174 protein-coding genes, 18 tRNA genes and 1 riboswitch (1 of these 193 cut by a window edge) are annotated in these 230,686 nt (G+C 48.5%); of the genes, 96 read left to right on the forward strand and 96 right to left on the reverse strand.

Annotated elements, in window-relative coordinates; translation table 11 throughout:
• Positions 1-363: 363 nt before the first annotated feature.
• Positions 364-879 carry a disulfide bond formation protein DsbB gene (dsbB, locus tag NY07_RS03690; RefSeq protein ID WP_033538021.1) on the reverse strand — a complete coding sequence of 172 codons (516 nt, stop codon included), beginning with the start codon at positions 877-879 and terminating at the stop codon, positions 364-366.
• A gap of 87 nt (positions 880-966) precedes the next feature.
• Positions 967-2,562, reverse strand: coding sequence for a sodium/proton antiporter NhaB (gene nhaB / locus NY07_RS03695; protein WP_033538022.1), 1,596 nt, complete (start codon positions 2,560-2,562; stop codon positions 967-969).
• A 298-nt stretch (positions 2,563-2,860) separates the two neighbouring features.
• Between nhaB and fadR the strand changes: the two genes are divergently transcribed.
• Positions 2,861-3,619 (forward strand): fatty acid metabolism transcriptional regulator FadR, encoded by a 759-nt coding sequence (gene fadR / locus NY07_RS03700; RefSeq protein WP_052125478.1) that lies wholly within the window; start codon positions 2,861-2,863, stop codon positions 3,617-3,619.
• Between the two features lie 109 nt (positions 3,620-3,728).
• Here fadR and tamB read toward each other — a convergent pair whose 3' ends face one another.
• Together tamB and NY07_RS03710 are read right to left on the reverse strand one after the other, a co-directional pair.
• A complete protein-coding gene (tamB, locus tag NY07_RS03705) occupies positions 3,729-7,628 on the reverse strand; it encodes an autotransporter assembly complex protein TamB (protein WP_033538023.1) in 3,900 nt (1,299 codons plus the stop codon).
• Positions 7,625-9,472 carry an autotransporter assembly complex protein TamA gene (locus tag NY07_RS03710; protein WP_033538024.1) on the reverse strand — a complete coding sequence of 616 codons (1,848 nt, stop codon included), beginning with the start codon at positions 9,470-9,472 and terminating at the stop codon, positions 7,625-7,627. The genes tamB and NY07_RS03710 overlap by 4 nt, the downstream gene beginning before the upstream one ends.
• Positions 9,473-9,629: 157 nt before the next feature.
• Here NY07_RS03710 and NY07_RS03715 point away from each other — a divergent pair, with 157 nt between their 5' ends.
• The 3 genes from NY07_RS03715 (at position 9,630) to NY07_RS03730 (ending at position 15,044) form a co-directional block, all read left to right on the forward strand.
• On the forward strand, positions 9,630-10,652 hold the full coding sequence (locus tag NY07_RS03715; RefSeq protein ID WP_033538025.1) for an isoaspartyl peptidase/L-asparaginase family protein: 1,023 nt from the start codon (positions 9,630-9,632) through the stop codon (positions 10,650-10,652).
• Positions 10,653-11,016: 364 nt separating this feature from the next.
• On the forward strand, positions 11,017-13,845 hold the full coding sequence (locus NY07_RS03725) for an ExeM/NucH family extracellular endonuclease (protein WP_033538027.1): 2,829 nt from the start codon (positions 11,017-11,019) through the stop codon (positions 13,843-13,845).
• Between the two features lie 269 nt (positions 13,846-14,114).
• Positions 14,115-15,044, forward strand: coding sequence for a universal stress protein (locus tag NY07_RS03730; protein ID WP_140946885.1), 930 nt, complete (start codon positions 14,115-14,117; stop codon positions 15,042-15,044).
• 35 nt (positions 15,045-15,079) lie between these two features.
• On the opposite strand, the gene NY07_RS03735 is transcribed toward NY07_RS03730, so the two are convergent.
• From NY07_RS03735 to NY07_RS03750, 4 genes are all read right to left on the reverse strand, one after another.
• Positions 15,080-15,400, reverse strand: a complete 321-nt coding sequence (locus tag NY07_RS03735; protein WP_033538029.1) for a YdbL family protein — start codon at positions 15,398-15,400, stop codon at positions 15,080-15,082.
• Positions 15,401-15,421: 21 nt separating this feature from the next.
• Positions 15,422-15,595 carry a YnbE family lipoprotein gene (locus NY07_RS03740; protein WP_081953769.1) on the reverse strand — a complete coding sequence of 58 codons (174 nt, stop codon included), beginning with the start codon at positions 15,593-15,595 and terminating at the stop codon, positions 15,422-15,424.
• Positions 15,596-15,714: 119 nt separating this feature from the next.
• Positions 15,715-19,155 (reverse strand): intermembrane phospholipid transport protein YdbH family protein, encoded by a 3,441-nt coding sequence (locus NY07_RS03745; RefSeq protein ID WP_033538031.1) that lies wholly within the window; start codon positions 19,153-19,155, stop codon positions 15,715-15,717.
• A 107-nt stretch (positions 19,156-19,262) separates the two neighbouring features.
• Positions 19,263-20,117: a D-hexose-6-phosphate mutarotase gene (locus tag NY07_RS03750; protein ID WP_033538032.1), complete on the reverse strand. Its 855-nt coding sequence runs from the start codon at positions 20,115-20,117 to the stop codon at positions 19,263-19,265.
• Between the two features lie 255 nt (positions 20,118-20,372).
• Here NY07_RS03750 and NY07_RS03755 point away from each other — a divergent pair, with 255 nt between their 5' ends.
• Positions 20,373-22,163 (forward strand): acyl-CoA dehydrogenase C-terminal domain-containing protein, encoded by a 1,791-nt coding sequence (locus tag NY07_RS03755; protein WP_033538033.1) that lies wholly within the window; start codon positions 20,373-20,375, stop codon positions 22,161-22,163.
• 140 nt (positions 22,164-22,303) lie between these two features.
• Here NY07_RS03755 and NY07_RS03760 read toward each other — a convergent pair whose 3' ends face one another.
• The 7 genes from NY07_RS03760 to NY07_RS03790 form a co-directional block, all read right to left on the reverse strand.
• A complete protein-coding gene (locus NY07_RS03760) occupies positions 22,304-22,906 on the reverse strand; it encodes a DUF938 domain-containing protein (protein ID WP_033538034.1) in 603 nt (200 codons plus the stop codon).
• 104 nt (positions 22,907-23,010) lie between these two features.
• A complete protein-coding gene (locus NY07_RS03765; RefSeq protein WP_033538207.1) occupies positions 23,011-25,089 on the reverse strand; it encodes a bifunctional 2',3'-cyclic-nucleotide 2'-phosphodiesterase/3'-nucleotidase in 2,079 nt (692 codons plus the stop codon).
• Positions 25,090-25,377: 288 nt separating this feature from the next.
• Positions 25,378-25,842: a group I truncated hemoglobin gene (locus NY07_RS03770; protein ID WP_081953764.1), complete on the reverse strand. Its 465-nt coding sequence runs from the start codon at positions 25,840-25,842 to the stop codon at positions 25,378-25,380.
• Positions 25,839-26,681: a DUF3034 family protein gene (locus NY07_RS03775; RefSeq protein WP_033538035.1), complete on the reverse strand. Its 843-nt coding sequence runs from the start codon at positions 26,679-26,681 to the stop codon at positions 25,839-25,841. Before NY07_RS03775 ends, NY07_RS03770 begins: the two co-directional genes overlap by 4 nt.
• Positions 26,682-26,690: 9 nt before the next feature.
• The gene (locus NY07_RS03780) at positions 26,691-29,045 is read right to left on the reverse strand and encodes a putative bifunctional diguanylate cyclase/phosphodiesterase (RefSeq protein WP_052125498.1); all 2,355 of its coding nucleotides are present in this window, start codon (positions 29,043-29,045) and stop codon (positions 26,691-26,693) included.
• A gap of 10 nt (positions 29,046-29,055) precedes the next feature.
• The gene (locus tag NY07_RS03785) at positions 29,056-29,712 is read right to left on the reverse strand and encodes a methylamine utilization protein (RefSeq protein WP_052125479.1); all 657 of its coding nucleotides are present in this window, start codon (positions 29,710-29,712) and stop codon (positions 29,056-29,058) included.
• Positions 29,713-30,136: 424 nt separating this feature from the next.
• On the reverse strand, positions 30,137-32,317 hold the full coding sequence (locus NY07_RS03790) for a M3 family metallopeptidase (protein WP_033538036.1): 2,181 nt from the start codon (positions 32,315-32,317) through the stop codon (positions 30,137-30,139).
• 330 nt (positions 32,318-32,647) lie between these two features.
• Between NY07_RS03790 and NY07_RS03795 the strand changes: the two genes are divergently transcribed.
• A complete protein-coding gene (locus NY07_RS03795; protein ID WP_235363894.1) occupies positions 32,648-34,171 on the forward strand; it encodes a dipeptidase in 1,524 nt (507 codons plus the stop codon).
• Between the two features lie 120 nt (positions 34,172-34,291).
• Complete coding sequence (locus tag NY07_RS03800; protein ID WP_052125481.1) at positions 34,292-35,866, forward strand: methyl-accepting chemotaxis protein; 1,575 nt, start codon at positions 34,292-34,294, stop codon at positions 35,864-35,866.
• Between the two features lie 67 nt (positions 35,867-35,933).
• Here the strand turns inward: NY07_RS03800 and ggt are convergent, their stop codons facing one another.
• Positions 35,934-37,664 carry a gamma-glutamyltransferase gene (gene ggt / locus NY07_RS03805; RefSeq protein WP_033538037.1) on the reverse strand — a complete coding sequence of 577 codons (1,731 nt, stop codon included), beginning with the start codon at positions 37,662-37,664 and terminating at the stop codon, positions 35,934-35,936.
• 135 nt (positions 37,665-37,799) lie between these two features.
• Between ggt and NY07_RS03810 the strand changes: the two genes are divergently transcribed.
• Complete coding sequence (locus tag NY07_RS03810; RefSeq protein ID WP_081953765.1) at positions 37,800-39,101, forward strand: GNAT family N-acetyltransferase; 1,302 nt, start codon at positions 37,800-37,802, stop codon at positions 39,099-39,101.
• 61 nt (positions 39,102-39,162) lie between these two features.
• On the opposite strand, the gene NY07_RS03815 is transcribed toward NY07_RS03810, so the two are convergent.
• From NY07_RS03815 to NY07_RS03825, 3 genes are all read right to left on the reverse strand, one after another.
• Positions 39,163-39,780, reverse strand: coding sequence for a LysE family translocator (locus tag NY07_RS03815; RefSeq protein ID WP_033538038.1), 618 nt, complete (start codon positions 39,778-39,780; stop codon positions 39,163-39,165).
• Between the two features lie 128 nt (positions 39,781-39,908).
• Positions 39,909-40,949, reverse strand: coding sequence for a 4-hydroxyphenylpyruvate dioxygenase (gene hppD / locus NY07_RS03820; protein WP_033538039.1), 1,041 nt, complete (start codon positions 40,947-40,949; stop codon positions 39,909-39,911).
• Between the two features lie 89 nt (positions 40,950-41,038).
• Positions 41,039-42,199, reverse strand: coding sequence for a homogentisate 1,2-dioxygenase (locus tag NY07_RS03825; RefSeq protein ID WP_033538040.1), 1,161 nt, complete (start codon positions 42,197-42,199; stop codon positions 41,039-41,041).
• A gap of 154 nt (positions 42,200-42,353) precedes the next feature.
• Between NY07_RS03825 and NY07_RS03830 the strand changes: the two genes are divergently transcribed.
• Positions 42,354-43,259, forward strand: a complete 906-nt coding sequence (locus NY07_RS03830) for a LysR family transcriptional regulator (RefSeq protein ID WP_033538041.1) — start codon at positions 42,354-42,356, stop codon at positions 43,257-43,259.
• Between the two features lie 48 nt (positions 43,260-43,307).
• Here the strand turns inward: NY07_RS03830 and NY07_RS03835 are convergent, their stop codons facing one another.
• Complete coding sequence (locus tag NY07_RS03835) at positions 43,308-43,652, reverse strand: hypothetical protein (RefSeq protein WP_033538042.1); 345 nt, start codon at positions 43,650-43,652, stop codon at positions 43,308-43,310.
• A 231-nt stretch (positions 43,653-43,883) separates the two neighbouring features.
• Here NY07_RS03835 and NY07_RS03840 point away from each other — a divergent pair, with 231 nt between their 5' ends.
• On the forward strand, positions 43,884-44,261 hold the full coding sequence (locus tag NY07_RS03840; RefSeq protein WP_033538043.1) for a DUF6508 domain-containing protein: 378 nt from the start codon (positions 43,884-43,886) through the stop codon (positions 44,259-44,261).
• Positions 44,262-44,348: 87 nt separating this feature from the next.
• Here NY07_RS03840 and NY07_RS03845 read toward each other — a convergent pair whose 3' ends face one another.
• Positions 44,349-44,576 carry a PGPGW domain-containing protein gene (locus NY07_RS03845; protein WP_033538044.1) on the reverse strand — a complete coding sequence of 76 codons (228 nt, stop codon included), beginning with the start codon at positions 44,574-44,576 and terminating at the stop codon, positions 44,349-44,351.
• A 226-nt stretch (positions 44,577-44,802) separates the two neighbouring features.
• Between NY07_RS03845 and NY07_RS03850 the strand changes: the two genes are divergently transcribed.
• On the forward strand, positions 44,803-45,516 hold the full coding sequence (locus NY07_RS03850) for a substrate-binding periplasmic protein (protein ID WP_140946886.1): 714 nt from the start codon (positions 44,803-44,805) through the stop codon (positions 45,514-45,516).
• Between the two features lie 14 nt (positions 45,517-45,530).
• Here NY07_RS03850 and NY07_RS03855 read toward each other — a convergent pair whose 3' ends face one another.
• Positions 45,531-45,938, reverse strand: coding sequence for a YccF domain-containing protein (locus NY07_RS03855; RefSeq protein ID WP_033538045.1), 408 nt, complete (start codon positions 45,936-45,938; stop codon positions 45,531-45,533).
• A 235-nt stretch (positions 45,939-46,173) separates the two neighbouring features.
• Here NY07_RS03855 and NY07_RS03860 point away from each other — a divergent pair, with 235 nt between their 5' ends.
• From NY07_RS03860 to NY07_RS03870, 3 genes are all read left to right on the forward strand, one after another.
• Positions 46,174-47,094 (forward strand): 1-aminocyclopropane-1-carboxylate deaminase, encoded by a 921-nt coding sequence (locus tag NY07_RS03860; RefSeq protein WP_081953766.1) that lies wholly within the window; start codon positions 46,174-46,176, stop codon positions 47,092-47,094.
• A 909-nt stretch (positions 47,095-48,003) separates the two neighbouring features.
• Positions 48,004-49,515: a mechanosensitive ion channel family protein gene (locus tag NY07_RS03865; protein ID WP_235363891.1), complete on the forward strand. Its 1,512-nt coding sequence runs from the start codon at positions 48,004-48,006 to the stop codon at positions 49,513-49,515.
• A gap of 111 nt (positions 49,516-49,626) precedes the next feature.
• Positions 49,627-50,568 (forward strand): chemotaxis protein CheV, encoded by a 942-nt coding sequence (locus NY07_RS03870; protein ID WP_033538047.1) that lies wholly within the window; start codon positions 49,627-49,629, stop codon positions 50,566-50,568.
• On the opposite strand, the gene NY07_RS03875 is transcribed toward NY07_RS03870, so the two are convergent.
• Positions 50,565-51,212 (reverse strand): hypothetical protein, encoded by a 648-nt coding sequence (locus NY07_RS03875; protein ID WP_033538048.1) that lies wholly within the window; start codon positions 51,210-51,212, stop codon positions 50,565-50,567. The two genes, NY07_RS03870 and NY07_RS03875, sit on opposite strands and share 4 nt — an antisense overlap.
• Before the next feature lie 45 nt (positions 51,213-51,257).
• Positions 51,258-51,617 (reverse strand): DUF2750 domain-containing protein, encoded by a 360-nt coding sequence (locus NY07_RS03880; protein ID WP_033538049.1) that lies wholly within the window; start codon positions 51,615-51,617, stop codon positions 51,258-51,260.
• A gap of 256 nt (positions 51,618-51,873) precedes the next feature.
• Between NY07_RS03880 and NY07_RS03885 the strand changes: the two genes are divergently transcribed.
• From NY07_RS03885 to NY07_RS03900, 4 genes are all read left to right on the forward strand, one after another.
• Positions 51,874-53,061: a lytic murein transglycosylase gene (locus NY07_RS03885; RefSeq protein ID WP_033538216.1), complete on the forward strand. Its 1,188-nt coding sequence runs from the start codon at positions 51,874-51,876 to the stop codon at positions 53,059-53,061.
• Between the two features lie 111 nt (positions 53,062-53,172).
• Positions 53,173-54,045: a WYL domain-containing protein gene (locus NY07_RS03890; RefSeq protein WP_033538050.1), complete on the forward strand. Its 873-nt coding sequence runs from the start codon at positions 53,173-53,175 to the stop codon at positions 54,043-54,045.
• A 74-nt stretch (positions 54,046-54,119) separates the two neighbouring features.
• Positions 54,120-54,602 (forward strand): FKBP-type peptidyl-prolyl cis-trans isomerase, encoded by a 483-nt coding sequence (locus NY07_RS03895; RefSeq protein WP_033538051.1) that lies wholly within the window; start codon positions 54,120-54,122, stop codon positions 54,600-54,602.
• Between the two features lie 70 nt (positions 54,603-54,672).
• Positions 54,673-54,900 (forward strand): DUF3389 family protein, encoded by a 228-nt coding sequence (locus NY07_RS03900; RefSeq protein WP_033538052.1) that lies wholly within the window; start codon positions 54,673-54,675, stop codon positions 54,898-54,900.
• A gap of 31 nt (positions 54,901-54,931) precedes the next feature.
• Here NY07_RS03900 and NY07_RS03905 read toward each other — a convergent pair whose 3' ends face one another.
• Positions 54,932-55,936 carry a glutathione S-transferase family protein gene (locus tag NY07_RS03905; RefSeq protein WP_033538053.1) on the reverse strand — a complete coding sequence of 335 codons (1,005 nt, stop codon included), beginning with the start codon at positions 55,934-55,936 and terminating at the stop codon, positions 54,932-54,934.
• 169 nt (positions 55,937-56,105) lie between these two features.
• Here NY07_RS03905 and NY07_RS03910 point away from each other — a divergent pair, with 169 nt between their 5' ends.
• The 3 genes from NY07_RS03910 to NY07_RS03920 all read left to right on the forward strand — a co-directional run bounded on the left by NY07_RS03910 (position 56,106) and on the right by NY07_RS03920 (position 59,869).
• A complete protein-coding gene (locus NY07_RS03910; RefSeq protein WP_033538054.1) occupies positions 56,106-56,780 on the forward strand; it encodes an alpha/beta hydrolase in 675 nt (224 codons plus the stop codon).
• Positions 56,781-57,328: 548 nt separating this feature from the next.
• Positions 57,329-59,032 carry a bifunctional UDP-sugar hydrolase/5'-nucleotidase UshA gene (ushA, locus tag NY07_RS03915; protein ID WP_033538217.1) on the forward strand — a complete coding sequence of 568 codons (1,704 nt, stop codon included), beginning with the start codon at positions 57,329-57,331 and terminating at the stop codon, positions 59,030-59,032.
• A 399-nt stretch (positions 59,033-59,431) separates the two neighbouring features.
• Positions 59,432-59,869, forward strand: coding sequence for an Hsp20 family protein (locus NY07_RS03920; RefSeq protein ID WP_033538055.1), 438 nt, complete (start codon positions 59,432-59,434; stop codon positions 59,867-59,869).
• Positions 59,870-59,945: 76 nt separating this feature from the next.
• On the opposite strand, the gene NY07_RS03925 is transcribed toward NY07_RS03920, so the two are convergent.
• The 10 genes from NY07_RS03925 to rmuC form a co-directional block, all read right to left on the reverse strand.
• Positions 59,946-60,950 carry a D-alanine--D-alanine ligase gene (locus NY07_RS03925; RefSeq protein WP_033538056.1) on the reverse strand — a complete coding sequence of 335 codons (1,005 nt, stop codon included), beginning with the start codon at positions 60,948-60,950 and terminating at the stop codon, positions 59,946-59,948.
• Positions 60,951-61,091: 141 nt separating this feature from the next.
• Positions 61,092-62,021, reverse strand: a complete 930-nt coding sequence (locus tag NY07_RS03930; RefSeq protein WP_033538057.1) for a hypothetical protein — start codon at positions 62,019-62,021, stop codon at positions 61,092-61,094.
• The gene (gene recD / locus NY07_RS03935) at positions 62,018-63,970 is read right to left on the reverse strand and encodes an exodeoxyribonuclease V subunit alpha (protein WP_033538058.1); all 1,953 of its coding nucleotides are present in this window, start codon (positions 63,968-63,970) and stop codon (positions 62,018-62,020) included. The genes NY07_RS03930 and recD overlap by 4 nt, the downstream gene beginning before the upstream one ends.
• Positions 63,967-67,563, reverse strand: coding sequence for an exodeoxyribonuclease V subunit beta (gene recB / locus NY07_RS03940; RefSeq protein WP_052125483.1), 3,597 nt, complete (start codon positions 67,561-67,563; stop codon positions 63,967-63,969). Before recB ends, recD begins: the two co-directional genes overlap by 4 nt.
• A gap of 1 nt (position 67,564) precedes the next feature.
• A complete protein-coding gene (gene recC, locus NY07_RS03945) occupies positions 67,565-71,056 on the reverse strand; it encodes an exodeoxyribonuclease V subunit gamma (protein WP_033538059.1) in 3,492 nt (1,163 codons plus the stop codon).
• 129 nt (positions 71,057-71,185) lie between these two features.
• A complete protein-coding gene (locus tag NY07_RS03950; protein WP_033538060.1) occupies positions 71,186-73,255 on the reverse strand; it encodes a transglutaminase family protein in 2,070 nt (689 codons plus the stop codon).
• Positions 73,245-74,234: a DUF58 domain-containing protein gene (locus tag NY07_RS03955; RefSeq protein WP_033538061.1), complete on the reverse strand. Its 990-nt coding sequence runs from the start codon at positions 74,232-74,234 to the stop codon at positions 73,245-73,247. Before NY07_RS03955 ends, NY07_RS03950 begins: the two co-directional genes overlap by 11 nt.
• 4 nt (positions 74,235-74,238) lie before the next feature.
• Complete coding sequence (locus NY07_RS03960; protein WP_033538062.1) at positions 74,239-75,150, reverse strand: AAA family ATPase; 912 nt, start codon at positions 75,148-75,150, stop codon at positions 74,239-74,241.
• A 155-nt stretch (positions 75,151-75,305) separates the two neighbouring features.
• Positions 75,306-77,243: a transglycosylase SLT domain-containing protein gene (locus NY07_RS03965; protein WP_033538063.1), complete on the reverse strand. Its 1,938-nt coding sequence runs from the start codon at positions 77,241-77,243 to the stop codon at positions 75,306-75,308.
• 53 nt (positions 77,244-77,296) lie between these two features.
• Entirely contained in the window at positions 77,297-78,772 is a 1,476-nt protein-coding gene (gene rmuC, locus NY07_RS03970) for a DNA recombination protein RmuC (RefSeq protein ID WP_033538064.1), read from the reverse strand.
• A gap of 183 nt (positions 78,773-78,955) precedes the next feature.
• Here rmuC and msrP point away from each other — a divergent pair, with 183 nt between their 5' ends.
• Both msrP and msrQ read left to right on the forward strand, forming a co-directional pair.
• Positions 78,956-79,975, forward strand: coding sequence for a protein-methionine-sulfoxide reductase catalytic subunit MsrP (gene msrP, locus NY07_RS03975; protein WP_033538065.1), 1,020 nt, complete (start codon positions 78,956-78,958; stop codon positions 79,973-79,975).
• An 18-nt stretch (positions 79,976-79,993) separates the two neighbouring features.
• Positions 79,994-80,611 carry a protein-methionine-sulfoxide reductase heme-binding subunit MsrQ gene (msrQ, locus tag NY07_RS03980; protein WP_033538066.1) on the forward strand — a complete coding sequence of 206 codons (618 nt, stop codon included), beginning with the start codon at positions 79,994-79,996 and terminating at the stop codon, positions 80,609-80,611.
• Between the two features lie 9 nt (positions 80,612-80,620).
• Here the strand turns inward: msrQ and NY07_RS03985 are convergent, their stop codons facing one another.
• Positions 80,621-81,946, reverse strand: a complete 1,326-nt coding sequence (locus tag NY07_RS03985; protein ID WP_033538067.1) for a diguanylate cyclase domain-containing protein — start codon at positions 81,944-81,946, stop codon at positions 80,621-80,623.
• A gap of 15 nt (positions 81,947-81,961) precedes the next feature.
• Positions 81,962-82,942, reverse strand: coding sequence for an ABC transporter substrate-binding protein (locus tag NY07_RS03990; protein ID WP_033538068.1), 981 nt, complete (start codon positions 82,940-82,942; stop codon positions 81,962-81,964).
• Positions 82,943-83,164: 222 nt separating this feature from the next.
• Here NY07_RS03990 and NY07_RS03995 point away from each other — a divergent pair, with 222 nt between their 5' ends.
• A complete protein-coding gene (locus NY07_RS03995) occupies positions 83,165-84,811 on the forward strand; it encodes a methyl-accepting chemotaxis protein (RefSeq protein ID WP_033538069.1) in 1,647 nt (548 codons plus the stop codon).
• A gap of 31 nt (positions 84,812-84,842) precedes the next feature.
• On the opposite strand, the gene NY07_RS04000 is transcribed toward NY07_RS03995, so the two are convergent.
• Positions 84,843-85,157: a hypothetical protein gene (locus tag NY07_RS04000; RefSeq protein ID WP_033538070.1), complete on the reverse strand. Its 315-nt coding sequence runs from the start codon at positions 85,155-85,157 to the stop codon at positions 84,843-84,845.
• Positions 85,158-85,352: 195 nt separating this feature from the next.
• Between NY07_RS04000 and NY07_RS04005 the strand changes: the two genes are divergently transcribed.
• Both NY07_RS04005 and NY07_RS04010 read left to right on the forward strand, forming a co-directional pair.
• Complete coding sequence (locus NY07_RS04005; protein WP_033538071.1) at positions 85,353-85,838, forward strand: putative 4-hydroxy-4-methyl-2-oxoglutarate aldolase; 486 nt, start codon at positions 85,353-85,355, stop codon at positions 85,836-85,838.
• Between the two features lie 44 nt (positions 85,839-85,882).
• Positions 85,883-87,718 (forward strand): AsmA family protein, encoded by a 1,836-nt coding sequence (locus NY07_RS04010; RefSeq protein WP_033538072.1) that lies wholly within the window; start codon positions 85,883-85,885, stop codon positions 87,716-87,718.
• A gap of 117 nt (positions 87,719-87,835) precedes the next feature.
• On the opposite strand, the gene NY07_RS04015 is transcribed toward NY07_RS04010, so the two are convergent.
• Positions 87,836-89,371 carry a LysM peptidoglycan-binding domain-containing protein gene (locus tag NY07_RS04015; RefSeq protein ID WP_033538073.1) on the reverse strand — a complete coding sequence of 512 codons (1,536 nt, stop codon included), beginning with the start codon at positions 89,369-89,371 and terminating at the stop codon, positions 87,836-87,838.
• Between the two features lie 107 nt (positions 89,372-89,478).
• Positions 89,479-90,258, reverse strand: coding sequence for a hydroxyacylglutathione hydrolase (gene gloB, locus NY07_RS04020; protein ID WP_033538074.1), 780 nt, complete (start codon positions 90,256-90,258; stop codon positions 89,479-89,481).
• 287 nt (positions 90,259-90,545) lie between these two features.
• On the opposite strand from gloB, the gene NY07_RS04025 reads away from it, so the two are divergent.
• Together NY07_RS04025 and NY07_RS04030 are read left to right on the forward strand one after the other, a co-directional pair.
• Positions 90,546-91,268, forward strand: coding sequence for a class I SAM-dependent methyltransferase (locus NY07_RS04025; protein ID WP_033538075.1), 723 nt, complete (start codon positions 90,546-90,548; stop codon positions 91,266-91,268).
• A 21-nt stretch (positions 91,269-91,289) separates the two neighbouring features.
• On the forward strand, positions 91,290-92,192 hold the full coding sequence (locus NY07_RS04030) for a LysR substrate-binding domain-containing protein (protein ID WP_033538076.1): 903 nt from the start codon (positions 91,290-91,292) through the stop codon (positions 92,190-92,192).
• Positions 92,193-92,213: 21 nt separating this feature from the next.
• Here the strand turns inward: NY07_RS04030 and rnhA are convergent, their stop codons facing one another.
• Positions 92,214-92,684 (reverse strand): ribonuclease HI, encoded by a 471-nt coding sequence (gene rnhA, locus NY07_RS04035; RefSeq protein ID WP_033538219.1) that lies wholly within the window; start codon positions 92,682-92,684, stop codon positions 92,214-92,216.
• Between the two features lie 69 nt (positions 92,685-92,753).
• Between rnhA and dnaQ the strand changes: the two genes are divergently transcribed.
• The 5 genes from dnaQ to NY07_RS04060 all read left to right on the forward strand — a co-directional run bounded on the left by dnaQ (position 92,754) and on the right by NY07_RS04060 (position 97,429).
• Positions 92,754-93,482, forward strand: coding sequence for a DNA polymerase III subunit epsilon (gene dnaQ / locus NY07_RS04040; RefSeq protein WP_033538077.1), 729 nt, complete (start codon positions 92,754-92,756; stop codon positions 93,480-93,482).
• 10 nt (positions 93,483-93,492) lie between these two features.
• A complete protein-coding gene (locus NY07_RS04045; RefSeq protein ID WP_033538078.1) occupies positions 93,493-94,815 on the forward strand; it encodes a TIGR03503 family protein in 1,323 nt (440 codons plus the stop codon).
• A gap of 117 nt (positions 94,816-94,932) precedes the next feature.
• Positions 94,933-95,009: transfer RNA gene (locus NY07_RS04050), tRNA-Asp, on the forward strand.
• A 49-nt stretch (positions 95,010-95,058) separates the two neighbouring features.
• Positions 95,059-95,135, forward strand: a tRNA-Asp gene (locus NY07_RS04055).
• Between the two features lie 413 nt (positions 95,136-95,548).
• The gene (locus NY07_RS04060; RefSeq protein ID WP_052125500.1) at positions 95,549-97,429 is read left to right on the forward strand and encodes a cation:proton antiporter; all 1,881 of its coding nucleotides are present in this window, start codon (positions 95,549-95,551) and stop codon (positions 97,427-97,429) included.
• Positions 97,430-97,535: 106 nt separating this feature from the next.
• On the opposite strand, the gene fadE is transcribed toward NY07_RS04060, so the two are convergent.
• Complete coding sequence (gene fadE, locus NY07_RS04065) at positions 97,536-99,983, reverse strand: acyl-CoA dehydrogenase FadE (protein ID WP_033538079.1); 2,448 nt, start codon at positions 99,981-99,983, stop codon at positions 97,536-97,538.
• A gap of 243 nt (positions 99,984-100,226) precedes the next feature.
• On the opposite strand from fadE, the gene NY07_RS04070 reads away from it, so the two are divergent.
• On the forward strand, positions 100,227-101,018 hold the full coding sequence (locus tag NY07_RS04070; RefSeq protein ID WP_033538080.1) for a class II glutamine amidotransferase: 792 nt from the start codon (positions 100,227-100,229) through the stop codon (positions 101,016-101,018).
• Between the two features lie 41 nt (positions 101,019-101,059).
• On the opposite strand, the gene NY07_RS04075 is transcribed toward NY07_RS04070, so the two are convergent.
• The 3 genes from NY07_RS04075 to NY07_RS04085 form a co-directional block, all read right to left on the reverse strand.
• Entirely contained in the window at positions 101,060-101,845 is a 786-nt protein-coding gene (locus NY07_RS04075) for a DUF3108 domain-containing protein (RefSeq protein ID WP_373681777.1), read from the reverse strand.
• A gap of 29 nt (positions 101,846-101,874) precedes the next feature.
• Positions 101,875-102,201 carry an MGMT family protein gene (locus tag NY07_RS04080; RefSeq protein WP_033538222.1) on the reverse strand — a complete coding sequence of 109 codons (327 nt, stop codon included), beginning with the start codon at positions 102,199-102,201 and terminating at the stop codon, positions 101,875-101,877.
• A 170-nt stretch (positions 102,202-102,371) separates the two neighbouring features.
• On the reverse strand, positions 102,372-104,099 hold the full coding sequence (locus tag NY07_RS04085; RefSeq protein WP_033538081.1) for an MFS transporter: 1,728 nt from the start codon (positions 104,097-104,099) through the stop codon (positions 102,372-102,374).
• A gap of 189 nt (positions 104,100-104,288) precedes the next feature.
• On the opposite strand from NY07_RS04085, the gene def reads away from it, so the two are divergent.
• From def to NY07_RS04110, 5 genes are all read left to right on the forward strand, one after another.
• Positions 104,289-104,780, forward strand: coding sequence for a peptide deformylase (gene def, locus NY07_RS04090; protein ID WP_033538082.1), 492 nt, complete (start codon positions 104,289-104,291; stop codon positions 104,778-104,780).
• 207 nt (positions 104,781-104,987) lie between these two features.
• On the forward strand, positions 104,988-105,734 hold the full coding sequence (imuA, locus tag NY07_RS18975; RefSeq protein ID WP_052125485.1) for a translesion DNA synthesis-associated protein ImuA: 747 nt from the start codon (positions 104,988-104,990) through the stop codon (positions 105,732-105,734).
• Positions 105,735-107,411, forward strand: coding sequence for a Y-family DNA polymerase (locus NY07_RS04100; protein WP_033538083.1), 1,677 nt, complete (start codon positions 105,735-105,737; stop codon positions 107,409-107,411).
• A complete protein-coding gene (locus NY07_RS04105; protein WP_140946888.1) occupies positions 107,411-110,527 on the forward strand; it encodes an error-prone DNA polymerase in 3,117 nt (1,038 codons plus the stop codon). The genes NY07_RS04100 and NY07_RS04105 overlap by 1 nt, the downstream gene beginning before the upstream one ends.
• Before the next feature lie 120 nt (positions 110,528-110,647).
• Positions 110,648-111,184, forward strand: a complete 537-nt coding sequence (locus NY07_RS04110) for a tRNA-uridine aminocarboxypropyltransferase (protein ID WP_052125486.1) — start codon at positions 110,648-110,650, stop codon at positions 111,182-111,184.
• Here the strand turns inward: NY07_RS04110 and trhA are convergent.
• Entirely contained in the window at positions 111,147-111,827 is a 681-nt protein-coding gene (gene trhA, locus NY07_RS04115) for a PAQR family membrane homeostasis protein TrhA (protein ID WP_033538085.1), read from the reverse strand. The genes NY07_RS04110 and trhA overlap by 38 nt on opposite strands.
• Positions 111,828-112,060: 233 nt before the next feature.
• Between trhA and NY07_RS04120 the strand changes: the two genes are divergently transcribed.
• From NY07_RS04120 to NY07_RS04165, 9 genes are all read left to right on the forward strand, one after another.
• Positions 112,061-113,110 (forward strand): hypothetical protein, encoded by a 1,050-nt coding sequence (locus NY07_RS04120; protein ID WP_373681778.1) that lies wholly within the window; start codon positions 112,061-112,063, stop codon positions 113,108-113,110.
• Between the two features lie 147 nt (positions 113,111-113,257).
• Positions 113,258-113,356, forward strand: a riboswitch (TPP riboswitch).
• A gap of 160 nt (positions 113,357-113,516) precedes the next feature.
• Positions 113,517-115,478 (forward strand): phosphomethylpyrimidine synthase ThiC, encoded by a 1,962-nt coding sequence (gene thiC / locus NY07_RS04125; protein ID WP_033538087.1) that lies wholly within the window; start codon positions 113,517-113,519, stop codon positions 115,476-115,478.
• Positions 115,479-115,480: 2 nt separating this feature from the next.
• Entirely contained in the window at positions 115,481-117,088 is a 1,608-nt protein-coding gene (gene thiE, locus NY07_RS04130) for a thiamine phosphate synthase (protein ID WP_033538088.1), read from the forward strand.
• Positions 117,075-117,845 (forward strand): HesA/MoeB/ThiF family protein, encoded by a 771-nt coding sequence (locus NY07_RS04135; protein WP_033538089.1) that lies wholly within the window; start codon positions 117,075-117,077, stop codon positions 117,843-117,845. Before thiE ends, NY07_RS04135 begins: the two co-directional genes overlap by 14 nt.
• Positions 117,846-118,055, forward strand: coding sequence for a sulfur carrier protein ThiS (gene thiS, locus NY07_RS04140; protein WP_033538090.1), 210 nt, complete (start codon positions 117,846-117,848; stop codon positions 118,053-118,055).
• Position 118,056: 1 nt separating this feature from the next.
• Positions 118,057-118,836 (forward strand): thiazole synthase, encoded by a 780-nt coding sequence (locus tag NY07_RS04145; protein ID WP_033538091.1) that lies wholly within the window; start codon positions 118,057-118,059, stop codon positions 118,834-118,836.
• Positions 118,836-119,954, forward strand: coding sequence for a 2-iminoacetate synthase ThiH (gene thiH / locus NY07_RS04150; protein WP_033538092.1), 1,119 nt, complete (start codon positions 118,836-118,838; stop codon positions 119,952-119,954). The genes NY07_RS04145 and thiH overlap by 1 nt, the downstream gene beginning before the upstream one ends.
• Before the next feature lie 103 nt (positions 119,955-120,057).
• Positions 120,058-120,327 (forward strand): hypothetical protein, encoded by a 270-nt coding sequence (locus tag NY07_RS04155; protein WP_033538093.1) that lies wholly within the window; start codon positions 120,058-120,060, stop codon positions 120,325-120,327.
• 40 nt (positions 120,328-120,367) lie between these two features.
• Complete coding sequence (locus tag NY07_RS04165; protein ID WP_235363895.1) at positions 120,368-121,726, forward strand: putative metalloprotease CJM1_0395 family protein; 1,359 nt, start codon at positions 120,368-120,370, stop codon at positions 121,724-121,726.
• Here NY07_RS04165 and NY07_RS04170 read toward each other — a convergent pair.
• The 8 genes from NY07_RS04170 to cmoA all read right to left on the reverse strand — a co-directional run bounded on the left by NY07_RS04170 (position 121,723) and on the right by cmoA (position 130,319).
• Positions 121,723-122,613, reverse strand: coding sequence for a LysR family transcriptional regulator (locus NY07_RS04170; RefSeq protein WP_033538095.1), 891 nt, complete (start codon positions 122,611-122,613; stop codon positions 121,723-121,725). The two genes, NY07_RS04165 and NY07_RS04170, sit on opposite strands and share 4 nt — an antisense overlap.
• A gap of 15 nt (positions 122,614-122,628) precedes the next feature.
• The gene (locus NY07_RS04175; RefSeq protein ID WP_235363896.1) at positions 122,629-123,633 is read right to left on the reverse strand and encodes a DUF3541 domain-containing protein; all 1,005 of its coding nucleotides are present in this window, start codon (positions 123,631-123,633) and stop codon (positions 122,629-122,631) included.
• An 85-nt stretch (positions 123,634-123,718) separates the two neighbouring features.
• Positions 123,719-125,395 carry a hypothetical protein gene (locus NY07_RS04180; RefSeq protein WP_033538097.1) on the reverse strand — a complete coding sequence of 559 codons (1,677 nt, stop codon included), beginning with the start codon at positions 125,393-125,395 and terminating at the stop codon, positions 123,719-123,721.
• Complete coding sequence (locus tag NY07_RS04185) at positions 125,358-126,314, reverse strand: alpha-L-glutamate ligase-like protein (protein ID WP_033538098.1); 957 nt, start codon at positions 126,312-126,314, stop codon at positions 125,358-125,360. The genes NY07_RS04180 and NY07_RS04185 overlap by 38 nt, the downstream gene beginning before the upstream one ends.
• 2 nt (positions 126,315-126,316) lie before the next feature.
• The gene (locus NY07_RS04190) at positions 126,317-127,822 is read right to left on the reverse strand and encodes a UUP1 family membrane protein (RefSeq protein WP_033538099.1); all 1,506 of its coding nucleotides are present in this window, start codon (positions 127,820-127,822) and stop codon (positions 126,317-126,319) included.
• A gap of 18 nt (positions 127,823-127,840) precedes the next feature.
• Entirely contained in the window at positions 127,841-128,575 is a 735-nt protein-coding gene (locus NY07_RS04195; RefSeq protein ID WP_033538226.1) for an ATP-dependent zinc protease family protein, read from the reverse strand.
• Positions 128,576-128,598: 23 nt separating this feature from the next.
• Positions 128,599-129,591, reverse strand: coding sequence for a tRNA 5-methoxyuridine(34)/uridine 5-oxyacetic acid(34) synthase CmoB (gene cmoB / locus NY07_RS04200; RefSeq protein ID WP_033538100.1), 993 nt, complete (start codon positions 129,589-129,591; stop codon positions 128,599-128,601).
• Positions 129,588-130,319: a carboxy-S-adenosyl-L-methionine synthase CmoA gene (gene cmoA / locus NY07_RS04205; RefSeq protein ID WP_033538101.1), complete on the reverse strand. Its 732-nt coding sequence runs from the start codon at positions 130,317-130,319 to the stop codon at positions 129,588-129,590. Before cmoA ends, cmoB begins: the two co-directional genes overlap by 4 nt.
• A 275-nt stretch (positions 130,320-130,594) precedes the next feature.
• Here cmoA and NY07_RS04210 point away from each other — a divergent pair, with 275 nt between their 5' ends.
• The 7 genes from NY07_RS04210 (at position 130,595) to NY07_RS04240 (ending at position 141,726) form a co-directional block, all read left to right on the forward strand.
• Positions 130,595-133,390 carry a transporter substrate-binding domain-containing protein gene (locus NY07_RS04210; RefSeq protein ID WP_235363892.1) on the forward strand — a complete coding sequence of 932 codons (2,796 nt, stop codon included), beginning with the start codon at positions 130,595-130,597 and terminating at the stop codon, positions 133,388-133,390.
• 169 nt (positions 133,391-133,559) lie between these two features.
• Positions 133,560-135,338, forward strand: a complete 1,779-nt coding sequence (aspS, locus tag NY07_RS04215; protein ID WP_033538103.1) for an aspartate--tRNA ligase — start codon at positions 133,560-133,562, stop codon at positions 135,336-135,338.
• A gap of 71 nt (positions 135,339-135,409) precedes the next feature.
• Positions 135,410-136,156, forward strand: coding sequence for a YebC/PmpR family DNA-binding transcriptional regulator (locus tag NY07_RS04220; protein ID WP_033538104.1), 747 nt, complete (start codon positions 135,410-135,412; stop codon positions 136,154-136,156).
• Positions 136,157-136,163: 7 nt separating this feature from the next.
• A complete protein-coding gene (ruvC, locus tag NY07_RS04225) occupies positions 136,164-136,685 on the forward strand; it encodes a crossover junction endodeoxyribonuclease RuvC (protein ID WP_033538105.1) in 522 nt (173 codons plus the stop codon).
• Positions 136,682-137,299, forward strand: coding sequence for a Holliday junction branch migration protein RuvA (gene ruvA, locus NY07_RS04230; RefSeq protein ID WP_033538106.1), 618 nt, complete (start codon positions 136,682-136,684; stop codon positions 137,297-137,299). The genes ruvC and ruvA overlap by 4 nt, the downstream gene beginning before the upstream one ends.
• Before the next feature lie 18 nt (positions 137,300-137,317).
• Positions 137,318-138,331, forward strand: coding sequence for a Holliday junction branch migration DNA helicase RuvB (gene ruvB, locus NY07_RS04235; protein ID WP_033538107.1), 1,014 nt, complete (start codon positions 137,318-137,320; stop codon positions 138,329-138,331).
• An 884-nt stretch (positions 138,332-139,215) separates the two neighbouring features.
• Entirely contained in the window at positions 139,216-141,726 is a 2,511-nt protein-coding gene (locus NY07_RS04240; protein WP_033538108.1) for a TonB-dependent receptor plug domain-containing protein, read from the forward strand.
• A gap of 59 nt (positions 141,727-141,785) precedes the next feature.
• Here NY07_RS04240 and gloA read toward each other — a convergent pair whose 3' ends face one another.
• Positions 141,786-142,196 (reverse strand): lactoylglutathione lyase, encoded by a 411-nt coding sequence (gloA, locus tag NY07_RS04245; protein ID WP_033538109.1) that lies wholly within the window; start codon positions 142,194-142,196, stop codon positions 141,786-141,788.
• A gap of 690 nt (positions 142,197-142,886) precedes the next feature.
• Between gloA and NY07_RS04250 the strand changes: the two genes are divergently transcribed.
• Positions 142,887-143,852, forward strand: a complete 966-nt coding sequence (locus NY07_RS04250) for a glycoside hydrolase family 16 protein (RefSeq protein WP_033538110.1) — start codon at positions 142,887-142,889, stop codon at positions 143,850-143,852.
• Positions 143,853-143,970: 118 nt separating this feature from the next.
• Here NY07_RS04250 and nth read toward each other — a convergent pair whose 3' ends face one another.
• The 16 genes from nth to NY07_RS04330 form a co-directional block, all read right to left on the reverse strand.
• Positions 143,971-144,603, reverse strand: coding sequence for an endonuclease III (nth, locus tag NY07_RS04255; RefSeq protein ID WP_033538111.1), 633 nt, complete (start codon positions 144,601-144,603; stop codon positions 143,971-143,973).
• Between the two features lie 3 nt (positions 144,604-144,606).
• Entirely contained in the window at positions 144,607-145,305 is a 699-nt protein-coding gene (locus tag NY07_RS04260; protein WP_033538112.1) for an electron transport complex subunit E, read from the reverse strand.
• A complete protein-coding gene (gene rsxG / locus NY07_RS04265) occupies positions 145,298-145,936 on the reverse strand; it encodes an electron transport complex subunit RsxG (protein ID WP_140946889.1) in 639 nt (212 codons plus the stop codon). The genes NY07_RS04260 and rsxG overlap by 8 nt, the downstream gene beginning before the upstream one ends.
• Positions 145,937-145,956: 20 nt before the next feature.
• Positions 145,957-147,009: an electron transport complex subunit RsxD gene (rsxD, locus tag NY07_RS04270; RefSeq protein WP_033538113.1), complete on the reverse strand. Its 1,053-nt coding sequence runs from the start codon at positions 147,007-147,009 to the stop codon at positions 145,957-145,959.
• A gap of 2 nt (positions 147,010-147,011) precedes the next feature.
• Positions 147,012-149,480, reverse strand: coding sequence for an electron transport complex subunit RsxC (gene rsxC / locus NY07_RS04275; RefSeq protein WP_033538114.1), 2,469 nt, complete (start codon positions 149,478-149,480; stop codon positions 147,012-147,014).
• Complete coding sequence (rsxB, locus tag NY07_RS04280) at positions 149,474-150,043, reverse strand: electron transport complex subunit RsxB (RefSeq protein WP_033538115.1); 570 nt, start codon at positions 150,041-150,043, stop codon at positions 149,474-149,476. Before rsxB ends, rsxC begins: the two co-directional genes overlap by 7 nt.
• A 2-nt stretch (positions 150,044-150,045) precedes the next feature.
• Entirely contained in the window at positions 150,046-150,624 is a 579-nt protein-coding gene (rsxA, locus tag NY07_RS04285) for an electron transport complex subunit RsxA (protein ID WP_033538116.1), read from the reverse strand.
• 83 nt (positions 150,625-150,707) lie between these two features.
• Positions 150,708-152,636: an EAL domain-containing protein gene (locus NY07_RS04290; RefSeq protein WP_033538117.1), complete on the reverse strand. Its 1,929-nt coding sequence runs from the start codon at positions 152,634-152,636 to the stop codon at positions 150,708-150,710.
• 115 nt (positions 152,637-152,751) lie between these two features.
• Positions 152,752-152,827: transfer RNA gene (locus NY07_RS04295), tRNA-Asn, on the reverse strand.
• Positions 152,828-152,853: 26 nt separating this feature from the next.
• Positions 152,854-152,929, reverse strand: a tRNA-Asn gene (locus NY07_RS04300).
• 31 nt (positions 152,930-152,960) lie between these two features.
• Positions 152,961-153,036, reverse strand: a tRNA-Asn gene (locus NY07_RS04305).
• A 25-nt stretch (positions 153,037-153,061) separates the two neighbouring features.
• Positions 153,062-153,137: transfer RNA gene (locus tag NY07_RS04310), tRNA-Asn, on the reverse strand.
• 38 nt (positions 153,138-153,175) lie between these two features.
• Positions 153,176-153,251: transfer RNA gene (locus NY07_RS04315), tRNA-Asn, on the reverse strand.
• Between the two features lie 31 nt (positions 153,252-153,282).
• Positions 153,283-153,358 (reverse strand) — tRNA-Asn (locus tag NY07_RS04320).
• A gap of 25 nt (positions 153,359-153,383) precedes the next feature.
• Positions 153,384-153,459: transfer RNA gene (locus tag NY07_RS04325), tRNA-Asn, on the reverse strand.
• A 38-nt stretch (positions 153,460-153,497) separates the two neighbouring features.
• Positions 153,498-153,573: transfer RNA gene (locus NY07_RS04330), tRNA-Asn, on the reverse strand.
• Positions 153,574-154,318: 745 nt separating this feature from the next.
• Between NY07_RS04330 and uvrB the strand changes: the two genes are divergently transcribed.
• Entirely contained in the window at positions 154,319-156,337 is a 2,019-nt protein-coding gene (gene uvrB / locus NY07_RS04335; protein WP_033538118.1) for an excinuclease ABC subunit UvrB, read from the forward strand.
• Positions 156,338-156,466: 129 nt separating this feature from the next.
• Here the strand turns inward: uvrB and rrtA are convergent, their stop codons facing one another.
• Positions 156,467-157,051, reverse strand: a complete 585-nt coding sequence (gene rrtA, locus NY07_RS04340; RefSeq protein WP_033538119.1) for a rhombosortase — start codon at positions 157,049-157,051, stop codon at positions 156,467-156,469.
• Positions 157,045-157,728: a 7-cyano-7-deazaguanine synthase QueC gene (queC, locus tag NY07_RS04345; RefSeq protein ID WP_033538120.1), complete on the reverse strand. Its 684-nt coding sequence runs from the start codon at positions 157,726-157,728 to the stop codon at positions 157,045-157,047. Before queC ends, rrtA begins: the two co-directional genes overlap by 7 nt.
• 183 nt (positions 157,729-157,911) lie before the next feature.
• Between queC and queE the strand changes: the two genes are divergently transcribed.
• Positions 157,912-158,580, forward strand: a complete 669-nt coding sequence (queE, locus tag NY07_RS04350) for a 7-carboxy-7-deazaguanine synthase QueE (RefSeq protein ID WP_033538121.1) — start codon at positions 157,912-157,914, stop codon at positions 158,578-158,580.
• An 83-nt stretch (positions 158,581-158,663) separates the two neighbouring features.
• Here queE and NY07_RS04355 read toward each other — a convergent pair whose 3' ends face one another.
• The 7 genes from NY07_RS04355 to NY07_RS04385 all read right to left on the reverse strand — a co-directional run bounded on the left by NY07_RS04355 (position 158,664) and on the right by NY07_RS04385 (position 160,584).
• Positions 158,664-159,725 (reverse strand): PLP-dependent cysteine synthase family protein, encoded by a 1,062-nt coding sequence (locus NY07_RS04355; RefSeq protein WP_033538122.1) that lies wholly within the window; start codon positions 159,723-159,725, stop codon positions 158,664-158,666.
• Positions 159,726-159,909: 184 nt separating this feature from the next.
• A tRNA-Tyr gene (locus NY07_RS04360) sits at positions 159,910-159,994 on the reverse strand.
• A 41-nt stretch (positions 159,995-160,035) separates the two neighbouring features.
• Positions 160,036-160,120, reverse strand: a tRNA-Tyr gene (locus NY07_RS04365).
• Between the two features lie 31 nt (positions 160,121-160,151).
• Positions 160,152-160,236 (reverse strand) — tRNA-Tyr (locus NY07_RS04370).
• Positions 160,237-160,267: 31 nt separating this feature from the next.
• Positions 160,268-160,352: transfer RNA gene (locus NY07_RS04375), tRNA-Tyr, on the reverse strand.
• 31 nt (positions 160,353-160,383) lie between these two features.
• Positions 160,384-160,468 (reverse strand) — tRNA-Tyr (locus NY07_RS04380).
• A 31-nt stretch (positions 160,469-160,499) separates the two neighbouring features.
• Positions 160,500-160,584 (reverse strand) — tRNA-Tyr (locus tag NY07_RS04385).
• A gap of 125 nt (positions 160,585-160,709) precedes the next feature.
• Between NY07_RS04385 and NY07_RS04390 the strand changes: the two genes are divergently transcribed.
• From NY07_RS04390 to NY07_RS04400, 3 genes are all read left to right on the forward strand, one after another.
• Positions 160,710-161,198, forward strand: a complete 489-nt coding sequence (locus NY07_RS04390; protein ID WP_033538123.1) for a VC2046/SO_2500 family protein — start codon at positions 160,710-160,712, stop codon at positions 161,196-161,198.
• A gap of 91 nt (positions 161,199-161,289) precedes the next feature.
• Entirely contained in the window at positions 161,290-161,577 is a 288-nt protein-coding gene (locus tag NY07_RS04395; RefSeq protein WP_033538124.1) for a DUF406 family protein, read from the forward strand.
• 150 nt (positions 161,578-161,727) lie between these two features.
• On the forward strand, positions 161,728-163,890 hold the full coding sequence (locus NY07_RS04400; RefSeq protein ID WP_033538125.1) for a putative bifunctional diguanylate cyclase/phosphodiesterase: 2,163 nt from the start codon (positions 161,728-161,730) through the stop codon (positions 163,888-163,890).
• 24 nt (positions 163,891-163,914) lie between these two features.
• On the opposite strand, the gene NY07_RS04405 is transcribed toward NY07_RS04400, so the two are convergent.
• Together NY07_RS04405 and NY07_RS04410 are read right to left on the reverse strand one after the other, a co-directional pair.
• Positions 163,915-164,394, reverse strand: coding sequence for a YchJ family protein (locus NY07_RS04405; protein ID WP_052125489.1), 480 nt, complete (start codon positions 164,392-164,394; stop codon positions 163,915-163,917).
• Positions 164,387-164,953, reverse strand: a complete 567-nt coding sequence (locus NY07_RS04410) for a YybH family protein (protein ID WP_033538126.1) — start codon at positions 164,951-164,953, stop codon at positions 164,387-164,389. The genes NY07_RS04405 and NY07_RS04410 overlap by 8 nt, the downstream gene beginning before the upstream one ends.
• 336 nt (positions 164,954-165,289) lie before the next feature.
• Here NY07_RS04410 and smrA point away from each other — a divergent pair, with 336 nt between their 5' ends.
• Positions 165,290-165,880 carry a DNA endonuclease SmrA gene (smrA, locus tag NY07_RS04415; protein WP_033538127.1) on the forward strand — a complete coding sequence of 197 codons (591 nt, stop codon included), beginning with the start codon at positions 165,290-165,292 and terminating at the stop codon, positions 165,878-165,880.
• A 100-nt stretch (positions 165,881-165,980) separates the two neighbouring features.
• On the opposite strand, the gene NY07_RS04420 is transcribed toward smrA, so the two are convergent.
• Positions 165,981-167,852: a M2 family metallopeptidase gene (locus NY07_RS04420; RefSeq protein WP_033538128.1), complete on the reverse strand. Its 1,872-nt coding sequence runs from the start codon at positions 167,850-167,852 to the stop codon at positions 165,981-165,983.
• A gap of 196 nt (positions 167,853-168,048) precedes the next feature.
• Here NY07_RS04420 and NY07_RS04425 point away from each other — a divergent pair, with 196 nt between their 5' ends.
• Positions 168,049-168,687 (forward strand): TetR/AcrR family transcriptional regulator, encoded by a 639-nt coding sequence (locus NY07_RS04425; protein WP_033538129.1) that lies wholly within the window; start codon positions 168,049-168,051, stop codon positions 168,685-168,687.
• 8 nt (positions 168,688-168,695) lie between these two features.
• A complete protein-coding gene (locus tag NY07_RS04430; protein WP_033538130.1) occupies positions 168,696-170,972 on the forward strand; it encodes an acyl-CoA dehydrogenase in 2,277 nt (758 codons plus the stop codon).
• A 65-nt stretch (positions 170,973-171,037) separates the two neighbouring features.
• Here NY07_RS04430 and pyk read toward each other — a convergent pair whose 3' ends face one another.
• Both pyk and NY07_RS04440 read right to left on the reverse strand, forming a co-directional pair.
• Positions 171,038-172,477 carry a pyruvate kinase gene (gene pyk, locus NY07_RS04435; protein ID WP_033538131.1) on the reverse strand — a complete coding sequence of 480 codons (1,440 nt, stop codon included), beginning with the start codon at positions 172,475-172,477 and terminating at the stop codon, positions 171,038-171,040.
• Between the two features lie 183 nt (positions 172,478-172,660).
• Positions 172,661-173,515, reverse strand: coding sequence for a MurR/RpiR family transcriptional regulator (locus tag NY07_RS04440; RefSeq protein WP_033538132.1), 855 nt, complete (start codon positions 173,513-173,515; stop codon positions 172,661-172,663).
• A gap of 309 nt (positions 173,516-173,824) precedes the next feature.
• On the opposite strand from NY07_RS04440, the gene zwf reads away from it, so the two are divergent.
• Genes zwf through NY07_RS04460 form a run of 4 tightly spaced genes read left to right on the forward strand, consistent with a single transcriptional unit; the run spans position 173,825 to position 178,507 of the window.
• Positions 173,825-175,297, forward strand: coding sequence for a glucose-6-phosphate dehydrogenase (gene zwf, locus NY07_RS04445; protein WP_033538133.1), 1,473 nt, complete (start codon positions 173,825-173,827; stop codon positions 175,295-175,297).
• 12 nt (positions 175,298-175,309) lie between these two features.
• Entirely contained in the window at positions 175,310-176,008 is a 699-nt protein-coding gene (gene pgl / locus NY07_RS04450; RefSeq protein ID WP_033538134.1) for a 6-phosphogluconolactonase, read from the forward strand.
• 9 nt (positions 176,009-176,017) lie between these two features.
• On the forward strand, positions 176,018-177,844 hold the full coding sequence (gene edd / locus NY07_RS04455) for a phosphogluconate dehydratase (protein WP_033538135.1): 1,827 nt from the start codon (positions 176,018-176,020) through the stop codon (positions 177,842-177,844).
• A gap of 21 nt (positions 177,845-177,865) precedes the next feature.
• The gene (locus NY07_RS04460) at positions 177,866-178,507 is read left to right on the forward strand and encodes a bifunctional 4-hydroxy-2-oxoglutarate aldolase/2-dehydro-3-deoxy-phosphogluconate aldolase (RefSeq protein WP_033538136.1); all 642 of its coding nucleotides are present in this window, start codon (positions 177,866-177,868) and stop codon (positions 178,505-178,507) included.
• An 86-nt stretch (positions 178,508-178,593) separates the two neighbouring features.
• On the opposite strand, the gene eco is transcribed toward NY07_RS04460, so the two are convergent.
• Entirely contained in the window at positions 178,594-179,160 is a 567-nt protein-coding gene (gene eco / locus NY07_RS04465; protein ID WP_052125490.1) for a serine protease inhibitor ecotin, read from the reverse strand.
• A 332-nt stretch (positions 179,161-179,492) separates the two neighbouring features.
• Between eco and dmeF the strand changes: the two genes are divergently transcribed.
• From dmeF to NY07_RS04485, 4 genes are all read left to right on the forward strand, one after another.
• On the forward strand, positions 179,493-180,533 hold the full coding sequence (dmeF, locus tag NY07_RS04470) for a CDF family Co(II)/Ni(II) efflux transporter DmeF (protein WP_033538137.1): 1,041 nt from the start codon (positions 179,493-179,495) through the stop codon (positions 180,531-180,533).
• A gap of 38 nt (positions 180,534-180,571) precedes the next feature.
• Positions 180,572-180,988, forward strand: coding sequence for a MarR family winged helix-turn-helix transcriptional regulator (locus NY07_RS04475; protein ID WP_033538138.1), 417 nt, complete (start codon positions 180,572-180,574; stop codon positions 180,986-180,988).
• A 310-nt stretch (positions 180,989-181,298) separates the two neighbouring features.
• The gene (locus tag NY07_RS04480) at positions 181,299-182,927 is read left to right on the forward strand and encodes a phosphoethanolamine transferase (protein ID WP_033538139.1); all 1,629 of its coding nucleotides are present in this window, start codon (positions 181,299-181,301) and stop codon (positions 182,925-182,927) included.
• A gap of 144 nt (positions 182,928-183,071) precedes the next feature.
• The gene (locus NY07_RS04485; RefSeq protein ID WP_033538140.1) at positions 183,072-184,100 is read left to right on the forward strand and encodes a GGDEF domain-containing protein; all 1,029 of its coding nucleotides are present in this window, start codon (positions 183,072-183,074) and stop codon (positions 184,098-184,100) included.
• A gap of 6 nt (positions 184,101-184,106) precedes the next feature.
• On the opposite strand, the gene NY07_RS04490 is transcribed toward NY07_RS04485, so the two are convergent.
• The gene (locus NY07_RS04490) at positions 184,107-186,809 is read right to left on the reverse strand and encodes a bifunctional acetate--CoA ligase family protein/GNAT family N-acetyltransferase (protein WP_033538141.1); all 2,703 of its coding nucleotides are present in this window, start codon (positions 186,807-186,809) and stop codon (positions 184,107-184,109) included.
• A 292-nt stretch (positions 186,810-187,101) separates the two neighbouring features.
• Here NY07_RS04490 and NY07_RS04495 point away from each other — a divergent pair, with 292 nt between their 5' ends.
• From NY07_RS04495 to NY07_RS04570, 16 genes are all read left to right on the forward strand, one after another.
• Positions 187,102-187,485, forward strand: a complete 384-nt coding sequence (locus tag NY07_RS04495; protein ID WP_033538142.1) for a DUF3718 domain-containing protein — start codon at positions 187,102-187,104, stop codon at positions 187,483-187,485.
• Positions 187,486-187,806: 321 nt separating this feature from the next.
• Complete coding sequence (locus tag NY07_RS04500) at positions 187,807-188,376, forward strand: hypothetical protein (protein WP_033538143.1); 570 nt, start codon at positions 187,807-187,809, stop codon at positions 188,374-188,376.
• Positions 188,376-190,856, forward strand: a complete 2,481-nt coding sequence (locus NY07_RS04505) for a hypothetical protein (protein WP_033538144.1) — start codon at positions 188,376-188,378, stop codon at positions 190,854-190,856. Before NY07_RS04500 ends, NY07_RS04505 begins: the two co-directional genes overlap by 1 nt.
• Complete coding sequence (locus NY07_RS04510; RefSeq protein WP_140946890.1) at positions 190,814-193,972, forward strand: tyrosine-type recombinase/integrase; 3,159 nt, start codon at positions 190,814-190,816, stop codon at positions 193,970-193,972. The genes NY07_RS04505 and NY07_RS04510 overlap by 43 nt, the downstream gene beginning before the upstream one ends.
• Positions 193,973-194,223: 251 nt before the next feature.
• On the forward strand, positions 194,224-194,772 hold the full coding sequence (gene ssb, locus NY07_RS18980) for a single-stranded DNA-binding protein (RefSeq protein ID WP_052125491.1): 549 nt from the start codon (positions 194,224-194,226) through the stop codon (positions 194,770-194,772).
• Between the two features lie 28 nt (positions 194,773-194,800).
• Positions 194,801-197,944 (forward strand): helicase-related protein, encoded by a 3,144-nt coding sequence (locus tag NY07_RS04520; RefSeq protein ID WP_052125492.1) that lies wholly within the window; start codon positions 194,801-194,803, stop codon positions 197,942-197,944.
• Positions 197,937-199,817 (forward strand): DUF1998 domain-containing protein, encoded by a 1,881-nt coding sequence (gene drmB / locus NY07_RS04525; protein WP_033538146.1) that lies wholly within the window; start codon positions 197,937-197,939, stop codon positions 199,815-199,817. Before NY07_RS04520 ends, drmB begins: the two co-directional genes overlap by 8 nt.
• Positions 199,810-200,988 carry a DNA/RNA helicase domain-containing protein gene (locus NY07_RS04530; protein ID WP_033538147.1) on the forward strand — a complete coding sequence of 393 codons (1,179 nt, stop codon included), beginning with the start codon at positions 199,810-199,812 and terminating at the stop codon, positions 200,986-200,988. The genes drmB and NY07_RS04530 overlap by 8 nt, the downstream gene beginning before the upstream one ends.
• Entirely contained in the window at positions 200,988-202,502 is a 1,515-nt protein-coding gene (locus NY07_RS18985; RefSeq protein WP_052125493.1) for a hypothetical protein, read from the forward strand. Before NY07_RS04530 ends, NY07_RS18985 begins: the two co-directional genes overlap by 1 nt.
• Positions 202,493-204,340, forward strand: a complete 1,848-nt coding sequence (locus NY07_RS04540) for a nuclease-related domain-containing DEAD/DEAH box helicase (RefSeq protein WP_033538149.1) — start codon at positions 202,493-202,495, stop codon at positions 204,338-204,340. The genes NY07_RS18985 and NY07_RS04540 overlap by 10 nt, the downstream gene beginning before the upstream one ends.
• 223 nt (positions 204,341-204,563) lie before the next feature.
• Positions 204,564-204,995 carry a DEAD/DEAH box helicase gene (locus NY07_RS04545; RefSeq protein ID WP_140946891.1) on the forward strand — a complete coding sequence of 144 codons (432 nt, stop codon included), beginning with the start codon at positions 204,564-204,566 and terminating at the stop codon, positions 204,993-204,995.
• Positions 204,996-205,006: 11 nt separating this feature from the next.
• On the forward strand, positions 205,007-208,132 hold the full coding sequence (locus tag NY07_RS04550) for an SNF2-related protein (protein WP_052125494.1): 3,126 nt from the start codon (positions 205,007-205,009) through the stop codon (positions 208,130-208,132).
• Positions 208,133-209,800 carry a hypothetical protein gene (locus tag NY07_RS04555; protein ID WP_033538151.1) on the forward strand — a complete coding sequence of 556 codons (1,668 nt, stop codon included), beginning with the start codon at positions 208,133-208,135 and terminating at the stop codon, positions 209,798-209,800.
• Positions 209,801-209,910: 110 nt separating this feature from the next.
• Positions 209,911-214,887, forward strand: a complete 4,977-nt coding sequence (locus tag NY07_RS04560) for a DUF3883 domain-containing protein (RefSeq protein WP_033538152.1) — start codon at positions 209,911-209,913, stop codon at positions 214,885-214,887.
• Between the two features lie 44 nt (positions 214,888-214,931).
• Positions 214,932-215,273, forward strand: coding sequence for a hypothetical protein (locus tag NY07_RS04565; RefSeq protein ID WP_033538153.1), 342 nt, complete (start codon positions 214,932-214,934; stop codon positions 215,271-215,273).
• Between the two features lie 300 nt (positions 215,274-215,573).
• Complete coding sequence (locus NY07_RS04570) at positions 215,574-217,727, forward strand: UvrD-helicase domain-containing protein (protein WP_033538154.1); 2,154 nt, start codon at positions 215,574-215,576, stop codon at positions 217,725-217,727.
• A 161-nt stretch (positions 217,728-217,888) separates the two neighbouring features.
• Here the strand turns inward: NY07_RS04570 and NY07_RS19800 are convergent, their stop codons facing one another.
• A complete protein-coding gene (locus NY07_RS19800) occupies positions 217,889-218,263 on the reverse strand; it encodes a helix-turn-helix domain-containing protein (RefSeq protein ID WP_258311756.1) in 375 nt (124 codons plus the stop codon).
• On the opposite strand from NY07_RS19800, the gene NY07_RS19140 reads away from it, so the two are divergent.
• Positions 218,220-218,456 carry a hypothetical protein gene (locus NY07_RS19140; protein WP_081953768.1) on the forward strand — a complete coding sequence of 79 codons (237 nt, stop codon included), beginning with the start codon at positions 218,220-218,222 and terminating at the stop codon, positions 218,454-218,456. The two genes, NY07_RS19800 and NY07_RS19140, sit on opposite strands and share 44 nt — an antisense overlap.
• Positions 218,449-219,666 (forward strand): Arm DNA-binding domain-containing protein, encoded by a 1,218-nt coding sequence (locus tag NY07_RS04580; protein ID WP_033538155.1) that lies wholly within the window; start codon positions 218,449-218,451, stop codon positions 219,664-219,666. The genes NY07_RS19140 and NY07_RS04580 overlap by 8 nt, the downstream gene beginning before the upstream one ends.
• Before the next feature lie 778 nt (positions 219,667-220,444).
• Here the strand turns inward: NY07_RS04580 and NY07_RS04590 are convergent.
• The 3 genes from NY07_RS04590 to NY07_RS04600 all read right to left on the reverse strand — a co-directional run bounded on the left by NY07_RS04590 (position 220,445) and on the right by NY07_RS04600 (position 222,207).
• Positions 220,445-220,521 (reverse strand) — tRNA-Val (locus NY07_RS04590).
• Between the two features lie 20 nt (positions 220,522-220,541).
• Positions 220,542-220,618 (reverse strand) — tRNA-Val (locus tag NY07_RS04595).
• 224 nt (positions 220,619-220,842) lie between these two features.
• Positions 220,843-222,207 (reverse strand): MATE family efflux transporter, encoded by a 1,365-nt coding sequence (locus tag NY07_RS04600; protein WP_033538157.1) that lies wholly within the window; start codon positions 222,205-222,207, stop codon positions 220,843-220,845.
• A 27-nt stretch (positions 222,208-222,234) separates the two neighbouring features.
• On the opposite strand from NY07_RS04600, the gene NY07_RS04605 reads away from it, so the two are divergent.
• On the forward strand, positions 222,235-222,846 hold the full coding sequence (locus tag NY07_RS04605; RefSeq protein ID WP_033538158.1) for a riboflavin synthase: 612 nt from the start codon (positions 222,235-222,237) through the stop codon (positions 222,844-222,846).
• Positions 222,847-223,018: 172 nt separating this feature from the next.
• On the opposite strand, the gene NY07_RS04610 is transcribed toward NY07_RS04605, so the two are convergent.
• The 3 genes from NY07_RS04610 to NY07_RS04620 form a co-directional block, all read right to left on the reverse strand.
• The gene (locus NY07_RS04610) at positions 223,019-223,219 is read right to left on the reverse strand and encodes a CPXCG motif-containing cysteine-rich protein (RefSeq protein WP_033538159.1); all 201 of its coding nucleotides are present in this window, start codon (positions 223,217-223,219) and stop codon (positions 223,019-223,021) included.
• The gene (locus NY07_RS04615; RefSeq protein ID WP_033538160.1) at positions 223,216-223,959 is read right to left on the reverse strand and encodes an SDR family oxidoreductase; all 744 of its coding nucleotides are present in this window, start codon (positions 223,957-223,959) and stop codon (positions 223,216-223,218) included. Before NY07_RS04615 ends, NY07_RS04610 begins: the two co-directional genes overlap by 4 nt.
• 115 nt (positions 223,960-224,074) lie before the next feature.
• The gene (locus NY07_RS04620; protein ID WP_033538161.1) at positions 224,075-224,329 is read right to left on the reverse strand and encodes a hypothetical protein; all 255 of its coding nucleotides are present in this window, start codon (positions 224,327-224,329) and stop codon (positions 224,075-224,077) included.
• 302 nt (positions 224,330-224,631) lie between these two features.
• Between NY07_RS04620 and thrS the strand changes: the two genes are divergently transcribed.
• The 4 genes from thrS (at position 224,632) to rplT (ending at position 227,766) form a co-directional block, all read left to right on the forward strand.
• Positions 224,632-226,560, forward strand: a complete 1,929-nt coding sequence (thrS, locus tag NY07_RS04625) for a threonine--tRNA ligase (protein ID WP_033538162.1) — start codon at positions 224,632-224,634, stop codon at positions 226,558-226,560.
• A gap of 3 nt (positions 226,561-226,563) precedes the next feature.
• Positions 226,564-227,106, forward strand: coding sequence for a translation initiation factor IF-3 (gene infC, locus NY07_RS04630; protein ID WP_033538163.1), 543 nt, complete (start codon positions 226,564-226,566; stop codon positions 227,104-227,106).
• An 87-nt stretch (positions 227,107-227,193) separates the two neighbouring features.
• Positions 227,194-227,388 carry a 50S ribosomal protein L35 gene (rpmI, locus tag NY07_RS04635; protein ID WP_011865828.1) on the forward strand — a complete coding sequence of 65 codons (195 nt, stop codon included), beginning with the start codon at positions 227,194-227,196 and terminating at the stop codon, positions 227,386-227,388.
• 18 nt (positions 227,389-227,406) lie between these two features.
• Positions 227,407-227,766 carry a 50S ribosomal protein L20 gene (gene rplT, locus NY07_RS04640; RefSeq protein WP_011865827.1) on the forward strand — a complete coding sequence of 120 codons (360 nt, stop codon included), beginning with the start codon at positions 227,407-227,409 and terminating at the stop codon, positions 227,764-227,766.
• 302 nt (positions 227,767-228,068) lie between these two features.
• Here rplT and trxB read toward each other — a convergent pair whose 3' ends face one another.
• Both trxB and ald read right to left on the reverse strand, forming a co-directional pair.
• A complete protein-coding gene (gene trxB / locus NY07_RS04645) occupies positions 228,069-229,019 on the reverse strand; it encodes a thioredoxin-disulfide reductase (RefSeq protein WP_033538164.1) in 951 nt (316 codons plus the stop codon).
• A 131-nt stretch (positions 229,020-229,150) separates the two neighbouring features.
• Positions 229,151-230,266, reverse strand: a complete 1,116-nt coding sequence (gene ald / locus NY07_RS04650) for an alanine dehydrogenase (protein ID WP_033538165.1) — start codon at positions 230,264-230,266, stop codon at positions 229,151-229,153.
• 179 nt (positions 230,267-230,445) lie between these two features.
• On the opposite strand from ald, the gene lrp reads away from it, so the two are divergent.
• On the forward strand, positions 230,446-230,686 hold the beginning of the coding sequence (gene lrp, locus NY07_RS04655; RefSeq protein WP_011865823.1) for a leucine-responsive transcriptional regulator Lrp. The gene runs 263 nt beyond the window's last position; 241 of the gene's 504 nt are visible here — the first part of the coding sequence; the start codon lies at positions 230,446-230,448; its stop codon lies beyond the right edge, outside the window.

The raw sequence follows: 230,686 nt of genomic DNA on the forward strand, positions 1-230,686 counted from the left end.
AGAGCCAAAAGCGTGCTTACACCCGTATCTATCATCTCTTCGATTTAACCTTGCTGGTATCGGGTGATGTTTTGGTAGGAGAGTCTCGCTAAGTTTAGTATTTGGCGGGGGACTTACAAGCATAACTTCATGGTTATCTAACGCCTGCCCGGCGGGGGTTAGGTTGCAGCTAAGGTGCGACTTAAGAGATTCTCGGTAAGTAGCTATGAAGCTTGGTGTTACTTAGGCGAACTCAAGCTTGGCGCTACTTATGTGAACTCAAGCTTGGTATGTCACCAAGCGACACGCGTGGCTAGGCGATAGCTAGCCACAAAAAAACGCCCGTTAGGGGCGTTTTTCAAAAAGCGATACCTTGATCGCACATCAAGCCTTCTTCGTTGGCATCAATGCCGGAATAATAAACACCACCAAGGCAATCAGGTAAGTGCTGAAGGCGACCACCATCCATTGTGACATGGTGATGCCAAACATCTCCCACGGAATGTCGGTACACATGCCGGTTGGCAGGAAGACAGAAGGTAACCATTCGTGTAGCGGCATCCAGGTCGGGAACTCGGGAAGGAATGAGCAGGTCGAGAAGGGCGACGGATTGGTCTGCATCTCCACTAACTCAAGCGCCAGTTTTAATCCCCATGCACTGCTAATGCCCCAAATTAGCACCCCGATAAAGCGAATTAAACGGTATTGATGGCCGATAACCCCAAGCAGTCCGGCAAGCAGTAATCCTAGGACGGCAACGCGTTGGTAGATACACATGACACAAGGGTCAAGTTTCATCACATATTGGAAAAAGAGGGCACAGCATTCAAGAACAAGTGCCGTAACAAGCAAGGTGCTCCATGCTAATCGTGATTGTGCAAAACGGGTCAGGGCTCTCAACGAAATTCTCCTATAAAAAAACGCCTCTAACTGCTAGAGGCGTTTTTAAGACTTTACGAAACTAAATAAGTTCAGTCAATCAACAAATTAGTGCCCAGAGACAGCGCCTTTAACCGCCTCGGCTGCCGAATGATGGATCAACATATGAGAATCGTAGAAGTATTGGGTCATCTCCGCGAGGAAACCTGTCTCAATGGTAAGAATCCCTACGATTGACAGTACGATGGTGTAAGGTAGCGCCATCATAACCATGCGGCCATAGGAGAGCCTAATCAAAGGTGCGATGGCCGATGTCAGTAGGAAGAGGAACGCCGCCTGACCATTAGGTGTCGCAACCGATGGTAGGTTGGTACCCGTGTTGATAGCCACCGCCAGCAGATCGAACTGATCGCGGGTGATCTGACCATCCAGTAGCGCCGCCTTGACCTCGTTGATATAGACAGTGCCCACAAATACGTTGTCACTCACCATAGAGAGCAGACCGTTGGCGATGTAGAAGATCACCAGCTGAGTGTTACCTTCGTAACTTAGTGCCCACTGGATCACTGGGGCGAACAGTTGTTGATCGATAATTACGCCAACGATAGCAAAGAATACCGCCAGTAGCGCTGTGAAAGGCAGGGCCTCTTCGAAGGCTTTACCCAGCGCATGTTCGTTGGTGACGCCGTTAAAGGCAGTGGTTAGGATGATTACTGACAGACCAATTAGGCCAACTGACGCTAGGTGGAACGCCAGGCCAACGATGAGCCAAACACCAACAAAGGCCTGGACCACAAGCTTAATTTTGTCATGCTTTGTGCGGCGGGCATCTTCATATGAGGCATAGTCAGAGAGTATCTTATGTACGGCTTCTGGCAGTTGCTGGCCATAACCAAACCACTTAAATTTCTCCACCAGGAAACAGGTGGCGATACCGGCAAAGAATACTGGAATTGTTACAGGGCCCATACGCAGGGCAAATTCACCAAACTGCCAGTTGGCCTGTGCGGCAATGATCAGGTTTTGTGGTTCGCCGACCATGGTACAAACGCCACCCAGTGCAGTACCAACACCGGCATGCATTAATAGGTTACGTAAGAAACCACGAAACGCCTCTAGTTCATTTTCACACAGTGAATGACCTTCACCGTGCTGATCTGAGGTGTGATCGTGATCGTCGGAAAAGTTCTTACCTGAGGCGACCTTGTGGTAGATCGAGTAGAAGCCCACGGCGACGGCGATGATAACCGCGATCACGGTTAAGGCGTCGAGGAAGGCTGACAGGAAGGCCGAGGCGATACAGAACATCAAGGAGACCACTACCTTAGAGCGGATCTTGGTGATCATCTTGGTAAACACGAACAGCAGCAGCTGTTTCATGAAGTAGATGCCTGCCACCATAAAGATCAGCAGTAACAAGACTTCAAGGTTGGCCTCAATTTCATGGAGCACTTGGCTAGGTGAGGTCATGCCAATGATCACCGCCTCGATAGCCAGCAAACCTCCTGGTTGTAGGGGGTAGCATTTGAGCGCCATCGCTAGGGTGAAAATAAACTCTATTACCAATAACCATCCGGCAACGAATGGATTGAGATAGAAGATTATCGGGTTGATCACTAAAAACGATAAAATTGCGATTTTGAACCACTTAGGAGAATTTCCTAAGAAATTGTCAATAAACGCCTGACTCATGGTCACAGGCATGGCATCCTCTCATCTATATAATTATTTTTTGACAGAAACTTTACATACAGTCTGCTTTTCACATCAGTGTAGCCTAATGATATGTAGAATTTAATACTTTTATGACCGCCATGGGCTAAAAACAGACATTAACTGCAATCTACATCACAAGCTTGTTGATATAGTGTGTATTTTACTCAGTAATGAGATCTCTGTCCTTGATCTTATCCAGTATTGTTACGGATTAGGTTTCCATTTTTCCTCGCTCTGGTATGATCAGTTACCAAAATAACTTTCATTGAATTGGAATAGCGGCCTGATGACAACTGTCCCCAAAGCACCTGTAACGCCCAAAGACAAAGATATTATTGAAGCGAAAGGTCCTGCCAGCTTTGCCGAAAAGTATATTGTTCGTTCTATTTGGGAGGGAAAGTTTCCACCCGGCTCCATCTTACCTGCAGAACGTGAATTATCCGAGCTAATTGGTGTGACTCGCACCACATTGCGTGAAGTGCTGCAGCGTCTGGCACGCGATGGCTGGTTAACGATTCAACACGGTAAACCGACACGCGTAAATGATATCTGGGAAACCTCAGGTCTGAATGTGTTGGAAACCATTGCCGACTTGAATCCTGCCGGTGAGCCTGTGCTGCTGGAGCAACTCTTGTCTGCCCGCACTAACATCAGCGCCATCTACTTCAAGGGCGCTGTGCGTTATAACCCTGATAAGGTGCTTGAAGCGTTAGCGCCGCTGGCGACCCTGAAGGATGAGGCCAAGGCATTTATTGAGTTTGATTATAATCTGCATCATACCCTGGCCTATCACTCTGGTAACCCGCTCTACGTTCTGATCCTTAATGGCTTTAAAGGTCTCTATAGCCGAGTGGGTGAAGAGTATTTTGCTATTGAGAAGGCGAGGGAGTTGGCACTCGATTTCTATCAGGCACTCGAAGCCTTAGCGAAAGAGCATAACCACCATGATGTACCTGTGCTGATGCGCAGTTACGGTATCAATAGCGGTAAGGTTTGGCAGCGACACAAGAGTAGCCTGCTGCAATCTGCCGAGGCAAACGTCTAATCGTCTGCCATTTGGTGATGCCGTGTAGTGCTGACATCGAGTTTCCATAGGTGATGAACTAAAGAAAAGCCGCTGAAAACAGCGGCTTTTTTGTGTCAGGCCAATAGCATTAATCGATATCGAAGCTGTAGTAGATATCTAAAGTCTTAGAGATGGTGCCTGAGACGCTTTCCAGATAGAGCTGAGACATCAGGTAGTAGCGCACAGTCATCTCATAACCTGGGTTGAATACGCCAACGCCGTATTTGACCATAAGGTCATCGCCGATATAGCCGCTTATGGCAACTTTACCGTCATCGTTGGCATCGAGTTGAACGTTAGAGATCCCCAGCTTTTCTATCACACCACTTGCAGAGCTACCCACATTGGAAAAGGCATTATCGCCGAGCTGATTGCCCAGAGTCAGGGCGGCGCCCATCATCAAGGCATTGTTTTGATCTGAATCTGAGTTATTCAGCCCAGTTCCCTTGATGATGTAAGAGAGGATCTCAGCTTGCTCTTTGGCTGGGTTTGAGAAGAGGGTGACCACAGGTTTCGCCGGTGTGCCGGTAATGCGCACGCCCGCGATAACATCATCTTCTTTGATCTCCCGTGTCGCTTCAATATTGAGGTTCGGCACGGCCATAGGGCCAATAAACTGTACTTCACCGGCATTGATCGACAGGGTCTGGCCCATGAATTTATAGATGCCATTGACCACTCTGATGTCACCGTAGAGCAGAGGAGGTTTAAAGGCCGCCTGGCGCAGTTCCAGAGTACCCTGTAGCATGCCCCGCAGCCCCATGCCGTCAATGTTGAGCTTGTCACCGACATTGACCATGATTTGACTGGTAATGGCGATAGGATTTTTTTCCTGCACCTGTGTCGACAGACTGTCGTTAAAGATCACATCGTCCGATTGGGCCACACCACCTTCGGGCAACTGTACTATCTTGATATGGCCTGAAGGGATATCTACATTCCCTTGGATATCTAAGTGCTTGTTGCTAAAGCCTATGGTGAGGTCTGGTGAGACATCTAAGATAGCCAGCGGCGGTTGAATAATGGCAAGTTTATCGCCTTTGAACTGAAAATCTCCTTGTAAACCCTCTTGCCAGTTCAGATCCCCTTCGAGTTCTGCCTTGCCTTCGCCCATGGTCCACTGGCTCGTCAGTTTAGCCCCTTGGCCCACAAGTGAGAGTGTTAGCGCTATGTTGTCCAGCAGTGTCGGGTTAGCCGCCGCGGCTAATTGCCCGTCGATGAGGTCAACTGAGCCGGTCAGCTGCGGGCTCTCTAGGGTGCCGCCAAGTGTAATGACACTGCTCACCCGGCCGTCGAGTACCTCAAGCTGTGGAGTAAAGTCTGCCAGCGCATGGAGGTTGATATCTTTCAGGTCGATTTGCCCGCTGAGACGATGCTCGGGATCTGTGCTAATTTCCACCTTGGTGTTCAGCTTGGCGAAACGTTCAGACTCGAACTTGGCATCGGCGGTAAAACGCTCAGGGGTGAGCTGTGCGCTGAGCTGCAGATACTTATATTGCGCGTTAATCTGGCGTCTGTTGGTGGTTAAGTCAAACTGGCCGGGTGCCATCGCCAGTTCAATCTCGCCTGTAGGTTTCTCTCCTTTGGCCCAATGAAATAGAGCGTCGAGCTGGGTCGGTCCCCGCCAGGTCAGTCGATCGGGTAAGATGGGCGAAAGCAGCGCGCCAAGATCGCCGCTAAACTGCAGCTGGGTATCGCCCTTGTCGCCAAGTTCAGCAATGTCGGTCAGGCATAGGCTGGCGGCTTCATGTTGCCAACAGAAAGGCGCGACCTCACCATAGCCTTGTTGCTGATCCCAATAGAGTGCTATGGGCTTGTCCAGTGCCATGGCACCTAGACGAGATTTAAGGTTAATCCGATTGACGCTGGCATCGAACCTTTGGGCTTTATCATCAAAGCTGGATGCGATGGAGGTTTGCAGCTGAATATCGCCATAGGTCTGCAGCCCCAATTTTTGTTTATGGAGATCGCCTTTGATCCCTAAGGTGAGGGTACTCAAGCTAACGTTTTGCCGTTTGATGTCGGATGATTTTAACGACAAGGCAAATTGATGCTCATCCTGGGGACGATAGAAGGCGATCAGTTTTGCCTTCTCGACTTGTATATCGGCGTATTGCAGCTCCACACTATCGGCATTGATGGCAATTTCCGGGTGCTCGTCGTCACCTGAGACATTGATAACCGCCTCGATGGCACCACTGGCCTTGGGGTCCCAAAGGCTAAGCGCCGGCACACTCAGCTGACCATCGAGAGACCAGTTGTCATCGACACGTCCCGACAAGGTAAGCTCGGACTCTAAGGCATTGAGCTGTAGTTGCTTGGCATTAAGCTGGAATTTGTCATTGATGGCAATATCGCCTTGAAGCCGCAGCGGATAGTTTGCAACGTGACCTTGAAGATCGGCATTGCTGACGCCAATCGCCCACTGTTTGTCACTATAGTCCCCTTGGCTGTGCAAGCTGCCGTTAATTTCTGTTTCGGGCAGGGGCTGCTCAGTGGTGATATTGAGCTGGCTCAGATCCAGTGTCTGGGCGTCGAGCTGCAGATCCCAGTGGAGTTTGTCGCCATAAGCCAGTTGTCCTGCGAGTTTGGCCTTGCCCATCTCACTGTCGACATCCAGCTTAGCGAACGAGAGTTGCTTAGTTTGGTGTTCAAACTCGGCATCGAGCGTAAGCCAAGGATGATAAGGGGTCTTCAGGTCGCCGCTTAGGGTGACACTTTGTTTCTGAATGCTACCTTGACTATTGAGTGTGAGGATTTTGGTTTCATATTCAGGCTCGGCAAGCGGCCACATCAGATGGGGGCTGGTTAGCGCCACACGATAGGGCAGTAAAGGGCTGTCCAGGTTGATTTCGCCATCCAGGTTGAGATCTAAATGGCCTTTGCCTCTTAGTGTTACCGCGAGCGCGGCAAAGCCACCGTTTATTTCCGCTTCTAGCTGCTGGCGTTTCAACTGTGGCAGCTCGGTGAGCTGCTGACTGGCGAGATCGGCCTGCAGGTTCAGCGCCATAGGATAATCTTGCTCTAGGCTCATATGGCCATCTAGGTGGGCCTTACCATAGTCATGCTGCACATCTAGGCTGTCTAAGGTGATCTTGTAGCCCACATAACTGCCTTGCAGGGCGAAGGCTTGGAAATGATCGATTCGTTGCCCCAGCCTTAGCTCGCTGTTGGTGAGTTCGGCGGTATCGACAAAGATAGGCATGGGAATGGCTACCTCTGGCAACTGAGTGAGTGGCCAGCTATCGGCATCAGCTTGGTCGCTATCAGCAGCCTTATTCGTTTCTGCTGACAGTGGAATATCGATATAGAGACCTTGGCTGGCCAGTTGGTTTACCCTGAGCCCTGTTTCTAACCAGCTGGCCTTGGCTGTGAGGGCGTCGGCATTAAACTGCATCTGGTTGACCCGAACCTTGACCTGTTTCAGATCGCCTTGATTGAGCACTATGCCAAAGGGAAGTACCAGCTGCTGATCATCGGCCTCTGCTACCTCCTCTTTGATGGGCTCTGATCCTTCACCTTTAATTGACTCTGTCGCTAGTTCTGGGTTGTCATCCTTACCCTTAAGCTCATCTGTATCTATATCGACTTGTACCGCCGAGGCGCTTAAGGTATCGACACAAAGTTGGCGCTGCAGCAGACATAGCGGACGCCAGTTGAGGGTCAGATCTTGAGTATCAACCACTATGCCCGCCATCTGCCAGTGGGCATGATCTAGGGTTAATTGGCCATTGAGCCGGCCAGCGCTGTAGCTGAGCGATAAATTGGGCACTAAGGCATCGGCCAAGATGACTGACAGGCGCGTACCCAGGGGAGTGCCGATCATTAAGGCCAGCATGATCAGCAGAGCTAAGGGCAGATAGAAAACCAGGCGGATCAGGTTGCGCAACCAGCGAAGCAGTCGCTTAAAGGGGCTTAGGGGCTTGACCGGCGCCGCGCCCTGGTTATCGGTTTGGGCCAGATCTAGCTCATTGGGCTGGTCAATCATATCTCAGCCCCCATGGTGAAGTGGATACGCCAGCTACGGTCTACGGTTTCGGTTTCGTTAAGGCCGACACCGAGATCCAATTTTATCGGCCCTATGGGCGATATCCAGTGTACGCCGCCACCGACAGAGACAATAGGGTCAAACTGGGTGTCATCAAAGGCATTACCGGCATCGATGAAGGTCCCCAGACGCCAGGTCGGTGTCAGATAGTATTGGTATTCCAGGCTGCCCACTAAAAGATACTGGCCACCAACAACCATACGGGCCAGTTGCTCTTCAGTATCGATATAGTCGATATAGGGCCCCAATTCCTGATAGCTGTAACCGCGTATGCTTTGATCGCCGCCGGCAAAATAGCGCAGGGAAGGCGGTACAAGCGGCAGATCTTCCTTTTTAACCAGGTTAGCACCGAGATCCAAACGTGACACAAATCTGTGTTTACCAAAGAAGGTATCTATCCATTTAAACTTGGCCTGAATTCGACCCAGGCGCAGATCAGAGCCAAGTTCAGGTTCCGCGTATTCCATGCTGTAAGACTGATAATAGCCAGATTTAGGATCCAGGCTGTTATCTCCCCTGATGGTTTGTGACAGACTGGTACCAAACAGAAAGAGATCGGGTTTGTAGTCGATATCCGACTGAGTATATCGTTCGTTGATGGCATCGAGAGAGTAAGTAAAGATCCATTGATTGCCGAACTGTTTCTGTCTGACAACACCAATGAGCTTTTTCACTGACTCGAGTTCGCCCGTGTTGCGATAGTCTCGCTTGTCGGGGTCATAGACTTGAGTGACACCATATTTGTCCCTGAGCAGCCCAATTCTTAGCTTGAGTTGGTCGTCCAGCGGATGACTCATGGGAATGGTGTAGGTCGTCAGAAACTTTGGCGTGTCGGGTGACCATTCGATACTGGTTTCCTGAGAATGCCCATAGCGGTTAATCTGCGGCATGCGCCAGGTGGCCCTTATTCTGGGGTCTACCTTGTTATCAATAGAATTACCTATGTCGGCACCGACACCCAGTTCGATAGAGTGGGTCGGTCTGGGACTTAGCTCGACGCGGATGGGGACTCTATCATCTGCTATCTTGTCGAGTTGTGGTAACACCTTAATATTGTTGAAGTAACCTGTATCCACTAGCTCTCGGTTGAGGGCGCCCAATTTGCCAGTACTGTACCGCGAGTTCGCTTCGAAAGGGATTAACTGGTCCAGAAAACCTGGCACCAGATCATGGCCGTTAAAGTGAACCTCGCCGATACGATAGCGCGGCCCAGAGTCGTAATGCAGGCTGATCTGTGCACTATTGAGATCTCGGTTGACCACTATCTGGTTGGTGACATATTTCCCTTCAAAATAGCCGCGGGCAAGGGCATAGGTCAGTAGCTGAGATTTTATCGACTCATAGTCGCCATGGTTGAGCTGATCACCGGGCTTAATGGTGATCTGTTTCAGCCATCGGTCGATCACTTCGTCATCGAGGATCTCGCCCGAGAGGCGAATATCTATCCACTGAATCAGCGTTGGCTCGCCGGGCGTGATGGCTAGGCGTAAGGTCCAGGGTGCATTTTCTGGACTATCGAGCTGAGGTTCAATCTTTGCCTTGTAGTAGCCCATCGAATGCAGCGCGGCTTCTATGTTCTCTTCGGCATTGAAGATGAAGGCGCGGCGTTGTACCTCTGAGTTGGGGATAGTGCCCAGGTGGGCTGTGATATTACGCGTTAGCGCCTCATCGGCGCCGCTAATCTCTACCTTAAGCCATTTATCGGCCCAGGCAGTAGAGGTACCCAAACTCAAACTGAGTAGGGTTAGGAGTAGTAGCCGGGATAAAGAAGATGAGATCCGCAAGAAAAAGGCTCTATCTAGTTGAGAATTTTATTGTTGTTTATTGTCGCAGATTATAGAGGGCAAGCAAGATGGTGATTGTAATTAATGATTAAAATCGGTACAAAGAAGGCAAACAATAACGAGGAAGCCTAACGTGAGAAGCACTATTACCCCCCTAATGTTATCTGGTCTGATGGGTCTATTGATGAGCGCCAATGTGATGGCGCAGACACCGCCTTTTTCTATCGCTATTCATGGCGGCGCGGGAACCATCTCTAAAGCTAATCTGACAGATGAACAGCAACAAGCCTATCGCGACAAGCTAAAGCAGGCGGTGGATGCTGGGTATAAGGTGTTGGAGCATGGCGGTGACAGTCTCACTGCCGTCACTACGGCAATCAATATTCTTGAAGACAGCCCGCTCTTTAATGCCGGTAAAGGTGCCGTGTATACCTATGATGGTGGCCACGAGATGGACGCCTCTATTATGGATGGCCGCACTCTGAATGCGGGCGCGGTGGCTGGGGTTAAACATATTAAAAACCCTATCGATCTGGCCCGGGCCGTAATGGATAAATCGCCCCATGTCATGTTGTCAGGTGAAGGGGCTGAAGAGTTTGCCTTAACCCAGGGCTTTGACTTTGTGCCCGTCACCTATTTTGATAGCGATGCTCGTTATCAGCAGTTACTCGATGCCAAGGCCAAATTAAAACAGGCGGAGAGCAATCAAGAGGGCAAGGCTGATTATCAGGCGTCGCTTAACTATTTAGATCTCGATTATAAATTCGGTACTGTGGGCGCTGTAGCACTGGATAAGCAGGGCAATCTTGCGGCGGGTACCTCAACTGGCGGCATGACGGTGAAACGTTTCGGCCGTATCGGTGACTCGCCTGTGATTGGCGCGGGCACCTACGCGGAAAACCAGGTTTGCGCCGTATCAGCCACCGGCCATGGTGAGTATTTTATTCGCTATCATGTGGCGGGTGATATCTGCGCCAAGGTCAAATATCAGCAAAAATCGATACTGCAGGCCGCCGATGAAGTGATCAATCAACGCCTGATCACCGCAGGCGGCACCGGCGGAGTGATCGCTATCGATCAGCGCGGTAATATCGCGACCCCATTTAATACCGAAGGCATGTACCGTGCGACCCGCAAGCAAGGTGAGCAGGCCAAGGTGATGATCTGGCAGGACAACTAATTACCTAGGTCTGCACAGATTGTTTTAGTGCAGGCCGCCCAGAACATCAGATTCGCAATCACGGGCGATTAAGATAAGCCGTAGCCCGTGATTGCTTGATTAACTCTTTGGCAAAAACCCCCGTTGTTCTTGCTTGTTAAAGCCTGGCTCACCAAATAAATCCCTTCTCTTTTTTTTATCGGTTTCACTGCCAAGCGACAATTCTGCTTGTGATTCGCGTTTGTAACCTCTTTGTCAACAAGCTGATCTATAGTCTGGCCTGTTCTAAGGATCAGCACTGCAGCAATTTGGGCGATAAGACTCAAATGCTGCCGACTAAAACACTAGCCGAACACTAGGTTAATGGATAAATTTAGGGGTTAATATGTTTACCAAAGCAAGTGCGCTTGCCTTGGCCATTGGTGGTGCCTCCACCTTTGCTCAGGCCGCAGACGATTTGATTATTTCAGAATATGTAGAAGGCAGCAGTAACAACAAAGCGGTCGAACTCTACAATCCTACCGATGCCAGCATAGAGTTAAGTCAATACCAGCTCGAGTTTTACTTCAACGGCAGCAGCAGTGCCGGGTCTAACATCGCACTGAGCGGTAGCCTAGGGGCAGGTGAAACCTATGTTATTGCCGATAATGATGCCGGTGGTGAGATCTTAACGGTTGCGGATCAGCTTAGCAGCGCGAGCTTTTTCAATGGCGATGACGCCTTGGTGCTGCGCAAACAGGGCGAGGTGATCGATAGCTTAGGTCAGTTGGGTACCGATCCTGGCTCAGAGTGGGGCAGCGGCGAACGCTCTACCCAAAATAACACCTTAAGACGCAACCCTGAGCAGTTGATTGCCGATACTGTGCTCGATGACGTCGTTACCCTGGCGACTTGGACCGGGCATGCTCAGGATGATGTTAGCGATCTTGGTCTGTTTGCCTATCAGGGACCAACAGATTCAACTGATCCAGTTGAGCCGCCGCAATCTTTGGTGTGTCATGATCCGGCGACCTCAATCTCCGCCATTCAGGGCAGCGGTGATATCAGTCCTTTTAACGGTCAGAGCGTGACGGTAGAGGCGATAGTGACCAGCAATCAGGAAGCGGGCCTGAAGGGACTCTTCCTGCAGATGGCCGATAGTGAAACTGATACTGATGCGACCACCTCTGAAGGGGTGTTTGTCTATTCAGGCGGTCAGCTGGGTTATCAGGCGGGCGATCGTATTCGATTAACCGCTTTGGTTAAGGAGTATAACGGTCTGACTGAGCTGACTAATGTCACTGAGCATATCTTGTGTGAAACCGCACAGCCGTTGCCGACAGCCGCCTCGATAACTCTGCCTCTCACGCAAAGCAGTGATTTAGAAGCCGTTGAAGGGATGCGGGTGAGTTTCTCACAAAATCTGGTGGTCAATGAGGTCTATAATCTGGGCCGTTATGGTGAGATCTTACTGGGAAGTCGCCGTCATTTCATCGGCACTCAAGTGGCCGAGCCAGGCAGTGACGCGCTGGCGGTCAGTCAGGCCAATGCACTGGACTCTGTGCTGCTTGACGACGGATTGACCGCGCAAAACCCAGATCCTGTTCGCTATCCCGCCCCAGGGCTGAGCAGCGATAACACTGTGCGGGTGGGCGATGCAGTTAGCCATTTGAGCGGTGTGATGCACTATGGCTTTGGTAAGTATCGCCTGATGCCAACCGATACGGTGAATTTTGTGGCCACCAACCCAAGAACCGTTGAACCTGAGCTAGCGCCGGGGGGTAACCTTAAGGTGGCCAGCTTTAATGTACTGAACTACTTTAACGGCGACGGACTCGGCGGTGGTTTCCCAACGGCTCGCGGCGCCGATACGCCAAGCGAGTTTGCCCGTCAGCGCGCAAAGATCATCAGCGCCATGACAGCTATCGATGCCGATATTTTCGGCCTGATGGAGATAGAAAATGATGGCTTTGGCAGTGAGTCTGCCATTAGTGATCTGGTCAGCGGCCTGAATCAGGCAGTAGGCGAGAGCAGATATCAATTTGTTTCTGTCTCAACGCCGACCATAGGCACAGATGCCATCACAGTGGGCATGCTGTATCGCAGCGATCGTGTTATGCCTGTGGGTGAGGCTAAGGTGCTCTCCAGTGCCAATTCGCCGCTCGATGAGCAAGGAAACACGCTGTTTAACGACGCCAAAAACCGCCCGACCTTAACCCAGACATTTGAGGTCCTTGGTGAGGCTAAGCAGTTTGTGGTGGCGGTCAATCACCTTAAGTCTAAGGGCAGTGATTGTGTTAGCCTGGGAGATCCGGATCAAAACGATGGTCAAGGAAACTGCAATCTGACGCGCACCCGCGCTGCAACCGCCCTAGGTGCTTGGCTAGCCAGTGAGTATGGCGAGCTGCCGACCCTGGTGATCGGTGACATGAATGCCTATGCCAAGGAAGATCCTATCGATGCCCTGCAAAGCGCCGGTTATGTCGAGCTGTACGATCACTTAGGTAAGTCAGGCGCATACTCGTATGTATTCTCCGGTGAAAGCGGTCAGTTGGATCACGCTCTGGCCAATGCTCTGCTGGCGGATCAGGTGGTGGATGTGACCGAGTGGCATATCAACACAGATGAGCCTAGATTGCTTGACTACAACGAGGAGTTTAAGTCGTCAGCTCAGATTGAGTCGCTTTACAGCTCAGATGCCTATCGCTCGTCGGATCACGACCCGGTCGTGATCTCTCTATTGCTTGAGCGTGACACCCTAGCGCCGGTGGCGAGTTTTAGCCAAACGCTGAAAGGGCGCAGCGTGAGCCTAATTAGCACGTCACAGGATGAGGATGGCGAGATAGTCTCTTATCAGTGGGATTTTGGCAACGGTGACAGTGCCACAGGAGAGCAGGTGAGTTATCAGTTTGCCAAGGCGGGTGAATATCCCATAACCCTGACAGTGACAGATAATGATGGCCTGAGCCATAGCGTCACCCAAGTGGTCAAGGTACAGGTCAAGCGTAAAAAGCCTGTGGCCGTGATAGAGCATCTTGATCTTTGGTTTATGGATCTCTTTATCTCTCTAAGCTACGACACTGACGGTGAGCTGGTGTCGCAATCTTGGAAATTTAACGATGGTAGTCAGCAAAAGGGGCCTGTGGCCGTCAGTTTTGGCCATAGCGCCAGCAAGGTCAAATTAACGGTTAAGGATAACCATGGCTTAAAAGGTCAGGCAAAGTTGGCTTTCTAATAGCAGCTGTTTTAAACGGCCACCCTAGGGTGGCCTTTTTTTGGGCGTAAAATTTTATAATAAACTGATTTTATTCGATATCTAATTCACTTGCTGATTGCTAATAGCTAAAGGTTTCCATAGGCCCTGTGTTAGGTAAAAATGTTCTTAACAATAATCATTTCTATTATCATAAGCTTGGCGGTAAGCCTCGTCATTACTGGGCTGGCGCCACTTTTCTGGCCAACGGGTGGGCTAAACTTAATGTCGAATCCGAGGAGAGTAAGCTTATGGATAGCTATCAGAGATTATTAGTGGTTGTAGATGAACACGATTTTAGCCTAAAGGCCGTATCTCGGGCCGTATACCTGGCCAGTAAAACCCATGCGGTCATCATTGTCATGATGTTAGAGCACAGCCATTTTGTTAACCGACTGGTGGATACCTTCGAGTCTGAAAATAACGGTGAGCAGTTTCAGCCACAAACCAAGGAGCGCAAACAGAGTTGTCTCACAGCCTTTATTCGCCAGGCGGCGCAATCAGGCCTGAATATTTCTAAAGCATCGATCGCCTGTCATTCCAGCGATGATGTGCTGCAGTTTTGCGAAGACTACAGGGTGGATGCGGTGATCTTGGCGGCGTCGCGGCATAAGCTGTGGAACTGGCTCACCATCAAACCTTTGGATGTGCGTTTGATCCGCGAATCCTCGCGTCCTGTGGTTGTGGTTAAAGATCACATCTGGCATCCGGGAGGCCATATCCTGTCATTGGTGGAGCCCTGTGCCGATGATCTGATGCATAAAGAGTTAAATGAAGCCGTGCTGCAGACCTCTGAGCATTTCTCTGAGTTACTATGTGGCGATTGCCACCTCATTGATTGCTACTATGGTGATACACCCAGTATCTCCTTTCATCAGACGGTATCGCCTGCTAACGATGAGCACTTCCATCTGCAGCAGATGTCTCAGTATTCGAGCCGTTATCATCTCCAGCCTGAAAATACGCCCAGTAACAAGCATATTCACCTGACTAAATCTTTGCCGGAAGATGCTATTGAGTCGTTGGCGAAAGAGGTGGATTCTGAGTTGGTGATCGTTGGCGATACGGGTAAGACTGACCTGTTTTCGAGCCTCTGTGGAAACGTGGGGGAGCAGGTGATCGATAGGATCCAGTGCGATCTTCTCGTGGTGAAGGCAAGAGGTATCGGCGCCATGCAGTGAGTTAGGCCAGCGACAGCGTGTCGCTGGCTAACCTATTACTTTTTAATCCATTTGCCTTGCGGTGTTTGGATGTAGTGTCCCTTATCGGCAGCCGCTATCGCTTTCTCTGCGGCTAGTTTGGCAACATCATTGACGCTTATCTGGTTCTTAAGGGCGATCTTTTCATAGTGGGCCTTGCGTTTGGCATTGACCGACTTGGCGAGCGCACTGGCTTCGCCGCTATTAACCACCACACCTAAGTAGCCATTTATCTGCTCACCCACTAACCCCTGCGTCTTAGCGTCTTGTAGTGAGATGGCAAAGGCATTGAGGCTAAGAAGAAGTCCGGCCATCAAGACAAGTATTTTGCTTTTCATTTGAATCACCTTATACCTTGATTAGAAGAGTTCATCGTTGTTAATCAGCTCATCGAGCTCTTTATCAACCTTAATCTTGATCTCATGTTCAATCTTAACGTTAAGGTTGATGACGATAGGCTTCTCTGGTGGCTCTATCTTCACCGTTGGCGTGCAGCCACCAAGAAGCAGCAGGCCGGTTAGCCCTAGGGTCATGGTTGGCAAGGTTAGCAATTTTTTCACTGTGCTTCCTTAATCTGGTTGATGGTGAGCTTAGGCTTATGAACTTAGATTACGCTGGGCAATATGACCATAAGCTGAACGTTTACTTGAGGTTAGTTTGCCATCGCGCGCTCTATTTCAGTCTGCAGTCTATCACCTATTTGTAAACTCTTGAGTAACTGCAACATATTTTCTTCCTGAGCGTAGTTCAAATGTATGGGGCGTTCAATATCCTTGGCCCGACCCTTGACCTGTACTTTTAGTTGGGCATCGCCGTTGGGTGCCATGTCGAAGCTACTCGACAGCTGGGTATAGTGCAGCTCCTCCAGTGCCGAGAAGGCGAAATCCAGGTAGGGCTGCGACACTCGCATCTGTACTACGGCGGGATTATCGTCAACCTTGATCAAGCCGCCGGGCGCTCTGGCCGCCAACTGGCCATTGTTAACGCTAACCTTGCCCTGTTCGAGACTGACTGGCAGTACGCCATCGAAGATGCCGTCGGCGTAAATCCCGGTTTGCGGCTGCGCGGCGAGCAGCTGCGCAAGATCCATCCCCTGCAATACCAGGTAGGCTGAGGAGGGGGCGCCAAGATTCAGGTTGAAGATGGGCAGCAAGATCTCACCGCCCAGCGTTTTGGCGGTGCCGTTAAGTTTCACATCCGCGCCGTTAAGGCCTATGGTGGCGTCAAGTCCTTTGCCGATATCGAGTTTAAAATCGGCATTAGCATTAAGATCCGTGAGTAACACTCCGGGATTAAACGCGGCGACCTTAAGGTTTATCTGCTGACAGTTTACCGCCGCATTGAGCCCATTTACCTTGTTATCATTGCCTGATAGCTCACACAGGGCCGTGAATTGGGCTTGCCCAAATGGCAGTGCCTGAAAGCTGCCTTCGCTTATCTGCATGCTTGGTGTTAACGCCAAAGTGAAATCCAGGCTATCCCGTTGCCAGGTTAGATTATGAGTGCCATGCAGCTGGGCATCTCCAATCAAGAGGAGCTTGGACGGCATCCCCCTGAGACGAGAGAGGCGCGCCACGATAGCGTTGGCGTCATTGATCATATTGAGCTGCCCGGTGAGCTGCTGTGGCTGTAGCGCCTGAGAGAACAGCATCTGGTGCTGACTCTCAAAAGGGAGCTTGTCTAACAGCCAGGATTCTTTGGTCTCTAGTCGGTAACTTGGCTGCTTATTTTGATTTGCGATCAAATTATTTGATTGCTCAGAGGTCAGCCCCCGCCATTGAATCGCTTGATTGAGACTCGCTTCAGGCAGGGAATATAAGGTCTTGCTGCGCAATTTATTGAGGCGCATGCCCTGCTGCTTGAGGGTTAATTGGGTCAGCTTATAATCAAGCTCACTCTGCCAGGGCCTATTAAGTAATGTCTCTAACGTCAACAGACGGATTAGGTTTTCGCCTTGCTCGTCTGCCGATCTGTTGTCTCCTGCCTTGAGGTCAATCGCTTTTGTCTCAAGGGTCAGATGCTCAAGCTGCAGTTGATTACTCAGTGCCTGGCCCTTGGCATCTAGCGTTTCCTGGCTGGCTCCCAGGGAATTAATGGCAAGCGTTAGGGGAGCAACATGCACTTGTTTTTGGCTCAGGGTTAATCCCTGCTGGGCGCTAAAACTCAGGCTGTCGGCATTTAGCTTTGCAGCTTGCTCTGGCTCGTTAAGTTGTGGTGATAGGGTGAGAATATCCAGCTTAGATAACTCAGCGGTTTGCAGCGCGCCATGACCGAACTTGATGTGGCCAGCGCCAAGGGTCGTGCTTGTCTGCGAGCTGGTCAGGCTCGCCATGGCGGCGGGCTCAATGGGCGCTGCGCCCTGGCGGGATGAGTGCGTTGACGGCCAGCGAAGCCGATGCTTAGCCGTTTTGATATTCACTGCTTGCCAAGTCAGCTCAAGTTCTGGGTCTGCACCGGTTTGAAATTCGAGCTTAAGGGGTGAGGGGATCTCTGCGTCGATACCGCTTGCGCCTACCTCTAGCTGTCGATGATTAAAGCCGGGCTCGGATAGACTCGCGCTGCCACTTACACTCAAGACGAAATGTTGATTTTGGTGGGCTGTGTCTTGCTCACCACTAATACTGCCCGCCAAGGATATTTGAGCCTTTGCTAGCGATAGACGGTTCATGCTGGCGCCTGCGCAGTGGCCATCGACTGGATTGTCGGGGGGCAGTGCGATACAAAGCGCTTGGTTAACTTCGCCTGATACTTGCCAATCTGCGCCTAAGCGCCAGTGAGTGGCAGGCGCAGATGTTGGCGCTGCGCCTGTCGCTGTTTGCATCAGTTTGCTTAACTCAAGGTCGCTCAGCTTGGCCGTGAGCTTATTTTCACCAAGGGTTAGACTTGCCGTCATTGTGGCAAGATTAAGGCGCTGGTGGGCAAGGTTGTAATTGAATGCTAATTCTCTCGGCTCTGTGTCTTTTTGGCCCAAGTTGAGTGTTAGTCTTATCTGAGGCTCTGTTGGTTGAGAGCCATTCCCTACGAAATCAGCGCCTTGTGGCGTCAGCTGAGTTAATAGACCATTGAGCATGGGGGAGTAACTGCTGGCAAGTGGCTGAAATTGTTCCGGGCTCAGCGCCAGCTCTAATTGCGTCGGTGCAAGCGATAGCTGCAGATCGGTTAAGGGGCCTTTTAGATCAAGCGTCATTCCCCCGCGCTTTTTAGTCACATCTGTGATTTCCAGCTTGAGCGGATGCTTAAGCGGCTGACCGCCAAGCCTGGCAAGCGCTAGCTCAAGGTCGCTGAGTTGGTGGCTAGAGGTCAAGCTCCCCTGGGCAAGATCAAGCTGCATCTCTGAGTCGAACTTGCCTCTTAGGAACATCTCCTCGGTCAATATTCTTTTCAGCTGGTGCAGGGCGATGACTGACGCGCTGCTTTGGGTGTTGAGGGGCGATAAACTGGCCAGCTCTGTAACAAGCTTAGAGAGGTTATCAAGATCCATTTGGCTGGAGAGCTGCCAGCGGGTCTTTTCAAGCGTCGCATTGAGGGTGAGTAGCGGCGATTGATAGAAACTCAGCGCGCTTGTTAATCGCCCCTTATCATCAAGGTTGAGGTAATCAAGGCTCAGCCCTAAAGGCCTTTCTATTGCTGCACTGCTTAGCGCCTGCGTCTTGAACGTCACTCGGCCTATGGCTATCTGAGGCAGCTTGCTGAGTTCCAGTGCGCCGGTGGCCGAGTCATCTTGTTGCGCGCCCATGCGTTCAAAAAAGTCTGTGGCAAGGTCTACCTCGATTTGACGTATCGCCAGTGAGTCGAGACCTTGTAGCCCCATAGGGCCATCTAACCAGTTTGGCGTCAGTTGAAGCTGCAGATCATGCAGTGTGACCAGGCTGTTGTGGACCCTAAGTTGCAGCAGGGGGAGGCGAAGATGAACCAAATCACTGGGAGTGAGGTGCAGAGAGACAATCTGCACGCCAGCATCTTTCAGATATGGGTTGAGCAGGCGCTGAGTGAGGCTGGCCAGTTGTGATGCCACTATGCCCAACAGGAGTACGAGCATCAAGGCGATACCAAGAAGCAAGGTTTTGCTGGGTCTAAAAAGGCGTCGCCACATCAGTCCTTGTCTCGTGGGTGGTTAGTTACTGCTTGAGTTTATCATTGATTAGCGCCGCGAGGACAGAGACTGCGGCGCTTCTTAAGCGTAATCCTAAGGCGTTATTCTTAGGCGCTTGGTTGCCAGCGGATATGGGTAGCCAGGGTGTGAGACTCACCAGGGGCCAGCGTGACCTGGTCGTCCAACACATTAGCGGCCTCAAGGCAGACCATGGTCAGGTAGTCCTTGTCATTAAAACGAGATAATCGTTTCGACTTATCTATCCAGGGATTCCACAAGATGGCCGAGTGACTGTTTTCACGGCGTACTTCTATGGTGCCGTTTGGCGTATGCAGCAGTTGGCAATCCCCCAGTTGGCTGTAGACTCTGTCCGTTTCCCGGTCAAAGCGTACCTCATCGCCATCCTGAGTGTAGGGGCCTTCACCAAATTCGATATAGTTCGCGCCACTAAAGCCACTGGCTTTGAGCTGATGAATATCCTCGATGGGAAAGTAAGTATGCAGTGCTTGCGTCAGGCTAAAAGGGGTCTCGCCAAGGTTGGTGTTAACCAGTCTAACGCTCAAGCTGTCGCTTAAGTTGAAGATGAGTTCAACGCGGCTCTGGTGAGGCCAATACTGCTTATCTGCATCATCGACGGTGAGACTGAATTTAAGTTCTAGCGCTTGGTCTTGCATCTGTACTGCATCGAGTTGCCATAAGCGAGTGCGGGCAAATCCATGTTGTGGCCATTGGGGATTTTCATGCATGCCGAACCAGGGCCAACAGACGGGGATACCGCCACGAATGCCACTGCCGGGCTGGAAATCGTCGGCGCTGGAGACCCAGAGTAAAGGTGCTTGGCCTTTTGGCTGAAAGCGCTCTATCTGTGCGCCCTGCATAAAGATACGTGCTTGACAGAGATCGGTATCGACCTCGACATATTCGAGTCCTTGGGGATGTTTTTTAATGGTCACTGAACCCATATTGGCTCCTCATGGTTTAAGGCTTGGGCAGGAAAAGTCTATAACGACTTAGCTTACAGAGTTTTGTGCTTCAGGATAAGTATGACCTTGATTGTTTTTACGGTTTTGCTGTTTTGTAGTGAAAACAGCGTGCCGATAGGGCTGTTTTTTTAAGCCGATTTGGGTAAAGTGGTCGGAGCACTATTGTTGAGTGAGCGCTAAACTGCTCAACTGTACCTGTTCGTTTTGGAATTCGACAAATAGAAGGAAAATGGAATGCCAATCTATCAAGCTCCACTGCGTGACTATCAGTTTATTCTCTCTGAACTCCTTAATGTGTATCAGCGTGATGATCTTCAGGGATTTGACGACATCGATGCCGAACTTGGCGACGCCATCTTACAAGGCGTCGCCGACTTTACCACAGAGATCATGCTGCCCCTTAACAGCGTGGGCGACCTTGAAGGCTGCCAACTGGTCGACGGCGAGGTAAAAACCCCAGCAGGGTTTAAAGATGCCTATCGTCAATATATCGATAACGGCTGGGCGACGCTGACCAGTGACCCTGAGTATGGCGGTCAAGGGCTGCCTGAATGTATCGGGGTGTTTGCCACCGAGATGAAGACGGCGACCAATATGGCCTTTGCCATGTATCCGGGGTTGACCCATGGGGCCTACGCCGCGATCCATGCTCACGGCGGTGAAGCGTTAAAGGCTAAATACCTTGAAAAGCTAGTGTCGGGTGAGTGGACCGGTACCATGAACCTTACCGAGGCCCACGCCGGCACTGATCTGGCGCTACTGCGCACTAAGGCCAAGCCTGTAGGGGAAGATACCTACGCGATTACGGGGGAGAAGATCTTTATCTCTTCGGGCGATCATGATCTGGCCGATAACATAGTCCACCTGGTGCTGGCGCGCTTACCCGATGCGCCCGCTGGGGTGAAGGGGATCTCCCTGTTTGCCGTGCCTAAGTATCTGATCAATGACGATGGCAGCTTAGGTTGCCGCAATGGCGTCGAGGTGAGCGGCCTAGAGCATAAGATGGGGATCCACGGCAACTCTACCAGCGTCATGGTGTTTGACGGCGCAATTGGTGAGCTGGTGGGGGAGCCACATCAAGGCCTAAGAGCCATGTTCACCATGATGAACGAGGCCAGACTCGGGGTGGGGGTACAAGGCTTGGGCGTGTCTGAGATAGCCTATCAAAATGCCTTAAGCTACGCCAGGGATCGCTTGCAAGGCCGTGCGTTAAGTGGCGTAAAGGCTAGCGAGTCTCCCGCGGACCCGATTTTGGTACATGGAGATGTCAGGCGCATGTTGATGGCGCAAAAGGCCTTTAATCAGGGGGCGAGGGCACTCATGGGCCAGCAGGCGCTTTGGCTCGATGAGTCTCATCGCCACCAGGATAAGACCCAGGCGGCCAAGGCGGCCAAACTGGCAGCGCTGTTTACCCCAGTGGTGAAAGGCTTCGTTACCGATCAAGGCTTTAAAGCCTGTGTCGATGCCCAGCAGGTTTACGGCGGTCATGGCTATATTCATGAGTGGGGCATGGAGCAGTTTGTGCGCGACAGCCGCATCGCCATGATCTACGAGGGAACCAATGGGGTTCAGGCCTTGGATCTGGTGGGGCGTAAGTTATTGGGTGATAGAGGGGAAGCGCTCGGCATTTGGTCTGAGATGGTGAAGCCATTTGTGGCCGAGCATCTCTCAGATGAGACGTTGAAACCCTACCTGCTGCCGTTGATGGAGGCCAGCACAGATCTTGAAAAGGCGACCCACTTTATCGTCGAAAACGGCGCCAAACAGCCCGACATTATCGGTGCGGCGTCCATGCCCTATATGCAGATCTTAGGGATTGTCGCCCTGGGCTGGATGTGGGCCCGCATGGCGGTAATGGCTCAGCAGGCACTTGAGCGTGGTGAGGATCAAGCCTTTTATGCCAATAAGCTGGTGACGGCGACATTCTACATGAACTACTGGGCACCTCAGACCTTGAGTCTGCGCCGCCAGATAGAGCGCAGTAGCCAGCAGTTATCTGAGTTGGTCGATAGCGACTTTGATTAACAGTAAAAAGGGCCGAGAGGCCCTTTTTTATGGCTAGTGTTTTGTTCAAAGCTTAAGGTCTAAGCTTAATTTGTCTGGCACTAGCGGCTAAAACATTAGCGGTTAAAACGTTAGCGGTTAAAACGTTAGCCGCTTAAACCTTAGCGGCTGAAATGGAGCAGGCGATTGTTGGCTGGCATTGGATGATCGGCGATCAGGCTCAGACCCGCCTCATTGGCCAGTGTGGTGATCCATTCTATGTCGCGAATGCCACTGTGAATATTGCGATGTTTTAGCCAGATATCGAATTGGCGATTACTCTCACTGGTATATTGATTGTCATAGTTAAAAGGCCCATAGACACAGAGTGAGCCCTTATCGCTTAAGTGACGATCGACGCCTTTAAAGAAGTCGACAACCATGGCCTGACTCATGATGTGCAGGGTGTTGGCGCTGAAGATGCCGTCGATCTCTGCCTGTTCTAGTGGCCAGGGGGCGGTAACATCCAGTGCCATCGGAGGATGGATATTCTTACCGCCTTGCAAGGCGATGCGCTCGCTTAAGGGACCTAGATACTCTGCTTGATCACTGGGATACCAGGTAAGATGCGGCAGGTGCTGGGCAAAAAATACCGCGTGCTGACCTGTACCACTGCCTATTTCAAGTACCTGACGGGTTTGGCTAAAGCTCTGTTTGAGCACGGCCAGGATAGGATCTTTGTTGTTTTCGCAAGATTGGGAGTAGGGAAGTTGACTGAGCGACATGATGCAAATGATTGGTGAACTGTGATTGCCAATCTACGCTATTTTGCGTTCTGTTCGCAAGCCAATAAAAAAGCGCCCAAAGGCGCTTTTTTCGGTAGGAATCGTTACTTGGCAACAGGCTCTGTGGTCAAGTCGATACGATAGACGGCAAAGCCTAGCGAATCAGGCTCAGCGAGTTTTTCCATCTTACGTAGTTGGTTTTCACTGATGAACTTGTCGGCTTTGTCGCTGTTTTGCGTTTCGAAACGAATGTCCAACGCAACCTGGGTGTTGATGGTCTTAAAATCCCAGTTGTAGTCGGCGCGTGGGTCAACCATGTCATCATAGCCGCCCTGATCGTTTGGCTTAGACTGCGCCGTGATATAAGCCGCTAACGCCTCGCGGTTGGTGTCAGGCAGTTCCATCACAACATAATCAGAACCCGTACCGGCAAATTTACCGCCGAACGCGCGGTAGTTATTAGATGCCACGATAAATTCCTGACTGTTTAGCGCTTCACCTGTGATCACCTCACCGTCCGGTGTGGTGTAGGCAAGATCGACGATGCGATTCGCATTTTCGTTGCCTGCAACGATTGCGCAGTCGCGGTCAAACTTACTCGGCTGGGTGACATCAATCTTATAGGTTACGCCATCGATCACATCGAAGTTGTATGTTGGATGGCCATTCCAGTTGATCAATGACTGTGGTGCACTCGATGTTGGGTCAATCTGGTTGAACTGGTTGGCACTACATTCTAGCCAGTCTTTCAGTTCGACACCTGTGAGCTTCACCGCCACCATAGTGTTAGGGTAGAGGTAGAGATCGGCAGCGTTCTTAAAGGTTAGATCGCCAGCATCAACCTGAACAAATTGCGAAGCATCGGCCTCGGTCGCATGGCGACCACCCGCTTTAAAGGGGGCTGCGGCTGACAGTACAGGGATCCCTTTTAAGGATGTTGGTAGCTTGGCCGTGACCTGGGCAATTTGCGCGTCGGACACTATCTGCACCGTTGGGTCATCCTGCACTAAGGTTAGGAAGCTGTACATCTCGGCAGCGGCGACACCAATAGGTTCATCGACAAAGGCCAAGGTGCCCTGGTGTTCCAGCTCAACCGCATCGTGAATGTCTTTATCTGCCTGAACTAACTCGACTTTGTTGGCACCGTCATAGATAGGGCGTGCTTCGGTTTGTGCATCGGTTACCGACCAAGCGCCATCTTTGAGGGTGAGTTTAAGGTCAACCACCCCTAAGTTATCGCCCCAACGGCCAGGCATGACTGCAGCAACACCATTGAGCAAACCTTTTTCCACGTCGGTATTAGGCAGATCGGCATAGTTGGCATGAGGGAAGATCGAGTGGCTGTGACCAAACATGATGGCATCGATGCCTTCAACATTGGTGAGTGCGAACGTGGCATTCTCGGCCATAGGATCGCCAGGGTTTTCTGATGAACCTATACCAGAGTGAGGAATGGCGATGATCACATCGGCACCTTCAGCCTTCATTTTTGGCACGAAAAGCTTGGCGGTTTCGATGATATCTTTGGCTTCAACCCTGTCCGTCAGGTGCTGCTTATCCCACAGCATGATTTGTGGCGGTACAAAGCCGATATAGCCAATCTTGATTGTGTGTTCGCGGCCTTCGGTATCAATAACCACTTTTTCTTTGATCAAATAAGGCTTAAACAGGTTTTCGCCGTTTTTGACATCGTTCCAGCAATCATCTGCCGCGCAGTAGACGTTAGCGTTGATATAAGGAAATTCTGCACCACTTATCGCCTTTTCAAGGAAATCCAGGCCATAGTTAAACTCGTGGTTACCAATATTGCCAACATCATAGTCTAAGGTATTCATTGCCTTATAGGCAGGATGCACGTCACCCTCTTGTAGACCGACTTTGGCCATGTAGTCGCCCATTGGACTGCCTTGTAAAAGGTCGCCATTGTCGACTAATACAAAGTTGGGGACTTCTTTACGGGCTTCATGGATCAGGCTGGCGGTGCGAGCCAGACCAATAGTAGGATCCACTTTTGATTGATAGTAATCAAAGTCCATGATGTTGGTATGCAGATCTGTGGTTTCCAGAATTCTCAGATCGACACTTGCCGTGGTAATTTTGTCATCATCGTCATCATTCCAGCTACAGGCGCCAAGTCCGACTGTCGATGCGATAACAACTGCTAATAGTTTTTTATTAAACATAACCATCAATCTCTATTATTATTTTTGACCCCGAAGCCAACCTAGTTAGCTTCATGTGTGAACTTAATCACATCAGCTCTTTATGATTAGAGCTTTTGCTTCAAGTTCGGGCTCAATTATAGATAGATGATATGTAAAAACTATGACATCTAACGTCCTTTAGGTATCAATTTGTATCGAACTGCTGCTTGTTTGTTCGGTTAGCTTGCGGTGTGTTATTCCATTGTTAATTAAAGGTATTTTGTAGGTGTTTTATTCGGTTTGTAAGTTAATGCTAAAAAAGCTGCATCAGTGGTAGGTAATGTCGCTATACATAGGAGCCAACTTTGCGAGTAGGGCATTTCTTGTTGAGATCGGAATATTTTGCTGCTTCATTGCAGCGATCAGATGGCCAACAATAGCATCGAAGTCAGCTTGGGTAATATTGAGTCCTTGGTGGGAATTAAACATTGTTTCACCTTGATAGTTGCAGGCCCCGCCGGTAACGACACATAGGTGCTCAATAAATCGCTGCCTAAAAATCGCAATGTCAGTTTGTTCAAAGTGGTGACGAATGAGTTTATCGTTGGCAATATTTGTTAGAAAGTTATCGGCGATAAGGGTGATCCCTTCTGTTTTTCCCAATTGCTCGTACACAGTGGTGTTGCTACTAGCACAAGCTGTGAACATCAATACTAAGCCAACTAGCAAGGCGATAGAGGGAAAGCGGTGTGGTTTACTGTGCTGGTTTATACGTCTAATTAGGTTCATCATAAGGCTCCTTCAATCGAGATATACCAGCCTTGCTGATTTTCATAGCCAGCAATGCTACCAAGGTCCGTATAGGCAGTGACGACCGAAAGGTGCTTATTCACAAACCAAGCGAGAAAGATATCTTGCCAGTCGTCTTCGGTAGCGAAGCTGAGTTGATCTGGCTTTTGCCGATACTCGTAACCGATAGCCAAGTTATCGGTGAGCAAGAGTGCGGCTGAACCTTCAAATACCCACTGGTAACTGTCGTCTTTAGTGTTGCCAAAGCCCAAGAGTCCTATTTGGTTGGCTTTTGTGGCTCTAACGGTCGCATTGAGTAACAGGTTTCTTCCTGCGATGGCATCGAAAAAAAGTTTGCTGGCCGCTACATAGGCATCTAATCCCGAATCATCTTGGGCGCCTACAGCCTGTGGGATGGTAAAATCATCGACCCGTTTATATTGCAGCCCAAGGGTCAGTTGAGGTATTGCGCTATATAATAACTCGCCAGCCAATTTGTATTTCACGCCAACAATATCTTGTCCCAGTTCACCACCTAAACTGTCTAAATCGAAGGTTTGTTTGGCAATACTGAATTCAAATCGATTATCGATAGCTAAAGATGCACCCACCACGCGTAAACTAAAATCATCGACCGATACCGAGGTCAGCATTGCGGTCGCGGACCATTCGCCGCTACTGGCATAACCATTAATCACCGCCCAAGGAACGATACCGCCCCCCGCGCTGCCCTCTATGGTACTCGCGCCCCCTGTTGCGATGACTTTACTTGTCTTTGCCAGTGCGCCGCCACTTAATAGGGTGAGCAGTATTAACGAGGAGAAAGTTCTTAATTTCCACATAGAGGCACCCTATTCATGTTCGGCTGGCTTAGTCTCTGATTTGGCTGGCTTAGTCTTTGATTCGACTGGTTTCGTCACTGAGTTGAATTTCTGCACCCATTGTCTGAAATCAGGGGCTTTTAGCGGTTTGGCGTATACATATCCTTGTATGCTGTCGCATTGGAGCTTGCGTAAAATATCGATACCCGCGATGGACTCAACCCCTTCGGCGACAACTGACAGATTGAGCCCTTTAATGAGTTGAATACTTGTTTGCACTATCATCAGATCCGTGTCATTGAGGTGGATATCTTTGATGAAGCTGCGATCGATCTTAACTTCATCTACTGGCAACATTTTTAGGTAGGCGAGTGATGAGTGCCCCGTTCCAAAGTCATCAATTGAGACGTGGATCCCGAGGTCCTTAAATTGCGTCAATACATCAATGGCGGCTTGAGTGTCAGTCATGACTGCACCTTCAGTCACTTCAATGGCCAATGAAGAACGGGGGAGCCCATGCGCCGTTAATTGTGAGCAAATCCTCGCTGGCAAACTTTCATCGATTAAATCGTGTGCCGACAAATTGATTGCCACGGATAAATCCAGTCCTTCAGCGTGCCATTTTACCAGCTGAGACACAGCTTCTGATATTACCCATTCACTCACAATCGAGATGTTACCCGAGTTTTCAGCGAGTTGAATAAACTCATCTGGTGGAATAAAACCAAGAGTCGGGTGTTGCCAACGGATTAAGGCTTCGGCGCCATAACAAATGCCCTGTTGAATATTGATTTTAGGCTGATAAACCAGATGCAGTTGTCTATCTGACAAGGCTTCGGGTAGCTCTCTGACGAGTGCAAGTTCACGCTGATATTTTTCATCGGTTCCCACCTGATATTCAGCAACGCTGAGGTTCGATAAGCAAGCATGGTTGAGTGCGATTTCACCATGGCGTAGCAAGGTGTCGATATTATGATATTGATTAACCAAATTAATCATTCCCGCTCTTACCGTTAGGCTGATTTTCGAACCTTCAATGGTAAAGGGAACTGCCAATTTTAGTAGGAATTGTTCGATCGTTTTTTCGGTTAATGGCTCACCGAAAAGCAGTAAAAATGAGTCACCATCTAAGCGTGCTATAAGCTTGATATCGTCGCTGAGTGTCGCTAAGCGCTGAGAGAACAACAGCAATAACTTGTCGGCATTGGCAAAGCCGATAATGTCATTGATATGCCGAAAATGCTTAATATCGAGTAGGACTAGGCAGCCATTAAGCATACCTATTTTTTCCGTTAACAATTGTTTTGCCGCGAAGCGATTATAAAGTCCTGTGAGCGCGTCATGTTGTGATTGGTAAAGCAGCGCATTTTCACGAGTTTCAATGTTGCCTCGCATGATTGAAAGGGTATCGGCCAGTACTTGCAACTCAGCCGGTGCGCCATCAATCTTGTCGGGATTTTCACCCTGACCAACCCGCCGAGCGAAGTTGACTAAGGAATATATTGGCCGCGTTAACCCACGAGCAAACCAAGTGGCGATCGCAAATGCAAGCAGGGATGTAATGGCAAAAATCAACAGCATGTTATTTCGAAGTGACAGGTAGTTTTGCTGCCATTTATCCACTGATTGATGCAATATCGCCCACTGATTCAACCCGTGTTTATCGAGTTGTTGTACCACGGAAAGATAATCAAGGGGTAAGTTGTCTTGTACTGTGCTGTCGACATTTTCAACTTCTTGCAGTTGTTTCAGGACACTTTGTTGTTGTGTGGGCGGCAAGGTTGATACCATCTCTATGCGCTCACCCGATTGATTGACAAAGCTGATATCGATCCCCGTGATCCGTTTGGCCTGGTTTGCGACTGACGCATCGAGCAGAAACCCCATTCCAACCCATGCGATCAGCGTAGGGGCTTTTACGGGTTGCAGTACAAATTGATAGCTAGCATGGTCGAAATTGAGAACAGCAAAGTCACTATTGGCACTTTGAGTCAACTTAAACAGTGAGTCTATGTCACGCTGCTGGAGCTGTGCGAGACTTGATGAAAGGAGTCTTCCATCAGGAGAGAGTAAAATAGCCGCCGCTGCACCAATACGCATGCCATGGTTACTCAATACTGATTCGATCGTATCTTGTTCTTTGGTCGCAACGGCTCGCTTAAAGCCAAAATCAGCGCTGAGCACTGATAAGCTTTGATTAAGCTGTATGCTTCGATTCAATAACATTTCAGCAAATACGTTGGTACCGATCACTAAACTCTGTTTTTGCTGTTGCCGATTATCCTTTAGGGTCGCGCTTAAGACGAAGGCGGCGGTAGCGAGCTGCACTAATGTCAGCAAAAACAGAAAAACGATGATAAGTCGGTTACGGAAGCTATTTTGTATCATCACTGACTTATTCGGTTACGAGCTGGCTAAAACCAGCTGGGGGCGAAGAGGGTTTTGGTTGGTGCTTGATTTGTAACTCTAGTGAAAGTGACTGAGGCTCATCAAATACCGTCAGCGGGAGCCGTTCTGAAACGCTTAGTTGCCACGGGTGCCAGAGTTTGACCTGGTAATTGCCTTTGGGAATATCGTTTAACACTAAATGGCCACTGTCGTCAGTAACGCCGACATAGGGGCCTTTAGCCACATAGATAAAGGCTTGCATATAGTCATGAATATTACAGCCGATGGCAACTAACCCCGGCTTATCGAATAACACAGGTGCTTCCGCTTTCCCCACATATAGCTTTAATTCAAAAGGCTTGGCCTCTGAAAATGAATACACGTGATGGCGTGTTTTATCTAGATTCGGAAAATCGACTTTAGCGCCCTGGGGAATAGCCAGTACAAATGGATTGAAGGTTCGATTTTGCTGCTTTATCTCATAATGTTCAGTCTCTATTGGGTTTGGCACTGCTAGCGTCTCTTGCGCCGAGATCAGTTCAACTACTGCGTCGGCAATGGGGCGGGCCTGACTATCTGAAATATCGATCTTAATGCTTGCGCTGTGGATCTGAGCGGAAAACATCAATCCGAAAAGTGTGGGTAACATTAATTGTTTTAGCATCAATTTTTCTCAGTTCATCAGTCAAAACCGAACATGGGTTAGTGTCTGTTAAACAATTGTTAATATCAATGTTTTACCATAATAATAAGAGTCTGTTAAACCTTGCTGCTTAATATTCATCTTTAATAACGCGGTAGCGCATTTTGCATCTATAAGCTTAGCGCTATTTTGCCTGTGGTGGGCGTTCAGCCATTTTATTAGGGCCGCCGACAGGGTTATCTATTAGGTTTTAGTGTTTAAGGTAGGTTGTAGAATAACAATGATGCTCAGAAATATGAGCATCAATACAGATAAGAAAGTGACCGACTCAGCGAGGGTTTTGCGCTTTCGATATGGTATTAATCAAGGTAAAGCAAGAATAATCACATTCTTGCTTTACCAGCGTTAACGCTCGTTGAGCGATCATCTTTATATTGATAACAGATTATTTTGACAACAGTCCTCGGCTGCGAAGCAGGGGTTCTATACCTGCTTCTTTACCACGGAACTGCTTGTAAAGTTGCATAGGATCTTCACTGCCACCTTGAGACAAGACGTTGTTTCTGAACGCGTCAGCAGTGGCTTTATCGAAGATGCCATTCTCTTTAAAGGCCTCGAAGGCATCGGCGCCTAATATGTCAGACCAGAGATAGCTGTAATAGCCGGCTGAGTAGCCACCGGAGAAGATGTGCGAGAAGTAGGTGCTGCGATAGCGCGGCGCGATCTCCTCAATCAGTCCCATCTTACTCAGTGAATCGGCTTCAAACTTGGCCGCATCTTTGGGCTCGAAGTCGCTGAGAGTGTGCCAGTCGAGATCCAGCTTAGTCGCTGCCATATATTCGACAGTCGCAAAGCCTTGGTTAAACTTGCTGGCTGCGCGGATCTTCTCAACTAACGACTGAGGGATCACTTCACCTGTCTTGTAGTGTTTGGCAAATTGGGCCAAGACTTCAGGCTGGGTCATCCAGTTTTCCATCACTTGAGACGGAAATTCCACATAATCGCGCGGCACAGAGGTGCCTGATTGTGAGCGATACTCGACATCTGACAGCATGCCATGCAGCGCGTGACCAAATTCATGGAACAGTGTGCTGGCTTCATCAAAGGTCAGTAGCGCAGGTTCGTCTCCCACTGGACGTGGATAGTTGAGGACATTGACTATGATAGGCTTAGACTCCACATCGTGCATCTTATACTGCTTGCGATAGGAGTTTGCCCAAGCGCCGCCACGTTTGCTGTCGCGCACATAATAGTCACCCATAAAGATCGCCATTAGCGAACCGTCTTTGTCATACACTTCCCAGGTGCGCACCTCGTCATTGTACTTGGGCAGATCTGTGCGCTCCTTGACCGTAATACCAAACAGGCGATTAGCTGTGTAGAACACGCCTTTAAGGGTGTTTTCCAGCGAGAAGTAAGGGCGGGTTCCCTGTTCGTTAAAGCTGTATTTGGCGACACGGATCTTGTCGGCATAGTACCACCAGTCCCAGGCTGCCAGCTTGAAGTTGCCACCCTCGGCGTCGATTAGCTTTTGCATCTCTGCCACTTCAGCCTTGGCTTGAGCCAGTGCTGCTGGCCAGACTTTGTCGAGCAGGCCATAGACGTTTTCAGGAGTCTTAGCGGTGCGCTCTTCGAGCACGAAGTGGGCGTGGCTCTTATAACCCATCAGCTGGGCACGCTCGGCACGCAGGGCCGCCATTTCTGCCAAGATTTTCTTGTTGTCATGGGCGTTGTTATTGTTACCGCGCTCTACATAACCCTTGTAGATCTTCTCACGCAACTCGCGATTGTCGGCGTAGGTGAGGAAAGGGGTGATAGAAGGACGTTGAGTGGTGAATACCCATTTGCCTGGGTGACCTTTCTTTTCGGCGGTTTGCGCCGCAGTGTTGACTGCATCCTGTGGCAGACCGGCCAGATTGGCTGGATTGTCGATCACCAGCTCGAAGGCGTTGGTTTCTGCCAGCAGATTGTCACCAAACTCCAGGCTAAGTTTACCTATCTTCTCATTCAAGGCTCTGAGCTTAACCTTGTCAGCTTCGCTTAAGTTGGCGCCGCCACGGGTAAATGCCTTATAGGTATCTTCCAGCAGTTTTTGCTGAGCCGTGTTTAGAGATAAGCTATCGCGTTGTTGATAAACGGCTTTCACACGCTGAAACAGCTTGTTGTTTAGTAAAATATCGTCACCGGCCGCCGACAGCATAGGTGAGACCTCTTTGGAGATAGCCTGTAACTGGGCATTAGTGTCTGCGCTGGTCAGGTTATAGAAGACGCTTGCCACCTTAGTGGTTAGCTTGCCTGAATACTCCATGGCTTCGATGGTGTTGGTGAAGGTTGGCGCGTTTGGATTATCGATAATCGCCTGGATCTCAGCCTTCTGCTGGGCGACACCCGCCTTGAAGGCTGGTAGATAATGCTCTGGTTTGATCTTGTCGAAATCAGGAATGCCCATAAAGGTGTCATAGGGCTTAAAGAAGGGGTTGCTGGCATTGTTATCTATGATGCGCTGAGCGACCACATTGGGTGTAACTTCGGCTTCCTGACTAGCACCTTGCTGAGCACTACAACCACCTAGTGCTATGGCAAGGGCCATAGCTGATACGATTGGCTTGAGGGTTAATCCCTTCATATTTTTTATTCCCCGATAATTGGCTTGTTTGATGGCCGTGATCTAGCGTCACGACTCTTGGCGTAGCCGATTAGGCCGTTAAATTTGCCAACTAAAAATGTAATGTTAGCTGGCACGAAACTGTTCATTATCATGGTTCTGAAAGGTAAATCTATCGCTTTTGTGTTTTGTTTGTAACAAATGTTTTGAATTGGCTGTTTCTGCCTCCTAAATGCACACAAATGTGGCAAAATGCTTCATCTTTAAATTAACAATCATAAGAATAAGATGAAGTCTATTGCCCCTTTAGCAACAGGTTTGACCGCCTTAGCCCTACTGCTGACAACTTCTATGCTTCAGGCTCATACCCCAAATAATGCGGTAAAGATCTCGCCTTTGGCCGATGAGGTCGCGAACTATGCCATGCACACCTACGGTGAGCAGACAGTTAGCGCACTATCGAGTCTTATTCCTTTTAAGACGGTGGCCACTGAGGGGCACACGCCCTTGACTCATCCAGAGTTCATTGGCTTCAAGGCGCAGTTAAAACAGCTGACTGAAAGTCTGGGGCTGGACTATAGTGACCGGGGCTATGTAGTGCTCATCGGCCTTGGGCAGCAGTCTGATAAGTTAGGGGTGATCACCCATGGTGATGTTCAGCCGGCAGATCCCCGCTTTTGGCAACAAGATCCTTTTACGCTCGACACTCAGTCTCAGCCTGGTTATTTGATTGGCCGTGGCACTGAGGATGACAAGGGACCAATAGTCACCGCCCTTTACGCCATGAAGGCCATAAAAGATAAGAGATTAGCACTCAATCGACGCATCGAATTGATGGTCTATCTGGCGGAAGAGTCAGACTGGGAACCTTTGAGGGCGTTTCTCACCGAATTTACGCCGGCTGAGATTAACATCACCATAGATGCCGAATATCCAGTGGTCACTGCCGAGAAGGGATGGTCCGAGATCCGTTTTACTATTCCTAAGATGGGAACAGTAATCGAAACGTCAGAGATTGTGCCAAGTATGACTGAGTTTCGCGGCGGCGCCTTTGCCAGTCAGGTGCCCCAGCAGGCTAAGGCGCAGCTGGATAATATCAGCGATGTTATCTTTGCCAGTCTTAAGCGCAAAGCGAAAGCACAGTCAGGTATGCATTATGATTTTAGCCGCCAAGGGAACAGGCTAACCATAACGGCTGAGGGTAAATCGACCCACTCCTCAACCCCTGAAGATGGGGTGAATGCCGTGACACATCTGGCGGCCTTGCTCAGTGATATCGACTTTTCTGTCAGTGAACCGGCGTTGACGGTTAAATTTATCAACCAGATGGTGGGGCTTGGCCTCTATGGCGAGCAGTTTGGCGATATCGCCTATCGCGATGAGTTTATGGGGCCCATGACCCTAGCCGCGACCTTAGTAAAGCCTGGCGAGTCCGGCACTGAGATCGTACTGAATTTACGTCGGCCCTTAGGCAAATCTCTAAAGCAACTTGACGCCGAGACCCAACAGGCCTTAGCTCAGTGGCAGCGAGAGCAAGGCGTTCAGCTACAAGCCATCCAGACCTACTGGGGCGAACCTAAATTAATGGACAAGGCGCCTCATCTGCAGACCTTGCTGTCTGTATTTGGGCACTTTACCGATACACCATCACCCAAGCCTGTGGCCATTGGGGGCTCAACCAATAGTAAGCTCTTTCCTAATGCTTTGAGTTTTGGCCCTGCTATGCCAGGCGTGGAATATACCGGCCACAGTGAACATGAATTTATCACCAAGGCGCAGTTTATGCTGAATCTACAGATGTATACCGCCGCTTTTGTAGAGCTGGCTGTGGCGGGCGAGCAGGCTAAGCCACTTGAGTCGGCTACGGCCGATTAAGCCTGGATAACGGCTCAATTGTTTTTAGGTGAGCTGTAGCTTTTATTGATAATTATCAATGACCTTATCGTGACGTTGACACAGTATGGTTAACGTCTTTGTACCCAGAAGAACAAGAATATGAAAAATAACCAACCTGTCACACAAAAAGAGAAGGTGTTTGCCGACGACACTATCTTGCTGTCGACCACAGATCTTAAGGGCAAGATCAAATATACCAACCCCGGATTTAACCAAGTTTCTGAATTTACCCAAGAGGAGTTGTATCGTCAGCCCCACAACATAGTGCGTCACCCGGATATGCCCGCCGCGGCGTTTGAGTCTATGTGGTCGCGACTCAAGCAGGGTAAGCCTTGGGTCGGGATAGTCAAAAATCGTACTAAGTCAGGCGATCATTATTGGGTGAATGCTTATGTGGCACCGGTATTTGAAGCGGGTCATGTGCATGAGTATCAATCGGTACGCAGAAAAGCGACCCGGGCGCAGATCGATAACGCTCAGGCCATCTATGGGGTGCTTAACGCGGGCAAACAGCCCAAGGCGATGAAGAAGGCGCCGTTAGGGTTTGCCCAGCGTCTCGCTCTGCTGTTGCTGATCAGCTTGATAATAGGTGTCGTGCTGACGAGCTATTCGCCGATACTGGCCTTACTTGTTGCCGCTTCTTTCGGGCTGGCGGGGCTCTATGTCGCCCTTAAGCCGTTCAATGCCCTGGTCGAGCAGGCAAAAGGCATTGTCGACGATCCCCTTGCGACGGCGGTGTACAGTGGGCGCCAGGATGAGCTGGGTAAGCTGAGCTTTGCTTTGCAGTATCTGCTCACGGAAACCGGCGGCGCAGTTGGACGCATGGCAGATTCTGCCGAGTCGATTCAGCATTTGAGCACAAGTTTGAATGAGACCATCAACCACACCCGAGAACGTGCCGACAGTCAGAGCCAGCAAACCAGTCAGGCGGCCACTGCGGTGGAGGAGATGAGTGCCAGCTTTAACGAGGTCAGTCAGAATATTCAGCAGGCAGCCCAGGAGATGTCGATGAGCCATCAGGCCGCCGAAAAGGGACATGAGCTGCTCGAAGAGGTGATTGTGGCCATTAAAGGCCTGCATCAGGAAGTGAGTAATTTCTCCGCCGTCGTTGCCTCTATCGAGCAAGATAGCCAGGAGATCAACGGGGTGCTTGAGGTGATCCGTGGTATTGCTGAGCAGACAAACCTACTGGCTCTTAATGCGGCTATTGAAGCGGCCAGAGCCGGTGAGTCTGGCCGTGGCTTTGCAGTGGTGGCCGATGAGGTGCGCCAGTTATCGAGTCGTACCAGCGAATCCACCAGTCATATTGAGGCGATTGTCAGTAAGTTCAGGGACAGTACCCTAAAGGCGAGTCAAACCATGCAAGCGGGACAAAGTCAGGCTGAGCGTTCTGTCGGTCTGGCGCAGCAGGTCGACGCCTCATTTGAAGATCTTCGCGCCGCGATCACCAATATCAACCAGATGAGTGATGCTAATGCGGCCGCAATGAGCCAGCAGACTGCGGTGGCTAACGAGATCAGCCAATCGATTCAGTTGATCAATGAGTTGGCGCTGGCGAGTCTGAGTCAGACTCAGGATGCGGCCGAGCGGGGTGAACAGGTCGCCAGGCTATCGGCCAAGACCCAACACCTGTCGCAGCAGTTCTGGCGACAAAGCCTTGCCAAGGCCAAATGAGTCTTACTTGAAATCCAGTAAAACAAAAGGGAAGCTTAGCTTCCCTGTTTTTATGTGAGAATCTGGCTTAGTAGCCTGACGTTGCACTACCCGCACGGCGGGGATCTGAGGCGCCAAATAAGCCATGGTCAGTGACCATTATCGATTGGGTGGAGCCAATCGCATTTTTCACATTGACCTTGTGACCTTTGGCTTCGAGCAGTGAGATGGTGTCACGATTAAGGCTCTTTTCTACTCGCAGTTCATCGGGCAGCCATTGGTGATGCACCCGGCTGGCATAGGTGGCTTCGGCAATATTGTGGCCGTGATCGATCACATTCATGATGATCTGCAAGGTGGTGTTTATGATGCGTGAGCCACCTGGGCTGCCTGTGACAATAAAGGGCTTACCTTCTTTCATCACTATGGTTGGGCTCATTGAGCTGAGGGGGCGCTTACGGCCCTCGACGGCATTGGCATCACCACCAATCAGGCCATAGCCATTGGGCACACCAGGTTTGGCCGAGAAGTCATCCATTTCGTTGTTCAGCAAAATGCCTGTGCCTTCGGCCACCAATCCTGAGCCATAGCTGAAGTTGAGGGTATAGGTGTTAGCCACCGCGTTGCCCCACTTATCGACCACTGAGTAGTGAGTGGTTTGTGGACTCTCATAGTCTGTGATTTTGCCGGGAGTGATCTCGCTACTTGGTGTGTAGCGGTTAATGGCGATCCCTTTGGCACGCTCTTTTGCATAGGCCTTGCTGGTAAGCGTCTCTACCGGCACCTCAACAAAATCTGGGTCTCCCAAGTATTCACTGCGGTCGGCATAGGCGCGTTTCATCACTTCGGCCATCAGGTGTAGCGTATCTGCTGTGTTGTGACCCAGCTTGGCGATGGGATAAGGCTCAAGCATGTTGAGCATCTCGATAATATGGATGCCGCCAGAAGAGGGAGGCGGCATTGAAATTACCTTGTAGCCACGGTATTCGCCCTCGACGGGTTGGCGCTCAATGACCTGGTACTGTTTGAGATCCTCAAGGGTCATGATACCGCCGGCCTGAGTGACGCTGGCAACGATCTGTTTTGCGGTTTCACCCTCATAGAAGCCCTTGCTGCCATGGTGTTTGATGAGTGTTAGCGAATGGGCCAGTTCTTTCTGGGTGAGGGTGTCGCCTATCTCGAAATTACTGCCATCGGGCCGATAAAAGATCGCCTTAGAGCTTGGCCACTGGGCGATGCGGCGCTTGAGTCCGGCAAGGGAGCTGGCAAGATCCGGAGTAACCTTAATGCCTTGCTGAGCCAGTTTAATCGCCGGGTCAATCACCTGCGCCATGGTCATGGTGCCATACTTGTTCAGCGCGAGCTCCATACCCATTACCGTGCCAGGTACACCAACGGCAAGGCCATGTTCGCGGCTCAGCTTAGCGACGGCATCGCCTTGTTCATTGAGAAAGATATCCTTATGGGCGCGCTCGGGGGCGACTTCACGGTAGTCGATTGCAATTGTCTTGTTGTCTTTTGCAAGATGCACCAACATAAAGCCCCCGCCGCCTATGTTGCCGGCTCTTGGCAGGGTAACGGCTAGGGCAAAGCCGACCGCTACTGCCGCATCGACTGCATTGCCGCCTTGTTTAAGAATGTCGACGCCGACTTGAGTGGCGACAGCCTCTTGGCTGGCGACCATGCCGTGTTTGGCCCAAACAGGCTGCACAGTGGCGCTGTGGCTATAGATAGAGGTTTCGGTAGCATGGGCAAATTGCCCGGCAATGAGCGGTAGGCTGAGGCTAATGGCAAAGAGTAAGGTTTTTATTGGACGCACACGGGTTCCTTAATGTTTAAAATAATAAGAGTGTTTCAAGTAATAAGAGTGTTCAACTAATACGCGCGTTAAGAGTAAGAAGAGTGATAAGAAGATTCAGCGTGTTAAGCTACTGAGTCAGTTATCTTGGTTTCAATGTGCCGATTATCACAGCTGAAATCAAGCCATCTTTTTAAGGAGCACGCCTTGGCGGCATCATATTCGATTCAGTGTGTTAGTCAAATCGCCACCCTGGGGGCGCCTCTATGGAATGCCCTGATGGGAGGCGCCAACATGGGCGAGGCTAACCCTTTTTGTCGTTATGAGTATCTATTTGCCCTTGAGCAGAGTGGCTGTGTGGGAGAGCAGACAGGTTGGCGCCCCATGCACCTGGTGGTCAGCGAGGCCGGGCAAGAGAAGGCTAGTCATCAGGCTAGTGTTAAAGGCGATGACCAACAGATTGACCCAACTAAGGTGCTCGCCGTGATGCCTCTCTATCTTAAGGGGCACTCCTATGGCGAGTATGTGTTCGATTGGGCCTGGGCCCAGGCCTATGAGCGACATGGTTTGGACTATTACCCTAAGCTGGTCAATGCTATCCCCTTTACTCCGGTGACCGGCCCGCGTATCGGTCTAAAGAAGAATCTGTCCGAGGTAGAAACAGCTCAGGTGATCACCGCGATAGGTGAGTTTCTCGATGAGCTGTTGCAGGCTGGTGCGGCGTCGGGTTGGCATAGCCTGTTTTTGCAGGAGCCCCAGCGAGTCAGTTTGATGAAACAGGGGCATTTGCAGCGCCTCGGCACTCAGTTTCACTGGTTTAACAGGGGCTATCGCCAGTTTGAAGATTTTCTAGCGGCCTTGACCAGTCGCAAACGTAAATCGATCGTCAAGGAGCGCCGCCAAGTTGCACAGGCCGGGCTGAGCTTTCGTTTTGTCAACGGCTCGGAGATATCAGCGGATGAGCTCAGTCATTTTGTGCGCTGTTATCAGCGCACCTATTACAAACGCTCTGGCCATCAGGGTTATCTGAATCAGGCATTCTTTAAGCAGCTTGTTGACTCCATGAGCGATAGCCTTCGGCTGCTGATCGTCGAGCGCTCAGGTGATGATAATCGCTGTCAGCCTATTGCTGCCGCCCTCTATTTTTTAGGTGCCGACTGCCTCTACGGGCGATATTGGGGCACGCTACAGGAGATAGAAGGGCTGCATTTTGAGGCCTGTTATTATCAGGGGATAGAGTATGCCATTGCCAAAGGTTTGCAAAAATTTGATGCGGGCGCGCAGGGGGAACACAAGGTGCTGCGCGGCTTTGAGCCGATAGCCACCTATTCGGTGCATGAGATAGGGCGCAGGGAGTTTCGCCGCGCCATCGCCGATTTTCTTATCGAAGAGGAAACGGCGGTAAAGACCTATATGGGTGAGCTAACGGGGATATTGCCCTATAAAGAAAAGACCTAGTTCAGCGCTCCCGCTAAGTTTAAACAAGCGTGCTTGGCCATTAGGCTAAAATCATCGAGCCTTAACCCAGGGCTAACCAGATCCCTACGCCTATCATGAGCGAACCGGCAATGCGGTTGAGCCATTTAATGTTATCGCCCTTAGCCAGAAACAACTTGAGTGACTTGCCGCCACTGGCGTAGACCAGCATGCTGACAAATTCTGTCATCATGATGATAGCCAATAACAGACTCAGCTGGGGGGCCACAGCGCGCTCAACATCGATAAAAGGGGGCAGCAGGGAGATCATAAAGGCCCAGCCCTTAGGATTAGCAATTGCCGTAACAAAGCCTTGGGAGATCAGCGCTTGTTTGCTTATCTCCATCTGTTGGGTGTCCAGGCTGGCCATCTTGCCCTTGGCACGCCACATCTGAATGCCGATATAGCCAAGATAGGCGCCGCCGAGCCACTTAAGCATCTCGAAGATCTGTGGATAGTTGAGCATCATGGTGGCAACGCCCATCACAGCGGCAATCGCTACCAGGGCGACCCCTACCAGTTCACCTATCATCATCCACAGGGTGCGACGCACGCCTATGCTCATGCCCAGCGTCATAGCCAATGTCATACACATACCAGGGGTGATAGAGACAAAGAAGAAGGTGGGCAGAAAAACGGCAATAAGAATATGTTCTGACATCTCAGGCGCTGTATTGGGAGTGACTAGGCAGGCTAGTGTAGTGATTTCTGACGCCGCTGCAAACAAAAAAAACCAGCCTGGATGGCTGGTTTTTCAATTGTAATTTACCTTACTTAAATAAGCAGGGCTTAGAGCACGCCGCGGCGCACCTGATCGCGTTCAATTGATTCAAACAGCGCCTTGAAGTTACCTTCACCGAAACCTAAGTTATTCTTGCGCTGGATGATCTCGATAAAAATGGGACCAAACAGGTTTTTGGTGAAGATTTGCAGCAGGTAGCCATTCTCATCGCCATCCACCAGAATCTGGTGATGCTTGATACGTTCTCTGTCTTCGGTTACCTGTGGCAACTTGTCGAAGATGGTGTCGTAATATTCAGGGATGATATCCAGGGTCTGAATCGAGCTGCCTTCCATTGCATCCAGTGAAGCAACGATGTCGCGGCTGCGGAACGCCAGATGCTGTACGCCTGGGCCGTCGTATTCTCTCAAATACTCATCGATCTGGTTTCTGTCGTCGCCTTTACCTTCGTTAATTGGGATACAGAAACTGCCATCGGGTGAGCGTAGGGCATAAGAGATCAATGCCGTCTGTGAGCCCTTAATGTCGAAGTAACGTACCTCGGTAAAGCCGAAGATATCTTTATAGAAGTTTGACCAATGCTCCATAGTGCCCTTGTAGACATTGTTGGTCAGGTGGTCGACTTCGATAAAGCCTTTTTCCTGAACGATCTCAGGGTTCTCCAGATCGACAAAATCTGTGTTGTAGATGTTGTTGTCGGCGCCGAAGGTATCGATAAAGTAGATCAGGCTGTCACCAATACCGTAGATGGCTGGATAGGGCAGATCTTTTACTTCGTCAGCAGCAGGCTTGGCGCCACGTGCAACCGCTCCTTCGAAGGCGAAGTTAGCGTCTTCTACGCGCCAGCCCATAGAGCTGATGGCTGCGCCATGCTTCTTGGCAAATTCGGCCGAAAATCCGCTTTTCTCGTTATTCAACAGGAAGTTGATGTCGTTTTGCTTGTAGTAAACGATATCTTTTTGCTTATGCTTTTTCAGCTTAGAGAAACCAAAGTCGATAAAGACCTTGTGCATAAAATCGAGATCTGGGGTGCAAAACTCGGTAAATTCGATGCCCAGTAATCCCAGTGGATTTTGTTCGCTTGCCATGTGAGTATCCTCGTTCAATTTGTTACAACCACAGTCACTCTGCGATGACTTGTCTGGTTATTATTTGGAGTTCGGGTGACCGAACGGTTCTAGTCTTCTAACCAAGAGCGGTTGTAGTCCTTACTCATGCAACCTTGTACATGTTGGGTTAGCTGCAGTGGGGCGAAGGTATCGACCATCACTGCGTATTCATAGGTTTCTTTCTTGCCCACAGAGGCTTCTGTGCGACCGGGTTGTGGTCCGTGTGGCACGCCTTTTTGATGCAAAGTCATGTAACCTGCTTCGATGCCGGTACGACTCATGAAGTCACCATCGACGTAATAAAGCACTTCATCGCTGTCGATATTGTTGTGGTAATAGGGCGCCGGAATCGACTGTGGATGGAAGTCGTAGGGACGCGGCACAAAGTTACAGATAACAAAGTTGTGGGCGGTAAAGACTAAGTGATCCGATGGTGGCAGATGGATCTGACCTACCTTAGGGGCATAGTCTTGAATATTGAATGCCCAGGGGTAGACACAGCCGTCCCAGCCCACGAGGTCGAAGGGATGCCATTCGAGTTGTGTCAGCTGATACTTGTCGCCAAATTTACAGACTAAGGGGAAGGCGCCTTTCTCTACCACGGCTTCTTGCAGGCTAGGCACTCGGATATCGCGCTCACAATAGGGGGCGGATTCGAGCAACTGGCCATATTCGTTTCTAAAATGCTTGGGCACTTCCACCATAGAGAATGATTCGATCACAAACAGGCGAACCAGATTGTAATCATCAAATTTAAGCTGATAGGTGGTGCCGCGGGGGATCACAAGATAGTCCCACTTCTTCACTTCCAGCACGCCATATTCGCTATAGAGTTTGCCTTGCCCCTCATGGATGAAGATCACCTCGTCGGCATAGGCGTTACGGTAAAACTCTTCGGTGGCTTCAGTTACCTTGGCGCTGTACATGGCGACATCATTATTAAAGAAGATCTTATTACGCGCCGAGTAGAAGTTACCCTCACGATCAGCCTGCTTGGCGTCCAATTTATAGTTTTGGATCAAGGTATCCTGCCAGGCTTGGCCATGATCAACCTCATAGGGCGTAACCTCTAAGGCCTTGGTCGGCATGTTGTGGTGATACTTGTTGGAATAGATATTAGAAAAGCCATGGGTGGAAAACAGTTCTTCCCGATAGAGTTCACCATTCTCTTTCTTGAAGGTGATATGACGTTTATGAGGGATTTCACCCTGCTTTACATAAAATGGCATGACATCTTTCCTTGGGTGCTTTTGCGGGCACACTTATGTTTATGTGATCTAAGTAACAATTTAGTTGCTGGAATGAACAAAAAAAAGAATAATAAATAGCTTAACACCATCTAATTTTTAGATTGTTGTCTTTTGTTTACGCCGGGGTAGTGAGATGAAGATTGATGTGGAAGCCTTTAGGGTGTTGTCGATTCTGGTGGAGGAGGGCAGCTTTTCCAAGGCCGCGGAGCGATTGCATAAGGCGCAGTCGGCCGTGAGTTATCAGGTGAAGAAGCTTGAGCAACACTTGGGTGTAAAGCTTTTTTGTCGGGATCAGTACCGCGCCGAATTGACGCCCGAGGGTAAGGTGATTCTTGCCGAAGGCAAACGATTACTGCAATACCTTGGCAATATTGAACATTTAGCCAGCCGTTTCAGTGAGGGTTGGGAGCCTAAGCTGGAGTTAGTGGTTGATGGTTCGTTGCCCATGGAGCCCATTATGCGGGCGTTAAAACGCGTCTCTGAGTATAAGATCCCCACCAAGATCCAGCTCAATATGGAGTTTCTCGGCGGGGTGCAACACAGATTTGAGCGTGATAATGCCGATCTCATGTTGGTGAAAGACTATCGCACCGGGCCTAATTACCGTCCACAACCCTTACCCGACATCAACAGTATCTTAGTGGTGAGTCGCACTCATCCATTGGCAACCGCCAAAGAGCTGAGCCTATTTGAACTGCTCCAGCATGTTGAGCTGACGATAGAAGATTCATCGCCGGGTAAGATCCACAGCGATGAGCTGCAATTTGGTGGCGACAAGGTGTTTTACCTATCGGGCTTTATCATGAAAAAGAATGCTTTGCTAATGGGGCTGGGTTTTGGCTGGATGCCTGATTTTCTGATTAAAGAGGAGCTGGCCAGTGGTGAACTGCGGGAGCTGGATTTTCTAGGGGGCAGTCGTTACAGCTTTACACCTCAGTTAGTGTCGACCATGGAGCGCCCCCTGGGACGCGCCGGTCGTCTATTTACCAGCCTGATTTTGGAGGAGTTTAATCTTTACCAAGAGCAGGCCAGTCTTTAATGTTTGCTGTTAAAGTTCAGCGAAACGGGTATTAGTCCTTGCAGATAACTAGTCGTTAATAATATCTAGGATACGACGTGTCTTGTCGTGCAGTTTAATAAAGGTGCCGTCGACATCTAGGGTGATGTTGCCATCGCGATCGATAGGAACACGAACCTTACCGCGATCATAGTAATCATCGGCGAGGTAATCCCCCCTATGGAGCTTCTTCTGCCAGCCCGGAGGCAGTGGCTCGCCGCGGGCGGCTTTCTTTTGTAAGCCAGGTGGCAGACTCTTTTCGCTCTTGTTCTTGGCGCCATGCTCATGTTTATCATTCTTGGCCAGACTTTGCGGTGCAAAGCCGATAGACAGTCCAATTAGGATAAGGCCAAGACCTGTTGTGTATTTTCTCATCTGTGCTCTCCAGCGCCCTGATTACGTTTTTTTGTAGCATATGGTCTTCAGACGTCGATGTCTAGCTAGCCTGAGGTTCATTCAATGTTCAGCTTCTATTCAGCCCCCAGTGGTTAGGGTGTTCAAAAGTCACTATTTATCTCTGTGGTACGGATTAAGCGAAGCTTCAATGGAAAGGCAGAGGAATGGGTCCAGAGGGGGCGATTTGACCTGAGGACTAAGGAGTGCGACATGAAACGTGTAATATCTTTGCAGATAGCCAATCTCTATTCTCAATATGCTACGCAGTTTGCCCGTGGCGAACAGACCAATAATCATTTCAGCATGAAGGCTTTCGTTGAGCAGTTGGCCAATCAGGGCTTGTTACTCGAACGTCTAAATTGGCATGAGTGGTATCAAAATGCCCACCTAGTTGATAAACCCGATTACATTAAAGAGGCCAGTTTCTATCAGTGTCGCTTGCTCTTGACCGCCATGAGTCGCCTAGAAGGCTTTAGTCGTGGCGTGCTGGAAAACATGCGCCGTCAAGGTGTGTTGTTAGCCATCCTAGAAAGATTAAATGCATTGACTCAAAGAAGCCATAACAGCGACCACTTTGCTCAGGCTTAGCTTTGTCTAAACTTAGTGTTTCCAAGGCTTAGTTTTGCCCTGGCTTAGGGCAGGCTAAGTCAATAGTGAAAAGCCGGTCGCGGCCAGCTACCGGCTATAGCGCCAATCGCGAATCTTGCCATCGAGCCAGCTTGCACTTCGCGTCATCTGTTGTTGACTCTTCTTTAGCCAGACCTTGGCCCAGGGGTATTCCAGACTCAAGATGGCCAGACCGATAGGCAGGAGTAACCAGGCAGGACCAGGCAGTATCACCAAGGCGAGTCCGAATAGGCATAACCCTCCGCCGAAAACAGTAATTAAGGTTTTTCTTAGCATAAGCACCTCATGAGTGTGGCCTCTCTTCTATACTTGTTTTGAATGATGTTGCGCATCTATGCCAGTGAAAATATGTAACAAAAGGATTTTAAACGGTTAAGGAAAGTTATCAGGCGGGCAATCGGGGAAACGCGTAGTGATAGGGAGTGATAAGAAAATTCTGCTTTCACATGAGATCCTAAGACTCAAGGCCTGCTTACTTTTGGGCGGGCTGCTGGTTTGCTTAATGCTGAGTATTAGCAGCGTGCGAGCCGATACCCTAAAACTGTCATCCCTTAACTGGCCACCTTATTCTGGTCCCACATTGCCAGAGGGAGGGGCATGTGTGGTCATTGCCCGCGCGGCACTGGCAGCCATGGGCCACGATCTGGTTGTGGATTATTTTCCCTGGAGCCGCACAGTGAGGGTGGTTTCCCGCGATGACTCAGGCTATCAGGGTTATTTCCCCGAATATTATCATCCTACCGATAAGTTTATCTTTTCAGAAGCCATGGGGGAGAGCCCGCTTGGGATCTTAGAGCAGAGCCATCATCCCATTACCTGGTCACGTCTGCAGGATTTAAATGCTTACACTTTAGGTGTGGTGAGAGACTATGTGAATACTCAAGCCTTAGATGAGATGATAGCCATTGGGATCCAACCCGTTGAGCTAGTGAGCTCTGATGAGCACAATATCCGCAAGGTAGCCACGGGGCGGGTGCAAGGCGCGGTAATGGATCGTTATGTCTATCAGTATCTTATCCAGCAACCTCATCTCTCTGAGCTCAAAACCAGATTACAATTTAATAAGCAACTGCTGGAGTCAAAGGCGCTCTATATTGCTTTTCGTAATACACCTGAAGGGCGTCGTTGGCGGGCGCTTTATAATGAGGGACTGGCGCGTATCGAAGTGGAGCAGTTATTGGCGGCCTACCTAGAGAACACAGTTAAGAGTGACTAGGTAGGCCTAAGCGCTTAGGCCTTGGCCGTGATGGTTTGGCCTATGGGGGTCAGGCTTAGCAAGGCCAATTTCAGGTGTTGAATACCGAATGGGATCCCTATGATGGTGATAAAACAAGCCAGTGCATGGGCGATATGTCCGATGGCCAACCAGATCCCAAACAGTAGGAACCAGACGATATTACCTATCATGCCTAGCGGGCCTGTACCTAAGTCGTCAACGCCTTGCAGCGCACGGCGGTTGACATTTTGTTGCCCAAAAGGCCAGAAGGCCATCTCACCAATCACAAAGCAGGCACGGCCAAAAGGGATACCTATGATGCTGATAAAGCAAAGTAATCCCGCTAACCACCAGGCTAGCCCCATCACGAAGCCTCCTAAAAGAAACCATGCAATATTAAAGATTAAGCGCAGTAGTGCCATTGAGTACTCCTTATCTCTGTCGCTAATTATATTTCTCGGGCAAACAAGCCCTTATAGATGAGTTGAACAATACAAAGCGAAATTCATGCCATTTTTTAAAATGTTGTTTTTATTAGCTATTAGGTGTGGTTTGTTCTTGGCTGGTTGACATATTATGCCAATAAACGGTCAAATTACGCATTCACGGTTAATGGGTGTACACTCAGCGCCAGGTTTACCAGAAATGCTTAACGTAATGAAATTAACCCAGACCCCGGTAGAGGCTATCAACATCTGGCAGCATAAGGTGTATGTCAAACGTGACGACTTGCTGCATCCCGAGTTTTCCGGCAATAAGGCCCGTAAGTTTGCCTATTTTCTTAACCATGATTTCCCTGCCGTAAAGTGTCTCATTGGTTATGGGTCACCCCAGGCGAACTCTCTCTATTCCTTATCGGCGCTCGCCAAAATAAAGGGCTGGCAATTGGATTTTTATGTCGATCATCTGCCCACTTATCTGTCTCAGCATCCGAGTGGTAACTACCAAGCGGCGCTCAACAATGGCGCGCAGATCATCGACCTTAGCCAGGCTGAAGACAGGCAAGGGCGAGATACCGACACTTACATTCGTGAGCAGATCCTGACCGGCAGTGAGGAGCAGTTGTTTGTGCCTGAAGGGGGACGTTGCAGCTTTGCCGAACCGGGTGTTGCCCAGCTTGGCCAAGAGATCCTGGCGTGGAAGCGCGAACAGGACTTAAGTGGTCTCTTGGTATTTCTTCCCTCTGGTACAGGCACCACGGCGCTCTATTTACAGAAATATTTTCTTGCCCATGATGCTAGCGTTCGGGTGAAAACCTGTGCCGTAGTGGGAGGCGATGCCTATCTTCGTCAGCAATTTACCCAGTTAGCACCAGATGAATCGCAGCATCCTCAAATTATTGCCATGGATAAGCGTTATCATTTTGGCAAACTCTACTTGGCCTTTTATCAGATGTGGCATGAGGTGAGTGCTACAGGTATCGAATTTGAGCTCTTGTATGATCCCCTGGGTTGGATCTGCCTTAAGCAGCAGTTGCAGCAAGGGTTAGATGAGCCTGTGCTTTATCTGCATCAAGGTGGGCTTTTGGGGAATCAATCTATGTTGCCGCGATACAAGCGCAAGTATGGTGAGTTGTAGCTGGGGTGATTAAAAACCATTTGGCCAGGTCAGTACCTGTGAAAGGGGTACAACCTGAACCAAATGTTATCTGCTGAGTCGTTGACGAATGAAGTCAATCCTACTTGTTGCCTGGGCAACCTTCGATACGGGTGAGAGGAGGTGTATCGAATAGCGGTGAGGTTATTTGTTGCTTGAGAGCAACCATTTCATAAATTGCAGTGCGTCGGTTCGCTTTGCAAAAGTTTGTCTGTTTTTTCCTACGCTATCGGTGAAAGCAATAGAAGATTTATTGACTGAGATTGAGTCCACTGGAAAGTTTACTGTGATCTCATGACCGTTAACTTTGTACGACATAGGCCATACTCCTTTTATCTAAGACTGCGTGTTTGCAGTTGAAATTTAACAAATAATATATCCTTAGCTGTTGCGAAAGATGAATGTGATCCTTTCTGAGACTACCCAGCTTAATTCAAATAATCAAGTGATTGACTTCAACTACGCCGAGATTAAATCGGCGGGATCAATGAGTTACCACTAGACTAGCCACAGTAAATCATCAATAAATGACAATAGTGTGACGAGATGACTGCAATTTGTTGGATGCGATGACTTGAGGTCTAACGATGCAATAAGGCAGAGCTGGGAGCTACAGAACGAGCCATTATAGAGTAGCTGGCTCACTTGTCAATCTTTAATCAGTTAGGGGCTGTTTTCTGCAGATATCGTTGGCATTTTGCTGAAACAAGGCGTAGGTTTCTGCTGTTGAGATAAAGTATAAATGCTAGTATTTATAAGCGCTTGTTGACAATTTAGGGGGCTAGGATGCGCTTGGTTGTTTGGCTGTTAATTTCTGTTTTGAGCTTCACCGTCGGCTCCGCATGGTGCGCGGCGCCTGATAGTCTGATTGGAGCATTAAATGAGGTGGCTGTGGCCGATAGTCGCCAGAGCAATGATGTCGCTACGATAGACCATTATGCCTATAAAGATAGTTTGCAACGGGACACTCCCAGGGGCACGCTCGAAGGTTTTATGGAGGCGGCGTATGAGCAAGATTATGAAAAGGCTGCTGAGTATTTAGATCTACGTTATCTACCAGAAGGCATGTCGGCGAAGAAAGGCCCCGATTATGCTAAGCAGTTACAGGTGATCATTGAGCGAAATATTTGGTTGGATCTTAGCCAGATAAGTGACGCGCCCCAAGGACAGGATAATGATCAACTACCTTCCTATCGTGATCTCTTTGGTCGGGTAGAGCTACAAAGCGACAAGGTCTCACTCTACCTGCAGCGGGTACCAGGGGATGACGGTTCTATCTGGAAAGTCTCCAACGCGACCGTGGCAAAGGTACCTGAACTCTACCAAAACCTGGGTTATGGTCCTGTGGCTGAATGGTTCGTGAATCATATTCCTGAAGGGCGATGGTTTAACGTGCATCTTTGGGAGTGGTGCCTGTTAACAAGCTATCTTATCGCTGCATTTATGGTCACCATTCCAGTGACTTGGTTGGTGAAAAAAGTCATTTTGATGACCAAATATGAGCTTAAAGAGGAGTTTGCCTACATTGTTGCCGGCCCATTACGCTTGTTGCTGGCGGTGATACTGGTGAGAATTTGGGGCGCCCACAGTAGTATTTCCCCTGCTGCGGTGGAGTTGTTAGATACTGGGTTTTTGTTGGTGTCATCTATCATCTGGCTTGGATGGAGTGGTATGGGGATTTTGCACCAGGGCTTAAAGAAGCGCTGGAAAGCCCAAGGCAAAGATCAGGCGGCGTCACTCCTACGTCCACTAACTAATTTTATCAGAGTGATCTTTTCCGTGATGGCGGTGCTCTTATGGTTAGAGCATTTAGGTTTTAATGCCAGTGCCATCATAGCGGGCATGGGAATAGGTGGTATTGCTATCGCGCTGGCCTCTAAGCAGTCGATTGAGAACTTTATCGGTACTATAACCCTCTATTCGGCGGCGCCCATTAAGGTGGGTAACCTGTGTAAGTTCGGTAAGATAAGTGGCACAGTTGAAGAGATTGGTCTGCGTTGCACTCAGATAAGGACCTTAGACAGAACCTTGATCCATGTGCCCAATGCCAAACTGGTGGAAATGGAGATTGAAAACATCTCCCAGCGCGAGAAGATACGCTTCAAGGCAGATGTGCGCCTGGATTATGCCATGACCACATCGGCGCAGCTAAAGGCGATTGTTGCTGAGATTAAAGAGATGCTCGAAGCCCATGAGCTGGTGATGAAAGAGCCCCTTAGGGTGACTTTTAAGGGCTTTGGGTTGCACGGTTTGCAGCTCAATGTACTGGCCTATATCGGCACTAAGAGCTTTCCCACCTTTCAGTTGGCATCAGAAGAGTTACATTTAAAAATCATGGATATAGTGGTGAAAAATGGCTCTCGTATTGTTCCGGTTGCCCCAGTTGCCTTGAATAATCAATAAACTTGTTAAAGCTGTGATCTGGCGGCTTGATGTCGCCACTAAATATGGTGATTATGGCTATAATTATGTGGCGTTTCACGTCATTTGGATTAAAGGTGTAGTGAGAGTGTTATGGCTAAAGTGCTAGAGAGTGTCGACCAGCGGACCCAATTAGTTGGCGAGAATCGTCTCGAGCTGCTTCTGTTTCGGATCAATGCGACCCAGTTGTTTGCAATTAACGTGTTTAAGGTCAAAGAAGTGGTCAAGCTGCCTAAGCTAAGCGCTCTGCCGGGCAGTCATCCTAGCATTAAAGGGGTGGCCAATATTCGCGGTACCTCCATTCCCGTTATCGATCTTCGCTGTGCCATCGGCTTTCAACCTATGGGGGATGATCAGGAAGCCAATCTTATTATTACCGAATACAACCGAAGCGTGCAGGGCTTTATGGTGGGTAAGGTGGATCATATTATTAATATGACCTGGAGCGACATCATGCCGCCGCCAAGAAGCACAGGCAGTCACAATTATCTTACTGCAATCACTAAGGTAGAGCAGGATGGTATGACACGCTTGGTCTCTATCATAGATGTGGAAAAGGTACTGGCGGAGATAGTGCATTACGATATCGCCATCTCAGAAGGTGTGCTAGATGAATCCCTTGTCGATAAGATGATGGGCCGCAAGATACTGATCGCCGATGATTCATCCACGGCGCGTCGCCAGGTCAAGGATACACTGGCGCCGCTCGGCATCGAAGTGATCGAAACGTCAGACGGTTTGCAGGCACTGAATTTACTAAAACGTTGGTGTGATGAGGGCCGTGATATCAATCAAGAGATCTTAATGTTGATCACCGACGCCGAAATGCCAGAGATGGACGGTTACCGCCTTACCTATGAGGTGCGCAGCGATAAGCGTATGGCGGACCTTTTTATTACCCTCAACACATCTCTTAGTGGCAGTTTTAACAATGCCATGGTGGAAAAAGTGGGTTGCGATCGCTTTATCTCTAAGTTCCAGCCAGATCTCTTAGTCGGCGTAGTGCAAGAGCGACTTAGGAGTCAGTTGTCTTAATCGGCGACTTGTTCGGCCAGGATATCGTTAATCACCTGACGTTTTACAGCCTGTGTGGCGACGATATTGATTCTGGCGACGCGCACCGCATAGCCAAATCGCTGACGACCAACGGCAGCTACCAACTCGGTCAGGAAAGCCTTATCTAAGCCTAACATCTTGGCGTAGTGGGTTATTGCCTTGGAGAGCGAGCTATAGTGCATACCATCGAATTCGAAGTCAGTGCTATACTTGCTATCTTCTAGCAGAACTCCGTTTAGGCTAATGGGCCAGGGCACATAACTCACCCGCGTTTTGGCGACCTCATACATAAACCAAGCACTTTTCTTAAAGCCTTCAAATACCTTACAGGTAAAGTCTGCCTCCTCTAGCTCCTCTTTGGTCCAGTTTTCGCCTATGGCCAGATGTTTGGCGTAGCGTTGCATCAACTCATCTTTGACGGCGCTATGGCAATCCCAGATAGAGGTCAGTGGATTCTTGTTGGCGATCAGTTGGCATTCTTTACAGGCGGGTACAGCCAGCGAAGGGTGAGGGCAGTGTGCCAGGGCTTGATAATGAAACTGACGATCGCAGGGCTCGGCGCAAAACCAGCAGGTATGGCGCTTGTCAAACGGGATGTCGATCAGGGGATAGCCGGCAGACAAGGGTTATGCCTTATCTGCCGCTGGGATAAACAGAGACGTCAAGATTTACTCTTGCTCTATGTCTACCAGGCATTTAGCCAGGGTAATAGGATCCAGTTCCAGACACTCTTGTTCGGCTACCCAATCAACGCCCACTAAAACGCCATCGTCGTGAAGATCTTGGATCCAGTATTCTAGCAACTCTTCCAGTACGATAGGAGCAGGCTGATAATCTTGCCATTCTTCGGTGCAGTGCACTTTGGCTTGTGCTTCGCTTGACCACAGCGGCATCACATCAGTTTCTTCATACTCTGATGAGTCACACACGACCCAACCTTCGCCAGTCTCATCCTGAAGGCCCCAAACGGCTTGCTGCTCTTTTACGTTTTCAATAAAGCTTGCTAAAACGGGATTGTTGTCAGTCATGCTAGATCTCTTAGAAAGGATAAAAAACGAGCCCATTATACGCGATGTGCATCTTGAGCCAAGCGATACCTGAGCCGGGCTGGCCACTATTTGCCCGCTTACTCGTTGAACTGGTCTAAGTTCGAATAATTAATCATAAATCATTTAGCATAAGTGACTCGAGTCGTTATTATGTCTGGCAATGGTTCTGATTTTTTGCTGGCTGCAGATCATTAAGTTTCTTATTCTTTTAGCCGTTTTTCGTGGAGTCTCTATTTTGAAAAAATTACTCACCTATGCCTCTCTCCTATTCGCGACCGGCTTACACAGTGCTACTGCGCTTGCCCAAGATTTTGATACCTGTGTGGTGGCGCTTAAAGAGAAAGCCTTGGCCGCAGGTGTGTCTCAGGCAACGGTGGAGAGTTCGCTGGGCAAGGTGAAGTATGTTGCCCGGGTGATTGAACTGGATAAGAAGCAGCCTGAGTTTAGCCAGACTTTTGATAACTACTTTTCAAAACGGGTCACGGATTGGCGAGTGAAAGAGGGGCGACGTCTGCTTAAGGAGCACGGGCCTTTGCTTAGTAAACTCAAGCAGGAATATGGCATTCCTCCACAGTATCTGGTGGCCTTCTGGGGCCTGGAAACCAACTTTGGTTCATACAAGGGTAAGATGCCGGTGATCGATTCTCTCACCACCTTAGCCTGCGATCCCAGACGGAGTGATTATTTTACTGGTGAGTTGATTCAGGCGTTAAAGCTTAAAGAAGCTTATCAGTTTGATAATGAGCAGATGCAAGGCTCATGGGCGGGCGCCATGGGTCACACCCAGTTTATGCCCTCGGCTTATGCTAAATATGCAGTCGATGCCGATGGCGACGGCAAGGCGGATCTGTTTAACAGCACTCAAGATGCATTATCCTCGGCGGCGAACTTCTTAAATCAGCTGGGCTGGGCTCGCAACGAACGTTGGGGCCGGGAGGTGTTGCTGCCTAAAGGGTATGATTTTCGCCACCTTGGACGAAACGATAAACAGAGTCTAACCACCTGGGCCGAGTTAGGCCTGACTCAGGTGAGCGGTAAGGCATTGTCGACGCCCGATATGCAGGCGGCGCTCTACTTGCCCGCAGGTCATAGCGGACCGGCATTCTTAGGTTATGATAACTTCGATGTGATCATGCGTTGGAACCGCTCTGAGTTTTACGCCATCGCCGTGGGTCATTTAGCCGATCGCATCAATGGGGCCGCGCCTTTGCATATCGCGCCGCCAAAACATGACAATATCAGCCGCGCTAAGCTTAAGCTATTACAGGAAAAACTGAACGAGAAGGGCTTCGATGTCGGTAAGCCTGATGGAGTGCTCGGCGTTAACTCGCGCGCTGGTTTGCAGGCTTTTCAGCGAAGTGTCGGTCTGGTGGCCGATGGTTTTCCGAGCGACGATACCTTCAGCGCCTTGGGGATAAAGTAGGACTAACCATAATGATTGCATCTGTTTGGCTTTTGCACTAGCTTAAGTGCTTTTGAGGGGCGCTATCGATTAAATACTTAGGCGCTCAGATTAAGCATTAAAGGTAGTGACATGGATGCAATGGAGAGTTTGTCGTTTGCCCAAAGGCAACGGTTGGCGTTTATCGATTTTAGTTTGCAATATTTCGGTCAGGTCTCGCGCCAGGATCTGATCGCCAAATTTGCGACCGGCCTCGCAGCGGCTACGCGTGATTTTGCTAGCTACCGTGAGCTGGCGCCAAACAACATGGAGCTGGTCCATCAGACTAAGCGCTATCATAGACGCAACGAGTTTACGCCGCTGTTCGACCATGATCCTGAGGCCATTCTTCATGGCCTGGCTAATGGCTTTGGTGACGGTCTGTCCCATCCGGTGACGCCCAGCAGCGTTTGTTTAGATGCGGTACAGTTGATTCACCCCGATACCAATATCATTGCTGCCGTGATGCGGGCGATTGCCCATAAGCAGGCGGTTGCCGTGACTTATGTGTCAGTTTCGTCAGGTGAAACCCAGCGCGAGTTAGTCCCCCATACCTTAGTCAACAATGGCCAGCGCTGGCATGTACGCTGTTTTGACCGCACCCACCAGGTGTTTACTGATTTTGTCGTTACCCGCTTCAAGGCGGTGAGTGAAAGCCAGACAGAACCTTTCGATCATGAGCTGCAAGACAAGGATGCCTATTGGCAGAAGCTGGTGAGTTTGGTGTTGATCCCCCATCCTAGCCTGAGCCACCCTGAGGCGATAGCGCTCGATTATCAGATGAGTGACGGCGAACTTGTGCTCAGCTGCCGCGCGGCGCTTGCCGGTTATCTGCTGCGTCAATGGAGCGTAGATTGCTCTGCCCAGCATCAAATCCGCGGCGGTGTGTGTCAACTGGCGCTGAAAAATCACCAGATATTGAGGGAAATTGAACATCTGGCCATAGTGCCGGGTGGTAAAAGCTAACAGGCATAGCGCCTGAGAGTAAGTTTTGCTAAGCTCTCGCCCACATCAGAAAAGAGACTAACTAAGGACGCTTGATGAGCATTAAAGACGATATGGTTGTGCAGTTTAACTACACCTTACGCGATGAAGCAGGTGAAGTACTGGAAACCAATGAAGGACTGGATCCCATTGCTTACCTGCATGGACATGACAACATGATGCCTGGCGTCGAGAAGGCGATCGAAGGCAAAGCCATCGGAGAGAAGTTTTCTGTTACCCTGCCGCCGGAAGAGACCTATGGCGTTCGTAATGAAGACGGCGAGCAACGTGTATCGATTAAGCATCTGCAAGGGGCGAAAACCTGGAAGCCGGGTATGCGCGCCATTATCAGCACAGATCAGGGTCAGCGTCAGGTAACTGTACTTAAGGTGGGTAAGTTTATGGCGACAGTGGATATCAATCATCCACTGGCGGGCCGCGAGTTGACTTTTGATCTTGAGATCCTTGATGCGCGTGAAGCAACAGCGGAAGAGATCGCCCATGGCCACGCTCACGGCGTCGGCGGCCATCACCACTAAGGTGATCCCAAGATAGTCAGTATAAGGCCCGGGTTACCCTGGGTCTTTTTGTATCTCAAAGGAGGCCTAAGTGGTCATCGAATTTTCCGGCGGCCGACTTATTGTGTCGCCCCAAGAGGTGTTGGTTAAGTTGAGTGCATCAGGCGCCAGCCTCTATGCCATGGCCGACGATGTACGCTTACTGAGTTCGGGTCATATAATGGTTGCCGATGCGGGTGCAGTGCGATGGCACCTCACTCTGGATGGGCCAGAGCAGCTGGCCGAGGTGGCCGATTGCCTCGGTGTGGCGATAAGCTGAGCACCGAGACAAAGATTGGCACAGCGCAGGTTTAGCTCGCGCTATCACCTCTGCTATGGGGCGTGTCCAGAGCGAGCTCTGGGCCAACAGGGACGATACGGGTTGGATTTATCTGCCCATGGCTGTAGTAGTAATGCTGCTTGATATGTTCGAAATTAACCGTTTTGGCGACCCCTTCATGCTGGTATAAGGCCTTGAGATAATCCTGCAGCGCGGGCATATCGCTGATACGGTTGCGATTGGTCTTAAAGTGGCCAACATAGACGGCGTCGAATCGCACCAGGGTGGTAAACAGGCGCCAGTCGGCTTCGGTCAGTCTGTCGCCCGTGAGATAGCGCTGCGTACTCAGGCGAGTTTCTAGTTTATCTAATGCTTTAAAGAGTTCATCAAACGCCTGCTGGTAAGCCGCTTGAGTCGTAGCGAAGCCGGCACGGTATACACCATTGTTGATTTTGTCGTAGATCCAGTCATTTAACTCATCAATTTCCTGCCTGAGCGGCTCTGGATAGAAATCCAAGTGATTGCCTGTGATCTCGTTAAAGGCGCTGTTAAACATGCGGATGATCTCCGCCGATTCGTTACTGACGATGGTTTGACGCTGCTTATCCCACAATACGGGCACAGTGACTCGGCCGCTATAGTCTGGCTTTGCCAGCTGGTAGATCTGGTATAGATAGTCTTTGCCATTGAGTCTGTCGATCTCACTACCTTCTATATGATTGGCTTGCTCGCTTTGGTTAGGGCCACTAAATTCCCAGCCATTTTGTAACATATGGGGCTCGACAACCGTGACGCCGATATGGGCTTGCAAGGATTTGAGCTCGCGAAAGATAAGGGTTCTGTGGGCCCAAGGGCAGGCGAGCGACACATAGAGATGATAGCGTCCAGACTCGGCTTTAAATTCTGGCTCAGGATCTTGTGGCGTTGGCGCCTTTACCCAGCGGCGAAAGGCGGAATCCTCTCTGACAAACTCGCCCTTTGTTTTGTCTGTGTCATACCATTTGTCGACCCATTGGCCTTCTTGTAGTAAACCCATCTCCTAATGCCTCTTCTCTTGTTAGCTTAACCATCAGTCTAGCAGTCAATATATGAGATAAAAAACACAGAAATCTCAGGTTTATCTTCGACTTTATCGAATAGTTGGGTGGTCAGAGGCTTCCTGTTATGATCGGCGACAATTTTGAGTGACCAATAAAGGAAACCCTATGTCTCAACAGCCGTTAGAGCGGATCACTATCGAACCTCAAGAGCAATGCCGTGCTTGCGTTATCTGGTTACATGGCCTCGGCGATTCTGGCGCGGGCTTTGCGCCGGTTGTGCCTTTGCTCGGCCTGCCTGATGAACTCGGTGTGCGCTTTATCTTTCCCCATGCCCCCAGCATGCCTGTCACGATCAATCAAGGCTATGTAATGCCTGCCTGGTATGACATCAAGGGGATGGATATGGACAACCGCGCCGATATGCCCGGTGTACTAACCTCTGAAGCCTCGATTGCCGCCTTGATTGATGAGCAGATTGCAACCGGCATTCCTGCCGATAAGATTGTGCTTGCTGGTTTTAGCCAGGGTGGGGTGATGAGCCTGTTTACCGGCCTGAGGTATCCGCAGCGCCTGGCCGGGATCATGGCGCTTTCCTGCTATCTGCCTACAGGTAATGCCATGCCGGACAACTTAAGTGAGGCTAATCGCCAGACACCGCTGTTACAACAACATGGCGAGCAAGATGAGGTGGTGCCTGTGGCTGCCGGACGTGCGGCCTTTGAGTTGATTTCAAAGGCGGGTTATCAGAGTCAGTGGCAGACCTACGCTATGGGTCATAGTGTACTGCCGAATCAATTACAGGATATTGGTCAGTGGCTTACGGCGCGTTTGGCTGAATAGTCTCAGTAGTTCCAACCTAGTAGGCGCCTATGGCGCCTTTTTAATGTGAGCTATATCACGTCAGAGATGAGGCTGACTTTTTAACCCATTTCCGTGTAACGCTGGGTTAACATTTGGGCGTCATTTAGCGATTTTCGGTCGCAAAAGTGACCAAAACTGTCTGTATTATCTTTATCTGCTTTAGGTAACGTTGATCTGGTGTGAAGTTTTTAGTGGTTTTGTGATCTAGATTCGGTCTGGCTTGTTCTTATTACGGGAGTATGGCGACTTTTTTTAATTTAATGGCAAGTTAATAAAATAGATAATAAATACTTTATTGTGTGCGTTTTAATGGGTGACAGAAGCCTGTAGTTAATATCTATGCTGTTCTAAATGCGAAACAATAAGTGGTGTAAAATGCTTTTAAAATAAACATATGCCCTATGTTTGTTCATAAAAATGCCACAATCCCTAGATATTGTTTGATATTATATTTCGCGGCGAGATTATGACGTTCGCTATCAAAAAATATGATGGTTAATAAAAAAGATAATCTAGGGGTTGATGTAATGACAAATAAGCTTTTAAAAGGATTAGTCGCGACGGCTGTATTAGCAGCACTTGCTGGTTGTAATAGCAGCGATGATGACAAGGCGCCAACAACATGTGCTGAAGCCGGTAGTGCCTGCACTAAATTTACCGTACTGCATACCAATGATAACCACGGTCGTTTCTGGGAAAACAGAGACGGTGAATATGGTATGGCAGCACGTAAGACGTTGATCGATCAGATCCGCGCCGAAGTAGAAGCCAACGGCGGCGAAACACTGCTACTTTCTGGTGGTGATATTAACACTGGTGTGCCTGAGTCAGATCTGCAAGACGCATTGCCAGATTTCCTCGGCATGAACGACATCGGTTATGATGCCATGGCAGTTGGTAACCACGAATTCGATAACCCACTGGCGGTACTGGATTCACAGCGTTCTATCGCTAACTTCCCAATGCTCGCGGCTAACATCTACAAAGAAGATGGCACTCGCTATTTTGAGCCTTATAAAGTATTCGACGTTAATGGCGTTAAGATTGCCGTTATCGGTTTAACCACAGAAGACACGGCTAAGCTGGGTAACCCAGAATTTATCTCAGGTCTTACATTCACGGATCCCAAAGAAGAGATCGCGAAAGTTATCAAAGAGATCAAAGACGCTAAGGCTGCTGATCTAATCTTCGCAACCACTCATATGGGTCACTATGCCAACGGCGAACACGGCAGCAACGCCCCTGGCGATGTGGCTCTGGCTAAGGCGCTTGAGCAAGGCCAGCTTCAGGCGGTGATCGGTGGTCACTCTCAAAACCCAGTTTGTATGGAAGGCAGCGAATATGCTGACTTTACACCAGGTGATGAGTGTGCTCCTGATCAGCAAAACGGTACCTACATCATGCAGGCTCACGAGTGGGGTAAGTATGTTGGCCGTGCCGATTTTGAGTACTTCAACGGTGAACTGCACCTGGCTAACTACAAATTGGTACCTGTTAACCTAGTGAAGAAAGTCAAAGATGAGCAAGGTAACGAGACTAAAGTACTGGTAGGTGAAGCCATTGAGCCAGATGCGGCGCTGAAAGAGATGCTTTCTTACTATCAAGAGCGTGGTCAAGGCCAACTGGATGAAGTGATTGCTTCGACCGATGGTTTGCTCGATGGTGAGCGTGCAAACGTTCGTTTCATGCAGACTAACCTGGGCCGTCTAATCGCCGATGCACAGCGTACTAAGGTTGCCGCCGATGTGGGCGTGATGAACTCAGGTGGTGTACGTGCATCAATTGAAGCGGGTGATATCTCTTACCGTGACGTACTGACAGTACAGCCTTTCGGTAACATGGTGACCCTAAGCACTATGACAGGTGAAGAGCTCAGCGCTTACCTAGGTGAAGTGGCTAGCTTACAGATTGGCGCGGGTGCTTACGCTCAGATCACAGGCGTTAAGATGACAGTTGACTGTGCGGCTAAGACAGTGGCTATCAGCGAAGTTAACGGTAAAGAGTACAGCGCAACGGGCTCTTACACTATGACAGTGCCTAGCTATAACGCAGCAGGCGGTGATGGCTATCCTAAGCTAAACCCAGTTCAAACCGGTTATGTTGATGCCGAAGTACTGTATACCTTCTTTAAGGATGCAGGCACTATCGTCGCAGCCGACTTCAACCCAGTAGGCGATATCGTTTACGAAAACTCTGAAAGTGTTGAAGGTTGTCAGATCACTGCGCAATAAGCAGGGTTAAGACACATAAAGGGCAGCCTCAGGGCTGCCTTTTTTTATGCCTACTATTTGTTTGGCTAGGATCTATTTATTGTGCTTTGTCTCCCATCTGATTTATTCATCTTGCCTGCTTTACAAGGCTATTTATTTAATCCATTAGCCTAGTTCAACTCGTCATGTTTTTTCGCGTGACAAACTTTTTTAAATTTCTTACTTGAAAACAAAATCACCTGTCCACATATAGTGAGTATGGGACGCTCGATGAGGTTCCTGACTGACCCCAGGATGTGAGTTTCATCCGTTAATGGCAGTGCCTTAGGGCTGCCGGGAGAGGTTACTTACGGCGCGACAGAATCAAGAGATTCATGGTTGGCCACAAACCACTATATTGCTTAATACAAGGATATACTTATGCGTAATTATGATTTAACCCCTTTATACCGCAGTGCCATTGGATTCGATCGTTTAGCCCAGCTTGCCGAGCATGCTGCATCGAACAAGGGTAATTCCGGTTATCCCCCATACAACATCGAGTTGCTGAGCGAGAATCGCTATCGTATTACCATGGCGGTAGCTGGCTTTGCGATGGAAGAATTAGACATTACCAGCGAAGGCGACAAGCTGGTGGTCAAAGGCACCAAGGCCGAGCAGGAGGGTGAGCGCAAATACCTGTACCAGGGCATTGCCGAGCGCGGTTTCGAGCGCACCTTCCAGTTGGCCGACTATGTGACCGTGATTGGCGCGGATCTCGAAAATGGTTTGCTCAATATCGACCTGCAGCGCGAGATCCCAGAGGCGCTTAAGCCGCGTAAGATAGAGATCTCAAGTTCGAGACTATTAGACGCCTAATAAGCCCGGTCATCATCGCACATAAAAAAGGGAGCTAAGGCTCCCTTTTTTGATGACTAACTCTTTTTTTCAGGAGTTATCGACCGAGTCCGGTCGAAATCGCCTCGTTTAAGTATTCGCTAAAATCATCACCGTGATTGGCTAACATCTTGGGGAACATGGAGATGGGAGTTAGGCCTGGGAAGGTGTTGATCTCATTGAGTAATATCTCGCCTTCTGGGGTGAGGAAGAAGTCGATACGTGATAGGTGTCTGAGCTTCATACCATCGAATACCTTCACCGCGTAGGCGCGGATCTGCTGGGCTATCTCATCACTTACCTCGGCAACTACCCGAGTGGTGGCTTTGCTGTCGGTGGCGTACTTCTCTTCATAGGTATAGAAGGTGCCGCCGGCGCAGATCACCTCGCCTGGCAGTGTGGCAACGGTCTCGCCGCGATATTGATAGACGGCCACTTCCAGCTCACGGGCCTGAATGGTTTTTTCGACCACGACATAGGGCGAATAACGAAAGGCATCGGCCAGGGTGCTGGCAATTTGCTCTGCATCATCGACCCGATAACAGCCCACAGAGGAGCCTTGGGAGGCCGCCTTAATAAAGACAGAGCCCCACTTAACCAGGGCATCAGTGGTTTGGGCAATTGCTTGCTCATCCAGTTGATTCAGGAAGAGGTAAGGGGTGTTAGGGATCCCCAGCGCGCTAAACCACATCTTGGCGGTGATCTTGTTGAAGCAGTTGCGTGATCCTTCGGCGTCACAGCCGAAATAGGGCAGATTGATCAGCTCGAAGTATGACTGAATATCGCCCGTCTCACCGGGATAACCATGAATGCAAGGGATCACATAGTCGACGGGCCAGTGTGCTTGGCTCTCATCTTCAAAACGGATCTCACGGCGGTTAGTGAGTTCACAGCGCTGGCCGGACTTGGTCTGGTATTGTCCCTTGTCATCGAGTTCGACGCGCAGCACATTAAGATGAGACAGTTTTGCCAGAGAGGTCTCGAAGTAGTCTGCCGATAGCAGTGAGATCGCGTGTTCGTCGCCGCCACCGCCACATAAAAGCAAAAGATTAATCGGATTCATCGGGTCTCCGTATTCGACTCAGTATCGTTTTCCATGCTCACTATGACGCGCTAATTTTTTTATGCAAGCCTTGGATGCTCCTTAAAGAAAGCTTAATGTCTGACCGGGCATTTTATGGTCGAAATCAGGGCTTTCGCCACCTTAAAGAATGTGCCATGGCGCCTCGTAGAGGGCGTCATAATTCGCCTGCTGCAGCACAGTCACACCGACAGCCTCAAGAAACAACTGCTGACCTTGAGAGATAGGCTCACCAGCATAGACAAAATAGGCGTTACACCGCCGCTCGGGATAGGCTTTATACAGCTTGGCGCGCTCAATCAGTAGCCAACGCAGAAAGATCTCATCGCTCTCTAGTCCCAAACCGATAAAGATTAACTCATTATGCAGCAGTATGTTGAGCCAGGTGGTATTGCCGCGCCAGTTATCCTGCAGCGTCTTTTTAAAGCCGCCACCGAGATGCCCTTGGTGCAAAATATCCCTGGCTCGGTCGACCGACCCCATGTAATGGCTTAGCCCCAGGCGGACACTACGGGCATATCTTTGCATGCCGTTGATATGCCAAATGGCAAATTGCTTTGTGGGTGAGTCTATTGGCTCACGGGCAAAATAGCTGCTCCAGGGGTAGAAATCTGTAAAGCCTTTAGCGCTCAGATGATGCAGCTTAAGGTGGTGGGAGCGGGCAAGGGTGTCTTCAAAGTTGGTGGTCAACAGCGGCGTCTCCTTGGCTTTTGCCCACGCGACTATCTGCTGGTGTTGGCGCTGAGGTTGCCAGCTTGCCATCAGATCGCAGAACTCCTTTTGCAGATGTTTGCTTGTGCGTTTGCTGATGAGATCCAGCGCATCATAAAACTCGGTTAGCGCGATCCCTTTGGGGACACGCGCCACCTCATCGCCCTGGTGGGCACGCCACAGGCTTACTAGCATCTCATCCCAAGCGTTGCTCTTAGGTTGATTTGAGGTATCGGCGTCTTGGTGTTTGGCGCGATAACGGTTGATGCCGTTTCCCAGGACTAACGCCCTGGGCTGTGAACTTGTCTGTTGATTGAGCAGGTTAGAGAGGGTTTGGCTCATGCCTGCCATAACCTTTTCGCTAGCCCTGATGCCCTTAAAGTTGCCTGGCGGCACGCTTGCTCAAACACCAATTGAGTGCCAAGACAGGTAAAATGGCCTTTGGCGCGGGTGATGGCGGTATAGACCAACTCCTTGGTGAGTAGCTGGCGCTGAGCAACACTGGGTTTGGGCGGCAGCACAAAGGCAACCTGTTGAAACTCACTGCCCTGACTCTTATGCACCGTCATGGCGTAGCAGGTTTCATGGCTTGGGAGCCGGGCGGGCAACACCTTCAGCAGACTGCCGTCGGCCTGAACAAAGTGGGCCATCAGCCGCCCTGGTTGGCTGGCATCGGGTAGGATCACCCCAATGTCACCATTAAATAATCCCAGGTTATAGTCGTTGCTCTGAATGATAACGGGTCGGCCGGCATAAAATTCGCTTTGGGGATGAATAAGGCCTGCATCGGCAAGCGCCTGGGTGACAGCGCCATTGATGCCGTCGACACCATACTCGCCAGCGCGCATGGCGCACAGGATACGGTAATCGTTAAAGCGGGTGATGATCTCAACGGCCTGATAGTCATCTTCTGTTGTCTCAGCACTTAGTCGATTCAGCAGAGTGAGATACTGACCGTACTGCGCAACACTTTGCTGCATTAGCGCCTTGAGACCGGCATTCCCCTGTGGTGATACCTGATGTTCCAGCCAGCTTAACTCCTGATAGCCCGCCTGCCACACCTTGAGTACGCCCTGAAGATCCTGGCGATTGACGGCGCCTGCAAGCTGGCCTATGCCTGCATCACCTTTGAATCTGTGGCTGTGCTGCAGCATGGCCAGGCTGTCGCCAAGGGCGGGCTCTTCATCAATATAATCGCTGAGATCCTCGCCGCTGAGTTGGCTGAGTAACTGGGCCTTAGTGCGCGAGTATCGCATGCGCCAGGCGCTGGTTTGGCCATCGCTCTGTTTGAGTCCGGCGCAGATATCGGCCAGCACGGCGCCCGCTTCGACCGAAGCTAACTGGTCTTGATCGCCTAGCAGGATCAATCTGGCATGTGGAGGCAGGGCATCGAGCAGTTTGTGCATCATAGGCAGATCCACCATGGAGGCTTCATCGAGGATCAAGAGATCCAGCCGCAGCGGGTTATCCTTATGATGTCTAAACTGGTGCGAGCCTGGGATCACCCCCAGCAATCTGTGTAGTGTCGAGGCTTCTTCCGGCACCTGAGTGAGCTGAGCCAGATCCAGTTGCTCACCATAGGGGGCTAACTCATGGGCCAACCTTGCTTTAGAGGCCTTTATTGATTCACTTAAGCGCGCGGCAGCTTTACCCGTTGGTGCCACCAGCTTGATGGTGAGGCGCTGACTCAGGCAGAGCAGTAATAGGAGTTTGGTGACTGTGGTGGTCTTGCCGGTACCCGGACCGCCGGTGATCACCGCAAGTTTCTGACTAAAGGCGGTGGCAGTGGCTATCTTCTGCCAATCGGGCTGTTGAGCCTGCCCCTGAAATAAGATATTGAGAATCTCGGTAACCTGCTCCGGATTATCCACCTCAATGGCCTGACTTAGCGCCTTTAGCCGCTCAGCGACCTGGATCTCAAAGGTAAAGTAGCGCTGCAGATAGAGGCGATCGCCATCTAAGATCAAAGGCTTATCCTGCTCATCACTGGCAAGACCTATAGCTTGATACCGCGCAAGAGCCTCAGCCAACTCTTTCGAAGACAAGGGCAGGCGGCATTGTGCTGTCTGTTCATGCAACGGATTGTCTCTGTCTATCTGCGACAGAGGCAGACAGGTGTGCTGCTGGGACAATTGGCGACTCAGCAGGGCGCAGATCAGGGTAAAGAGATCGTCACTGTCTTGATGCAGGGCCCGCATCTCAAGTGCAAAATGGCGGTCGAGCGGTGTGAGCAGTCCCTGTTGTTGCCACGTTTTAAGCAGCTGCTCAAGGGGTTGAGATAGCTGGATCATAGATCTAACTCCGTTTGCATGGGCGCTGTGGCTGTGTCGGCAAGCGTCGTGTGGGCCGCACCGCTGAGCAGGGTGTCAAGCGCCTGGATAAGCGCTAGCGGCGGCTTATCGTAAAACACGCCACTGCCTGGCGATTGCGTCGACATCCCACGCAGGAAGAGATAGTAACAGCCGCCAACATCGCGATCGTATTGATAGTCTGGCAAACGCAGCTTCAGGTAGCGGTGCAGCGCCAGACTATAGATGATGTACTGCAGATCATAGTGATGCGCGGCGATAGCCCTTTGCATGGCGATTTGATCATAGGCGAGCAAGTGATCCCCTAAGTGGTTAGATTTGTAGTCGGCGATAAAGAAGCGGCCTTGATATTCAAAGGTCAAGTCGATAAAGCCCTTAAGCATGCCTTGCAGCGTGTCAAAATTGAGCGCAGCGCTATAACCATATTGCTTGAGCAATGAGTTTAAGGCCTGGGCCTGTAACTCACCGATGGGCATGTAAAATTCCATCTCGACCAGTTTTTGCTGTGGAGCAAGCTTGGCAAGGCAAAGCCCCTCATTATCCAGCGGCGCGCCGAGCAGATCGAGATACCAGTGCTCGAGCACCGGCAGATACTGCTCATCGATGCCATAGCGCTCTATCGCCTTAGGCAGCTCTGTGCCAAGGTCGGCTTCGGCCTCGGTGAAGTCTATCTGCTCCAGTACCCAGTGAAGAAAACTACCGGCATTGGCGCCGCGCTCGAAGTTGAAGCGCGTTAACTCGCCTGGGTCATCGGTGCTGATCTGCTCAAGCTCGGGAAAGGCTTCATCCCCCATGCCGGGATGCACTTGCTCATGAGCGGCATGTTTTACCAGGCCTGAGTAGCTGCCGACTCGCCAGGGGATCTCGCTGGGTCGAGTCAAGGTTCTCGCCATCAACGGGCCGGCCTGCGTCTTCTGGCTGGGGATAAAACTTAGCAGGGCTTGCTCTGTGTCCACCGAACACACGGATATCGCGTCACTCACCAAACTGGTAGCCGCCGCTTGAATATCGGCAAACTCACAGGCTTTGTTTTCTATGCCGAGCAGGTAACCTACGGCAGTTTCACACAGCTGGCTGGTGATCCCGTCGCGCTTAGTGAAACGCGAATGGTTAGCGATGTAGAGGTAACAGGCCAGCACTGGACGCGTGAGCGCCACATAGAGAAGGCGTAGATCTTCGGCGAGATTTTCCGCCTTATATTTTTCCCAGCCCTCATCGCTCTGGGTGATATCCCAGATAAGCTCCTCCTGCTCATGGTAGAGCATAGGCGCTGGCCGGCGGCGGTTGTCGCGCGCCAGGCTGATGAAAGGCAGAAAACATACCGGATATTCGAGCCCCTTGCTCTTATGGATAGTGACTATCTGAACCAGATTCTGTTCGCTCTCAAGTCTCAACTGCGCCTCTTCGGAGCTGTTGATCTCAATAAGTGTCTGCTGATACCAGTTGAGCAGGGCGCTGATGCCATCGAGCTCGCTGGCTTTCTGCTGTAGCAGTTCACCAAGGTGCCTGAAGTCAGTTAGGCGCCGCTGTCCATCTTGATCCGCCAGTAGGCGCTCTATTAGGCGGGTATCGGCGGCGAGCGCCATCAAGCAGGGCATGACGCCGCGCTTAAGCCAGGTGTGATGCAGGTTGTCGAAGGCTTCCAGCAGTTGCTGGCGCGTATCCTCATCTTGGTTAAAGGCATGGATCGCCTGGGCATCATAGCCCAGCAGACGAGTCGCCATGGCGCTGCGCAGCGCTCGCTCGTCTTTGGGATTCGCCACGGCCAAGAGCACCAAAGCCAGTTCTTTGGCCTCTAGGGTATCAAATACGCTATCACGGCTGAGGAACACTGCGCCTATGCCACGCTCACTCAAGGCCGATTTGATATAGGCCGCTTCGTTGCGATCGCGCACCAGAACAGCAATATCTTTTGCCTTAAGGGGCTTATCTTGCTTGAGACACTCACCACGCTGGGCCTCATTTAACAGCCTGGCGATCTCATTGGCCGCATCTGCGGCAAGTTGACTGCGAGCCGTGGCCTTATTGAGTCCGCTCTCAGGGTTTTCGCTCAACAGCTTCAGCCGCAAGGCCGCACTTTGAGGGGCGGCCTCAATCAGGCATTTGTCTGCGGCCATGGGAGAGGGCTTGATGATCTCAAAGGGGATCGCCTGGCTGATAAAGGGATCTTGATGCCGGGAAAACAGCTGATTGACCGCCGCTATCATATTGCTGCTTGAGCGGTAGTTGGTGTCCAGGCTGTAATGGTGAGGCGTCTGCCCCCGGGCATGAATATAGGTGTGAATATCGGCGCCGCGAAAGGCGTAGATTGCCTGCTTGGGATCGCCAATCATTAACAGGCCTAGTTCGCTATTGTCTGGCTGCTTACCCTGATAGATGCGACTAAAAATTTGATATTGGAGAGGGTCGGTATCTTGAAACTCGTCTATAAGCGCAATCGGGAAACGCTTGGCAATCGCCTGTGCTAGCAGCTGCTCCGGATCGCGCGGCTCACTTAAGGCATCGGCCAAGGCGATCAGCAGATCGTCTGGGGTGCGCAGATTTTTACGCTGTTTCTGGGCGGCAAACCTTGCCTGAATACCGTCTCTGGCGCCATAGAGAAAACTGGGCACCAGATCCTCAACCCGTTCACTGAGCCGGGCGATGTGGTCAAGTAGTGGTGCCTCCTGAGCCGATGGGATCTCGCCGCCCTTATTCAGTTTTAATCCGTCTAGCGCCAGGTTGCCGAGTAACTTAGGGTCTGGCAGGCTCAGTGGCTGTGCCGCCCAGTTATCCATTTGGGTAAACATCGCCTCGAGCTTAGGGTAACCCTGGTCTTTCTTACCAAAGCGGGTGCCATTGAGCGGCAAGGCCTTAAGCAACGCCAATGTGGCGTCACGCTCTCTTGGCCAAATAAGGCGCAGCCGAGCAAGACTTTGACTCAAGCTCTCGGCCACCTGACCGAAGGCACTTGGCGGCGCTTTAACGCTGGCCTGGTTGGCACCCAGCAATGGCCTGAGCTGTTTGGTCAGTCCGTCGGGATCGCCAAACTTGTTGGCGATGATCTGCGCCAGATAGCTAGGCAGCGGATAGCAGGCTTCACGCCAGAAATCACGCACCGCATGGTGCAGGTACTCGCTGTCATCTAAGGTAAATTCAGATTCAAACAACAATGACGATTCAAAGGCCATATCGGCCAAGATCCGCTGACAGAAACCATGGATAGTAAAGATGGCGGCTTCATCCAGGGATTTTAGCGCCAGATCCAATCGTTTGAGCGCCTGACTGCGCGCCTCGGGCTCGGCGTCTCGATAGAGTGTGTTGATTAGTGGATCATCCACCTCCATGCCCAGAAAGGCGCGGTAGGCCAGTTGGATCTTCTTGCGTATGCGATCCCTGAGTTCCTGGGTGGCGGCGTTGGTAAAGGTCACCACCAAGATCTGCTCGCAGCTCAGGGGGGCTCGTTGGCTATCGCCCAATAATAAACGCACATAAAGCCCGGCGATGGTATAGGTCTTCCCCGTACCGGCGCTGGCCTCAATCAGGCGGACCTGCTTCAGAGGCAGTGTCAGGGTATCGAGTGTCTGGGTCGCCATCTTATTGGCCCTCCACAAAATCGGCCAGTTCGCTCAGCGGCGCCTTGTGATAAAGACTCTGCAAGGGGGAGAGCAAACCATGGGCTAAGGCGCCGAACTCGGCTTCGCTAAAGTCATCGGGAAAGCTAAACAGGCGCTGATAATGGGGCTCAAGCCCTTCTCCCAAGCTTGCCTGTTCATCAAGCCATTGGGACTGGGCGGCGCTAAGCTTATCGCTGTGCTCGCCCTCGGCTTCCACATAGGCAAAGGCGGTTCGTGGCAGAAAACACAAGGGGTTATTCAGGCCCTGGTGATAGTAGTCAACCCAGAGGGAAAGTTGGTTTAACGCCTGCTCTGGGGTGATTGGTGCAAAGGCATGGAAGTGACCTATGTCTAACAGATAGCTGTGACGCTGCCACGGCGTGGTGTGCGCGCCAGGTTCATTGGCGTTAAGGCACAGATGACGCAGATAGACGCGGATAAGATCCCGCGCGTTGGCCGTACCCGGGCGATAGTTCACCAGCCCCTTGGCCGACAGACCATCGATTCGACCAACCAGTTGCGTGCTCGCCTTATCCCTTAGGTTGAGGTCGATGTCTTGAGTATGGGTCTGTTCACCTTGTAGGTAGAGGGTGCGACCGACTACGGCGCGAATGTCATGCTGATACTGGGCCAGCAGGAGATCGTCAAAAGGTGCCAGGGGGAGCTGTCCCGATAGCCTCAGGCGGCTGAGCAATTCAGGCGATGGTCTTTCTTGCCCCGTCTTGATGGCATCGTCGATCAAATGAGACTGCAACTGATAGCGTGACAGGGCGTTGAGGGAAAAGGGCTCATCGTTCTCATCGGCTTGTATGTTGAGGTTAAGATCGAGCTTAAGGGTGCGATTGAAAAAATATTGCGCCGGATTGCGATAAAAGCGAATAAGGGCCGACAGCTCCAGCGCCTCATTTTTGTCCTCAGTCAGCGCCAGTGGCTGGCTAATGAACTTGGCAGGTGCCGTTGCCTTGGCGTCATCCTCTTTGGGCAGCGTGCTTTGTGGGCACCACTGCTGGCTAAAGCTCTGGCTGAGCCTGCTGGCGTCACCCTGTGGCTCGCTGCTATAGAGGCGCTCATCGAAGGGCTGCAGGGGTTGCTGTATGATGAGCTGCTCTGCAATTGCCTTCTCTATGCGCTCGATATCGGGGCTCGGCTCATCTTGCATGGAAGCCATGGCACTCGGCAGATAACAAAGCTGGCAATATTCGACCAACTCGGAGACCAACATAGAGGGGATACGCTCGCTATTGTCGCGCTCGCTATGGCCGATATAGCTGATGTAGAGTTGCTGTCTTGCCGATAGCAGCGCCTCTAGGAAGAGGTATCTGTCATCGAGGCGGCGGGATCTGTCCCCCTTGCGTGGCCCTTGCTGCGCCACTAAGTCGAATCCGACCGGATGCTGCACCCTGGGATAGACGCCATCATTCATTCCGAGGAGACACACCACCTTGAAGGGGATTGATCGCATCGGCATAAGAGTACAGAAATTGACACTACCGGCCAGGTAGCGCTGGCCCACGCGCGACTCGGTCAGCTGGCGAGTAAACCAGTTTTGCATCACCTCCAGTGCCAGCTCGCTCTGGTAATGGGTCGATTGCAACTCCTCTTTTAGACGGCTTATCGCCTGTAACAGCTCCTGCTGTTGATTAAGCTCATCATCGACGCACTCATAGAAGGTTTCCACCAGCTGTTGTAGCTGACTAATCCGCTGCTCGAGCGGGCAGTGTGCTGACAACGCCTGGTTAAATTCGTCGATCGCTTCGATAAAGTTAAGCAGCTTGCCCAAGGCCTGGGCCGCTTGTCCTTCTACGCCTGGCAAGGCCAGGCTGCCGTGATAGATTGGCGCATCATCGATAAAGCTATAGCCTAAGATCAGGCGTTTAATGCCAAATGCCCAGGAGTTTTGCTCAAAGGGCGGCAGTTGCTGGGCGGTTCGCGATTGCTTATCCCTGCCCCAGCGCACGCCCGCTTGCTCTAGCCAGCGGCGAATAAGCAGCAACTCATCATCATCCAACTGGAAGCGACGCATCACCGCGGGCACTTCGAGAATTCCTAAGATATCGGTGAGGGCGAAGCGACTCTGATTGAGCCCCAGCAGGTGCAAGAAGCTATTGATCAGTGGTGATTCTTGCGCTGCGCCGCGATCGGCAATGGCGTAGGGGATATAGTGGTCACCTCGTTTCGAGGCAAATACTGCGTCGATATAGGGGGCGTAGGCCGCAACGTCAGGCATCATGATCACTATATCTTTGGGCGAGAGGCCTTCCGATTGAGACAGGAGGTCCAGCAGATGATCGTGTAAGGTCTCAAGCTCTCGTAGCGGACTGTGACAGCTTCGCAGTGTCAGCGATCTGTCTGCCGGGCTCAGCAGGCGTCTGCCGCTGGTGGTCAGATACAAGTCGGCATCTGGCCCCATCACTTCACCGCGAGTGGTTAATTCGAGGATATCGCGTTGAATGCCGTGCAGCAGGGTATCGCTGCCGGGATCTTGATAGCAATCGAAGTTAAAGTTGGTGTCGTTTTCCGGTAACTCTAAAATGAGGTCCAGCAGTTCACGGCCCATCTTACCGTTGTTGGCCAGCAGTGGGTTACCTACCTCTAGCTTGCTTTCCCAGTCGATGGCGAGTTGTTGTTTATCACCATATTGCAGCGCCATACGTGCGCGCAATTTAGGATCGACGATATCGCCCCAATAGTGTTGGCAAGGGCTGAGACTTAGCATGATCACATCGATACGTTTTGCCAGAAAATAGAGAACTTCCAGCGTCTGTGGCGCCATCGAGGAGATCCCAAAGACAAACAGACGCCTTGGCAGCTTACTGAGGTCGCACTGGGGATCGTCAAGAGCGTCGAACAGCGCCTGATGCAGGTTAGCCCTGTGGTAGCGACTCAATCCCAGGCTGTGGTGGTTATGTTCGATTAAGGCTCGCCACAACACACTTTGCCAGCGCTGAGCGGGATCAAGCGCTCGCTCCGATGGTGGCAGGGTGTCTAGCCCCTGTTCCCAGGCCAAGATCCAGTCTGGTCGGTAGACCAGATATTGGTCAAAGATATCGGCTATCTGGCCGCAGAGCTGATATAACTTAAGCGAATGGGGCGCTTGTTTGTCCTGCAAAATGGCATCATCTTGTAGGTAATGGGCTAAGGGGGCAAACACCTCTTGATGTAACAGCCCTGGCAGTAGCTCCATCAATTTCCAGGTCATGGCAGGCTTGGTAAAGGCGTTTTCTTTGGGCACATCGTCCAGCAGTTGATGACACAGTTGCCAGATAAAGCTCGAAGGCAGCGGAAATTCCAGCGCCGCGGCAATCTGATTGCGTTCGGCGACCGCTAATCTAAGCCAGGTGGACATGCCGGGACTCTGGACTAAGATCTGCTCATTGCTCAGCGGCGACTGGCCTGCGGGGGGAGTTTGCAGCTCAGATGCCAGCAGTTTGGCCAAAGACTCCATTCGATTTGATTGAACCAAATACAGCATGAGGTAACTTATCCATTTCGTTGCGATGCCGCCATTCTAGGGCATCTGTTGATGAACGCCAATCCTGGTGACCCTCTAGGGGATTAAATTTGAACAAGTGCCCATTCTACGTTTGTTTTTTACACTAATTCAATGACTTTGGCTTAGTTTGTCAGCATCTGCAGTTGGGCTAATATCGTCTGGATTTGCCTTCAGCCTGACGATGGCAAGCTTTAGCTTGCGCAGATCTTTTTTCAATTGACGTTTAAGCTGCTTGCTTGCCTTAGGGGAAGGGGCACGGTACTTGAGGGTCATATAGCCCTGGGTATAGCGTGTCATCGGCTCTGTGAGTTGCGGCAGGGTTTCAAACACCCGGGCTTGGTAGGCATCGACCGACTCGCCTGTCTGTTTGGCTAATCCGCGCTTGGCCAGCATACGACTTATCTGTTCAAAACCGGCCACCAGTGGATCGCGGTGGCGGCTAAAATCCAGTAACCCGACGCTATAGGCGATAAACAGGGCGATCACCCCAAAGGCGGCAATTACAAATATTGCCAGTTTAGTCGCGCTGATCTCGCCCAAAAGATTCTTGAGCAGCTGGTTTTGTCGCTCTTCATCGAAGCCCAATACCCATTTGCTCCAGTAATAATCTATGCTGGCGAGCGACATTCTGAGATTGTTGAGCAGCGGGTATTGGCGCAGTCGCAAACTACTAAATGGATTATTGATAAGATAGCTTTGTTCGCCATTAAAGAAGGCGTCAAACCCGTCATCTACTCGTTCTTGGGCGATCATCGCCGTGGGATCGTATCGTCGCCAGCCTTTGCCATCGAGCCATACTTCAACCCAGGCATGGGCCATATATTGATAGATGCTGAGGTAGCCTGCTGCCTGATTCCATTCGCCGCCTTGATAGCCTGTGACCATGCGGGCGGGCAGCCCGGATTGGCGCGCCAGGAACACCATGGCGCTGGCGTAATGGACGCAGAAGCCGGCGCGATTCTCAAACAGAAAATCATCTATCTGCTGGGGGCCGACTTGTGGCGGCTCTAAGGTGTAGAAAAATGGTGACCGATTAAACAGGGTCATGATGGCGTTGAGTCGCTGCTCAGGATTCGGGTAATCCTTTGCAAGCTGGCGACCCAGGTCTGAGGCTCTTGGGTTACTGTCAGGCGGTAACTCAAGGTTTCGCGCTCTAAGCCTTGGTGTGAGCTCATTATCGAGCGTGGCTTCAGGATAGGAGGCGACCCGGTATTGATACTTCTGGCTTAGGGGCGATTTGGCGTAGAGTCGTCCATCGGGCAGCTCGAGAATATCATTGTCCTTGCTGTAGGCCAGATCCAAGCCAAAGAGCCAGTTTTGATAGCTAGGCTCGGCAATCACTTCATAGCGGATCGGTTCGCCAGCGGGTTGAGGGCGAAAACTGGATACTCTGCGTAAGCGTTGCAGGGCTTTGATCTCGGGATCCTGAGTCCAGGTTTTACCGTCGTATTGATCCAGCACCAAGGCGCGCCAATAGAGCTGATTGTTTGCCGGGCGGCTGCCATCGAAACTGACACGATAGGCCAGGGCGCTCGAGCGTGTCAGCTTGCTTATATCGCCAAAGGAGAGCTCGTCAGACAGGCCGGTCGTCGCGTTTTTGGGATTGGGCACTAACCAGAGTGGTGGCAATCTTGGTAGCACCATAAACAAGATGATCGCCAGCGGTAGGCTTTGTAGCATTATCTTAGCGCCTAAGCTTGCTGTGCGTTTGATCGAGGTGCTGTCCAGATAGAGGCTCACCAAGACACAGATATTGATGGTAGCGACTAAGGCCAGTTGTAGGGTGAACCAGAGGCTTTGTTTTTCGATCAAGGTCACGGCAATCAGGAAGAAGCCGACCAGCACTACGGCGCGCACGTCACGTCGATCGCGCATCTCAATATATTTAAGGGCATAGCCTAAGATAAGCAGATTGATCAAACCGTTTAATATGCCTATCTGAGCCGTGACCAAGGCCAAGGTGACTGCGGAGGCAATCGCCAGTCCGGTCACCAGATAGCGGGGCGGTTTTGCCACCTTGCCGGTAAAGATCCCCACTCGCCAGACGAGGCAGATAGCGCAGATCGCCATGCTCCAAGGGGTCATCTTGTCATAGAGGGGCGCCAATACACTGAGATTGACGAGTAGCAGCCAGAGCAGGCTTTGACGACCTATGATCTCTCCCTGTTTATCTGTCATGGGAGTGCTCCAACACCTGTGGGTAGACCGCCAAAGTACTGAGTACCAAGCGTCTGTGCTGCTCGCCACCTGCCGGTGCTATGGTTTTACCGGGCAATTTGAGACCGTATATTTGCCCTTTTGCAAATAAACGGTCCACCGTCCAGGTTAGTTGGCTAAGTTGTTCCTCCAGTGGCGCCGTGTCATCCAGTACCAGCCATTGCGGCGCGCTTTGGGGCTGTTCAAACTCCTTGGTCAGCATGCCGCGCCCCTGAGCCAGCTGTTTCCAGGCGATTTGATTAAGCGACTCACCGGTGACGAAGGGTTTCAGGCCGCGAAACTCATCGACTCCCACCACGCATTTGCCCTGATCCTTGTGATCGTCATTGTCTCCGGCTTGCTCGGCGCTGAGCGCAATCTTGCCCGGTTTTGGATGGGCAAAGGCGATCTGGGCATTGGCAAGATCCACATAGGACCAGGCGCGGCATAACCCCAAGGGATAACGGCTCTCGACTTTGAGCCTGCCTGGGTCGACCCAACCTCTGCGATCATTGGCTAAGGGGATTAGGGCTTCTTGGGTTTTGCCGTTGACGCGCGTGATGATTTGCGGCGATTGCTCCTCATAACTGAGAATCACCTGATGTTGCACCTGTTTGGCACTGAGTAATACAGGGTAGAGTAACCTCTCACCTGCGTAGGCTTCCGGTCCCACTTTGGCTTCCAGTTTCATGCCGGCAAGGTTGCGATAGCTGTAGATGATGCAGGTATTGAATAGGCTGAGGAGCAAGATAGAGAGGCCGATCACCAAGTTATTTTGATAGTTGGTGCCAAACAGAAACAGCAATATCACAAACAGTAGCCAGAAGAGGCCGAAGCCCGTCGGCAGGATAAAGATACTTCTATGGGCCAAGGTGACGCGCCGACTGGCTGGTAAACGCCTGTCTATCCAGGCTTGCCACCATTGTCTCCATCGTCCGTGACCTGTCGCTAAGCTTGTCATGGGATCACAAGATAGGGTTGGTGCTGGCCAGCAGGCGCTGGGAGAGCGCCTCGCCCTGTTGTTGACTGGTGTGCCTGAGTCTGTGCTCGGCAACGGCGGCAAACACCGCCTGGACATCGTCAGGCACCAGATAATTCCGTCCATGGATAAAGGCCCAGGCCTTAGCGGCACTCAGCAGTGCTTTGCTGGCCCTTGGCGAAAGTCCACAGCCTTCGTTTAGCTGGCGAGAGCCTTTTACCAGCGCCAGAATGTAATTGAGCAGGGCGTCAGATGCCTTGACCTCAGCCACTTGTGCCTGGAGATCCATCAAGATCAGGGGGTCGATGCAGGCGGGAAGCTTGTGGAACTGGGGAGAGATATCCTCGCCCTTCAACATCGCCTTTTCGGCTGTCTCATCGGGATAACCGATGGAGATCCGCATCATAAAGCGATCCAGTTGCGACTCAGGCAGGGGAAAGGTACCTGATTGCTCGCTGGGGTTCTGCGTGGCGATAACGAAAAAGGGGCTGGGCAGCGGATGGGTGACGCCATCTACCGAGATCTGATGCTCTGCCATCGCCTCTAGTAAGGCACTCTGAGTCTTTGGACTGGCGCGGTTGATCTCATCGGCCAGGATCATCTGTTTAAAGATAGGGCCGGGGTGAAATACAAACTGAGATTGCTCTTTGTCGAAGATAGAGACCCCAAGAATATCGGCAGGCAACATATCGCTGGTGAACTGGATACGCTGATGGCTCAGTCCCAAACTTTGCGCCATGCCTTGGGATAGACTGGTCTTACCCATGCCGGGAAGATCTTCGATAAGCAGGTGCCCTTTTGCCAAAATGCAGGTGAGGGCAAGTTTAAGCTGATGGGGCTTACCCAGCAGCACTCGCTGCAGTTGGGCCAAGATTGAGTTGATGCTTGAATGGGACATGAAACTCCTTAAGGTGATCACTCAATGGTCAGAAACAATCGTCAAGTCGGCCTTTAACTATGAGGCAGAAGTCTATGATTGGCTAGCTTTTTTGGTCAGAGCACTGTGAAAGAACAAGTCACTGATTTCTATCACTAGCCTATAGGGGGCGGGTGTCAATATTTAAAGGCCAACTCCTGCGGCGAAAAAAGTGCGACCGGCTTTTGCTGCTTAGCTTGATAAATAGCGCGGTAGCTAAGCACCGCCTGGACATATTCTCTTGTCTCGGTAAAGGGGATCGACTCGATAAAGGCGATGGCATCCAGCTTGCCTTGGCTTTTTTCCAGCCAGCGTTTAACTCTGTGGGGCCCGGCGTTATAGGCGGCCGTAGCCAGAATGCGATTACCGTCGAATCGTTCGAGCAGTGACTTATAGTAGCGACTGCCGAGCGTCGTGTTGAGCGACACATCGTAAAGACTCTTACTGCCGCGATAGCTGAGGCCATGTTTGCGAGCGGTTTCTTTGGCTGTACCGGGCATCAGCTGCATCAGGCCCCGTGCGCCAACGCCTGAGGTGGCAAAGGGGTAAAAGGCGGACTCGCGGCGGGCAATGGCGCGGATCTCGTCAATATCGACTTTGGCCTCTTTGCTGGCGCGCTTAAAGGCTTCATCGGCGGCAAAGGGAAAGCGCAGCTGCATATCATTCCACAGCTGTCCCTGTATGCTGGCCTGAACGCCTAGGTCGTGCCACTGATTGCGTTTTGCCAGCAAGGCGTACTGGGCCTGCAGAGATTTGCCGTGCCGCCCCAAAAGTAGTACCCATTCGGCGCGGGCATCTATGGTCTTATCTAAGGCCAAAAGCTCTTGCACCCGGGCAAGGCCGGGATCGATTGACAGCTGAGGTGTCAGGCTCTCATCCACTAGGGTGTCAATCTGGGCGAGATTGATCGGCTTATCGATCAGATGCGCGGCCGTAAAACCGTAAAAGTTGCGCTCTTGACTTAGGGACTGCAGCGTTGAGTTGGCTCCATCTGCTTGGGTGTTCAAGAGACGTCTGGCTAACCAATATTGCCAGCGCGCCTTATTGCGAGTGCCTTCGCTCAGCAGTGGCAGGTACTTGTCTATATTGGTTTCATCGGCTTCTCTGATGGCCCAGCGCAGGCGCAGGGTTTTAAGATCGTCGCTGTCGATCTTGGGCAGGCGGCTATCGACAAAGTCCTTGAGCTCAGGCTCCTGGGAAATCAAGGCGCGTCTGATCAGGTAGCGCCCGAGTTTGCTGTCTTGATAGTCGCTAAAACGTTCTGATTTTTCGTAGCTTAAGTAGAGCTTGACCGCCTTGATGAGATCCTTTCGGGCCAGGCGTCTAAGGCCTGCATCGACGATGTCGCCATAGATGACCGCCTTAGTGCGAAAACGTTTGCTGTGTCTTAGGCTGCGGGGATCTTGGTAGACGGCCAGCAACAGCTTGGCCTCTTTTTGGTGGGTGGTGACCTTAGAGGCCAGGTATTTTAACAGGCTATACTCGCCACTATTAAAGGCCAGAAACATGCGTGACCAGAGCAAGGTTTGGCTGCGATGGCCCGCCTTTTCCCAGGCATTGAACAGGGGATCGCACTCTTTTGGGCGTGATTGGCCATGGAGCCAGAGCTTTTTAGCGCCTTGATAGGCGCTGTCTGTTTCACCTTGATTGAGCATGGCACGGTAGTAATAACACTGCAGCGAGATGTTACGCGGCGCCTCTGGACTGAGGGCGAGAAAGTGACGCCACTGCTTTCGTTGGCCGGCATTTTCCAGATAGCGATGGCGGGCACTGTTATAGAGCGGAGTCCCTTCGAATGCTTTGATAGCCTGCAGAGCCTGGTTGCCGGGTAAATCGACTATCTTGTCCATGTTGGCGTGATAGTCGAGATAAGGGGTGAGGGGATAACCTTCGAGCTGTAGCCTGAGTTGCTGATAGCTTGCTTGGTTATTTTGGCTCAGCGCCTCCCTGGCATCGAGATATTGCTGCTGCGCCTTGGTCAGGGGGGCGGCTGACAGTGTTAATGGCAGTAAGCTGCCCAGCCACAGGAGGAGATAGATATTGGCATAGTAAAATTTGCCTAACCGCTTTGGCATTGTCGTCCAGTCCTTTTCCCTGTTTACCTAAGACCCTATAGTATCGCGTCGCTTTAATTCAGTTTTATGTCATTGTCCAGGTGTTCACTCAGCGCCTTATCTAACAGCTGAGCATCTAACTGTTTGTTAGTTGATACCCCCAGTTGCTGCATCTGATGAGCCTGACGGATAAGGTTACCCTTACCTGAGGTCAACTTACCCATGGCGGCCTGGTAATGCTTGTCCAGGGACTCCACGGCACGGCCAACTTTTTCCATGTCTTCAAGGTAGCCGCATAACTTGTCGTAAATTTTACCCGCTTGCTTGGCAATGCGTTGGGCATTTTGGTTCTGATATTCATAGCGCCAAATATTGTTGATCGTGCGTAGTGCCACCAACAAGTTGGTGGGGCTGACCAGCATGATATTGTTTTCTAGTGCATAGTTTATCAGCCCTGGCTCATGCTCTAATGCCAGCAAGAAGGCAGGCTCCAATGGAATAAACATTAGCACATAATCCAGGCTTGTTAAGCCGTGCAGTGTTTGATAATCCTTTTGACTGAGTCCTTTGATGTGGTTGCGAATAGACAGGCAGTGTTCCTTGATGGCTGCAGCCTTAGTTGCCTCATCTTCGCTGTTGAAATAGCGTTCGTAGGCGAGTAAGGACATCTTGGCGTCGATCACCACATCTTTGTTTTCGGGCAGATGGACGATGACATCAGGCTTAAAGCGTTTGCCATTGTCGTGTTTTAAATCTTGTTGGGTCTCATATTCGTGCCCTTCGCGCAGGCCGCTCTCTTGCAGCACGCGCTCTAAAATCACTTCGCCCCAGTTGCCTTGCTGCTTGTTGTCACCTTTAAGCGCCTTGGTAAGGTTGATGGCGTCCTGACTCATCTGCAGGTTGAGTGCCTTGAGGGATTCCAGCTGGTGCTTCAGTGCACTGCGTTCACTCTGCTCAACTGTGTAGGATTCTTGAACCTGCTTTCTAAATCCTTCAAGCTGCTGTTTAAAGGGAGAAAGCACGTTTGATAGCTGCAGTTCATTCTCATGCTGTAATCGCTGGGTCTTTGCATCAAAAATTTTGTTGGCTAAGTTTTCAAATTGTTGGGTTAGACGGGTCTCAGACTCATGCAGGTGCTGAATTTTATCTTCCAGCGCCCGTTGCTCGGTTTCAAATTTCACCGTTAGGGTCTGTTGTAGAGCATTGGATTTTGACAGTGCCAGTTGAGTCTCCATCTGTTTACGCTGGCTTTGCTGTAGTTGTTGTTCTAACTCCTCGGCGCGTTTAGCCTGGGCCTGACTCATGCCCAGCAGATTGATCTGCTGCTCGAGTTTCTGCGTAAGAACTCCTACTTCGCTGCGTTTTTCTTCCAGTGTCGCCTCGAGTAGCAGCATGGCGTTGGTGTGCTGCTGGATAAGCTCTTCTCTGACCGTTTGCCATTTAGCCCTGGTTAGACGCTGGTTGAGCAGGGCGCCAATAAGCAGTGCGAGCAAGGAGACGGCTCCTAAGACAATGATTTGTGGTAGAGATAAAGGAAGTTCGGTCAGCATAGTCAATATCCGTTTTAGGCTAGGCGGTTAGCGTCTCATGTGGCACAAATGGGTTCAAGTAGCGATCGAGTAAATGACGAACACTTGTTCGTTAAATATTATTTAGGTGAAATTTTTTAAGGCATTAGACTATCTAATTCAGCATAGGTTGAAACGATTAATGACATTGAAGTGGTGAAGCATATGGCAAAAGGTTCCCAAGGCAGAGCAAGCTGGAATGAGAAAGCATCGCAGGTAACGCCTGAAGCTGTGTTTAATGATAGGCGCACTATTGTTAAGGCGTTAGGCCTAGGCGCGCTGGGGGCCAGTATTCCCGGTCAGGTGCAGGCGGGCTTGTTTGATCTGTTTGGCAAGTCTGAGCCGCAATCGCCTTTTGTGACCCACCCCTTAGCCTTTTCGCACAACAAGGGGTTTGGTCAGCAGGAGATATTGACGCCCGAACAGAAGGTGACCACCCACAATAACTTTTATGAATTTGGCACCAGTAAGACGGATCCTTATGAAAATGCTCAGGGGTTTAAGGTCGATCCCTGGACGTTGCGTATTGATGGCATGGTGGATAAGCCGCTGACATTAGATCTTGATGATTTGCACAAGTTGTTTCCCCTAGAAGAGCGCATATATCGTTTGCGTTGCGTCGAGGCCTGGTCAATGGTGATCCCTTGGGTGGGGTTTTCTCTGAAACAGTTACTCGATAAGGCGGGGGTAAAATCAGGTGCGACCCATGTGGCGTTTGAAACCCTGTTCGATCCCGATCAGATGCCAGGGCAGAAAAGCCGTTTAATGGGAGGGGGTATTCATTATCCCTACGTGGAAGGCCTGCGCCTTGATGAGGCCACCAATGAATTGGCCTTTATGGCCGTAGGTCTCTATGGCAAGACATTACCCCCGCAAAATGGCGCGCCGGTACGTTTGGTGGTGCCTTGGAAATATGGCTTTAAGAGCATCAAATCTGTGGTGCGGATCCATGTCATGGATAAACAGCCGCCCACCAGCTGGAATCAGCTGGCGCCACATGAGTATGGTTTCTACGCCAATGTGAACCCTAAAGTGGATCACCCAAGGTGGTCACAGGCAACCGAGCGACGTATCGGTGAAGGGGGGATCTTCTCCGCCCAGCGGATCCCCACCTTGCCCTTTAATGGCTATGGCGAGCAGGTGGCCCATCTCTACAAGGGGATGGATTTGCGTCAGTATTACTAAAATGTTTGGGGAGTCACTTTGTTTAGATTACAGGCTCGGCATCTGCTGCCTTTGAAAATTCTGTTTCACCTGATAGGCCTTGTGCCTATTGCGCTGTTGCTGTGGCAGGTACTGACGGGTCGCGCTGGCGGCGATCCGGTTCAGTATATTATTCACTATACGGGAATGGGCACTATCAACGCCTTGGTTGCCGTGTTACTCATTTCGCCTGTGGCCAAGCGGTTTAAATTGGGAATCTTGATGCAGACACGTCGTCTTGTGGGCCTCTATGTCTTTGCCTATGCATCGCTACATATTTTTGCCTTTTTGAGTCTGGATCTACTGTTTGCCTGGCAACTGCTGTTCAGTGAGATCGTCAAGCGTCCTTACATATTGGTGGGGGCATGCGGCTACATCATCTTGTTATTGCTGGCGCTGACGTCTTTTAACAGGGTGAGGCGAGCCATGGGCAGGCGCTGGCAGCAGCTTCACAATGGTATCTATCTGCTGGCCTTGCTGGCGCCAATTCACTTCTATTGGTCGGTTAAGTCTGAGGTCATAGAACCGAGTTTCTATCTGGCTGGGTTGATAGCGCTGCTATTAGTGAGAGTGGATATAAAACAGCTGAGAAACCGCCTGTCTGTACTCACAGGCTAGGTTTACAGACTAGGCGAGCTGGCTACCGATTTTTTCTGCCATCTGCGGCGAAAAATGGTGGCTATTACCACTGATTTTTTTCGCCTGATACATGTTGTCGTCGGCGATTTTAATGAGGGCTAGTCGGGTGAGGTCATCTTCGGGGTACATGGCAACACCAATACTGAGGTTTAATGAGACGCTGGTGCGGCCACAAACGATAGGTGGGGATAGTTGTTGAATGATCTTATCGATCACCAGAGAGACCTCTGTAATGTCGTTGATGGGCTCCAGCCAGACGACAAATTCATCGCCTCCTAGTCGACCACAGATATCAGAGCTACGCACGGCGTTTTGGATCCGTCTGGCGGCGGTCAATAATACCTTATCGCCATTGTCATGCCCCAGGCTGTCATTGACCTGCTTAAACTTATCTAGATCGATAAATAACATGGCGGCGTGCATCTTGGTGCGTTGACAGCGGGCGATAGCCGTATCGATCTGGCGCTCAAAGGCGCTGCGAGAATAGAGCCCGGTAAGATCGTCGTGCTCTGCTACATACTTAAGCTTTTGTGTTTGGCGTTTAAGTTGTTTGGTTTGCGCCGCCACTTCGCCCTGTAATGCCTCTTTCTTAATGGTGGTTTCTTTGAGTTTCTGGGTCATAGCGTTGAATTTCTGCGCCAATATTGCCAGTTCGTTTTTATGAACAATTTCGATATGGTTATCGAGATCACCTTGGCTTAACTTGCTGATCCCTTGGGTTATCCTATGAAGGCTCTCCCTGAACACCTTGAGGGTTGAGGTGGTTACCAGTAGCAAAATTAATGAGCCAGCCAGTAGAAGGAAGATGGTAGTAGTGAGAATTTTTGATTGCTGCTCTGCAAGACTGTCAATGACGAGTCGTTGCAGGCTGGTCAGATCTTCGCTCATGGACTGAATGGTGATATTAAACCTGGTGGTTAACATGCCGCGGACCGAGATGATCCCCCGCTGCGGTTGCGAACTCATTTGTTGGCCAGTTAAGATGAGCAGGGCGGATAGACTGTCGGTCATACGGTTGAGGTTTGAGGTCAAAACCTTAGCCTCGGGCACCAAAAAGTGGGCGTTAGCCAGTTTAATCTTAAGCTGCTCGTGAGCGTCTAGGGTTTGATTCAATACCTCTTCATCTTGGAACTCTTGTAGCGCCCAGAGTCGACTTCTCAGCACATCTATGGACGTTTCCAACTCCATGATGTGAGACATCTGCTGTAGGTTTTCTTGTTGAATATTTTTGAGGCCAGCGAAAGTCAGCAAGATGGTTGTTGTCAGAAACAGGCTGACAAATAGCAGCAATTTCAACCTGGTATTGATCATCATAGGTCTAATAACGTCCTAGTTGTCGAGCGCCTGCATAAGGGCTGAGTCGTCCAGAAGCAGCCTGTAATCTGGTGTGTTCTCTGCTTCTACCGCACCACTGGCAATTGCCCAACGTGCTTGCGCATGTAAGTTAGAAAGCAGCGAGTTATTTAAAGATAGCCGAAAAATATAATCGTTCCATGCCCACTCCAACTCGGGCAGGGGCATATCCAGATAGTCACTGATAATTTGTTTTGCGCGTTGAGGATGCTGATTAATGAAGTGCTGTGCGCTTTTTAACGCCTTTAAGATATTGGCGTGGTGATTTTGATTTAACTTGGCATTGTTCTCTGTTGCGACCAAATTAAAGGAGAGGTTATAGATCCCTTTGCCAGGATATTGATATATCTTGTCATCGTGTTCTTTTATCAGTTGATAGCCAAAGGGCTCCCACACCGAAATGGCATCAACCTCTCCCGACAGCAGGGCGGGCCCAAGTGCTTGGGGCGACATAAATACCTTCTCAAACTCCTGCTGTTGATGACCACTAATGATAAGAAATGCATCGGCAAAGAACTCACTGGCGCTGGCTTTAACCATACCTATTTTTTTATGTTGGAATTGAGTCATGCTCATTGGATGACCATCATTAAGCGTCAGCAATTTGAGATCGTTATTTGATTCGACAAAACTAGCCAGGAGGCGAAAATCATTGCGCTCAAAGCCATTAAACATGATGACGGTTTCTGAGCTGGTGGCCAGATCGGCAACCCCTTGTATCATAGCTTGAAAACAGAGGTGGCCACCGCGCAGCGGGATCAATTCGATGTCGAGATTGTAGGGCTTAAAAAGTTCCAGTTCTCTGGCAATAATAAGTGGTGCGCTGAGGGGAGTCGTTGAGGTGGCGATTTTAAATTTGGTGGGCGGTTCTGTGGCGGGGGCTTTTGCGCCCCACCAGTTAATCGATAACAGTCCCATGGTGATAATCACCAAGAATACTATTCCCTTAGTCTTCATTGCTTAAGATTACCCTTATAAAAAGTGTTGACACTTTAGTGTAGTTGTAAATAGCCAAATCAGACGGATTATTCCTTCATCTGCATTATATCTTCTCTAAGCCGTTATTTTATTCTACAAAAGTATACATTTATAGGTATTTCCAATTTTGACAAACCTCTGATGATAGACGAAATTTAAAGGGTCCGTGGACTAATCCGGTTACTTTTCGAGGTGTCGCCTATGAACGCCATCTATACGCTATTTCGTAAATTTAAAATTGCCCATCGATTGCTGTTAATGTTGCTGCTCGCCATAGTGGCGACCGGCATCATGTTTATTTTTGCCTTGATGAATATCGAAGAGGTGTTGATCAAGGAGAAAGAAGCAAAATTATCGGCGCTCTCCGATGTGGGTGAGAAGGTGATTAGTCAGTTCTATGAGGCGTCTCAATCGGGCGATATGTCGACCGAGGAGGCAAAGCGTGCTGCCATTGAGGCGTTAGATGCGTTGCGGTATGAGGGCAACGAATATTTTTGGACCATAGATCGCCAGGGAATAATGGTACAACACGCTTTTGCTAAGAAATTGGTGGGCACCAATGTGCTGGGAATGAAAGCTCCTAACGGTGTACAGCTATTTGAGAAGATGGTAACAGGCACGGCGAATAACGAGTACGCTTTGGTTGAGTATATGTGGAACCGTCCAAATGCTACGGAACCCAGTCCTAAGATGAGTGTGGTTAAGCGGTTTCAGCCCTGGGGCTGGATTGTGGGCACCGGAATTTATGTCGATGATATTCAAGATGAAATGCAAGCTTTTAGCGGTAGATACCTACTGATCTGTATTGCGGTGTGGTTACCTGTGATCTTAATTCTTGGTGCCATATCCCGCAGTATTTCTGCGCCTATGGCCGATACCATAGCCGCCTTTGAAAACATTGCCAGAGGCGAAGGGGATCTCACCTTAAGGTTAGAGGAATCGGGTCGGGATAAACTGAAGCAGGTTGCCGCTAGCTTTAATGTTTTTGTGGCGAAGATCCAAGCCTTGGTTAACTCGGTTGCGGCTTCCGTTTCCCATAGTCGTGAGCTGGCCGAAGGGCTGGCCGATATCTCGTCCCAGGCCAGTGCAGTGACGGCTAACATGCAGGCAGAAACCCAGAGTGTGGCGACGGCGATTAATGAGATGTCGATGGCCTCATCTGAGGTCGCATCTAATGCACAGTTGGCTGCCGATAGTGCGGGTAGCGCCGATGTTGAAGCCGATAATACCGTCATAGTGGTCGATGGTGCCGTGGCTAAGATTCAGAGCCTGTCAAACGAGTTGGAAGTGACCGCTAGTGAGGCGCAGGCATTGCAGGTTAGCTCGGGGCAGATAGGGCAGATCCTTGATGTGATTGTGGGAATAGCCGAGCAGACCAACCTGCTTGCGCTGAATGCGGCAATTGAGGCAGCACGGGCTGGTGAAGCGGGCCGCGGCTTTGCCGTGGTGGCCGATGAAGTTCGAACCCTGGCCAGTCGCACGCAAGAGTCGACCCAAGAGATCAATGGGATCATCGAGGCGATTCGCGCGTCCGTTGAAAGTGTTAATGCCTCGGTGGCTCGTGCCAAGGCACAATCTGAGCAAACTGTGGGCGAGACCACTCAAGTTGTCGATGCCTTGCAGATGATTAAGTCTTCAATAAAACAGATCTCTGACATGAATATTCAAATTGCCACCGCAACAGAAGAGCAAAGTGCAGTGATCGCCGAGTTGAACATGAATGTCACCCGCATTAACGACATCTCGCTGGAGAATCAACAAAAGAGTGAAGAGATAGGCAGTACCAGTGAACAAGTTAAAGTGGGTTCTGCCGAGCTTGAATCGCTTATTTCAACGTTTAAACTGTAAGTAAAATAAGTGGCCTGCCAAGAGCAGGCCTTTATTTTTCCTGCTGGCTCATAATATTCAACACTTGGTCGTAAGGCAGGCCATATTCTCGAGACAGGTTAATGACCTTAGTTTTAAAAGTTTGAATATTTTCCTGACGAGCCTGGTTGGCTTTCTCTTCTTCGACTAATTTATTGACGACCTCTTGTAAAATAAGCAGCCTGCGTAGATTAAAGTCTAATGATTTTAGATACTTCTCCATTTGTGCTTGAGTGCGTGCCTGACCCAGTTCAATGCTGTGTTTCTGGTCATAACCAAATTTATCGAGGGCCGCCATTGCATCTTGTAAATCGAGTTTATCTGTCATTTTATTCCAATGTGTCTTTGCCGATCACACACAATTATGTATCGGTTCATTGAGGAGCATAGTGACAAAATGTCACCTGGGTAAATTAGGGAAAGCACATTTTAAAACCGATCGAATTTAAATTCATCTAATTTTCATTTTATTCCTGCCTTGTTATAGTAACTTCATCATTGGTTTAGTTGCAGGGAGGCTGCAATGCTGGATCTTTTGCCCGATCTTTTCGATCGTTATGATGCTCAATTATCGCTGTTGGCGCCCCATTACCGTCAGTTTGGCCAGAAACACATTTTCTGGGGGGAGGTGGTGACGGTGAAATGTCATGAAGACAACTCCAAAGTCAAGCAGCTGTTGTCACAACCCGGACAAGGTAAGGTATTGGTCGTCGATGGTGGTGGCTCAAACCGACGGGCCTTACTTGGCGATATGATTGCCCAGAGCGCCGTGGACAATGGCTGGAGTGGCATAGTGATCAATGGTTATGTGCGAGATGTGGCAGCATTGAAGCAGATGCCTATTGGTATTCAAGCACTTGGAGCCAATCCGATTAAGACGGATAAGCGTGATTTGGGTGATGTTAATATTACGCTGGAGATAGATCGCGTTATAATTAAACCAGGTATGATGCTTTATGCAGATGATAATGGCATTGCCGTGTCATCAATGCCGTTGGATCTCTCGTAATTGGTCGAAAGCCAGTTGAACACTCCTACCAGATGGAACCTGTTATGAAATTTTTAAAATGGCTACTTATCGTATTCGCCTCTCTTTTCCTGTTATTGGCCGCCTACCTGACGCTTATTTTTGACCCTAACGATTTTAAACCGCAAATTGTCGAGGCGGTGAAAAAACAAACGGGCAGAACACTCACTATTAACCAAGATCTGAGTTGGACCTTCTTTCCAAGTATCGGTATTGCACTGGGTGACATTAGTCTCTCTAATCCTAAGGGCTTTAAAAACGACACCATGCTCAAGGTTGATGGCATAGTCGCCGAAGTCGCTTTGTTGCCTTTATTGAGCAAAGAAGTTGAAATTGCACAGCTCAACCTCGACGGTCTAACGCTTAACTATGATAGTTACAAGAATGGCCGTACTAGCCTAGACGGATTAACGTCCGGCGGTGATAAGGCTGGCGCTGAACAAGCAGTAAGTGACAGCAAGCCTGCAGAAGGTAGTGTGCAGCTCAGTAGCCTCAATATCGGCGGAATTGCCATTACCAATACTCAGGTAAATCTTTTCGATGAGGCGACGGGTAAGGTACAAGCGCTGAAGTTAGAGGCACTGACCTTAGGGGCATTTAGCCTAGATAAGTTCGCCGATATTAGCTTTAAATTTTCTATGGTCCAGCCCGAGATGACGCTAACCAGCGAAGGTAATGGCGAGATTAAGGTCGACGGCAGCCTGGCCAAGCTCACCATTAAGGATTTTGTGGTTGAAAACATCGTTGAGGGAGACGCAATTCCTAACAAGCGGATGCAGATGGATCTGACTAGCCAAATTGAACTAGACAATCAGGCGAAGACGCTGGCGGTAGTCCTCTCTAGTCTGAGTCTTGAGCAAATTAAGGCCCAGGGTAAGTTGGCCGTTAATTACGGTGCTAAAGTGCCGGATGTGGTGGCCTCTATGAGTTTTGGCGACATAGATCTGACTCCCTATATGGCGAAAGGAGAGGCAGCTAAAGCCGATGAGAAAGACGGCGCAGCCAGTGCGAGTGCCCAAGAGCCCGATTTGACCGGTATGAAGGCAGTCAACCTTAAGCTGGATCTTGATATTAAATCTGTGGTTGCCGATAAGATCAAGACAGAGAATTGGTTGATGAAGCTGATGCTTAAAAACGGCGTGTTAGATGTCAATCAACTTAGCGCCGATCTTTATCAAGGCAAACTGCTTGCTAGTGCGCAACTTGACGGACGTAAAAAGGTGGCCAGCTATCGCTTTGATAAGAAGATCTCGGGGATTCAGGTGCGCCCACTGCTTACCGATGCTGCCGAGGTCGACATGCTTGCCGGTACCACAAATTTTGAGGTGGCAGGCAGTGGCTTTAGTCTTATTCCTGATAACATTAAGCGTAACCTTAATGCTAAGGGACAGTTTGAGATTGCCGATGGTTCACTCTATGGTGTGAATATCCCGCAGATGCTGCGTGATGCTAAGGCTAAGTTGGCAGGGGATTTAAATGCCACCTCAGCTGGTGAAAAGAAAACAGACTTTACCAGCCTCACGGGCAGTTTCACTATGGCTAAGGGTCAGGTTACCAATCCCGATCTGAATATGGCATCGCCTCTGATCCGCCTGCAGGGTAAGGGCAATGTTAACCTCTTGTCTGAGGCGATCGATTATGCACTTAAGACCTCTGTTGTGGGATCATTAGAGGGCCAGGGGAGTGCCGAGAAGGATGAGCTTTATGGTTTGGAGATCCCCTTCGCTATCAGTGGCACCATCAGTGAGCCTAAGTTCGCTTTAGATACGGCGGCATTGTTTGATGCAAAACTGAAGAAAGAAGCCGAAAAAGCCACTGATGATCTAAAAGATAAGCTGTTTAAGAAGTTAGGTGGGTTTTAGTGGCAACTCATTTAATGGTGTAACACGCGATAAATAGCAGTCACAAAAAAAGCGATGCCTTGGCATCGCTTTTTTATCTTTATTAACCCGGTGATTTATCGCTAACAGTCGAGGTGATTAAACTCGTGATTTAGTCACATCAACATACAGGGTCAGCTTCTGTCCTGGTTGCAGATATTTTTTGGTCGATAGGCTGTTCCATTTAACCAGTTGGTTTACGCTGACATTGAACTTACTGGCTATTTTAGCCAGTGAATCGCCAGAGCGTACTGTGTAATTGACTGTGCGGGTGACCGCCTTATCCTTGCCTTGTTGCCAGATCACCAACTTTTGGCCTACAGAGAGAGTATCTTTCGGGGCCATACCATTCCATTTAGCCAGCTTAGACACACTCACCTTGTGCTGTTTGGCGATAAGCCAGAGTGAGTCCCCTGATTTAACCTGGTAGCTGAGTTTATAGCCGTTACCACCAGATTGATGTTTTTGTAATCTTTGGTCCGCAGACAAGAGATACTTGGCGGGATCTTTGGCAGAGATAGGGATCAGTAGATGCTTGCCGGCAATAATACGGTTGTTTTTAATATCGTTAACCGCACGGAGCGCCGATGGTGTGGTGTTAAATCGCTTGGCGATTAGCCCTAGGCTGTCACCCGACTTTATCTTATAACGCTGCCATTTTAGGCGCTGATCTTGGCTGCTGGCCGCTAAATTGGTTTCAAACACGTCAGCGCGATCAAGCGGCACCACTATCTGGTGAGGGCCTTCAGGCGCAGTCGCCCACTGGTTAAAGCCAGGATTTAAGGCGTGCAGTTCGTTAAGCTTCATACCTGCCATCTCGGCGGCGAGTGCCAGATCGATTTGGCTGCCTACATCCACAACTTTCAGTTGCGGCTGGTTAGGAATGGGGTGGAGCGAGATCCCATATTTTTCGGCATTGGCTACGACATCGGCGAGTGCTAATAGTTGCGGGACATAGCGCTCAGTTTCCCTTGGTAGGCTCAATGCCCAGAAATCGGTCGCTACCCCTTTAGACTGGTTGCGTTTCACCGCATTGAGTACACGCCCTTCGCCCGTGTTATAGGCGGCAATAGCATAGAGCCAATTATTGTGGGTTTTTTGATAGAGGTATTCCATCATATCCAGTGCTGCCGTGGTTGCAGCAGGCACATCGCGGCGACCGTCATACCACCAGTTCATCTCCAGGCCAAAGTGTTTAGCCATGGGGGCAGTAAATTGCCATAAGCCAGATGCAGCGCCATGGGAATAAGCGAAGGGATCGAATGCGCTCTCGACGATAGGCAGTAGTGCCAACTCGATAGGTAAGTTGCGCTGCTCTATCTCTTCGACAATGAGATACATAAAGGGCTCAGCACGCTCAGAAACGCGGGCCAGGTGCTGGGGATGCTTCAGGTACCAGTCGCGATATTGATTTACCAGTTTCTGATCGGGTACAGGCATAGAAAGCCCCAGACGAATACGCTGCCACACATCGCTGATCTGAATGGGCTCAGGTTCGATAGGAGCTGTCACTTGGGGTTCAACCACTATGGGTGTTGTGGTGGCTATGGCCGGTTCAGGTTCCGGCTGAGTAAAGGTTTGGCAACCTGCGAGCAGGGAGAGTCCCCCTGCGATCAGGAAAATGGGTAAGCGCATCGACAATAATTCCTTACTTTGGGTCCCTCTAACAAAGCATCTGCCAAGGCGTTTTCCTTGGCTTAGCTGGGCGGGGACTTAATTAGCGCGACATTGTATAGGAATTATTAGAAATTGTCCTTCCATTGACGTAGAAGCGTGAAACTGGTGTCAATATCCGTCACATCCTGGCTGAAATGTTGACCTAATGCCGCTTTAATTGTGGCTTGATCGGCGCGCAGGAAAGGGTTGATCTGCTTCTCTAGCCCAATGCTAGAGGGCAGGCTGGGCTGTTGCTGTTCTCGGCGTTGCTTAACGTGAGCGGCGTAGTCAGCCAGCGCCTGGTTGTCATGCTCGACCGTTTGGGCAAAGGCCAGATTCGCTTGCGTGTATTCGTGGGCCGGATAGACCTTGACCTTGTCATCGAGTGCGGCCAAAGCGTCGAGGGAGTGTCTCATCTGCGTTGGCGTGCCCTCAAACAGGCGTCCACAGCCGCCACTAAATAGGGTATCGCCGCAGAAAAGGTGATCGTCAATCAGATAGGCAATATGACCTAAGGTGTGGCCGGGGAGGTGAAATATCTGGGCATTGCTGTCCAGTCTATCGGGGCTGATACTTTCTGTTTTCCCCGAGATGGGATGATTGATCCCCTTAATATTTTCACTGTCTGGACCATACACAGTGAGGTTATGGTCGTGATAGGTTTGCAGGGCTGCTATGCCGCCGGTGTGATCGCTATGGTGATGAGTAATTAAGATCCCATCGAGTTTGATCTCATGTTGCTTTAAATAGTCGATAACCACATTGGCATCACCTGGGTCGACCACATAATAACCCTTGGTGTCATGGGCATGGATCAGCCAGATATAGTTGTCATTAAAGGCGGGAATTGGGGTAACACTGTGCATAGCGATTCTCACTGGGATTGGGTGACACGCATTTAGTTTACTGAGCAAAGCTATTGCGTGTATAGCGCTTTAGGGATTTAATACTAAAATAGTCACATCATTAGGGACTGTTTGTTTTTGTTGTTTGTTTCTGAAGCAGTTTTTAGGCGATTTATAGGATGAAAAAGCTATGTCTCGCCTTGGTTGCTCACATGGCGATTAAAACGCGTTATGATGGCAACAGAAGATCAACTTGAAAAGGCAAACCGCCCCTTGGGAAACCAGAATAATGAGTCTTGGAGTGACCTGTGTCCTTTGATCTGATCAAACCCCAGACTTGGCAGGATTTGCCCAACGGGCTTTGGCTGCAAGAGGCTATCGAAGATACGTTGATGCCTTGGTGGCCAAAAGTGTTTGGCTATCACATGCTTAACATAGGCCCGCTAAGTTATGCGTTGGAAAAACCCTGTCTACCGATAGGGCGAGAGTTCTCTCTTTGCGAATCGGCGCTTTGCTCCTTGCAAGGCGAGCACGCACAGTTGCCCATTCAAAATGGGGTGATAGATGCTGTGGTCTGTTCCATGGTGCTTGATTTTGAAGCCAACCCTTATAGCGTATTACGAGAGACCGACAGGGTGCTTATCTCTGGCGGATATCTGTTTATCATAGGTTTTAACCCATTAAGCCCGGCCTTTTTGGGTAAGATGTTGCCCAGTCGTCAGGAGCAGTTGCCTTGGTGCGGGCGTTTCTTTACCCCCTCTAGGGTAAAAGATTGGCTTGGGTTACTCGGCTATCAAGTGGTGGGCGATGAGCGTCTTGTTTATCATCATCTGCTAAGTGAGATCCATGGCGATTCCATCTGGCAACATGCATTGCAGGCCTGGTTGCCGGGCAGTGGCAGCGTCTATATATTGGTTGCCCGCAAGTTAGACTCTCCCATGACGCCGATAATGGACAAGCAAAAGGTTCGTCAGCCCAAATGGTCGACCGCGCCAACCGCAGGCAGGGTAAAGCAGTTGCGCCTAAAATGATCTTTTCGTCAAGCAGGTAAAATGAGAATTACCTTAAAGCAATTAGCTATTTTTGAAGCTGTCGCTCGCAGCGGTCAGGTGGCGAAGGCGGCTCAGCGTCTGAACCTCTCGGCGCCAGCGACCTCTATGGCCCTTGGTGAGTTAGAGAAGCAACTCGATACCCGCTTATTTGAACGGGTGGGGAATCGGCTGAGACTCAATGCCCAGGGAAGTCTGCTATTACCGCTGGCCACGCAGACCCTGCAGCAAGTGGAGCAGATAGAACATCTGTTTTCCTCCCCAGAGGCGCAAATGAGCGGCACCTTGAGTGTGGCGGCCAGCTCAACCATAGGCAACTATCTGCTTGCCAAGAGCGCGGTGGCTTTTAGTCAACAATTTACCAACGCTATGGTGGATTTGAACATCGCTAATACTCAGGCGGTGATCGATGCCGTGGTAGAGTTTCGCGCCGAGGTAGGTTTTATCGAGGGCCAATGTCTCGATAGCCGGGTAAGTGTCGAGCCTTGGCATAAAGATAGGCTGCTTATCTTCTGTCATCCGGGTCACCCTTTGGCGGGAAAAGTGGTGACACCTGATATGTTGGCCGGACATGCTTGGGTAATGCGGGAGCCGGGATCGGGCACTCGAGATTATTTTATCAATGCTGCCAATGCGCTGGCGATGCGGCCAGTGGAGAAATTTAATTTTTCTACGCCAGATGCCATAAAACAAGCGGTCAGACAAGGCGCCGGACTGGCTGTCTTGTCTGAACTTACCCTTGAAAAGGAGCTTCAGCGAAGGGAACTGGCGTTGATCTCTGTGCCAGAGCTCACCCTGGCGCGCCAGTTTTATAAAATTCGTCATAAGAGCCGTAAGCCGACGGCACTGTGCAGCGCCTTTGAACTTTTCTGTCAGCGTTTTTTGGCACTGTCGCCGACAAGTTAGGCCAGGTTAACTGGTTTAACCTTATAAGGGATAGCCGGTATCTATTGCGCTGGGTTTTGCCTCAGCGGCCTCTCGCGCCAGGGTATCACAGCGCTCGTTTTCGATATGACCGGCATGGCCTTTTACCCAGCGCCAATCGATCTGATGTGGCGTGGTTGCCGCATCCAGGCGTTGCCAAAGGTCGACATTTTTAACAGGCTCTTTAGCGGCCGTTAGCCAGCCTCGTTTCTTCCAGCCATGGATCCACTGAGTGATCCCTTGGCGCATATACTGGCTGTCGCTGGTGAGGATGATCTGGCAGGGCTCTTTAAGCGCCTCTAGGGCGACAATAGGGGCTAGTAGCTCCATACGATTGTTGGTGGTTAAGGCAAAACCGCCGCTGAGTTCTTTTACGTGGGCCTTATATTTCATCACCACCCCGTAGCCGCCGGGACCGGGATTGCCCAGGCAAGAACCGTCGGTATAGATTAAGAGTTGTTTCAGTCCGTGCATCAAGTTGCTACCATAGCCAAATATGGACAGCAGTATACCCAAATTTTTTTTATAAAAGCGTGTAATTATATGAATATCATCTCCAATGCTAAGCGCCAAGTGATCCTCGATACCGAAACTACTGGTATGAACCAAGGGGCAGGTGCCGTCTATTTTGGTCATCGTATTATCGAAATAGGCTGTGTCGAGGTGGTGAATCGTAAGCTGACCGGCCGCCATTTTCACGAATACATCAATCCTATGCAGCAGATTGATGAAGAGGCGATCACGGTTCACGGTATAACCAACGAGTTTGTCGCCGATAAGCCGGTATTTGCGCAGATAGCTCCCGCCTTTATCGAATTTATCGACGGCGCCGAGATTGTGGCACATAACGCGAACTTCGACGTGAGCTTTATGGATCATGAATTCTCGCTGCTGACGCCGAGAGGGCCAAAGACTTCAGATATCTGTCAGGTACTCGATTCGCTGGAGATCGCCAAATACCTTCATCCAGGGCAAAAGAATAACCTGGATGCTTTGTGTAAGCGTTATGGCATAGATAACTCACGCCGTGAGCTTCACGGCGCACTATTGGATGCCGAGATCCTCGCCGATGTTTACCTGATCATGACCGGTGGCCAGACTAAGTTTGAGCTATCTAATGAAAAGCCGGGACAAGAGAGCGGCGGGATCATGCGTCTGGATGCCAATCGCGCAAATCTTAAAGTGATCGGCGCAACGGCCGATGAACTGAGTATGCATGAACAAAGATTAGATTTAGTTGCGAAATCAGGACAATGTATTTGGCGAGGATAAACGTCATCCTATGAAAAATTGGCTAGTGTGCGCGATTTTGGCCTCTGGGCTACTGCTGCTTTCCGTTGGCGCTGCCGCCCAGGTAGTTCCTTCGTCTGAGGCCAGTGAGCTAAAAAACCGTTTTCGCATCGATCATATGGTCGATGAATTGACCCTATTCGTGCAACGCGAATATGGCAGTGCCCCAGTGATAATCGTGCTACCCGATGGTAGTAAGTGGTATGCAACGCGCCATCCAGAATCTGTGCAGTGGGTCGATGGCCTAAGTGGCGATATTATTACCATCAAATCTCCCATGCCGGGTCCTTGGCAACTTTTAGGTAAGGTGGTTAAAGGGTCTAAGATAGACAAGATCTCTAAGTTAGCGATAGAGGTTGATCCCTTACCTCGGCCGCTCTATCAAGGTGAACGGCTTAAAATTACCGCAAAGCTATTGGGTGATGCGCAGCGTATACGTATGCCCGGGCTCGACTACTTAGTGGATTGGACCGCGAAATTTATCAGCGAGCATAGGCCCGGGGATGAGAACTTTGCTGCCGGCACCCTGATCGTCGGTAGCTACAAGGATAACGGCGAAGGACTGGATGGTACGCCCGATGACGGCATTTTTACTGCCAATATCAACCTCAATCAGCCCTGGGGACATTACCGTTATCAGGTGAGTGCCAAGAACAATATTTTCAGTCGAGAGGTGGGTGGGGATATTGAGCTGCTGCCTATGCCTGTGTCTCTCTCTGTGATTACGCCCGACGATCCGCTCACAGGGCGTTGGCAGGTCGAGGTGGCTGTCGATGATGAGCAGTTGGTTTTGGCTAATACCCATTTCGAGTTTGAATTGGTGGGGCCTGCAGGGCTGCAATTGACGCTGCCAGTACAGACCATTAACAAGAAACGTATGCAGCTGACATTGCCTCAGGTGTCAGAATTTGGCAGCTATCGCATCAAGGGCGTGGTCGCGGCAACATCCGTCTCGGGACGGGAAGTGTTGATCACCTTGCCCGAGCAGTTCTTTAATCTGGTGCCGCCGCCAGAGCCGCCACCGACGGCGGAGGAGTTGGCTGCATTGGCCGCTAAGAAGGCGGCGATCGCCGAAGCCAAGGCGAAAGAGGATGCCATGTTCTGGATCATTACCATCAATATCAGTTTGTTGATCTTAGGTACCATGGCCTTGCTGGTATGGCGTAAACGGCAAAATCTAAAACAAGCATTGGCGGTAACAGCGGCAAGGCTTGAGCAGGAGCGGGCTAAGGAAATTGGGCCAACTCTTGATGAGATTGATTTGACCATGCCGGATGAGACAGATCGCAAAGGCGCAGAGCCGGACAAAAGCTAGTCAAGTTTGCTGATGAAACACTCTGGTTTGGCGAAATTTTAACTGATTAGTTTGTTTCAGAAAAAAAGTTATTGACGGGACTAGGTGGCCTAAGTATTATCCTTCGCAACTTGATGTGGAGCGGTAGTTCAGTTGGTTAGAATACCGGCCTGTCACGCCGGGGGTCGCGGGTTCGAGTCCCGTCCGCTCCGCCAATCAAGTACCTAATTTTGATGAAATGCCAAGGCGATTTATCCGAGTTTAGGAGCGGTAGTTCAGTTGGTTAGAATACCGGCCTGTCACGCCGGGGGTCGCGGGTTCGAGTCCCGTCCGCTCCGCCAACTACAGCTAAGCCTCGTCAGTAATGACGGGGCTTTTTTGTGTCTGATGTTTTTAGCATTAATGGTTCGCGTTCTCGGATGACGGTAGGGCAGTTCAGTTGGTTAAACTCTTGTTGAAAGCATGGCGGCCTGTCACGCTGGGGGGCGCGGATTCGAGTCCTGTCCGCTGTGCCAACGACAGCTAAGCCTCGTCAGTAATGACGGGGCTTTTTGTATCTCAATATCTCTTTATTTGAATTTGCACAGACTGATAGGTGCTTAGGTTTAACCTTTTAAGTTGCGCTATACATTTGAGCTAACAGTGTTATCTTGCAGAAAATGGAATGAGCACACGTCTATCTAATGGCGTGTCTTGACTATACTCATGCTAATTACTGGGCTAGCTTGCCTTGGGCTGTTTAAGGATGAAGATGATGGTAGAGCAGATCACAGGCATGTTGGGCCTAGTGGGGATCTTGTCGATAGTGTGTCAGTGGCTTGGCTGGCGCTTGCGTTTACCGGCGATACTGCCCTTGCTGCTATGTGGCCTCTTGGTTGGGCCTGTTTTTAATCTGTTGGATCCCGACGCCATATTTGGCGATCTGTTATTTCCTATCATCTCTTTAGGGGTGGCGGTTATCTTGTTTGAAGGGGCCTTAACGCTCAATTTTTCCGAGATCCGCGATCACGGCCGCATGGTCACCCACTTAGTTTCTATTGGCACCTTGGTGACTTGGCTGTGTATCGGTGTGGCGACCCATTTTATTATGGATTTCTCCTGGCAGATGGCCATGCTCTTTGGCGCCTTAGTGGTGGTGACAGGCCCGACCGTAATAGTGCCTATGCTGCGCAGTATCAAGCCCAAATCGCAACTGGCGAGTATTTTACGTTGGGAAGGGATAGTTATCGATCCCATAGGCGCTTTGCTCGCGGTGTTGGTGTTTGAATACCTGGCGGTGGCCGCCGAGCCAGCCAGTCATGTCCTGTTATCTTTAATGTCTATGCTTGCGGTCGGGCTGGGGTTAGGGGCGCTGTTTGGTTACGGCATAGGGGTGATGCTGCGCCGCGCCTGGGTACCCCATTACCTTAAAAATACCGCTGTGCTCACTATCATGCTAGGGGCATTTGTTGGCTCTAATTTGTTGCAGGAAGAATCAGGCTTGCTGACGGTTACTGTCATGGGAATTTGGTTAGCCAATATGCGCGGGGTCGACATCGCAGAGATCATCGAGTTTAAAGAAACACTGACCGTGCTGTTTATTTCGGGCCTGTTTATTTTGCTGGCGGCCAGGCTAGATTCTAACGCCTTGATGCAGTTGGGGTGGCAAGGGCTGGCACTATTGCTAGTGGTGATGTTTATCGCGCGGCCACTAAGCGTTTGGTGCTGCGCTATTGGCACTTCACTGCCTAGGGCCGATAAGTGGTTTTTAAGTTGGGTGGCACCTAGGGGGATAGTCGCCGCAGCGGTATCGTCACTGTTTGCCATAAAACTTGAGCGCCTTGGCGTGGCGGGCGCCGATAAGATAGTGCCGCTGGTATTTTTGATCATCATAGGTACTGTGGTGGCTCAAAGCCTGACGGCCGGAGCCTGGGCGCGTTTTTTAGGGGTACAGGCGGGCTCGGCTCAGGGGCTGCTGATTTTTGGTGCGTCCAAGTTTGCCAGGGCTCTGGCCAAAGTCTTGATCCAAAAGAATGTGCAGGTGGTACTCGCCGACAATAACTGGGACAACATACGTCTGTCACGCATGGACAATATTCCTGTCTATTTTGGGAATCCGACTTCTGAGCATGCCGACAACGCGTTAGATCTGGGCGGCGTTGGGCGCCTTTTGGTTTTGTCTCCCTATCGTCAGCTCAATCCCTTAGTGACTTTTCATTTTCAGGATATTCTTGGGAAGCATAAAGTATTTGGCTTAAGCAGTGGTGAAGGCAACAGCGCTCGTCATCAGCTTTCTGAGTCTTATCTTAAACGCTTGTGTCTGTTTGGTGATAACGTGACCTATGCAAGGCTTGCCAGCATCATGGCCAAGGGGGGCAAGATAAAGAGTACCAGCTTAACCGAGAACTTTACCTTCGCCGACTTTAAGCAGCGTTACGGTGAAGGTGCCTTACCTTTAATTTATTTGCAGGAGGGCAAGGTTAAGCTGATCACCGAGGCGGTTGATACCTTGCCTGTGGGCATAGAGTTGATCAGTCTATTGCCTGAAGAGGCTCTGATGGAGGCTCAGTTAGCCGATGAGAAGAAAGAGCAAGAACAGAGCGCAAACCTTGATGAGCCACAGCCGTTAGTGACCAAAGAGGAAGCGGCCGGTTAAGTGGTGAGATAGGGCCGTAGCGAGTCGCCCTTAGGTTCTCATTGACATAGCGGCAACAAAAAAGGAGGCTATGGCCTCCTTTTTTTCATCTTAAGCCATCTGGTTTTCAGGCGGCTTGGTGCTGGGTCTCATCACTTAAGGTTTGTGCCCTAAGCTCAGCAGGATCGAAGTCGTCGACATTGATTGACTTCATGCGGCCTATCTCGGCTCGCTCAAGCAGAGCCACTTCCTCATCACTCAAAATCCCCAGCGCTTTGCCTTCGGCGGCTAACTTATCCAGCCACATGAAGGGGTGACGCTTGCCCGTTGCCTTGCAGATCTTATCGTGTAGCGGCTCACAAGCGAGGATATCTTTAAAGGTTTGTTCTTGGATACCCACTGCGTTGAACTGCGATGGGGTCCAGAACTGGCCCTTGCCCAAGCGCTCACGGCTAGCACATGGGGTTTGCATGATCTTAGCCACTTTATGATCCAGAACATCGCTTGGGCGCTTCAGCGGACGACCAAATGGGAACAGGATAACTCTTAACACGCGGCCCAGGCCCATAGGGAAGTTGTTAAGCAGATCGTCCAGCGAGTCTTGCAGCTTGTACAAGGCATCTTCCACGGCCCACTGCACCAAAGGTAGATCTTCAGTTTGGCGTCCTTCATCTTGATAGCGTTTCAAGGTGGCTGAGGCTAAGTAGAGCTGACTTAAGAGATCGCCCAGACGGGCCGACACACGCTCTTTACGCTTGAGTCCGCCGCCAAGAGTTGCCATGGCGAGATCCGATAGCAATGCCAGGTTAGCGCTGAAACGGTTCATGTGCTGGTAGTAACGCTTGGTTTTATCGCCGTATGGGCTGCTTGAGAAGTAGCTCGAGGTCAGACCCAACCAGAAACTGCGTACCAGGTTACTGGTAGTAAAGCCGATGTGGCCAAATAGCGCCGAGTCAAAATCGTTCAATGCTTTGTTTGGATCAGGATCGAAGGCCGACTCCATCTCTGCCAGCACGTAAGGATGGCAACGAATTGCCCCTTGACCATAGATAATCATAGAGCGGGTTAAAATGTTGGCTCCTTCTACGGTAATGGCGATAGGTGCCGCCTGGTAGCCACGGCCCAGGTAGTTGTTTTCACCCAGACAGACCCCTTTACCGCCGTGAATGTCCATGGCGTCGATGACGCACTTTTGCATTCTGTCGGTCAGGTGATACTTAACGATGGCAGAGATAACCGAAGGTTTCTCGCCAAGATCGATCCCTGTGGTGGTGAGCGTGGTGACGGCATCCATCAGGTAGGCATTACCGCCAATGCGCGCCATAGGCTCTTCGATCCCCTCAAGCTTACCGATAGGCAGCTTGAACTGGCGACGAATTCGGGCATAAGCACCGGTTGCAACAGCAGCTGTCTTTACACCACCTGCTGAGTTAGAGGGTAGGGTGATACCACGACCCACTGACAGACACTCAACCAGCATGCGCCAGCCCTGACCCGCCATCTCTGGGCCGCCTATGATGAAGTCGAGCGGTACAAATACCTCTTTGCCTCGTGTCGGTCCGTTTTGGAACATACAGTTAAGCGGGAAGTGACGACGACCGGTTTCAACGCCGGGGATATCTGTTGGGATCAAGGCGCAGGTGATACCCAGCTCTTCCTTGTCGCCAAGCAACTTGTCGGGGTCTTGCAGCTTAAAGGCCAGTCCCAGTACGGTCGCGATCGGAGCCAGGGTGATGTAACGCTTGTTCCAGGTCAGTTTCATCCCCAGGACTTCTTCACCTTGCCACTGGCCCTTACAGACGATACCAAAATCTGGGATCGCGCCGGCATCTGAACCTGCTTCGGGGCTGGTAAGGGCAAAACAAGGTACTTCCAATCCTTTGGCCAGACGTGGCAAGTAATGGTCTTGCTGCGCGGGTGTGCCGTAGTGTTGTAGGAGTTCACCAGGGCCTAATGAGTTAGGTACACCAACGGTGGAAGCCAGTTCGCTGCTAACGCCGGCTAATTTTTGCAGTACGCGGGATTGAGCATAGGCAGAGAATTCCAGACCACCGTATTTTTTCTTGATGATCATGGCAAAGAAGCCGTTGTCCTTCAGGTATTGCCAGATAGATTCAGGCAGATCGCCCAATTGATGTGACACTTGATGCTGGTTCAGCATCTTACAGACTTCTTCTACAGGGCCGTCAATAAAGGCTTGCTCTGCCGCGGTAAGGCGCGCCATGGGATAGTTGTGTAGCTTTTTCCAGTTAGGTTTACCGGCGAAAAGATCGGCTTCCCACCAAGTGGTGCCGGCCTCAATGGCTTCTTTTTCGGTCGATGACATCTCAGGCATGATCCCCTTATAAAGCTTTAGTAGCGGGCGGGTGATCACGCTTTTTCTGAAGGCGCCAATGTTAAGGGGCAGGGCGATGGCGAGAAACACCAGCCAAGCTAAGGGGGAAATGCTCGCTGTTGCTGTCCCCACCACCATCACAATAGCTGCAATGATAGTCGAGGTAAGCAGGGACACTCTTAGATAGGCTAAAGCGCCTAATGCAAAGAGCATCACAAAAATCCAAAGTAAGCTAGTCACGGTTAATCTCCTTCAATAGCGACCGAAAGCTGCTCTATGTCAGCATTTTTTATATGACCGTCATCACAATTATAGATGGTGGTCAGACCTGTGTCGCATAAAATCTAACCCCTTGGCGGGTTTTATACAAGCATTTTTCAAACAATCGTTTAACTTTTTTTGTTTTAGCGAGCATTCCACAATGGGGGCCAACTAGTTAGAATAAATTGAGATACGTAATAGTGACCTAAGGTGTGTTTTTTTATGTGTGAGTTGCTGGCCATGAGTGCCAATGTGCCAACCGATATAGTGTTCAGTTTTACTGGATTGGCCGAGCGTGGTGGTGTCACAGGTCCTCATGTTGATGGTTGGGGGATCACCTTCTACGAGGGTAAGGGAAGCCGCACCTTTAAAGATGCATCACCAAGCAGTCAGTCCCATGTGGCGCAGTTGATCAAATCTTACCCGATAAAGAGTGAGGTCGTGGTGAGCCATATCCGTCAGGCTAATCGTGGTTGTGTATCGCTGGAAAACACTCATCCTTTTACCCGTGAGCTGTGGGGACGTTACTGGACCTATGCCCACAATGGTCAGCTGAGTGATTATCTTGAAAAGTTTGTGGTTAGTCGTTATCAGCCGGTCGGCGACACCGACAGTGAGTTGGCATTTTGCTGGATCTTAGAAAAGGTGGTTGAACGTTTTGGCGAGCAGGCCCCCGAAGATCTCTTGCCCGTCTATCAGTTTATTGCCGAACTTGCCGATGAGATCCGCGCCTTAGGGGTGTTCAACATGATCTTAAGTGACGGCGAGCATTTGATGAGCTATTGCAGCAATAATCTTTGCCATATTACCCGGCGTGCGCCCTTTGGTAAGGCGAAGCTTATCGATACCGATGTGGTGATCGATTTCGATAAAGAAACGACCCCCAATGATATTGTGACCGTTATTGCGACGCGGCCACTGACCGACAATGAAAACTGGCAGATATTACAACCGGGTGAGTGGAAGCTCTTTTCTCGGGGGGAGCTCCTATTGAGTCAAGCGGTAAACGACTAGTCGTTATAGAGAAAGGGGCCTTTGGCCCCTTTTTGATAAGGTTATGGCTGGGCCTGTTTGTCACTTTGCACCTTGGCCTGTTCCTTGGTTTGTTCATCAGTCTGCACCATGGTGGGCGCACTGTATTGATAATTGAGAAGCGTGATGTCCAGCTGCTTGTCTCCCTTTTCAAAATGGGTGAGCCTGATTGGCAGGTAGCCTAGCTTGGGTGACATCCAGAAGAAGGTCTGGCGTTTGTCGTTGTCGCGCACGACTTCTATTTTGACTGTCTCATAGGTACCGCTGGGGAGCACCATACGCTCTTTACCGATCACCTTAAAATCATATTCGTCAATTTCACCGCTCTTGAGCATCTTATAATGCAATTTGTCGGTGCCCTGCATGATGTCGAGCCTAAACTGTAGTTGTGCCATGAGGGGATCGTAGAGATCCGGCGTGTAGGGGAATTTGGCCCGCTCATCCTTGTAGTGACTGTGTACCAACTGCTGATCCAGTACATAGGCTGCTTGCTCCTGATAGTCAGAGCCTGTGCCACTGCGACTGTGGGTGTAGCGCATTGGCATCAGTTGCTCACCCTGCTTTTTGAAGGTGCTGATCACTGTGCGCTTATCCCATAACACCAAGAGGCTGATATCGCTGTCGAAGCGGTACTGATACAGGTTATCCTCAGGAGCGGGTAATTGATAGCGCGCCTTACCCAGCTCTATGCTGCCATAGTTTACCTGGTATTCAGCCGTGTGTGGTGTTAACGGGTGCTCGTTGGCATTGGCGTGGGCGTTGAGCGCGACGCTGAAGAAACCTGAAATGATCAATGCAGACTTAAATATCGACAAGGCTTTCTCCCGCTTTAGGTAAGTTAAAAGGGTAATGCAAACATTAAGGTAGCAAGATCTGGCTGCCACTCATATTTTGACAGTTTAACCTTACCACGGTTCACTTCTATCGCTTCACTTCTTAATTTTTGCAGCTGCTCGATAAAATGGGGACTGGTTTCGGGAAAGGCGATCTTGCCTTGGCTATTGATCACCCTGTGCCAAGGTAGTTGCAGGGTCTCGGGCGCCATCTTAAGGGCGCGGGACACATAACGGGCTCGCCCTGGCAGGCCCGCCAGATCGGCGATTTTGCCATAGGAGCTGACGTGACCTTCGGGGATCAGGGCTACTACGTGCCATATTTTCGCCATCGGCGATAGTGCGCTCTGGTTCAATCTTACTCCGTCAAGCCATGAAGCTGGCAAATTCAGTAGTTATCTACTGAGAGTAAACCAGTTTTTTAAGAATTTCTAAGATAAAAGCATGGATATCGTCTGGCGCTGCACCAGATAAGCCAGATGCAGCGCCATTTACGAAGGGGTTAGCTTACTTCTACGGCAGATTCTGTAGGAAGGCTGTTTGAGAGCGTTTGCTGTTTGGCACCAAAGCGGTGGAACATGACTAGTCCGATGGCGGCAAGTAGGCCGAATCCTCCTATGATGTACCACATCAGCGCCGGTTGTTCCGCGCCTTTAGCGACCTCGGCATAGAGGTAACCAGACAGAGGGCCTGCCAGCAAAAAGCCAATGGCTGAGGAGACAAAGTAGTAGCCCATAAACATGGCTTTTTTATCTTCAGGGGCAAAGCTGGCCACATACTCCTGACTCTTGGGAGAGGCGACCATCTCACCGACAGAGAAGACTAAGATAGAGGTCAGTACCATAGCGCCGCCCATAAGCAGGCCGTGGGCTAGGCCCCCAAGGGCGGTCCCCAATGCCAGGATCAGCGTGCCGGCAACCAATACCGGCAGTGGACTGAACTTCTCGGCGATACGGCTGACCATTACCTGCATCAGCACGATGGAGAGAAAGTTGAGCCCGATAAGGTATTCTGGATTCACCTGACGATATTGCTGGGCAAACTGTTGGCTATATTGGCTCGCGAGCTCAGGGTGCTCGGCGATGGCACGCAGGGCGTCACCCAATGCCTCCTTTGGGATCATCACCTTGGCATGCACCAGGTCAAAATAGGCCTGTGACAGGCTCAGGCTACCCAAAGCGTAGCCTTTGGCGGCGCCTAGAAGCTCGTCGCTCAGCAGGCTGAGATCTACCGGGGCGAAGAAGTCGAGCAGAGACGGCCAAGCGGCGAGCATTGAGACCAGATCTGAGGTATCAACAAAGTCACGAATATAGATAGGCAGAGTGATAAAGATCTGCTGATAGACCATCCAGAAACCTGACAGAATAAGCAGATAGATCACAAAGGGTTTATTCCCCAAGGCAATTTTTTGTCTATACCAGGGAGCCTTACTGTCGGCCTTGGCCAGTGTATTCCAAATAAAGTGCAGGCTAAACCAGACGATGTAGATAAACAGGCATTGCTCACCGTCGATCCATTTGGCGCCGTAGGACATCAAGATCACTAAGGTGCCGAAAAACAGCAGGGCGAAACGGGCATTGCCCAGTACCTGTTGAATGTCCATCAGTACCTGAGAAAGTGACTTACCGCGTTGCTGGTGGGGATTGGTCGGCTCCTTGTAGAAAAATAGCGCCGGAATAAAGTTAATACCAATCCAAATGGCCGACATGATGAAGACCCAGTCCCAGCTAATTGCGCGCACATAGCCGGCAATAAAGGGGCCGAGGAAACCTCCGACATTGACCATCATATAAAAGATGCCAAAACCCAAGCCTCGATTGGTGTGGTCTGTGGTGCGTGCCACTGTGCCTGTCACCACGGGCTTAAAGCAGGCGGCGCCGATGGCGACGCCCATGAAGGCGATAAAGAAGCCGCTGAAACTGCTCACCTGACCTAGTAAGAAGTAGCTGGGACACATGATGGCATAGGCCAGTAGAAACATCTTGCGGTAGCCATAGCGATCGGCCAGGGCACCAGTAAGTACAGGAAAGAGGTAGAGAAAGAAGGGGATCATCCCCTGCAGCAGGCCGCGCTCTTGCTCACTAAAGCCTAAGCCTCCCTGGTGAGCAGGAGAGGTCATATAGAGAGAGGAGAGCGTAAAGAAGCCATACCAGGCGAGTCGCTCGAAGATCTCCATGGTGTTGGCCACATAAAAGGTACTTGGCAAAGGGGTACGTTTCAGGTTTGACATTCTTATTCTCGTATATTGTATACAGTTTGTGATTTCATGCTATCGGCTACGCTGATGAATTACAAGTCAATCGGGGCCACGGTTTGGCTTTGCAGGGATGAAAACCATGGGTTTGCAGTTGCCTTTAATGTGATTTAGGTCATAATGGCGCCACTTTTTAGCCATTTTTAAGAGCCAGAACCGCACACTATGCCTGTACTCGATATATTGACCATTCCCGATGAGCGCCTGAAACGTAAGGCAAAGCCTGTAGAAGATGTCACCGCCGTGCAAGGTTTTATCGATGATCTGATCGAAACCATGTATCACACGGATGACGGTATTGGGCTGGCAGCTACCCAGGTGGGCAGTGAGCATGCCATTTTGGTTATCGACCTCTCTGAAGATCGCGATCAACCCTTAGTGCTGATCAATCCAGAGTTTGTTGAGCGCTCAGGCGAGATAGTGGGTGAGGAAGCTTGCCTGTCAATTCCGGGCTATCGCGCCAAGGTGAGCCGTTTCGAGCAGGTTAAGGTTAAGGCGCTTGATCGTCAGGGAGAGGCGTTTGAGATAGAGAGCGATGACTTCCTGGCTATCGTATTGCAACATGAGATGGATCATCTCGACGGTAAAGTCTTCATCGAACATCTGTCGCCGCTCAAGCAGCAGATCGCGTTGAAGAAGGTTAAGAAGTACCGTTAACCCAAGGCTCCGCCGATAAAACCACCTTAGGGTGGTTTTTTTGTGCCTGTCCACCGCTGGCGCCTAAAAAATGAGCCGTCAGTGTGACAGATCTTAGTGTTTCTCCCTTGCGATCTGGCCAATTATAAATATACTGTATTTATATACAGTATTATTGTTTTTGGCTTAGCTGAACCTGTAGGTAAGCCGACTAAGAGTGGGTGTATTATGGCCTTGGCAGATCCTCAACTTGAACGTTTGCTCGAACGTGCCGATCTCTGGCGCGGTGATGTCTATTATCCCGGACCGTTGGGTCAAGATAGCGGTTATCCCGAGCTTAATCGCTATCTGGGGCATGGGGGCTGGCCGGCCCATGGACTGTGCGAGATCTTCTATAGCTGCGAGGGCATAGGCGAGCTAAGCCTTGTGCTCCCCCTTATGCGCCGATTAATTCCCAGCCGTTCGCCGCAAGGCGGTGCTGCAAGTCTGGTGAGTCTGGTGGCGCCGCCACATGTGCCTTACCCTCAGCAGCTGCTTATGCAGGGTATAGATGTCAGCCGTCTGTTGTGGGTGGATACCCAGGTGCTTAAAGAGCAGCTGTGGGCGCTCGAACAGATATTAACCAGTGGCGTATCTCCCTTGGTGTTATGTTGGCTCGATCAGCTCAGTACGAGTCAGGCCAGACGTTTGCAACTTGCCTGTGAGAAGGGAGAGAGCCTGTGTATCTGTTATCTACCGAGTAAGCTCAAGGCGCAGCCACATCCTGTGCCGCTACGGCTAGCCCTGCAGCCAGAGCTGGTGGGGAAGCCCTCTGCTTTTGCTACTCAGGTGGATATTCTTAAGCGCCGTGGTGGTTGGCCTGCGCCTAATTTTAGCTTGTCTTTGCTACCTGAGCTGCTGGCGCAGAGTCTGAAGGGAGATTCGACTTCGTCTCTGGCGGGAGGCCAGGTTGTGCAAGGGCCCTGGAGCGCTTAGATGTTGTGGCTGGCGGTATATTTTCCCCATTGGCTACTTCAATATCAAAGCTACCATCAGGGGATAGAGCCTGGCGCGGCATTGGCTCTTTATGAGCGTCAATCGAGGCAGATCTTGCTCAGTTCTCAGGCCGCGGCCAGCCAAGGGGTAGAGGTGGGCCAGAGCATCGCCACGGCGCAGACCCTCTGCCCATCACTGCAGCTATTGACCTATGATAATAGCCTCAGTCAGAGCGCCTGCGATTGGCTGTGTCAATGGAGTTATGCTTATAGCGCCAGAGTGGTGCCCATGGTGTGTCCCTTCGATGGGAGCAAGCGAGATGCTCAGCCTCAGGTGACAGATACTTTGCTGCTTGAGGTGGGCTCCATGGTGAAAGTCTTTGGCAGCTTAAATCAGCTGTTAAGGCAATATCATAGCACCGCAGTCGCTTATGGTCTCAAATGTCAGTTTGCCTTAGCTCAGAATCCCTTGCTGGCACAGCTGGGGGCCAGATATCAGCCCATGTCGTGGCCGGAGCGGCTCATATTCACCCCAAAAGATGTGACCCCTGAGGTTAAAGCGGGGGAGGAAGTCGCCCAAGCAGGTGACACGCAGGTCCGTGTTGGCGAGGAGGAAAATACACAGCAGGTCTTGCCTCAAGTGACTCTAATGCAGCTGGCGCCTCTGGCTATCTCAGCCTTACCCTTACCGCTCTCGGTGCAGCGCGCCTGTGAAAACATGGGGCTAACACAGACGCAGGAGTTACTCGCCTTGCCCCTGAGTGAGTTGGGTGAACGCTTTGGAGAGGCGATGCTGACCCTGCTTGCCCAGCTTAAAGGCCAGTTACCTCAGGTGCACAGATTTTATCAACCGCCCGAGAGCTATCAGCATAAGCTTGCCTTGCTCTATGAGGTGAGTCATCTCGAAGGACTGGCGTTTCCACTGAGTCGCATGCTCGCAACCTTATCGAGCTATCTTATGCAGCGTCAGCAGGCAGTATTGGCTTTACGTTTGACCTTAGTGTTTCGCGACCTGACGATGACGCCGCTGCGCTGCGATATCCGCTATCCTTTTGCCGAGCACAGGGCCGATGCCTTGCTCAAGCTATGCCGCGTGCAGCTCGACAGTTTGTCCTTAGCGGCGCCCGTGATCAGCCTGGAGGTCGAAGCCGATACCTTAGTCGCGCTGGCGGTACAAACCCCTAACTGGTACCAGAGTCAGGGCAAGTCAGATGCGAGTATGCGGCTGTTATCTCTGCTTGAGGCTCGCTTGGGCGCCGAGAAGGTGAAGGGCGTTAGCAATTGCAGCCATCATCTTCCTGAACACAGTTGGCAGAGCCGCTCCTTTTCACAATGGCGCCAGACGCCCCAAGGTGCAGCTTGGCAAAGCAGTCATGAGTGCGCCGAGCCCAAGGCCAGTTATCAGGGAAAGACACGTGCTCTGAGTGAGAGTGCGGGGTTGCAAGTTGATCTGGCGCAGGGGAGCTGTGATGGGCGAATCCGCCCCAGCTGGTTGCTGCGTCAGCCAGAACCTATCTTGCCAGAACAAGTGACTCTGCTAAAGGGACCCGAGCGCCTGCTCTCTCCCTGGGGGAATGAGGCGCCGCGAGATTATTACCTGGCTCAAATGGAGCAAGGTGGACTGTGCTGGGTGTTTCGCACGCCTCAGGGGTTATTTTTACAGGGATGGTTTGCTTAATGTACGCCGAGCTGCATGCACTCTCTAATTACAGCTTCCTGCGCGGCGCCTCCCATCCCCATGAGCTGGTGGAGCAGGCCAGCCTGCTGGGCTATCAGGCGCTGGCATTGACCGATGAATGTTCCTTTGCCGGGGTGGTGAAGGCTCACGAAGCGGCCAAGCGCTGCGATCTTAAATTGATCTTAGGTGCCGAGTTTCATCTCGATGAGGGCCTGTTCGTCCTGCTGGCACCCAGCCGCGTAGCCTATGGGGAGATCAGCGCACTGATCACCCAGGCAAGACGCAGTCAGGGAAAGGGGGAGTACAAGGTGAGTCTCAATAGCCTCTTGAAACAGCAAGAGAGCCTAGTGTTATGGCGGCCTCCTTCCTTGGCCCAATTTCAGCTAACGCTTAGCACTGCGTTGGATGAGGGAGAACTGCTGGTGGTATATCAGGAGCATCTGCGACAGATTGGCGCAGAGCTAAAGCGGGCGTTTTCAACCCGGTTGCACCTCTTGATGGAGCGGCTCTTGTTGCCGGGTGAGGCGCTTCACTTGCAATTGTGGCAAAGACTGGGCGAGGTGCTGACCATTCCCTGTGTTGCCGCCGGTGGCGTACGGATGCATGACGCTTCTCGTCAGCCAATGCTTGATGTACTCACCTGCATTGCTCATGGGCGGGATCTCGACAGTGGGGCGGCCCTATGTTCTATCAATGCCGAGGCGAGCCTTAAACCCATTGCGGCGCAATATAAGCGTTATCCTCAGGCCTGGATAGACAAGGGGCTTGCACTGGCGCGCCAGTGTCACTTCTCTTTAGATGAGCTTAAGTATGAATACCCTGCGGAGGTGGTACCGGCTGGCATGCAGGCCTGTGAGTACCTGGCCCAAGCCGTGAGAGAGGGGGCCAAGCGGCGCTTTCCCGAGGGGGTGCCTGACAAGGTCAGGTTGCAGTATGAAAAGGAGTTAACGCTTATCAAGGCGATGGGTTATGAATATTTCTTCTTGACCATCTATGACATCGTTTGCTTTGCCAAGTCACAGCAGATTCTGCATCAGGGGCGGGGCTCGGCAGCCAACTCTGTGGTGTGCTACTGCCTGGGGATCACTGAGGTTGACCCCACCAAGATTAACATGTTGTTCGAGCGTTTCATCTCTAAAGAGCGTAATGAGCCGCCGGATATCGATGTGGATTTTGAGCATGAACGGCGCGAGGAGGTGATTCAATATATCTATCGCAAGTATGGCCGGGAGCGGACTGCCCTAGCAGCGGCGGTGATCTGCTATCGCTTTAAGAGTGCCATGGGTGATGTGGGCAAGGTGTTGGGGATAGATGCCGAGCAGATCGCCATGATGATAAAAAAGATCGATCGCCGCGATCCCAAGCAGCATTGGACTGCTCAACTCGCCGCCATGCTACCAGAGTCGGGGCGAGGGCGAATGCTACTGCCGCTGGTGCAGAGCCTTATCGGATTTCCTCGTCATCTGTCGCAGCATGTGGGTGGCTTTATTATCTCAGCCGGCCCCTTGTCTGAGTTGGTGCCGATTGAGAATGCGGCCATGGTCGATCGCACTGTGATCCAGTGGGATAAGGATGATCTTGAGAGCCTTGGCTTGCTAAAGGTGGATATTCTGGCGCTGGGCATGTTGACGGCGATCCGTAAAACCTTCGCCCTGTTAAGTACACCTGAGCGTCCCTTTACCATGGCCGATCTGGTGTGGGAACAAGCCGAGGTTTATGCCATGTTGCAGGCTGGCGATAGCATAGGGGTGTTTCAGATCGAATCTCGGGCACAGAGTACCATGTTGCCCAGATTAAAACCCGCTTGTTATTACGATCTTGTGGTGCAGATTGCCATCGTCAGGCCTGGTCCTATTCAAGGTGATATGGTGCATCCCTATCTGCGTCGCCGCGATGGACTGGAGACTGTGGAATATCCCAGCCCTGAGGTGCAGTCAGTACTGTCTCGCACCATGGGGGTGCCTATCTTTCAGGAGCAGGTGATCCAACTGGCCATGGTGGCGGCCGGATTTAGCGGTGGTGAGGCCGATCAGCTGCGCCGGGCGATGGCGAGCTGGAAGCGGACCGGTGAACTGGCACAGTTTGAAACCAAGCTCCTTAGCGGCATGGCGAAACGGGGTTATAGCAAGAGCTTTGCCGAGCAGATTTATCGGCAGATTAAAGGGTTTGGCGAGTATGGTTTTCCCGAATCTCATTCTGCCAGTTTTGCCTTGCTGGCCTATGTGTCGGCCTACCTTAAGTATCATTACCCGGCGGCGTTTTGCTGCGCCTTACTCAACAGCCAGCCAATGGGTTTTTATAGCCCGTCGCAGTTAATTCAGGATGTACAGCGCCATGGGGTGATGGTGTTGCCTGTGTGTGTGAATTACAGTGATTGGGACAATCGTCTGGTGGAGATTGAAGCGGAGCAGGGGGCAGTGATTCGTCTAGGGTTTCGCCAGGTGAAGGGGCTGCAACAGGCCGATATTGGCCGATTACTTAAGGCGCGTCCCGAGACAGGTTTTACCCGGGTCGAGCAGTTGTATGAGATCGGACTCTCTTCTGCCTGCCTGACGCTGCTTGCCAGTGCCGATGCTCTGCTTACTGTGGCTGGGCACAGGTATCAGGCGCGTTGGCAGTTGAGTGCGTACCAGCCGAGTCTGCCGCTGTTTGATGATTTACCTCCTGTGAGCAGTCAGGTGGTATTGGCTGCGCCGAGTGAGATGGCCGCCATGCAGAGCGATTATCGCCACCTTGGTTTGAGTCTGGGCCGTCATGTGATAGCGCAGCTCAGAGAGCGGGGAGAGCTAAAGGAGTGTTTAAGTGCGGCCCAATTGGCGGGTTGCCGTCATGGTCAGTTGGTACATGTCGCCGGCGTGGTAGTGGGGCGTCAGCGTCCGGGTACCGCCTCTGGGGTGACCTTTGTGACCCTAGAGGATGAGACGGGTAACATCAATGTAATCGTATGGAGTGCAACGGCCAGGGCGCAGCGTCAGCCTTTTTTGACATCAAAAATATTAAAGGTAGTGGGCATACTTGAGACCCAATCTGGGGTGAGTCATATCATTGCGGGTAGATTAATAGATGTTTCTACTATGGTGAATAATTTTGAGTCAAAAGCGAGAGACTTTCGCTAGCTTGCTTAACATGTCGTAAATACTCGTTAATTTATGTCGGCGCCTGGCTAACCTCACTCGCCTGGCTAGGGTATACTGACGCCTTTATTGAGCCAGCAAACCGCAAAGAAAGTTAGTTAAATGAAATTTATACTGCTCACACATGCGCGGGAATATGAGCGTCCCTCCAATACGGGCACGCTGGCGTTGCAGCATTTTCCTGAGTTATGCCGCCGTGTGCCTTGGTCACGGGTTGAGCCCGATGCTTGGCTTAAGCAGGCCTGCGAGTCGGGAGAGGCGCTGTTACTCTTTCCGCCAAGTGATGAAAGCCCGCCAGCGTTTCCCCTTGAAGCCTTAGTAGAGGAGGCTCAGACGCCTTTACCACAGCAGATCATTATTTTGGATGCCACCTGGCAGGAAGCCAGAAAGATGGTCCGTCAGAGCCCCTATCTGCAACAGGCGCGGCGTTTAAGCCTGTCAGAGGCATCTACTTCTCGTTATCGTTTAAGGCGCAATCAGGTGGATCAGGGCTTGTGCACCATAGAGTGCATTATCAGCCTGCTAAGAGGTATGGAGATGTCAGATGAAGCGCAAGTTCTGGATGCGGCGTTTGACGCTTTTATGTCAGAGCACAGTCAAGTCAAAGCACCGTCAGATAGACACATAGAAAATGACTGAGCGCTCCTGCCAGCACAAACAGATGCCAGATGGCATGATTATAGGGGATGCGTTTACCCACATAGAAGATCACCCCAACACTATAAAAAATCCCGCCAGCCATTAATAGCTGAAAACCTAGGGTGCTCATGGCCTCAAGCAGTTGCTTCATGACGATAACGCACAACCAACCCATTACCAGATAGAGCACCAGACTAAAGATCTTAAATCTGTGGATAAAGAGTGTCTTAAACAAGATCCCGCCAAGTGCCAGACACCAGATGGCGAGCAAGATTCCATCGGCTTCGGCGCTGCCTAATTGGATCAGCATGAGTGGGGTATAGGTGCCGGCGATGAGCAGATAGATGGCGCAGTGATCGGCAATCTTCAGCTTATGTTTTAGCTTGGGATCAGACACGCTGTGGTACAAGGTTGAGCAGAGAAACAGGAGTATGATACTCAGGCAGTAGATCAACATACCACCCAACTGCAGATCGCTGAGACTATCCCAACCTTTCATCATTGAAAAAACCAATGCCAGAATACCGGCAAGCACCCCGAGTCCATGGCTCATCGCATTGGCCAGCTCTTCAGAGCGGCTATAGGGCGCGGCGATTGACACTAGGGGATCAGCTTGGTTTAAGGGAAGTTCTTGGGACGGCATCATGCTCTCTATTGACTGGTTAGACCTCAAGCTGAGTCTAACAGTATGCTATCGCAAATGAAATACTTTAGCGTACATATGTAAGCTTAAAAGTTTAGAGTGATTTTTAATGTTTGATTTTAAATAACTTTAATATAAATAGTGTCCACCTATAACAGGAGGTGGAACTTATGGGTCAAGCTTAGCCTCTAAAGCGCTAAGTTACCTAAGGAAAGGATCTGTCTCTCTTGCAAGTGACGCCACAGGAGCTATATAAACCAAGGCAACCAGAAAAAGAGTATCATTGGTCGGCGATTAAGCTTAACGCCGTATGTCCTGAGCCGCTTGCGCTAACCAGCCTCGATTTGCTTGAGGAGAGTGCTGAGCACCAGCGGCGCCAGCATAAGTTCCTAGGGATAAGCTTAACAGATCTTATGCTTGTGCTCGGTGTCTTGCTGCTGCATCTGTTTCTACTGTCCATGCTTAGTTGGCGTTATCCGTTATACCATGGCCCCGCCTTGCGCGCTGAGCCGTCTACCAAGGCGATAAGCGCCTATATGCTGAGCGCTGCCCAATTTGAGGCCATGACCAAGCGGGAATTAGCTAATCAAGCAGCGCCGCTAAAAAACTCATCTGAATCTCAATTAGTTGCGCCTGTTACGAAGGAGCAGAGTCTCACCTCGCTATCCCAACTGAAATCGCCTGGCGCCTCGTCCCCGCAGAAGCAACTGATCCAGAGCCAGAAACATAGTCCTGACCGGGGTAATCAGCAAACTCAGACGGCCGGCGCCGAGAAGAGTCAGGCAAAAAGTCATGATATCGAACCAGAGCTGCCAAGGAGAGTGGCAGAACAAGGGTTCACCTTTGAGGCGCCTGATCTAACAGGATATAGCGCGCCGCCTCAAGAGCGGCCTTTTGCTGGGGAGCTCGGCGTCATCACCGGAGACTATCTGGCCAGGCATCGTCAAGCCTTGATCGATAAGCTGGTTCAGCGCGCGGCCGATGTGGCGACAATGCCCAAATCGATAAGCGAGATGGATGGGCTGATGGCGCAGTTAGCCCTGCCAAAAATCGATGAATATAACACGGCAATTACCCTGGACAGTAAATTGGACCCGAATCGTATCGTTAAGCTTGGTGATACCTGTTACCGGGTGGTTAACGTCGCGACTCCTATCAATCCTCACGCAGAGAACCTGGGGTTTCCTTTTAAGTGTGGTGAAGACAAGGTGAAGCAGGCGATTAAGGCCTCGTTAGACAGGCACCTTGAGCTGATGGGCGTTAGCCAAAAAAGCAATAACTAAGATGATTTATTTTCACCACAAAATCAATTTTAGCGAGCATTTATATTTTATGATGCTGTTTATATTGATTTATTTCGTTTGATTTATTTGGTTTCAAGCTAGTGTGTTAAGGGCTTGTTTATCGCTAAGGCTTAGGTCTATACTGGGCACCTCTTGTCGGAGTGCCATTAGGCTGAGACCGTTAATTCGGGATCCGTTGAACCTGATCAGGTTAGTCCCTGCGAAGGAAACAAGCATAATATGACCTTGGTAAAGGCTATTTTGTAGGCGATAAATTGCCCTTAAACTTGCCTTTCAAACCATATTTTTGACCTGGTGCGATCATCTTATGTCGCTCGCGGTTAATGCCCTCAACGCCAACTTCTCCAGACAAGCAACTTCATTTAACTCAATAGTGAGATTGCTTATGTCAACACGTCGTGAAACTCGAGCCCAGGCCCAGGCCTTTATCGATAATCTAAAACCGCTACAACATGCCAATTCAGAGAAGATCTACTTGCAGGGGAGTCGAGCCGACCTCAAGGTTGCCATGCGCCAGATCCATCAGTCCGATACCCTGATTGGTGGTACCCAATCGGCGCCCATTGTTGCAAAGAATCCGCCAATCAAGGTTTATGACTGTGCCGGTCCCTATTCAGACCCTAAGGCAGATATCAATGTGCGTCGCGGTCTGGACAAGCTGCGCAGCGCCTGGATCGCAGAGCGGGACGATACCCAGACGCTAAGTCAGGCAAGCTCGGGTTTTACCCAGCAACGTTTGGCCGATGAGGGACTGGATCACTTAAGGTTTGAACATCTGCCAAGGCCGAGACGCGCTAAAGATGGCAAGGTGGTAACCCAGATGCACTACGCCAGACACGGCATCATCACCCCTGAGATGGAATATGTGGCCCTGCGGGAAAATATGGCTCGCGATACTGTGATCGATGAGGTGTTGACCCAGCGCGCAGCAGGGGAAAGCTTTGGTGCCAAGGTGGGCCAGGCGATAACCCCAGAGTTTGTCCGTCAGGAACTGGCCGCTGGCCGGGCGATCATTCCTTTAAATATCAATCATCCAGAAGCTGAGCCGATGATCATTGGTCGCAATTTTCTGGTCAAGGTCAACGCCAATATAGGGAATTCCGCGGTCACTTCCTCTATCGAAGAGGAGGTGGAGAAGTTGGTGTGGGCGACGCGTTGGGGCGCCGATACTGTAATGGATCTCTCAACCGGCCGCTATATCCACGAGACTCGCGAGTGGATCATTCGTAACTCGCCTGTGCCCATAGGCACGGTTCCCATCTATCAGGCTCTGGAGAAGGTCAACGGCGTTGCCGAAGATCTCACCTGGGAGATCTTCAGGGACACCCTAATTGAGCAGGCGGAGCAGGGGGTGGACTATTTTACTATTCACGCCGGTGTCTTACTGCGTTATGTGCCCATGACGGCGAAACGTTTGACCGGTATTGTATCCCGGGGCGGTTCTATCATGGCCAAGTGGTGCCTCTCTCATCATAAAGAGAACTTCCTCTATGAGCACTTTGATGAGATCTGTAAGTTGTGCGCGGCCTACGATGTCTCTTTGTCTCTTGGGGATGGTATGCGCCCAGGTTCCATTGCCGATGCGAACGATGAAGCGCAGTTTGCTGAGCTTGAAACCTTAGGGGAGCTGGTTAAGCGCGCCTGGCAACATGATGTGCAAACTATCATAGAAGGCCCGGGGCATATCCCCATGCAGCTGATCAAAGAGAACATGGATAAGCAGCTCGAGCTGTGTGATGAGGCACCTTTTTATACCTTAGGCCCGCAAACCACAGATATCGCGCCAGGTTATGATCATTTCACCTCGGGGATCGGCGCGGCAATGATTGCCTGGTATGGCTGTGCCATGCTCTGTTACGTCACCCCTAAGGAGCATCTGGGGCTGCCCAATAAGGAAGATGTGAAACAGGGGCTGATCGCCTACAAGATAGCGGCCCACGCCGGGGATGTGGCCAAGGGGCATCCTGGTGCTCAGATCCGCGACAATGCCTTGTCGAAGGCAAGGTTTGAGTTTCGCTGGGAGGATCAGTACAACCTGGGATTAGATCCCGATACCGCCAGGGCCTATCACGATGAGTCCTTACCTCAAGAGTCGGCCAAAGTTGCCCACTTCTGCTCCATGTGCGGCCCTAAGTTTTGCTCAATGAAAATCACCCAGGAAGTACGTGAGTACGCCGCGGCGCAAGAGAGTCAGACGCAGGCGATTGAGGTACAGCACAGCCAGGCTTATGAGGCGGCGCCTCAGACACAGATCCAGCAAGGGATGGAGAAGATGTCGGCGCAGTTTAAGCAGACCGGTGGCGCCCTCTATCACAGTGCCACAATGGCCGACGTTGAAGAGGTATAGCCATGCGCAGTGCTAAACCTATCGTCTGGACCATAGCCGGTTCAGACAGCGGTGGCGGCGCCGGGATTCAAGCGGATCTGGCAACTATAGGGGATCTCGGCGGCCATGGCTGCAGCGTCATCACCTGTGTGACCGCGCAAAATTCGGTAGCGGTCAATGGCGTTGAGCCGGTCAGCGATGCCTTGCTGCTCAATCAACTCAACACCTTGCTGGTTGACCTGCCGCCAAAGGCGATAAAAATTGGCTTGCTGGCGAATCAGCGTCAGATTGATCTGCTTGCTGATTGGCTGGCGACGCATTTTACATCACACGCCAAGGTCACTGGTTATCAGGTCCCTATCATACTAGATCCTGTGATGGTAGCTTCCTGTGGAGACACGCTTGTCAGTGCTGAGGCTGATAAGGGACTGGATTTTTCCCCGTTCAGGCAGCTACTTACCCTGATGACTCCCAATGGCCATGAGTTTGAGGCACTGTCGGCGTTAGTGGGTAATGATAGTGACGGGATCTCTGCTAAGGCGCAGAATTTAGCCCGTTATCTGGGCTGTAACCTCTTGATAACCGGGGGCGATAAGGGGGCCTTTTGGCAAGCGCAGTACGCCGAGGATCACTTTGTCTGCCATCGGGTACCTCATACCTCAGCTTTGCATCAGCATAGGGGATTTCGCCTTAGTAGCGAGCGAAGTGATAACCCAAACCACCACGGTAGCGGCTGCACGCTCTCATCGGCAATTGCGAGCTTTCTCGCTCATGGCTTGGTGTTGCATGATGCGGTCTTACTGGCTAAAGCCTATGTTGGTCAAGGGATAGCGGCGGCCAGTCCGGTAGGCGCAGGCTCGGGGCCACTAGAACGTTGTGGCTGGCCTAAGGGGTTGAAAAGCCTCGCTAAGATAAGCTTAATCGATGCAGAAAACTGCAAGGGCCCCGATTTTCTAAGGCATATTTCACACCATACTCCTTATGGCCTTGCGCTTAGCTTTCCTGCGTTAACCCAGCCGATCGGTATCTATCCCGTGGTAGGTGATGTCAAGACCCTATCACAGGTGCTGGCAGCAGGAGCCAGCACGGTGCAGCTTAGGATAAAACAGGTAAGCACCACAGATGAGCTAGAGCGTCAGATAGTTGATGCCATTGCTCTTGGGAGAGAGTATGGCGCTCAGCTCTTTATCAATGACCATTGGCAATTGGCGGTAAAACACGGCGCATTTGGTGTCCATCTGGGTCAGGAAGATCTGTTTGATGCCGATCTTGAGGCAATTGCCAACGCAGGGATGGCGCTTGGGCTCTCGAGTCACGGAGTATTTGAGATGGCGCTGGCGTGCCAACTCAAGCCATCTTATATCGCTCTAGGGCATATCTTCCCAACTCCTACCAAGTCAATGCCGTCAAAGGCGCAGGGGCTAGAGAACCTCAAGCATCTGGTGGCTCTTTTTGATCCCGGATGTCCGCGGGTGGCGATTGGCGGCATAGATAAATCGCGACTCGAAGCCGTTAAAGCGACAGGTGTCGACGCCGTGGCGCTTGTCAGAGCGGTAACCCAGGCTCCATCGCCAGGCGATGCCTATCTCGAGTTGCTCAGCCTTTGGGAGAATGGCGATGCCGCTAGCTGATCAACAATTTATCCAGTTTTCTCGGCAGATCTTATTGCCGGAAGTGGGCGAAGCCGGCCAGCAACGCCTGATGGCAGCTTGCGTAGCGATTGTCGGGATAGGCGGTTTAGGTCAGCTTTGCGCCCAGTATCTGAGCGCGGCCGGCATTGGTGGGCTGACGCTCATCGATGACGACAAGGTTGAGCTGAGTAACTTGCCGCGGCAGTTACTGTTCTCCCTTGATGATTGCGGCAAGTACAAAGCCTTGGTGGCTCAGCAAAAACTGCGTTCAGGTCATTACTATGCTGATGTTTGCCAGATAATAGCCAAGACTGAGCGCCTTAATGGGCAAAACGCCAGGGCGCTCTTCGGTGATGTGGATCTGGTACTGGATTGCAGTGATAACTTTGCCACCCGCCATAGTGTAAACGCTGCGTGCGTAGCAGCCAATCTGCCCAATGTCGTGGGCTCTGCTGCGCATTTCAGTGGTCAGTTGATGGCCTTCGATTTATCAAGGGCGCCTGAGGCGGGCTGCTATCACTGTGTTTTTCCCGCCGAACTAAGAGTCAGTGAAAACTGCTCAACCCTAGGTGTGCTGGGGCCTATGGTCGGCACTATGGCATCGATGCAGGCGCTACTTGCCCTTAAGCTGATCATGGGACTGGGTGGGCTAGGGGAAATGCAGCGATATAACGGCCTAACGGCAGAGATGCACAAGGTGAGGTTACGGCGCGATCCTCACTGCCCTGTGTGCGCCGACATGGCAAAGGAGAGATAGATGAGTGAGATCAGAATAAGTGTCAACGGCCTGCCGGTAACGCTGCTAGCAGGGACCAGCTTGCAGGCAATGTTAAAGGCGCAATCGATCAATTTGGATAGCGTGGCATTAGTGCGCGGCGGTGAGCTAGTACCTAAGTCACAGTGGGCTGTGACTGAGTGTGAAGCAGATGATGTGGTTGAAATTTTTGGTGTAGTGGCAGGAGGATAATATGTTAACCCTAGGCGATACTCAGTTCTCATCGCGTTTATTCACTGGCACGGGCAAGTTTTCCTCTGCTAATCAGATGCTCGCGGCCTTGGCCGCCAGTGGCTCGCAACTGGTGACCTTGGCAATGAAACGTGTCGATATTAAAGGTGGCTTTGACGATATTCTTGCTCCCCTGCGGCAAAGTGGTGTTAAGTTGCTACCCAATACTTCTGGTGCCCGCAATGCCAAGGAGGCAATTTTTGCCGCCGAGTTGGCGCGGGAAGTGCTGGGGACCTCTTGGGTGAAACTTGAGATCCATCCCGATCCCAAATACCTGATGCCCGATCCTATTGAAACCTTTAATGCCGCTAAGGTGTTGTGTGAACGCGGTTTTACGGTTTTACCCTATGTGCATGCCGATCCCGTGCTGTGCCGAGCCTTGGAAGCGGTGGGCTGCGCCGCGGTGATGCCTTTAGGCAGCCCCATTGGGTCCAATCAGGGACTCGCAACCGCTACTTTTTTGAAGATCATCATAGAGCAGGCCAATGTCCCCGTAGTGGTGGATGCGGGAATAGGAACCCCTTCACAGGCCATGGCAGCGATGGAGATGGGGGCAAGTGCCGTACTGGTCAATACGGCGATTGCCGCCAGTCGCGATCCGGTAAAAATGGCGCTTTGTTTTGCAGAGGCGGTTGCGACTGGGCGTAAGGCTTATGAAGCAGGACTGGCCGAGGTACACGCCAGGGCGATAGGCACCAGCCCACAGCAGTCGCTGACTGGATTTTTAGCGGAGTCTGATTGATGAGTTTTATTCAGCAGCTAGCTAAGCTTTCCAGAGAGACCTTGAAGTTAAGGCTGTATTCGACCACACCAACCCAGGTTGAGGCGGCAATTGTGGGGGAGCAGGGCAATCTTGATCATCTGTTGGCGCTACTTTCTCCGGCTGCCGAAGCTTATATTGAGCCGATGGCTCAGCGAGCTGCGGCTTTGACTCGGCGGCGTTTTGGTTACAACATAGGTCTCTATCTGCCCCTGTATCTGTCTAATCTCTGTGCCAATGAGTGCGATTATTGTGGTTTTACCATGAGTAACAAGCTTAAGCGCAAGGTATTGAGCGCGGAGGAGCTAGCCGCCGAAATGGCGGTGATCAAGCCTCAGGGATTCGACTCGATTCTCTTAGTCTCCGGCGAGCATGAGACTAAGGTGGGACTGGACTATTTTTCGTCCGTGCTGCCACAGGTAAAGGCGCAGTTTAGTCATGTGGCCATGGAGGTGCAGCCCTTGAGCACAAAGGCTTACGACGCACTGGTGGCAAGAGGGTTGGATGCCGTTATGTTGTATCAGGAGACCTATGACCCCACCACCTACCAGAAACATCACCTGAGGGGCAATAAGCGAGACTATGGCTATCGTTTAGCATCACCTGAGCGTATCGCCCAAGCCGGCGTGGATAAGATAGGGCTTGGGGTCCTCTTAGGCTTGGATGATTGGCGTATGGACGCGCTGTTGATGGGGCACCATCTTGATTATCTCGAGCGGCGGTTCTGGCGCAGTCGCTACAGTATTTCACTGCCGAGGTTAAGGCCCTGTGTCGGCGGCATTACGCCTAAGGTGCAACTGTCTGATCGGGGATTAGTACAGCTAATTTGCGCCTTCAGACTGTTTAATGAGCAGTTGGAGATCAGCCTCTCCACCCGAGAGACACCTAAGTTACGCGATAATCTGCTTGGCCTTGGGATCACTCAGATGAGCGCCGGGAGCCGCACCGATCCTGGCGGTTATGTAAATCCTGATGCTCAATTGGATCAGTTTGAGATCAGTGATGAGCGCAGTGCAGCCGAGGTGGTCAAGGTCCTTAGGCAGCGGGGCTTTACCCCGGTATGGAAAGATTGGGAAGCCAACTGGATAGGAGCAAGCTAATCAATTCAAACAGATAAGCACCCGGGCGTGAAAGCCTGTACATTCGCAGGCTTTTGGTTAATAATTAGCCATAACTGTGACTTGCCTAAAGAGGCGTTAGATTATGGAAATACCATCAAGTTTTTCATCCGGGTTAGCGGGCTTAAAAGGTGCGCAATCGGGCCTGACGCAGGCGACGGTTGATGTGGCAAAACCCAGTCAGCCTCAAACGAGTGAGGCGGGTTCGACAGAAACAACCAACCCGGTTAGTGCGACCGATAAAACCGGGGCTTTAGTGTCAGCCATCGAGTCGAAAAACCAAGGGGAAGCTGCGGTAGAAGTGCTCGAAACAGCAAACGAAACCCTGGGTACAGTGATAGACATTAAGGTGTAACCCCATGGCCGGCGTCATGACAGCGCCATCTCTAACGGCGATGCGATTAAATGCTTCGCCGTCTTCACTTGGTCAGCGCTTCAGTTCAAATCCTTCAGTCAGTACTTCAGTAACGCCAGTTTCTTCGGCGCAAACACTGACTGCGCAACATATAGCTCCACAAACGCTAGCCCCACAAACACCAGCCCCGCAAACACAAGGCTCACAAACACATGGCTCACAAACACATGGCTCACAAACATTAGCCACGCAATCTCCTGTGACGTCTGCATCTGGCTCAACCGCGCCGAGTATCGCCAGTGCGGGTTTATCAGGTAAAACCGCGACCCTTAAGGCAGATCTATCGCCCATTAATAGCTTGGTTAATATTAGCGACAGCAATAGTCCTGTAAGCAAGCAAAGCAGCGGTGGCTATAGCCTGTCTCAAGGGGCGCTAGGGGTAAATGGACTGATTAATCGCGCGCCTGGCCAAGTAGCCGCTAATCCAGCTGCTAGCCAAGGGCGAATAAACACTGGCTCTGGTGCGAGTGAAACGAGCGCTACAGACACAGGTGAAGCCAATGGGATTGGTAATATCTTTGCTAAAGATCAGGTGGAAACGATCTTTAATCCAGCACAAGAGGATGCGGGCGAATCCGCCGGTGATCCCGCCGCGCAAGAAGGTTCAGGAGCTAATGTCTTTAGTCAGACAGATGCGCGCGAGCAGCAAGGCTATGATCCCTTTAAGGACAAAGAGGTTGATGCTGAGCAGTTAGATAGGGCACAGGAGGCCGAGTTGCAGGCGCTGGCAAAACGTGACGCTGAGGTGAGAGCCCATGAGCAGGCTCATGCCAGTGTTGGCGGTACTTTTGCACGCAGCCCGAGTTTCAAATATGAGCAGGGAAGCGATGGTCGTCGTTACGCCGTCGATGGTGAGGTGGCGATCGATATCTCCTCGGTGCCAGGTGATCCGCTAGCGACCTTGAATAAGATGAAGCAGGTTTACGCCGCTGCTATGGCGCCTATGACGCCCTCTATGGCGGATATTCGTGTAGCCAGCGAGGCGCTGCGCAAGATGAATGCGGCAAAAGCTGAACTGGCTCAAGAGCGTCAGCAGAGCATGATGACACCCAAAGAGATGCAGCCATTAATTGATGCGGGTAAGAGTGAGCAGCAGCGTCAGTTGCCTGACCCTGTAACGCCCAAGGTGGCTGGGGAGGTGGATGAAAAAGGCCAAATATCAGCCAGCAGAGTCGATTCCCCCTCAGCACTGGATAATGATAGAGCGCCCTCACAAACTATTGAGCGTATCAGTCGTCAAATCTTAGAAAACAAGGCTGAAGTCTATAGCCAATCTGCCCTCAATGCTCGTTATCAGGGGGCCCAGCCTAGTCCATCTTCGTTTGCTTTCTCCCTTTAAATCGCGTGATTTTTCAAGATAAGCTGCTCAAGTAGTTGGGACGCTGGTCCCTGTTTATCGCGGTTGGGGATCACCAGACTTAAGGGGACTTGTCTGTGGGTCGAGCCTTTCAGTTCCAGCCGTGTTAGTTTACCTTGCTCGATGGCGCCACAGACCAGATGACTCGGGATCCAGCAGAATCCCAGGCCTTTTGCCAGTACTACCAAGGCTTCATGAAAGTTAGCAACCGTCCAGCGGCGCTCAGCTTTGAGCCACCCCATTTCGCCGCGGCTGATCTGACCGGTATCTTTAATCACTATCTGTAACTGTTCTGCCAGGGTCTGATCATCGAGGGGCATATCCATACTCGCCAACGGGTGAGAGGGATGGCAGACCAGAAAGAAGTCCACATGGCATAAAGGCTGTGCAAGGTACCCTTTAGGCGCTGCGCCGCCTATGATGGCTATGTCGACCTTTTCCGATTCCACTAACTCGGCGCTGCCACTGATCACAGAGTCCAATATAGTGATCCTTGTGCCCCGGCCCTGGGGTTCAAATTCTGCCAGGGCATCGATAAGGTGCTCCATTGGGTAGATCAACTCTCTGGAGAGCATTAGGCTGGGTTCCCAGCCTTTTTCCAGATTGTTGGCTAGTTGCTCTAACTCAGTCACAGATCGGGTAATGTGCCGTGAGCGCCTAAGCAGAACCTCACCACTTTCGGTTAAATAAGCCTTGCGCCCTCTGACTTCCAATAGTGCAACACCCAGCTGTGCTTGCAATTTTGCCACGGCGTGATTGAGCGACGACTGACTCTTGTTTAACTTTTCTGCCGCCTGGGCGTAACCGCCATAATCGACTACAGCCTGGAGAATGCGCCACTGTTCAAAGGTGGATTTGGCTTGACTCATGCTCGCTACCCTTTGCTATTTTTGCGGCTGTTTAGGTTTTATGGTTACTAACTTAGGCATATATTTCTTGGTTGCTTTAAGTTGGTGCAAATAGGGGCCTTGGTGCAGGGTTTCAGGCCAGTCTAACAGCATCATGGCTAAGACATTACGATGCTCACCCAAGGCAAGATCGGGATTACCGCGCGGTGAGGGGATGGTCTGCACCTTGGGATCGAAGGCGGATATGATGTGCGCCTGAGTCTTTTTCACAACAGGATTGTCGGACATGCCCGCCAGATGGAAGCTAATTCCCACTTCGGCGATGATATCGTCGGTGGCATCGGCGAGGATCCTGTCGATATTGGCCTCGAAGTAATCCAAGATCCAGGCAAAGGTCTTACTATCTACCGGCTGCTGGTAATATTCACTGGCGGCAAAGATAAAGTGGGTCATGCCGTAGATCTTGTTGCGGAACTGCTTCTTAGTGAGTTTGGCATCTCGACTTTGAGGGTAAACACGGTTAAAGGCAGCCTTGTAGTCTTGCACATAATCGCCCACGCCCAGCTGCTTGGCCCAGTAGACATAGTTGACTAATTGCGCTGCCCAAGCCTCAATCATGGCTTTATCGGTCAAACCGCGCTTCAGATCTGTTGACTTAAGGGCTTTGACTAGTTTGTCATGACAAGGACCCTGCAAGCCAAATTCATCGATACGACTCGAGAATCTCAGTAATACATCTGTATAGAATAGAAATTCGGGGAAGGGTTGTAACGCCTTCTTACGTGCTTTGGCTCTTGGGCCATTACCCAGCACATCAATCGCTGACTGCGCTTCATTCGCAATAAATCCAGGCTTATCCAGTTGGCAGGCGTAAAAGGCTTGTGATTCTGTCACTGCGTAAAGGTCCACCAAGGCGGCGTTGGCGTATTGTTCATCACCCGTCATGCGATAGAGCCTGATGCCATAATGGCCCTGTACTCTGGGGGGCAGTTGGTAAAGGTGATCTTCTAGGTTCGTCTGAATGGCTTGTTTTACGCCCATCGCATCTAATGCTGCGGTTGTTTTTGCAACGGCAGATTGAGTCGACAGCAAGAGGACTGAAGAGAGCGCGAATGTGCCTAAGAGTTTAGTGTATGGCGCTATGTTGAACATGTTGCCTCCTTTCAAGTAGGTTTACGACAGGTGTTGTGTCGCCAAATATAAGGGTGAGTTGATCATCAAGGCTGAGCTGTTGTTCGTTAACGAGTAAGAGATCAAATAAGGCTTGTGTATCGAGTCGTGACTGGGCTTGGATCTGCTTAGCGAGACTCTTTTTCCACAGTACCAGATAATAGAGCGGACCTTGGTTAACGGCGCCGGTGAAGCTGTACAGGGCATCATAGGCCTGTGGCCAAGGCTCGCCAAAACTCAAGGCAAATTCCTGGCTGAGATCCTGATAGCTGCGCTCGGCCTTTGTTTGATAGGCGATCAGGGCCAGTTTGCTTCGAAAGACCTTAAGCTGAGTCGAAAAGGCTTCGAGTTGAGCCTCGCGGCTATCTATGGGCAGGGTAGGTAGTAGTTGCCCTGTAAGGTAGAGTGTTAACCATTGGCTCGCTAATGCTTGAGTGTCTTGGGTGTCGCCCAGAGTGTTGTTCAAGTAGTAATGCCCACCTGGCAGCATACGCGCCACGAGTTCGGCAATGCTAGTGATAAACTGCTCCTGGGCGCGATAGTCTTCCAGTTGTTCGGGAGATGAAAGCGTCAACTGACCAAATTGCTGGCCAATTACCGCTTGTCTTAGGGGACTGACCCTTATATCTGGCGTCGTCGCCAGAAAGATATCGCCTAACAGGCGTCCATGATGCCAAAGTCGGCTCATCTTGTGGTTGACGGGCTCAACGAGCAGACCGAAAGGACTGAGCTTTTCCTCTATCTGTTCTAACATGTTAGCCGCCGATACTGGGGCTATGTCGGCCTTGGGGAGGCTGGCTAACTGGGTACCGAGCATCCAGGGGGCAATCGTGGTTTGCGTCATGGTATCAAGATAGCGCTTAACCTGGGCTGGTGACTTAAGCAGCTGACTGCTCAGCACCCAATGTGCATAGTCGGGCGCTTGATGCTGCTGGGCTATCTCCTGTTTGGTGGACAATATTTGCGAAACGGCCGCTTGATTTCGCTCTTTTGCCCTTGTCTGATACGCCTGCCACACCTGGCGCTTACAACTGATATCTTGCTGGGCAATCAGGTAACTGGCGATTGAGCGATCAAAGGATTTAGTATCGTCCTCAAATGCGCTGTGATGTTCTGTTTGATGTTGAAGCTCACAGTGTGAGGCGCCAAGAGCAAGGGAGAGATTTTTTTGCCTTAGGCCGTGGGCAACGCTTGCTTGTGCCGTGTGGATTCTGGATTTCTGCTCTAGGCTTATTTGCTCTTTGAGTTGCCTGATTAGGTGATGGCCGAAACGGCGTAGCCCGGGTTGCTCATTTTGCGTCCAAAGCTGACTTTGCTCTATTATCCAGGGCGACTGTGTTAAGCGGGCAAACTCATCTGCCAGATGCAACTGACATTGTAGCAGAGCCTCTTTGTCATCAGCGCTGAGAGGATATTGACGATAGAAGCGTACACTGTCTTTTAAGTTAAACAGGCCGATAAGCTGCCGCTCCAGTTCGATACTGGCTTGCATAGGTGTAATGCTGACCTGAGCTTGAGACAAAGAGACCTGATAGTCGATACATTGCTGACTGAGCAGGGTGATGGGAGAGGCGGCCTCAGCCGCCAAACTAAAGTTAAGCGCTAGTGAGACTGCTAAAATGCGTTTTAGCATAAGCGACGCGCTCTTCGACTGACATAGACTTGTTTTTCATCTGCTCGACGTGCTTTAGGCGCGGCAATATCCCTTGAGCATTGGCGATCTGAATTGCCAATCCCGGACGGGCGTTGAGCTCTAGGAGCAGTGGACCGAGTTTTTGATCCAGTACCATGTCAGTCCCCAAATACCCAAGCTCACTCATCTCATAGGCTTTAGATGCCGTATGGAGCAGAGTGTCCCAGTGGGGGACTTCAATATCGGTGAGTTTTTTGTCTGTGTCTGGGTGCAGCTCTATTGGACAGTCAAACTGCACTGCGTGCAGGCCGCGTCCCGTAGCGATATCAAGTCCAACGCCTACCGCTCCTTGGTGCAAGTTTGCCTTGCCATCAGATGCCGCTGTCGAGAGTCTGAGCATTCCCATCACAGGGAAGCCCTTAAAGACAATGAGCCGAATATCGGGCACCCCTTCGAAGGAGTAGCCGTCAAAGACAGGGTCGAATTCGATCAAGCCTTCAACGATCGCCACATCGGGTTTGCCTCCTAAGGAGAAAAGCCCACTAAGAATATTTGAGATATGGCGGTCGATCTCGCTAGGAGTCACCTCATGGCCGTTGGGCTTGAAATAATGACCATTCTCCACCTTAGTGATCACCAAAATCCCTTTACCACCGGACCCTTGGGAGGGTTTGATAACAAAACCATCGCGGTTATTGACCATCTCGGGAATATGTATGATCTCGTGTTGTTGGCATACGGTACCGATAAGCGCGGGCACGGCGATATCGTTGGCCAGCGCCAGCTGTTTTGTCGTGAGCTTGTCATCTACGCGTTTGTAGAACTTACGCGGGTTATAGCGACCTATATAGTCGATATTACGTTTGTTCATGCCAAGGACGCCATTTTCCTTAAGCTTGTGTGGTCGGGCAAATAGCATGTTTATTCTCCCGCCAGCGGCCTAAAGCGTCTAAGTTCTAATAACTTGTAGCCTGTGTACTGACCCATTAAGAGTACGGTCGCCAGGATAACCAAGTGAATACCCAGGAAGTTAAACACCCAGTGTTGAACCCAGCTAGCGCTCATGGCGAGATAGGCTAAAGTGGCCACAAACAAGCTGCCGCCGCCTTGTACCATGACCTCTTTTGCGCCTTCCTCTTCCCAGAGGATAGACATACGCTCGATGGTCCATGCCAGGATGATCATCGGGAAGAAGGTAATGGTTAAGCCTTCACTAAGGCCAAACTTGTAGGAGAGCAGGGTGAACAGGCCTATGATGCCGATCACTACTATGATGACCGCCGAGATCCGTGAGATCAGCAAGAGGTTGAGATCCGACAGGTAGGAGCGGATCATCAAGCCGAAGGCAACAATCAAGAGGAAGCCGATAAGTCCCGTCAGCAGCGTGGTTTGAATAAAGGCCAGGGCGATCAACACTGGCATAAAGGTACCAGAGGTCTTGATGCCTATGATCACACGTAAAAAGACCACCATGAGCACACCGATAGGGATCAGCAAAATACCTTTAAACAGACTCTGCTCTTCAAGCGGCAGCTGATAGAGGGAGAAGTCGAGGGCATCTTTATTCTTCAGCATGTCGATAGAGGTCGCCAGTGCGGAACGTGTGTCCTGCAGCATGGAGAAATTCACCTGAGAGTTAACACCACCAACCACATCTAAAGTGGATTTAGCGGTTCTGTCCCAGATAAGCAGATTGTCTGGACGTCCTTGGCTACCATCGGCTGGGTTAAAGATGATCCACTGGCCCTGATGGTACACTTCGACAAAAGTGGTCAGTTGCTGGCGACGGCGTTGATCTTCCAAAAACAGCCCGCTGACTTTCTTGGCTGGTATCCCTTTGCTGTTGAGCATTCTGATAAAGAGATCGGCGCGGGAGTTGGTGGTTAGCAACAGCTCCAGGTTCTGGCTGCGCTCGGTGGCATTAAAGCTTTTGTTGAGCTGCTGAGCGAACGAAAGGTTGGTGGCACTGCGTGACCAAATTTCATTCATTACCTGTTCCGCTGCCGCCTGTTCAGTAGCAGACCAGTTGTAGGCTTGCGGTGTAGCAGGTTCCTGTTCGGCCAGGACTTCATTCTTACCGGTTGGCACTAAGGTGACTTTATAGTAAAGATCTTGCTGACCTATTGCTTCACGGGTAGACCAAGTGACCTGGCGGCCATTGTTATCTTCGGTAGCCGAGAGGCCATAACCCGGTGAAGTAGCGTTTTCTGCCAAGATCTCAAACGCGGGATCTTTGGGGACTGAGAAGGTGACTTCAGCAGGCTGTCCTGTGCCCTGAAAACTGACCTTAGCGTCGACTGCCCAGCTCTGAACCTGCTCGCCCGGCAGGAAGGGTACATTATGCTCGATACCACGATAAACGCTTGCCGCAATACCAGCAATAAACAGTAGTGCGACTAAGATATAAAAAGGCTTTTTAGAGTGCATCAGGTTAATATCCTATTCTTATTTTACTGTATTTGATGGATTTTTCTTACCGTGCACAAAAGTCTGCCCCACATCTACCACGGCAATGTCTTGCATAAACTTACGACCCAGCAGGAGTTGGTAATCCAGGTGACTGCGATCGACTAAGTTGAGATCGGTTTCGGCCTTGTAGTTTCCAATCTGTAGATGAGCATGGATCACTGGACGTCTGTCATTCTCATCACCGTCTTGCTTGATGCGCACAAAACGCTCGACTTTTGATTCGAAGGTTTCTGCTGGCTTGTCTGCGCCTTGGGTAAATACATCAAAACGTACCCACTGCTTGCCATTACGTTCAAACAGTATGATGTTATGGGCATCAAGTGAGGAAGATTCGGCGCCAGTGTCAATACGGGTTTCAAATCCAGCTTTGATCTCATCAATATAGACGTGCTCTACCGCCCCTAAGATAAACTTATCCCCAATAGGCGACGGGTCACACTCCACTGGCACTTGAACCACTTGCTTTTCAGGTTGGCGCTTAACCTCCTCCAGCTGTTGGCTGAGGCCATCGAGTTGGGTTGAAAGTGAAGAGAGCACCACTTGTTGTGCGGTTTGATTAGCGTTGATTAAGGCCACTAGCTCGCTCTTTTGCTCGCTAAGGCTGGCATTGAAGGTGTCAATATCGACAGGCGCAGGTTGTTCTGGCGCTTGTGTTGCCGCGCATCCAACAAGACTTGTCACTAAAGCGAGGGTAGTTATCTGTTTTAACATAGTGTTTTCCATTTACTATTCTTTTAAATCAAATCTTTATTAGGCTGATTCTTGACGGCGATAAACGTAGCCCGCTTAGGCGCAGGATATCCCTCGACGGTCAGGCTGATGTCATTGGGATCCAAATAATCGACTAATGATTCGTTTGGCATCCATTCAGTGGTTCGCTGCTCTGCTAATGAGGTTACATCAATATCGACACAACGAACATCGACAAAGTCGGCTTTTTTGAGCCAGGCTTCTAATGCCTTGGCCGAAGGCAGGAACCAGACATTATTCATCTTGCCATAGCGTTCACCAGGCACAAGTACGGTGTTTTCATCGCCATCCACGACTAGCGTTTCCAGCACGAGCTCGCCGCCGGTTCTTAACTGATCCCTTAATTGAAACAGGTGATCTATAGGAGAGCGTCTATGATAAAGCACACCCATAGAAAACACGGTATCAAAGGCATCGAGCGGCGGTAACTGCTCAATGCCAAGGGGCAAGAGGTGCACGGGATGTTCAGTGCCGGCTAGTCGCTTTACTGCTTCAAATTGACACAAAAACAGCGGGGATGGGTCTATGCCGACCACACGCTTAGCGCCTTCTCCTAGCATGCGCCACATGTGGTAACCACTACCACAGCCGACATCGAGCACGGTTCTATTCTTTAAAGGTGAGATGTGAGGCTGTACGCGCTCCCATTTCCAATCTGAACGCCATTCGGTATCGATATGAATGCCATGAAGATCGAACGGGCCTTTACGCCATGGTGAAAAGAGCTTCAGCAGGTTTTTCAGTTTTTCCTGTTGCCCCTGGCTGAGTTGTTCGCCGCTGCCAACAGCTACCTTGGTGCTGAAATCTAGCTGATCTGGCGCAGGGTAGTGCAATTTGTTGAGCACTTTTTCCCATTTGGGCAGGTTGCCATGTTTATGCTCTCGCTGCCATTGGCCTAGGATCGCCGGAAGTTCCTCTAGCCAATGCTGGAGGTTTGAATCGGCGATTTGTTGATAAAAAGAGCTGAAGCTGATCACTTGATGGCCACCATAGAAGCAAAGTTAAAACATTGAAACCAGACACTGAAATGACTAAAACCCTGATCTGTCAGGCGCTGTTGGTGCTGCTCCAGCGTATCAGGTTTCATGACATGCTCAAGCGAGCTGCGTTTTTGACTGATCTCTAATTCGCTGTAGCCATTAGCCCTTTTAAAGTCCAGATGCAATTCGTCCAACAGATGCTGCACAGGCGCATCGTCGAACACTAGCTTTTCCGACAATACTAATATGCCACCGGGTTTGAGGCCGCGATAGATGTTAGCAATTAACGTCTGTCTGTCTTCTGGGGCGAGAAACTGCATGGTGAAGTTCAAAATCACCATAGAAGCGTTCTGGATATCGATGTCGCGAATGTCGGCGCAGACAAGGTCTACCGGGGTTTCGCTAACATAGGCGTTAAGGTGCTGCCTGCAGCGCTCGACCATAGATTCACTATTGTCCACGGCAATGATATGGCATCCTCGTCCTTCAATACGGCGGCGTACGCTAAGGGTGGCGGCGCCTAATGAGCAGCCTAAATCATAGATATTTGAATCGGGAGAGACGCACTTATCGGCAAAATCACCTAGGGTATTTATGATCTGTCCATATCCGGGAACAGAGCGGCGGATCATGTCGCTAAAGACACCAGCAACTCGATCATCGAATTGAAAGTCACTGATATGTTCACAGGCTTGTGCGTAAATAGTATCTTGTGTTGAGTTCATCAGAGTTTTTTGAGTAAATTCAATATTTCATTCTAGCTAATGATAACAGTTCGCAGCAAGTCTAGTACTGGAAATTGGGAATAAAATTCTGTCTAATATCCTAATAACAACATATATTTTACAGCGCCGTGACTTTGTCTTTCGCAACCAAGGAAAGAGGCCATTTTTTTAAACCCGAGTTGAGGTCCTTGTACCGGGTTAACTTAATTTTGAGTCAGGCACTGCTTAGTCGGTCAAGGCTTAAGCGCTTTTTTAAACGATACTGGGAATATTCTTTGACACTACTAATTCGCTTGATGTTTGCCGTCTCCCTGCTCCTCGGGTTTTATTCCATGGCCGAAGAGCGCCAAAAGCCGTTGATCTTGGTGTTTGGGGAGGACAGTTATCCCTATCAGTTTATCGATGAAAATGGTGATGCCAAAGGGGTCTTGGTGGATCTATGGCGGGAGTGGTCATCCCAGACTCAGGTGCCTGTTGTATTTGTCGCACGTCATTGGCAGGACTCCCTTACCCAGGTGGCCCAGGGAGATGCCGATATCCATATTGGCTTAGGGATCACTCAAGATCGTGAGCAGTATTTTGATTTCGCAGCGCCCATTGCTTATGTCAGCACCTATCTTTATGTGCGCAATAGTCTGAAAAACAAAAAGAGTTACGAAGATCTGTTACCTTACCGCATTGGTATCGTGAAGGGCTCTTCTCATGAGTCAATTTTGAGTCAACAGGTCAATGGGCTCAGTTATCGCTACTATAATAGCCGGGCCGATCTCATGCGCGGTGTAGTAGAGGGTGAGGTCGATGTGTTTGCGGGCATGGAAGGCTACCTTAAAGATAATGCGGTCAGCCGAGCAGTGCTCGAGGAGTTTCCTTTAGACAATCGCTTGTTAATTAAAAAAACCGCTTTGGTGCCCGCCGTAAGTAAAGGGCGTAGAGACCTGGTTACTCAGATAAATCGCGGCTTTGAGCGCTTAAGTCAGGCCAGCCGCACAGAGATAGACAAACGTTGGTTAGGCTTTAGCCAAGATAGCAATACTTTAGTGATTGCCACCACAACAGGCATTCAACCTTTTGCCGATACAGGTGGGGATGGCGAGCCCCATGGACTCTATATCGACATCTGGAAACTCTGGTCGAAAAAAACAGGGATTGCGGTAGAGTTTCGCCCGGCATCCATGGAGGACAGCCTGGATGAGCTCAAATATCTCAGGGCCGATATTCATGTGGGCTATCCTGAAAGCGATACTATGAAGACTAATTTGACTCGCGCCTGGAAAACCTATCAGGTCAAGAGTCGCATCTTTAGTCATGGGCGTCCGCTGACGAGTCTCGATGAGCTTAAGGGGAAACGGGTTGGCGCCGTGCCTACCGCTCCCTATCTGGATAAGCTCAAGCAGGCATTACCAGAATCTGAACTAAAGCTTTATATGAATGTGACCCAGATGATTGAGGCGGCGCAGCAGGGACACATAGCGGCTTTCGTGGCGGCATCAGCCTGGACCCAGCACTACTTACTACGAACCGATTCCTGGCCTGACTTTCATCAGTATCACCAGCTTGACTTTACCACAGACATTTATGCGTTAACGCGAAACGAAGATAAAGGCCTCGCCCAGCGCATCGCTGCGGGATTTAAGCTTATCAATCCAGCCGAATTGGCCGCGATTGAGAGTAAATGGATATTGGATAAAGAAGATCGCAGCTTTCACACTCTCCTCAGCTCAGTGACAATAACGCCGGCCCAGCGTCAATATTTACAAGGCTTGGGCACGCTTAAAGTGGGTTATCTTAGTGCCTGGGCACCGATGGAATACGCTAACGGGCGTGGTGAGTTTATGGGCATCAACAGTGAGATCACGACCTGGATTGCCGAGAAGCTTGGCATTGAGGTGCAACCCATTGCTTATGAACGCTGGAATAGTTTGGTCGATGCGCTAAAAAATGGCGAGGTAGATGTTGTTGGTAGCGTCGCCTACACGCCAGAGCGCGAGCGGGAATTGGCCTTTAGTAGTGCCTACTGGCCCTCACCCTGGGGCTTGGTGACTAACTTAAATCAGGTGACGGTATTCAATCTCAGTCAGATGAGTGGCAAACGCTTAGCGGTCGTCGAAGGCTATCAGCTTATCGCCAACCTGATGAATAAAGATCTCGGCATAGAGCTAGTGATCGTTCCCAATAGTCGCGCCGGGGTAGATGCGGTGGCACAAGGTAAGGCCGATGCCTTTATCGAGAAAGTGATCAACATGGCCATGGTGTTAAAGCAGGGCGACTACAAGGCATTAAAGATGTCCGTGTTGGCCGATTTTTCGCAGCAGCAAAGCCATTTTGCCTTTAATAAAAAATATAAAGAGCTGGTTCCTATGTGGGACCAGGCGATCGCCCAGTTAACCCCTGATCGACAACAGGCCATTTATCAGCATTGGGTAAAAGAGGATACAAGTCGCTGGCAGACGATGTTGAACTACCAAAATGGTTTCTATGCGTTGGCATTAGTGAGCTTTATTTTAATTGCTTATTTGCTATGGCGAGGACACCACAGCCGACAGATTCTCGCAAGAGAGCTGGCCTTTGAGATCTCGCAGGCGGGGCAGTTTGACGCCTTAACCGGTCTACCAAACCGTAGCTTGCTTGATGACAGATTGCAGCAATCAGTGTTGATGCACAGACGTGAGATGACGCCTTTTGCCGTGCTGTTTATCAGTTTTGACAATATGCCTGATATCAACCAGACCTACGGTCATAAGGTGGGTGATAGTGTTTTGGCGAAGGGGGCTCAGCAACTTAAAGCGGCAGTGCGTAAATCTGATACCTTGGCGCGTTTTGGTGGCAATGAATTTGTGATGGTGTTAAATCGCAGCAAAGACCTCGATACAGTGTGTCAGGTGGCCGATGGCATTATCGGTAGTTTTAGCGCGCCCTTTGCGATCAATGGTGTGAATGTGGCACTATCGGTCAGCATAGGCGTTGCTATGTTTCCAAACGATGGCGATACAGTGGTTGAGCTGCTTAAGACAGCCGATAAACTCATGTCCCGGGCGATGAAACAGGGTGGTCGCTGCTACCATAGCGCGTGATTTTGTTAAGCGAGCTCTGGTATTGATGGATATTTATCCAACCCAAAGGTTTACTTCATTTTAAGAAGATGAAGTTGTTTTGAAATCGGCAATATTTCACTATAATGCCGCTTTTGTCATGTATTGAATATCCTCAAGCAAGGCCTTGTGGATGAAAGGAAAGGGTTAGATGCGCAGTCATTATTGTGGAGACGTTAATCGTTCTCATGTTGGGGAAGAAGTTACTCTCGTAGGTTGGGTCAATCGTAGTCGCGATCTTGGCGGCGTTGTGTTTCTTGATCTACGTGACCGAGAAGGCGTGATTCAGGTTGTTTATGACCCTGATTTGCCAGAGGTATTCGATGTCGCCAGCACACTGCGCAGCGAGTTCTGTGTTCAGGTTAAGGGCCTTGTTCGTGCTCGCCCTGACAGCCAGATCAACGATCAGATGCGTACCGGAGAAATCGAGGTATTAGGTAAGGCGTTGACCATACTTAATAGCGCGCCGGCTTTGCCGATCAACATGGACAAAAATCAACACAATACAGAAGAGCAGCGCCTTAAATATCGCTATCTGGATCTGCGTCGCCCTGAGATGGCCGAGCGCATCATCTTCCGTTCTAAGGTCACCAGCGCCGTGCGTCGTTTCCTAGATGGCAATGGTTTCCTCGATATCGAAACGCCTATTTTGACCAAGGCGACGCCAGAAGGAGCAAGGGATTACCTGGTACCTAGCCGTACCTACAAGGGGCAGTTCTTCGCCTTGCCACAGTCGCCACAGTTGTTTAAGCAGCTGCTGATGATGTCAGGTTTTGATCGCTACTATCAGATCGTCAAATGTTTCCGTGATGAAGATTTGCGTGCCGACCGCCAGCCTGAATTTACTCAGATCGATATCGAAACCTCGTTCATGACCTCTGCAGAGGTGATGGATAAAACAGAAGAGATGGTTCGTGGTCTGTTTAAAGAGTTACTTAATGTCGAACTGGGTGAGTTTCCTAAGATGACCTTCGCCGAGGCGATGCGTCGTTACGGCTCTGACAAGCCTGATCTACGTAACCCGCTTGAACTTATCGATGTGGCTGACTTGGTCAAAGACGTTGACTTTAAAGTGTTCCAAGAGCCTGCAAATGACAGTGAAGGCCGTGTGGCCGTGCTGTGTGTGCCAGGCGGGGCCAGCCTGTCTCGTAAGCAGCTCGACGAATATGGCAAGTATGTCAACATTTATGGTGCCAAAGGGCTGGCATGGATGAAGGTCAACGAGCTGGAGAAAGGCCTGGAAGGCATTCAGTCGCCAGTGCTTAAGTTCCTGAGTGAAGAGGTGGTTAATGGTATCCTAGCGCGCACTGGTGCGGCTAATGGTGACCTTATCCTCTTTGGTGCGGACAAGGCAAACATAGTGGCAGAAGCCATGGGCGCACTGCGTCTGAAAGTAGGTGAAGATTTCAACCTGCTGCAAGGTGACTGGAAACCACTATGGGTGGTTGACTTCCCAATGTTCGAGCGCACCTCTGACGGCGGTCTGCACGCCATGCACCATCCGTTCACCGCGCCAAGTGGTATCTCACCTGCTGAGCTGGAAGCCAACCCAACGGCAGCAATTTCGGATGCCTATGACATGGTGCTTAACGGTTGCGAGCTGGGTGGTGGTTCGGTGCGTATTCACAACAGTGAAATGCAATCTGCCGTGTTCAGAATTCTGGGGATCAACGACGAGGAAGCTCAAGAGAAGTTTGGCTTCCTGCTTGAAGCGCTCAAGTATGGTACCCCGCCACATGCCGGTCTGGCATTTGGTCTGGATCGCATTGTGATGCTGATGACGGGCGCAAGCTCTATTCGTGACGTGATGGCCTTCCCTAAGACAACCACCGCGGCATGTCCTCTGACCAACGCGCCTGGATTTGCTAACCCAGTCCAGCTCGAGGAACTCGGCGTTAGCGTAGTCGAAGCGAAAAAAGAACAGGAATAACGCAATATTGAATCATTAAGCCGAGCACCTAGCTCGGCTTTTTCGAGGCATACTCGAATAAGGAGTCTTCTATGGCCGGTCACAGTAAATGGGCCAACATCAAACACCGCAAAGCAGCACAAGATGCCAAACGCGGTAAACTCTTCACCAAATTTATTCGCGAACTCACCGTCGCAGCGCGGGAAGGTGGTTCAGATCCCGAATCAAACCCCAGACTCAGAGCCGCTATCGATAAGGCGCTGTCAAACAATATGACCCGTGATACGGTCGAGCGCGCCATTAAGCGCGGCGCCGGTGAGTTAGATGGTCAGGTGCTGGAAACCATCATGTATGAAGGTTATGGTCCAGGTGGCACAGCCGTTATGGTGGAAACCATGACAGACAACCGTAACCGCACCGTATCTGGTGTGCGTAATGCTTTCAGCAAGTCCGGTGGTAACCTGGGCACCGACGGTTCGGTTGCCTATCTGTTCGAGAAGCGCGGTGTGATCTCTTATGCTGAAGGCAGCGATGAAGACACCATCATGGATGCGGCGCTCGATGCTGGCGCAGAAGATGTCGTAACCAATGATGATACCTCTATCGATGTCTACACAACACCAGACGCTTTCGGGGCGGTAAAAGATGCACTGGATGCGACAGGCTTAGCATCGGTCAACGCTGAAGTGACCATGGTGCCTTCGACTAAGGCGGAGCTCGACGCGGCGACGGCGCCAAAGTTTCTACGCCTTATCGATAACCTTGAAGATCATGATGATGTCCAAGAGGTCTATCATAATGCCGAGATCTCTGATGAGATCTTAGCCACCCTAGAATAGGCTATTTATGCCGATCATTTTGGGGGTAGATCCTGGTTCGCGGATCACGGGGTATGGGGTGATCCAGTGCCAGGGTAGGCAGCAAGTTTATCTTGGCAGTGGTTGTATTCGCACCCAATCGGATGATCTGCCATCGCGTCTTAAGATTATTTTTGATGGCATCAGCGAGATCATCCGCCAATATCAGCCCGATGAGTTTGCTATCGAGCGGGTATTTTTGGCCAAAAACGCCGATTCGGCGCTCAAGCTGGGTCAGGCCCGAGGTGCGGCTATCGTTGCCGCCACCAATGCAGACCTACCTGTTGCCGAATATTCGGCGACTCAGATTAAAAATGCCGTAGTCGGCACTGGCCGGGCGCAGAAGAGTCAGGTACAGCACATGGTGCAGCAGATCCTCAAGTTGCCCGCAGCGCCTCAGGCCGATGCGGCCGATGCCCTGGGCGTTGCTCTGTGCCATTTCCATACATATCAGAGTCTTATTGCCTTGGGCGGTAAGGCCAGCGCGAGAACATACGGAAGATATAGATGATAGGTCGTTTACGGGGATTATTAGTCGAAAAGCAGGCACCAGAAGTGCTTATCGAAGTATCTGGTGTTGGGTACGAGGTGCAGATGCCCTTAACCTGCTTCTACGAACTGCCTGAGTTAAATCAGGAGGCGGTGATCTACACCCACTTTGTGGTGCGTGAAGACGCCCAACTGCTTTACGGCTTCATGAGCAAGCAGGAAAGAGCCCTGTTTAGGTTATTGATCAAGACCAATGGCGTCGGCCCTAAACTGGCCCTGACGATTTTGTCTGGCATGAACGCCGCCGAGTTCGTTAAGTGTGTCGAGCACGATGATATCGCCACCTTGGTGAAATTACCTGGTGTGGGTAAGAAAACCGCTGAGCGCTTATTGGTAGAGATGCGCGATAAGTTAAAGAGTCTGATGGAAGCGTCCCACGGATCCGAGCGTGAGTTTGTGCTCCAGTCTAATTACACGCCAGCGCCTGTGGTTAACAGTGCAGAAGAAGATGCCATCTCGGCGCTATTGGCGTTAGGATATAAGCCAGCACAAGCCAGTAAGGCGGTCTCCAGTGTCTTCAAGGAAGGCATGGACTCGGAAACACTGATCAAGGCGTCGCTCAAGTCGATGCTTTAGCCCCAAAGTGAGAATTAAATGATAGAAGCCGATAGGTTAGTTCATGCTCAGCCCCAGGGGATAGAGGAGCGTGATGAGCAGATAGACAGGGCGATGCGCCCTAAGTTGCTCGATGAATACACGGGGCAAGACGATACCCGTGCTCAGCTCAAGGTATTTATTGAGGCGGCGCAGAAACGGGGTGAAGCCTTAGATCATATGTTGATCTATGGTCCACCCGGTTTAGGGAAGACCACCCTGGCGATGATTGTCGCCAACGAGATGGGGGTCAACATCAAGTCGACCTCTGGTCCAGTGCTTGAGAAAGCTGGAGATCTCGCGGCGCTGCTGACTAATCTTGAGGCGGGCGATGTACTCTTTATTGATGAGATCCACAGATTAAGCCCTGTAGTGGAAGAGATCCTCTATCCGGCGATGGAAGATTATCAGCTGGATATCATGATAGGTGAGGGACCGGCTGCCCGCTCTATCAAGCTCGAATTACCTCCCTTTACTCTTATCGGTGCCACCACCAGGGCCGGGGCCTTAACCTCGCCGCTTAGAGCCAGATTTGGCATACCGCTAAGACTCGAGTTTTATAACGTTAAAGATCTCAGCAGTATCGTGACGCGCTCAGCGAGGGTACTTGAACTGCCAATCGACCAAGAAGGCGCTGTGGAAGTGGCACGCCGCTCGCGGGGAACACCCCGTATTGCCAACCGTCTGCTTAGACGGGTGCGTGACTACGCCGAGGTGAAGCATGATGGTGAGGTTAATAAGGCGGTTGCCGAGAGTGCTTTGGACATGCTGGATGTGGATGTTGAGGGCTTTGACTATATGGACCGTAAATTACTGCTGGCCATTATCGATAAGTTTATGGGGGGCCCCGTCGGTTTAGATAACCTGGCGGCGGCGATTGGCGAGGAGCGTGAGACCATCGAAGACGTACTCGAACCCTTCCTGATCCAGCAGGGCTTCATTCAACGAACGCCAAGGGGACGTATCGCTACGGCGAGAGCCTATCAGCATTTTAATCTGATTAAGCCTGAATAAGCATTCTTACCTTTAAGAGAAACGGCGCGGCATTTGTCCGCGCTTTTTTGTGGGAAAAAGGTAGACACACCTTATCTTTGGGTTCTTCACTATTTTCTTAGTTTGTACAGAACACTTGCTAGGCCATTTTGTATCACGCGTTAAGCATTCGTTTTCTTAAATTTCGTTTTTTCATTTGCATAAGGTTACTAGGGCGATAGCTTAGTAACTTATTGATACGTTATTTGTCTTAATTTAAATTTATTGTAAATATGGTATCTTGTGTTAATAAATTTAAACTTTACTTAAAGACTTAATCATAATGAAACGCGTTTTATCATTGTGGGTCTTCTATATACCTAAGTCACTTTAAATGAATTTAACTCAGTGTTTTAGATGTACTTAAAATACACAGTTGAATCTACATAATCTGACATTTTTACCCTCAATGTAAAATATTGTTACTAAGCTTGGTTAGTGATCTTTTTGGCATGTTTATTTATCAGGCTAGCTTGTCGAATGAAATGTTAACAGCGGTGCTTTCATGTGCCAATAGCGTGACTCACCTAAATTTAAACAGCTGTTTAGATGCCGTTTGTGTGACGGTGATCACACTTATGGTATTTGTGTGCGTTGTATTTGTGTTGCGCCTGTCGCGGTTTAAATCACTGGCTAATGAGCTTAAATCTAGTTAATTACGCTAGGTGAATGCTTATTCGCTCTGGTTGAGAAAAATTGGAACGTCCTTTGTTACTTAATAAACACCATGAATTAACGTTTATTTTTCATTGGTTAAATATTTGGTGGATTGACGCTTTTATGGCGACAAGACAGTATCGAATCGAGCGTTGAATAAATAAAAGAACGGCGCCGAATAAAAATATTGAATCAGGGAGAATATTTACATGATAAAAACAAGCAGATTAGCTGCAGCAGTTAAATATAGTTTAATTGCTTCAGTATCAACCAGTGGATTTATTGTTAGCAATAATGTGGTTGCTGCCGAAGAAAGCGCCTCTTTCGAACGTATTGCCGTGACAGGTTCGCGCATTCAACGTCAGGATATGGAAACAGCCTCGCCCGTTACCGTTATTGATGCCAGTGCGATCCGCGCCGAAGGCTACAACTCGGTTGACGAGATCCTGCAAGCTCAACCAGCCATGGCGGGTATGGCTGCAGGCTCTACGACCAACAATGGTGCCGATGGTGTTGCCCAGGTAGACCTGCGTGGTATGGGCGCTAGCCGTACCTTGGTACTGTTAAATGGTCGCCGTATGGTTAACTCTGGTTCGGGTGCTGATAGCGCCGTGGACTTAAACACCATTCCAGTTGCCATGATTGCCCGTGTTGAGATCTTAAAAGATGGTGCCTCGGCGGTTTATGGTTCTGATGCCATTGCTGGTGTAGTGAACATCATCACCAAGAAAGACTTCGAAGGTTTCCAGCTCGATATTAACGGCGGCGCAACCGACAAGGGTGATGGTGAAAACGCCGAGATCAGTGCGCTATACGGTTTTAATACCGATGGTGGTAACTATACCTTTGGTGTGGCTTACTCAGATCGTGGTGGCGTCATGCAAAGAGATCGCGATTGGGTAGAGAAGGGGTCTAGTAGCTATATTCCTACAGGTACTTTAGGCGGTAAGGTACAAGATGAAAACGGTAACTGGGTCGATCGCACCGAAGGTTACGACTATACCCAGGACAGCTGGCTACAGACACCCAACGAGCGTTACAGCTTCTTTGCTAATGCCACCCAAGAGTTTGCAAATGACATCGTCTTTACCGGTGACATTCTTTATACCAAGCGTAAATCTGAGCAGATGATGGCGGCTCAGCCAGCTTCTGTAATGCTAGATGTATGTACACCTAGCTCAACAGGTAACTGCATTACCTTAACTGATGCCATGCTTGCTGGTGGAATTACGCCAGACGATCAGGACCGCGTTGAGTACCGTAGAAGAACCAATGATGCGGGTAATCGTATCTATGAGCAAGACACTGATACCCTGCGTGTCTCAGCAGGCTTAGCCGGCGAGTTGGATGTTCACACGGGTATTCAGTGGGATGTGGCTTACACCTATGGTAAGAACAAGGCGAAAACTTGGGTACACAACTCAATCAACGCTAAAAACATGGCCCAGTCTGTTTATGATAACCAGGATGCTTGGTTTAGCGGCGACCCACTGTCACAAGATATCATCAATGACATTAGCTACTTAGAAAATACAACAGGCGGTAACGAGCAGCATATCGTTTCAGGTGTGATCAGCGGTGAAGCGTTTGATTTGGATGCGGGCCCAGTGGCTTACGCGATCGGCGCAGAATATCGTCACGACAGCGGTTACTACAATCCAGATGCAGTGATTGTTGCTGGTGAAGGTACCGCTGCTCAGCAAGATCCAACTGACGGTAGCTACAGCGTCTTCTCTGTTTATCAAGAGGTAAGTGTACCTTTTACCGACAAGCTGACAGGTGAATTTGCTCTGCGTTTCGATGATTATTCAACCTTTGGTAATGCGTCGACCTGGAAGATAGGTTTAACCTATGAAGCCACAGATGATTTGATGCTAAGGGCTGTTGCTGCTACTGGCTTCCGTGCACCTAACGTCAGTGAATTGTTTGGCGGTAACGTAGGCTCTTTCGATTACCTGGATGATCCTTGGGGTAACGAGCAAGATCCACAGATCCTGGTGAACTACACCTCAGATCCCGATCTGAAGGCAGAATCATCAGAGTCTTACACTGCGGGTCTTGTTTACTCTCCTAGCTATATCGATGGTATGTCACTGACGTTGGATTACTGGCGTTTCAAGATCACCGATGCTATCTCGCGTCTGGACGTTCAGGCGGGCCTTAACGCCTGTCATGGTGGCGATACCTCAGCTTGTGAGACCTTTGGCATCACGCCAGATGGAAATCTTGAGAACCTGACCAACCCGCTGACTAACGTGGGTTATCAAGACACCAGCGGCGTCGACTTTAACCTGGCTTATCGTTTCGAAGGCTTAGGTTTAGATTGGAGCATTAGCAACGACTTGACCTACCTGGTTAAATTTGAACAGGATGCTATCGATTACACAGGCACTATCGGCGGCATGTTTGGTGGTTACGCTAAGGTGAAGAATAACTTCAGCGTGAAAGCCGGACAGGGTGACTGGAGCCTAATGTACTCTAACCGTTATATCGGCGAGATGGATGATATCAACTATGGTGATACCATTGATTCAATCTTGTACCACAATATCTCGGGTATGTACCACATCAACGATAGCATTACGGCTAGCCTAGGTCTGAAGAACTTCACCGATGAGAAGCCTATGATGGTTGCAAGTGGTAACGAAGCAGGTACCGTACCAGAGGTTTACGACACAATCGGTCGTCAAATCTATGGTGGAATCACTGTTAAGTTCTAATCGATAGACTGAATGTAAAAAGCGCCCTAGGGCGCTTTTTTTATGCTTAGCTTATCGTGTTAGCCTAAGCCTTGCTGGGCTGATTTCATCTGAATGAATTCAATCTTATAACCGTCAGGATCTTCGACAAAGGCGATCTCTGTGGTACCACCGGCAACAGGTCCAGGTTGGCGTGTCACCTTGCCGCCAGCGGCTTCGATGGCCGCGCAGCGGCTATAGATATCGGCTTCGCCAATGGCCAGGTGGCCAAAGCCTGTACCGAGATCATACTTGTCTGTATCCCAGTTGTAGGTTAATTCGACCACGCCTGCACCACTAGACTCTTCATCGAAACCAACAAAGGCCAAGGTGTAACGGTATTCAGGGTTTTCCGACTTGCGCAGCAGTTTCATGCCTAAAACTTCGGTGTAAAAATGTATGCTACGATCAAGATCACCGACTCTTAGCATAGTGTGTAAAAGTTGTGCCATAACGTCCTCGGTTTAGGATTAGTGTCGGTGACAAGTATACCTTTTTTACCTGTTATTGAAATGCAGTAACGGCAGAGAGTTGCCTTAGCTTAAACGGTTAAATTTACACTATTAGCTTGATGGGTTTGTACGGTTTTTAGGGTGATACATGGGTTGATCAGGGTCACATAATTCAGGGATATGGCTGGTGTTCACCCCTGTGCCTGAGATAATGCAGTCCCCGTCATTAAAGGAGTTGTCGATGCCAAGCGAATTGAAAATGGCCTTAGGTCTAACGGTTACCATAGCCATCTTTTTATCTATTTTCTTTGTTTGTATGTTTTAAGTGTAAAAAAGCCGCGAAAGCGGCTTTTTTGTGGCTTACTCGTCAGCATAGACTTTCTGTTTAAATTGCCATTATATTTACCAAAAACCATTGAACTGCATCGACTTTAAAATCTTTCTGGGCCATCTTTAAACATCTTTTGCTCTAGCTGAACCCCATTTTTGCCCAGGGCAAACTTAGTGCGGTTGGTGATTATAGGAATCGATTTCACCACGGGATTTTTTAGGTAACTTTGCGTCATTAGGTAAGGTTGAAATGTGCAGTGAGAGGTGAGTGATCCATTTCGTCATTGAGTTGACCTCATATTTAATGTAACGATTACTCTTTAACTCATCGCCTTTCGGTACTGAATAAGGGACTGAAAGATGGAACAGACTTTTTTGACAAAAACTATAGGTTGCATCACGCCATTCATAGCGGCTTTGATGATGGTAAGTTGCACTCATTCCGTTTTAGACAATACCGATGAGTTACCCGTCGCTTACAATGGATACACAGGGCATTATAAAGGCTTTTCACTTGTTTTAGATGAACGATTCGATAAATTTAACTCGGAGATATGGTCAAAGGGCGATGGCGCCGTCGGCAGTGAGTCTGTGTGTCGATTTCAGCCTCAAGGTGTGGACGTCTCTAATGGACAATTAAATCTGATCATTGAGAAAGAATATGTCGCCAGTAGTTGGTCTGAAGACCATCAGATGATGAAGCCTGCTTATGATTACAGTTGTGGTGAGCTGAGAACGCGTTCTAACAAACAGATCAAATATGGACGCTTCGAAACCAGAATGAAAGCACCTAATCGAGCAGTGGCTTCGGGCTATATTTCTTCTTTTTTCACCTATACCCATGAGGGTGAGCCTAAAGAGTGGGAAGAAATAGATGTTGAGTTAGAAGGTGGGCGTCCTGATAAGTTTCAAGCTAATTTAATTTATGGCCTTGACGCCGCTAACTGGTTGGAAACCCGGCAGTGGGGCGCATGGGAAGATAAAATTAACATCGCCCCCGCAGATGAATGGCGAGTGTATGCTATCGAGTGGACGCCCTCAGCGATCAAATGGTTTGTAGACGGAAAAGTTTATAAGGTACTGTCGTTAAAGGATTTAGCGTGTAAACCTGTATGCCAGAATGAACAAAAGTTTCCGACGCCAATACCCGATAATCTAACACAATTGATGATGAATTTTTGGATCCCAAATGACGATATTCAAGCAGTGTTCGGTGGTAATAAAAAGCGCAATATTTACCCAATGAAAGCCAGTTATGACTGGGTGAGAATTTACCAGTTAGACGAGTATCCGCTAGCGCACTGGAAAATCTCCCCATCAAAATGACTCTAGTGTAGTCGTTCACCAATTGACATAAGGTTCATTGATGATTTGTTTAAGCGTGGATAGAGCCTGTCTCACGCTAAAAAGTAATATATAAAATCAAGTTGTTAAAGCTGGCTAGTTAGTCAGCTTTATCTTTAAATTCGCATAAATCTTCAATAATACAGGCGCCGCACCTAGGTTTACGAGCGGTGCATATATAGCGGCCATGAAGGATAAACCAGTGGTGCACATCTACCTTAAATTCGGCTGGGACCACCTTTAACATCTTCTGCTCAACCTGATCCACATTTTTGCCCATGGCAAATTTGGTGCGGTTGGCGACACGAAAAATATGGGTGTCCACGGCGATAGTCGGCCAACCAAAAGCTGTGTTTAATACCACGTTGGCAGTTTTTCGGCCCACACCCGGTAATGCCTCGAGCGCCTCTCTGTTTTCAGGTACTTCACCGTTATACTTTTCAATCAAGATCTCGCACGCCTTGATGACGTTAATCGCCTTGTTGTTGTACAGGCCTATGGTCTTAATATATTGCTTTAGACCTTCGACACCGAGATCATAGATAGCCTGGGCCGTATTAGCCACGGGAAACAGTTTATCGGTAGCTTTGTTGACACTAACATCCGTGGCCTGTGCCGACAGGGTGACGGCAACCAAGAGCTCAAAAGGGGATGAGAAGTTAAGTTCTGTTTCTGGTTTTGGATTATTGTCGCGAAGAATCTCCAGTATTTTTATTCGCTTCTCTTTATTCATGACTTAACTCACCTTAGTGATACGGGCACGGGTGACGGCAGGTGCGGCTTCGGCTGCGGGTTTGCGTGCCTCGAGCTGCTTGTCGATCAGGTTTTTGATGGCGATCAGAAACCCCATGGCGATGAAGGCGCCTGGCGGCAGCATGGCCAATAGGAAGTTGGTATCCACCTGCCAAAGATGTATTGTGAGCCCTTTTGCCCAATCGCCTAATAAGAGATCGGCACCGTCAAACAGAGTGCCTTGGCCCAAGATTTCACGACAAGCGCCAAGTGCCATTAACACTAAGGTAAAGCCAATCCCCATCATTAAACCGTCAAACGCAGCCTTAACAACGTTATTACGCGACGCAAAGGCCTCGGCGCGGCCGATAATCACGCAGTTGGTGACGATAAGTGGTAAGAAGATCCCTAGTGATAGATAAAGGCCATAGGCATAGGCGTTGATCAACAACTGCACACAGGTCACCAGCGCGGCAATGATCATGACAAATACCGGGATACGGATCTCTTTCGGGACAAACTCTCTCACCAGAGAGACAAGCACGTTTGAGCCAACCAGCACCACTAAGGTTGCCAAACCAAGGCCAATGGCGTTAGTTAAGGTAGCGGTAACCGCCAGCAGAGGGCAAAGCCCCAAGAGTTGTACTAAGCCAGGATTGTTTTTCCACAGTCCTTGCCAAGCGATATCGCGATAGTTACTCATAGTTGACCTCACAATTGGCTGGACGACTCAACAGGGTCTGTTTATTAGTGTTGAAGTAGAGCAGGGTACGTCGCATCGCGCCAACATAGGCTCTGGGGGTAATGGTGGCACCGGTAAATTGATCAAACTGACCACCATCCTTTTTCACTGCCCAGCGTTTGTCTTGATCATCTTGAAGGCTTTGACCGTTAAAGCCAAATACCCAAGGGGACTTTCGCAGCTCGATCTTATCGCCAAGACCCGGCGTCTCGTTGTGATTAAGGGTACGCACCCCTAGCACTTCACCTTTTGCATCGATGGCGACGATCAGCTTGATCTGGCCATTATAGCCATCGGGCGCGACCGTTTCGATGGCGATGGCCACTGGCTCACCTTGGTTACTGGCGATATAGGCTGGCAGTGGTTCCTCGACGCCTAAAGCCGCTGCGTCCTGAATAAGAATGCAGTGCTCGATCAACGCATTGTCATGCATATCATCTGGGATGATCTGATGCAGGGTGCGCATCAACTCAAGATCTTCCTGCTGCTTAATACGCTCAAAGGTAAACTGGTTGACTAAGGCCACCAGTGCGGTGCACAGCAGGGCAAACAGACCGAGCAGAGTAGCATTTTTGACTATAGAACGTTTCACTTCATACTCCTGCCGTGGGCTTAGTGGCTAGCTCTGTGGCCATAGGCACGGGGTTTGACATAGTAATCGATAAAGGGCGCGCACAGGTTTGCCAGCAGCACAGCAAAGGCAAAGGCATCCGGGTAACCGCCAAAGCTACGTATCACGTAGACCAAAAGACCGATGAGCGCGCCGAATATTAAGCGTCCACGGGTGCTGGTTGCGGCTGTAACGGGATCTGTGGCAATGAAGAAAGCCGCTAGCATAGTGGCGCCGGAGAACAAGTGTAATAAGGGGCCCATATGGGTATCAGGGCTTAACAGATAACCTATGCTTGCACAGATAAACAGGCTGGCAAGAATTGCCGTACTGATCTGCCAACGGATCAATTTGAGTTTCAGCATTACCAGGCCGCCAGCAAGGTAAGCCAGATTGATTATCGCCCAGCCGATGCCGAAGCCATCGCTAAAATTGGGTTTGAGCAAGATCTCGTTGATGGTTAAGCCAGTTGATAGACCTGTTTTCACAGCATCCAGTGGGGTCGCCATGGTCATGCCATCGAACCCAGCGCGATAGGCGAGGATCTGCTCGGCATCGGCGCCTTGGAAGATAATACTTAGGCTTAGTAATAGATCTGTGCCGTGCAATGCGGCGCCGCTAGGGGCCACCCAGGTAGTCATCTGTACCGGGAAGGAGATAAGCAGCATGACATAGGCTGCCATGGCTGGGTTAAAGATATTATTACCAAGACCGCCATAAAGTTGCTTTACCACTAAGATGGCAAAGATCACCCCAATGGCTGCAATCCACCATGGTGCAAGCGCAGGAATCGCAACACCGATCAGTAGGCCGGTTAACGCGGCGCTATTATCGCTGAGGGTTTTTCCTACAGGGCGGCCGCGTAGCTTTAACACCGCAGCCTCTGTGGCTAGCGCTACGCCGATGGCGAAGACGATTTGGATCAGGGTGCCCCAACCGAAAAAGTAGCACTGGGCCAGCACGCCCGGTAGGGCACACAGCATGACCTTAAACATTAACCCGCGGGTTTGTGCTTTGGTTGAAAGGTGTGGCGATGAGGCCAACTTAAATGCCATGGTTAATCCTTGTGCTCATTGGTTGAGTTATCAGCTTGGGCCTTTGCCAGTTTCTTTGCCTTAGCTTTAGCGACCGCAGCGGCGATTTTGGCTTTCTTGAGCGCCGCGGCATCGTCAACAGGTGCTACAGAAGCAACTGGCTTATCAGCCATGATAGGCGCTTCGTCGGTGGATTGTTCTGCGCTAGCGACTGTTTGCTCTTGGTTTAAACCCGCCTGTTGAGCCTTCTTCGCCTTGGCTTTAGCGACCGCTGCGGCGATTTTAGCCTTCTTGATCGCCTCGGCATCGTCAACATTTGCTACTGAATCAACTTGCTTATCAGTAATGACAGGCGCTTCGTCAGTGGTTTGTTCTGCGTTAGCGACTGGCTGCTCTTGGTTTAAACCCGCCTGTTGGACTTTTTTCGCCTTGGCCTTAGCGACCGCTGCAGCGATTTTAGCTTTCTTGATCGCCTCGGCATCATCGATAGGTGCAGCCGTATCAGTTGGCGCTTCCCTTGACTGCTCTGTTAAGCCTGTCTGTTGCGCCTTCTTGGCCTTGGCGCGGGCAATGGCAGCGGCGACTTTCTCCTGTTGGCTTAAAGGGGCTGTCTGCTTGTCTGTCTGAGCCGGCTCTTGGTCAATTTCAGCTGCTGGCGACTGTTGCTGCGCGGCCTTTTTCGCTTTGGCACGGGCGATGGCTGCGGCGACTTTCTCTTTCTGACTCGGAGCGGCCGTGCTGCTATCACCACTTGCTAGCGTTACGCTAGATTCCGTTGTTGCTGCAGGTTCAGCTTCTGCTTTTTGCGGGGCCTTTTTCGCTTTGGCTCGAGCGATGGCTGCGGCGACCTTATCTTGTGGTTTCACTTCTTGTGGATTCACTGGGCTATCAGCGGCTGTGGCCTCAGTCTGTGTTGGCTCAGGTGCCTGAGTTTGCTCTTGAGCGGCTTTTTTCGCCTTAATCCTTGCCATGGCGGCAGCGACAGCATCTTTATCAGAGCCTGTCATCTGGGTCTTGCGCCGCTCCGCCGCTTGTTTTGCTTTATCTTCCCGCGCCTGCTTTTCCTGCTCGAGTCTTAGTGTGCGGGAATCGAAGCGCTGTTTGGCGAGTTCGGCCTGTTTCTTCTCTTCGGCTTCCTGTTTTAGCGCCGATTTCGCTACGCGGTAATATTCAACCAAGGGGATATCGCTTGGGCAGACATAACTGCAACAGCCACATTCGATACAGTCTCTTAGGTTGTAACTCGCTGCCTTGTCATATTCTTGCGCTTTAGCGTGCCAAAAGAGCTGCTGTGGTAGTAGTTGAGCAGGGCAGGCTACCGCACACTCACCGCAGCGGATACAAGGCTGCTCTGGACTCTGTGGCGCTATTTCTTGCTCACTCGGCATCAAGAGGCAGTTAGTGCCTTTGGTGATAGGCGCATCCCAATTGGGTAGCATATAGCCCATCATGGGACCACCAACTATCACAGGTGCATCTAAATTGCCTTTAAATTGGCAGACCTTTAGCAAGTGTGCCACAGGCGTTCCTATGGGCACCCAATAGTTACCAGGCTTGCTGACATTTTGCCCTGTGAGGGTAACAACACGCTCTAGCAGTGGCATGTTGCGATAAACCGCTTGAGCGATACTGTAGGCGGTGCCGACGTTTTGAACCAAGATCCCCAGATTAGCGGGTATGGCGCCTGATGGTACTTCCTGTCCCGTAAGGATCTGGATCAGTTGTTTTTCACCACCCGAAGGGTAGAGGGTCGGGATCTTTGCGACTCTGGCACAATTGCTTGGCAGTTTGCTGCGGTTAAGACTGTGTCCTATCTGTTCAATCGCTTCGGGCTTATTGTCCTCTATTGCGATAATAATGCGTTTTGGCCCAAGTAGCTGATGGATGATCTCGATGCCGCGAATGATTTCATCGCACTCTTCCTGCATTAGCTTGTCATCTGAGGTGATATAGGGTTCACATTCCACCCCATTGATGATCAGCAGTTCGATATCACTGACAGGAGTCAGTTTGATATGAGTAGGGAAGGCCGCGCCTCCCAGACCGGCAATACCCGCAGCCTGAATACGACTCAAGATAGCTTGATTGTCCATTTCGGCGACGTCATCGAGGCTCAAAGGGGCGTGAACCGAGTCTATCCAATGCTCTTGGTGGTCATTTTCAATCACACAGCTTAATACTGGCAGCGCAGAGGCGTGATTACTAGGGCGAGCCTCAATAGCGGTCACCTTGCCGGAGACTGGCGCATGTACTGGCAGATGACGGAAATCTTCACCTTGTGTCAGCACCTGGCCCTTGGCCACAGTATCACCTACTTTAACGGCTAAGATGCAAGTTTCGCCTACGCCGGGTACAGGTACTACGTAGTGCGCTGCAAGGGGCAGTTTGGTTATCTTATTTTGATTCGATAGGGATTTATGCTCTGGAGGATGAATACCGCCGGGGATACGCCACAGTGTGCCTTTATCTATCTGTTCTAACAAGGTTAACACTTAGATTCCTCGCTAATATTGACCACAGGTATGGCATTGAGTTGCCAGCTCCAGTTTTGTAGGGTTTCGGCTACAGGGATCATATCGATGCAATCGACCGGGCAGGGCTCTACACAGAGATCACAGCCGGTACAGTAATCAGTAATGACAGTATGCATCTGTTTACCTGTGCCCAAAATCGCGTCCACAGGGCAAGCCTGAATGCACTTGGTGCAACCGATACACTCCTCTTCGCGAATGAAAGCGACCTTCTTTACTTGAGTTTCTGCCGAGGCGGTTAACGGCTCAGGGTCGACGCCCATAAGCTCGGCCAGTTTTTCCATTGTGGCTGTGCCGCCCGGAGGACACTTATTGATCTTTTCACCGTTTGCTATCGCTTCGGCATATGGGCGACAGCCTGGGTAACCGCATTGACCACATTGAGTCTGGGGCAACAAAGCCTCAGCCTGATCGATAATGGGATCGCCTTCGACTTTAAATTTTTCTGCGGCGTAACCTAGTAGCGCACCAAAGGCGAGAGCGAGTAATCCTAAAAGGATAATGGCAATAATAACTTGGCTCATGCTTAATTAACCAAACCTGTGAAGCCCATGAAGGCCAGTGACATGAGTCCCGCGGTGATCATAGCGATGGCACCGCCTTTAAAAGGCATAGGCACATCGGCGGCGGCAAGTCGCTCGCGCATGGCTGAGAAGAGGATCAATACAATCGAGAAACCTGCTGCGGCGCCAAAACCATAGATAGCCGACTCGATAAAATCGTGCTTCTCGTTGACGTTGAGCAGAGCTACGCCTAAAACGGCGCAGTTGGTGGTGATCAGGGGCAGATAGATACCGAGCGCTCTGTGGAGTGAGGCACTGGTTTTTTGCACCAGCATTTCGGTAAATTGCACTACAACAGCGATCACCAGAATAAAGGCCATGGTGCGCAGATAGTTTAAATCAAATGGTGTCAGCAGATAGTTATCAACTAGATAACTCAAAATGGAGGCAAGCGTCAGCACAAAGGTTGTCGCCATCGACATCCCTATAGCTGATTCCAGCTTGCTCGAGACGCCCATAAATGGGCAGAGACCGAGAAATTTAACTAATACAAAATTATTGACCAGCACTGTGCCGACCAATAGGAGGAGATATTCGCTCATCTCAATGGGTTATCTATATCTAATTTATCGCTTATTATCAGCCTTTCGGCCGGGATAAACAACACAAAGAATGCAGGGATTAATTATCCCGCGGTCTGATTGCGCGCTGTTTGCTCATCCTTTGGTGATAAGGGCTTAGGCTTAGCGATGTAATAGCCTTGTAGGCCATCGACCAAAAGTTGTTCTAAGGCAAACTTTTCTTCCTGCTGTTCTATGCTGGACGCTATCACCTTGATTGACTGCTTTCGGGCAACATCGACAATCATCTTAACGAAGAAACGGTTGTTAGCGTCGCTGTCGATAGATTGGGAATAACTACCGTCGAGTTTGATAAAATCTGGCCGAACTTCTTTAAAAAATTTAAACGAGGTGAAGCCCATCCCAAAGTGCTCAACCGCGACCCGCGCACCAACACCATGCATATCGCGAACGAATTTGTGCGCCTGACTGATATTCGCTTGCATGCCGGCCTCGTTGACCTCAAGCACTATGCGCGAGGCGATTTGACGCTGACGCACTAAGAGATCTCTGAGCCAAGCGGTAAAGTCTGGCTGATTCATCGAGGCGGTGCTGATATTGATCCCTAAGGCGCCGGTGAGCGTGGGGGTGTCAATCAGTAAACGTAATGTACTTAAGATAATGATCTTATCGAGTTCGACACTCAGGCCATGACGTTCTGCCATGGCAATCACTGTACCTGTGGGCAGGAATTTACCTTCAGCACTGTAAAAGCGTGACAGCAGTTCGCTATAGATATTGTCGGCGCCACGGCAGGGTTGAATGTCCTGTGCTTGAAACTTAATCGCTCGGCGTTTAATGATATCTTCGATTGCCAGTTTCCAATGAGAATCGCCAATCAGTTCCTCATCGGTCAGTTTCTCCTGAATATGATAGCTGTTGGGACCTAGGGTCTGGGCTATGCTAACGGCTGCATCGGCGATATAGACGAGAGATAGGGCATCCCCCCCTTGCTGGTAGGGAACCAAGCCGATATAGGCGGTGGCGTCGAGATCGCTAGTTTGCTGGAATTCATCAAATTCCGCCTTTAACTTTTCTAAAGGCCCATGGGCATCTTTAAGGACGAGGTCGGGAATAAACACGGCAAAGTCGGCGCTTGAGAGTCGAAATGCTTCAATATTGGGGATCCCTTGTAGCGCCTTACGAATACAGTTAGCAACACCCGAAAGGTAATCGTCACCGGCGGCCCGCCCCATACTCTGGTTGACATGTCCCAGTTCGGTTGCCTTGATCATCGCCATCAACCCAATTCTGTCTTTACCTGGTTTGGCGATTGCATCAAGCTTTTCGGTAAATTTAGGGCGCGTTCCAAAAAGTGTTATGGGATCTTGGTAAGCTTCTCGATTGAGCTGCTCATTATCCTTTTTTATCTTATCGAATTTCTCATGTAATGCGCTGCGACAATGCTCTATGGCCTTGCCTAAGGGTTTCAGCTCTCCTTTAAAACGCGAGTGTGCTATGGCGTCAAACTTAAGTTCAGCTAAGGTATCGAGTGCTTCAACGGCGTAACGAACACTGCGCTTTTGGCGATGTATGATGAGTGAGACCAATAGGGCAAGAACCAAATAGGTACCACCAATCCAATATAGGCTTCGTATAAATTGATTGACGGCGTCATTTGCGATGCCGCGGCTAGCGAGTTTAACTTGCAATCTACCCTGGGCGAGGGCCCGTGTGTCATCTCTTAGTTGGCTAAACAGCAATGTGGCAAGATCATGACTGGTTGGAATGAGCTGGCCATGGGTGTAATTCAGATTGCCATCTAGCTGATGCACATATTGAAAAAACTGAAAGTCATACTCTTTACTTAACAGCGCAAAGAGGGCTTTGCCATCTTCAGGGAGGGCTTGCTGCCAAAGCGGATTGGCTTGATATTCTTTAAGCTGGGTGTCGGCGAGCCTAACTATCTGCTGTTTTTGGCCTTGATAACCTATTGCTATCAGGGTCAGGCAAACTGCAATAAGAAGTAGATGAATTGATTTTCCAACGCCCATAAATAGTAACCTAAGACAATCGATTACTCATTCTAGCTAAATTTGAAACGGATAGTCTAACGCTTTATGGCAGATGAGATTTTTTAGACGAAGCGTGAGAGGATAACGAAGAAGATGGCTCCCCAGACTGGACTTGAACCAGTGACATACGGATTAACAGTCCGCCGTTCTACCGACTGAACTACTGGGGAATCTTTAGTGGAATATGATAGTGAAGTGGCTCCCCAGACTGGACTTGAACCAGTGACATACGGATTAACAGTCCGCCGTTCTACCGACTGAACTACAGGGGAGTAGAAACTTCGCTATCTATATAAGTATAAGTGGCTCCCCAGACTGGACTTGAACCAGTGACATACGGATTAACAGTCCGCCGTTCTACCGACTGAACTACTGGGGAACAGATACTTATATGGTTAAACATTTGGCTCCCCAGACTGGACTTGAACCAGTGACATACGGATTAACAGTCCGCCGTTCTACCGACTGAACTACTGGGGAACTACATAATGCTTAACTATCTTCTTAAATAAACGCTTTGGCTCCCCAGACTGGACTTGAACCAGTGACATACGGATTAACAGTCCGCCGTTCTACCGACTGAACTACTGGGGAATAGAAACTTCGCTATCTATATAAGTATAAGTGGCTCCCCAGACTGGACTTGAACCAGTGACATACGGATTAACAGTCCGCCGTTCTACCGACTGAACTACTGGGGAACAGATACTTATATGGTTAAACATTTGGCTCCCCAGACTGGACTTGAACCAGTGACATACGGATTAACAGTCCGCCGTTCTACCGACTGAACTACTGGGGAACTACATAATGCTTAACTATCTTCTTAAATAAACGCTTTGGCTCCCCAGACTGGACTTGAACCAGTGACATACGGATTAACAGTCCGCCGTTCTACCGACTGAACTACTGGGGAATCGTATAAGCGACTCGTCGTTGAAGACGGAGCGCATATTAAATCGCTCTTACACACGAGTCAACTCGACTTGGCAAAAAAAGTGTAATTATGCTGTTAAGTGCTCATCTAATGCGCATAGTGATCGCTAAGTGGGCATTTTGGCTATTTCGCGGCCATATCTGGCTGAAAATTATCACCTATTAACGATTTTTCGACGGAGATTATGGCATGGCAAGCGTTTTTGTCGGACAGTCGTATTTTCAAATGTAGTAAAATTTCATCTCATCAATGAAATCTCACCATTCGCTTAAATAGCCCTAAAGCCGCGATTCTCCTGAGGTTGCGCGACTTATCCACTAAATCTGTGGATAAACCTGTGGGTTAGGACGAAAACCTACGGTCAAAGCCCGATGGATTGGGACTTGTACTTAAAATGACGAGATTTAGCTACTCTTAATATTGCCACTGTTTATCAATAACTTATAAAAATCAAGCCCCGTAGAGCAATAAAAGTGGCGGCGTTACAAATATGTAATCAGATTTAGGCGATAACTTGTGTATTAATCTGGCTCTAGCCTTAGGTTTTTGGCTGTTTTTTAATCTAAAGGGGGAGATTTCTACCTTGTACTAAAGTTACATGACAACTTGATGATGTTTAGGTGCTATTTTGGTTAAATCTGCTTGCGAATAAAAACAGGGTTCGCAATTGGCTAATGAGTTTGGGTCAATTAAGATAGGTGCACTGTTATAAAGGAGTGCACCATTGAGTGAATCAGCGTTCGACCTCGTATCTCAATATCAGCCGGCTGGCGATCAGCCTACAGCCATCAAGCAGCTCGTAGAGGGACTCGAATCCGGCCTGGCTAGTCAGACGCTGCTGGGGGTGACGGGCTCAGGCAAGACCTTTACCATTGCCAACGTCATTAAGCAGATGCAGCGCCCCACCATTATTATGGCGCCCAACAAGACCCTGGCGGCTCAGCTTTATGGCGAGATGAAGGAGTTCTTCCCTCATAATGCCGTTGAGTATTTTGTTTCCTATTACGACTATTATCAGCCCGAAGCCTATGTGCCTTCGACCAATACCTTCATTGAAAAGGACGCATCGGTTAACGCCCATATTGAGCAGATGCGCCTGTCGGCGACCAAGGCGTTACTGGAACGCAAAGATGTGGTGCTGATCGCATCTGTCTCAGCCATCTATGGTTTGGGCGACCCTGAATCTTATATGAAGATGTTGCTTCATCTGCGCCAGGGCGATTTTATGGGCCAGCGCGAGATCCTTCAGCGCCTGAGTGAGTTGCAATATACCCGTAATGATATCGAGTTAGATCGCGGCACATTCAGGGTGCGTGGTGAGGTGATCGATATCTTCCCGGCGGAATCCGATAAGCAGGCGATCCGTGTTGAGTTGTTTGACGATGAGATCGACCGCCTCAGTCTCTTTGACCCACTGACTGGCCATATCTTACAGCGGATCGCACGTACCACGGTTTACCCCAAGACCCACTATGTGACGCCAAGAGAGAAGATCCTCGCAGCCACCGAGGAGATAAAGCAGGAACTGAGACAGCGTAAACAGTATCTACTAGACAATAATAAGTTGATCGAAGCTCAGCGTATCTCGGAGCGGGTGCAATATGATATCGAGATGATGACTGAGCTAGGCTACTGCTCCGGCATCGAAAACTACTCACGTTACCTGTCGGGTCGACGTCCAGGCGAGGGGCCACCAACCCTGCTTGATTATCTGCCGGCAGATGGTTTGCTGATCCTGGATGAGTCTCATGTGACTGTGCCTCAGATTGGCGCCATGTATAAAGGCGACAGGTCGCGCAAGATGAACCTGGTGGAATATGGTTTTCGTTTACCCTCGGCATTAGACAATCGCCCGCTTAAGTTTGAAGAGTTCGAGTCGTTAATGCCCCAGACTATTTTTGTGTCGGCGACGCCTGCGCAATATGAACTCGATAAGAGTGAAGGGGAGATCGCCGAGCAGGTGGTCCGTCCTACCGGGCTGCTGGATCCAGAGATTGAAGTGAGGCCTGTGGCGATTCAGGTTGACGATCTCTTGTCTGAGGCGAATAAACGTGTGGCGGTTAACGAGAGGGTGTTGGTGACGACTTTGACCAAACGTATGGCTGAGGATCTCACCGAGTACCTGGACGAACATGGGGTTAAGGTACGCTATCTGCATTCAGATATAGATACTGTAGAGCGGGTCGAGATCATTCGCGATCTGCGTCTTGGGGTATTTGATGTGCTCGTGGGGATTAACCTACTCAGGGAAGGTTTGGATATGCCAGAAGTGTCGTTGGTGTGCATATTGGACGCCGACAAAGAGGGCTTCTTGCGCTCTGAACGTTCATTGATTCAGACCATTGGCCGAGCGGCGCGTAACGTTAACGGTAAGGTTATCCTCTACGGTGATAAGGTGACTAAGTCGATGGCCAAGGCGATAGGGGAAACCGAGCGGCGTAGAGAGAAGCAGCATAAATTCAATCAGGCCAATGGTATAACGCCTAAAGGGGTATCGAAAAAGATCGCCGATGTGATGGATCTTGGTGGTCATAACGAGCATACGGCTAAGGTGCTGCCGAAATATCATAAAGTGGCCGAGTCACGCACGACCTATGCTAAGCAAGATGCCGCGAGCCTCAGTCACCAGATCGATGAGCTGGAAAAACGTATGCATCAGCACGCCAGAGATCTTGAGTTTGAGCAGGCGGCGGCGCTGCGAGACGAAGTATTGGCGTTGCGCGAAGCTCTGATTAAGGCTTAAGCGGTTAAGGTTTAGGCCTCCAAGGTTTGAGTGGGCTTAAAGCACGCCGGAGATGAAAAAGGCTAACCTCAGGTTAGCCTTTTTCATCGCCCCTATTGAGGCCATGTCCAGCGAGATCTGCCCGTAGGATTAACGGGCGAAACGCCTTATCTGGCGCAATAGCAGGAATAGTAAGATACCGCTGACCACGCCTACCAGGTGCGCCTCGGTGGCGACCCTAGCGTCGATCAATTTGGTGATCTGATCGGTCGCGCCATAGTACTGTTCATAGGCTACCTTGGCACAGACCCCAGCAAATAATAGATAACCAGAGCGGATCTTCATCTGGATATCTTTCAGCGCGCCATAAGCAAACAGACCGTGCAACATGCCACTTAGCCCCACATAGCCGCTAAGGGTTGGGTAAAACCAATAGAGAGCCAGCCCCTGTAACAGGCAGAGCAGGCAAAATAATAAAGTGAAGTTACCGGCGCGGTAATGATTTTCGTGCAGGAAACTGATCACCCAGAGGCCGCCAAGATTCATCAGCAGGTGCCAATGATTGGTGTGTAGCAGGTTGCCCGTTAACAGGCGCCACCACTCGCCATGGGCGATAGCGGTGCGGCGAAAGGCCAGTGTGGCGTCCAGTTGCAGAAAATAGAGCAGGGCACACAGTATGCTTATGGCCAGCACCACACCATAGGGCGTGGCGCGTGACGTCAGGCGAGCTAACATGATGCGTCCAACTGCGCCATGACTGTCTCTTTATCGTCGAGATAATCTTGCAGCCCTTTGGCTCTCAAGAGGCAGGCTGGGCAGGTACCGCAACCGCTGCCCAGAATACCGTTATAGCAGGTCAGCGTCTGGTCGCGCACCAGCTCAAGCTGATGATACTTGTCGGCCAGTGCCCATGTTTGGGCCTTATTGAGCCACATCAAGGGGGTGACCAGCTTAAGTTCTCTATCCATGCCCAGTTCAAGCGCCGATTGCATCGCCTTGATAAATTGATCGCGGCAGTCTGGATAACCAGAGAAATCGGTTTCGCAAACACCAGTAATGACACTCTCGGCACCAAGCTGATAGGCGTAGATCCCGGCGAGCGTTAGAAACAGGATATTACGACCCGGCACGAAAGTGTTGGGTAAACCATTATCCATCAGCTCATTAGATACCGGAATCGCATCTCGTGTCAGGGCCGAGATAGCCAATTCATTCAGTACAGTGACATCCAGTATCTTGTGACTGGCGACATTAAGCTGCTGCCCCAATTGTTTGGCGGTTTCTATCTCTTGACTGTGCCGCTGGCCATAATCGAAGGTCACGGCATGCACCTCATCATATTGGCTGAGTGCTTGGATTAAACAGGTGGTGGAATCTTGCCCGCCACTAAATACAACAACGGCTTTAGACATTTTATGGGTCCGATAAAAAATTTTCCGATAGTTTAACTGACCCGTAAGGTCATGCAAATTTTCTTGGCCGGTTCGTTGGTATTTAGCGGTAAATTCAGGAATCCTCGATGAATTAATGGGGTTATACTTGCTTGTAGGGGCAAAATCTTCTATAAAAGCCGCCCCAAAGCGACGAGGTTAAAGATGAAGTATCCGGTCAATGAAGTTTTCGAAACCATCCAAGGTGAAGGGGTTTACACCGGGGTGCCTGCGATATTTGTGCGCCTGCAAGGTTGCCCTGTGGGGTGTTCTTGGTGTGATACCAAACATACCTGGGAAACCTTGGCTGAAAACCGAGTCTCTTCTGAACAGGTGATTCAGGTAGACGGTACCATAGGCCGCTGGGCCGAACTGGATGCCAGAGAGTTACTGATGCACTTTAAGGTGCAGGGCTTTAGTGCAAAGCATGTGGTGATCACCGGCGGCGAGCCTTGTATCTATGATCTCACCGCTCTCACGCAATCTTTGGCAGATGCGGGGCTACAATGTCAAATCGAGACCAGTGGCACTTTCGATGTGCTGGTTGATCCCAGAGCCTGGGTGACGGTTTCTCCTAAGGTCAACATGAAAGGGGGCTTCAAGGTCCTTGAGCAGGCGTTAGAGCGTGCCGATGAGATCAAACACCCTGTGGCTAAGGCATCGCATATTGAAGAGCTTGATGAGCTATTAAAGGGGGTCGATACCCTGGGTAAGACTATCTGCCTGCAGCCCATAAGCCAGAAGCCGCGCGCCACTGAGTTGGCGATGAAAGTGTGTATCGAGCGAAATTGGCGTTTATCGATACAGACCCATAAGTATCTCAATATCGATTAACCTCATCAAGATTGACGGTGGTGTGCACCGTCAATCTCTTACCCGCCAACTTTTCTATTCAAATCATTGTTAGCCACAGCAGATTAATCAAGTCGACCCGTGTGGTTAAACTCGGCGAGCTTGTCTTCATAGTATTTGATATCGCCTATGTGGCTTGAGACCCACTCGCTGTCGTAGTAAGTGTCCAGGTAGCGCTCGCCCGCATCACACAACAGGGTCACTATAGACCCGCTTTGACCTTGGCTATGCATCTCACTGGCTAGTTGCAAGGCGCCATAAAGATTAGTCCCGGTAGAGGGGCCAGCTTTGCGACCAATCAAGCGTTCTAGCCAATAGATGGTGGCGATCGAGGCACTATCATCTATCTTGACCATGTGATCGACCACCCCCGGAATGAATGAGGGTTCGGCTCTGGGGCGGCCTATGCCTTCGATACGGCTGGCGTTGGCGCAACTAATGCTTGCGTCGCCGCTATGGAAATAGTCATAGAATACCGAGTTTTCTGGATCGACGACACAGAGCTTAGTGTCGGCGCGCTGATAACGAATGTAGCGGCCTATCGTCGCCGATGTGCCGCCAGTGCCTGGGCTCATGACGATCCAATTGGGTACCGGGTGGGGCTCCCTTTGCATCTGCTCGAAGATAGAGTTAGCAATATTATTGTTGCCGCGCCAATCGGTAGCACGCTCGGCGTAGGTGAATTGGTCCATATAGTGACCAGATAACTCGTCTGCCAGACGCTGGGATTCGGCATAAATTTGACTGGAATGTCCGACAAAATGACACCGGCCGCCGTAAAACTCGATCTGCTGGATCTTTTTCTTGGCCGTGGAGGCGGGCATCACGGCGATAAATGGCAGTCCCAGCAGGCGAGCAAAATATGCTTCTGAGACAGCAGTGCTTCCCGATGAAGACTCTATGATGGGGGTATGTTTGGTGATCCAACCGTTACATAGGGCATAGAGAAACAGAGATCTGGCCAGACGATGCTTTAAGCTGCCTGTCGGGTGGGTACTTTCATCTTTTAGGTAGATGTCGATGCCCGGCAACATAGGCAGATCTAACTTGATGAGATGAGTGTCTGCGCTGCGCTGGTAGTCGGCCTCGATTTTAGCGATGGCCTGATTGACCCAATTTTGTTCCATTCTTGCTCCAGAGGTTTTTGAGCGGTTAGTCGTTATAGCTTAACGAAATAAATTATAACGAAAAGGGGAATCGAATAGAAATGCGACTAGGTACATCAGATCTAATATGGCTTACTGTAATCGATGAAATTAGCTTAGGAATTTGATAGAAATTTGATTTTTGAATCAACAGGAAAGGAAAAAATGGTGGAGGGAGAAGGATTCGAACCTTCGAAGGCTGAGCCGTCAGATTTACAGTCTGATCCCTTTGGCCACTCGGGAACCCCTCCACAGATAACGCAGAATCACAATTTAATAAGAAAGATAAAGATGGTGGAGGGAGAAGGATTCGAACCTTCGAAGGCTGAGCCGTCAGATTTACAGTCTGATCCCTTTGGCCACTCGGGAACCCCTCCACGAATATCTCTTTATTACATTGTAGGCAAATGGTGGAGGGAGAAGGATTCGAACCTTCGAAGGCTGAGCCGTCAGATTTACAGTCTGATCCCTTTGGCCACTCGGGAACCCCTCCACAAATATCTCTTTATTACATTGTAGGCAAATGGTGGAGGGAGAAGGATTCGAACCTTCGAAGGCTGAGCCGTCAGATTTACAGTCTGATCCCTTTGGCCACTCGGGAACCCCTCCACAAATATCTCTTTATTACATTGTAGGCAAATGGTGGAGGGAGAAGGATTCGAACCTTCGAAGGCTGAGCCGTCAGATTTACAGTCTGATCCCTTTGGCCACTCGGGAACCCCTCCACGAATATCTCTTTATTACATTGTAGGCAAATGGTGGAGGGAGAAGGATTCGAACCTTCGAAGGCTGAGCCGTCAGATTTACAGTCTGATCCCTTTGGCCACTCGGGAACCCCTCCTCAATTGCGGCGGCAATAGTAGTCAGAAACGCCGCCGCTGTAAAGTCCCTATTTGAAATAATTGCTAAAGTTATGTCGCAAGCGGTCGATTAAATAGCAACGAGCTGTTTTATTGATGTTTTTTTATGCGAACTAGTCAGTTGTTAATCAACGAAAATCATTTAGGGTCACGTCTTAATCAGGCGGTGACCGAGCATCGCCGCGGTGAGTTTGGCCTGCTTCTGGCGATGTTGTCGAGCGACGCTAGAGATCTGGCACAGTTTCATCTTGATGGGGCGGACTTAGACAGCGAGGCAAAGTTAAAACGTCAATTTGATCTTCCAGAGCCACAAGCGTTAACGAGTGAGTTGCATAAAGGAATTGATTGCGACAATAGCGGCGCATTTCATCAGGCTGGTTTAAGCGGTTTTCATCTGCAGCAATATTTATCTCCTGAACCTTTAGTACACCGTGGTCGTGATCCGCTGGCGATGCAAGAGGTGTTGGCCAACTGTGATCCTATTACGGCTGCACGTTTTCATGGAGAGCTAACGGTTGATGCGCATCTGCTTGAGTTACCGCATTTTACTGAGCAGATTGTGAAGCAACGTGCGTTAGGTGACATTTTGGCATAGTCTTAAGTGCAGACGACTTGCTTTTGCTATATCGTGCGTTGTCATGTTTAGCATTAAGCATTTTTCCATAATTTAATAGGTAGAAGTCAGCATGAAAAAGATTCAAGAAGGACAATCGGAATTGGTGAACGATACATGTACCGATTGCGGCAGTTACGCCGACATCGGCGCGGTGATCGATGAGTTTGACACTGTACTGACATTAAACCGTCAAGGAGAGAATGCCCAGGCAGAATTACAGAAGCTTGCCGACGCTGCTAAAGCACGTTTTGATGGTGTGGTAAGTGAAATGACGACACTAGATGATGGTCAGCAACTGACGCTTACGTTCGGCTACAGCGCAGAGAAAATGATTTTTCAGCTAGAACATGGGTTGTAAGAGAATTTGCTGATTTTGGCTTGCTAGTGAGTAACTTGTTCGTGTAATGTTCACAGAATATTCTTATTAAAAATAACAACAATGTTTGTATTTGTGCTGCTCAGGGCAGTTTTTTTACCTCGATAACCTTGTTATCGGCTGTAGGATGTTATGATCAAACGCCAATTTCAGCATTTGCTCGAAATCATAGTCAATTCGACCGAAAAGCAAGAAGGTCAGTTTAAAGAGACGGCCGAGTTAGCTTGTCGTCTCTTAAGTCAATCGTTAGCGGTTGAACGTGTTGGCGTATGTTTATTTGATGTCGATAACGACACCACACAACTCATCGCGCAAGGCGATCAAAGTCTATCAGCTCTACGTCCTGTCCCCAGTCACTGCACTGCCTATCTTAATGAATTAAAGCTGCGCCGCATCATAGATGTCGTCGATGTCAATCTCGACAGCCGCGTCGATGAACTTAACCGCTATTTCTTCGATAATGAATTGGTTTCTCATCTTGATGTGGCTATTCGTATCAATGGCCATTTAGAGGGCGTTCTGTTTCTTGAGTCTAGTACTGCTCACCAATGGCAAGACAGTCAAATCCATGTCGCTTCACAAGTGGCCGATCAACTCGCCTTGACCCTAGCGACTCAAAGAGCCTACGAGACTGATGAACGCCTCAGTCTTTTTGTTAAGGCGATTGAACAGTCTGAACAGATCAGCATGGTGGTTAATCTTGCCACTAATAAAATTGAATATGTTAATGAAGCCTATCAATCTATTTCGGGTGAGCTGAAACAACAGATATTGGGCAAGCCAATATCCTCGCTGGACTTCTTTAAGCAATCACCGACTCAAGCTGAGACGGTATTAGCCCAAGTAAAACAGGGGAAGATCACTAAAGGTAACACTCAGTTGGTTCGTCGTGATGGTGAAAGCTATTGGTTGCGTTATAGGGTACGCCCCTTTACCACGCCCAGAGGCAATCACTATGCCTTGGTAACTGCCGAAGATTGTACAGAAGAGCTACAACAACAAAATGAACTCGAACGCTTGGCCTGGCGATGTGCTTTAACCGGTCTTTATAATCGTAGTTATTTCAATAGAGCACTGGAAAGAGTCCAACACGGCCATCTGATGCTGATCGATCTTAGGGGATTTAAGCGGTTTAACGATACCTATGGTCACAAAAAAGGCGACAGTTTGCTGATAGAGATCGGTAGACGAATCAAACACTTCGGTAGCGTTAAAAAGGCTGAACTCATGGCAAGGGTAGGCAGCGATGAGTTTGCTTTGGTGGTCGAGGGCATTGAAGACGAGCAGAGTCTTGATTACGCCATCAAGCGCCTTTATCACCAACTTAGCTTACCGGTACAGGTTGGGGTAGAGTCTTTTGAGGCTAAACCTGCGTTGTCCGTGGTTGACATAGATGCCTTAGAGGCGGGTTTCTCGGCGCTTACTTGCGCCGATATTGCCGTACAGTACGCGAAGAAGAAACAGGGCAACGCAGTACAGATCTTTAATCACGCCTTGCTTAATACCTTCAAAGAAGACGCCCAAATTGAGCGAGAACTTCAAGCAGCCCTTAAAAATAGAGAGTTTGAACTTTATTATCAACCTCTTAAAGATCTTGGCCGTCAAGCTTATATAGGTGCAGAGGCCTTGATCCGCTGGCATCATCCCAAGAAAGGGGTGTTGTATCCTGGTGCTTTTATCGATATTGCCGAGCAAACGGGAATGATCGCTGCGATAGGCGAATGGGTGCTCGAAGCCGCCTGCCGTCAACTTAACCTATGGCAGCATCACAACATCAATATTTCAATGCACGTTAACGTTTCCGCTCGACAGTTTTTCAGCACTCAACTCTATGATCAGGTGTGGGAGTTGGTGACACGTTATCGCATTCGACCCAACAGCTTGATCCTGGAGATCACCGAAACAGAATTAATGGACGATGTCGTGTACGCCACTCATCTGTGTAAAGAATTGGCAGAGCTTGGGGTTGGCTTGGCTATCGATGATTTTGGGACGGGTTATAGCTCTATGCGCTACCTTAAACAGTTCCCGATCTCTAAGTTGAAGATAGATAGATCTTTTATTTCAGATTTGAATGTGAGCCGTGAAAGTCGTGAAATCGTTAGTGCCATCATAGCCATGGCTAAAGCATTAAATATTTCACTCACCGCTGAAGGGGTTGAGACGGCGGAGCAGGAAACCTTCTTGTCGGCGTTAAGTTGTCATCAAGCCCAAGGATTCCTCTACAGTCCGGCGCTAAGAGAAGCTGAGTTCAGTCAATTTTTGAAACGTAACGCTGCGACTGAGTACCACTAGGGCTTAATAGGCGCCAAAGCGTTTTTAGCCTCGGCAACACTGCTTAAACTTTTTACCACTATTGCAGATACAAGGGTCATTACGTCCCGGGTATATGGGGGCGAATTGCTTTCCTTGGGTGTACCACCAACGTCCCGACTGTTTGACAAAAGAGGAGCGTTCGTGAATGGCATCTATACCTTCCTCGGTTTGATACCAGGCTTGAAACTCTACTAGACCACTGTCTTGTTCAACACGACTTTTAGCGACGCTCAACCCCAACCATTTTGTATGATTATCCTCATCTAAGATCTGCACACTTAAACCATTAAGGTGATCGGGATGGTGAGTGTCGATCAGGTACTGATGCTGTTTTAACACAAAAGCGCTATAGCGACTGCGCATCAGGCTTTCTGGATCGGGTGCTAATTGACCTTGGTGGTATGGCAAACAGCATTCTTGATAACTTAAAAGGCGTTCAGTCAGTTTCCTGCCGCAAGGACAAGGGAGTGAAGGGTCAATCATGTTTGCTGTCTTGCTCGGTTAAAGTCGAAAATTGGCGGCCATAGTAGAGGTTTGGCAAAGGCTTGGCACTGTAATAGAAAGAGGGCTCTGAACGATTGTTGGTATCAACGGTAAGATACCATTTGCCATCTTCTTTTTTCTTAGAAACGATCACGAACTTACCGGCAAACTCGCTGACTGGCTCTTCGGTCTCTTTTGGCGGGTAGAAACGGATCAGATAATAGCCGACATCCGTGGCTTGCTCTTGTGCTAACTGACGTTCGATAACGCGAAAATCCACCTCGATATGAGCATTCTTGTGCTTAATTTTACCGAAGAATCGCTTGTACAGGGCTATGATGTTGTCTCGCCCCATGGTTATCTCTTTATTTTGTTGTTCAGGAATATAGCAAGCATTTTCGGCGTAGATATCTTGGATCACCTCGACATCGAGCTGTTCAAAAGCCATGCTGAACTGCTTATAAAAGTGATTTAACGCGTCGTTGTCGTTATTTTGGGCGAGAGTGTTGAAATTGATAACACACAGACCAACGACAAGGACAAATTTGAGGAGTTTCATTTAGCTACACGCTTCTGCTAATACTAGGCTCACTATAATCTAAGCCCTAATGATGCGAAAGTTTTAGTTCTTAACAAATTGTGTATCTACTACTCAATGCTTTTTTTTTCAACATAAAGCGTCAGTTAGCTGCTTTAAATGTGTATTGGTCTTGATGTAAAAGATCTTGTAGCTGCGAGTTTTCGGCATAAACAGAGGCTAAATTTGAAGCATTCAGAATCTGTAAGTGCTGTCTGGCTTGAGTTTTGGAATCAGTATACGGATACTTTCTGTTGTAATAGCGTATGTGAGAGTCAACTGGGCACTGGTCACATAGATGAAGTGGGGGAATAGGGTATGAGTGAAGATGATAGCGCACTTTTTCTCGCTTCGATGCAAGGGGTTAAGCCATTAAAGTCGAGCCAAGTAGCGACGCTGCATGGTGCAAATAATCAGCACAGCGATCAACTACGCCATCAGGCGGCGCAGCGCCGTTTGGCCTTAGATAAGTTGTCGCTCGATCTGGCTGAGATCATGCCCATCGCGCCGGATGCCGTCGTAAGCGTTAAAAAGGAAGGCGTCCAGGGCCAGGTGTTTAAGTTATTTCGCCAGGGTAAATATGAGGTGCAGGCCGACCTAGACCTTAAAGGGATAGCTCTGCCTAGAGCACGCGAACTCTTGTATGATTTTGTGGTGAATAGCCAACAGGCAGGGTTTCGTGCCCTCATAGTGATCCATGGTACTGGTGTGAATAACCAGCCATTTCCGGCGAAACTCAAGTCTTGTGTTACTGCCTGGCTGGAAGAGATCCAAGGGGTGCAGGCTTTTCATTCAGCGCCTAAAATCTGGGGCGGTGCTGGGGCCATGATGGTGATGTTGGCCAAATCTAGTCAAGATAAGCTAGAAACGGCCGAGCAGCATCAAAAAGGTCAACATAGATGGGCTTGATGGCATAAAAAAATCACCTTAAGAAAGGTGATTTTTTTATTGTACAGGGCCTAATTAAGCCCCTTGCGGGGCTATTCTTTTTGAGGCTAGCAGGAATAGCTTACCAACCACACTGACGATTCGCCTGTTTATTCTGCTCATCTAGCCAAACTTTCAGTGGCGCAAAGTAGTCCAGCACCGCCGAGGCATCCATCTCCTGTTTGCCGGTAACCACTTCAAGTGCTTCTGGCCAAGGCTTACTTTGACCCATCTCTAACATGGTATTAAGTTTCGCGCCGGCTTCCTTGTTGCCGTAGATGCTGCAACGATGCACTGGCCCCTTATCGCCCGCGATATCACACAGCGCCTTATGGAACTGGAACTGTAGTATGTGAGCCAGGAAGTAGCGAGTATAAGGTACGTTACCTGGAACATGGTATTTGGCGCCGGGATCGAAGTCCGCTTCGCTGCGCACCACTGGCGCTTTCACACCTTGATACTTTTCTCTTAATTGCCACCAGGCCTGGTTATATTGAGCCGGGGTGATCTCACCACTGAACACCTTCCAGCGCCATTGGTCGATCATCAGGCCAAAGGGTAAGAAGGCAACCTTGTCTAGTGCCTGCTTTAGCAATAGACCAATATCTTTAGACGCATCGGGTACCTCATCGAGCAGGCCGATTTGCTTGAGATAATTTGGTGTGATCGACAGCGCGACCGTGTCACCTATGGCTTCATGGAAGCCGTCGTTAGCGCTGTTTTTAAAGATGAAAGGTTGGTCTTTATAAGCACGTTGGTAGAAGTTATGACCCAACTCATGATGGATCACGGTGAAGTCTTCAGCGGTTTTCTGAATACACATCTTAATGCGGATATCATCCAGGTTATCCAGATCCCACGCCGAGGCATGACAAACCACATCGCGATCTTTAGGTTGTACGAAGAGTGAACGGCTCCAGAAAGTATCTGGTAGCGGCTCGAAACCTAAGGATGTGAAAAAGCCTTCAGCCTGTTTAACCATCTTATGTTCATCATACCCCTGCTTGGCAAGCAGTTCGGTGACATCATAACCAGGATCGGCATTTTCAGGCGCGACAAGATCGTAAATGTTACCCCATTGCTGGGCCCACATATTACCTAATAGGTGGGCAGGGATTGGACCTTGCTCCGGCGCAACTTCGTCACCATACTGCTCGTTGAGCTCGCCCCTGACATAGCAGTGCAGGGATTCATATAATGGTGATACCTGACCCCAGAGTCGGTCGAGTTCATCTGAGAAGGCATCTGGCTGCATGTCATACTGGCTGCGCCAAAGTTCAGATAGGTTGGCGTAGCCAAGATCTTTTGCGCCCTCGTTAGCCAGTTCAACTTCACGTTCAAACAGCGGGCGCATAGGTTTGGCGATAGCTCGCCATCCTTGCCATATCGCCTCGAGTTCTTGGGGATTGCGTGAACTGGCCATAATGCCAGAGAGCTCTGGTTGCGTTAGACAGCGACCGTATTCCAGGCAATATTTACCCTTACCGTAAAGGCCATTCAGCTCGGCGCTAATGTTTGCCAGTTCCGCATTCTTTTTCGGGTCTAACGGTGCGGGTAAAACTAACGCGCTACGTAAGATGTTGAGTTTACGTTTATCTGTATCATCGAGTGGCAGTTGAGTGTAGTTAGCCGCTTGAGTGGCTAGTTGTACCGACAGCGCGGTTTGGCGCTCACCCACAGAGGCCGCAAGGGCTGCTGTGTCTTCGGTGATAAAATTACTGTAGATCCACTCGGCGCGATTTTGTTCAATGGAGAGCGCGGCGAGTTCTGACTCGGCTTTAGCGATAAATGTTTTAGCGTCTTCGATGCTGGCCACGGGGTTGGTGGCATTATCTGTGCTGGCTTGCTGTGGGTTGGCTTGATTCGTATTAGCATCACTTTCACAGCCGCTTGCGCCGAGAGTTAACGCAATGACCATGGCAAGAGGGGTCAATTGGGCACGAATGGGGATCATAAGAGCTTCCTTTGTTATTTTTGTGTGGCATAGTTTACTCAATCTCGCCAAAGTTTACAGTCTATTAACTGCTGTCACTTCGTTTTACCCAATTAAGTACCTGGTTTACTTCACCTGCAGGAGAATTACATTTGACAATAACCGTACCAGTGTTTAATTTAAACAAACGTTTAAATCAGAGTTTGTAGGTCACGGAATGGCAAATCGATCCGACACAAAAACAAGAATACTGGATGCAGCAGAAAAGTTATTTGCCGAGCGCGGCTTTTCAGAAACCTCTTTGCGTCTTATCACTAGTAAGGCAGAGGTAAACCTTGCATCGGTTAACTATCATTTTGGTTCTAAAAAAGAACTGATCCGCGCAGTATTGGCCCGCTATTTAGATAGGTTCATGCCTGACGCGTCAAAAGAGTTAGTGCAATTAAAACAAGACAGAGAACCTAGCCTTAATGAGATCTTCTCATCTCTTGTTAAGCCACTTCTTGAGCTCAACAAGTTTAAAAGTGATGGTACTCGTACTTTCTTACAACTCTTGGGGCGCGGCTATATTGAAAGCCAGGGGCACCTGAGATGGTTCATCACCACACATTATGGTGAACATCTCAGTGAATTTGTTAAAGCCGTTGCTGAGAGCGCGCCACATATTCCCCCCGCTGAGATGTTTTGGCGATTACACTTTACCTTAGGCACAGTGGTATTCACCATGGCCTCAGCCGATGCGCTGACCGAAATCGCCGAAGCCGATTTTAATGAGCATAATGATATTGAAGCTGTGATCCGTAAGGTGATCCCATATTTGGCTGCCGGTGTGGCAGTGCCTGTAACCACCGACTAGGGGGCTGTATGACACTCTTTATCTTGGCACTATTGGTGATAATAGTGCTTTTCGGCGTTAAAAATATACGCATGCAGTTTATTACGCGGCCTGTGTTTGCTTTCTTTAAGAAGGTGTTGCCTCCTTTGTCTGACACAGAAAAAGAGGCGATGGAAGCTGGCGATGTGTGGTGGGAAGCTGAGCTCTTCAGGGGTAAGCCAAACTGGGATACCTTGCATAGCTACGGTCGTCCTCAATTGACTGAAGAGGAAAAGGCGTTTATCGATGAGCAGGTGATGACAGCCCTGACGATGATCGACGACTTTAACATAGTTCAGGAACGTAAAGATCTACCGCCTGAACTCTGGGACTACTTCAAGAAAGAGGGCTTTTTCGCCCTGATCATTCCTAAAGAATATGGTGGTAAGGCTTTCTCTGCTTACGCCAACTCAACCATTGTCAGTAAGCTGGCCAGTCGTAGCGTTAGCGCTGCGGTGAGCGTCATGGTGCCAAACTCTCTTGGTCCTGGCGAGTTACTGACCCATTACGGCACCAAAGAGCAGCGTGATCATTGGTTGCCACGCTTGGCGAGCGGAGAAGCTGTGCCTTGTTTTGCACTGACTGGTCCTGAGGCGGGTTCTGATGCCGGCGCCATACCTGATGAAGGTATAGTGTGCCGCGAAAAGTTCCAAGGTGAAGAGGTGTTAGGCCTCAAGTTAACCTGGGATAAGCGCTATATTACTCTGGCGCCTGTTGCCACAGTACTGGGGTTAGCTTTTCAGATGCGAGATCCCGAAGGCCTGTTAGGTGACCAGGTCGACCTTGGCATTACCTGCGCGTTAATTCCAACGGATCATCCAGGTGTCGAAATCGGTAGTCGTCATAATCCGCTCAATATGGGCTTTATGAATGGGACGACCCGTGGCCAAGACGTGTTTATTCCGCTCGATTGGATCATTGGTGGCCCTCAATATGCGGGGCGCGGCTGGCGTATGCTGGTTGAGTGCCTGTCTGCCGGTCGTGGTATATCACTGCCTGCACTGGCGACGGCTTCTGGCCATGTGGCGACTAAGACAACCACAGCTTATAGCGCTGTACGTCATCAGTTTGGTTTGGCCATTGGCCAATTTGAGGGGGTGCAAGAAGCGCTTGCGCGTATCATTGCGAACACCTACCAACTAGAGGCTGCGCGGAGATTAACAACAACGGGTATCGATCTTAAGGTGAAGCCCTCTGTCGTGACCGCTATTGCCAAATATCATATGACTGAGATGGGCCGTGATGTACTTAACGATGCCATGGATATTCAGTCAGGCAAGGGGATCCAACTGGGGCCGAAGAACTACCTGGGCCATGGATATATGGCTACACCTATCTCGATTACTGTTGAAGGGGCCAATATTCTCACCCGTAGCCTGATGATATTTGGTCAGGGCGCCACCCGCTGTCATCCTTATGTGTTGGCGGAGATGGAAGCTGCGGCGATGGAAGATATGGGTGATGCTTTAGAGCGTTTCGATAACCTGCTGTTGGGTCATATCGGCTACGCCAGTCGAAATGCCTTAAGTTCAGTATGGAGCGCCTTAACCGCCAGTCGCTTCAATAGCGCGCCAGTCTCTGGTGAGACTAAACAATACTATAAAGATATGACTCGCCTGTCTGCTGCGCTGGCCTTTGTGACTGACTTGTCTATGTTGGTCATGGGCGGCGATCTCAAACGCAAAGAGATGCTTTCAGCAAGGCTAGGGGATGTGTTGAGTGAGCTTTATCTTGGCTCAGCCACCCTCAAGTTGTTTGAGGATAATGGCCGCCAGCAAGACGATCTGCCGACAGTGCATTATGTGATGCAGTTGAGGTTGCACAGAGCAGCCAAGGCACTCTATGGCGCATTACGTAATTTCCCTAATCGACCGCTGGCCTACATTATGCGCGCCTTGGTGTTCCCTCTGGGTAACCATTTTAATGGGCCAGACGACAAGCTAACGGTAGATGTCTGCCAAAGCATGCTCAGACCCGGCCCTGGTCGTGACAGACTGACTCATCTGTGTCCCGATTTTGAGGGAGACAAGGGCGGAATTGCTGAGGTAGAGCAGGCGTTTATGGCTCAGTACAAGGTTAAGCCTCTGTTGAAGAAAGTGCGCCTAGCGCAAAAAGAGGGCAAGCTGGATCGACAGTTAGTACCTGAACGTCTTTATGCCCAGGCGCTTGAGTTGAAGATTATCTCAAGTGACGAGCATGAGGCCTTACTTAACGCCGATAAACTACGTCAAGTTGCTATCGCCGTAGATGAGTTTGAAAGTCTCTAAGGGTGATCAAATATTTGAGGCATAAAAAAAGGTACGCAATGCGTACCTTTTTTATTCGTCACAAGTTATGCGACGATCAGTATCTTACAGGTATTGGTGCCGCCGATGGTTTCCATTGCATCGCCTTTGGTCATCAGTACCAAATCACCCGATGTTAGATAACCCGCTTCGGTTAGGGATTCTAATGCTTTCTTAGCGAGTTCGTCAGCGCCATAAGCAGTAGAGTCAAAGTACACAGGTTGAACACCACGGTACAATGCCATTTTAGCCAGGGTGACTTCATGACGTGACAGCGCCAAGATAGGCAGTGCTGAGCTGATACGAGACATTAGCTGTGGCGTTGCACCAGACTCTGTCAGGGCAACAATTGCCTTAACGCCTTCCATGTGGTTCGCGGCATACATAGTTGATAGCGCGATAGTCTCTTCAACAGAGGTAAAGCGCTCGTCCATACGGTGCTTAGACACCTGCACACTTGGATGAGCCTCGGCGCCTAAACAGACGTTAGCCATCGCCTTAACGGTTTCCTCAGGGAAATCGCCAGCGGCGGTTTCTGCCGATAGCATGACAGCATCTGTGCCATCAAGCACGGCATTGGCGACGTCCATCACCTCTGCGCGAGTTGGCATAGGGCTAGAGATCATCGACTCCATCATTTGAGTAGCGGTGATCACGCTCTTGTTAAGCTGACGTGAACGGCTGATAAGCTTCTTCTGTACAGCGACGAGTGCCGCATCACCGATCTCTACACCTAAGTCACCACGAGCAACCATGACGGCGTCAGAAGCCAAGATCACATCGTCCATCGCTTCATCGGAGACGACTGCTTCAGCGCGTTCGACTTTAGAAACGATCAATGCATTACTACCAGCCTTTTGAGCCAGTTCTCGTGCATAGTTAAGATCGGCACCGCTACGAGGGAAAGAGACAGCCAAGTAATCCACTTTAATGGCTGCTGCCGTGACGATATCTCGTTTATCTTTTTCAGTCAGTGCCGCCGCAGACAGGCCGCCACCTTTCTTATTGATCCCTTTATTATTAGATAGGGGACCAGCCACAGTCACTGTGGTGTGAACCTTATTACCTTCGACCTTTTCAACCTTAAGCTGAACACGGCCATCATCGAGCATTAGAATGTCGCCAATGCTGACATCTTGTGGCAACTCTTTGTAGTCGATCCCCACTTGGTTTTCGTCACCTTGGCCTTTTTCTAAGTCGGCATCCAGAACAAATGCCTGACCTAAATTCAGTTGCACCTTCTTATTATCTTTGAAGGTAGACACGCGGATTTTAGGGCCTTGTAGATCACCAAGAATCGCGACATGAACACCCAGTTCTTTGGCGATATTGCGCACATCGGTCGCGCGCTTGAGGTGATCTTCTGGTGAACCATGTGAGAAGTTTAGACGAACAACATTTGCACCAGCTTTGATGATACGACGTAGATTGTCGTCACGATCGGTTGCTGGACCCAGAGTCGTTACAATTTTGGTTCTGCGGAACATGAGATACTCCGTTAAGTTTTAAATAATCTTACTCTATATTAACAGACAAAATGGAGTTTTGTAGGAAAATTACAGACAAAATGATCTATCTCAAATTATTAATTTTGTGAACTGCTCCGATTAAAAGTGAAAAAAAAGGCGGCCCTTGTGTCATTGGCCGCCTAATATCCTTTCAAAACTGGACTATAGTGTCGATTCTTTATCGATACGAGACTCTTTTAGCACCTCTTTGACTCGCTTCAAACTCTCTCTGAATCGAGGGCCGCGGCGTAGGGTAAAGCCGGTCGCCAATACGTCTACAATAACCAATTGTGCCAAACGTGAAGCCATAGGCAGATACATGTCGGTATCTTCAGGCACTTCCATGGTCACAGGCAGGGTAACTTCGCTGCTCAGGGGAGAGTTACGCGAGGTGATAGCAATAACGGCAGCGCCGTTCTCACGGGCCAATCGGGCGATATCGATAAGCGATTTGGTTCGGCCGGTATGGCTTATTAAGACGACTACATCACCCTCACTGCTGTTGATACAACTCATGCGCTGCATTAAGACATCATCGAAACAGATAACTGGCACATTGAAACGGAAAAACTTGTTTTGAGCATCATGGGCTACCGATGCTGACGCGCCAAGACCGAAGAAGGAGATTTTTTTCGCTTGTGTCAGGATATCAACCGCTTTATTGATGGCCGCTGTGTCCATGCTTTGTCGAGCGGTATCCAGCGCCGCCATTGAAGATTCAAAGATCTTGGTGGTATAGGAATCTGGGCTGTCATCTTCTTCTACGTGACGACTAACATAAGGTGTACCGTTAGCGAGGCTCTGTGCTAGGTGCAGCTTGAAATCGGGAAAACCTTTAGTATCTAACCGGCGACAGAAACGGTTAACGGTTGGTTCACTCACGTCGGCCATTTTTGCCAAGGTAGCGATACTGGAATGAATTGCGGTTTGTGGCGACGCCAAGATCACCTCAGCCACTTTACGTTCTGACTTACTGAAATGGGTTAGGTTTTTCTGAACCTTTTCTAGGGTATTCATATGCGTACATCCACTGGATTGTAATGTAATTATATTTATTCTTTTATGTCATTATAGAAACAAACAAAAAGTGCTAAAGTTTGGATTATGTGACGAATTATGATCTAACTACAGAGCAAACTTTCTACTATATATAGTAATTTAATCACGAAAAGCATATCAGATTTTGATGTCTTGTTGCTAGTTTACTGATAGGTCATTTTTTGCAAAATTTAGATGCAATTAACAAATTCTGTTGTTATATTACAACAAACATGTGAGCTTCTCATCGAAACGATGGGACACAGTGACATAGGAGATTTTTAAGCTATGGGCATGACATCACCGGAAGCCAAAGCTTGTGATTTTGTATTGTTCGGCACTAAAGGCGACCTTGCCAGACGTAAGCTACTGCCTTCGCTCTACCAATTGGATAAAGCCGGTCTGCTTAATGAAGAGACTAAGATAGTTGGGGTAGCTAAAGATGCATTCTCTCATGAAGAGTATCAAGAGCTAGTCATTACAGCATTAAAAAGCTTTGTTAAAGAAGCCTTGTGTGACGAGACCCTGACGCGATTTCTCAGCCGCTGTGTCTATATAGGTACCAACTTCACAGAAACTGAGGGTTATAGCGCTTTCCATGAGGTACTGGATCCTAAGAAGCGCGTCATGGTGAACTATTTTGCCACACCGCCAGCCATCTTCGGTGACATCTGTCGTTGCCTTCACGAACAAAATCTTATTTTTCCTGATACACGTGTCGTTCTCGAGAAGCCAATCGGCTCAGATCTCGCTTCCTCAAAAGTTATCAACGATCAAGTCAGTGCCTACTTCAACGAAAATCAAGTTTATCGTATCGACCATTACTTAGGTAAAGAGACAGTACAGAACCTGATCGCGCTGCGTTTCGCCAATTCGCTGTTTGCCTCTAAGTGGGATAACCGCACCATAGACCATGTACAGATCACAGTTGCTGAAGAGGTGGGTATTGAAGGGCGTTGGGGCTATTTCGATAAAGCCGGTCAGATGCGTGACATGATTCAAAACCACCTATTGCAGGTACTGACGCTGGTCGCCATGGATCCACCGGTTAACCTAGATGCCGATAGCATTCGTGATGAAAAGGTTAAGGTGCTTAAGTCACTGCGTAAGATAGACGCCGATAATATTTATGAAAACACTGTGCGCGGACAGTATTCTGCCGGTTTCTTAAAAGGAGCGCCTGTACCGGGCTACCTTGAAGAAGAGGGCGCTAATACTCAGTCACACGCCGAAACTTTTGTGGCACTACGTGTCGATATCGATAACTGGCGTTGGGCCGGTGTGCCTTTCTACCTGCGTAGTGGCAAACGTATGCCGACTAAGAGTTCTGAGATCGTGGTCTATTTTAAGAACCCACCTCACAACTTGTACCGCTCAAGCTACCGCAACTTGCCACCTAATAAACTGACTATTCGTCTGCAGCCTCACGAAGGCGTTGAGATCCAGATGATGAACAAGGTGCCTGGACTGGAGCAGAAGCAGCGTCTGCAAACCACTAAGCTGGATTTGAGCTTCTCTGACACCTTTAAGAATGACCGTATCGCCGATGCCTATGAGCGTCTGTTGTTAGAGGCCATGTTGGGTAATCAGGCGCTTTTCGTACGCCGTGATGAAGTCGAGCAAGCGTGGACCTGGGTCGACGGTATCATTCAAGCTTGGGAAGAGAGCAACGAGAAGCCGAAACCTTACCCTGCGGGTAGTTGGGGCCCAGTGGCTTCAGTTGCATTGATAGCCAAAGACGGCCGCTCTTGGGACGAATAAGGACTGATTAAGATGATTAAAGAATCCGTATTCAAATCTTTTGATAGCAAAGCCAGCCTTGAAGCGCAGTTGGCATCTCGTATCGCCGATCAATTGCAGGCAGCAATCGATGCGCGGGGCAAGGCGAGCTTGGTGGTGTCTGGTGGTTCGACGCCGCTAGCACTGTTTAAATTGCTCAGCCAAAAGGCGATCGAATGGAACGATGTCTACATTACCCTGGCCGATGAGCGCTGGGTTGATACCGAACATAGCGATTCTAACGAGCGCTTGGTTCGTCAACATCTGCTGCAAAACCGCGCCGCCGGCGCAAAGTTTCGTGGTTTAAAAAATATGTTTGCCACCGCCGAAACAGGTGTGGATATGGCCATTGAGCAATTGGCTAACTTTCCTAAACCGTTCGACGTAGTGGTATTAGGCATGGGCAACGACGGCCACACCTGTTCATGGTTTCCCTGTTCAAAAGAGATCGAACAGGCGCTGACCACAGAGGCGCTTTGCCTGCCCGTGAATCCTGGCGAGGCGCCACACGGACGCATGACCATCTCCAAGCAGGGGATTTTAGCCTCACGTCAGATCTATTTACACATTGTTGGTGAACAGAAGCTCGCCGTTTACCGACAAGCGCTCGAAAATGAAGACGCCAAAGCGATGCCGATACGTGCAGTGTTGGCGCAGCACAAGACCCCGGTCGATGTTTATTGGAGCGCTTAAGGAGCGATTATGCATTCAGTAGTACAGTCAGTAACCGACAGAATTATTGCCAGAAGCCAAGCTACAAGAGCAAAGTATCTTGAGGCGCTCAATGAAGCGAAAGCCAATGGCGTTCATCGTAGCAGTCTTAGCTGCGGTAACCTGGCGCACGGTTTTGCGGCGTGTAGTCCGGCCGATAAAAATGCCATCAAGGCATTTAATAAAGCCAATATCGGTATTGTGACCGCTTTTAACGATATGTTATCGGCGCATCAGCCTTACGAAAATTACCCTGAGTTACTTAAAGCCGCCTGTCATGAGGTAGGTAGTGTTGCTCAGGTTGCGGCAGGCGTGCCAGCCATGTGCGATGGCGTCACCCAAGGTCAACCCGGCATGGAGCTCAGTTTGCTTAGCCGTGAGGTGATCGCTATGTCAACGGCGGTGGGCTTGTCTCACAACATGTTTGACGGCGCATTACTGCTTGGGATCTGTGACAAGATTGTCCCGGGTCTGTTGATCGGTGCCTTGAGCTTTGGGCATCTGCCGATGTTGTTTGTGCCGGCTGGTCCGATGAAATCGGGGATCCCTAATAAGGAGAAGGCGCGCGTACGTCAGAAATTTGCTCAAGGTCAGGTTGATCGCGCGGCGCTGCTGGATGCCGAGTCAAAGTCTTATCACAGTGCAGGTACTTGTACTTTCTATGGTACGGCAAACAGTAACCAGTTGATGCTGGAAGTGATGGGGTTACAGCTACCAGGTTCCTCTTTTGTGAATCCGGACGACCCTTTGCGCGAAGCGCTAAATAAGATGGCTGCCAAACAAGTTTGTCGTCTGACAGAGGTGGGCACTCAATACACGCCAATCGGTGAAGTCGTTAACGAGAAGTCTATAGTGAACGGCATAGTCGCTTTGTTAGCGACAGGTGGTTCAACCAACCTCACCATGCATATCGTCGCGGCAGCGCGAGCGGCCGGTATTATCGTCAACTGGGATGATTTCTCAGAGCTTTCTGATGCTGTGCCGCTACTCGCACGCGTCTATCCAAACGGCCATGCTGATATCAACCACTTCCACGCCGCCGGCGGAATGGCTTATTTGGTCAAAGAACTACTCGATGCCGGTTTGCTCCATGAAGATGTGATGACAGTGGCGGGCTTTGGTCTGCGCCGTTACACCCAGGAACCGCGTCTTATCGATAATGAGCTCGTGTGGGTAGATGGGCCAACCGAATCACTCGATAAAGAGGTGTTGACGGCGGTGAATACACCGTTCCAGGCTAATGGTGGTCTTAAGCTGCTGAAAGGTAATCTGGGACGCGCCGTTATTAAAGTGTCAGCGGTTGCCGAGCAGCATAGAGTTGTCGAAGCGCCAGCAGTGGTGATCGACGATCAGAATAAACTTGAAGCCATGTTTAAGGCTGGTGAGCTGGATAGAGACTGCGTGGTCGTGGTCAAAGGGCAGGGGCCGAAGGCGATAGGCATGCCTGAACTGCATAAGTTAACGCCTATCTTAGGTTCGCTGCAGGATAAAGGCTTTAAGGTCGCGCTGCTGACAGACGGTCGTATGTCGGGTGCCTCAGGAAAAGTGCCTGCAGCTATTCATCTCACACCTGAGGCATTAGATGGTGGTCTGATCGCCAAGGTCGCAAATGGTGACCTTATTCGTGTCGACGCCAATAGCGGCGAAGTGAGCTTACTGGTGGATGAAGCCGTGTTAGCTTCGCGGGTTGCCGAGAAGGTCGACCTGCGCAGTACGAGTTATGGTATGGGACGTGAGTTGTTCTCTGCGTTACGCTCAAATTTAAGTAGTCCGGAAACGGGTGCACGTTGCACTACGACCATAGACGAAAACTATTAATCACTGAGGAAGGCTTTAGCAATGGCTGAGAATAACTGGTCAATTCAACCACAAGATATTTTTAAACGTAGCCCGATCGTTCCCGTCATGGTGATTAATAAGATTGAGGATGCTGTACCACTCGCCAGGGCACTGGTCGAAGGGGGCATCAGTGTATTAGAGGTTACCCTGCGTACACCCTGCGCCTTGGAGGCTATTACTAAAATCGCCAAAGAGGTACCCGAGGCACTGGTGGGTGCTGGGACCATTCTTAATGAAGAGCAGTTGCAACAGGCCGTTGATGCAGGCGCTCAATTTGTGATCACCCCTGGCGCGACCCCTGAGCTACTAAAGGCCGCTATGAAGGGCACTGTCCCACTGATCCCTGGCGTGGCAAGTATCTCTGAGGTGATGACAGGTATGGCCCTTGGTTATACCAATTTTAAGTTCTTTCCTGCAGAAGCCTCTGGTGGCGTTAATGCGCTTAAAGCCTTCTCTGGCCCCTTGGCTAACATACGTTTTTGCCCAACGGGAGGCATTACGCCAAGCAGTTACAAAGATTATTTGGCACTTAAAAATGTCGACTGTATTGGCGGTAGCTGGATAGCCCCAACAGATGCGATGGAGCAGGGGGATTGGGCGCGGATCACTCAGCTGTGCAAAGATGCCATTAACGGGCTTTAGTCCTGTGTAAATTTAAAAACCTCTGCCATGGCAGAGGTTTTTTTATGGCTTGCATTTAGCGGTGGGATTCGCTTTCACTGAGTATTTTACTTGGCTTCACTATATTGATAGTCACCTATGGCTTGCCATACTCGGTATCTTAGCTGGGCGCCTGCAGGGAGATAGAAAACCTTAGGCAGACGGCTGTCGTACTCAAGGTTAAGCTTTTGCGGCAGCGTCAGAAAGGCAGTTTTCTTTGCCTTGTCAAAACAAGCCATCATGGTGCTTGGTCCCTGAACAATAGTGTCTACTTGGTAGTAGTTATAGCCCCAACCCTGAACTGTATGTTGTGAGATCTCACCCTTAAGGCTGTGTTTATTACAGTCGACTTGCTCACTACGGCCAATGGCGATTTCGATACGATAGTCCGTCTCATTTTCCAATTTGGGTAGCGTCAAAATATGTTGTACCAGCCCATTGTCAGGCGCTGGAAACATCTTGCTGGTTTCATGCACCTGATAATCGGCTGCTGTGTAGCTTACTGCCTGAGGGCTTGCAAGGTGTGCTGGTTTTACCGGACTGGTGGCTTGGGCTGATATTGTAGTAAAGGCCAGTCCCAGTCCAATTAAAAGTGTGCGTGCCGCCTGTGGGTAGCGGTTTAGACTCAGATTCATGAAAGCTCCTAGCGTTAAAGTAAATTCAGATATCCGGTATAAACGCTAGCATAAGGGAAAAGGGTTAAAAGCAAATAAATATTTTTAATTTATTGTTTTAAGTCGATTTTAAGGATCTATGTGACGAGGTCGATAGATTTAGATTTCGGGTATGTCATATCAGTTTACTTTGAAAATCAAACTAGTTAAGCTTTTGAAAGTTTGAAAATCAAAATAAATGACGAAGGCAGCCTATAACACTAAGGGCCGAGTCGCTAGTTGCTCGAAAAGACAAATTTAGTTTTTTCGATCATGAATAACGATCACTTATTTACAATAATAGAGAACTACTTATGTCCGATGTTAAGGATCATCTTGCCCCTTGGCAGCACTCACATCAATTCGCTAACTTAAACGCTGATGGCGAGCGTAATACCCGTTACGTGTTGTTGCTAACGCTGTTTACCATGATAGCCGAGATAGCTGCCGGGACCTTATATGGTTCTATGGCCTTGCTGGCTGATGGTTGGCATATGGGTACTCATGCTGCAGCCTTCCTAATTACCCTGTTTGCTTACCATTACGCTAAAAAGCACGCTAATAATCCAAAATTTGCGTTTGGTACCGGTAAAGTCAGCGTGCTTGGCGGATTTACCAGTGCTGTTGCCCTGGGATTAGTGGCTTTGCTCATGGTCGTTGAGTCGGTAAGTCGCTTGTTTAACCCCGAGCAGATCCATTTTAACGAAGCTATTTTTGTGGCTGTTATCGGTTTAACGGTTAACGTCATCTCGGTATTTTTGCTTAAAGATCATCATAGCCATGACCACCATCATGGGCACCATCATCACGGACACGGACATCATCACGGGCATACACACAGCCATAAACACGATAAACATCAGGAGCATGGCCATCACCACGACCACCAGCATGAAGAAAAGGGTCACCATGATCATAATTTGCGTGCTGCCTATTTTCACGTTATGGCCGATGCGTTGACCTCTTTGTTAGCGATTGGGGCGCTGCTGTTTGGTAAGTACTTGGGGCTGACCTGGCTTGACCCTGTTATGGGGGTAGTTGGCGCCGTGATCATAACCAGCTGGGCATGGGGACTGATGAAACAGACGGGGCCTATCTTGTTGGATGCCAGTATAGAAAAGCAGTATGTGAATGAGATGGTCGAGTTTATCGAAGATGAAGCGGATCATCAGGTTAGCGATATTCATGTCTGGCCTGTGAGTGCCGATCATTATGCGGCTATGGTGTCTATTGTTAGCCACGACCCAAAAGATCTGGACTATTTCAAGCACAAATTGGCTAAATTTGAACGTATCGATCATTTAACCGTCGAACTCATCACGTGTCGTCAAACTGAGTGCCAACAAGCAAACTAAGGATAGTTGCAGGGCACTAAATGGAGAATTTACCTTAGATGCAAAATAACGATCAATTGAGCCACGCCATCGTTGAGTTTTACGAGAAGCTTTCCTCGTGGGAGATGGCGGTGGTTAAGGATGCAGGCCACTCATTACCACAGATTCATGCGGTAGAAATTTTAGGTGCTAGCGGCGATCTTCGCATGAAGGAGTTAGCGGAAAAGATGGGGATCACAACAGGCACTCTCACTGTACAGATAGACAAGATGGAACAGGCTGGCCTGGTAGCGCGTAAGGCTCATCAGCAGGACAGACGTTCTATTCTGGTTGGCTTAACTGAGCAGGGGCAGGCCGTTTATCGAGAACACGACCAATTACACCATGGCTTGTCTGATCAATTAACCGCTAAGTTCTCCGACAGTGAACGAGAACTGTTATTGTGTTTTTTTGAACGGATGAATCAGGAGTTTTAGCCCCGCATTTGCTCCCGCCTTTCTTACACTTTTTTTTCACCTCCACTGTGTAAGTATCTCACCCTTAGCACAAGTTGCTTAACGCAAGTTAAGCAACCTAAATTCTGCTTTATTTGTGGTGCTGTATGTTGGTTAGCTAAATTTGCTGGCTCCTTCTGCGCCCCAGTTACTTGGACAATGACTTGCCCCAAGGTCTAGTGTATTACGACGAAGTCATGGCGTTAATAAACTGATATAAATCCGGTTTTAATCAATTTTCTAGTTGGCTGTTATCGGTCTGTCTTCGTCATTATTAAAGAGAGAACACTCAGTGCTGTCGAGAGTTAAAAATCTATCGGCGAACCAGTTTACGCTGATCATCGCACTATTTTATGTTTGTGTGTTTAATATGCCGCTGTTTGGCATAGTGAAACAGGGTATTGAAACGCAAGCAGAGGTGAACTATCTCTTTGTCGCGACGATTCCGCTGTTTTTGCTCTTAGCGTTAAGTTTTATCTTTTCCCTATTTTCAGTTAAATACTTGCTAAAGCCCTTTTTTATTGGTTTGACCTTAATTTCATCCTGTGTGTTTTTTGCCGCGTTGCAATATGGTGTGGTGTTTGACTATGGGATGATAGAAAACATGGTGCAGACAAATAGCGCCGAGGCCTTAACCTATTTCAACTGGTCGTCGGGTTTGAATTTTGCGCTGACAGGGATAGTACCTGCGTTATTGATCTACAAGACTAGGATTGTGTACAAGCCGTTGGTCAAAGAAGTCATGCATAAGCTGGTTTTTATGGCCGCCATGTTGGCAGGAATTACTGTGATTGGTTTCTTCTATTATCAAAACTATGTTGCCTTTGGCCGTAATCATGATCAAATGAAGCGTTATATAGTGCCGACCTATGCCATTGGGTCGATGGTAAAGTATGTCAAAGTTAATTATTTTCAAGAGCCATTGGTCTACAAGGAGCAGGGGCTCGATGCCAAGAATATGACTCATGATGGCAATAATAAGCCTAACCTAGTGGTGGTTGTGGTGGGCGAAACCGCCAGAGCACGTAACTATGAGTACTATGGTTATGATAAACCCACCAATGCCTATACTAAGGCCTATGACATGATTGCCTTTCAAGACACCTCGTCCTGCGGTACCGCTACAGCAGTTTCTTTGCCTTGTATGTTTTCCAGTATGGACAGAACTGATTACGATGCACGGCGCGCTCAGACACAAGATACTGTCATCGATGTACTTAATCATGGGGGCATAGCGCTGGAGTGGTTAGAGAATGATAGCGGCTGTAAAGGGGTGTGCGATCGCGTGACCCATATCAATATCGATTTTAACAGTGACCCCGAGCTTTGTGATGGCCATAACTGCTACGATCAGGTGTTATTAAATGCGCTGGATAAGGAGTTAGCTAAAGGGATAACCCAAGACACTATGATAGTCCTGCATATCATAGGTTCTCACGGCCCGACCTACTATTTGCGTTATCCTGAAACACATCGCAAATTTGTGCCCGATTGTCAGCGCAGCGATATTCAAAATTGTAGCGACGAAGAGTTGAAGAATACCTATGATAATACCATTTTATATGGTGACTATATTATCGCTCAGGTGATTGCTCGCCTTGAAGCCCACAATGAACAGGCGGATACGGCGCTACTTTATGTGTCTGATCACGGCGAGTCGCTGGGAGAGAGCGGTATTTATCTGCACGGTACCCCTTATACTTTTGCACCCGACGAGCAAATAAAGGTTCCTTTGCTTGCGTGGATCTCGCCAGATTTTGCGGTAGACAACCATTTGGATAAACAATGCCTGAGTGATTACGCAACAAAGGGAGGCTTCTCACACGACAACTTATTCTCTAGCTTGCTTGGTGTGATGAATGTGTCTAGCGCGGTTTATCGCAAAGAGATGGATATTTTTGCACAGTGCCGCAAGGGTTAAGTGTACAAAATTATTAACAAAAAGCTGGTAAGCTTGGCATTTTTCGTTATTGTAGAGAAAGCGTCTTCTCTCATTGAGTTGAGAGAGTATGGCGTGCCCTAATGCGCTAGTGTTTCTCGAATAATATCAACGGCGAAAATCTTTATGAATTTGGCTAAACAACTTACCGAAACTGAGCTTTCAGCTAAAATTTTGCGACATGCCGTGCCGCGTATGTCTGAACTCAATATTCCAGTTACCCCAGATAATTATGCCGTATGGTATGAGTATTTTCGTGGGGTAAATCTGGACCTTAAGCGTGCCATCGATGCTTTGGTTGCCAGCCGCGCTCATTTCACTACTGAGGTTAATGCGGGTCTCTACAATGACTTTATTAGGGAAAAATCACCTGAGGTTATTGAGAGTGTGCAGGTCGAAACGCAGATCTTGATCAATAACTTTATGACCCGGCTATCAGAAGTCACTGCCGGCACGGCGCAGTTTAATCTTAGTCTGAATGAGTTTCAGCATAACATTAGCCAAGACCCCGACCCTCAAACCCTGGAGCGTCTTATCGATACCCTTGCCGAAGAGGTGGCTCAGGTTGTTACCAGTAATCGAGAGATGGAGAGCAGCCTTAAGGTGATGAATGATGAGGTTGCGGCGCTAAAGTCAGAGATGGAAAATCTCAATGTGGCGGTGATGACAGATCAGCTTACTTCGCTGCGTAATCGCCGCGCCTTCGACGAAGAGGTGCTCTCTCACATTCAACAATTTAGGCGCGAGCAACGCAATAGCAGCCTGCTCCTCGTCGATATTGATAACTTTAAGCAGTTTAATGATACCCATGGCCACCTCGTTGGTGACAAGGTACTGGCCTATGTCGCTTTGGCGTTAAAGCAAGGGGTAAGAGGAGATGATTTCGTCGCTCGTTATGGTGGTGAGGAGTTTGTTATTCTATTACCTGATACCGATCACTCGGGCGCCATGGTGGTCGCCGAGCAACTTAGATCCCGTATTGCCGAGCGACACCTGAGTATTGGCAAAGATAAGAAACTCTCCCTAGGGGCAATAACCGTGTCCATTGGCGTCGCCTGTTTGTGTCATGATGATGATCGTGAGTCCTATCTTACACGAGCCGATGAAGCGCTTTATCGTGCCAAGTCGGCCGGGCGTAACTGCATAAAAGGCTAATAGATATTAGCCTTGAGGCGGTTTCAGCGGCATGTCCATCTTGATCAGGCGCTCATCCATATCGAAGGTTACGGTAAAGCCTAACTTTTTCGCTAGGCTTGCCATATTGCGGTTTTCAAACATGGTAAAGCCAGTTAATAGCTCGGTGTCGTTAGCTTTGTAGTAAGCGATCAGTTTTTCGAGTAACAGTTTTCCTAACCCTATGCCTTGGTGATCGCTGCGAACCGCCATGGCAAATTCGGCCTCAGTGTTGTCGGGATCGATAGAGGCTCTGACTGCGCCTAAAGTGATATCGTCACCATCGGGCCCCTTAGCCGTGGCAATAAAGGCCATTTCTCTGGCGTAATCTATCTGAGTAAGCACCGCCATCTCTTCGTGAGTCATCTTTGAACGTACGCCAAAATAGCGCTTATACCTGTCTTCATCAGACAGTGAATTATCAAAGGCCAGGTGCTTAGGTTCATCTTCAGGCAAGATAGGTCTTAGCATGATCTCAAGCCCATTTTTAAGCACGGCGTGCTCTTCCATCTCCTTAGGGTAGGGGCAGATGGCCAGACGGTTGGGCGTATCTTGGGCATTAGGATTAAGCTGAATATTCACATCGAGCAGAGTGATCTGCTCGCCGGCGCAAAGCACAGGATTTAAGTCTAATCCAGCTATTTCGGGACAATCTATGATCAGGTGAGAGATTTGAGTCAGCATGACGCATAATGCATTCATGTCTAGGCCAAGTGGCAGATGCCTATCTTTGAGTTTGTGAGTCTTAAGGGCCTGAATAACCATATAACGGGCAAGCGTCATGTTGAGGGGGGGAAGTGCCACCGCCGCGTCTGTGTTAGGTTGCCACTCTGAGCCGCCTTCGCCAAGCAAGATGGCCGGGCCAAAGACTGGATCGTTGGTGACGGCGACACGTATCTCTTGCGTGCCAGCGGTAAGTGCCATCTTTTGCACGATAAGCCCTTGGATATCGGCATCTTGATTCAGAGAATGGACGCGGCCAATCATGGCGTCGGCCGCTTGTAACACCTCCTGCTTTGAGGTGAGGTTAAGCATCACGCCGTGCACATCAGACTTATGATGAATGTCCGGTGATTGCACCTTTAAAGCGACCGGGTAACCTATCTGCTCGGCAATCTCGGCGGCGGCCTCCCCACTGGCTGCAAAATGTGTCTCTATGGTATTGAGTCCATACGCCTTTAGGATAGCACTGGCCTCGTGTGTCTCTATAACCTGTTTGTTTTCGCTAATCGCTTGATTCAGCAGGCGACGTGCTAACTGTGCATCTGTGGGAATGTTATCTGGAATTGATTGTGGTACTTCTTGCAGTAACTTCTGGTTACGTCTGTATTCCACCATGTGCATAAATGCACCAACGGCACCTTCGGGGGTGCGATAGGTGGGGACTCCCGCGCGGTTGAAGTGTTTACGAGCTTGATAGGCTGAGTCTTCGCCGCTCCAGTTGGTCAGGACATTGACCTTATGACGTCTTGGGTGTTTAGCGATAAGGTCTATGATGCTGTCGGCGATCTCTATGCCATCGCCAAGGGCCGAAGGGGAGTGCAGGACCAAGATGGCATCGGCAATATCGGCATTCATCAGAATATCGAGACTTTGAGTGTAGCGTTTAGCATCCGCATCACCGCCAATATCGACTGGGTTTTGTCCTGACCAGGTATCGGGTAGAAAAGCGTTCAGTTTATCGAAGGTTTCATCGTCCAGTGTAGCCGGTTTACCCCCACCAAGAATAAGCTGATCTAGCCCTAATACGCCGGGGCCGCCGCCGTTACTTAAGATAGCCAGTCGCTCGCCCTGAAGTGGTGCTGAATGGGCGAGCGTTTCCACCGCGGCGAATAGCTCTACCAGATCGTTGACCCTGAGCATACCGGCGCGTCTAAATGCTGCCTCATATACGGCGTCATTACCGACTTCACCGCCGGTGTGCAGTTTGGCGGCGTTGGTGCCTTCTAAACTGCGCCCCGATTTGATGACGAGTATGGGTTTATTGCGCGCAGCAGCGCGAGCAGCAGAGAGAAAGTGACGTTTTTCGTTAACCGAGTCGATATAGAGCATGATGGCGGTCGTACGCGAATCCCGGCCGAGATAATCGAGTAGCTCATCAAAATCGATATCCGTGGCATCTCCAAGAGAAATAAAGGAGGAAAAGCCGATCCCCTTATTGTTAGCCCAGTCCAGTACTGTGGTAGCGATAGCCGCCGATTGCGACACGAAGGCGATTTTACCTGGCAGGGCACTAGTGTGCGCCAGGCTAGCGTTGAGTCCCAAATTAGGCAGCATCATGCCGAGGCTGTTAGGGCCCAGTATGCGCATGCCATAGCGCTTGGCGTGAGCTCGGGTAAGGGTTAGTAGGTTCTGCCCCTCTTCATCTAACTGGTTTGCCATTCCGGAGGCGTTGATGATCGCCACTTTACAACCAAATTGCGCTAAGCGCTCAACGATAGCCGGAACGCGACTTGCCGCGGTACAGATAATGGCAAGATCGGGCTTGAGTGGTAAGGCTTCGATATTAGGGTAGGCTAACACGCCTAAGACGGCTTCATACTTTGGCGTTACAGGCATGATAGGGCCAGAGAAACCACTGGACAACAGGTTGCGCATTACGACATTGCCAGCACGCTTGGCACCGTTAGACGCGCCAATAATGGCGACCGATTTGGGTTTAAAAAGGGTGTGTAATGTACGCTGGCTCATTGCCGACTCCTATTGTGCCTCGCCAACAGACAGTGTAACTCAGTTGCACTTTTTTTCTCTAGGATTTTAGTAGGATAAGCATGTGTTAGTGGGGTCAGTTGATGGACAACATACCTTGCAACACTTTTACATCAAGGGTTAACAACTTCGAAGGACAAACTGAGCTTAACTTGGAACTGTATAACGTAGATATCATAGGGTGTCCGTTCAAACATCAAGGTTCAAATGACAGTTCAAATGAAATAGTGGCGTTTATGTATATGAGTGTCCTGTCCGAACCAAGGAGTTCATCATGAAAGCAAGGGGTTTACTTTTTGTTGCACTGACTTTTAGCGCATCGTTTGCCTACGGGGCTAATTATCAATTTGTGGCTGAGGATAATAGTCTGGAGACCAAAATCTGTATCGCAGCGGGTAGCGATAACCAAGCATCGCTTAAGCGTAAGTTAGTCAACTATGAACATAACATGCGCTATGGTGTAAATACCATCTCCTGCAATGGTATGAGTCTGGCGCAATTCTCTCATCGATATGAGGCCTTACAAACTTACGCTTTTCTCTCTCGTCACTCATCCTTGGCCAATAAGGTTAAAACTCGGGTGAGTATTACCGATCTAGCTCGGCATCAAGTGCCGGATGACGGCGCGCCAGTCATGGTGATGGTGAGCGCGAAATAGGCACTGCTGGACAACAGGCACAAAAAAAACCAGCTTGCGCTGGTTACTGTGTATTTTACAAGCTGGTACAACCGAGTGGATTCGAACCACCGACCCCCACCATGTCAAGACATATATATTAAATTTTTTATTTTCCGCAAACTTTGCTACAGCCGCATACTTTAATAAATACAATCATTTGTTTTTAGTGCCTGACTCATTTTTAGATCGTATAAGGTGATTTTGCTTGAAATTTGGTCACATTCTGGTGACTATTTGAAAGTAACTATTTAGGTACATAATGGTAGTCTGTTTTGACTTCAAAGCCACTTGGGAGAGAGTATGGTAGATTTGTCGGCATCGTTTGATTCCAAACTAAAAAATCAAATCAGCTTTACTGAGGTATCGCTCGATAGAATCTTCTTTGATGACGAGTTGGAAGCGCTTATTAACAACGCAAATCCGTTTTCTTCCGTTAAGGCCGTATCCGAAAAAAATTTACTCAATACATACCCATTCACTTATCTCTGTTACCAGTCGGCAATGATCGGCTACCAGTTTCGAAAGCGCGTTAAGATCGTCAGTGGGTGCTTTACCGCAAAAACACTGTTCACAGCGCAAGCGATGCAGCAATTACCGGAGGACTTTCAGGTCCCGATATTTATTTTAAATAAAAAGCCAACACAAATGATCCGCCGCCAAATGGCACAGTTTGACTTAACCAATAACTTGATTAACAAATGCTTTGTGAACGATTCTCGTAAAATCGGTCAATACTTGCGTGCTTGGTTTTCAAAGCAAGCGGGCAAGAAAAGTATCTATCAATCGGAAGAGTGGCAAGCGCTCTACCCAGAACTCGACACCAGTAAAAAGTTAGCTGAATTTTTAAGCATCTCGAAAAAGGAGTTGTGATGGATGCGAGCAGTTTTCCGAGCGAAACTAACATTGCAAATCTTATCCAATCGAACGATGAAGTCATAACTGGTAAGGTACGTAACTTTCTCGAGAATATCGAATGTCCTCCCGATTTCAGAGGGCTGAGAGTAGTTGCAACCTTTTTGGAGCGTTTAGTCGCTGTTTATCCAGCTTTTTTTATGCAGGTAATGCAGTTTGATGTAGGGCACTTAAAGGGTCTTGGGGTAGTTGATACGCAGCAGTGGCCTCTAATAGACACTAAACCTGTGGCGAAAGGATGGATGTCGCAGCGTCCGGTATACTCGTTATTACTGACGTTTGCCAATATCGATTTTGCTGAGACATCAAGACCAATACTCCTGTTCCTAAGACATTATTTTGAACATGAAATCGTGATTGCGACTCACGAGCGAGAGGAAAGCGCCTTTCGCGCCTTTCGACTGGCACTTAAAACACAAGAGTTTGATTTGGACTGCGTCTCCTCGGACGAAGCTCAGCAGAACACAATGCAACTTGCGGCTCTACTCGATGAATTACAGTCTGCTGAAGAGTCACAACGCAATTTGACGTTAGAAGGCTATGTGCGTGAGCTTAAGCATTTTTACTCCCTAGACTGGCGAGCTAAACAGCATCGGCGATTAAGACGTAAAAAGAGCTATCGAGCGTCATATCGGGGTAGAAAGTTTGAATACATTACTGGCAGTGATAGCTTGTACGTTCTACAAACCTTGCCCGACAAACTCGATGAGTCCCAAATAGAAAATGGTCTTGAGTCCCTCGAAGATGTCCCACCATGTGCAGTCGTAATGGTTGAACCTGAAGCAAAGAGTAGACCCAAGCATGAAATGCCTGATATCGCGCAAATTAAAGACCAAGATAAGCTAAAAGCAAGACAAAGGTCCATAAGTCAAAATACGGGGCGTGCCCACAATATAAATGCAATGCACCGTACGGTGCTTCAGCCGCATGAGTTGGCTGTCTTGTGGCAAGAGCTTACATTAACCAAACGCAAACCCATCAATGGCCTTGCCCCGAAATATGTTCAGCAAGCCCTGTTGTTGAGTTTGCTCACTACTCGCACCTTAGATGAGTTAAAAGCGTTTCATGTTATTGAAAGTGAGGAATCTGATGGCGTAGGTGTGTTTGAGCATGACGGGATGTGGTATTGGAAAAACGAAGTAAAGCCTACCGCCAATCGTGGAAAACATTCGGCCAGTCCCCACTTAAAAAAAACAAATGTGTATGCGGTGATACAACTGCCGTTTGAGTTGGCTAGTGCTTTAGGGTTAGGTGAGAGACATGTTGGGGATTGTATAGTTCAACAGGTAGCTAAACTTAAAAAAGCGGCCAAACAGTTTTTTCACTCACTCAACAACAAACATCAAGTGCAGATAAATCAAGCCCGAGTTGAACGCTTTTTGGTGAATTTAAATCAAGCTACTGGTTGTATTGACCCCGTCTGTATGGAAGTGTTGCGTGGTGCGGGTTATTACACTCGGTCTTCGCGCCATTATGCATGGAACAGTAATGTAGATTTAAATTTTGCTATTGGCGAACTATGGAAGGCAATGTTTGCTTATATGGGTCAATACGCGTCAGAGCGAAAGGTGTTGCTTACTTATCTCCCGTATGATGTAGACAAGAGCATAGGGATCGGTTCTCAATTTACCCCAACCAGCGACAGTGTACGTAAGTTTGTCGCCGAGCTGCTAATTCCGCTGACCGATCTATCACCACATGATGTCAGCATTTCAATTAAATCGGCGATTGATTATCACAACCACTACACACTTTATACACTATATATGCTTCTTAACGCGACGGGTTATCGTGCAGTGCATAACCCACTTCCTAGCTTTTCTTTGCACTTAAAACGCTTTGGGCTTTTAGGTATTTCAGATAAGGATGCAAGCAAAAATCTCGCTCATTCGAGAGTGGTTGTCGTGCCAGAGATGCTGACTAAACAGTTAGAGTGTTATCAGCGACACTGCGAGGTACTCGGTTCACTTCTGACTGGTTCATACCCATCTGAGTCCAAGTCGATGCTTGGGCAAAGTAATTACCATTTATTAAGCCACATTGAAGGCAGTGCCGAGCGTCTTGATTGGTTGAACTCTGTTAAGCATTCGACGAATAACGATGGGAACTTCCTGCTATTTGATACGAAAGAAAATGGGAAGTTCAAAAGTGTTAATGCGGGACCTTGTGAAATGGAAATGCGACACGCATCAAGTGTATCACTGCCGTATAACTTTGGGCGTCACTATGTGCGTCACTATTTGCAGTCTCAACATGTCCCGCAGGAATGGGTCCAAGTTCATCTTGGGCATTTTAATTATGGCGAATTGGCGCTAGGGCGTTATTCATCACTTGACCATCTTGAATTAGCGACCTCCTTAGCACCTATTCTTGACACGATGCTTGATGAGTTAGGGTGGGTGATCATGCCATCCATACTAACAAGGGGGCGAAAGTGAAAGAGGCTCTTGCTAGCGTGATTCGAACTCGCTATTTAAAAAAAGCGTATCAAGAGATGCCAGATTACCTCATGCAGTGTGAGCTGATAGATGCTTCGCAATCAGATATTAAAGACTGGATTGAGAAGGTTTACCGTTTTAGCTGTTCGCTACTTGTTGATAATGGTGACAGTGTTACCCAGGAAAGCGTTCGCAAGGTCCTAACTAAATTTCCCAAGCCATTTCATATCAATGTGCTTCACACCAAATTATTTCAGCTGATTCTGTTTCTTATCGAGCAAGAGCTTGGTATTAAGAGTCCACCGTTGCCACAGTTTGTGGAAATTAAACCCGAGCAACCCATCGTCACCCTGGCGCCTATGCTGGACTCTGGTTTACACGAGCGATTATATGCCGCGCTTGAAGATGAGCGAGTCATTATTGAGTACTTGCGCACCCCGCAAGATAACAGTGCCATCTTATTACTGTGGCTGTTCTTGAAAGAAGGGTTTCGTTATGCGCGCCAAATCGATGAACTGCTCACCAGTGAAGCCGCAGTGTTTTGCATCAATAAGCACTGGTTTTATCAAGATGGCGATAGGCGATATTGGCTCTCACCCATGGGGGAACTGATGTTAAGTGCTTGGCGTAAAAGTAGCGCGCGCTTGCACGGAACACAACAAAGTCTTATTGAGCGTTGGGCTAAAGCCAACCACATCATTTCTCCTTATCAAAAATTGCGCATTGCGACGCTTAAGCAGGGCTATCAATTGGAAGCACTGTTTCTGGCTAGTCCCATAGAAATGGGCACGATCACCTCTTTGCATGCCAACACCCTATTAGATCAAAATGCCTTGTATCGAATTATAACGGGTAACCGAGTTGATATTGTTCAAGAGGAAAATCAAGTCGAAGGCGTGACTAAGCGTCAGCAAGCAGCATGGTTCACGTCTACAGGGCTTAACAAAACCAAGATCCCCACAAAAAAACCGCAAACTATGTCATTGACGGTTTCTCAGCAGATGGCAGATATTGAGCATTTCATTGCGCGCCTTGAAAAGTTACCTGCAAAAGCCTCACAATACAGGGCTGCAGAAATTAAAGCGGAGCTTCGAGCTTGGCTCGAAAATGCCAATTATTCTGCTAGAAAGCCATGGATTTGGTTGGTACTGGCTTGGCTCTACAAACTGCTTTCAGAGGGTGGGAAAAACAAAAAAACACTGTGTCTTAATACAATACGTAGCTACATAAATTACGTGGCCAAGCCATTCCTTACGGAATTTTCTGGTTGCAACGCTGTACTGTTAAATAGTGAAGCATGGGCTGAAAAATTCAACATCACAGCCGAAGGTATTAATGCTACAAGTAAGAAAGGCTATGTGGTGTACTTTGCCGAGTTTCTGGTTGAAAGTGGCTTAGTGCCTAAGCTCTGCCTTTCTGATTTAGATATCCCAGTGGTTAAGGGGCAGGTAAGTGCGCATCTTCTTACACATCATGAAGCTGATAGGGTAATTGAGGAACTCAATAGGCTCACAGGTTCCCAAAGGCGGCAAACGTTACTTATATTCTCACTTGGCTTTTACGCTGGATTGCGGAGAGGAGAAATTGCTGGATTGCAATACAAAGACTTTCATTTCAATGAAGCGCTCACATACTTTACCCTGCACGTACGTGCTAATCGCTACCGTAGCTTAAAATCTCCGGATAGCGCTCGAAACTTGCCGTTAGATTCACTGCTGCCGATGAAAGCACTATGTGAACTAAGAGAGTTTCTCAATAGTAGCCGCGCAGATCAAACACGCTCGATGAAACTTTTTCGCAATGAAAGCGAAACCCAAGTGGCCTTTGACTTGGTGACGCAAACCATACAAGGCGTGACAGGTGACAATAGACTTCGCTTCCATCATTGCCGCCACTCATTTTGCAACTGGATATGGCTGAAGATGAACCAAAACAGAGTTGCACATTTCACGCATTTTTCGTTTCTTAACCACCACTACTTTTATAATCCAAGCGCTGAGCAGTTGTATCAGCGATTAGGAATCTCCCCCTTTAGTCGCAAAAAGATGTGGGCTCTGTCCATGATGCTTGGGCATGCATCTCCTGATACTACGCTCTCTTCCTATTTTCATCTGGGTGATTTTTTAAGAAGAACTAAAGTGTCTAATCACACACCAAGCATACGCGTTTTGCGTGCCTTCTGGGGACAAAAGGCACAGGCGAATGAGTTTGGACAAATACATATTAAACCGAGTATAAAAGAGTGCTATACCAAATTGGTACCACAATCGTTTTGCCCAACTCTTCGCTCTGACAGTTTTGAACTCATCCCGCCAACACCGCAAAGCACGGAAAAAAATAGTGGCTCGCTTCCACTCTCCACTATTTGGCGTGTGATACGCCGAGCCGCTGTGGGGCAAACTGCTGAATGGATCAGCGAAGATTTAAATATTCCAGTAACAACGGTTTGCCAACTGCTTAAACTTGATAGCATGCTTACACAAACCAGTCTTCCAAAATCGAAATACAAATTTGCGCCGCATGTGAATTATGCCAAGTTGTGCCGCAGTGATGTTAAGTACCTGGAAACCCTGATTAATCGTTTTGATTATGCGCATAGATTAGGACACTTAAAGGACATCGAGCTTAACCAACTACTCGAACTGAAGAGTGATTTTGTGGCAGGAAAAGACTTTTTGCTACGTACCAGTAAGCAAAAGCCAATAGCAACGCTGCTTAAACTGCTAAAAAAAATGGGCATCAAAGAAGACCTCATCAGTATACAGTGGTATTACCCGAGCCTTGCATGCATACAGAATAAGCAACTTAATGAGTATCATGCTCATTACCAATCGTGGGTAAAACTTATGTGCGAGCAAGCATCAATCGAAAATGGTGAAATTAAAGTGGTGATACCAAAGTCAGCAAACGCTTCTATCGTCAATACGTTTAAGGATGAACAAATTATTAAAAGTGATGATGGCTGTTTTTTACCCTACCAAGAGTCAGGCTTTGTGAGTGTGCATGTGCGAAAAGAAAACGTCGCTGCTGAAAAATCAGCAACACAAAAAGCTGGGAAGATCAAAAGAGGGAAGGGATTTGTGAGTTTTATGCGGTTAGTGATTATGCGTTTGTAGGGGAGGAGCAAAACCGGATGCTGTGTGTCTGTTGGAGAGTTAAAGCACAATGTGGAAGCATTTTTTGCGAGAACAAAAAAATCTTGATGGATTTGTTAATTTGACGAATTATGTTCGTATTTGCAATATTGATCTGCCTCAGATTATTGTTATTGATAGTAAGGATTTAGCGTTGTTTTTTATTCATATCGTTTCGGATCCGTTATGATGTACGTATTAAAATAAAGTTATAAGAAAAATCAACAGGGACGATGATGGCTAGTCGTGGAATAAATAAAGTAATTTTAATCGGTAGCCTTGGTCAAAATCCGGAAGTGAGTACTTTCCAGGGGGAAGAGCTACAGGCGTCTCTGTCAGTCACCACTACTGAAATCTGGAAAGACCTAAATATCGAAGAAATGCGCCTGAGGAGTGAATGCCATCGCGTGTCAGTGTTTGGGCCCTCAGCAAACTGCGTTGCAAACTATGCAAAAAACGGAAGCCTGGTATACTTTGAAGTCCAATTGCCAACACGTGAATGGCAAGAGCAGAATGCTCGAGATCGCTATACGACAGAAGTGGTTGTCCGGAGGCCTTCAGCAAATATTCAGCTACTAAGTGGTCTTCCTGATTCAAATGCAGTTAATTTTGAATCGTCACAAGAGCAACCTACAACAAACAGTGTTGCTCCTCTTAGACAATCTATTCCAAATAACCCTTTATTCTCAACTACGCAACAGATTAACTGGGATGACTTCGATGATGACATACTCGTTCTAGCGGTAGACTCTTTAATGAGACCAAATAAGGTGAGTATGTAATTAAGTAAGATAGGTAGGACTCTACACTATGAACTATACAGAGGCGCGGCGTGATTTTGTTACGTGGGTCGAGAGAAATTTAAAAGATATTGAATTTGAGAATATAACGCAAAACCCGTTAGAACTCATAGATATCGGCCTATTATTCCCTCGACAAGACGACACTGAGGTAAAGAAAAGTACAGACAGTAATGTAGTTTCTTCCATGAAGCCACCTTCGTCTGTCGGGTTTTCGTTTTACATTACAGATGATGGTGAAGGGGTTGAGTTATCAGTCGAGCTCGGAGCATCAGTTTATAAACCCTTACCTGAAGGGGTGTTAGAGAGCAAAACGGAGAAAATAAAATCATGGGAAAAACAAGTCTATTCTCCAGATGGCAATTTTACATCCATCGTACAACCAAGTAACGGTGAGCGAGTTGTTAAGACAGAAGTATTTTTTGATCAAATAAAAGAGAAACATCGGGCTACACTTCATCAGATATGGCGCCCTTATAACGATGGCTTTATAGTTACTCTTACTTTAACTAACAACCAAAAAGAAAAAGCTGAAAAAGCAAACACTCCATGGGTTGCTGCCGCAACTCTATTTAACGTATCTCTTCGAGCTACACCCATTAAAGGTGTAGTGCAGAGTTACCCAAAAAAAGATTTTTCCCTTCTTACAGAAGAAGAACGCGAACTTGAGCTTCGTTATAAGGACATCAAGGTTTTTGGTATTGGGCATGCTGCTGCCGTTAATTGGAATGTTAATTCAAAAGGTAAAGTGGTACTTGAAACCAGTTTTATGCCGAAAGTTGAAGTGCCCTCGGTGACGGCAAACACTGCTGGAGACCAATTTCGTTATTTGAGCTTTGATTTCCTAACTAAGAGTCACAAGGATTCCGAAGTAATAGAAGAACTTAGAGCTTTTGTTAATAGCTACGGATATTGGATCGAGGAGCAAGTGGCAATAGCGGACTCATATGCTCAGGATGAAAAAGAAACTGCTGACGGAATTGTCGCAAAGGCCAAAGAAGCAAAAGAACGCATGGATAAAGGCGTTACCTTTTTGGAGCAAAGCAAGTCGGCTCGAATTGCTTTTTCATATGCAAATGCTGCAATGCTAAAACAGATGCTTGCAGGAAAAAAAGAAGATAAAAGTAAATTCAATTGGCGACCATTTCAACTTGCTTTTGTATTGATGACGATGCAATCAGTAGTCAATGAAGATGACGAATACCGTGATCTGGTAGACCTCATTTGGTTTCCTACTGGAGGAGGGAAAACAGAGGCATACCTTGGAGTCATGGTCTTTTTATTTGTTTACCGCAGATGTTGTTATCCTGACAGTTCTTCAGGTACGGCATGCATAATGCGTTACACTCTGCGCCTTTTAACAAGCCAACAGTTTGCTCGTGCCTCGAAGGTGATTTTTGCTTTAGAACTTTTACGTAGAAAGAACTCTGCCTTATTAGGTACTGAGCCGTTTACTTTAGGGCTTTGGGTGGGCGCAGCAAGTACTGCAAATACTTACAGAGATACTCAAGACGCCATCAATGAAGGTAGATTTGAAAAGCTTGGTATGACAAGCTGCCCTTGGTGTAAGGCTGGTTTCACGAGAGAAAATTACCTGATATCAGATACTAGTTTTTCCATAAAATGCACTAACTCTGAATGCGATTTTGGAAAAAGTGATAGCCCGGTTCTTCCTTTTAATTCTATTGATGAAGCGTTATATGAAAATCCTCCAACCTTACTTATAGCAACAGTAGATAAATTTGCGATGTTAGCTTGGGAGGCTCGTGCTCAGGTATTTTTTGGATTGAAGCAACAGCGGCCACCTGAGCTCATCATTCAGGACGAATTACACTTAATCTCCGGTGAGCTGGGCTCAATGGTTGGTCTTTATGAGGTTGGAATAGAATCTGCCTTGGTACTTCGAGGAATATATCCCAAATATATTGCATCTACTGCCACTATACGTAACGCAGAACATCAAATAAAGCTGCTGTATGGGAAGAAACAAGCAGTTTTTCCACCTGCCGGTATCAGTTACAAAGACTCATACTTTGCTAAAACTGTTCCTACATCTCAAAAGCCTGGCCGTATGTATGTTGGCTATATGGCTTATAACAAACCACGACAGCGATGTCTTGCACCATTAGCAAGTCTTATAGCATGCGCACCCGTTATCCACCAACACTCGGATCCTGAGCTCCAAAAGGCATGGTGGACTCAGATGTTGTATCACGGTAGTTTGAAGGGAGTCGGAATTAGCCAAACATTGATTGAAGGGGAAGTTGGTCGTCGAATTCAGGATATAACGGATAGATACAATCGTTTGCACTCAGGAGAGTCTGAGTATAAGAAAATCGAACCTCGGAGACTAAACACTAAAACTCTTACTAGCATGCAAGGTGCTGAAAGTAACAATGCTGTTTTCAATGCTTTGGAAAAAGAGAAAGATACTGCTGATTGTGTAGATGTTGCCTTGGCAACAAATATGGTCTCTGTTGGGTTAGATGTTGAACGACTTGCAGTAATGATCATAAATGGCCAGCCACTCACTACTGCAGAGTATATTCAGGCGAGTAGTCGCGTTGGGCGGGGGGATATTCCCGGTATTGTTTTTGTTAATTTCTACAAATCTCAGACGCGTAGTTTGTCTCATTACGAAAATTTCTGTTCGTATCATGATTCATTTTATCGATACGTTGAACCTACGAGCTTAACCCCCTTTACTTACCAGGCAGTTAAACGGGCACTTCACTCATCACTTGTGGTAGCAGTTAGAATGGGAGGCATTGGGCTTGCCGAAAATGACAGTGCTGATTACTTCGATAAGGATAATCCCAAAATCAAGCGCTTAATAAACCAGTTCAGGCTACGTATAGGGTCCGCAATTTGTGGTCCATTTGAAGATTTTTATCAGAATGAAGATGAAAGTGAAAAGCTTGAGCTGACATTGTCAACGCTGGATGATTTGGTTGATGAATGGGATCTTCAAGCCAAGAATGCAATAACGAATAGGAGGCAGCTTCAGTACAACAGTCGAAATGATCGTGGGGCTGACTCTTTACTGAAGACCTATAGTGAAGAAAAGAAAGCTGTGTGGAGTGCTATGACTTCAATGAGGAGTGTTGAAAACAGCGCTTTGATGAAAACTGTCAAAGGGATAAAGCATGATTAGCAAATTTACGCCCATCCGTCTTTCTCACCTTGGAGCATCTCAGGGAGTTGGTAGCATTGTACGTGATAAAAGTGACTATACCGCGGTAGTTGTTGATACAAGATTTTGGGGGGTAAATGTTCCCGAATCTCTAGAGCCAATAAGAAATGTAAGACGGATTCAACGTTGCCTGCAGGTATCCAAGGACCTTTTTTTACCACCCACCGGAAATGAACAGAATGAAGCAGACCATTCTAAATCAATTCCAGCGGTTTTGTTTCCACGTTATTTTGAATGCCCTGGATGTGGTCGCATGGTACTCAACGCATTAGACAACTTTAATCCAAATGTTCGAAATAAAATGTTATGTAATCACTGTGACAGTAGTGTGCCATTAAAGCAGGGGATATATTGTAACATTGACGAGCTAGGTCATTTAGGTGAGGTTAATTGGCAGTGGTTGGTTCATAGGCCTGATAAAAACGATACAGATGAAATCAGGGAGTGTCTTGAGAAAAATCACAATGATAACCTTGTCCACCTTCGAAAAAGCGGGAAAGAATTTATTAAGTGCATGGAATGTCCAGCCAGAATTGAGTTTAACTCTCATCATGTACAAATAAGATTGTCCTCTCCACAGCCCTGGATCTATGAACGGTTGAATTATAATGAGGGCGCTCAGTTAGCAACCAAAGTTGTAGAAATTAGTGATCCTCAGGTATACACACCAGTTCTTGACGAGGGGATAGTGATTCCACCTGAGTCCAATAATGATGAACCAACGGATGTATTAGCTCAAATCTTAAAATATAGTGATGTTCTTGATTCGATACTATCCTCTCCCACATCTTTATTACGAAAGAGCAGGATTCGTCGTCTTGCTAATGATCTAGAAGTAAGCACAGAATCCGTAAATGAGGCACTGCTCCAATATCAGGACCCAACTATAGATAAAGAGTGTGAACATGAATTACTTGGTTCACCAGGTCAGATGCTTCAGGAAGAATATGATGCACTTACAACTGAGCAAACATTTTCTAAAGCGGCTGATTTTATTACTAAGCATCAAACCAAGCGATTAGATGATCTCAAGTTGAGTGTGAGCGAAAATTTAAAACCCTATGCTTCTGTTATTGGTCAGTTGGTCCGGGTAGATCGGCTAAGAAAGGTTCAGATATTTAAGGGGTTTCATCGTTTACGTCCTCAGCAGAAAGAAGAGGAAGATGGTACAAAAGAAACTCCTGAGCCTACTATCTTACCTCCAGATATTATTGGAGAGTCACACTGGCTACCTGCAATAGAGCTGTTTGGAGAAGGGTTGTTTCTTACGTTAAATCCATCTTGGCTAATACATTGGGAAAACCTAACCCCAGTAGTTAAACGTGCTCAAGAGCTAGCTTTACGTTTTGAAGCTTCAGGCAGCTATATTCAGGTTAGCGAGATCTCTCCGCGCTTCCTGCTTTTACATACACTCGCACACCTTATGATACGAGAGTTGGAAAACAACTGCGGTTACCCTGCGGCCTCTTTATCTGAGCGAATCTATGCATCTATAGATGACGAAATGTGTGGCTTTTTAATCTACACAGCTGTTGCTGATGTGGCGGGCTCACTGGGCGGTCTCATGGAGCAGGCAGAGCCAAAAAATATTTTGGCGTTGCTAGAAGGCGTTTTTAATCATGCTAAGTGGTGTACTCTGGATCCTGTTTGTTCCGAGCATACCGGTCAGGGAAGAGACGGGCTCAATTTGGCTGCGTGCCATGGTTGTTGTTTGATACCAGATACTAGTTGTGATTATGGTAATGTGCTTTTAGATCGTACCCTGATTAAAGGAGATGAAGTGCTGGGTATTCCGGAACTAGAAAAATTTATAAAGGATATGGCAGATGAGTAAACGAGAGTTCAAGTTGCCGTTACTGAGTCAGTTGACTAAGGAGCAACAACGTATTTTACGACTGCCTCTGGATGGGCAACATATTGTAGTCGGTGCTCCAGGTACTGGTAAGTCAGTTATTGCATTACATCGATTAGCGAAATATAACAATGGGAAAAAGCCACTGTTCCTAACCTTCAATCATGTTCTACAACACAGCTCAGTATCATTAGATAACACGGCGTCTCATTTTGATACGGCATTGCGTTTTATATATAATACTCAATATGCTCTTACAAACGAGTTTATGCCAGAGTGTGAGCAAACAGCCACACAGAAAAAAGTACGAGAAATATCACCAGATTACGAAAAGTTAAAACTAATCTTCGAATCACACAGTAAAGATTATCAATCTAATAATGAAATCTATGACATTGTTATTGATGAAGGGCAGGATTTACCTTCAGGCTTTTATGAGTCGTTAATGTATCTCGGTCATGAGAATTTTTTTGTTGTTGCTGATCAAAACCAACAAATCAGGTTAAACAACTCAAGCAGAAGAGATCTTGAAACAGTACTTGATATCGAAACAAGTGAGGTGCATGAGTTAACACAAAACCATAGAAATACCGGGCCAATAGCTCAACTGGCTCAACATTTTTACACAGATCGTGCCAGTCCGTTGCCTCAACTTCCTAATAAGCCATCAATAGATACACCAACCTTGATAAACTATACTTCCGTACAAAAATGTGTAGAGAACATTTTACGCGAAGCCGACAACGGCCCAGGAAAGTTAATAGGGGTAATTGTTCCATCTGAAGTTAAGCGGGAAGACTATGTAAAAAAACTAGCAAGGGCAGAGTTACCTAATAGAAGAAACGGTACTCCAATTGTATCTACATATTCAAGCAATCAAAATCAAGGAAATGTAAATATTCCATTTGATCAGGGAGGAATTGTTGTAATTTGTGATAAGTCAGTAAAGGGAATAGAGTTCGATACAGTTTATGTCATTCTCGATGGGTTGCAAGTTTACAATGGGGATGAGACAGCAATAAAGAAAAGGCTGTATGTGATGTTCACCCGAGCAATAGATAAACTATTTATAATGCAAAGTAATTCTTTCCCCAATAATATCACTCCTTTGCTACCAACAGATGAAACTATTTTAAAAAGGAAAGTAATATAATGGCTATCTACTTGACACCTATATGTGTAGACAACCTTGTTAATTTCTTTCATGCCGGAATAATTACACCGAAAGAACTATTTCCAATAGGAAATTATAGTGTGGATGCGTTGAGTATTAAATCGGGAATAATTCCTTTATATACTAACAAAGTGTCTGATGAGGGGATTGTTCTTTCAAAAGAAGATGATGAGTATCTAAAAACTGCAATATTAAAGCTAAAGATAAATGATGACATTGATTTTTCTGAAGAAGATGGCTTTTATCTATATCGGAATTGTATTTCTCTTAGTCAAATTGAAGAGATTGTTTTTGAAGATAAGCAAGCGAAAAGTGACTTTGAGAGACTTACGTTTGAACAAGGACCTAGTTGTTTTAGTTTTGTTGATAAAAGTAAAATAAAACAGACAGGTTTCTCAAAGTTAGTTGAGAAGAGTATAAAACAAGATAGTGAAGCTGCTAATAACGATGATTTATTTAATGCTAAGGTAGAAAGCGAAAGTATATGCACAGAAGAAGTAAGCGTTTTGTATAGACAACGTGTTAGGGATATGTCTGAATTACCTCCTCAGTTAATGCCTAAAGCATTAGCATACGCTGGAACATTATGTATGGCGTATGTAATGACTAAAAATGGAGAATTATCTCAAGCCTATTTCCACAGGTTAAGTCAAGTTCCAAACGGACTAGAATATATATCTGAACCAGAAAGCCTAACAGATCGAATCATCTCATTCTTTCAAACAAGAGACAAAGGTGAGGAAGTAAATGAAAATCAAAGTATATATAATGATTTCTTTTCTTGCCTGATAAAAATGGATGTAGCATCAAATGGTTCTCAAAATGACGTGTTGAATAATGTCATAACATTTTTAAGTAAAGATACGGGTATCCCAAAAATTAATGCCCGCTTTAATAATATCATGAATGAAATGAGGTCAGTCTATGACAACACAGATGATGAAGGTCAGAGTATCAAGTATGCACTGAATGAAAGTAATTCAGATTTACGTAAAACTTTATTGAGTCTTGTTTATAATTCATCTGCCATGTCAATGCTAGAAAATTTTGATGATGCATTGGATGAAAAAGATTATTTAAACTTTGCATTATTTTATGGTTTAACTAGCCAATATAGATTCATTCCTAAAGAGGTTAGAAATATAAGTGGATTAGAGTTTTTTATAACTCAAAAAATTGCTCAGTATATTGAGTATATAAGAGGGCCAAACTCTGGCAAACAAGTTTTTTCAATTAAAACAATATTGGAAATGCTAAGTTCTAGTTCATTGTATTTGGAGAAAAAGCAAAAAATAATTAAACTTCTTGGTATTTCAGACGCCTGTAAGCTAGAGATAAAAGTTAAAGATTTTTCGTTTTGTGAGGGGAAAGTGAGTGCTGATATTAATTCATCTCTTCGAATCACTATCGATAGTGAAGTCTATTCGTCGATCATGATGAAGAAAACTGTATTGGATACCACCCTTAACAAAGTGCTTGATATATGCAAATAAATCCTAGCAAACCCTACGAAAATCGTAGCCAAGCAGAACTGAAAGTATTCGATGCATTTCGAAAACTCGTTATGGATAGCGGGTTTGTTTTTCACTCAGTGGGTTTACCAATGCATGGTGAAAACCAGACTAGAGAAATTGACTTTTTGTTGATATGTGCTGCAGGTATTTTTGCATTTGAGGTGAAAGGTGGAGGTGTTTACAGAGAAGATGGTAACTGGTTTTCAAGGGGAAAATCAGAAAAATTTATAATTAAGAACCCTAAAAGACAGGCAAGAAGTGCTATATATGAGCTTCGTGATTCCTTGATAAACATGGGGCTTTTAAGTTATGAACATGTCATTGGTTTTGGGATCATAATCCCAGAGACTGGTGAATTTCAAAGCTCGCTAGAGCTTCCCAAAGAGCTAGTTTGTACAAGGAAAGAGTTTAGACACTTTAGGGCTTGGATAGATGAGCATATTGCATACTGGCAAGGTGAAAGCGAAAAGATTAAACAGCTTGACTATAGCGATATTAAAGCAATATCAAAAGCCTTGCGCCCAGACTTTATCCCCAAACTTTGTGACAAACCGTTTGAAGGATTATCTGAAGAACAAAGCAACGTCGTAAGAGATTTTCTAGACCATAAGAATATCATCTGTGAAGGTCCTGCAGGTACTGGAAAAACTCTTCTTATAAAGAAGTTAGCAAATGAGTACCTGCATTACTCAAAAAAATTATTAATAATATGTCACTCGAAATGGTTAAAGGCATATCTTCAAAGTGAACTTCAAAATGAACGTGTAATTGTTGCTTATCCGGGAAGTGTTGAAATAGTGAGTCGCCGAAATTTAATTAATGGTTATGATTATGTGATAATCGATGAAGCACAGATTTGCCTAAATAAGAAATTAGTTACGCTATTAAATCGATATCTATATGGAGGTCTTGGAACTGGGCATTGGCTACTTTTTCAAGACTCTATTAATCAGATAGAGAATAATTATCCGAACTGTATAGAATCTATAAATTATATCAAATCATTACCTCATTCGAATCATTCATTGACAAAAAGTTTCAGAAATACACGTACGCTTCTTTCATACCTTAAGAAAAAAATTGGTACAGCATCGTTAAAGACGGATTCTATGAACGGCCCTTCTGTTCAGGAGTATATGATAGATCCTGACGATGTTCAGGGAAGCCTCAGTAAAATAATTTTGCATCAAATGAGTAGTGGTTATAAGAGCTCTGAAATCACAGTCCTTTCCCCTAGAGAATACAACGATAGTGTAATAAACAGGCTGCCGAAAAAAATATTGAACCAAGTCGTTCAGCTCGACGATTACAAGATGAAGGATTTTCCTCCACGAGAAATTAGTTTTTCAACGATAGATAATTTTCAAGGTCTGGAAAACAAGTGCATTGTACTCATCGATGTGTCACATGAGCTCTTCGATAGCGAGCAAAAAGTTGCTTATGTAGGGATGACCAGAGCAAGTGAGCAACTTTGCATTGTATCCAATGATATTGACTTTGTAATAAATACTGACCTAGAAGATGATCCAGGATGGCAAGTTATTCTGGAGAATACTTTTCTGGTCAATGAGGCAGAAGGTTTTAGAGAGCAGAGCCTCCTTGTTCCTAAACTGGGCTTTGAGTTAGTGCATGAACAAAGGGTAGTAGCGATGGCTGAGTTTGCATGGCCTGACTACAAAATTGCTGTTTTTGAACCTGAAGAACTGGACGCAAAGGAAGCTTTTTCGCAATTGGGATGGAAATGTTATTTTGCACCTATTGATGCAACTGCATTACAAGAAATCAGTTTGTCTGTAAATGAGCCCTCATCTAATTAAGTTGTTTTGCAAAAAATGCCAATTGTTAGGAGCATATTGATTAAACTATATCCAATTGATATTAAAAGAGTTGTAATCGAAATGAACCTCAAGTTTTTTAGGAAATAAAAGCGGTATAATCCCCCGAAAATTCGGTTAGTCAGCTTCTGTAACAAATAACTGTAGATGCAAACTCATTAGGCTATGATTAATGAGTAATAAAAATACTAGTTATGCGCCAGGAATGCGCGTTGAAATTCGTAATGAAGAGTGGACTATCCGTCGTGTTGAACAGTTGGGGCATGGTAATAAATTGCTAACTTGTGAAGGGGGTTCTGAGCTTGTTCGCGGTAAAGAGAGTCGTTTTATCACTGAGTTGGAGCAAGATATCGCTATCCTTGATCCAGCGCAGACACGACTGGTAGAGGATGACTCAGCTAACTATAAAGCTTCTCTGCTCTATATTGAAAGTATGCTACGGCAACGTATCCCAACAGATGAGAAAATTTACATGGGCCACAAGGCGGCTATGGACTCGCTTCCTTATCAGCTCGACCCAACTAAACAAGTATTACAGCAGCCTAGGCAATGTATTCTTATAGCCGATAACGTTGGTCTGGGTAAAACCCTTGAAGCGGGTATTCTTATGTCTGAGCTTATGCGTGGCTTTAATTAGGGAGAGCCGTGATGCGCGAGATATGGCAAGCGGGCCAGCAGGTTAGATTAATAAGCGATCCTGGCCGTGTGGGAACTCTAAGCGGTAAAACCAGAGCGCAAGGCGGTATTACCCGCTACTTTGTTCACTATCCGGATGGATCCAGTTGGGTGATTGCAAAATCACTAGAGTTGATTGATAGCGGTAATACTGATGATCCTTATAGCATGCTGGAAAATAAGCAATTTGGTCGGGTTAATGATTTACGGCGGAACCTTACCTGCATTCAGCTCTCAGGTCGGCTTGCGAATTTGGTTTACAGCATGGATACCACCAATACCGAATTTTTTGCTTACCAATACAAGCCCGTGCTGTCTTTTTTGGAAGCGCAGTCTAAGGGCATTCTTATTGCTGATGAAGTGGGTTTAGGTAAAACCATTGAAGCGGGTTTGATCTGGACTGAGATGCGAGCCAGAACTGATGCCAGAAGATTGTTGGTAGTGTGTCCGGCGATGCTTAGAGAAAAATGGCGAGATGAACTGGCGTTCCGTTTTGGTATCGATGCGACCTTAATGAACGCAGCGGAACTTTGTCAAGAACTTAAGCGTGATCGACATAATGTTCCACCAGGCAAAGCGATTGTATGTAGCTACGATGGTCTGCGCCCGCCAAGACAAAAAATGGATGATGAAGCGAAGGGTATCACCAGCAAAGCTAAAAAGGTAAGCCCGCGCCAGAAATTAGCACAATTGATGGCAGAAAATGAAGCTGAAGAGCCTTTGTTTGATATGGTGATTTTCGATGAAGCGCATAAAATGCGTAACGCAGAAAGTGCTACTTCCAAGCTTGGCCGTTTAATCCGGGAGGTGAGCGAAAACATTATACTGCTCTCGGCTACTCCTATTAATTTGCATAGCCAGGATCTATATCAGCTTCTTAACTTGGTGGACGAAGATACCTTTAGTTCAGAGCATATATTTCCCAGCATTTTAACGGCCAACGAGCCATTAGTAAGGGCTCAGCGTCAGGCGCTGGATAAGTCTTCAGGCTGGGAGGCGATAGAAACGGAGCTAAACAGGGCTCAGCGGCATTACTTGTTAAGAGATAACAACCAACTACAAGCTATTTTAGATGATGGGTTAAATGACGCAGAGCTAAAAGATGACAGTGTGCGAATTCAGCTTGCTAACCGTATAGAACGATGCAACTTGCTGTCAAAAGCTGTCATCCGTACTCGTAAAGCCGATGTTAAAGAACTTAGAGTTATCCGTGATCCAATGGCTCCCCACGTAGAGATGACAGAGGTCGAAGCAGAGCTTTACCAAAGAGTGACTGAAATCGTACGCCGGTACGCAGTTGAACGCGACATATCAGAGGGTTTTATGCTGGCTACCCCACAGAGACAATTGTCCAGTAGTATGTTCGCGGCGATGAAGTCCTGGCAAGGACGCAGTAGCAAAGATGATTTTCAGCTATATGAAGATCTTGGCACCGACAGTGCTGGTGGAGATTCTGCTCCCTTGATGCAGCATATCGTAGCCGGTGTTCAGGGGATTGTTGAGTTGGAAGAGTTGCGTGAATATGACAGTAAATTTTCCGTCTTGTTGGATACGCTTTCGACTTTTTTCACTGAGTATCCTAACGAGAAAGTTATCATTTTCTCCTATTTCAGAGGAACCTTGCGTTATCTAGCTGAACGCTTGGGTGAACATCACATTAGCAGTGAAGTGCTGATGGGGGGTATGCGAGAAACAAAACAGGACATTATTGATCGCTTTAAGGAAAAAGCTGGAATCAGAGTGCTGTTGGCCTCGGAAGTTGCTAGCGAAGGTGTAGATTTACAGTTTTGTCGAGTATTGATTAATTACGATCTGCCCTGGAACCCTATGCGCATAGAGCAGCGTATCGGTCGTATTGATCGACATGGTCAAAAAGCCGATAGAATAACAATTTTGAATTTTTGCTATCACGATACTATCGACCAAAGGATTTACAACCGTTTGTATGAACGGCTTGATGTTTTTAAACGTTCACTAGGTGACATGGAAGCAATCTTAGGCGAAGAAATTAGTCTTCTGACGAAAGATTTGTTCTGTGCTGAGTTGACACCGGAACAAGAGCAGCAGCGTATAGAGCAAACTTCTTTGGCTATTGAGCAGCTTCGTCAGACCACTGACCAGCTTGAAGCTGAAGCATCTAATTTGATTGCTCATAGTGGCCATATTTTACAGGAAGTAAATGCTGCCCACGAGTTCAGCAAGCGCATCACAGAAGCAGATCTAATCACCTTTGTTAAAGATTTTCTGGAACGACACTGCACGGGCTTTGAGTTTTTCCAACCTAAAACTGATCAGACAGTTTATGAGATTATTTTACCATCGCAAACTGCGGCTGAACTTGGTAAGTTTGTGCAAAAAAATAAGATGCAGGGTTTGACCTCTCTTGAGCAGGGCGGAAGGCGTACAGTGGTATTTCGCAATAAGATGGTTAAGTCTGATCATCAACATGAGGTTATAAATCAGACCCACCCACTGATCCAATTTATCAGCGAGTATTTACGTCAGCACAACGAAGCCTTTGTACCGTTAGTAGCAACTCGCCTGGCGCAAGATAAGCTTAAAGATTTGCTACCTGGACAATATGTAGCTGTTGTTAAGAGGCTCTCTTTTGAAGGTATACGCATCGAGGAGAAACTGGTAAGTCGTTTAATACATTTGGAGAGTGATGAGCTGTTTGAACCGAATAAATCATTTGATGTTGTTAATGCGGGGCGGTTACAGGGAAAAGACTGGCCTAACGTCTCCAGTTCTGTAGATGTTGCTGCTATTGATAGTGCTTTTTTCCGCTGCGATGAGCAGCTGCAGTCAGACTATGAAAAGGAAGCAGCACAAAAAATTGCAGAGAATAATGATCGAGTTGGTTTGCAGCTATCTTCAGCTAAAAAGCATTTTGAACGCCAGTTAAATAGTCGAAATAGCGCTTTATTTAAACATCAGTTGGCCGGGAGGTCTTCGCTGATCAAAGCAACGGAGGGACAGATCCGTAAACTGACTGAGCGATTTGAGCAAAGAGAAGCTGAGCTGAATCAGTCAGCAGTCCTGAAACATCATATTCATGATGTGTGTCATCTTGTGATAAACGTTGAAAGGAGCTCGTAAATGTCAATGGAAGACTGGAAGCTGGCATTAAAAAAATATAAAAAATCGATGGAGCAAAAACCTCGTCCTCAAAAAGAGATTGAAGGCTCTGCGGATAAATGTTCATCAAGGAACAAAAAAACATGTGAACAAAATCGTAAGTCTGTGGCCACGCCTCTGCAACAGAACCAAGTAGAAAAGGCTAATTCTAAGAAAAATCGTTGTCGAAAAAAAACGAAAAAGCGTTTAGCCAATGCAGCAAAAGCACTTCAGCAACCGTTGCACTTAATTGGTGGTCATCAAACGTGCTCAACGAAAACAGAGCATGCTAAGCCAATGAACCCACCTGAATTTAAATTGCCTGAATATGAATCGCCAGATCGGACGTTGTTGATCGACAAATTAGCGAATAATTCAAATATACAACTCGACTTTCCTGACGAAATAAGTTCGCTGAGAGATGAGGATTTATATCTTCATGTTGGCTTGGATTTTGGTACAGCTTATACCAAGGTTGTGATAGGGGATGAGTCGGATGCTTATGCAATTAACTTTGGTGAACATGGTTATTTGTTACCAAGTGCAGTTTATGTTGACCAGTATGGTAATGCTTCTTTAAGTCAGCAGCGTGGTGATACTGAAATTTCCGAATTAAAAATGCCACTGATAATGGGAGAGTCAAAGCGCGAACATAATATAGCCATTGTAATGTTTTTGGCTTTGGTATTTAAAGTTATTCGCCGTTGGCCAGAGCATGATGCGGATTCACCTTATAAAAATAGAACAATAGCTTGGTTGATTAATGCCGGTATTCCTGCAGAAAACTATGAAGATAGAAAGTTATTAGAAAAATATCAACGACTCATTTCAGCTGCCTGGACACTTAGTTATTGTAAAACAATTTCTGTTTACACTGCACGGAAAGTGTCTGAGTGTCTGGATGACCGGTGTAGTAGCATTCCATCATCGCTTAGATTCGACAATGAACGATTAGTGCTTCTGCCCGAATTTTCTGCACAGATTGTTGGTTATGTGCAATCTCCTCAACGACGAAATTACTCTCATCTGCTAATCGATGTTGGTGCCGGGACGCTTGATATAGCGATGTTTATCATTGATGAACATGATGGCGGATGGCGATATAAGACCTATGATCAAAATATAGATACACTAGGTGTCGAAATTTTGCGTAAATATCGGTTGGTTCGTCTAAAAAGCAACTCAGAACTCCCCCCCTCAGATTTGAATAAGTTACTTAATGATAGAGAGTATGCACAGTGGGCAGATGTTCCTGAAGATAAGTTACGAGAAATCGACACTCCTTTTCGGCGAGCTGTGAATTTAAAAGTTCGTGACACCATTTGTACTACCGACAAGCATTATACTGGTGGTCCTGGCAAGTTTACTGAAAAGATAACGACGTTTCTTTGTGGTGGAGGAAGGAATATTTCTGTATATCACCAAGCGGTTGAATTGGTTAAAACTGGATTTCCTATTGAGATTCTGGAATTACCCAAACCAGAACGTCTTCGCACTTTTATAAATGACCAAGAGTATCACCGCCTATCTGTAGCCTATGGGTTGTCGTTTGACTCGTTCAATATTGGTGAAGTTGTTAAGCAGAAAGTAAAAGAATATCGGAAAATAACCACGGAACGAGAGAACACTTACATGCTTTATCCAGAATAAGTCAATTAAAAAATGTTTATGGTTATTTTTAAGGGAATTAAATACTCCTAATTATGATTGGTAATCAATTGAAAATTATTGAGTAGAGTGTGCAGTTAGGGAGGGAAGTTATGGATAGCATTAAAAAACAAGAGATTCTTGAATACAGAAAAACCAAGTATCAGATTGAAGAGTCATCCGGAGCATGTGGATTACAGTCCGATGTCCGAAGGGATTTGGATAATGGTGTTAACATCCTTTCCGAACAGCTTTATTCAAAGGAGTTGCACTTTGTTTTTGAGCTAATTCAAAATGCTGAAGACAATCACTATTCTGATGGAGTAAAGCCACGATTACTTTTTGAATTGTTGGAAACAGATCCTACTAATACAGAAGGATGCTCCGGCTGCCTGGCTATCTATAACAATGAAGTTGGATTCTCTATTGATAACATTAAGGCGATTTCCTCTGTTGGTAGTTCTACAAAATCATCAAGTAAAGATACTGGTTACATAGGTGAAAAAGGCATTGGCTTTAAGTCGGTCTTTGCGGTAAGTCCCGCACCACATATCTTTTCTAATGGTTATCATTTTTCATTTAAAGATAGAGATAAGCTAACCGGACTTGGTTACATAATTCCCTATCCAATCGATATTATTCCATATGAGATTGAAGGAAGATTAGCAGAGTATACAACTTGTATTCTGTTACCTGTACGTTCCGGTAATAGCGAAAAGGCTTATCAAAAAATAGCGAAAGAGCTGAAGGAATTAGATGCCTCGATTTTGTTGTTCTTGAACAAGCTTACGGCTATTTCTGTTTTGGTAGATGGAAGCTTAACCCATTATGAAAAATCGGTTGAAGAGAAAAAAACTTCCGTAAACGTCAAACGGCCTAATGGTGTTACTACTAGACGGTACCATGTCGAAAAACGGGCAGTAACTGTTCCAAAAGATCTAAATGAAGAGAAACGAGCTAAAGTTAAGTGCAGAGATATTACTCTCGCATTCCCTTTAGACCACCATAGTACCAAATGTCGGCTCTACGCTTATTTACCTACTGAACTTTACACTGGGTTACCATTTTTGGTTAATGCTGACTTCTTGTTGCCCGCAAGTCGAGAAGGTGTACTAGTTGATAAGCAATGGAATCTGTGGATGCGGGATGAGATTTCTCAGTTTGTATATGACTCGTTGTCAGATTTGTTGGTAGTAGATGACACGTTACAGGCTTTTAAATGGATCCCTATTGCTGATAAATGCAGCAGTGAGTTCCTACTGCCAGTGTTTGAAGAGGTTACAGAAAAGCTTAAAGAACTTGCATTTATTCCTTGTGTCGCAGGGGAACTAAGACGCCCGTTAGAATGCTCAATACCTGATGATGGAAGACAGGGTATCTCTAGCATAATGGAACGCTTGGTCGATAATAGTTGCAAGGTAGATGAGTATATACCCTCAACTTTAGCTATCCAGTTTAGGGCTCAAATTGAACCATTATGTCATATTCAGTTTGCTGATAACTTTTGCTCAATTATTTCCGCTTATGCTCATACTGCATCTTCCCAACTGCTAAAGGTAGATTCTTCTTGGTTTTTTGAATTATATACTTGGTTTACCAAATGGGAAATGGATCCCAGTGATATTAATTTGCTGCAAGCTGCTCCATTACTGCTGACTAATAATGGTGTCAAATCACGTTCAGAATGCAAAGTATTTGAAGCTGCGAATATAAGTATCCAGTATCCATCTTTGAGCACTGAAGATAACTCTGCTTCGTTTGAGTTGCTTAATCCAGAGCTACAGAAATTACTGACGCGTGCTGGTAGTGTCAACGAATATATTAAGGAGCTGTTCGATATCTCTGTCTTGACACAGAGTGAGTATCTTGAACAGGTAGCGCTGCCATTTTGTAAAGAAAACCTAGCTAATATTGATACTGATCAGTTATGGCAATTAAACCGTTTTGTATTTCAAAACTGGAGTAGCTTAACGGATGACACTAAATATGAGCTTTCATCACGGTTGCCATTGAAGCTCGATGATGGTTCATTTTTACTAAATGACGAAGATGAAGGTTTGCTAACCCCCGAGACATACGAAAAATCCTTGGTGTGGCAAACAGTCTTCTCAATTGAAGAACAAATTGTATTTTCTATTCTGTCAGATGACTACATGGATCTGTTTAACGAATTTGAGAAACTCGATACCGAGGAAGTGTTATCTCAGTTAGGAGCTGCATACATTCCATTTTCTCTGTGTTTTTCAGTTTCAAAGTCACGATATTCTTCGCCAGATATCCCAGAAGGTATTTTCTCTAACTCTTATGAGAAGTACTTGATGGGCGCACTTGATGGACTTGATTCAACAGAAATGATTGAACAAGAAGTCATTGTTGCTCCAAAATTACTTAGAGATCCAGAGAGATTTTCCGATAAGTCATTAGTGGAGTTATTTATTCAGTGGCTCAGCGAAGTTATTGAGAATAATAGGTCTTGGAAATCTCAGACGATTCGATATTTCTACCGGTCATATCAACATGAAATTATAGAAAGCGAAATATGGCATTTACTAAAAGTACTCAAATGGCTTCCAACCAATAACGGTTTGAAATCTATCTATGAGGTTTTTCTCCCTTCGACTCAGGCAAAAGAGAACTACGGCGATGCCCTCAATTATCTGGAAATTAATTTACCAGATGTTCTTATCGATGAGTTCAATTTAACAGCTGATATATCGTCTGACAGCGTGCTAGATGTTTTGCGTACCTGGTCTTCTCATAATGAGGAGAAAGATATAAAGCATATGAACAGAATTTATAGTCATCTTGCTGCGATAAGTGGCGATCTCAGCGCTGTTTTTTCTAGCGAAAAGCTAATCTATTGCCCTTCTGGTGAAAATAACTGGTGTAAAGCTAGTGATGCGGTGTGGCTTTCACAAAAAACAGTTCTAGGTGATGTTTTTCATTGGTTGAGTGACTTTTATCCGGCTGATAGGCAGTCTTTTTGGCTTGATACTATTGGCATTCAACCTAGACCATCAGCAGAGCACTTTGCAAATGCTTGGTTACGAATTCAGGAATCGGGCATTCTTGACCCCAGAGAGCAAATGGAACTGGTATACGATAACCTCTTACGATACATACGTAGCACTAAACCGGATGAGCGTGATCCTTGGTTTTATGATTTTGTATCAGAGGCTAAATGTCTTAGCCAACCTTATACAAACCTGGAAGGTAAACAACAACGAAGTTGGTTTGACTGCGATGATGTGTTTGTCAGTGATATCCAGGAGCGTATGAGAACCGCTTTTTCCGAGGAAGGAATAAGATTTATTTGGATAACTAGGGGAAGGGATCACTCTGATTTTGAACCCCTATACGATGCTCTTAGCATTAGACGAGCCTCAGAGTGTATAGAGTCTGATACTAGCCTAGATATATCCGACTCAGATAATCCAGCAAGGACATTACTTACCGATGGTACATTACGGTTGCTTTGTTACGCTAAAAAAAATAGCAAAAAAACAATAGATAGTGAGTGGTTTGATGACTCATTAGAGATGATTTTAACAAGTCACGAAAGAATAGTTCTTGAGCCTATTGAAGTAGATTATACGCTTGATGGTCATTGTGTGACTTTTAAGCCAGGCGCCTATTTTGATAGGAATCTATCTACGCTATTTTATCTTGAAGATAAAGATGATCCTGAGTTATCGGCTGAAGCAGTAGCATCTGAGTTATCTCTGACTATGTACAAACGGGACTATCGAAGCCAGGAAGATACCGTTTTAAACTTGTTGGGAGCTGACGATAAAAAAGTAAGCCGCACTATAGAACGTAAAAGCTGGGAGCGTCTGCTTACGAAAAAAGAGATAGATCAGGTTGAAAATATATTGGCTGAGCGTAACAAAAACTTTGACGAAGCTAATGATATTGTTTCCGATCCCGACCATGAACAGGATGATAACATCGTTCATGAATCATCAGAATCCACATCTTCTGATGATTTAAATTACGCTGAAGATATATCTGCTCATAGCGAAAAAACAGAGTCAGGGGAAGATATACGTTCTGCACATGATGTACCCAAGGGGCATGAATCATCAGACTTCTATTCTTCTGATGATATAGAGGAGGCTGAAGATAGAGCCACTCAAAGTAAAAAAGTAGATTCAGGAGAAGATAGAAATCCTCGAACGAGAGCGGCTGGCTCTCACTCACATTCCGGAGCGGCTTCAACTCAAAGCCATAGTTCAAGGAGTGCAGGAAACATATCATCAAGTCAAAGTTATTCGCAGGGGCAAAGACACTATTCCGGTGCAAGAGAGAATGAATCTCGTGGTCAATCTTCTTCCCCACGTGACTACTCCGAAGGATACCGCTTACTCAGTTACGTGTCATCTGAACCAATGGAAGGCGTTGATTCTGAGGTCTCTGAAGATAATGTGCGTAAGGAAAACAAGGCTATAGGTGATAAAGCTGAAAAGCTTGTGGCAGACAAACTTCGGTCAGAAGGCTATGAAGTTGAACTTTTGGGCGGTAATAATCCTGGCTACGATATTGAAGTATTAGATACCAAGACTGGCGAACTGTATTTTGTAGAAGTAAAAACCAACAGAGGCAATTGGAATAATACGGGTGTTGGGCTTAGTCGTACTCAGTACCAGATGTGTCTTGAACATCAAGATAACTACTGGCTCTATGTTGTTGAGTGCCTGACTTCAGAACCTATTATTCATAAGATAGTTAATCCTGCATCAAAGATTAATGCTTACTATTTTGACCGAAACTGGAAAGCAGCTGCAGATGTTCAAAAATCTTCTACAGCAGATTATGAAGCCGCTGACTTGCTCGATGAGGAATGTTTCCAGATATTCCTGGAAACCGCTAAGCGTGAGTTGCCCGAACCTGAGATAGGATTTGATGTTCAAAACGAAGCTGGGAAGATAATCGCTTCCCTTGAACTATGTTGGCCTTCGTTGAAAGCTGGTATCTACCTGGATCATGAATCACCGGAAATCTTAGGCTGGCGTTTAGCATCAGTTAGTGAAGTAGTATCTGATATGGACTGGTTGGATTCATTAGATACAGTTTCCCAAGGGTCTGTTTAAATAGAATAAGAATAAAGCAAAATCGCCAGAAATAAGGAACATACATGTTGCCTTCAGTAGTAGCCAAACAAACGGCTAGCGCAGTACAACAGTTTTTGAAAGGCGCGTTTGCAATGTCAACGCCTCTTTTCAGAAGAGAAAGTAACCGAACTGCTATCGATGATTTTGTAGATGCTCCCGATGTTCTTATGAAGGGGCCGTATCTTTCGATGGCTTTACCCTTCAGAAAGAGTACGTTGGCGAAGGATTACTTTGATCATTTAAACATGATGTTTACGCCTTATGCGCATCAGGCTAAGGCGTTTCAGCGACTTTCTGGTGTTCAACCAAAAGGAACTCTGGTCGCAACAGGGACTGGCTCAGGTAAAACAGAGGCGATTCAGTAGATGTAATGGAAATAAACTTACTCCGTGGCAGGAACAATAGGAATACACCGATATCTCGGGTGAGCCAGATCTTCTAGTCAACAGCGGCTTACCTGTTCATCTAAATGGATTTGATATCAAGAATGATGCCTCGTAATCTGAAGCGGAGTTCGCCTGGCCCTATAATAAGGTTCCGTTGTTAACGGAAGAACAACTAGAACATAAGAAAACGATAGAAGGTTTAGATTGGAAGTGTTTTGTAGAGCCAGTTAATGAAGCACTGTTTGAACAACTGTTAGAGGTTATAGGAGAAAAATAATAATGACAGATAGTCAACAACTTGCGATTTCAGATACCTTTTTTACTGCTTTTGCCGCACTGCCAAAGCAGCAGCAAAAGAAGGTCAATGACTTCATTAATAAGTTTCGGACGAACTCGAAAAGCTCTGGAATCCACCTAGAAAAAATAATCGAAAGTAAGAGCAAGAATCTTCGCTCAGCCAGAATCGATCAAACTTATCGCGCTATAGTTTTCCAACCTGAGAAAGGAAGTACTTTTATCTTGCTCTGGGTTGATCATCACGATAAAGCTTACGATTGGGCTAAGCGGTATAGCTGCCAGATCCATCCTTCGACCGGTTCTATTCAAATTATCGATACAACTTATGTTGAAGAAACGGAGGTCATTACCAAAAAAGCTACGGAGGAGGAAGCTTCTGAGGTTTCTCAAACAGCTAATTTAGTACCGCTTTTCGAAGGGTACACCAATCAGCAGTTGTTGGATCTTGGTATTCCGGAAGTATTTATCGAAAAAATTCTCCGGTTAACAGACGAAACTCAATTGGAAATGATGGAAAAAGCGCTCCCAGTCGATGCTTATGAGCCGCTTTATCTACTCGCAGCTGGAACACCTTATGATGAATTGTTGGCTGATCTAAATGAGGTACACGGTTCCGATATTGAAGTTGATACTGAAGACTTTGATGCTGCACTGCATAGAGCAGGTAGTAAGAGTCGCTTTATGTTGGTGGAAGATGATGTTGAACTGGAGCAGATGCTGAATGCTCCACTAGAAAAATGGCGTGTTTTCTTACACCCAAGCCAGAGAAATCTGATTAACCGTAATTGGAACGGTCCTGTTCGTGTTTCTGGTGGTGCAGGTACAGGTAAGACTGTTGTTGCTATGCATAGAGCTCGCTGGCTGGCTGAGCAGCTTCCAGCAGACTCTAATAAGAAAATTTTGTTCACTACTTTCACGAAAAACCTTGCGGCTGATATTGAGCACAACCTTAAGAAACTTTGTACACCTGAGGTAATGAAACGGATAGAAGTCGTAAATATCGATCGCTGGATACATGGTTTTTTGAAGCGCCATAAATATAGCTACAACGTTGTTTACGACTTCAACAATAAACGTGAAGCTTGCTGGAAAGCTGCGATGAACCTGAAACCGACCGAACTATCTTTACCGGATAACTTCTACCAGGAAGAATGGCGCTTAGTGGTTCAGCCCCAGAATATCTCTAATATGAAAACTTACTTTAAAGCCAAGCGAGTCGGTCGTGGAACCTCACTTACTAGACCTCAGCGAGCGAAGATATGGTCTGTTTTCGAAGAATATCGAAATCAGTTGAGTTTCCACAATATTAAAGAGATGCCGGATGCAATGGTTGATGCTGCTAAGATTATCGAGCAGAAGTCTATCAATATGCCGTATACATCTGTTGTTGTAGATGAAGCTCAGGACATGGGTATGCAGGCATTTATGCTATTACGTAAGGTTGTGCCGGAACAAGTCAATGACATGTTCATTGTTGGCGACGGTCACCAGCGCATTTATAGTCGCAAAGTTGTTCTTGGCCAGTGTGGCGTGAATATCCGTGGTCGTGGCCGTAAGTTGAAAATTAACTATCGTACAACCGAAGAGACTCGTCGCTTTGCAGTAGGTATCCTGAATGGAGTTACGGCAGATAACTTGGATGGTGAAGATGATTGTAACAGTGATTATCTATCCTTATTCCACGGTGATGATCCATTTATTAGGTGCTTTGACTCTCAGGATGCTGAGATAAAAGGGATTCAGAAAGAGATCCAAACTCTTCTGGATGAAGGGGTTCCACAGAAAGATATTTGTCTTGTGGCAAGGACGGATTACGTTAGAGAACCATATATGGATGCCTTGGAAGCTAACGGTTTATCTACCTATCTAGTACAGCGAAATGGTATTGAAGATAGAAACGTTGATGGTATTCGGATTGCTAGTATGCACCGAGTAAAAGGGTTAGAGTTCCAGTTTGTATTTATCGTTGCTGTAAATGATGGCGTAGTACCTTATTATAAATCAGTATCAGAGGATCCAGTAGAACAGAGAGATCTGGAGTTTAATGAAAGAGCATTGCTTCATGTTGCCGCCACACGAGCAGTGAAGCGTCTGTATGTGAGTTCTTCAGGTAAGCCGAGTAAGTTTGTTGGGTGATGCTGTTTAATGAGGTTTATTTTGAATTTAGGTGATGTTCTGCTTCAGAGGGAAAATAAAGAAGGCTGAGGCATTACCGCTTCGGCCTGATAAAAATGGATTACGTGTCGTGTGCAGATTACGCAATATTTGGCTATCTATCAGACTTAAAGTGAAAACAATCAGCTTGTTGTTTTCGTATCCTTTTCATGAGCATATTCAACAACATCCTCAATTCTACAATCGAAGAATCTACACAGAGCCTCAATGGTAGTCATGCTAGTATTGTAGCCTTTGTTATTTGCGATTTTAGACATCGCAGAGCTTTGAATACCTACTTGTTCAGCTAAGTAGCTAAGAGTGACCTTACGGCCATTATGTAGAGGCTTTGTCTCTATTAATTCTTTAATCTTATAAATAATCAAATCAATATAGCTCAATATTATTAGAATTGTCTTGTAAAGACGTTTCTTGACCTCTATATTTGTCTTGTAAAGACGAAAAGGAGGTTCTATGGACCAAACATTAATAACTGGAAGAGAACTCGCAGAGCGCATTAAATTTAGCGCCAACTATATCAATTCGACTCTGCGAGACTCAGTATTTACCGAAGGTAAGCACTACATTCGACCCTTCAATGGTAGAAAAATTCTCTACATTTGGGAAGAGGTAGAAGCGGAATTGTACCAATCTGCCTGCCGAAATGAGCATTTTATCCCTATGGCTGGTGGGAGAGTGTGCCATGGGTAGTGTAAATTCAAGAAACGGAAAGCTTTACCTGGATTTTCGCTACGAAGGCACACGTTGTCGTGAGCAAACAGCTTTGCCTGATACTCAGGCAAATCAGCGTAAAATCCAGAAGTTAATTAATCAGATTGAGGCTGATATTCGCTTGGGGTGTTTTGTTTATAGAGAGTACTTTCCTCAATCAAGTCGAGTAAAGAAGTTTGTTAAACAGGATCTTGAAGCGCAGCGAAAGAAAGATGATCTGCTGGGGAGTTACAAAACAGCAGTTCATGAACTTCAGGGCATTGATAGGGTACTTTTCGAAGATTTTGCTCAGGAGTGGTATGAAGAAAACGAAGTTCGTTGGAAAGAGAGTTACAAGGAGAATATGCGTATTTATCTCGGTTATTACTTGGTTCCTCGCTTCGGTCATGTCTCAGTGGATAAGATCTCCAGACCTGACATATTAAAATTTCGTGCTGAGCTTGTTAAGCCGAGAGAAAATGGGAAAAAGCTCTCTGCTGATTTTATAAACCACATAATGACACCATTACGGATGATTATTAATGAAGCAGGAGACCGATATGGATTTCGCTCATCGTTTGAAAATATCAAACAACTGAGGGTAGAGAAGCGTGATGTAAATCCATTTGATCTAAACGAAGTGACTAGATTTCTTAAGGAAGTCAGACCTGATTACAAGGACTATTTCACAGTACGCTTTTTTACCGGAATGCGTACTTCAGAGATCGACGGGTTGAAATGGAAATATGTTAATTTCAAAATGCGGACAATTTCGGTTAGAGAAACTATTGTTCACGGACGTACTGAAACAACGAAAACCATTGGGTCTTTCAGAGATGTCCAGATGTCTTCCGTTGTGTTTAATGCGTTACAAACACAGTTCAGAAAGACCGGGACAGGAGATTATGTATTCTGTAATGCTTCGGGTAATCCTCTGGATAAAGGTAATGTGAGAGAGCGTGTTTGGAAGCCAACACTCAAACGGTTAGGTATGAAATATCGACGTCCATATGAAACGCGACATACAGCTGCGACGTTGTGGTTAGCTGCTGGGGAAGCCCCGGAATGGATTGCCCGTCAAATGGGTCATACAAACACTAAGATGCTGTTTGAAATCTATAGTCGGTTTGTCCCCAACCTGACTAGGCAAGACGGTAGTGCCTTTGAAAAGTTACTAAACTCTAAGCTTGATGAAGAAGGTGACATATGAGATTTTCTCCGCTTGCAGTACATTGTGCCAGCCTCTGTTTCGACGTCATACAAAGGAATTCATTTAAAGATTTGTCTCATATAGAAATAGAGCAGTTTTACGAAGATATTTATGGGTTAATTCAGCAACGAACGGAGTTATGGCCGGAGCGATATTTGCGTGAGCATGAGTTTATCAATTCTGTAACGAACGGAGTGTTGAAAGCTTTGCATATCTGTCGAGATAATCCGAAGACTAGATACGCTGACTGGATACTGTCGGCAATACAGTCTCGTATTAATTACTCAATTAAACAACTTCATTAATCTAGCGTTGAAATGAATAGTTTACGCCGCACATATTAGAAGTATGTGCGGCTGTTTGTTCTAAAACGTGTTTAACGTATCTGATTTTAATTAGCTTTTTGCCCAATTGAGAGTTTGACAGCTGTAACGAGTTGAATAACTTTCTACTTATTGTGATCACAAAGCTGACTCCCATTTATAAATATTTATGAGTCAGATCAGGTAGTGCTGGTGTTTATTTTCGTGGTCCCTCAGTGGTCACCAGAGGGTCACAAAATAGCTAACAAGGTAGATGGTCATTCGGTCACAGAATAAAGATGCAAGAAAATGCATGGACGAGTAGGGGAGTTAGAAATCTATTTTTAAAGGTAGAGAAAGAATGGTTGAGTGTAACTATCTGATTTAAAGTGAGTTGCTGTTGTACAAGTAGGTTTTGAACGAGTTAAGATAACAAAAAAGACCAACAATTCTGTGTGAGCCTTTCTGCATAAATATGGTACAACCGAGTGGATTCGAACCACCGACCCCCACCATGTCAAGGTGGTGCTCTAACCAACTGAGCTACGGTTGTATCGTTATCACTTGTAAAATTGGTACAACCGAGTGGATTCGAACCACCGACCCCCACCATGTCAAGGTGGTGCTCTAACCAACTGAGCTACGGTTGTACTGATTTACTGTTGATGACCTGTCGGCCATCGAACGAGCGCTATATTACGAGGGATGTAAGGTCAGTTGCAAGCAAAAAATCGTAATTTTTCAATCAAGCGGCGATTTGCTGTGCAAGTTGAACTTTTTAACACCAAAGCGGCGGCATAACCATCAATCTTATGTAGCAAGACGATGATTCCAAGGTGAAACATCGTCTTGTTTTTATGTTGTTTACTTTTAGCTACTGCGCGTCCATTTGCAGTTGGGTAGGACGCTGTTGAATATATTTAAGCCGCAGGGCAAACAAAAGCGCTGCGCTGGTGAGGCCGGCGATTAGCCCTATCCAATAGCCATGAGCGCCAAGCGCTGGCACTAACAGGTTGGTTTCGGCCAGTAGGTAACCGAGCACCATACCAATAGCCCAATAAGAAACGAGGGTGATATAAAAAGCGCTGCGTGTATCGTGATAGCCACGCAATGCGCCTGCAGTGACGACTTGAACTGAGTCCGAGAGTTGGTAAAGCGCTGCCAAAAACATCAAGCTACTCGCTAAAGCAACTACTTCGGGGTTTTGGTTGTACAAGAGGGCGATCTGAGTCCGAAATACAACGGTAATAATAGCGGTGAATAGTGCAAGGCTAAAAGCGATAGCCAGACCTACCTTAGTCACTAATTTGGCCGTGAGCGGATTGTCTTGACCAAGATAATAGCCAACACGAATTGATACGGCGATACCGATAGAAAGAGGTAACATAAACACGATGGAGGAGAAGTTTAACGCTATCTGATGGCCTGCCACGACATTGGCGCCGAGGGGGGCGAGCAGAAGTGCGATAATGGCAAATAGGCTTACCTCGAAAAACAGCGCCATGGCAATGGGCATACCGTGTTTAGTCATCTTTATCATGGTCGCAAGGTTGGGCAGGTGAAAAGCGCTAAATGGCGCAAGGGCGGCAAATCTTCGGTTTACCTGCATATAGATAGCCATGGCAATAAACATGGCCCAGAAAACCAGTGCTGTCGCGATACCACAGCCAGCACCACCGAGCGCGGGCGCGCCGAAATGACCATAAATAAAGATATAGTTCGCAGGAATATTGACCGCCAAGCCGACAAAGCCAATCAACATAGTGGGTAGCGTATAAGAGATCCCCTCACTGCAGCCTCTAAGCACCTGATAGAGTACGAAAGCGGGTACTCCCCATGCAAATCCAAACAGATATTGATTGCTGAGCTCGGCAAGCTCGGTCGAGAGCCCCATTATTTTAAAGATCTGCGGCGCAAAACTGAGGAAGGCTATCACTAATACGCTGCCAATTATGGCAATATAGGCAGCCTGATATGCCATGGGACGAATTGCCGCTTGGTTATTGGCACCATGATGGGCAGCAAAAACAGGGGTAAAGGCAACAAGTAACCCCTGAACAAAAAGTAGTGCAGGAAGCCAAAGACTGCCGCCTATGGCAACAGCAGCCATATCGATAGCACTGACTCGGCCAGCCATAACGGTATCGATAAAGCCCATCATGGTCTGAGTAACTTGGGCGATAAGAACTGGCAACGCAAGATGGACGAGCTTTTTGGCTTGAAAGCCGAATTGATTCATAAAACGCCTTAATGCAGAGAGTAAAATATGTTTACAGGTATTGTTCAGGCCACATGTGAAGTGGTGGCCATTCATAAAAAAGATGGTCTTAATACAATCGAAATTGCGATGCCGCCACACCTGAAGGAAAACTTGCAGCGAGGAGCAAGTGTTGCCAATAACGGGGTATGTCTGACCGTTACCGAGATTGCAGATGATAGGGTGTTTTTCGATGTAATGGAAGAGACATTAAGGCTTACCAATCTTGCTTCCCTTAATCCTGGATGCAAGGTCAATATCGAGCGTTCCTTAACCTATGGCAGTGAGATCGGTGGGCACGTGTTATCTGGTCATGTACATACACAGGCCAAGGTCGCAGCGCTGAGCCACACCGCCTCCCATTATAATATTCGCTTGGAAGTCGCGCCCAAGTGGATGAATTACATTCTCTATAAAGGTTTTGTAGGGGTGAATGGATGCAGTTTGACTGTAGGTGAGGTGGATGAGAGCGGTTTTATGTTACACCTTATCCCGGAAACTTTAGCCATTACCAACTTAGATGAGGCTCAGGTGGGGACCATGCTTAATATCGAAATCGACAGTCAGACACAGGCTATCGTGGATACGGTTGAGCGGGTACTGGCAAAGCGTTTTAGCTAAACTGTTGTTAAAATAGCCCTAATTTTTGTAGTGGTCATAGTCATAGGCTGGCCCATAGTTGAGATAACGTTTTACACCTTAGTTCTTGAAGCAAAAAAGGTGAGGGCTGTTACAACAGCCCTATGGTGCGCAGCCTTCATTCTGTCTTGTTTTACTTGCGACAAAAGAATGGTTAGTAAAACTGCTCATCGTCTGAGTCGATATAGACTTCGACCTTTTGCCGGGCTGCATCAATATGCGTCCTGAAATGGATTGGATTGCAGCAGACGCGGCAATCGTCGTAGTAGTCCTGATCACCACAGCTGATATCTAAGTTGATATGTTGGTGGTGCCCACAGTGGGGGCAGCAAATGATCTTATCAAAAATTTTCATCCGTCGGCTCCTGTATATCCCGTCGCGCTGCGACCACCATCGATGGCAATGATCTGGCCGTTCAGGTAAGGGCTATTGAGGATAAAGTCTACCGTGTAGGCGATATCCTCTGGTGTGCCCGCACGTTTCATCGGGATCTCATTAATCACCTTAGTGACCGTATCTGTCTCACTGCCGCTTGGCCATAAGATTGCTCCCGGTGAAATGCCATTGACTCGCACCGCTGGGGACAATTCTTGCGCTAATGCGCGGGTGGCCATATTTAAGCCAGCCTTAGATATTGAGTATAGTCCATGTCCTTTTAGAGGACGGTCACCATGAATATCCACGAGATTGATGATGCAGCCGCTCTGGCTTGCCAAGTTAGGCGCTAACCGTTGGGCAAGTAGATAGGGGGCGATTAGATTGGTCGTCAGCAGGTGTTGGCTGTCTTGCCAGTTTGCAATTTCAGGATCTGGGTGAAATACAGAGGCATTATTGATAAGCACCGATAGCGTTAGCTCACAATTGACCGCCTCGACTAGAGTCTTGATTTCTTGCTCTGAGGCTAGATTGGCCTGAAAGAGCCTACATGAGCCGGTTCTTTGCTGATTTAACTGCGCAGCCAGTGTTTGGGCATCTCGCTGAGCGCTATTGTAATGTAGGGCAATATTATAGCCCGATTGATGCAGCCTAATGGCAATTGCCTTGCCGATGCGTTTGGCGCCCCCAGTGATCAAAGCCCACTTAGTCATAGTCATCTTGCTTATCCCTTAACGGTGAGATGAATATTCGATGATTTTGTTGCCAGATACAATGAGTTTGTGAAACCAAACCCTTTATAAAGATGGCAATAATAAACTGGCTAAGTAAGGTTTAACGTATTTGGTTTACCAAAAGTTGTTGTTCACCCGATTGCTGTGATAACTCTGCGTGCATCGCTTTGAGCTGTCTGTCCAGCTCATTGGCGATCTCGGCGCTTAACTGGTCAACGTCGCCAAGGGGCTTTGCGGTTACCTTTACACTATTAGTCGATTCGAGTGTTATCTGCGCAAGGCTGACATTTGGCGAGCCATCATAGTGATATAAAGGCTGATAACTGAGGGCAGTGAGTAAAATAAACTTCATCATGGTCGCTCTCCTGATTAGATTTTTAATTAACGATATGGCCGCAAGAGTAGGCTTGGTGGATGACTGTCTGATGACATCTTGATGGAGATCTCATGACATGGGCGAAATTAAAGCGTTGCTGGTCACTTTTGTATCATCTCAGGCCTTAACCCTTGCGATTTGGCTATTGCCGCCCTAGAATGGCAGGCCTGCACTGAAGTAGGCTAAAACTCCGGTAATGTTTTGCGCTTCAGTTGCTTAAATTTTTCTTCTCAATGACCAAGTGGCCCTACGTAGGGGTCACCACTGGATAAGGATTTTACATGCCTGTTATTACACTTCCCGATGGCAGCAAACGCGAGTTTGCCAACCCAGTTTCAACACTTGATGTCGCCGCCGACATTGGCCCAGGTCTGGCTAAGGCCTGTATTGCTGGTCGCGTAAACGGTGAGCTTAAAGATGCCTGCGATCTGATCGAGACAGACGCAGACCTTGCTATCATCACCGCAAAAGATGATGAAGGTGTTGAGATTTTGCGTCACTCTTGTGCTCACCTTTTGGGTCATGCGATTAAGCAGATGTGGCCAGAGACCAAGATGGCGATTGGACCTGTGATCGATAATGGTTTCTACTATGACGTGGATCTCGATCATAAGTTGACCGAGGAAGATGTAGCCGAGCTTGAAAAACGCATGCTGGCGCTGGCAAAGACTAACTATGATGTAGTCAAGAAAGTGGTTAGCTGGCAAGAAGCCCGCGATACTTTTGAAGCGCGCGGTGAAAGTTATAAGATGGCGATCTTGGATGAAAACATTAGCCAAGATGATAAGCCAGCTCTGTACCATCACGAAGAATACACTGACATGTGTCGTGGCCCCCATGTGCCTAACATGAAGTTCTGTCATAATTTCAAGTTGATGAGTGTTGCTGGTGCCTACTGGCGTGGTAACTCAGACAACAAGATGCTCCAGCGTATCTATGGTACCGCTTGGGCAGACAAGAAGGCCCTTAAGGCACATCTGACTCGCCTAGAAGAAGCGGCTAAGCGTGACCATCGTAAGATAGGTAAGCAGCTTGATCTTTACCATATGCAGGAAGAAGCACCTGGCATGGTGTTCTGGCACAACGATGGTTGGAGCCTGTTCCTCGAGCTGGAAAGATTCATTCGTCAGAAACTGGGTCAGTACACCTATCAAGAGGTGAAAGGTCCCTTAATGATGGACCGTGTTTTGTGGGAGCGCAGTGGCCACTGGGATAAATATTCCGAAGCCATGTTCACCACTCATTCAGAAAACCGTGAATATGCGGTGAAGCCGATGAACTGCCCGGGTCACGTACAGATCTTTAACCAAGGTCTTAAGTCTTACCGTGACCTGCCATTGCGTATGGCAGAGTTTGGCTGCTGTCATCGCAACGAACCATCGGGTTCATTACATGGTTTGATGCGAGTTCGCGGCTTTACTCAAGACGACGCGCATATCTTCTGTACTGAAGAGCAGGTGCAGCAGGAAGTCAGCGGTTGTATCAAGATGGTTTATGATACCTACGCAACTTTTGGCTTCAATGACATCGTAGTTAAGCTATCGACTCGCCCAGAAAAACGCATCGGGGACGACGCCATGTGGGATCGTGCCGAGCAAGCCTTGATGGATGCGCTGAAAGCCAATGATATCGAGTATGAGATCCTGCCGGGTGAAGGTGCCTTCTACGGTCCTAAGATAGAATTTACTTTGCATGACTGTCTAGACCGTGCATGGCAATGTGGTACTGTGCAGCTTGATTACGCTTTACCTGGGCGTCTTGGTGCGACTTATGTCGCCGAAGACAATAGCCGTCAGACCCCAGTGATGATCCACCGTGCCATTTTAGGTTCGCTTGAGCGCTTCATCGGTATTCTTATCGAAGAGTATGCGGGCAAGTTCCCAACTTGGTTGGCACCGGTTCAGGCCGTCGTGATGAATATTACCGATAAACAGTCGGAATATGTTGACGAAGTGGTCAAATTATTTAAAGATCAGGGAATTCGTGCCTCGAAAGACTTGAGGAATGAAAAGATAGGCTTTAAAATACGCGAACACACCCTAAGGCGTGTTCCCTATCTATTGGTCGTTGGTGATCAAGAGATGGAAAATAGGGAAGTCGCGGTGCGAACCAGAGATGGTGTTGATCTTGGTAAGATTCAAATCGATGAATTTGCCGCCAAGATGAAAGATCAAATTTCGCTCCGTAGTCTAAATTTGTTGGAGGAATAGGTCATAAAGATCAAGAAAACAGACGTGCGTAAAGCAGCGGCGAATAGAATTAACGAACTCATTGTAGGTGTATCAGAAGTACGTCTTAATGGGCTAGACGGTGAAACTATCGGCATTGTAAGTTTGCGTGAAGCACAAGAACTTGCAGATGAAGCAGGCGTAGATCTTGTAGAGATCAGCCCTAATGCTGAGCCGCCTGTATGTCGCATAATGGACTACGGAAAGTTTCTTTTTGATAAGGCTAAGGCCCAAAAAGAGCAAAAGAAGAAGCAGAAACAGATACAGGTGAAGGAAATTAAATTCCGTCCCGGTACTGATGAAAACGACTATCAGGTAAAACTACGCAACCTGAAGCGTTTTCTTGAAGACGGCGACAAAGCGAAAGTAACGCTGCGTTTCCGTGGTCGTGAGATGGCTCACCAGAGTCTTGGTATGAATCTTTTGAATCGTATTAAAGATGACTTGGCTGAGATAGCAGTTGTGGAGGCTTTTCCAAAAATGGAAGGTCGTCAGGCTGTGATGGTTCTTGCACCGAAAAAGAAATAGTAGGGCAAATTTAAAAGTAGCAGGGACCTCTCTGAGGGCCTCTGCTCGCCTTGCGTTTTATTAATGTCCCAATGCGGAGTTTTAGCAATGCCTAAAATGAAAACAGACAAGGGTGTACAAAAGCGTTTTAAGAAAACCGCTAACGGTTTTAAGCGCAAACAAGCCCATTTACGTCATATTTTGACAAAGAAGAGCACTAAGCGTAAACGTCACTTACGTGCTAAATGTTTAGTTGCGAAGTCTGATGTGCCAGCAATTGCACGTCAACTACCATACGCTTAATTAGAGGAGTAGAGAACAATGCCTAGAGTTAAGCGTGGTGTAACCGCTCGTGCTCGTCACAAGAAAGTACTTAAACTAGCCAAAGGTTATTACGGAGCTCGCTCACGTACTTACCGTGTTGCTAAGCAAGCAGTAACCAAAGCTGGTCAATATGCTTACCGTGACCGTCGTCAGAAGAAACGTCAATTCCGTCAACTGTGGATTGCACGTATCAATGCGGCTTCTCGTCAAAATGGTCTGTCTTACAGCCGTTTCATTAACGGTCTGAAAAAGGCGTCTATCGAAATCGATCGTAAGATTTTGGCAGACATCGCTGTATTCGACAAAGTGGTTTTCGCCACTCTAGTTGAAAAGGCAAAAGAAGCTCTAGCTAAGTAATTAGTGAGCTTTGCTTTGAAAGGGACCCTAGGGTCCCTTTTTTTGTGCCCGATCATCTCAAATTCATTTGGCTGGTCTTTAAAAGCAAGCCTAGTAAATAGATCATCATCCTAGCTTGTTAAAACGTCCGACTGCAGCGTTAGTATTTTACATATCGAATCAATATGTTTTGAAACATTAGGCCAAGTTTAAATGTTTTTCTAAGGCCACTTCTGTCTACTTGCTGTGATTGCTAAAAGACACAAAAAAAGCAGACACTAGGCCTGCTTTTTAAGAAAAGTAATGCTAATCGAGTAACATTATTATTGCGCGTCTAGGAACCGCTCAGCATCGAGTGCTGCCATACAACCGGTACCCGCCGAGGTGATTGCCTGACGGTAGTGTTGGTCCATTACATCACCTGCAGCGAATACGCCAGGAATACTGGTTTGGGTCGCATTGCCATTTAGTCCGCTTTGAACCTTGATGTAGCCGTTGTTCATCTCTAGCTGACCTTCAAACATCTGAGTGTTTGGCTTGTGGCCGATGGCTACGAATACGCCCATGACATCAAATTCTGTGATGGCGCCATCTTTGGTGCTTTTGATCTTCACACCTGTGACGCCCATGTTGTCGCCTACGACTTCGTCTAGGGTGCTGTCGAGATGCAGTACTATGTTTCCGTTTGCCACCTTGTCCATTAATCGCTTGGTCAGGATCTTCTCAGAGCGGAAGCTGTCGCGGCGGTGAATGAGGTGCACCTCTGAGGCAATGTTGCTCAGATAGAGCGCTTCTTCAACGGCTGTGTTACCACCACCGATCACGGCAACTTTCTGGTTACGGTAGAAGAAGCCGTCACAGGTTGCACAGGCCGATACGCCTTTACCTTTAAAGGCCTCTTCTGATTCCAAGCCAAGATACATTGCCGAGGCGCCGGTCGAGATGATCAAAGCATCACAAGTGTACTCGCCGCTGTCGCCTTTTAGTTGGAAAGGGCGCTGCTGCAGATTCACTTCATTAATGTGATCGAAGATAATTTCGGTTTCGAACTTTTCGGCATGCTTTTGCATACGTTCCATTAGTGCTGGGCCGGTCAGATCATCGGCATCGCCTGGCCAGTTTTCCACTTCTGTGGTGGTGGTCAATTGGCCACCTTGCTGCATACCTGTGATCAGCACAGGTTTTAAGTTTGCTCTGGCAGCATAAACAGCGGCTGTGTATCCAGCTGGGCCCGAACCCAAGATTAATAAGTTACAGTGTCTAGCTTGGCTCATCTTTTTCTCCGTGCCTTTAACGAATTGCAGCGATTGTAGGGAATTTCCCCTGAGGGGTAAAGGCAATCTTTTAGATTGTTCTAATCGAAAAAGGGAGCCATTGGCTCCCTTTGTTTACACTCTTTACTTGATTAAGCGAGTAGTACGCTAGGATCAACAAATTCGAAGTTCAGGGCTTCGGCAACTTCTTTACAGGTTACCTTGCCATGCATTACGTTCAAGCCGTTTAGCAGGTGCTTGTCTTGACGCAGTGCTTCGCGGTAGCCCAGGTCAGCCAACTTGATGATGTAAGGCAGGGTCGCGTTGTTTAGCGCGAAGGTAGAGGTACGAGCCACTGCACCTGGCATGTTAGCCACACAGTAATGTACCACTTCATCAACGATATAAGTTGGGTCTTGGTGAGTCGTTGCATGAGAAGTCTCAACACAACCACCTTGGTCGATGGCGACGTCAACGATTGCGCTGCCTGGCTTCATACGCTTGATGTGATCTTTGGTCACTAGTTTAGGTGCAGCTGCACCAGGAACCAATACGCCACCGATCACCAGGTCGGCTTCCAGTACGTGCTTTTCAATGGCGTCAGCTGTTGAGTAGATTGCCTTAACGCGGTTATCGAACTGAGCGTTAAGGCGACGCAGGGCATCGATGCTGCGATCTAGGATAACAACGTCAGCGCCCAGACCTACAGCCATTTGCGCTGCGTTAGTACCTACCATGCCGCCGCCGATAATAACGACTTTAGCTGGCTCAACACCAGGGACGCCGCCAAGCAACATACCGCGACCGCCTTTAGATTTCTCTAGGGCCATGGCACCCGCCTGGATAGACATACGGCCAGCAACTTCTGACATAGGGGCTAACAGTGGCAGACCACCGCGGGCATCGGTAACAGTTTCATAAGCGATACACACGGCACCGCTCTTAATGAGATCTTCAGTTTGTGGCAAATCTGGAGCAAGATGAAGATAAGTGAACAGCAATTGATCTTCACGCAACATGGCACGCTCGACCGCTTGAGGTTCTTTTACCTTAACAATCATTTCTGCTTTCGCAAAAACTTCAGCTGCAGTGTCTAAGATTGATGCGCCAACATCGACATAGTCTTGGTCGTTAAAACCGATCCCAACACCAGCATTTTTTTCTACAAATACTTCATGACCTTTTAGGGTCAATTCGCGGACACTTGACGGCACCATACCAACACGATATTCGTGGTTTTTGATTTCTTTAGGTACACCAATTATCATCTTCGAGCCTCAAATTGAATAAAAACCCATTTATTATGGGTTGAATTGTTATTTTATAGGTCCTGAACGTGATTGTTTCAGGGAAATCTAGTATAGTATCACTTCGGCAGTTAATGCTGCTGAACTTTTGACATACGTAGCAGTAAATGTTGTTTTAGTGATAAAGCAAGGTTAAAAATATGGTTAATAATAAAAAGAGTCCCATAAAAGACTTAGATCGGATCGATCGTAACATCCTTAACGAGTTGCAAATCGATGGCCGCATTTCCAATGTTGAGCTGTCAAAGCGTGTAGGGCTGAGCCCCACTCCCTGTTTAGAGAGAGTTAAAAGACTCGAAAAGCAAGGTTACATCAATGGATATACTGCGCTAGTAAATCCCCATTATCTTGGGGCTTCATTACTTGTGTTTGTAGAAATCA

The sequence above is a fragment of the Shewanella sp. ECSMB14101 genome, assembly GCF_000773485.1.
GTDB lineage: Bacteria > Pseudomonadota > Gammaproteobacteria > Enterobacterales > Shewanellaceae > Shewanella > Shewanella marisflavi.

Bases quoted from the DNA above. Each gene is read 5' to 3' on its own strand.
- nhaB (WP_033538022.1), bottom strand. From the start codon at position 2,562: ATGCCTGTGACCATGAGTCAGGCGTTTATTGACAATTTCTTAGGAAAT.
- fadR (WP_052125478.1), top strand. From the start codon at position 2,861: ATGACAACTGTCCCCAAAGCACCTGTAACGCCCAAAGACAAAGATATT.
- tamB (WP_033538023.1), bottom strand. From the start codon at position 7,628: ATGATTGACCAGCCCAATGAGCTAGATCTGGCCCAAACCGATAACCAG.
- NY07_RS03715 (WP_033538025.1), top strand. From the start codon at position 9,630: ATGTTATCTGGTCTGATGGGTCTATTGATGAGCGCCAATGTGATGGCG.
- NY07_RS03725 (WP_033538027.1), top strand. From the start codon at position 11,017: ATGTTTACCAAAGCAAGTGCGCTTGCCTTGGCCATTGGTGGTGCCTCC.
- NY07_RS03730 (WP_140946885.1), top strand. From the start codon at position 14,115: ATGGATAGCTATCAGAGATTATTAGTGGTTGTAGATGAACACGATTTT.
- NY07_RS03735 (WP_033538029.1), bottom strand. From the start codon at position 15,400: ATGAAAAGCAAAATACTTGTCTTGATGGCCGGACTTCTTCTTAGCCTC.
- NY07_RS03740 (WP_081953769.1), bottom strand. From the start codon at position 15,595: ATGACCCTAGGGCTAACCGGCCTGCTGCTTCTTGGTGGCTGCACGCCA.
- NY07_RS03745 (WP_033538031.1), bottom strand. From the start codon at position 19,155: ATGTGGCGACGCCTTTTTAGACCCAGCAAAACCTTGCTTCTTGGTATC.
- NY07_RS03750 (WP_033538032.1), bottom strand. From the start codon at position 20,117: ATGGGTTCAGTGACCATTAAAAAACATCCCCAAGGACTCGAATATGTC.
- NY07_RS03755 (WP_033538033.1), top strand. From the start codon at position 20,373: ATGCCAATCTATCAAGCTCCACTGCGTGACTATCAGTTTATTCTCTCT.
- NY07_RS03760 (WP_033538034.1), bottom strand. From the start codon at position 22,906: ATGTCGCTCAGTCAACTTCCCTACTCCCAATCTTGCGAAAACAACAAA.
- NY07_RS03765 (WP_033538207.1), bottom strand. From the start codon at position 25,089: ATGTTTAATAAAAAACTATTAGCAGTTGTTATCGCATCGACAGTCGGA.
- NY07_RS03770 (WP_081953764.1), bottom strand. From the start codon at position 25,842: ATGATGAACCTAATTAGACGTATAAACCAGCACAGTAAACCACACCGC.
- NY07_RS03775 (WP_033538035.1), bottom strand. From the start codon at position 26,681: ATGTGGAAATTAAGAACTTTCTCCTCGTTAATACTGCTCACCCTATTA.
- NY07_RS03785 (WP_052125479.1), bottom strand. From the start codon at position 29,712: ATGCTAAAACAATTAATGTTACCCACACTTTTCGGATTGATGTTTTCC.
- NY07_RS03790 (WP_033538036.1), bottom strand. From the start codon at position 32,317: ATGAAGGGATTAACCCTCAAGCCAATCGTATCAGCTATGGCCCTTGCC.
- NY07_RS03795 (WP_235363894.1), top strand. From the start codon at position 32,648: ATGCTTCAGGCTCATACCCCAAATAATGCGGTAAAGATCTCGCCTTTG.
- NY07_RS03800 (WP_052125481.1), top strand. From the start codon at position 34,292: ATGAAAAATAACCAACCTGTCACACAAAAAGAGAAGGTGTTTGCCGAC.
- NY07_RS03810 (WP_081953765.1), top strand. From the start codon at position 37,800: ATGTGCCGATTATCACAGCTGAAATCAAGCCATCTTTTTAAGGAGCAC.
- NY07_RS03815 (WP_033538038.1), bottom strand. From the start codon at position 39,780: ATGTCAGAACATATTCTTATTGCCGTTTTTCTGCCCACCTTCTTCTTT.
- hppD (WP_033538039.1), bottom strand. From the start codon at position 40,949: ATGGCAAGCGAACAAAATCCACTGGGATTACTGGGCATCGAATTTACC.
- NY07_RS03825 (WP_033538040.1), bottom strand. From the start codon at position 42,199: ATGCCATTTTATGTAAAGCAGGGTGAAATCCCTCATAAACGTCATATC.
- NY07_RS03830 (WP_033538041.1), top strand. From the start codon at position 42,354: ATGAAGATTGATGTGGAAGCCTTTAGGGTGTTGTCGATTCTGGTGGAG.
- NY07_RS03835 (WP_033538042.1), bottom strand. From the start codon at position 43,652: ATGAGAAAATACACAACAGGTCTTGGCCTTATCCTAATTGGACTGTCT.
- NY07_RS03840 (WP_033538043.1), top strand. From the start codon at position 43,884: ATGAAACGTGTAATATCTTTGCAGATAGCCAATCTCTATTCTCAATAT.
- NY07_RS03845 (WP_033538044.1), bottom strand. From the start codon at position 44,576: ATGCTAAGAAAAACCTTAATTACTGTTTTCGGCGGAGGGTTATGCCTA.
- NY07_RS03850 (WP_140946886.1), top strand. From the start codon at position 44,803: ATGCTGAGTATTAGCAGCGTGCGAGCCGATACCCTAAAACTGTCATCC.
- NY07_RS03855 (WP_033538045.1), bottom strand. From the start codon at position 45,938: ATGGCACTACTGCGCTTAATCTTTAATATTGCATGGTTTCTTTTAGGA.
- NY07_RS03860 (WP_081953766.1), top strand. From the start codon at position 46,174: ATGAAATTAACCCAGACCCCGGTAGAGGCTATCAACATCTGGCAGCAT.
- NY07_RS03870 (WP_033538047.1), top strand. From the start codon at position 49,627: ATGGCTAAAGTGCTAGAGAGTGTCGACCAGCGGACCCAATTAGTTGGC.
- NY07_RS03880 (WP_033538049.1), bottom strand. From the start codon at position 51,617: ATGACTGACAACAATCCCGTTTTAGCAAGCTTTATTGAAAACGTAAAA.
- NY07_RS03890 (WP_033538050.1), top strand. From the start codon at position 53,173: ATGGATGCAATGGAGAGTTTGTCGTTTGCCCAAAGGCAACGGTTGGCG.
- NY07_RS03895 (WP_033538051.1), top strand. From the start codon at position 54,120: ATGAGCATTAAAGACGATATGGTTGTGCAGTTTAACTACACCTTACGC.
- NY07_RS03905 (WP_033538053.1), bottom strand. From the start codon at position 55,936: ATGGGTTTACTACAAGAAGGCCAATGGGTCGACAAATGGTATGACACA.
- NY07_RS03910 (WP_033538054.1), top strand. From the start codon at position 56,106: ATGTCTCAACAGCCGTTAGAGCGGATCACTATCGAACCTCAAGAGCAA.
- ushA (WP_033538217.1), top strand. From the start codon at position 57,329: ATGACAAATAAGCTTTTAAAAGGATTAGTCGCGACGGCTGTATTAGCA.
- NY07_RS03920 (WP_033538055.1), top strand. From the start codon at position 59,432: ATGCGTAATTATGATTTAACCCCTTTATACCGCAGTGCCATTGGATTC.
- NY07_RS03925 (WP_033538056.1), bottom strand. From the start codon at position 60,950: ATGAATCCGATTAATCTTTTGCTTTTATGTGGCGGTGGCGGCGACGAA.
- NY07_RS03930 (WP_033538057.1), bottom strand. From the start codon at position 62,021: ATGAGCCAAACCCTCTCTAACCTGCTCAATCAACAGACAAGTTCACAG.
- recD (WP_033538058.1), bottom strand. From the start codon at position 63,970: ATGATCCAGCTATCTCAACCCCTTGAGCAGCTGCTTAAAACGTGGCAA.
- recB (WP_052125483.1), bottom strand. From the start codon at position 67,563: ATGGCGACCCAGACACTCGATACCCTGACACTGCCTCTGAAGCAGGTC.
- recC (WP_033538059.1), bottom strand. From the start codon at position 71,056: ATGCTGTATTTGGTTCAATCAAATCGAATGGAGTCTTTGGCCAAACTG.
- NY07_RS03950 (WP_033538060.1), bottom strand. From the start codon at position 73,255: ATGACAGATAAACAGGGAGAGATCATAGGTCGTCAAAGCCTGCTCTGG.
- NY07_RS03955 (WP_033538061.1), bottom strand. From the start codon at position 74,234: ATGACAAGCTTAGCGACAGGTCACGGACGATGGAGACAATGGTGGCAA.
- NY07_RS03960 (WP_033538062.1), bottom strand. From the start codon at position 75,150: ATGTCCCATTCAAGCATCAACTCAATCTTGGCCCAACTGCAGCGAGTG.
- NY07_RS03965 (WP_033538063.1), bottom strand. From the start codon at position 77,243: ATGCCAAAGCGGTTAGGCAAATTTTACTATGCCAATATCTATCTCCTC.
- rmuC (WP_033538064.1), bottom strand. From the start codon at position 78,772: ATGCTGACCGAACTTCCTTTATCTCTACCACAAATCATTGTCTTAGGA.
- msrP (WP_033538065.1), top strand. From the start codon at position 78,956: ATGGCAAAAGGTTCCCAAGGCAGAGCAAGCTGGAATGAGAAAGCATCG.
- NY07_RS03985 (WP_033538067.1), bottom strand. From the start codon at position 81,946: ATGATGATCAATACCAGGTTGAAATTGCTGCTATTTGTCAGCCTGTTT.
- NY07_RS03990 (WP_033538068.1), bottom strand. From the start codon at position 82,942: ATGAAGACTAAGGGAATAGTATTCTTGGTGATTATCACCATGGGACTG.
- NY07_RS03995 (WP_033538069.1), top strand. From the start codon at position 83,165: ATGAACGCCATCTATACGCTATTTCGTAAATTTAAAATTGCCCATCGA.
- NY07_RS04000 (WP_033538070.1), bottom strand. From the start codon at position 85,157: ATGACAGATAAACTCGATTTACAAGATGCAATGGCGGCCCTCGATAAA.
- NY07_RS04005 (WP_033538071.1), top strand. From the start codon at position 85,353: ATGCTGGATCTTTTGCCCGATCTTTTCGATCGTTATGATGCTCAATTA.
- NY07_RS04010 (WP_033538072.1), top strand. From the start codon at position 85,883: ATGAAATTTTTAAAATGGCTACTTATCGTATTCGCCTCTCTTTTCCTG.
- NY07_RS04015 (WP_033538073.1), bottom strand. From the start codon at position 89,371: ATGCGCTTACCCATTTTCCTGATCGCAGGGGGACTCTCCCTGCTCGCA.
- gloB (WP_033538074.1), bottom strand. From the start codon at position 90,258: ATGCACAGTGTTACCCCAATTCCCGCCTTTAATGACAACTATATCTGG.
- NY07_RS04030 (WP_033538076.1), top strand. From the start codon at position 91,290: ATGAGAATTACCTTAAAGCAATTAGCTATTTTTGAAGCTGTCGCTCGC.
- rnhA (WP_033538219.1), bottom strand. From the start codon at position 92,684: ATGCACGGACTGAAACAACTCTTAATCTATACCGACGGTTCTTGCCTG.
- dnaQ (WP_033538077.1), top strand. From the start codon at position 92,754: ATGAATATCATCTCCAATGCTAAGCGCCAAGTGATCCTCGATACCGAA.
- NY07_RS04045 (WP_033538078.1), top strand. From the start codon at position 93,493: ATGAAAAATTGGCTAGTGTGCGCGATTTTGGCCTCTGGGCTACTGCTG.
- NY07_RS04060 (WP_052125500.1), top strand. From the start codon at position 95,549: ATGGTAGAGCAGATCACAGGCATGTTGGGCCTAGTGGGGATCTTGTCG.
- NY07_RS04070 (WP_033538080.1), top strand. From the start codon at position 100,227: ATGTGTGAGTTGCTGGCCATGAGTGCCAATGTGCCAACCGATATAGTG.
- NY07_RS04080 (WP_033538222.1), bottom strand. From the start codon at position 102,201: ATGGCGAAAATATGGCACGTAGTAGCCCTGATCCCCGAAGGTCACGTC.
- NY07_RS04085 (WP_033538081.1), bottom strand. From the start codon at position 104,099: ATGTCAAACCTGAAACGTACCCCTTTGCCAAGTACCTTTTATGTGGCC.
- def (WP_033538082.1), top strand. From the start codon at position 104,289: ATGCCTGTACTCGATATATTGACCATTCCCGATGAGCGCCTGAAACGT.
- imuA (WP_052125485.1), top strand. From the start codon at position 104,988: ATGGCCTTGGCAGATCCTCAACTTGAACGTTTGCTCGAACGTGCCGAT.
- NY07_RS04100 (WP_033538083.1), top strand. From the start codon at position 105,735: ATGTTGTGGCTGGCGGTATATTTTCCCCATTGGCTACTTCAATATCAA.
- NY07_RS04105 (WP_140946888.1), top strand. From the start codon at position 107,411: ATGTACGCCGAGCTGCATGCACTCTCTAATTACAGCTTCCTGCGCGGC.
- NY07_RS04110 (WP_052125486.1), top strand. From the start codon at position 110,648: ATGAAATTTATACTGCTCACACATGCGCGGGAATATGAGCGTCCCTCC.
- trhA (WP_033538085.1), bottom strand. From the start codon at position 111,827: ATGCCGTCCCAAGAACTTCCCTTAAACCAAGCTGATCCCCTAGTGTCA.
- thiC (WP_033538087.1), top strand. From the start codon at position 113,517: ATGTCAACACGTCGTGAAACTCGAGCCCAGGCCCAGGCCTTTATCGAT.
- thiE (WP_033538088.1), top strand. From the start codon at position 115,481: ATGCGCAGTGCTAAACCTATCGTCTGGACCATAGCCGGTTCAGACAGC.
- NY07_RS04135 (WP_033538089.1), top strand. From the start codon at position 117,075: ATGCCGCTAGCTGATCAACAATTTATCCAGTTTTCTCGGCAGATCTTA.
- thiS (WP_033538090.1), top strand. From the start codon at position 117,846: ATGAGTGAGATCAGAATAAGTGTCAACGGCCTGCCGGTAACGCTGCTA.
- NY07_RS04145 (WP_033538091.1), top strand. From the start codon at position 118,057: ATGTTAACCCTAGGCGATACTCAGTTCTCATCGCGTTTATTCACTGGC.
- thiH (WP_033538092.1), top strand. From the start codon at position 118,836: ATGAGTTTTATTCAGCAGCTAGCTAAGCTTTCCAGAGAGACCTTGAAG.
- NY07_RS04155 (WP_033538093.1), top strand. From the start codon at position 120,058: ATGGAAATACCATCAAGTTTTTCATCCGGGTTAGCGGGCTTAAAAGGT.
- NY07_RS04165 (WP_235363895.1), top strand. From the start codon at position 120,368: ATGCGATTAAATGCTTCGCCGTCTTCACTTGGTCAGCGCTTCAGTTCA.
- NY07_RS04170 (WP_033538095.1), bottom strand. From the start codon at position 122,613: ATGAGTCAAGCCAAATCCACCTTTGAACAGTGGCGCATTCTCCAGGCT.
- NY07_RS04175 (WP_235363896.1), bottom strand. From the start codon at position 123,633: ATGGGCGTAAAACAAGCCATTCAGACGAACCTAGAAGATCACCTTTAC.
- NY07_RS04180 (WP_033538097.1), bottom strand. From the start codon at position 125,395: ATGCTAAAACGCATTTTAGCAGTCTCACTAGCGCTTAACTTTAGTTTG.
- NY07_RS04185 (WP_033538098.1), bottom strand. From the start codon at position 126,314: ATGCTATTTGCCCGACCACACAAGCTTAAGGAAAATGGCGTCCTTGGC.
- NY07_RS04190 (WP_033538099.1), bottom strand. From the start codon at position 127,822: ATGCACTCTAAAAAGCCTTTTTATATCTTAGTCGCACTACTGTTTATT.
- NY07_RS04195 (WP_033538226.1), bottom strand. From the start codon at position 128,575: ATGTTAAAACAGATAACTACCCTCGCTTTAGTGACAAGTCTTGTTGGA.
- cmoA (WP_033538101.1), bottom strand. From the start codon at position 130,319: ATGAACTCAACACAAGATACTATTTACGCACAAGCCTGTGAACATATC.
- aspS (WP_033538103.1), top strand. From the start codon at position 133,560: ATGCGCAGTCATTATTGTGGAGACGTTAATCGTTCTCATGTTGGGGAA.
- NY07_RS04220 (WP_033538104.1), top strand. From the start codon at position 135,410: ATGGCCGGTCACAGTAAATGGGCCAACATCAAACACCGCAAAGCAGCA.
- ruvC (WP_033538105.1), top strand. From the start codon at position 136,164: ATGCCGATCATTTTGGGGGTAGATCCTGGTTCGCGGATCACGGGGTAT.
- ruvA (WP_033538106.1), top strand. From the start codon at position 136,682: ATGATAGGTCGTTTACGGGGATTATTAGTCGAAAAGCAGGCACCAGAA.
- ruvB (WP_033538107.1), top strand. From the start codon at position 137,318: ATGATAGAAGCCGATAGGTTAGTTCATGCTCAGCCCCAGGGGATAGAG.
- NY07_RS04240 (WP_033538108.1), top strand. From the start codon at position 139,216: ATGATAAAAACAAGCAGATTAGCTGCAGCAGTTAAATATAGTTTAATT.
- gloA (WP_033538109.1), bottom strand. From the start codon at position 142,196: ATGGCACAACTTTTACACACTATGCTAAGAGTCGGTGATCTTGATCGT.
- NY07_RS04250 (WP_033538110.1), top strand. From the start codon at position 142,887: ATGGAACAGACTTTTTTGACAAAAACTATAGGTTGCATCACGCCATTC.
- nth (WP_033538111.1), bottom strand. From the start codon at position 144,603: ATGAATAAAGAGAAGCGAATAAAAATACTGGAGATTCTTCGCGACAAT.
- NY07_RS04260 (WP_033538112.1), bottom strand. From the start codon at position 145,305: ATGAGTAACTATCGCGATATCGCTTGGCAAGGACTGTGGAAAAACAAT.
- rsxD (WP_033538113.1), bottom strand. From the start codon at position 147,009: ATGGCATTTAAGTTGGCCTCATCGCCACACCTTTCAACCAAAGCACAA.
- rsxB (WP_033538115.1), bottom strand. From the start codon at position 150,043: ATGAGCCAAGTTATTATTGCCATTATCCTTTTAGGATTACTCGCTCTC.
- rsxA (WP_033538116.1), bottom strand. From the start codon at position 150,624: ATGAGCGAATATCTCCTCCTATTGGTCGGCACAGTGCTGGTCAATAAT.
- NY07_RS04290 (WP_033538117.1), bottom strand. From the start codon at position 152,636: ATGGGCGTTGGAAAATCAATTCATCTACTTCTTATTGCAGTTTGCCTG.
- rrtA (WP_033538119.1), bottom strand. From the start codon at position 157,051: ATGTTAGCTCGCCTGACGTCACGCGCCACGCCCTATGGTGTGGTGCTG.
- queC (WP_033538120.1), bottom strand. From the start codon at position 157,728: ATGTCTAAAGCCGTTGTTGTATTTAGTGGCGGGCAAGATTCCACCACC.
- queE (WP_033538121.1), top strand. From the start codon at position 157,912: ATGAAGTATCCGGTCAATGAAGTTTTCGAAACCATCCAAGGTGAAGGG.
- NY07_RS04355 (WP_033538122.1), bottom strand. From the start codon at position 159,725: ATGGAACAAAATTGGGTCAATCAGGCCATCGCTAAAATCGAGGCCGAC.
- NY07_RS04390 (WP_033538123.1), top strand. From the start codon at position 160,710: ATGCGAACTAGTCAGTTGTTAATCAACGAAAATCATTTAGGGTCACGT.
- NY07_RS04395 (WP_033538124.1), top strand. From the start codon at position 161,290: ATGAAAAAGATTCAAGAAGGACAATCGGAATTGGTGAACGATACATGT.
- NY07_RS04400 (WP_033538125.1), top strand. From the start codon at position 161,728: ATGATCAAACGCCAATTTCAGCATTTGCTCGAAATCATAGTCAATTCG.
- NY07_RS04405 (WP_052125489.1), bottom strand. From the start codon at position 164,394: ATGATTGACCCTTCACTCCCTTGTCCTTGCGGCAGGAAACTGACTGAA.
- NY07_RS04410 (WP_033538126.1), bottom strand. From the start codon at position 164,953: ATGAAACTCCTCAAATTTGTCCTTGTCGTTGGTCTGTGTGTTATCAAT.
- smrA (WP_033538127.1), top strand. From the start codon at position 165,290: ATGAGTGAAGATGATAGCGCACTTTTTCTCGCTTCGATGCAAGGGGTT.
- NY07_RS04420 (WP_033538128.1), bottom strand. From the start codon at position 167,852: ATGATCCCCATTCGTGCCCAATTGACCCCTCTTGCCATGGTCATTGCG.
- NY07_RS04425 (WP_033538129.1), top strand. From the start codon at position 168,049: ATGGCAAATCGATCCGACACAAAAACAAGAATACTGGATGCAGCAGAA.
- NY07_RS04430 (WP_033538130.1), top strand. From the start codon at position 168,696: ATGACACTCTTTATCTTGGCACTATTGGTGATAATAGTGCTTTTCGGC.
- pyk (WP_033538131.1), bottom strand. From the start codon at position 172,477: ATGTTCCGCAGAACCAAAATTGTAACGACTCTGGGTCCAGCAACCGAT.
- NY07_RS04440 (WP_033538132.1), bottom strand. From the start codon at position 173,515: ATGAATACCCTAGAAAAGGTTCAGAAAAACCTAACCCATTTCAGTAAG.
- zwf (WP_033538133.1), top strand. From the start codon at position 173,825: ATGGGCATGACATCACCGGAAGCCAAAGCTTGTGATTTTGTATTGTTC.
- pgl (WP_033538134.1), top strand. From the start codon at position 175,310: ATGATTAAAGAATCCGTATTCAAATCTTTTGATAGCAAAGCCAGCCTT.
- edd (WP_033538135.1), top strand. From the start codon at position 176,018: ATGCATTCAGTAGTACAGTCAGTAACCGACAGAATTATTGCCAGAAGC.
- NY07_RS04460 (WP_033538136.1), top strand. From the start codon at position 177,866: ATGGCTGAGAATAACTGGTCAATTCAACCACAAGATATTTTTAAACGT.
- eco (WP_052125490.1), bottom strand. From the start codon at position 179,160: ATGAATCTGAGTCTAAACCGCTACCCACAGGCGGCACGCACACTTTTA.
- dmeF (WP_033538137.1), top strand. From the start codon at position 179,493: ATGTCCGATGTTAAGGATCATCTTGCCCCTTGGCAGCACTCACATCAA.
- NY07_RS04475 (WP_033538138.1), top strand. From the start codon at position 180,572: ATGCAAAATAACGATCAATTGAGCCACGCCATCGTTGAGTTTTACGAG.
- NY07_RS04485 (WP_033538140.1), top strand. From the start codon at position 183,072: ATGAATTTGGCTAAACAACTTACCGAAACTGAGCTTTCAGCTAAAATT.
- NY07_RS04490 (WP_033538141.1), bottom strand. From the start codon at position 186,809: ATGAGCCAGCGTACATTACACACCCTTTTTAAACCCAAATCGGTCGCC.
- NY07_RS04495 (WP_033538142.1), top strand. From the start codon at position 187,102: ATGAAAGCAAGGGGTTTACTTTTTGTTGCACTGACTTTTAGCGCATCG.
- NY07_RS04500 (WP_033538143.1), top strand. From the start codon at position 187,807: ATGGTAGATTTGTCGGCATCGTTTGATTCCAAACTAAAAAATCAAATC.
- NY07_RS04505 (WP_033538144.1), top strand. From the start codon at position 188,376: ATGGATGCGAGCAGTTTTCCGAGCGAAACTAACATTGCAAATCTTATC.
- ssb (WP_052125491.1), top strand. From the start codon at position 194,224: ATGATGGCTAGTCGTGGAATAAATAAAGTAATTTTAATCGGTAGCCTT.
- NY07_RS04520 (WP_052125492.1), top strand. From the start codon at position 194,801: ATGAACTATACAGAGGCGCGGCGTGATTTTGTTACGTGGGTCGAGAGA.
- drmB (WP_033538146.1), top strand. From the start codon at position 197,937: ATGATTAGCAAATTTACGCCCATCCGTCTTTCTCACCTTGGAGCATCT.
- NY07_RS04530 (WP_033538147.1), top strand. From the start codon at position 199,810: ATGAGTAAACGAGAGTTCAAGTTGCCGTTACTGAGTCAGTTGACTAAG.
- NY07_RS18985 (WP_052125493.1), top strand. From the start codon at position 200,988: ATGGCTATCTACTTGACACCTATATGTGTAGACAACCTTGTTAATTTC.
- NY07_RS04540 (WP_033538149.1), top strand. From the start codon at position 202,493: ATGCAAATAAATCCTAGCAAACCCTACGAAAATCGTAGCCAAGCAGAA.
- NY07_RS04545 (WP_140946891.1), top strand. From the start codon at position 204,564: ATGCGCGTTGAAATTCGTAATGAAGAGTGGACTATCCGTCGTGTTGAA.
- NY07_RS04550 (WP_052125494.1), top strand. From the start codon at position 205,007: ATGCGCGAGATATGGCAAGCGGGCCAGCAGGTTAGATTAATAAGCGAT.
- NY07_RS04555 (WP_033538151.1), top strand. From the start codon at position 208,133: ATGTCAATGGAAGACTGGAAGCTGGCATTAAAAAAATATAAAAAATCG.
- NY07_RS04560 (WP_033538152.1), top strand. From the start codon at position 209,911: ATGGATAGCATTAAAAAACAAGAGATTCTTGAATACAGAAAAACCAAG.
- NY07_RS04565 (WP_033538153.1), top strand. From the start codon at position 214,932: ATGTTGCCTTCAGTAGTAGCCAAACAAACGGCTAGCGCAGTACAACAG.
- NY07_RS04570 (WP_033538154.1), top strand. From the start codon at position 215,574: ATGACAGATAGTCAACAACTTGCGATTTCAGATACCTTTTTTACTGCT.
- NY07_RS19140 (WP_081953768.1), top strand. From the start codon at position 218,220: ATGGACCAAACATTAATAACTGGAAGAGAACTCGCAGAGCGCATTAAA.
- NY07_RS19800 (WP_258311756.1), bottom strand. From the start codon at position 218,263: ATGCGCTCTGCGAGTTCTCTTCCAGTTATTAATGTTTGGTCCATAGAA.
- NY07_RS04580 (WP_033538155.1), top strand. From the start codon at position 218,449: ATGGGTAGTGTAAATTCAAGAAACGGAAAGCTTTACCTGGATTTTCGC.
- NY07_RS04600 (WP_033538157.1), bottom strand. From the start codon at position 222,207: ATGAATCAATTCGGCTTTCAAGCCAAAAAGCTCGTCCATCTTGCGTTG.
- NY07_RS04605 (WP_033538158.1), top strand. From the start codon at position 222,235: ATGTTTACAGGTATTGTTCAGGCCACATGTGAAGTGGTGGCCATTCAT.
- NY07_RS04610 (WP_033538159.1), bottom strand. From the start codon at position 223,219: ATGAAAATTTTTGATAAGATCATTTGCTGCCCCCACTGTGGGCACCAC.
- NY07_RS04615 (WP_033538160.1), bottom strand. From the start codon at position 223,959: ATGACTATGACTAAGTGGGCTTTGATCACTGGGGGCGCCAAACGCATC.
- NY07_RS04620 (WP_033538161.1), bottom strand. From the start codon at position 224,329: ATGATGAAGTTTATTTTACTCACTGCCCTCAGTTATCAGCCTTTATAT.
- thrS (WP_033538162.1), top strand. From the start codon at position 224,632: ATGCCTGTTATTACACTTCCCGATGGCAGCAAACGCGAGTTTGCCAAC.
- rpmI (WP_011865828.1), top strand. From the start codon at position 227,194: ATGCCTAAAATGAAAACAGACAAGGGTGTACAAAAGCGTTTTAAGAAA.
- rplT (WP_011865827.1), top strand. From the start codon at position 227,407: ATGCCTAGAGTTAAGCGTGGTGTAACCGCTCGTGCTCGTCACAAGAAA.
- trxB (WP_033538164.1), bottom strand. From the start codon at position 229,019: ATGAGCCAAGCTAGACACTGTAACTTATTAATCTTGGGTTCGGGCCCA.
- ald (WP_033538165.1), bottom strand. From the start codon at position 230,266: ATGATAATTGGTGTACCTAAAGAAATCAAAAACCACGAATATCGTGTT.